This window comes from Pseudovibrio sp. Ad26 (genome assembly GCF_001623285.1).
Classification (GTDB): Bacteria; Pseudomonadota; Alphaproteobacteria; order Rhizobiales; family Stappiaceae; genus Pseudovibrio; species Pseudovibrio ascidiaceicola.
Window position 1 is genome coordinate 173014 of the sequence record NZ_LMCE01000049.1, and the last position, 230686, is coordinate 403699.

At 52.7% G+C, this 230686-nt stretch carries 223 protein-coding genes (2 of these 223 running past the window's edge); 106 read left to right on the forward strand and 117 right to left on the reverse strand.

The genetic code is table 11. The features are described from left to right. The 3 genes from repA to repC all read left to right on the forward strand — a co-directional run. Window positions 1–912, forward strand: partial view of a plasmid partitioning protein RepA gene (gene repA / locus PsAD26_RS09750; protein WP_063310227.1) — the 3' portion only. Its footprint begins 309 nt before the window's first position; the window shows 912 of its 1221 coding nt (coding positions 310–1221); its start codon lies beyond the left edge, outside the window; it ends in the stop codon at window positions 910–912. Continuing rightward, entirely contained in the window at window positions 909–1982 is a 1074-nt protein-coding gene (gene repB / locus PsAD26_RS09755; protein ID WP_063310228.1) for a plasmid partitioning protein RepB, read from the forward strand. The genes repA and repB overlap by 4 nt, the downstream gene beginning before the upstream one ends. A gap of 254 nt (window positions 1983–2236) precedes the next feature. Next, window positions 2237–3538, forward strand: a complete 1302-nt coding sequence (gene repC / locus PsAD26_RS09760; RefSeq protein ID WP_063310229.1) for a plasmid replication protein RepC — start codon at window positions 2237–2239, stop codon at window positions 3536–3538. Window positions 3539–3642: 104 nt separating this feature from the next. Here repC and PsAD26_RS09765 read toward each other — a convergent pair whose 3' ends face one another. From PsAD26_RS09765 to PsAD26_RS09800, 7 genes are all read right to left on the reverse strand, one after another. Further along, entirely contained in the window at window positions 3643–4161 is a 519-nt protein-coding gene (locus PsAD26_RS09765; protein ID WP_063310230.1) for a GrpB family protein, read from the reverse strand. Window positions 4162–4522: 361 nt separating this feature from the next. Next, window positions 4523–5032, reverse strand: a complete 510-nt coding sequence (locus tag PsAD26_RS09775) for an NUDIX domain-containing protein (RefSeq protein WP_063310232.1) — start codon at window positions 5030–5032, stop codon at window positions 4523–4525. A 104-nt stretch (window positions 5033–5136) separates the two neighbouring features. Then, complete coding sequence (gene arsB / locus PsAD26_RS09780) at window positions 5137–6186, reverse strand: ACR3 family arsenite efflux transporter (RefSeq protein WP_063310233.1); 1050 nt, start codon at window positions 6184–6186, stop codon at window positions 5137–5139. A 46-nt stretch (window positions 6187–6232) separates the two neighbouring features. Continuing rightward, entirely contained in the window at window positions 6233–6559 is a 327-nt protein-coding gene (locus tag PsAD26_RS09785; RefSeq protein ID WP_063310234.1) for a metalloregulator ArsR/SmtB family transcription factor, read from the reverse strand. Between the two features lie 130 nt (window positions 6560–6689). Beyond that, window positions 6690–7292 carry a peroxidase-related enzyme gene (locus PsAD26_RS09790; protein ID WP_063310235.1) on the reverse strand — a complete coding sequence of 201 codons (603 nt, stop codon included), beginning with the start codon at window positions 7290–7292 and terminating at the stop codon, window positions 6690–6692. A 127-nt stretch (window positions 7293–7419) separates the two neighbouring features. Beyond that, window positions 7420–8145: a ferric reductase-like transmembrane domain-containing protein gene (locus tag PsAD26_RS09795; RefSeq protein WP_208985607.1), complete on the reverse strand. Its 726-nt coding sequence runs from the start codon at window positions 8143–8145 to the stop codon at window positions 7420–7422. Between the two features lie 548 nt (window positions 8146–8693). Beyond that, window positions 8694–8954: an SHOCT domain-containing protein gene (locus PsAD26_RS09800; RefSeq protein WP_206600003.1), complete on the reverse strand. Its 261-nt coding sequence runs from the start codon at window positions 8952–8954 to the stop codon at window positions 8694–8696. Window positions 8955–9205: 251 nt separating this feature from the next. On the opposite strand from PsAD26_RS09800, the gene PsAD26_RS09805 reads away from it, so the two are divergent. The 3 genes from PsAD26_RS09805 to PsAD26_RS09815 all read left to right on the forward strand — a co-directional run bounded on the left by PsAD26_RS09805 (window position 9206) and on the right by PsAD26_RS09815 (window position 10736). Then, the gene (locus PsAD26_RS09805; RefSeq protein WP_063310237.1) at window positions 9206–9571 is read left to right on the forward strand and encodes an STAS/SEC14 domain-containing protein; all 366 of its coding nucleotides are present in this window, start codon (window positions 9206–9208) and stop codon (window positions 9569–9571) included. A 31-nt stretch (window positions 9572–9602) separates the two neighbouring features. Beyond that, a complete protein-coding gene (locus tag PsAD26_RS09810) occupies window positions 9603–10016 on the forward strand; it encodes a thioesterase family protein (protein WP_063310445.1) in 414 nt (137 codons plus the stop codon). A gap of 111 nt (window positions 10017–10127) precedes the next feature. Continuing rightward, window positions 10128–10736 carry a hypothetical protein gene (locus tag PsAD26_RS09815; protein WP_063310238.1) on the forward strand — a complete coding sequence of 203 codons (609 nt, stop codon included), beginning with the start codon at window positions 10128–10130 and terminating at the stop codon, window positions 10734–10736. On the opposite strand, the gene PsAD26_RS09820 is transcribed toward PsAD26_RS09815, so the two are convergent. Together PsAD26_RS09820 and PsAD26_RS09825 are read right to left on the reverse strand one after the other, a co-directional pair. After that, on the reverse strand, window positions 10733–11776 hold the full coding sequence (locus PsAD26_RS09820) for an AraC family transcriptional regulator (protein ID WP_063310446.1): 1044 nt from the start codon (window positions 11774–11776) through the stop codon (window positions 10733–10735). The genes PsAD26_RS09815 and PsAD26_RS09820 overlap by 4 nt on opposite strands. Window positions 11777–11854: 78 nt before the next feature. Next, window positions 11855–14248, reverse strand: coding sequence for a plasma-membrane proton-efflux P-type ATPase (locus tag PsAD26_RS09825; RefSeq protein ID WP_063310239.1), 2394 nt, complete (start codon window positions 14246–14248; stop codon window positions 11855–11857). Between the two features lie 233 nt (window positions 14249–14481). On the opposite strand from PsAD26_RS09825, the gene PsAD26_RS09830 reads away from it, so the two are divergent. Continuing rightward, window positions 14482–15468, forward strand: coding sequence for an NADPH:quinone oxidoreductase family protein (locus tag PsAD26_RS09830; RefSeq protein WP_063310240.1), 987 nt, complete (start codon window positions 14482–14484; stop codon window positions 15466–15468). A 2-nt stretch (window positions 15469–15470) separates the two neighbouring features. After that, window positions 15471–16262, forward strand: coding sequence for an SDR family oxidoreductase (locus PsAD26_RS09835; RefSeq protein ID WP_063310241.1), 792 nt, complete (start codon window positions 15471–15473; stop codon window positions 16260–16262). Between the two features lie 156 nt (window positions 16263–16418). On the opposite strand, the gene PsAD26_RS09840 is transcribed toward PsAD26_RS09835, so the two are convergent. From PsAD26_RS09840 to PsAD26_RS09850, 3 genes are all read right to left on the reverse strand, one after another. Next, the gene (locus PsAD26_RS09840) at window positions 16419–17534 is read right to left on the reverse strand and encodes an acyl-CoA dehydrogenase family protein (RefSeq protein WP_063310242.1); all 1116 of its coding nucleotides are present in this window, start codon (window positions 17532–17534) and stop codon (window positions 16419–16421) included. 11 nt (window positions 17535–17545) lie between these two features. Next, on the reverse strand, window positions 17546–18736 hold the full coding sequence (locus tag PsAD26_RS09845) for an acyl-CoA dehydrogenase family protein (protein ID WP_063310243.1): 1191 nt from the start codon (window positions 18734–18736) through the stop codon (window positions 17546–17548). A 64-nt stretch (window positions 18737–18800) separates the two neighbouring features. Then, window positions 18801–20060, reverse strand: a complete 1260-nt coding sequence (locus PsAD26_RS09850) for an acyl-CoA dehydrogenase family protein (protein WP_244278192.1) — start codon at window positions 20058–20060, stop codon at window positions 18801–18803. A 348-nt stretch (window positions 20061–20408) separates the two neighbouring features. Between PsAD26_RS09850 and PsAD26_RS09855 the strand changes: the two genes are divergently transcribed. From PsAD26_RS09855 to PsAD26_RS09875, 5 genes are all read left to right on the forward strand, one after another. After that, window positions 20409–21242, forward strand: coding sequence for an SDR family oxidoreductase (locus tag PsAD26_RS09855; RefSeq protein ID WP_063310244.1), 834 nt, complete (start codon window positions 20409–20411; stop codon window positions 21240–21242). A 7-nt stretch (window positions 21243–21249) separates the two neighbouring features. Next, window positions 21250–21720, forward strand: coding sequence for a MaoC family dehydratase (locus tag PsAD26_RS09860; RefSeq protein WP_063310245.1), 471 nt, complete (start codon window positions 21250–21252; stop codon window positions 21718–21720). Continuing rightward, window positions 21717–22628, forward strand: coding sequence for an SDR family NAD(P)-dependent oxidoreductase (locus tag PsAD26_RS09865; RefSeq protein WP_063310246.1), 912 nt, complete (start codon window positions 21717–21719; stop codon window positions 22626–22628). Before PsAD26_RS09860 ends, PsAD26_RS09865 begins: the two co-directional genes overlap by 4 nt. A gap of 84 nt (window positions 22629–22712) precedes the next feature. Further along, window positions 22713–23750, forward strand: coding sequence for a phosphotransferase (locus tag PsAD26_RS09870; RefSeq protein ID WP_063310247.1), 1038 nt, complete (start codon window positions 22713–22715; stop codon window positions 23748–23750). An 8-nt stretch (window positions 23751–23758) separates the two neighbouring features. Beyond that, window positions 23759–24181 carry a GFA family protein gene (locus tag PsAD26_RS09875; RefSeq protein ID WP_244278201.1) on the forward strand — a complete coding sequence of 141 codons (423 nt, stop codon included), beginning with the start codon at window positions 23759–23761 and terminating at the stop codon, window positions 24179–24181. A 75-nt stretch (window positions 24182–24256) separates the two neighbouring features. Here the strand turns inward: PsAD26_RS09875 and PsAD26_RS09880 are convergent, their stop codons facing one another. The 10 genes from PsAD26_RS09880 to PsAD26_RS09925 all read right to left on the reverse strand — a co-directional run bounded on the left by PsAD26_RS09880 (window position 24257) and on the right by PsAD26_RS09925 (window position 35585). Then, window positions 24257–26155: an ABC transporter substrate-binding protein gene (locus PsAD26_RS09880; protein ID WP_063310248.1), complete on the reverse strand. Its 1899-nt coding sequence runs from the start codon at window positions 26153–26155 to the stop codon at window positions 24257–24259. Between the two features lie 176 nt (window positions 26156–26331). Further along, a complete protein-coding gene (locus PsAD26_RS09885) occupies window positions 26332–28578 on the reverse strand; it encodes a glycoside hydrolase family 95-like protein (RefSeq protein ID WP_063310249.1) in 2247 nt (748 codons plus the stop codon). 99 nt (window positions 28579–28677) lie between these two features. Further along, on the reverse strand, window positions 28678–29424 hold the full coding sequence (locus PsAD26_RS09890; RefSeq protein WP_063310250.1) for a dipeptide/oligopeptide/nickel ABC transporter ATP-binding protein: 747 nt from the start codon (window positions 29422–29424) through the stop codon (window positions 28678–28680). Next, window positions 29421–30206: an ABC transporter ATP-binding protein gene (locus tag PsAD26_RS09895; protein ID WP_063310251.1), complete on the reverse strand. Its 786-nt coding sequence runs from the start codon at window positions 30204–30206 to the stop codon at window positions 29421–29423. Before PsAD26_RS09895 ends, PsAD26_RS09890 begins: the two co-directional genes overlap by 4 nt. Next, window positions 30200–31069, reverse strand: coding sequence for an ABC transporter permease subunit (locus tag PsAD26_RS09900; protein WP_063310252.1), 870 nt, complete (start codon window positions 31067–31069; stop codon window positions 30200–30202). Before PsAD26_RS09900 ends, PsAD26_RS09895 begins: the two co-directional genes overlap by 7 nt. Further along, window positions 31056–32000: an ABC transporter permease gene (locus tag PsAD26_RS09905; protein WP_063299924.1), complete on the reverse strand. Its 945-nt coding sequence runs from the start codon at window positions 31998–32000 to the stop codon at window positions 31056–31058. Before PsAD26_RS09905 ends, PsAD26_RS09900 begins: the two co-directional genes overlap by 14 nt. Window positions 32001–32065: 65 nt before the next feature. After that, window positions 32066–33622 carry an ABC transporter substrate-binding protein gene (locus PsAD26_RS09910; protein WP_063299947.1) on the reverse strand — a complete coding sequence of 519 codons (1557 nt, stop codon included), beginning with the start codon at window positions 33620–33622 and terminating at the stop codon, window positions 32066–32068. 35 nt (window positions 33623–33657) lie between these two features. Next, on the reverse strand, window positions 33658–34029 hold the full coding sequence (locus PsAD26_RS09915) for a DUF2946 family protein (RefSeq protein WP_153041480.1): 372 nt from the start codon (window positions 34027–34029) through the stop codon (window positions 33658–33660). 260 nt (window positions 34030–34289) lie between these two features. Next, window positions 34290–34652 (reverse strand): DUF2946 family protein, encoded by a 363-nt coding sequence (locus tag PsAD26_RS09920; protein ID WP_063299926.1) that lies wholly within the window; start codon window positions 34650–34652, stop codon window positions 34290–34292. 234 nt (window positions 34653–34886) lie between these two features. Next, window positions 34887–35585 carry a putative metalloprotease CJM1_0395 family protein gene (locus tag PsAD26_RS09925; RefSeq protein ID WP_063310254.1) on the reverse strand — a complete coding sequence of 233 codons (699 nt, stop codon included), beginning with the start codon at window positions 35583–35585 and terminating at the stop codon, window positions 34887–34889. A 254-nt stretch (window positions 35586–35839) separates the two neighbouring features. On the opposite strand from PsAD26_RS09925, the gene PsAD26_RS09930 reads away from it, so the two are divergent. Next, window positions 35840–36475 (forward strand): TetR/AcrR family transcriptional regulator, encoded by a 636-nt coding sequence (locus tag PsAD26_RS09930; protein ID WP_063287854.1) that lies wholly within the window; start codon window positions 35840–35842, stop codon window positions 36473–36475. 110 nt (window positions 36476–36585) lie between these two features. On the opposite strand, the gene PsAD26_RS09935 is transcribed toward PsAD26_RS09930, so the two are convergent. Next, complete coding sequence (locus tag PsAD26_RS09935; RefSeq protein ID WP_063295888.1) at window positions 36586–36975, reverse strand: MerR family transcriptional regulator; 390 nt, start codon at window positions 36973–36975, stop codon at window positions 36586–36588. A gap of 91 nt (window positions 36976–37066) precedes the next feature. On the opposite strand from PsAD26_RS09935, the gene PsAD26_RS09940 reads away from it, so the two are divergent. From PsAD26_RS09940 to PsAD26_RS09945, 3 genes are all read left to right on the forward strand, one after another. Continuing rightward, entirely contained in the window at window positions 37067–37390 is a 324-nt protein-coding gene (locus PsAD26_RS09940; protein WP_063310449.1) for a hypothetical protein, read from the forward strand. Between the two features lie 4 nt (window positions 37391–37394). Continuing rightward, on the forward strand, window positions 37395–37610 hold the full coding sequence (locus PsAD26_RS30150) for a GDCCVxC domain-containing (seleno)protein (RefSeq protein WP_082596645.1): 216 nt from the start codon (window positions 37395–37397) through the stop codon (window positions 37608–37610). Window positions 37611–37696: 86 nt separating this feature from the next. Then, on the forward strand, window positions 37697–38218 hold the full coding sequence (locus PsAD26_RS09945) for a hypothetical protein (protein ID WP_063310255.1): 522 nt from the start codon (window positions 37697–37699) through the stop codon (window positions 38216–38218). A gap of 5 nt (window positions 38219–38223) precedes the next feature. On the opposite strand, the gene PsAD26_RS09950 is transcribed toward PsAD26_RS09945, so the two are convergent. Beyond that, window positions 38224–38784, reverse strand: a complete 561-nt coding sequence (locus PsAD26_RS09950) for a hypothetical protein (RefSeq protein WP_063292991.1) — start codon at window positions 38782–38784, stop codon at window positions 38224–38226. Window positions 38785–38974: 190 nt separating this feature from the next. Further along, entirely contained in the window at window positions 38975–39352 is a 378-nt protein-coding gene (locus PsAD26_RS09955) for a GFA family protein (RefSeq protein ID WP_063310256.1), read from the reverse strand. Window positions 39353–39509: 157 nt separating this feature from the next. Between PsAD26_RS09955 and PsAD26_RS09960 the strand changes: the two genes are divergently transcribed. Continuing rightward, window positions 39510–40055: a hypothetical protein gene (locus PsAD26_RS09960; protein WP_063310257.1), complete on the forward strand. Its 546-nt coding sequence runs from the start codon at window positions 39510–39512 to the stop codon at window positions 40053–40055. 66 nt (window positions 40056–40121) lie between these two features. Here the strand turns inward: PsAD26_RS09960 and PsAD26_RS09965 are convergent, their stop codons facing one another. Both PsAD26_RS09965 and PsAD26_RS09970 read right to left on the reverse strand, forming a co-directional pair. Beyond that, window positions 40122–40568: a hypothetical protein gene (locus PsAD26_RS09965; protein ID WP_063310258.1), complete on the reverse strand. Its 447-nt coding sequence runs from the start codon at window positions 40566–40568 to the stop codon at window positions 40122–40124. After that, window positions 40565–41242, reverse strand: coding sequence for a TetR/AcrR family transcriptional regulator (locus tag PsAD26_RS09970; RefSeq protein ID WP_208985610.1), 678 nt, complete (start codon window positions 41240–41242; stop codon window positions 40565–40567). The genes PsAD26_RS09965 and PsAD26_RS09970 overlap by 4 nt, the downstream gene beginning before the upstream one ends. 63 nt (window positions 41243–41305) lie before the next feature. On the opposite strand from PsAD26_RS09970, the gene PsAD26_RS09975 reads away from it, so the two are divergent. From PsAD26_RS09975 to PsAD26_RS10015, 9 genes are all read left to right on the forward strand, one after another. Continuing rightward, entirely contained in the window at window positions 41306–41902 is a 597-nt protein-coding gene (locus PsAD26_RS09975; protein WP_208985611.1) for a hypothetical protein, read from the forward strand. Window positions 41903–42021: 119 nt separating this feature from the next. Further along, entirely contained in the window at window positions 42022–42612 is a 591-nt protein-coding gene (gene cyaB / locus PsAD26_RS09980) for a class IV adenylate cyclase (protein ID WP_063310260.1), read from the forward strand. A gap of 137 nt (window positions 42613–42749) precedes the next feature. After that, a complete protein-coding gene (locus PsAD26_RS09985) occupies window positions 42750–43055 on the forward strand; it encodes a helix-turn-helix domain-containing protein (RefSeq protein ID WP_063310261.1) in 306 nt (101 codons plus the stop codon). After that, window positions 43052–43438 carry a VOC family protein gene (locus PsAD26_RS09990; RefSeq protein ID WP_063310262.1) on the forward strand — a complete coding sequence of 129 codons (387 nt, stop codon included), beginning with the start codon at window positions 43052–43054 and terminating at the stop codon, window positions 43436–43438. Before PsAD26_RS09985 ends, PsAD26_RS09990 begins: the two co-directional genes overlap by 4 nt. A 540-nt stretch (window positions 43439–43978) precedes the next feature. Further along, a complete protein-coding gene (locus PsAD26_RS09995) occupies window positions 43979–44716 on the forward strand; it encodes an AraC family transcriptional regulator (RefSeq protein WP_208985612.1) in 738 nt (245 codons plus the stop codon). Window positions 44717–44749: 33 nt separating this feature from the next. After that, complete coding sequence (locus PsAD26_RS10000) at window positions 44750–45013, forward strand: hypothetical protein (RefSeq protein ID WP_063310263.1); 264 nt, start codon at window positions 44750–44752, stop codon at window positions 45011–45013. A gap of 143 nt (window positions 45014–45156) precedes the next feature. Further along, window positions 45157–45441 carry a hypothetical protein gene (locus PsAD26_RS10005; protein ID WP_063310264.1) on the forward strand — a complete coding sequence of 95 codons (285 nt, stop codon included), beginning with the start codon at window positions 45157–45159 and terminating at the stop codon, window positions 45439–45441. A 201-nt stretch (window positions 45442–45642) separates the two neighbouring features. Continuing rightward, window positions 45643–46758, forward strand: a complete 1116-nt coding sequence (locus tag PsAD26_RS10010) for an alpha/beta hydrolase (RefSeq protein ID WP_208985613.1) — start codon at window positions 45643–45645, stop codon at window positions 46756–46758. A gap of 469 nt (window positions 46759–47227) precedes the next feature. Further along, complete coding sequence (locus PsAD26_RS10015) at window positions 47228–47566, forward strand: hypothetical protein (RefSeq protein WP_063310266.1); 339 nt, start codon at window positions 47228–47230, stop codon at window positions 47564–47566. Between the two features lie 15 nt (window positions 47567–47581). Here the strand turns inward: PsAD26_RS10015 and PsAD26_RS10020 are convergent, their stop codons facing one another. Beyond that, on the reverse strand, window positions 47582–48604 hold the full coding sequence (locus PsAD26_RS10020) for a GSU2403 family nucleotidyltransferase fold protein (protein ID WP_063310267.1): 1023 nt from the start codon (window positions 48602–48604) through the stop codon (window positions 47582–47584). A gap of 296 nt (window positions 48605–48900) precedes the next feature. Between PsAD26_RS10020 and PsAD26_RS10025 the strand changes: the two genes are divergently transcribed. From PsAD26_RS10025 to PsAD26_RS10050, 6 genes are all read left to right on the forward strand, one after another. Further along, window positions 48901–49779, forward strand: coding sequence for a hypothetical protein (locus PsAD26_RS10025; protein ID WP_063310268.1), 879 nt, complete (start codon window positions 48901–48903; stop codon window positions 49777–49779). Window positions 49780–49989: 210 nt separating this feature from the next. Further along, on the forward strand, window positions 49990–50244 hold the full coding sequence (locus tag PsAD26_RS10030) for a hypothetical protein (protein ID WP_153041481.1): 255 nt from the start codon (window positions 49990–49992) through the stop codon (window positions 50242–50244). A 97-nt stretch (window positions 50245–50341) separates the two neighbouring features. Then, a complete protein-coding gene (locus PsAD26_RS10035) occupies window positions 50342–51115 on the forward strand; it encodes a crotonase/enoyl-CoA hydratase family protein (protein WP_063310270.1) in 774 nt (257 codons plus the stop codon). 159 nt (window positions 51116–51274) lie between these two features. Continuing rightward, complete coding sequence (locus PsAD26_RS10040) at window positions 51275–52888, forward strand: protein kinase (protein WP_063310271.1); 1614 nt, start codon at window positions 51275–51277, stop codon at window positions 52886–52888. 155 nt (window positions 52889–53043) lie between these two features. After that, the gene (locus PsAD26_RS10045) at window positions 53044–54201 is read left to right on the forward strand and encodes a protein kinase (RefSeq protein ID WP_063310272.1); all 1158 of its coding nucleotides are present in this window, start codon (window positions 53044–53046) and stop codon (window positions 54199–54201) included. Between the two features lie 145 nt (window positions 54202–54346). Continuing rightward, a complete protein-coding gene (locus PsAD26_RS10050) occupies window positions 54347–55015 on the forward strand; it encodes a Crp/Fnr family transcriptional regulator (protein ID WP_063310273.1) in 669 nt (222 codons plus the stop codon). A gap of 107 nt (window positions 55016–55122) precedes the next feature. Here the strand turns inward: PsAD26_RS10050 and PsAD26_RS10055 are convergent, their stop codons facing one another. After that, the gene (locus PsAD26_RS10055) at window positions 55123–56367 is read right to left on the reverse strand and encodes a glycosyltransferase family 29 protein (RefSeq protein ID WP_063310274.1); all 1245 of its coding nucleotides are present in this window, start codon (window positions 56365–56367) and stop codon (window positions 55123–55125) included. 231 nt (window positions 56368–56598) lie between these two features. On the opposite strand from PsAD26_RS10055, the gene PsAD26_RS10060 reads away from it, so the two are divergent. The 4 genes from PsAD26_RS10060 (at window position 56599) to sulP (ending at window position 61383) form a co-directional block, all read left to right on the forward strand. Beyond that, window positions 56599–56811, forward strand: coding sequence for a DUF2892 domain-containing protein (locus PsAD26_RS10060; RefSeq protein ID WP_063310275.1), 213 nt, complete (start codon window positions 56599–56601; stop codon window positions 56809–56811). A 148-nt stretch (window positions 56812–56959) separates the two neighbouring features. Then, the gene (locus tag PsAD26_RS10065) at window positions 56960–57844 is read left to right on the forward strand and encodes an MBL fold metallo-hydrolase (RefSeq protein WP_063310276.1); all 885 of its coding nucleotides are present in this window, start codon (window positions 56960–56962) and stop codon (window positions 57842–57844) included. Between the two features lie 27 nt (window positions 57845–57871). Continuing rightward, window positions 57872–59545 (forward strand): bifunctional protein tyrosine phosphatase family protein/NAD(P)/FAD-dependent oxidoreductase, encoded by a 1674-nt coding sequence (locus PsAD26_RS10070; protein WP_063310277.1) that lies wholly within the window; start codon window positions 57872–57874, stop codon window positions 59543–59545. 89 nt (window positions 59546–59634) lie between these two features. Further along, window positions 59635–61383, forward strand: coding sequence for a sulfate permease (gene sulP / locus PsAD26_RS10075; protein ID WP_063310278.1), 1749 nt, complete (start codon window positions 59635–59637; stop codon window positions 61381–61383). A gap of 207 nt (window positions 61384–61590) precedes the next feature. Here the strand turns inward: sulP and PsAD26_RS10080 are convergent, their stop codons facing one another. Both PsAD26_RS10080 and PsAD26_RS10085 read right to left on the reverse strand, forming a co-directional pair. Continuing rightward, window positions 61591–62112 (reverse strand): hypothetical protein, encoded by a 522-nt coding sequence (locus PsAD26_RS10080; protein WP_063310279.1) that lies wholly within the window; start codon window positions 62110–62112, stop codon window positions 61591–61593. Continuing rightward, window positions 62093–62647, reverse strand: a complete 555-nt coding sequence (locus tag PsAD26_RS10085; protein WP_063310280.1) for a hypothetical protein — start codon at window positions 62645–62647, stop codon at window positions 62093–62095. Before PsAD26_RS10085 ends, PsAD26_RS10080 begins: the two co-directional genes overlap by 20 nt. 366 nt (window positions 62648–63013) lie before the next feature. On the opposite strand from PsAD26_RS10085, the gene eat reads away from it, so the two are divergent. Beyond that, the gene (gene eat / locus PsAD26_RS10090) at window positions 63014–64336 is read left to right on the forward strand and encodes an ethanolamine permease (protein WP_063310281.1); all 1323 of its coding nucleotides are present in this window, start codon (window positions 63014–63016) and stop codon (window positions 64334–64336) included. A gap of 18 nt (window positions 64337–64354) precedes the next feature. On the opposite strand, the gene PsAD26_RS10095 is transcribed toward eat, so the two are convergent. The 11 genes from PsAD26_RS10095 to PsAD26_RS10145 all read right to left on the reverse strand — a co-directional run bounded on the left by PsAD26_RS10095 (window position 64355) and on the right by PsAD26_RS10145 (window position 77189). After that, window positions 64355–65191 carry a methyltransferase domain-containing protein gene (locus PsAD26_RS10095; RefSeq protein ID WP_244278194.1) on the reverse strand — a complete coding sequence of 279 codons (837 nt, stop codon included), beginning with the start codon at window positions 65189–65191 and terminating at the stop codon, window positions 64355–64357. A 563-nt stretch (window positions 65192–65754) separates the two neighbouring features. Then, window positions 65755–66267 (reverse strand): invasion associated locus B family protein, encoded by a 513-nt coding sequence (locus tag PsAD26_RS10100; protein WP_082596641.1) that lies wholly within the window; start codon window positions 66265–66267, stop codon window positions 65755–65757. Window positions 66268–66281: 14 nt separating this feature from the next. Continuing rightward, on the reverse strand, window positions 66282–67271 hold the full coding sequence (locus PsAD26_RS10105) for a YadA C-terminal domain-containing protein (protein ID WP_063310282.1): 990 nt from the start codon (window positions 67269–67271) through the stop codon (window positions 66282–66284). A gap of 584 nt (window positions 67272–67855) precedes the next feature. After that, window positions 67856–68446: a cytochrome c3 family protein gene (locus tag PsAD26_RS10110; RefSeq protein WP_063292970.1), complete on the reverse strand. Its 591-nt coding sequence runs from the start codon at window positions 68444–68446 to the stop codon at window positions 67856–67858. An 11-nt stretch (window positions 68447–68457) separates the two neighbouring features. Continuing rightward, window positions 68458–68919 (reverse strand): nitrate reductase cytochrome c-type subunit, encoded by a 462-nt coding sequence (locus tag PsAD26_RS10115; protein ID WP_063310283.1) that lies wholly within the window; start codon window positions 68917–68919, stop codon window positions 68458–68460. Between the two features lie 8 nt (window positions 68920–68927). Next, entirely contained in the window at window positions 68928–71432 is a 2505-nt protein-coding gene (gene napA, locus PsAD26_RS10120) for a nitrate reductase catalytic subunit NapA (RefSeq protein WP_208985614.1), read from the reverse strand. Further along, window positions 71423–71761, reverse strand: coding sequence for a chaperone NapD (locus PsAD26_RS10125; RefSeq protein ID WP_063310285.1), 339 nt, complete (start codon window positions 71759–71761; stop codon window positions 71423–71425). The genes napA and PsAD26_RS10125 overlap by 10 nt, the downstream gene beginning before the upstream one ends. Next, window positions 71754–72263: a ferredoxin-type protein NapF gene (gene napF, locus PsAD26_RS10130; protein ID WP_063310286.1), complete on the reverse strand. Its 510-nt coding sequence runs from the start codon at window positions 72261–72263 to the stop codon at window positions 71754–71756. The genes PsAD26_RS10125 and napF overlap by 8 nt, the downstream gene beginning before the upstream one ends. Window positions 72264–72272: 9 nt before the next feature. Then, a complete protein-coding gene (napE, locus tag PsAD26_RS10135; protein WP_057462105.1) occupies window positions 72273–72452 on the reverse strand; it encodes a periplasmic nitrate reductase, NapE protein in 180 nt (59 codons plus the stop codon). 372 nt (window positions 72453–72824) lie between these two features. Beyond that, on the reverse strand, window positions 72825–76055 hold the full coding sequence (locus PsAD26_RS10140) for an efflux RND transporter permease subunit (protein WP_063310287.1): 3231 nt from the start codon (window positions 76053–76055) through the stop codon (window positions 72825–72827). Window positions 76056–76058: 3 nt separating this feature from the next. Further along, on the reverse strand, window positions 76059–77189 hold the full coding sequence (locus tag PsAD26_RS10145; protein WP_063310288.1) for an efflux RND transporter periplasmic adaptor subunit: 1131 nt from the start codon (window positions 77187–77189) through the stop codon (window positions 76059–76061). A gap of 183 nt (window positions 77190–77372) precedes the next feature. Here PsAD26_RS10145 and PsAD26_RS10150 point away from each other — a divergent pair, with 183 nt between their 5' ends. Further along, a complete protein-coding gene (locus PsAD26_RS10150; RefSeq protein WP_244278196.1) occupies window positions 77373–77954 on the forward strand; it encodes a TetR/AcrR family transcriptional regulator in 582 nt (193 codons plus the stop codon). Here PsAD26_RS10150 and PsAD26_RS10155 read toward each other — a convergent pair. The 8 genes from PsAD26_RS10155 to PsAD26_RS10190 all read right to left on the reverse strand — a co-directional run bounded on the left by PsAD26_RS10155 (window position 77945) and on the right by PsAD26_RS10190 (window position 85279). After that, a complete protein-coding gene (locus PsAD26_RS10155) occupies window positions 77945–78391 on the reverse strand; it encodes a PaaI family thioesterase (RefSeq protein WP_063310290.1) in 447 nt (148 codons plus the stop codon). The two genes, PsAD26_RS10150 and PsAD26_RS10155, sit on opposite strands and share 10 nt — an antisense overlap. A gap of 76 nt (window positions 78392–78467) precedes the next feature. Then, window positions 78468–78965: an invasion associated locus B family protein gene (locus PsAD26_RS10160; protein WP_208860638.1), complete on the reverse strand. Its 498-nt coding sequence runs from the start codon at window positions 78963–78965 to the stop codon at window positions 78468–78470. Window positions 78966–78983: 18 nt separating this feature from the next. Further along, window positions 78984–80189 (reverse strand): YadA C-terminal domain-containing protein, encoded by a 1206-nt coding sequence (locus PsAD26_RS10165; RefSeq protein WP_063310291.1) that lies wholly within the window; start codon window positions 80187–80189, stop codon window positions 78984–78986. Window positions 80190–80747: 558 nt separating this feature from the next. Then, the gene (locus PsAD26_RS10170) at window positions 80748–81641 is read right to left on the reverse strand and encodes a sugar kinase (protein WP_063292963.1); all 894 of its coding nucleotides are present in this window, start codon (window positions 81639–81641) and stop codon (window positions 80748–80750) included. Window positions 81642–81698: 57 nt separating this feature from the next. Beyond that, entirely contained in the window at window positions 81699–82769 is a 1071-nt protein-coding gene (gene fbaA, locus PsAD26_RS10175; protein WP_063310292.1) for a class II fructose-bisphosphate aldolase, read from the reverse strand. A gap of 586 nt (window positions 82770–83355) precedes the next feature. Next, the gene (locus PsAD26_RS10180) at window positions 83356–84123 is read right to left on the reverse strand and encodes a hypothetical protein (protein WP_063310293.1); all 768 of its coding nucleotides are present in this window, start codon (window positions 84121–84123) and stop codon (window positions 83356–83358) included. Window positions 84124–84134: 11 nt separating this feature from the next. Then, window positions 84135–84860 (reverse strand): HupE/UreJ family protein, encoded by a 726-nt coding sequence (locus tag PsAD26_RS10185; protein WP_063310294.1) that lies wholly within the window; start codon window positions 84858–84860, stop codon window positions 84135–84137. A gap of 32 nt (window positions 84861–84892) precedes the next feature. Next, window positions 84893–85279, reverse strand: a complete 387-nt coding sequence (locus PsAD26_RS10190; protein WP_208981766.1) for a hypothetical protein — start codon at window positions 85277–85279, stop codon at window positions 84893–84895. A gap of 286 nt (window positions 85280–85565) precedes the next feature. Here PsAD26_RS10190 and betC point away from each other — a divergent pair, with 286 nt between their 5' ends. Further along, window positions 85566–87074 carry a choline-sulfatase gene (gene betC, locus PsAD26_RS10195; RefSeq protein ID WP_063310295.1) on the forward strand — a complete coding sequence of 503 codons (1509 nt, stop codon included), beginning with the start codon at window positions 85566–85568 and terminating at the stop codon, window positions 87072–87074. Window positions 87075–87085: 11 nt separating this feature from the next. Here the strand turns inward: betC and PsAD26_RS10200 are convergent, their stop codons facing one another. After that, window positions 87086–87982: a LysR family transcriptional regulator gene (locus PsAD26_RS10200; protein WP_063310296.1), complete on the reverse strand. Its 897-nt coding sequence runs from the start codon at window positions 87980–87982 to the stop codon at window positions 87086–87088. Window positions 87983–88059: 77 nt separating this feature from the next. Here PsAD26_RS10200 and PsAD26_RS10205 point away from each other — a divergent pair, with 77 nt between their 5' ends. Next, window positions 88060–88986 carry a nucleoside hydrolase gene (locus PsAD26_RS10205; RefSeq protein WP_063310297.1) on the forward strand — a complete coding sequence of 309 codons (927 nt, stop codon included), beginning with the start codon at window positions 88060–88062 and terminating at the stop codon, window positions 88984–88986. Beyond that, window positions 88983–89981, forward strand: a complete 999-nt coding sequence (gene add / locus PsAD26_RS10210) for an adenosine deaminase (RefSeq protein WP_063310298.1) — start codon at window positions 88983–88985, stop codon at window positions 89979–89981. Before PsAD26_RS10205 ends, add begins: the two co-directional genes overlap by 4 nt. Here add and PsAD26_RS10215 read toward each other — a convergent pair. Then, window positions 89978–91168, reverse strand: coding sequence for an MFS transporter (locus PsAD26_RS10215; protein ID WP_063310299.1), 1191 nt, complete (start codon window positions 91166–91168; stop codon window positions 89978–89980). The genes add and PsAD26_RS10215 overlap by 4 nt on opposite strands. A 215-nt stretch (window positions 91169–91383) precedes the next feature. On the opposite strand from PsAD26_RS10215, the gene PsAD26_RS10220 reads away from it, so the two are divergent. Then, window positions 91384–92292 (forward strand): DMT family transporter, encoded by a 909-nt coding sequence (locus tag PsAD26_RS10220; protein WP_063310300.1) that lies wholly within the window; start codon window positions 91384–91386, stop codon window positions 92290–92292. 6 nt (window positions 92293–92298) lie between these two features. Here PsAD26_RS10220 and PsAD26_RS10225 read toward each other — a convergent pair whose 3' ends face one another. Both PsAD26_RS10225 and PsAD26_RS10230 read right to left on the reverse strand, forming a co-directional pair. After that, window positions 92299–93264 carry a D-2-hydroxyacid dehydrogenase gene (locus PsAD26_RS10225; RefSeq protein ID WP_063310301.1) on the reverse strand — a complete coding sequence of 322 codons (966 nt, stop codon included), beginning with the start codon at window positions 93262–93264 and terminating at the stop codon, window positions 92299–92301. Between the two features lie 4 nt (window positions 93265–93268). Beyond that, window positions 93269–93658, reverse strand: coding sequence for a helix-turn-helix domain-containing protein (locus tag PsAD26_RS10230; protein WP_057462073.1), 390 nt, complete (start codon window positions 93656–93658; stop codon window positions 93269–93271). Window positions 93659–93918: 260 nt separating this feature from the next. On the opposite strand from PsAD26_RS10230, the gene PsAD26_RS10235 reads away from it, so the two are divergent. After that, on the forward strand, window positions 93919–94458 hold the full coding sequence (locus PsAD26_RS10235; protein ID WP_208985615.1) for a histidine phosphatase family protein: 540 nt from the start codon (window positions 93919–93921) through the stop codon (window positions 94456–94458). Between the two features lie 11 nt (window positions 94459–94469). On the opposite strand, the gene PsAD26_RS10240 is transcribed toward PsAD26_RS10235, so the two are convergent. The 3 genes from PsAD26_RS10240 to PsAD26_RS10250 all read right to left on the reverse strand — a co-directional run bounded on the left by PsAD26_RS10240 (window position 94470) and on the right by PsAD26_RS10250 (window position 96687). Beyond that, a complete protein-coding gene (locus PsAD26_RS10240; protein ID WP_063310302.1) occupies window positions 94470–95318 on the reverse strand; it encodes an NAD(P)-dependent oxidoreductase in 849 nt (282 codons plus the stop codon). 18 nt (window positions 95319–95336) lie between these two features. Next, window positions 95337–95774, reverse strand: coding sequence for a DMT family transporter (locus PsAD26_RS10245; protein WP_082596634.1), 438 nt, complete (start codon window positions 95772–95774; stop codon window positions 95337–95339). Window positions 95775–95868: 94 nt separating this feature from the next. Further along, window positions 95869–96687: a TerC family protein gene (locus PsAD26_RS10250; protein ID WP_063310303.1), complete on the reverse strand. Its 819-nt coding sequence runs from the start codon at window positions 96685–96687 to the stop codon at window positions 95869–95871. A gap of 348 nt (window positions 96688–97035) precedes the next feature. On the opposite strand from PsAD26_RS10250, the gene PsAD26_RS10255 reads away from it, so the two are divergent. Further along, window positions 97036–97536: an ATP-binding protein gene (locus tag PsAD26_RS10255; RefSeq protein ID WP_063292951.1), complete on the forward strand. Its 501-nt coding sequence runs from the start codon at window positions 97036–97038 to the stop codon at window positions 97534–97536. Between the two features lie 115 nt (window positions 97537–97651). Here the strand turns inward: PsAD26_RS10255 and PsAD26_RS10260 are convergent, their stop codons facing one another. Next, complete coding sequence (locus tag PsAD26_RS10260; protein WP_063310304.1) at window positions 97652–98269, reverse strand: flavodoxin family protein; 618 nt, start codon at window positions 98267–98269, stop codon at window positions 97652–97654. Window positions 98270–98368: 99 nt separating this feature from the next. On the opposite strand from PsAD26_RS10260, the gene PsAD26_RS10265 reads away from it, so the two are divergent. From PsAD26_RS10265 to PsAD26_RS10275, 3 genes are all read left to right on the forward strand, one after another. Continuing rightward, window positions 98369–99271, forward strand: coding sequence for a LysR family transcriptional regulator (locus tag PsAD26_RS10265; RefSeq protein WP_208985616.1), 903 nt, complete (start codon window positions 98369–98371; stop codon window positions 99269–99271). A gap of 160 nt (window positions 99272–99431) precedes the next feature. Next, window positions 99432–99869, forward strand: coding sequence for a DUF488 domain-containing protein (locus tag PsAD26_RS10270; protein WP_063310306.1), 438 nt, complete (start codon window positions 99432–99434; stop codon window positions 99867–99869). A gap of 199 nt (window positions 99870–100068) precedes the next feature. Then, window positions 100069–102288, forward strand: a complete 2220-nt coding sequence (locus PsAD26_RS10275) for a TonB-dependent receptor (protein ID WP_063310307.1) — start codon at window positions 100069–100071, stop codon at window positions 102286–102288. A gap of 46 nt (window positions 102289–102334) precedes the next feature. Here the strand turns inward: PsAD26_RS10275 and PsAD26_RS10280 are convergent, their stop codons facing one another. From PsAD26_RS10280 to PsAD26_RS10290, 3 genes are all read right to left on the reverse strand, one after another. Next, complete coding sequence (locus PsAD26_RS10280) at window positions 102335–103930, reverse strand: ABC-F family ATP-binding cassette domain-containing protein (protein ID WP_063310308.1); 1596 nt, start codon at window positions 103928–103930, stop codon at window positions 102335–102337. 137 nt (window positions 103931–104067) lie between these two features. Continuing rightward, window positions 104068–105282 (reverse strand): MFS transporter, encoded by a 1215-nt coding sequence (locus PsAD26_RS10285; RefSeq protein WP_063310309.1) that lies wholly within the window; start codon window positions 105280–105282, stop codon window positions 104068–104070. Window positions 105283–105465: 183 nt separating this feature from the next. Continuing rightward, complete coding sequence (locus PsAD26_RS10290) at window positions 105466–105786, reverse strand: DUF1330 domain-containing protein (RefSeq protein WP_063310310.1); 321 nt, start codon at window positions 105784–105786, stop codon at window positions 105466–105468. Window positions 105787–106025: 239 nt separating this feature from the next. Here PsAD26_RS10290 and PsAD26_RS10295 point away from each other — a divergent pair, with 239 nt between their 5' ends. From PsAD26_RS10295 to PsAD26_RS10305, 3 genes are all read left to right on the forward strand, one after another. After that, entirely contained in the window at window positions 106026–106379 is a 354-nt protein-coding gene (locus PsAD26_RS10295; RefSeq protein ID WP_063310311.1) for a hypothetical protein, read from the forward strand. A 53-nt stretch (window positions 106380–106432) separates the two neighbouring features. Beyond that, window positions 106433–106903 (forward strand): DUF411 domain-containing protein, encoded by a 471-nt coding sequence (locus PsAD26_RS10300; protein ID WP_063310312.1) that lies wholly within the window; start codon window positions 106433–106435, stop codon window positions 106901–106903. Between the two features lie 149 nt (window positions 106904–107052). Then, a complete protein-coding gene (locus tag PsAD26_RS10305; RefSeq protein WP_063296096.1) occupies window positions 107053–107280 on the forward strand; it encodes a hexameric tyrosine-coordinated heme protein in 228 nt (75 codons plus the stop codon). A gap of 62 nt (window positions 107281–107342) precedes the next feature. Here the strand turns inward: PsAD26_RS10305 and PsAD26_RS10310 are convergent, their stop codons facing one another. The 6 genes from PsAD26_RS10310 to PsAD26_RS10335 form a co-directional block, all read right to left on the reverse strand. After that, complete coding sequence (locus PsAD26_RS10310; RefSeq protein WP_063310313.1) at window positions 107343–107729, reverse strand: VOC family protein; 387 nt, start codon at window positions 107727–107729, stop codon at window positions 107343–107345. Window positions 107730–107899: 170 nt separating this feature from the next. Then, entirely contained in the window at window positions 107900–108814 is a 915-nt protein-coding gene (locus PsAD26_RS10315; protein ID WP_208985617.1) for an MBL fold metallo-hydrolase, read from the reverse strand. Window positions 108815–108854: 40 nt separating this feature from the next. Further along, window positions 108855–109172, reverse strand: coding sequence for a hypothetical protein (locus PsAD26_RS10320; RefSeq protein WP_063310315.1), 318 nt, complete (start codon window positions 109170–109172; stop codon window positions 108855–108857). A gap of 79 nt (window positions 109173–109251) precedes the next feature. Then, entirely contained in the window at window positions 109252–110022 is a 771-nt protein-coding gene (locus PsAD26_RS10325; RefSeq protein WP_063310316.1) for an SDR family oxidoreductase, read from the reverse strand. A 159-nt stretch (window positions 110023–110181) separates the two neighbouring features. Next, window positions 110182–110583 (reverse strand): nuclear transport factor 2 family protein, encoded by a 402-nt coding sequence (locus PsAD26_RS10330; RefSeq protein ID WP_063310317.1) that lies wholly within the window; start codon window positions 110581–110583, stop codon window positions 110182–110184. A gap of 154 nt (window positions 110584–110737) precedes the next feature. Further along, a complete protein-coding gene (locus PsAD26_RS10335; protein WP_063310318.1) occupies window positions 110738–111271 on the reverse strand; it encodes a peroxiredoxin-like family protein in 534 nt (177 codons plus the stop codon). Window positions 111272–111358: 87 nt separating this feature from the next. On the opposite strand from PsAD26_RS10335, the gene PsAD26_RS10340 reads away from it, so the two are divergent. Then, window positions 111359–111949, forward strand: coding sequence for a TetR/AcrR family transcriptional regulator (locus PsAD26_RS10340; protein WP_063310319.1), 591 nt, complete (start codon window positions 111359–111361; stop codon window positions 111947–111949). 20 nt (window positions 111950–111969) lie between these two features. Here the strand turns inward: PsAD26_RS10340 and PsAD26_RS10345 are convergent, their stop codons facing one another. Beyond that, complete coding sequence (locus PsAD26_RS10345; protein WP_208985618.1) at window positions 111970–112659, reverse strand: hypothetical protein; 690 nt, start codon at window positions 112657–112659, stop codon at window positions 111970–111972. A gap of 376 nt (window positions 112660–113035) precedes the next feature. Between PsAD26_RS10345 and PsAD26_RS10350 the strand changes: the two genes are divergently transcribed. Beyond that, window positions 113036–114403, forward strand: a complete 1368-nt coding sequence (locus tag PsAD26_RS10350) for a hypothetical protein (RefSeq protein ID WP_063310321.1) — start codon at window positions 113036–113038, stop codon at window positions 114401–114403. 1 nt (window position 114404) lies between these two features. On the opposite strand, the gene PsAD26_RS10355 is transcribed toward PsAD26_RS10350, so the two are convergent. Beyond that, window positions 114405–115262 carry a LysR family transcriptional regulator gene (locus tag PsAD26_RS10355; RefSeq protein ID WP_208985619.1) on the reverse strand — a complete coding sequence of 286 codons (858 nt, stop codon included), beginning with the start codon at window positions 115260–115262 and terminating at the stop codon, window positions 114405–114407. A gap of 128 nt (window positions 115263–115390) precedes the next feature. Here PsAD26_RS10355 and PsAD26_RS10360 point away from each other — a divergent pair, with 128 nt between their 5' ends. From PsAD26_RS10360 to PsAD26_RS10370, 3 genes are all read left to right on the forward strand, one after another. Continuing rightward, window positions 115391–115816, forward strand: coding sequence for a DUF4437 domain-containing protein (locus PsAD26_RS10360; RefSeq protein ID WP_063310323.1), 426 nt, complete (start codon window positions 115391–115393; stop codon window positions 115814–115816). Between the two features lie 323 nt (window positions 115817–116139). After that, a complete protein-coding gene (locus PsAD26_RS10365; RefSeq protein ID WP_063310324.1) occupies window positions 116140–119592 on the forward strand; it encodes an indolepyruvate ferredoxin oxidoreductase family protein in 3453 nt (1150 codons plus the stop codon). Window positions 119593–120152: 560 nt separating this feature from the next. After that, entirely contained in the window at window positions 120153–122183 is a 2031-nt protein-coding gene (locus tag PsAD26_RS10370; RefSeq protein ID WP_208981776.1) for a methyl-accepting chemotaxis protein, read from the forward strand. Between the two features lie 111 nt (window positions 122184–122294). Here the strand turns inward: PsAD26_RS10370 and PsAD26_RS10375 are convergent, their stop codons facing one another. Together PsAD26_RS10375 and PsAD26_RS10380 are read right to left on the reverse strand one after the other, a co-directional pair. Then, window positions 122295–122621 (reverse strand): DUF1330 domain-containing protein, encoded by a 327-nt coding sequence (locus PsAD26_RS10375; protein WP_063310325.1) that lies wholly within the window; start codon window positions 122619–122621, stop codon window positions 122295–122297. Between the two features lie 71 nt (window positions 122622–122692). Beyond that, the gene (locus tag PsAD26_RS10380; RefSeq protein ID WP_208985620.1) at window positions 122693–123262 is read right to left on the reverse strand and encodes a TetR/AcrR family transcriptional regulator; all 570 of its coding nucleotides are present in this window, start codon (window positions 123260–123262) and stop codon (window positions 122693–122695) included. A 142-nt stretch (window positions 123263–123404) separates the two neighbouring features. Here PsAD26_RS10380 and PsAD26_RS10385 point away from each other — a divergent pair, with 142 nt between their 5' ends. Beyond that, window positions 123405–123905, forward strand: coding sequence for a DUF417 family protein (locus tag PsAD26_RS10385; RefSeq protein ID WP_063287922.1), 501 nt, complete (start codon window positions 123405–123407; stop codon window positions 123903–123905). Window positions 123906–123988: 83 nt separating this feature from the next. On the opposite strand, the gene PsAD26_RS10390 is transcribed toward PsAD26_RS10385, so the two are convergent. Beyond that, window positions 123989–124609, reverse strand: a complete 621-nt coding sequence (locus PsAD26_RS10390) for a TetR/AcrR family transcriptional regulator (RefSeq protein ID WP_063310327.1) — start codon at window positions 124607–124609, stop codon at window positions 123989–123991. A 414-nt stretch (window positions 124610–125023) separates the two neighbouring features. Here PsAD26_RS10390 and PsAD26_RS10395 point away from each other — a divergent pair, with 414 nt between their 5' ends. The 5 genes from PsAD26_RS10395 to PsAD26_RS10415 all read left to right on the forward strand — a co-directional run bounded on the left by PsAD26_RS10395 (window position 125024) and on the right by PsAD26_RS10415 (window position 128500). Continuing rightward, window positions 125024–125854, forward strand: coding sequence for a universal stress protein (locus PsAD26_RS10395; RefSeq protein ID WP_063310328.1), 831 nt, complete (start codon window positions 125024–125026; stop codon window positions 125852–125854). Between the two features lie 237 nt (window positions 125855–126091). Then, window positions 126092–126688, forward strand: a complete 597-nt coding sequence (locus PsAD26_RS10400; RefSeq protein ID WP_063296109.1) for a HupE/UreJ family protein — start codon at window positions 126092–126094, stop codon at window positions 126686–126688. Between the two features lie 145 nt (window positions 126689–126833). Beyond that, a complete protein-coding gene (locus PsAD26_RS10405; protein WP_063310329.1) occupies window positions 126834–127742 on the forward strand; it encodes an aminoglycoside phosphotransferase family protein in 909 nt (302 codons plus the stop codon). A gap of 54 nt (window positions 127743–127796) precedes the next feature. Beyond that, window positions 127797–128132: a hypothetical protein gene (locus PsAD26_RS10410; protein WP_063302172.1), complete on the forward strand. Its 336-nt coding sequence runs from the start codon at window positions 127797–127799 to the stop codon at window positions 128130–128132. Then, window positions 128129–128500 carry a nitrile hydratase subunit alpha gene (locus PsAD26_RS10415; protein ID WP_063310330.1) on the forward strand — a complete coding sequence of 124 codons (372 nt, stop codon included), beginning with the start codon at window positions 128129–128131 and terminating at the stop codon, window positions 128498–128500. Before PsAD26_RS10410 ends, PsAD26_RS10415 begins: the two co-directional genes overlap by 4 nt. Before the next feature lie 19 nt (window positions 128501–128519). Here the strand turns inward: PsAD26_RS10415 and PsAD26_RS10420 are convergent, their stop codons facing one another. Beyond that, window positions 128520–129263, reverse strand: coding sequence for a DUF4344 domain-containing metallopeptidase (locus PsAD26_RS10420; RefSeq protein ID WP_063310331.1), 744 nt, complete (start codon window positions 129261–129263; stop codon window positions 128520–128522). Window positions 129264–129369: 106 nt separating this feature from the next. Then, window positions 129370–129732 carry a VOC family protein gene (locus tag PsAD26_RS10425; RefSeq protein WP_063302175.1) on the reverse strand — a complete coding sequence of 121 codons (363 nt, stop codon included), beginning with the start codon at window positions 129730–129732 and terminating at the stop codon, window positions 129370–129372. A 225-nt stretch (window positions 129733–129957) separates the two neighbouring features. Between PsAD26_RS10425 and PsAD26_RS10430 the strand changes: the two genes are divergently transcribed. The 4 genes from PsAD26_RS10430 (at window position 129958) to PsAD26_RS10445 (ending at window position 133949) form a co-directional block, all read left to right on the forward strand. After that, window positions 129958–131787 (forward strand): sensor histidine kinase, encoded by a 1830-nt coding sequence (locus tag PsAD26_RS10430; RefSeq protein WP_063310332.1) that lies wholly within the window; start codon window positions 129958–129960, stop codon window positions 131785–131787. Continuing rightward, window positions 131768–132448 carry a response regulator gene (locus tag PsAD26_RS10435; protein ID WP_063310333.1) on the forward strand — a complete coding sequence of 227 codons (681 nt, stop codon included), beginning with the start codon at window positions 131768–131770 and terminating at the stop codon, window positions 132446–132448. Before PsAD26_RS10430 ends, PsAD26_RS10435 begins: the two co-directional genes overlap by 20 nt. Window positions 132449–132610: 162 nt before the next feature. Beyond that, complete coding sequence (locus PsAD26_RS10440; protein WP_063310334.1) at window positions 132611–133165, forward strand: cytochrome b/b6 domain-containing protein; 555 nt, start codon at window positions 132611–132613, stop codon at window positions 133163–133165. Window positions 133166–133286: 121 nt separating this feature from the next. Beyond that, window positions 133287–133949 (forward strand): phosphotransferase, encoded by a 663-nt coding sequence (locus tag PsAD26_RS10445; protein ID WP_063310335.1) that lies wholly within the window; start codon window positions 133287–133289, stop codon window positions 133947–133949. On the opposite strand, the gene PsAD26_RS10450 is transcribed toward PsAD26_RS10445, so the two are convergent. The 4 genes from PsAD26_RS10450 to PsAD26_RS10465 all read right to left on the reverse strand — a co-directional run bounded on the left by PsAD26_RS10450 (window position 133888) and on the right by PsAD26_RS10465 (window position 136386). After that, window positions 133888–134517 carry a DapH/DapD/GlmU-related protein gene (locus PsAD26_RS10450; protein WP_063310336.1) on the reverse strand — a complete coding sequence of 210 codons (630 nt, stop codon included), beginning with the start codon at window positions 134515–134517 and terminating at the stop codon, window positions 133888–133890. The two genes, PsAD26_RS10445 and PsAD26_RS10450, sit on opposite strands and share 62 nt — an antisense overlap. Further along, window positions 134514–135206 (reverse strand): ceramidase domain-containing protein, encoded by a 693-nt coding sequence (locus tag PsAD26_RS10455; RefSeq protein ID WP_063310337.1) that lies wholly within the window; start codon window positions 135204–135206, stop codon window positions 134514–134516. The genes PsAD26_RS10450 and PsAD26_RS10455 overlap by 4 nt, the downstream gene beginning before the upstream one ends. Before the next feature lie 87 nt (window positions 135207–135293). Next, a complete protein-coding gene (locus PsAD26_RS10460; protein WP_193758279.1) occupies window positions 135294–136007 on the reverse strand; it encodes a sulfite exporter TauE/SafE family protein in 714 nt (237 codons plus the stop codon). A 127-nt stretch (window positions 136008–136134) separates the two neighbouring features. Continuing rightward, window positions 136135–136386, reverse strand: a complete 252-nt coding sequence (locus tag PsAD26_RS10465) for a hypothetical protein (RefSeq protein WP_063292918.1) — start codon at window positions 136384–136386, stop codon at window positions 136135–136137. Window positions 136387–136616: 230 nt separating this feature from the next. On the opposite strand from PsAD26_RS10465, the gene dsrO reads away from it, so the two are divergent. From dsrO to PsAD26_RS10495, 5 genes are all read left to right on the forward strand, one after another. Continuing rightward, window positions 136617–137336 (forward strand): sulfate reduction electron transfer complex DsrMKJOP subunit DsrO, encoded by a 720-nt coding sequence (gene dsrO, locus PsAD26_RS10470; protein WP_063310339.1) that lies wholly within the window; start codon window positions 136617–136619, stop codon window positions 137334–137336. Window positions 137337–137339: 3 nt separating this feature from the next. Further along, the gene (gene nrfD, locus PsAD26_RS10475) at window positions 137340–138323 is read left to right on the forward strand and encodes an NrfD/PsrC family molybdoenzyme membrane anchor subunit (protein WP_063310340.1); all 984 of its coding nucleotides are present in this window, start codon (window positions 137340–137342) and stop codon (window positions 138321–138323) included. Between the two features lie 12 nt (window positions 138324–138335). Then, window positions 138336–141416 (forward strand): molybdopterin-dependent oxidoreductase, encoded by a 3081-nt coding sequence (locus PsAD26_RS10480; RefSeq protein WP_063310341.1) that lies wholly within the window; start codon window positions 138336–138338, stop codon window positions 141414–141416. Between the two features lie 453 nt (window positions 141417–141869). Next, window positions 141870–142967, forward strand: a complete 1098-nt coding sequence (locus PsAD26_RS10490) for a DUF1217 domain-containing protein (protein ID WP_063310343.1) — start codon at window positions 141870–141872, stop codon at window positions 142965–142967. A gap of 422 nt (window positions 142968–143389) precedes the next feature. After that, window positions 143390–146782, forward strand: coding sequence for a hypothetical protein (locus tag PsAD26_RS10495; protein ID WP_063310344.1), 3393 nt, complete (start codon window positions 143390–143392; stop codon window positions 146780–146782). Between the two features lie 30 nt (window positions 146783–146812). On the opposite strand, the gene PsAD26_RS10500 is transcribed toward PsAD26_RS10495, so the two are convergent. Beyond that, on the reverse strand, window positions 146813–147904 hold the full coding sequence (locus PsAD26_RS10500; RefSeq protein ID WP_063310345.1) for a glycosyltransferase family 2 protein: 1092 nt from the start codon (window positions 147902–147904) through the stop codon (window positions 146813–146815). Between the two features lie 262 nt (window positions 147905–148166). Between PsAD26_RS10500 and PsAD26_RS10505 the strand changes: the two genes are divergently transcribed. Then, entirely contained in the window at window positions 148167–149381 is a 1215-nt protein-coding gene (locus PsAD26_RS10505) for a serine hydrolase (RefSeq protein ID WP_063310346.1), read from the forward strand. Here the strand turns inward: PsAD26_RS10505 and PsAD26_RS10510 are convergent. The 4 genes from PsAD26_RS10510 to PsAD26_RS10525 all read right to left on the reverse strand — a co-directional run bounded on the left by PsAD26_RS10510 (window position 149376) and on the right by PsAD26_RS10525 (window position 152060). Beyond that, a complete protein-coding gene (locus PsAD26_RS10510) occupies window positions 149376–149759 on the reverse strand; it encodes a VOC family protein (RefSeq protein WP_063310347.1) in 384 nt (127 codons plus the stop codon). The genes PsAD26_RS10505 and PsAD26_RS10510 overlap by 6 nt on opposite strands. Before the next feature lie 158 nt (window positions 149760–149917). Beyond that, window positions 149918–150283, reverse strand: coding sequence for a VOC family protein (locus PsAD26_RS10515; RefSeq protein ID WP_063310348.1), 366 nt, complete (start codon window positions 150281–150283; stop codon window positions 149918–149920). 60 nt (window positions 150284–150343) lie between these two features. Continuing rightward, on the reverse strand, window positions 150344–151129 hold the full coding sequence (locus PsAD26_RS10520) for an enoyl-CoA hydratase-related protein (RefSeq protein WP_063310349.1): 786 nt from the start codon (window positions 151127–151129) through the stop codon (window positions 150344–150346). 85 nt (window positions 151130–151214) lie between these two features. Continuing rightward, entirely contained in the window at window positions 151215–152060 is an 846-nt protein-coding gene (locus PsAD26_RS10525; protein ID WP_063310350.1) for a LysR family transcriptional regulator, read from the reverse strand. A gap of 97 nt (window positions 152061–152157) precedes the next feature. Between PsAD26_RS10525 and PsAD26_RS10530 the strand changes: the two genes are divergently transcribed. The 3 genes from PsAD26_RS10530 (at window position 152158) to PsAD26_RS10540 (ending at window position 155092) form a co-directional block, all read left to right on the forward strand. Beyond that, window positions 152158–153075 (forward strand): MBL fold metallo-hydrolase, encoded by a 918-nt coding sequence (locus tag PsAD26_RS10530; protein WP_208985621.1) that lies wholly within the window; start codon window positions 152158–152160, stop codon window positions 153073–153075. A 204-nt stretch (window positions 153076–153279) separates the two neighbouring features. Continuing rightward, entirely contained in the window at window positions 153280–154122 is an 843-nt protein-coding gene (locus tag PsAD26_RS10535) for a transporter substrate-binding domain-containing protein (protein WP_063310352.1), read from the forward strand. Window positions 154123–154135: 13 nt separating this feature from the next. Further along, a complete protein-coding gene (locus tag PsAD26_RS10540; protein ID WP_063310353.1) occupies window positions 154136–155092 on the forward strand; it encodes an amino acid ABC transporter permease in 957 nt (318 codons plus the stop codon). A gap of 20 nt (window positions 155093–155112) precedes the next feature. Here the strand turns inward: PsAD26_RS10540 and PsAD26_RS10545 are convergent, their stop codons facing one another. Both PsAD26_RS10545 and PsAD26_RS10550 read right to left on the reverse strand, forming a co-directional pair. Beyond that, window positions 155113–155778 (reverse strand): hypothetical protein, encoded by a 666-nt coding sequence (locus PsAD26_RS10545; protein WP_063310354.1) that lies wholly within the window; start codon window positions 155776–155778, stop codon window positions 155113–155115. Window positions 155779–155803: 25 nt separating this feature from the next. Further along, window positions 155804–157384: a multicopper oxidase domain-containing protein gene (locus PsAD26_RS10550; protein WP_063310355.1), complete on the reverse strand. Its 1581-nt coding sequence runs from the start codon at window positions 157382–157384 to the stop codon at window positions 155804–155806. Window positions 157385–157940: 556 nt separating this feature from the next. Here PsAD26_RS10550 and PsAD26_RS10555 point away from each other — a divergent pair. Genes PsAD26_RS10555 through PsAD26_RS10600 form a run of 10 tightly spaced genes read left to right on the forward strand, consistent with a single transcriptional unit; the run spans window position 157941 to window position 166181 of the window. After that, window positions 157941–158141: a hypothetical protein gene (locus tag PsAD26_RS10555; protein WP_063310356.1), complete on the forward strand. Its 201-nt coding sequence runs from the start codon at window positions 157941–157943 to the stop codon at window positions 158139–158141. A gap of 10 nt (window positions 158142–158151) precedes the next feature. Then, window positions 158152–158955, forward strand: coding sequence for a uroporphyrinogen-III C-methyltransferase (cobA, locus tag PsAD26_RS10560; protein ID WP_063310357.1), 804 nt, complete (start codon window positions 158152–158154; stop codon window positions 158953–158955). Beyond that, window positions 158948–159319, forward strand: a complete 372-nt coding sequence (locus PsAD26_RS10565) for a cytochrome c (RefSeq protein WP_063310358.1) — start codon at window positions 158948–158950, stop codon at window positions 159317–159319. The genes cobA and PsAD26_RS10565 overlap by 8 nt, the downstream gene beginning before the upstream one ends. Then, the gene (locus tag PsAD26_RS10570; protein WP_084403634.1) at window positions 159316–160497 is read left to right on the forward strand and encodes a cytochrome D1 domain-containing protein; all 1182 of its coding nucleotides are present in this window, start codon (window positions 159316–159318) and stop codon (window positions 160495–160497) included. The genes PsAD26_RS10565 and PsAD26_RS10570 overlap by 4 nt, the downstream gene beginning before the upstream one ends. Window positions 160498–160552: 55 nt before the next feature. Further along, window positions 160553–161551 carry an Lrp/AsnC family transcriptional regulator gene (locus tag PsAD26_RS10575; RefSeq protein WP_063302200.1) on the forward strand — a complete coding sequence of 333 codons (999 nt, stop codon included), beginning with the start codon at window positions 160553–160555 and terminating at the stop codon, window positions 161549–161551. Continuing rightward, the gene (locus tag PsAD26_RS29680; RefSeq protein WP_063310360.1) at window positions 161548–162036 is read left to right on the forward strand and encodes an Lrp/AsnC family transcriptional regulator; all 489 of its coding nucleotides are present in this window, start codon (window positions 161548–161550) and stop codon (window positions 162034–162036) included. The genes PsAD26_RS10575 and PsAD26_RS29680 overlap by 4 nt, the downstream gene beginning before the upstream one ends. Further along, a complete protein-coding gene (locus tag PsAD26_RS29685) occupies window positions 162033–162608 on the forward strand; it encodes an AsnC family transcriptional regulator (protein WP_063310361.1) in 576 nt (191 codons plus the stop codon). The genes PsAD26_RS29680 and PsAD26_RS29685 overlap by 4 nt, the downstream gene beginning before the upstream one ends. Further along, entirely contained in the window at window positions 162544–163758 is a 1215-nt protein-coding gene (gene nirJ, locus PsAD26_RS10590; RefSeq protein ID WP_063292899.1) for a heme d1 biosynthesis radical SAM protein NirJ, read from the forward strand. Before PsAD26_RS29685 ends, nirJ begins: the two co-directional genes overlap by 65 nt. After that, window positions 163733–165334 (forward strand): nitrite reductase, encoded by a 1602-nt coding sequence (locus PsAD26_RS10595; protein WP_244271741.1) that lies wholly within the window; start codon window positions 163733–163735, stop codon window positions 165332–165334. Before nirJ ends, PsAD26_RS10595 begins: the two co-directional genes overlap by 26 nt. Then, window positions 165291–166181: a CbiX/SirB N-terminal domain-containing protein gene (locus PsAD26_RS10600; RefSeq protein ID WP_208985622.1), complete on the forward strand. Its 891-nt coding sequence runs from the start codon at window positions 165291–165293 to the stop codon at window positions 166179–166181. Before PsAD26_RS10595 ends, PsAD26_RS10600 begins: the two co-directional genes overlap by 44 nt. A 63-nt stretch (window positions 166182–166244) precedes the next feature. On the opposite strand, the gene PsAD26_RS10605 is transcribed toward PsAD26_RS10600, so the two are convergent. Continuing rightward, window positions 166245–166895, reverse strand: coding sequence for a peroxiredoxin (locus tag PsAD26_RS10605; protein WP_057463305.1), 651 nt, complete (start codon window positions 166893–166895; stop codon window positions 166245–166247). Window positions 166896–166993: 98 nt separating this feature from the next. On the opposite strand from PsAD26_RS10605, the gene PsAD26_RS10610 reads away from it, so the two are divergent. Next, window positions 166994–167893, forward strand: a complete 900-nt coding sequence (locus PsAD26_RS10610; protein ID WP_063310362.1) for a LysR substrate-binding domain-containing protein — start codon at window positions 166994–166996, stop codon at window positions 167891–167893. Window positions 167894–167938: 45 nt separating this feature from the next. Here PsAD26_RS10610 and PsAD26_RS10615 read toward each other — a convergent pair whose 3' ends face one another. Further along, window positions 167939–168658: a Crp/Fnr family transcriptional regulator gene (locus PsAD26_RS10615; protein ID WP_208980901.1), complete on the reverse strand. Its 720-nt coding sequence runs from the start codon at window positions 168656–168658 to the stop codon at window positions 167939–167941. A gap of 628 nt (window positions 168659–169286) precedes the next feature. Between PsAD26_RS10615 and PsAD26_RS10620 the strand changes: the two genes are divergently transcribed. Beyond that, window positions 169287–169712 carry a GNAT family N-acetyltransferase gene (locus PsAD26_RS10620; RefSeq protein ID WP_063310363.1) on the forward strand — a complete coding sequence of 142 codons (426 nt, stop codon included), beginning with the start codon at window positions 169287–169289 and terminating at the stop codon, window positions 169710–169712. A 28-nt stretch (window positions 169713–169740) separates the two neighbouring features. On the opposite strand, the gene PsAD26_RS10625 is transcribed toward PsAD26_RS10620, so the two are convergent. Further along, complete coding sequence (locus PsAD26_RS10625) at window positions 169741–170223, reverse strand: hypothetical protein (protein ID WP_063310364.1); 483 nt, start codon at window positions 170221–170223, stop codon at window positions 169741–169743. Between the two features lie 380 nt (window positions 170224–170603). Here PsAD26_RS10625 and PsAD26_RS10630 point away from each other — a divergent pair, with 380 nt between their 5' ends. Further along, window positions 170604–171665 carry a helix-turn-helix domain-containing protein gene (locus tag PsAD26_RS10630; RefSeq protein WP_244278203.1) on the forward strand — a complete coding sequence of 354 codons (1062 nt, stop codon included), beginning with the start codon at window positions 170604–170606 and terminating at the stop codon, window positions 171663–171665. Between the two features lie 43 nt (window positions 171666–171708). Here PsAD26_RS10630 and PsAD26_RS10635 read toward each other — a convergent pair whose 3' ends face one another. After that, entirely contained in the window at window positions 171709–173373 is a 1665-nt protein-coding gene (locus tag PsAD26_RS10635; protein ID WP_063310366.1) for an aminotransferase class V-fold PLP-dependent enzyme, read from the reverse strand. Window positions 173374–173974: 601 nt separating this feature from the next. On the opposite strand from PsAD26_RS10635, the gene PsAD26_RS10640 reads away from it, so the two are divergent. Next, a complete protein-coding gene (locus PsAD26_RS10640; RefSeq protein ID WP_063310367.1) occupies window positions 173975–178636 on the forward strand; it encodes an ExeM/NucH family extracellular endonuclease in 4662 nt (1553 codons plus the stop codon). A gap of 232 nt (window positions 178637–178868) precedes the next feature. Here the strand turns inward: PsAD26_RS10640 and PsAD26_RS10645 are convergent, their stop codons facing one another. From PsAD26_RS10645 to PsAD26_RS10680, 8 genes are all read right to left on the reverse strand, one after another. Then, a complete protein-coding gene (locus tag PsAD26_RS10645; RefSeq protein ID WP_063310368.1) occupies window positions 178869–179687 on the reverse strand; it encodes an aminoglycoside phosphotransferase family protein in 819 nt (272 codons plus the stop codon). A 119-nt stretch (window positions 179688–179806) separates the two neighbouring features. After that, window positions 179807–181123, reverse strand: coding sequence for an HlyD family type I secretion periplasmic adaptor subunit (locus tag PsAD26_RS10650; RefSeq protein WP_063310369.1), 1317 nt, complete (start codon window positions 181121–181123; stop codon window positions 179807–179809). After that, the gene (locus PsAD26_RS10655) at window positions 181116–182909 is read right to left on the reverse strand and encodes a type I secretion system permease/ATPase (protein ID WP_063310370.1); all 1794 of its coding nucleotides are present in this window, start codon (window positions 182907–182909) and stop codon (window positions 181116–181118) included. Before PsAD26_RS10655 ends, PsAD26_RS10650 begins: the two co-directional genes overlap by 8 nt. Window positions 182910–183177: 268 nt before the next feature. Further along, on the reverse strand, window positions 183178–184770 hold the full coding sequence (locus PsAD26_RS10660) for a M10 family metallopeptidase C-terminal domain-containing protein (protein WP_063310371.1): 1593 nt from the start codon (window positions 184768–184770) through the stop codon (window positions 183178–183180). Window positions 184771–185498: 728 nt separating this feature from the next. Beyond that, window positions 185499–186659 carry a mandelate racemase/muconate lactonizing enzyme family protein gene (locus PsAD26_RS10665; RefSeq protein ID WP_063310372.1) on the reverse strand — a complete coding sequence of 387 codons (1161 nt, stop codon included), beginning with the start codon at window positions 186657–186659 and terminating at the stop codon, window positions 185499–185501. Window positions 186660–186713: 54 nt separating this feature from the next. Then, on the reverse strand, window positions 186714–188270 hold the full coding sequence (locus tag PsAD26_RS10670; protein WP_208860585.1) for a BCCT family transporter: 1557 nt from the start codon (window positions 188268–188270) through the stop codon (window positions 186714–186716). A 15-nt stretch (window positions 188271–188285) separates the two neighbouring features. Next, the gene (locus tag PsAD26_RS10675) at window positions 188286–189410 is read right to left on the reverse strand and encodes an enolase C-terminal domain-like protein (protein ID WP_063287997.1); all 1125 of its coding nucleotides are present in this window, start codon (window positions 189408–189410) and stop codon (window positions 188286–188288) included. A 48-nt stretch (window positions 189411–189458) separates the two neighbouring features. Beyond that, a complete protein-coding gene (locus PsAD26_RS10680) occupies window positions 189459–190811 on the reverse strand; it encodes an FAD-dependent oxidoreductase (RefSeq protein ID WP_063310374.1) in 1353 nt (450 codons plus the stop codon). Window positions 190812–191358: 547 nt separating this feature from the next. Here PsAD26_RS10680 and PsAD26_RS10685 point away from each other — a divergent pair. Continuing rightward, on the forward strand, window positions 191359–192003 hold the full coding sequence (locus PsAD26_RS10685; RefSeq protein ID WP_063310454.1) for a GntR family transcriptional regulator: 645 nt from the start codon (window positions 191359–191361) through the stop codon (window positions 192001–192003). A gap of 185 nt (window positions 192004–192188) precedes the next feature. Here PsAD26_RS10685 and PsAD26_RS10690 read toward each other — a convergent pair whose 3' ends face one another. Continuing rightward, window positions 192189–192479 (reverse strand): DUF1330 domain-containing protein, encoded by a 291-nt coding sequence (locus tag PsAD26_RS10690; protein ID WP_063310455.1) that lies wholly within the window; start codon window positions 192477–192479, stop codon window positions 192189–192191. 489 nt (window positions 192480–192968) lie between these two features. Here PsAD26_RS10690 and fucU point away from each other — a divergent pair, with 489 nt between their 5' ends. The 5 genes from fucU to PsAD26_RS10715 all read left to right on the forward strand — a co-directional run bounded on the left by fucU (window position 192969) and on the right by PsAD26_RS10715 (window position 198652). Beyond that, window positions 192969–193388 (forward strand): L-fucose mutarotase, encoded by a 420-nt coding sequence (fucU, locus tag PsAD26_RS10695; RefSeq protein WP_063310375.1) that lies wholly within the window; start codon window positions 192969–192971, stop codon window positions 193386–193388. A gap of 217 nt (window positions 193389–193605) precedes the next feature. Beyond that, window positions 193606–195132, forward strand: a complete 1527-nt coding sequence (locus PsAD26_RS10700; protein WP_063310376.1) for a sugar ABC transporter ATP-binding protein — start codon at window positions 193606–193608, stop codon at window positions 195130–195132. Next, the gene (locus PsAD26_RS10705; protein ID WP_063288001.1) at window positions 195129–196139 is read left to right on the forward strand and encodes an ABC transporter permease; all 1011 of its coding nucleotides are present in this window, start codon (window positions 195129–195131) and stop codon (window positions 196137–196139) included. The genes PsAD26_RS10700 and PsAD26_RS10705 overlap by 4 nt, the downstream gene beginning before the upstream one ends. A 112-nt stretch (window positions 196140–196251) precedes the next feature. Then, window positions 196252–197196, forward strand: a complete 945-nt coding sequence (locus tag PsAD26_RS10710; RefSeq protein WP_063310377.1) for an ABC transporter substrate-binding protein — start codon at window positions 196252–196254, stop codon at window positions 197194–197196. A 181-nt stretch (window positions 197197–197377) separates the two neighbouring features. Then, window positions 197378–198652, forward strand: coding sequence for an amidase family protein (locus PsAD26_RS10715; protein ID WP_208985623.1), 1275 nt, complete (start codon window positions 197378–197380; stop codon window positions 198650–198652). A gap of 70 nt (window positions 198653–198722) precedes the next feature. On the opposite strand, the gene PsAD26_RS10720 is transcribed toward PsAD26_RS10715, so the two are convergent. Next, entirely contained in the window at window positions 198723–200207 is a 1485-nt protein-coding gene (locus PsAD26_RS10720; protein ID WP_063301962.1) for a metallophosphoesterase, read from the reverse strand. Window positions 200208–200381: 174 nt separating this feature from the next. After that, on the reverse strand, window positions 200382–200750 hold the full coding sequence (locus PsAD26_RS10725; RefSeq protein ID WP_063288009.1) for a VOC family protein: 369 nt from the start codon (window positions 200748–200750) through the stop codon (window positions 200382–200384). 113 nt (window positions 200751–200863) lie between these two features. Here PsAD26_RS10725 and PsAD26_RS10730 point away from each other — a divergent pair, with 113 nt between their 5' ends. The 3 genes from PsAD26_RS10730 (at window position 200864) to PsAD26_RS10740 (ending at window position 204573) form a co-directional block, all read left to right on the forward strand. Then, on the forward strand, window positions 200864–201574 hold the full coding sequence (locus PsAD26_RS10730) for a WYL domain-containing protein (RefSeq protein ID WP_063301963.1): 711 nt from the start codon (window positions 200864–200866) through the stop codon (window positions 201572–201574). Between the two features lie 218 nt (window positions 201575–201792). Then, window positions 201793–202746, forward strand: coding sequence for a TAXI family TRAP transporter solute-binding subunit (locus PsAD26_RS10735; protein ID WP_063301964.1), 954 nt, complete (start codon window positions 201793–201795; stop codon window positions 202744–202746). A gap of 69 nt (window positions 202747–202815) precedes the next feature. Next, complete coding sequence (locus tag PsAD26_RS10740) at window positions 202816–204573, forward strand: TRAP transporter fused permease subunit (protein ID WP_063302000.1); 1758 nt, start codon at window positions 202816–202818, stop codon at window positions 204571–204573. Between the two features lie 75 nt (window positions 204574–204648). Here PsAD26_RS10740 and PsAD26_RS10745 read toward each other — a convergent pair whose 3' ends face one another. Genes PsAD26_RS10745 through PsAD26_RS10760 form a run of 4 tightly spaced genes read right to left on the reverse strand, consistent with a single transcriptional unit; the run spans window position 204649 to window position 209819 of the window. Beyond that, window positions 204649–205470, reverse strand: a complete 822-nt coding sequence (locus PsAD26_RS10745) for an inositol monophosphatase (RefSeq protein ID WP_063310378.1) — start codon at window positions 205468–205470, stop codon at window positions 204649–204651. After that, complete coding sequence (locus PsAD26_RS10750; protein ID WP_063301966.1) at window positions 205467–206528, reverse strand: ABC transporter ATP-binding protein; 1062 nt, start codon at window positions 206526–206528, stop codon at window positions 205467–205469. The genes PsAD26_RS10745 and PsAD26_RS10750 overlap by 4 nt, the downstream gene beginning before the upstream one ends. Further along, window positions 206525–208735: an iron ABC transporter permease gene (locus tag PsAD26_RS10755; RefSeq protein ID WP_193758280.1), complete on the reverse strand. Its 2211-nt coding sequence runs from the start codon at window positions 208733–208735 to the stop codon at window positions 206525–206527. The genes PsAD26_RS10750 and PsAD26_RS10755 overlap by 4 nt, the downstream gene beginning before the upstream one ends. A gap of 58 nt (window positions 208736–208793) precedes the next feature. Continuing rightward, entirely contained in the window at window positions 208794–209819 is a 1026-nt protein-coding gene (locus PsAD26_RS10760) for an ABC transporter substrate-binding protein (protein WP_063310379.1), read from the reverse strand. Window positions 209820–209971: 152 nt separating this feature from the next. On the opposite strand from PsAD26_RS10760, the gene PsAD26_RS10765 reads away from it, so the two are divergent. Continuing rightward, window positions 209972–211000 carry a LacI family DNA-binding transcriptional regulator gene (locus PsAD26_RS10765; RefSeq protein ID WP_063310380.1) on the forward strand — a complete coding sequence of 343 codons (1029 nt, stop codon included), beginning with the start codon at window positions 209972–209974 and terminating at the stop codon, window positions 210998–211000. Window positions 211001–211007: 7 nt separating this feature from the next. Here PsAD26_RS10765 and PsAD26_RS10770 read toward each other — a convergent pair whose 3' ends face one another. Then, complete coding sequence (locus PsAD26_RS10770; RefSeq protein ID WP_208985624.1) at window positions 211008–212021, reverse strand: NAD-dependent epimerase/dehydratase family protein; 1014 nt, start codon at window positions 212019–212021, stop codon at window positions 211008–211010. A gap of 326 nt (window positions 212022–212347) precedes the next feature. Here PsAD26_RS10770 and PsAD26_RS10775 point away from each other — a divergent pair, with 326 nt between their 5' ends. Next, window positions 212348–212947, forward strand: coding sequence for a flavoprotein (locus PsAD26_RS10775; RefSeq protein WP_057461513.1), 600 nt, complete (start codon window positions 212348–212350; stop codon window positions 212945–212947). A 75-nt stretch (window positions 212948–213022) separates the two neighbouring features. On the opposite strand, the gene PsAD26_RS10780 is transcribed toward PsAD26_RS10775, so the two are convergent. The 3 genes from PsAD26_RS10780 to PsAD26_RS10790 form a co-directional block, all read right to left on the reverse strand. Next, window positions 213023–213553, reverse strand: coding sequence for a DUF2938 domain-containing protein (locus PsAD26_RS10780; RefSeq protein ID WP_063310381.1), 531 nt, complete (start codon window positions 213551–213553; stop codon window positions 213023–213025). Between the two features lie 142 nt (window positions 213554–213695). After that, window positions 213696–214961 (reverse strand): vanadium-dependent haloperoxidase, encoded by a 1266-nt coding sequence (locus PsAD26_RS10785; protein ID WP_063310382.1) that lies wholly within the window; start codon window positions 214959–214961, stop codon window positions 213696–213698. 113 nt (window positions 214962–215074) lie between these two features. Then, complete coding sequence (locus tag PsAD26_RS10790; RefSeq protein WP_063310383.1) at window positions 215075–216526, reverse strand: SLC13 family permease; 1452 nt, start codon at window positions 216524–216526, stop codon at window positions 215075–215077. A gap of 263 nt (window positions 216527–216789) precedes the next feature. On the opposite strand from PsAD26_RS10790, the gene tsaA reads away from it, so the two are divergent. From tsaA to PsAD26_RS10815, 5 genes are read left to right on the forward strand one after another with little or no spacing between them, the layout of a single operon-like run. Then, window positions 216790–217248, forward strand: a complete 459-nt coding sequence (tsaA, locus tag PsAD26_RS10795) for a tRNA (N6-threonylcarbamoyladenosine(37)-N6)-methyltransferase TrmO (RefSeq protein ID WP_063301970.1) — start codon at window positions 216790–216792, stop codon at window positions 217246–217248. A gap of 55 nt (window positions 217249–217303) precedes the next feature. Continuing rightward, the gene (locus PsAD26_RS10800; RefSeq protein WP_063310384.1) at window positions 217304–218866 is read left to right on the forward strand and encodes an ABC transporter substrate-binding protein; all 1563 of its coding nucleotides are present in this window, start codon (window positions 217304–217306) and stop codon (window positions 218864–218866) included. Beyond that, a complete protein-coding gene (locus tag PsAD26_RS10805; RefSeq protein WP_244278199.1) occupies window positions 218859–219917 on the forward strand; it encodes an ABC transporter permease in 1059 nt (352 codons plus the stop codon). The genes PsAD26_RS10800 and PsAD26_RS10805 overlap by 8 nt, the downstream gene beginning before the upstream one ends. Then, the gene (locus PsAD26_RS10810; protein WP_208985625.1) at window positions 219883–220767 is read left to right on the forward strand and encodes an ABC transporter permease; all 885 of its coding nucleotides are present in this window, start codon (window positions 219883–219885) and stop codon (window positions 220765–220767) included. Before PsAD26_RS10805 ends, PsAD26_RS10810 begins: the two co-directional genes overlap by 35 nt. Further along, the gene (locus PsAD26_RS10815) at window positions 220754–222253 is read left to right on the forward strand and encodes an ATP-binding cassette domain-containing protein (protein ID WP_063310386.1); all 1500 of its coding nucleotides are present in this window, start codon (window positions 220754–220756) and stop codon (window positions 222251–222253) included. Before PsAD26_RS10810 ends, PsAD26_RS10815 begins: the two co-directional genes overlap by 14 nt. A 38-nt stretch (window positions 222254–222291) precedes the next feature. Here the strand turns inward: PsAD26_RS10815 and PsAD26_RS10820 are convergent, their stop codons facing one another. From PsAD26_RS10820 to PsAD26_RS10860, 9 genes are all read right to left on the reverse strand, one after another. Then, window positions 222292–222843, reverse strand: coding sequence for a gamma-glutamylcyclotransferase (locus PsAD26_RS10820; protein WP_063310459.1), 552 nt, complete (start codon window positions 222841–222843; stop codon window positions 222292–222294). Window positions 222844–222923: 80 nt separating this feature from the next. Then, window positions 222924–223595: a M23 family metallopeptidase gene (locus PsAD26_RS10825; protein ID WP_063310387.1), complete on the reverse strand. Its 672-nt coding sequence runs from the start codon at window positions 223593–223595 to the stop codon at window positions 222924–222926. Further along, window positions 223592–224140 carry a hypothetical protein gene (locus tag PsAD26_RS10830; RefSeq protein WP_063310388.1) on the reverse strand — a complete coding sequence of 183 codons (549 nt, stop codon included), beginning with the start codon at window positions 224138–224140 and terminating at the stop codon, window positions 223592–223594. Before PsAD26_RS10830 ends, PsAD26_RS10825 begins: the two co-directional genes overlap by 4 nt. Window positions 224141–224201: 61 nt before the next feature. Next, window positions 224202–225398 (reverse strand): acyl-CoA dehydrogenase family protein, encoded by a 1197-nt coding sequence (locus PsAD26_RS10835; RefSeq protein WP_063310389.1) that lies wholly within the window; start codon window positions 225396–225398, stop codon window positions 224202–224204. Between the two features lie 32 nt (window positions 225399–225430). Further along, complete coding sequence (locus PsAD26_RS10840; RefSeq protein WP_063306863.1) at window positions 225431–225865, reverse strand: thioesterase family protein; 435 nt, start codon at window positions 225863–225865, stop codon at window positions 225431–225433. After that, the gene (locus tag PsAD26_RS10845) at window positions 225846–226496 is read right to left on the reverse strand and encodes a hypothetical protein (protein WP_063310390.1); all 651 of its coding nucleotides are present in this window, start codon (window positions 226494–226496) and stop codon (window positions 225846–225848) included. The genes PsAD26_RS10840 and PsAD26_RS10845 overlap by 20 nt, the downstream gene beginning before the upstream one ends. A 415-nt stretch (window positions 226497–226911) precedes the next feature. After that, on the reverse strand, window positions 226912–227610 hold the full coding sequence (locus PsAD26_RS10850; protein ID WP_063310391.1) for a glutathione S-transferase family protein: 699 nt from the start codon (window positions 227608–227610) through the stop codon (window positions 226912–226914). A 184-nt stretch (window positions 227611–227794) separates the two neighbouring features. Then, window positions 227795–228727 carry a LysR family transcriptional regulator gene (locus PsAD26_RS10855; RefSeq protein WP_063310392.1) on the reverse strand — a complete coding sequence of 311 codons (933 nt, stop codon included), beginning with the start codon at window positions 228725–228727 and terminating at the stop codon, window positions 227795–227797. 642 nt (window positions 228728–229369) lie between these two features. Next, window positions 229370–230305, reverse strand: coding sequence for a LysR substrate-binding domain-containing protein (locus tag PsAD26_RS10860; protein ID WP_063310393.1), 936 nt, complete (start codon window positions 230303–230305; stop codon window positions 229370–229372). Between the two features lie 125 nt (window positions 230306–230430). Here PsAD26_RS10860 and PsAD26_RS10865 point away from each other — a divergent pair, with 125 nt between their 5' ends. After that, window positions 230431–230686: the start of a transporter substrate-binding domain-containing protein gene (locus PsAD26_RS10865; protein ID WP_063310394.1), read on the forward strand. 581 nt of this gene lie beyond the right edge of the window; the window shows 256 of its 837 coding nt (coding positions 1–256); its start codon is at window positions 230431–230433; its stop codon lies off the right edge, out of view.

Here is a 230686-nt window from a genome sequence, read left to right on the forward strand (position 1 = left end):
GGCGATGAAGCCGTCAATATCCTGCCGCATCGTCGCGACGGTGAAAAGCTGCAGGTGATCGCGTGTGCCAACTTTAAAGGCGGCTCCGCAAAGACCACCACCAGCACGCATCTGGCGCATTATCTGGCGCTGCGCGGCTACCGCGTTCTCGCGATTGATCTGGATCCGCAAGCCTCGCTTTCTGCCATGTTTGGTGTGCAGCCTGAGTTTGACGTTGAACCAAACTGCACCTTGTTTGGTGCCCTGCGCTATGATGAAGGCCGCCGGACGCTGGGTGACGTGATCCGCCCGACCTATTTTGACAATCTGGATCTGGTCCCGGCCAACCTTGAGCTGGCTGAGTTTGAGCACATCGTGCCAACGGCGATCGCGTCTGGTGCGTCTACCGGCGAAAACATCTTCTTCCGCCGTATTCGCAACGTGCTGAGCGAAGTTGATGACCGCTATGATGTCGTTGTGATCGATTGCCCGCCGCAGTTGGGCTTCCTCACTTTGGGCGCGCTGTTTGCATCCACCGGATTGCTCATCACGCTGCACCCTCAGATGTTGGACCTTGCAAGCTGTAACCAGTTCCTCGGCATGAGCTCTGACCTGATGGCTGTGATTGAGAACAATGGCGGCGAAATGAATCTGGATTGGATGCGGTTCCTCGTGACCCGTCACAATCCGAATGACAGCCCGCAAACCCGTGTGGTTGGCTTGTTGCGTGCCCTCTTTGGTGAGGATGTGCTGACATCGCCAGCTTTGGAATCCACTGCGGTTGCCAATGCGGGCCTTGAAAAGAAGTCGCTTTATGAGTTGGAACCGGGAGCCATTGGCCGCGAAACGCTCAAGCGTGCGCTTGAATCCATGGATTCGGTAAACCGTGAAATTGAAGATCTTCTCCGCAGCTCTTGGGGTCGAACACTATGAACAAAGCTAAGGACCGGAAAAACGCATTAGATACGCTGTTTTCAGGCGGCGGTATGGCAGGCATGGTTGCGGACGCAACGGCGCCGCGCCCCCGTTTGTCATCCGGTGCTATTGGCGCGGCCGAGATCAACCTGATCAAGGACGAACGCGACAAGCTGCGTGAAGAGTTGAAAACACTGAACACGCAAATGGCGACCTCCGTGAACGTGGTGGAATTGAACCCGGAACAGGTTCAACCATCTTTTGTTGCAGACCGTATGGAAGTTGCGTTTGATCCGGCATTTGAGGCGCTCAAAGAGTCCATTGCTGAGACCGGGCAACAGGTCCCCATTCTGGTGCGCCCTGCGCCAGATGAAGACGGCATTTATCAGATTGCTTATGGCCACCGTCGTTGGAAAGCCTGCCGCGCCTTGGGCAAGCCTGTCCGCGGTGTGATCAAAGCGCTCTCTGATGAAGAATTGCTTGTGGCTCAAGGCCAGGAAAACCATGAACGGAAAGACCTGAGTTTCATTGAAACCTGTCTGTTTGTTTTCCGCCTTGCTCAAGATTACCCGCAGACACTCATTGTCAAAGCCATTGGCAAGGACAAGTCTCTCGTTTCCAAACTCCGCAAGCTGGCGGCAACCATGCCTGAGGAGTTTTTGCGTGTGATTGGGCCTGCCCCAAAAATCGGGCGGCCACGTTGGGAGGAGATGGCAAGCTTCTTCCACGAAGGTCAGCTGGCGCCAAACCACGAAAAAGCGATTACCTCGCTGTTTGCACTGGACTCGTTCACTGAACTGCACAGTGATGAGCGGTTTAGTGAAGTGTTGCAGTTGCTGCAGGAAACGCCGAGCGAGTTGGAGGCCAGCACGACAGCCTCTTCAGGTGAGATTGCTGTTGCAGCTCATACTCGCGCTGCCAAATCCTCTGAATGGCTTGGAAACAAGCACGTGCTCGTCAAGCACACAGGCAAAGCGACCGTATTCTCCGTTGATAGCAAGACGCAGAGTGACTTTAGCTCCTTCTTGCTGAAAGAGCTGCCGGGCTTGATTGCCAAATTTGAAGACACGAAGGGGGAGGATGCCTGATGGTGTAACCCCTGAATGACGAAAGGCCCTGCTGACGGCAATCAGCAAGGCCCTAAAATCGTCGCCCAAGAGAGTGAAAAGCACTCGTCGAGGACCATCTTTAGCACGATCATCCTACGACGAACGCGCGGTGCGAATCAAGTCAGCAATGCTTTCTTGAAACCCTTTGTGGCGCATTTTTGCTTTTTCGGGCGCTCAATCCCCAATCTTACTTGGATAACACCTTGGGTCTTCCCTCGGTGAATGGGTTAGCTATGCAAAGCACCGGTGTTGCGTCCTTTCGCAAAATGACACCCGGCATGTTGGAAAGCCAGCGACTGGCAATGGCGAATGACATCGTCAAAACAACAAAAGCCGAGGTGGCGATCACGTTAAAAAAGGCGGCCCCTGCTCTGGGGATCGATGGTACCGCCTACCATATTCTCGATATTCTGATCGGCCTGACACGGGCAGATGACTGGAAACAGGACCGCCGTCCGCTGGTCGCGATCTCCAATGACAAGTTGGCTGAATACGTGTGCCGCTCCACGCGCACCGTGATCCGTGCACTTAAGCGGCTGGTTGAGGTGGGCATACTGGCATACCGCGACAGTTCAACAGGCCGTCGTTTTATCTACCGCAATGGTGCAAGCGGTGAGATTGACCGTGGATATGGTTTTGACTTTTCGCCAGCACGCCAGCGGATTGATGAGATCAAACGGATTGGGGAAGAGTTTCAGGCACGGGTGCGGGCAGAGCAGGAAGCAAAGCGGACTGTTAACCGGCTGTCTCGCGCAATCGTTGACGCTTGCCGGACCGGGCAAAGCGAAGGCGTGGATTGTACAGTGTTCCTGGAAGAACTCTCTGCCATTACGGAAACGCCAATGCTGCTTCTTGAGCGGGCAGACAAGGTCTCAAAACTCTATGAACTGGTTGTGGAAGAGCTTGCAAAAGACAACGCGAGGGATGAGCAAACAGCCTCTGACTTCAATGAATATGCCCAAGTGTCAGGCGACCATGACATTGATGTCACCCCTTATAATATTACAACCCATCAAACTCATATAAATAGTAAAACACGGCAGCCATCTAACGATGGCTACTTAAATACTAACTCTGCTTCTAACGAAGCTTCGAAGATTGCTCTTGAAAAAGATCAATCAAGCAAATTCTCTGCCAAATCCAATGCTCCAGCTCAATTGCAATCTCGGCAATCTAGTCAGTTAGATAACGGTTTAAGTGAGCATTTATCTGCTATTTCCATTGGTTTGATTGATAGTGCAACAACGGAAACCCAGGAAATGCTGGGCATGCAGTTTTCAAGCTGGTTCGAGCTTGCGCAGTCTGGCGAGCAGCTTCGTTTGGCGATTGGCCTTTCCGAAGATGGCTGGAAACAAGCGGTTGTGACACTGGGCGAAAAAATGGCTGCGGCGGTTCTGGTGGTGACGGTTGAAAAAACCCTGCGCGATCCTGAAGGCATTTCGCGACCGGCGGGTTACTTCCGCGCCTGTGTTGACCGCGCCAAGGACGGAAAACTCGCCCTGCACAAGTCGCTTTATGGACTGGCTCTCGGATAAAGGGCTGCAATTTAGGTTTCTTGCGGATGGGGTAGATGAATCCGCAAGTGTGGTGTTAGCGAGTCGCTTAGTAGCTGGGAGAGAAGTAGTAGGTTACTGCGAGTTCACTTCGACCCGAGCCATTTCAGTGCTTCTTGCTCGGTGACGAGAATGAAGGGTTCCTTCCCATCCAAATATGAATCCCATGTAACGTTATCTGCGGATGTCAGCTTTGCTTTTAAATTGGAGTATTCAGTCGCCTTGTTTGGATGAGCGATCAGGTAGTCACGAAAGGCAAGGTGCCGCTCAACGTGAGGCGACCCTGTTTCATAAACATGAAGATGATGTGTTCGTTTCCCCAGGCCGTTTATCTTTCGATAATAGCGTCTTCCATTAATGCCATACGCGCCCATAATCTCATATCCGAGGCCTTCGAACGCATCGCTCTTTTTATCGAGCGCACTCACATCAGACACAACGCCTAATAAGTCAATGATTGGTTTGGCAAGGATACCCTCGACTGAGGTGCTACCGATATGATGAAGTTCAATGTCAGTACTGCCTAGCCTCTTCTTGATCAAAGAAGCCTCATGGCAGAAGTCGTTTTTCCATTTGAGGTCATGGGGAACTACGTAATCAACCATGTCTCTGAGCCTCTGTTATTGAGCAAATCCTTTGCCACGCCGTTGTTCAACTCACGCAACTGGGGGCCTTGACGAACGTCTTTCCGGTTTTTGCAATTATCCATTGCGCGGTTTGCACTGCACGCGTTAGATCACTGATGAAAATTTGGAAGACATGAGCTGGAACAAAAGCCGCCAAGTGGTCAGCAGTTTGCTTCGCTTGATTGACACCGCGAGGTGTAAGAGCGGAATCTGTCCAGCCTCCCACAACACCATCCAGCATATGCTGGCTTTCGCCATGCCGCAAAAGGATGAGCTCATTTATCATTTTCGACCGTTAGCTTTTTGTTCTTTGGAAACCATCCCTACGCATAGGTAGACGTCAGGAAGTCAGAGCTTCGCTGGCCTCTTCGTCTTGCGGTGTCGGTATCTCGATCCGAAGGTGCGGGCTTGCTTTGCGTGTCACGAACTCGGCTTGGAGATATTCAAGAACGCGTCGTTGGCCGGGAAAGCTGAACAGCTCCATGGCATCATCAAATGAGAACCATTGATAAGCGTCGTGCTCTTCGTTGATGGTGATTGGCGTATCGCTGGAGACAAAGCTCACAAACACAGGCAGTTTTTGGATGATGTTCTTTTCCGGAACATAGAACTCTTCGCAAAGATCTGCGGACCAGAGTTCGGTGAGAACCAAACCGGTTTCCTCTTTCACCTCTCGCAATGCTGCTTCCCAACCAGTCTCATTTGGTTCCACCTTGCCAGCGACCTGACACCAGGCTCCAAGCAGAGTATGAGCGCGGCGCATGAGCAAGACCTGTGGCTCTACTGCATTCAAGTCGAGAAGAAAAACAGAAACAGCATTGCTAAGAATGGGAATATTGTTGGGGCGCATGAGTAACTCATAAAATATAGATCCAATAGACCATGAGCATACTCAGAGAAAATTCAAAAACCAAGAGGGACGAAGGGCAGGAGATGACTCCCCTGCCCTCATTATTAGGTTTTGGAATGGGCCGTTGGGCTCGGAACTTGGCTGTCTTCAGAAAACTGGCCTCGCGTGCGGTTGGCATAAGAAACCAGGGCCAACATCACGGGCACTTCAACCAGGACACCAACGACTGTTGCTAGGGCTGCACCAGAGGTGACACCGAACAAGCTGATTGCGACAGCAACGGCCAGTTCAAAGAAGTTCGAGGCGCCGATCATCGCACCGGGTGCTGCCACGTTGTGTGGCTGACGCCATTTTCTCATCCAGAAGTACGTCACGAAGAAAATCAGGATAGTTTGAATGAGCAGCGGAACTGCAATCAAAACGATGTCCGCTGGTGATGAGATGATGTTGTTGGCCTGAAGACCGAACAGCAAGAACACTGTACCCACCAGGCCTGCGATCGAAAACGGTTTCATTCCGGAGCTGAAGGAGGAAAGATGCTCTTCGTCTTTAAGTGCGATGCGGGTTAACCACCCTGCCCCCAAAGGCAGCGCAACAAACAGCGCGGTTGAAACCAACAAGACATCCCATGGGACGATGATGTTAGAGACATCCATAAGAAACGCTGCGATTGGCGCGAACGCGAAAATCATGATCAAGTCATTGGTGGCAACCTGCGCAACGGTGTAACTTGCATTGCCCTTTGTCAGATAGGACCAAACAAACACCATTGCGGTACATGGGGCAACGCCAAGCAAAATCATGCCCGCGATGTATTGATCGGCCAGATCAGCAGGAATGAATGGCGCGAACAGATGGCGCATGAACAGCACAGCAAGTGCAGCCATGGTGAACGGTTTGACCAGCCAGTTCATGGCAAGTGTTACGATCAGGCCCTTTGGCTTGACGAAGCAATTGCGAACTTCGGTAAACTCGACCTGCACCATCATTGGGTAGATCATCAACCAGATGAGGACTGCAATAATCAGGTTGATGCCGCCAACTTGTAGGTCTCCGATAAACTGAAAGAGGCCAGGTTGAAGGAACCCTGCTCCCACTCCCAGTGCCATTGCCAGACCTACCCAAACTGAGAGGTAGCGCTCAAAATTACCCATGATTTCTCCTGCCCATCGTCGATAGACGATTTATTTCGACAAATTTTTAGAGCTTGAAGCTGCTCTCAAAGAGGAAGTTGAAGTTCTTCAATTCGGATCGATTGACTGAGTAACATATGCGCGGACGCTGAACTTCTGTCAGTATGAAGCCTGCATCCTTCAAGATACGAAGATGCTCGGACACGGTCGACTGTGCCAAACCGATGGAGTTCACCAGATCACCGCCGACGCAACCGGGTTGAGCTGCCATGATCTTAAGCAGGCGGACTCGTGCGGGATGAGCCAGGGCTTTCGCCTGGACGGCCAGCTTTTCTTCTTCCTCTTCATTGAGAGAGGCAGGTATGAATTCTGTTACGCAGATGTTTTCAGTCATCGTTGATTCCGTATATCGTCGATAAACGATATAATCCTACCCCTTCAGATTGGCAAGATCTTTCTATGTTGACAGCTGTCAACTTTTTTGAAGTCAAGTTGACAGCTGAAAGACCCCTCCCCTGCTCTGTTTATCTGGCAGCAGAGTGATACTCCGGGTTGGGCTGCATACCTGTCGCGGACGCCATTCGGTTGGACATGGAGAAAAAGGCAGCGACTTCGCAAATATCCCAGATGTCCTCTTCCGAGAAGCCAACATCTCGGAGTCCTTGCCGGTCACTCTCCACGATTTCTGAGGATGCCCTCGCAATCTTCGTGGAAAAATCTAGCATTACCCGCTGCTTGTCAGTCAGATCAGCATAGCGATAGTTCATCACCATAGCTTCACCCAGTTCCGGCGTGTTGGAATACTCCCGAACAGCTGCACCATGCGCGACCTGGCAATACCAGCAGGAATTGATCGACGAGACTGTGACTGCGATCATCTCTCTTTCCAACTTGGAAATACCAGAGTCTCCAAGCATCAGCTCATTGTACATATGAGAAAACGCCCTGAGCTTCTCTGGTCTATGCGCAAATGCGATTAACACGTTGGGGATCAACCCGAGCTTGCTCTGACATTTACCAAAAAGCTCCTGAATATCATCCGGTAGCGGATCTGGCAGGCTGAGCTTCAAAGCCGTTGGGTGCGTAAGGCTTGCGCTCTCTATCTTCTGAAAATTGGTTGTCGTCATTATATGGTCCCTCCTCCATTTCAACAGCTTAACCGTGATTGAAGGGACTGTCCTCACTACAAAAGGAGAGCAAAGAAAAGCCCGCCTTTGGGAAGAGGCGGGCTTAGTTGGAGGCTTGCTTGGGATTTTAGGCGTGGGCGGTGAGTTTACGCTCTTTTCGTTTATTGGAGACGTGCACATATCGGTAGATCTGCAAGAGCAGAAGCGGTGTGAAATGAACCAGAGCAGGCCCAAATTTGAAGTCTACAAGGACCCAGTGCGCAAACACGAGAAGCGCTGCAGCATAGGCTAGTATTTGAAGACCTTTCCAGTTGGAACCAAGCCGAGCAATGGACCAGTCGTTGCTGGTAACTGTGAGCGGAATGAAAATGAGGGAGGCCAGCCAACCGGTCCAGATTCCGATCTTGACCAGATCTTCCAAGATGGGGCCAAGAGATCGTTTATCCAGCAGATAGATAGCAATGTGTAGGGCTGTATAGCAGGCGGCGGCTACACCGATATACCGTCGCCGTGCCAGTAGCCAACGGACCCAGCGTTGGCCGTTGGTTAAGAGCATAAGCGGCGTGATCATCAAACTGATGACTAGAAAACGAGCGGCAAATTCACCAGTTGGGTGGAGCAGATGCTCTAGTTTATCAACTTCGCGGAGAAGCTCTCCAATGATGAGAAGCCCCGGGAGCGCAAGGATGAACCAGAAGGTAAATGGTGAGTTCCAGAATGCTCGAAGGTAAGACATGATGGCCCGGATGAGTTTGTAGAGAGTTGTAAGGCGCACACTGCTGATTTCGCGGTGTTGGGGTACGTGGGAAGCCAGCAGTGTGCGGTCGATTGCGACTGCGGTGTTCGCGTTCAACCTTGTCCAAACACTGGATCAGCTCTGACTTTTCCGCAAGAAATCAGATGTAACAAAATGTCTTGAGACTTGGCTGATTTTGAGGTCTAGCCGGTTTGTGGTGTCGGTTAAGTTATGATGCAAGTTATTGAAGGAACGAGATAATTTATGAAGCGTATATAAAGGCGCTAATTTCATCATTTCTGCGGGTGATTGGCAGAGGACCTCCTTGATTACACTTTAACAAGAGTTGCGTTGTTCTTGATGCAAACATTGTTGCAAACGCAAGCGGCGACAGCTGTTTCGTTGCAAACTGACTAGGAAAAATTGCAGTTAGCTGGCCTAAAGGTGGTCTCTAGTTATGTTGGCTTCGAGGGTAATTATGGGAAAGCAGTTACCCGAAACATCAGTTCTATGATTCGCGGTTCGGCCATGAGTGTTAGGGCGCGGGGCTCAACTAAACCAAACTGATGAGGTGAGTATGCTTGAGTTGCCAGCTGACAACATTGGTCTTGCTGGATGAAATCGGCACTCGTGTTGCCCGAACTGAGTGCCGATGCTTGGTGATGTTACAGGTTCAAACGCAGCACTTGAGTGCGTTTCTGGAACTCTTCCTCGTCGATTTCACCAGTTGCAAAACGTCTGTTTAGAATGTCCAGAGCTTCTGAGTTTTGTGACTTCGGCGCTTCCGGGGCGGCCTTGCTAGCGTTGCTTGAACCTCCGAAATAGCCATATGAGCGTGCGATCAAAAAGCCGATTATGAGCAAAAGAATAAGAGTGATCGGGAATGGGAAGAAGTGGAACCCGTGCATTCCGGCTTGGTGAAACATAGTGATCTCCTTGGGATGTTTGTTAGACATCTCTAGAATGGAGAGTGCCGTATTAGCTTTCAAATTAGATTTGTAATCAACTGTCCCAACTGCGTTGCATGCGTATAACGGTTACACTTTTATAAAAGTGGACAGCTGTCAACTTTTCAAATTGGTGAGTGATTTCCAATTTACGTCGAAACTAACTGTCGATTGCAATAGGATGGAAGGCGTAGATCAGGTAGCATACAGACAGGAAAAGAGGTGTCAGCATGATCAAAAAACTCGCAGAAAGTTCGGAAAATGTCCTTGGCTTCGAGGTGGATGGAAAGGTCGATCTTAGCGAAGAAATGGAGCTGATTTCGCAGGTTGAGAATGTCCTTGATAAGCATGCCAAGGTTAGTGTGTTGGTGATTTTGAACGACCAAGCGAAGTGGGGCATTGAGGCTGGCTACGAAGATTTGAAGTGGGCGATGACTCACATCAAGAGCTTTCACCGCATCGCAATTGTGTCTGATACAAAGATCTGGGAATGGCTCGTCGCGATGGATAGCCCGTTCGCTGCCATGCTTGGCATAGGCGAAAAGCACTTTGATATGGCTAATCTCGACAAGGCCTGGGAGTGGGTTAAAGAGTAGAGCGAAGCCTTATCGAGGCCAGGATCGAATGATGATCGAGACCTATCGTGGTGTTGTTTACCCATACCAATTGGACCATATGGGACACATGAATGTTCAGTGGTACACCGAAAAATTCGACGAAGCCAACTGGCATTTATTCTCCCGAGCCGGGCTCGGCGCTGCCTATTTTCGAGAACACAACAAGGGTATGGCTGCCGTTCAGCAGACGACGAAATATCATGCTGAGGCGCTAGCGGGAGACTTGCTCCAGTGCCGATCTGGGGTGATGGATATTCATGAAAAGACGCTCTTTATCCTGCACGAGATGTATAATACTGAGACGCAAAAGTTGATTGCGACCACTGAACTGATATGCGCGCATCTGGATAGAGAAGCCCGCCATGCGTGCCCGTTTCCGCCAGATGTGCGGGCGGCGGCTTCAGCGCTTCTCATCGAGGGTTAGTAAGTCCTCCATCGCGTTTCAGGAAGGCTACTCTGGTCCTAAATCGCGTTCTAGGTCGCAGGCAATTCGCCAAACTCCCATGGTCAAACAGACAAACCATGGAGTTATCAAATGGCAACAAAGCACAGCACCAAAGCCCTTATTGCGATTGGCGTAATAGCGATTGCGGCTTACGCGACATTCTCATCAGGCATGGAAACCTCTGAGACACTCAGCCCTGAAGGGGTGCATTCAATCGAGATCTCAGGAAGCAATCTGGGTCTGCGCATCGTCGGAGGCAATAGCATTTCAAGCGACATCAAGCTTGATACAAGCGATGCAAGAGGTTGCTCTCTAACCGCTACAACATCCAAGAATGAAGACGGTCTTATGACCATTAAGTTTGAAAGACGCGGGTCCTGGAGGCTTGGTTGGTGCGATCCGGCGGCGACACTCAGGCTGCCGAGTTCGATGAACATCAGCGTTAAGATGGACAGATTGGCAGGTGACTTTGTGGGGCGGTTTAAGGACTTCGCGATCACCTCAGAGAAGTCTGTCATCTATTTCGACGGGAGTGTTTCGCGCTTCGATTTGGTTGGAGAGATGGCTGCGGTCTATCTGAAATTTGATGCAGATGTTCCAAAGGAAAACATCCGCATCAATGTTGAGAAGCTCGTGTCCAGCATCAATTTGGCGAAGGGGTGGAAGCACGCCACGAGCATCCTGCTAGAGATCTTTTAGGCCGTCTCCACACTCTGCGCGGTCCGGCTCTCCTTCCGCCATACACTCGGGCTCTTGCCTGTGACACGTTGGAATTCGCGATTGAAGTTGGACTTCGTTGTAAAGCCAACATCGTAAATGATTGTGGTTATGGGCTTGTCTGTTGTCTCTAACAGAAGACAGGCTTCAGCCACTCGGAAACCATTGGTGTATTGCGGCAGGTTGATCTCACGCACTGTGTTGACAGCTGTCGAAATCTGGCGCGCCGGCACACGGAGCTTGCGAGCTAACCTGTCGAGGGAGAGGTTTTCATCCCGGTACAGATGCTCGTCCTGCATGAGTTGATCGAGCGCTTCGACCAGCACAATCTGTTCCTCGGAGGCTGATGCGGTCGTTGTTTCAGGTTCTGGCAACTGCGGTGTAGCCGCAGGTTTGCGAGTAAACAAAACAGCGATTGTGACCAGTGCAAGCAGCATGAAGAGGTTTGCAGTGCCAACGATGGTTGCTGCATTGGTCCCCTTGTTCACGGCAAAGTCCGCTGCTACGACGAGGTCAACAAGTGCGGAGGTTGAGAAAATTGCGCCTGCGATCAGCTGTGTCTGGCGTGCCGGGAGCATTTGATCGATAGGCAGATGGCTGGCCCATTCCCACTGCCTGGTCGTTGCAGACCGGAAGAACAACAGTCCGTAACCGAGGTAGACAACAACACTTGTAAGATCAATCAGCACCGGAGCGTTGAAGCCGGGTGCCAGAGTGAGAGAGCTAAGAGTTGCAGCTGTCGCGCCAAACGTCCAGCCGACAGCCTTCTTCGTAAGGCGATCAGTGAGTTGAAGGAATGAGAGCCAGGTTGCGGGCGGCAATAACAACGCCAGTCCTATGAGCGACCAGAGGGGGAGCCCACCCATCCCCCATTTGATACCGAGTAGGACAGATTGAATTGCATAAAGGCTGATAGTCGCCACGAGCAGCGACGGTATTTTTCGTCCATACCCGACCATGAGGCGTAACAGGATGAAACACAAAAACAGGGCAGTAAAAAAGGGAAGGGGTAAGCTCGGCAACGCGCCAACTCCAATTGCAGACAATGCTCTATATCTAGTCTGTCTGCGTGGCGAGTAAAAGAGTGTGTTGCACTTCTTTTAGCGGCAGAGCTTTCTGGCAAAATTCAGCACGAACATCCAGAGGATAGCTTGAGCCCAGACGATGCCGATCAAGTCCCAGCTGATAGCGGGAACAAGGAAGCCGGATCGACAGATGACAACCGCGAGTAATTGCGTGGTGATAATTGCCATCAGCAATTTAGCCGAAGGGCGTGGCGCCTGCCAGAACCAGTGATCATGCCGGCAGACAAACAACAGCAAATGCCCGGCGACAACCAGCTGCAGGAACATGACACTCTGCAACTCCGCAGCAGGTACATCCAGCCAATGCCGCGCTGCCATCATCAGGGCGAAGTTCTCGACAACTGAAATGAGCCCAAGCACCGTTGCTGTGCGCAGCATGTTTCCAAGCTGCCATTCCATTGGGGCTGGTGCAGCCTCTGTGTTGTCGTAGGCGATGGTGATGATTGGGATGTCGTCCAGCAATGCCAGCATCACAATCATGATGGCGGTCAGAGGCACCTCTTCCAACAGCAACACACTGGCTGAGACGAACACCATCAGGTTGATTGTCATAGCCACACGATAATCAACATAGCTGATCATCCGTGCGAAGATTTTCCGTGCCTCTATAACTGCATCGGTGATGACAGACAGACCTGGCAGTGTGAGGATCAGATCAGCGGCAGATCGGGCTGCATCTGTTGCACCTGAAACGGCAATGCCCACATCAGCTTGTTTCAATGCTGGAGCATCATTCACGCCGTCACCCGTCATGGCAACGTAATCTCCGGATTGTTGAAGTGCTTTGACGATGCCGTATTTGTGCTCGGGAAAGACACGGGCGAAGCCATCTGCGTTGACGATCTCCTCGCGGATGTTGGCTGGCAAGTTGTCCATGTCCTTTGTCTCTGAGAACACCTGGCTGGCGCTTTTAAGCGAGGTGCCAAGGCCGAGCTGCCCGGCGATCTCTCGGCCAATTGCAACATCGTCGCCTGTCACCATCTTTACCGCGATGCCAGCATTCTGTGTTTCTTCAATCACCGCTTTGGAATCCTCGCGGGGCGGATCAAAAAGAGAGAGGATACCGTGCAAGCGTAACTCGTGGTTCTCGTTGGTCTTGGCAATGCCAAGCGCGCGTAGGCCTTTGACTGCAAACTCGTGCACGGCTTTGCTGGCGACGGCTTTCTCCTCTGGTGTATTTGTGCTGAGATCGATAACGACTTGCGGTGCACCTTTGATGACCTTGAACGCCCCGCTTGGGCCGGAGATGCCCGCTTCCGTTCTTTTACTCACAGGATCAAACGGTGTGAATGTGTTTTGCTTGTAAAGTTCGAGCACACCCCGTTCGGCTTTGCTGACAATCAGTTGGTCGATGACGTCCTTTTCAATGCTACTCGAGGCAAGAGCTGCCATGACGACCAGTTCTTTCTCGCTCTTCGCATCAAACAACACGGGCTCGCCAAGTGTGAGTTCGTTTTTGGTAAGCGTCCCGGTTTTGTCAGAGCACAGCACATTCACCCCTGCCAGCTCTTCAATCGCCTGAAGGTGTGAAACGATGGCTTTCTTTCTGGAAAGTGTGAGTGCACCCAAAGCCATGGTGACTGAAAGAACAGCGGGCATCGCAACTGGGATTGAGGCGATCACCAATACAAGCACCAGTTCAATTATGCCCAGAATGCTTTGTTGCAGATAAAGCTGTTTGACGATGATGAGCGCCGCAAGCAAGGCCGTGCCCAGAATGAGAAACTTGCCGATGCCCAGAACGCTTTTTTGGAAATGAGAAATGTTGCCGGCGGACTGAACCAGCTTGGCTGTGTTGCCAAAGAATGTATTCCCGCCCGTCGCTGTAACAAGTGCCTGCATGGTGCCCTGTTTGATGATAGATCCGGAATACGCCAAATCGCCGATTTTCTTGTCGACCGGGAGCGACTCTCCCGTTAGTGCAGCCTGGTCGACGGCAAGGTATGGCCCGCGTTCCAAAATGCAGTCTGCCGGGATGATATCTCCGTTTTCCAGGTTGATGATGTCGCCGGGTACGATTTCCTCGGCTGGAATGTCAGTCCACTTCCCATCTCGTTTCACGCGTGCTTTGAGAGCCATGGATGATTTCAGTGCTGCAAGCGCGTCGGCTGCTTTGCTGCTTTGAACAAACTCGATGCCAGAGTTGAGGACCAGCATAAACAGGATGATCGCAAAGTCGGCCCAGTGCTCAATGATGGCAGACAGGATGGCTGCGATTTCGATGAGCCACGGAATTGGGCCCCAGAACGTCAAAAGCAACTCAACCAGTTTGCTGGTCTTCTTTTCCTCCAGCGCATTGGGGCCATACTGCTTTAGCCGATTGGATGCGGTAGAACCAGCCAGCCCTTCCGGTGAGCTTTCAAGGCGTTTAAACTCATCAGCTAAATTAGGCTTTTCCTGTTCTGCCATCCGGTCTTTCCATGGATTGCGTACACATCATGGAATTATCTTCACCGCAGCATGTAAACGGATGATGAGAACAAGCTGAGCTTCCATGAACCGTGGTTTCCTGATTGCGAAGCCGCTTGCTCAAATTATTCAGGTTTGCCAAGAGGGAAGGGGCTTTGCACCTAGCGTTGTGGTTGCGCTCACTGTGTTTCCGTAACATACTCACGGGTATGTTTTGATTTGGGAGGGAAATCATGCGTGCTGTTGTCTGCTCAGAATACGGACCACCAGAGGCTCTGCGTGTGGAAGATGTTGAACGTAAAGAGCCGAGAAAAGGGCAAGTGCGGATCGCGGTGGAAGCTGCGGGCGTCAACTTCCCTGATACGCTGGTGATTGCGGGAAAATATCAGATCAAGCCGCCAATGCCATTTGTGCCAGGCGGTGAGGTTGCTGGCAGAATTGAAGCCGTGGGCGAAGGTGTCACTCAGTTTGCGCCGGGTGATCCGGTGATGGCGCTTCTGCTGCAACAAGGTGGCTATGCCGAAGAGGTTGTGGTTGATGCGTCTGCTGTCATGAAGCGACCTGAAGCTATGTCTGCTCATGTTGCCGCTGGCTTTACGATGACCTATGGCACGTCCATGCATGCCTTGAAGCAGCGTGCGCAGTTGCAACCGGGAGAAACACTGCTGGTGTTGGGCGCTGGCGGAGGTGTTGGGCTCACGGCTGTTGAGCTGGGCAAAGTTATGGGTGCCAAGGTGATTGCTGCGGCCAGCTCTGCTGAAAAGCTGGAAGCTGCGCGAAAAGCAGGTGCGGATGAGCTGATCAACTATTCCACGCAGGACCTGAGAGAGCGTCTCAAGGAGATCACCGGCAAGACTGGCGTTGATGTTGTGTATGACCCTGTCGGCGGGGAGCTCTTTGAGCAAGCGTTGCGCTCCACAGCCTGGAATGGTCGCGCATTGGTTGTAGGCTTTGCGGCAGGCGATATCCCGACGATCCCCACCAACCTGCCTCTACTGAAGGGCTGTGCGGTTATGGGCGTGTTCTGGGGTGCGTTCCGCATGAGGGAACCGGATAAGGACCAGAAGAACTTCTCAGAGCTGTTTAAATGGCTTGAGGACGGCAAAATCAACCCAGTTGTTAGTAAGAGCTATTCACTGGAAGAAGCCCCTCAGGCGCTTCGAGACCTCATGGAACGACGTGTGATAGGGAAGGTTGTTCTGGAAACCGGGAGGGAATGAAGATGCAACCCAGATTTGCAGGTCAGGCAGCCCTGATCACAGGAGCAGGCAGCGGCATCGGTCGCGCAACCGCAATCCGTCTGGCAGAAGAAGGTGCCGCGATCGCTCTGGTGGACTTGAATGAGGACGGGCTTGATGAAACCGCAGGGCTGTTGCCAGAAGGTTGCCGTGCACGGGTCTATGTCGTCGATGTTGCGAATGAAGAAGCGGTTGAGAGCTGTGTGGATGCGGTTGAGAACACCTTTGGCGGTATAAGCGTTCTTTGCAACAATGCCGGGGTCATCTGCGAAGGTTCCTGGGGCGGCAGCCATGAGGACTTTAGCGACTGGCTCAAAGTTTATGAGGTGAATGTACTCGGCGCAATGCTATTTACCAAGTACACCCGCGAACAGCTCAAGGCTTCAGGCCGCGGTTCTATTGTGAATACTGCATCCGTTGCTGGAATCAGAGCCGGTGCTGGCGGAAATGCCTACAGTGCTTCCAAAGCTGCGCTCATCAATTTTACGAAGACATCTGCCTGCGATTTTGGTGAGCACGGCGTGCGTGTGAATGCAGTTTGTCCGGGGCTTATTGAAACCGGAATGACAAAACCTGTGTTTGATCATGCCCGCAATGTGGGCAAAGAAGACAGACTCGGCTCAAGGGCAGAGCTGCGTCGTCACGGGGATCCTGCTGAAGTTGCAGCAACAATCGCATTCCTTGCCAGCCGCGATGCCAGCTTCATCACCGGACAGGCCCTTGCCGTTGATGGCGGAAACACATCCTCCCTCAACATGCCGGGTATGAAGATCTGAGATGGTTTTGGTTAGCCAAAAATGGAAAGAGCCAGTCTGCAACACCGGGCAATGCTGTTGCGGACTGGCTCTCGCTGATCCAAAGGGGTGGACCAGATGGCTTCAATTATGAAGTTACTTTAGAAATAATCACAAGTAGAATTACGGATTATACAGTTAAAGACCCCGTGTTTTTAGCAGAAAGTCTATATGGTGAGCACTGTCACCCAGCATCTCTGTTAACACCCGGTCGTGTTTCATGAACAATCCGACGTCAACTTCGTCGGTCATACCGATTCCACCATGCATCTGCACCGCTTCTTCTGTTGCCACGCGAGAAACTTTAGCAACCTTCGCTTTGGCTGCTCTCGAAAGTGCCTCTGCCTTATCTGAGGTTGTATCTATCGCACGTAACGCGGAAGAGATGAGTGAAGCTGTTTGTTCAATCTGGCAGTAAAGGTCGGCCATTCTGTGCTGAAGTGCCTGAAACATGCCGATTGGTACACCAAATTGCTTTCTTTCATTCAGGTATTCCGTTGTGCGCTCTGCAACTTCTATTGCAACTCCAAGTTGCTCTGAAGCTGCAATTGCACGACCGGAGCGGAGTGTGGCTTCCAGAACGGCTGCGCCTTTATCAAGCGGGCAGAGCAGATCCTTGCCATCCAGATGCAAATTTGTGATCTGAATGTTTGCCGCATTGCGACTGTCCAGCATAGCGTTGCGCTCTACCGCAACTTCCGCCGCGCTTGGGTCTACCAGAAAAAGCCCTGTGTCTTCGCCGGTTTTTGCAACAACAATTAGCCGGTCGGCATTGTAACCATCAAATACGGCGCGTTTTCTGGCGTTTAGAATGAAGCCGTTGCCATCCGGTTCTGCCGTGGCTTTGATGCGGGATGGGTTGTGCTTTGCTCCCTCATCTATTGCCAGTGCGATAACAGCTTCACCAGCGGCAATCTTTGGTCCCCACTCACTCAGATGGTCACCACCAGACTGGCGCAGTACAATTGCACTCAAAACAGCAGTGGAGAGGAACGGAGAGGCTGTCAGGTTGCGCCCCATTTCTTCTGCCACAAGGCCTGCTGCGCGGTGGCCAAAGTCATAACCGCCAGCGTCTTCCGGCAGCAACATGCCAAACCAGCCCATCTCGGCCAGTGTTTTGTGAAGCTCCTGATTGAAGCCAAGAGCCTCTTTCTGGTCGCGCAGATCACGCAGCGCCTGCACGGAGGCGTTTTCTGCCATAAAGCCAGAGGCGGAGTCCTTTAGAAGGGTTTCTTCAGAGCTGAAAAGTTCCATGTTTTCTCTCCTTAACCCAATGATGGCAGGCGTAGCACTGCTTTTGAAATGATGGAAAGCATAATCTCCGAGGTGCCGCCTTCAATGCTGTTGCCTTTGGAGCGCAGCCATGACGCAGACTGATTACCGATACCGTTGTTCTCTTCCGGTCCGGACAACGCTTCCAATCCGCCAGACTGTACAACGAGGCTCTGGCGGCGTTTGTTCAGTTCTGTGCCGAGATACTTCAGCTCTGCAGAACGGGCGCCCAGCTGGTTGCCTGCGCGGTGGAAGTCCTTTGCAGCTGCAAGATGTGCGGTCAGTGCCATTTCATCAATCAGGAACTCCCCGATATCAGCACGAAGAAGCGGGTCATCCAATCGGCCTGTCTCATCCAGCCCGATTGAGTCAATCGCAGTCTCATAAAGGCCAGCGGAACCGCCAAAAATCGCATCCAGATTGCTGACCATTTCGCGTTCGTGGGTCAGCAGATACTTGGCGATTGTCCAGCCGTTGCCGCGCTCGTCAACCACATTCTCCATAGGCACCTTCACTTCATCGAAGAAGGTTTCGCAGAACGGAGAACTGCCGGAAATCAGGCGGATTGGCTTGGTGGAAACACCCTCGCTGGCCATATCAAACAGCAGGAATGAGATGCCCTTGTGTTTCTTCGCATCAGGTTCAGTGCGCACCAGAGCAAAGATCCAGTCTGCTTGATCAGCATAGGAGGTCCAGATCTTCTGGCCGGAGACGAGGAAGTGGTCGCCCATGTCCACGCCTTTGGTTTGGACTGACGCCAGATCGGAGCCGGATCCAGGCTCTGAGTAGCCCTGACACCAGCGAATTTCACCGCGAGCAATCTTGGGCAAGTGCTGCAGCTTTTGCTCGTGAGAGCCGTATTTCAGCAAAGCGGGACCAAGCATCCAGATGCCGAAGCTTTCCAGCGGAGACATGGCATTGATGCGCGTCATCTCCTCTTTGAGGATCTTGGCCTCGTCACCGTTCAGGCCGCCGCCGCCGTACTCTTTCGGCCAGCTTGGCACGGTCCAACCACGCTCAGCCATGCGCTCCAGCCATTGCTGTTGTGCTTCGGACTTGAACGTCCAGTTGCGACCGCCCCAGCAGATATCGCTCTCTGTGGTGACGGTTTTACGCATGTCTTGGGGGCAGTTCTCTTCCAACCAAGCCCTTGTTTCCATGCGGAAGTCATCAAGTGATGTCATTGCGTTCTCCCTGCTTTGGAGTGCAGATGCAAAGGATTAGGAGAGCGGTGGCTCTCCTGCCTTATCAGATCTTTTCCTGAGTGTGTTTGCGCAGCTCAGAGCGGCCAATGAAGTTGCGGTGCACGGCATCAGGACCATCCGCAAAGCGCAAGGTGCGCAGGTTCATCCAGTTGGTTGCCAGTGGGGTATCCTGAGAGATGCCCTGACCACCAAACATCTGCATGGCTTCATCTGTAACTTTAAGTGCCATGCGTGGTGCAACAACCTTGATCTGGCTGATCCAGAACGCCGCTTCACGGGCGGAGGCATTGTCCATCATCCATGCGGCTTTCAGGCAGAGAAGGCGGGCCTGCTCAATCTCCATGCGGCATTCGGCTATGATGTCGAAATTAGCGCCCAGTTTGTAGAGCTGCTTACCAAAGGCTTCCCGGTTGATGGAACGTTTACACATCAACTCAAGCGCTTGTTCTGCCTGCCCAATTGCGCGCATGCAATGGTGGATGCGGCCCGGGCCGAGGCGGCCTTGCGCAACTTCAAAGCCACGTCCTTCTTCCAAAAGCAGGTTCTCGACAGGAACACGCACATCCTCAAACCGCAGGTGCAGGTGTCCATGAGGGGCGTGATCATGGCCAAACACCTGCATCGGGCGCAGCTTGGTGATGCCCGGCGTGTTCGCATCCACTACAATCATCGAGTGCTGCTGGTGCTTGGTGCCGTCTGTTGGGGTGTGAACCATAGTGATGTAAACGGCGCAGCGCGGATCGCCAGCGCCAGAAGACCACCACTTCTCACCATTCAGCACATAATGGTCGCCATCTCGCACGCAGGACATACGAATATTGGTTGCATCTGATGACCCGTGATCTGGCTCAGTCATCAGGTAGGCTGAGCGAATCTCGCCGTTAAGCATGCGCTTCAGCCAGGTTTCTTTCATCTCCTCGGAACCATAGCGCTCAAACACTTCCATGTTGCCGGTGTCAGGTGCATTGCAGTTGAACACTTCTGGTGCGAGGGGGGATTTGCCCATCTCTTCTGCCAGATAAGCATATTCAACGGTGCTGAGGCCATAGCCGCGCTTGGAGTCTGTCAGCCAGAAATTCCAAAGTCCCTTGGCGCGTGCACTTGCTTTAAGGCTTTCCAGAATCTCGGTCTGCCGCGGCGTATGTTGCCAGCGGTCTCCCACGGGAATCTCGTCATGGAATTCATCTTCAAGAGGCATGATTTCATCGCGAACCATGTTGCGCACTTGCTCCATGAGTGGTGCTACACGCTGGCTTACCCCAAGGTCCATAGCTGGACGTTCGGCTAATAAAGTGTCGCTCATGATTGACCCTCCCAAGACATCTGAGCTCTTTTATCTTCACAAACCCGTGGTGAAATTCCACTTACTATCAGAGGGATAGGTGATTATGAGCTCCCACACAAAATCAAATTCCCAGGCCGGAGAGACAAAAGATACGAGCTAAAAATTTTGCTTTACAACTGTTGATATACGGAAACATACTACTGAGTATGTTGTCAACTGCGCGCGAAGAAGAGCATGCTTGACCATTGGTTTAAGGTGGCCTCCCAAAAGACGCGGGCGGCGGTTTTCGAATTAAGAAGCGCCTGAACCAAGTCGCATGAGGTGCGGTGGCAGATCGAAGAACACTATGGGAGGTAGGGTGTCTTCATGGGATATCTTGAGGAACTGTTTGGTGTAGCTGGTAAAACGGCGCTGGTAACAGGTGGTGGAACTGGCATTGGCCGCATGGTTGCCACTGCGCTGGCAGAAGGTGGCGCACGCGTCTTCATCTGCTCGCGCAAGCTGGATGTGGTTGAGAAGACAGCACAGGAGATCAATGCGAACCTGAAAGCCAACAACCCGGTGGCTGGGGGATCTGTTGAAGCGTTTCAGGGAGATGTTGGCTCTGAAGAGGGCGTGTTGGCTCTTGCAGAGGCTGTGCGTGAGCGTAGCCCAAAGCTCGATATTCTGGTCAACAATGCTGGCATCACCTGGGGTGAGCCACTGGGCACCTTCCCGTATTTTGCATGGAAGAAGGTGATGGATGTCAACGTGGCAGGCCTGTTCCATCTGACGCAGACTCTGTTGCCGGAGCTGAAGGCCAGTGGACGTCCGGAAGATCCAGCCCGCGTTATCAATCTGGGCTCGGTCATGGGCTCCACGCCGATCGGCGATGGGGCTTACTCTTACTCAGCCTCCAAGGCAGCAGTGCACCAGCTGACGCGCATTCTCGCCAAAGAACTGGCGAAAGAACACATTACATTCAATGGTTTCGCGCCGGGACCGTTCCAATCCAACATGACAGCGTTTGCAACGGGCACGGACGAAAAAGCAGCGCATGTCGGGAAAGGCGTGCCACTTGGCCGGATCGGGCATCCTGATGACATCGCAGGCGCAACGCTGTTCCTTTGTGGCAAAGGCGGGTCCTATGTCACGGGAGAAGTGATCCCGCTGGATGGTGGCATTCATATCGCCACAGGCACCAATTTGTTTGGACAGTGAGGGGCTTATGGAACTGACCATAGAAGAACTTGAGACCCGGGTTGGCCAGCAGATCGGCTTGTCTGACTGGGTAGAGGTGGATCAGTATATGATCTCCACCTTTGGCAAGCTGACCTTTGATGAGCAGTTTATCCATATGGATCCTGAGCGCGCCGCTGCTGAAACTCCGTTTGGCGGTACCATCGCCCATGGGTTTCTCACGCTCTCGCTCGCCAGCAAATTCGCCATAGAAACCCTGCCGGATGTGAAGGGGCGGACCATGGGCATCAACTATGGTTTCAATAAAATCCGCTTTTTACATCCCGTTGCCAGTGGTAAGCGCATTCGGGGACGTTTCACTCTGGATAATCTGACCCGCAAGGGAGATGGTCAGATCCTTCAGGAGTTTGGTCTTTCAATTGAGATTGAGGGTGTCGAAAGCCCTGCGTTGGTCGCACAATGGCTGACAATGACGTTTTTTGAGGAGGTAGCTGCATGACGCAGGACACGATAAATTTTGCCGGTCAGGTAGCGATTGTTACGGGCGCAGGCGGTGGGCTTGGTCGTCTTTATGCGCTGGACCTTGCTGCGCGCGGCGCTGCGGTGGTGGTGAATGATCTGGGCGGTTCTGTTGATGGCTCCGGTTCGTCCGCAACCGCTGCTGAAACTGTTGTCGAGGAGATCAAAGCAGCAGGCGGTAAAGCAATCGCCAATGCTGCGGATGTGACGGATGAGGCTGCTGTCAACGCTATGGTGGCGGACACTGTTGCAGCGTTCGGGCGTGTTGATATTCTCATCAACAACGCTGGCATCCTGCGCGATAAGTCCTTTGCCAAGATGGAAATGTCCAACTGGAACAAAGTGGTCGACGTGCACCTCAATGGTGCAGCGCTCTGCACCAAGGCCGTCTGGAATGTGATGAAAGAACAAGGCTATGGCCGTATCATCATGACCACATCTCCCTCCGGCATCTATGGCAACTTTGGGCAGGCGAACTATGGCGCAGCGAAAGCGGGCCTTTGGGGCATGATGAATACGCTTGGTCTGGAAGGGGCAAAAAGCAACATTCACATCAACTGCATTGCACCTTCTGCTGGGACACGCATGACAGAAACCATCATGGATGCTGGCACGCTGAAGATGCTGGCACCGGAAAACATCACACCTGCTGTGATTTTCCTGTGCTCTGAGGCTGCACCAACTCGCAAGGTGCTTGTGGCAGCTGCCGGCACCTACACACTGGCCGAAATGGTTGAAACACAAGGCATTCATTTGGCTGAGGGCGACCGTACACCAGAGGCAATTGCTGCCAATTGGGGCCGTATTGCTGACCGCACGGATGCGGAGCCGGTGAACAGCGCCATGGAAGGTGTCGCCAAACTGGTAAAGGCAATGGCCAACGCCTGATCATAAAAGCCGAAAAAGAGCCTGACTGTTCACGGGACGGTGGAATAGTCAGGCAACCGGATGTTTCATGGAGGAGGGGAGCCCATGACGAACGCCTTGCATACATTAGAGAAACCAGCGCTACAGGCTTATCTGAAGCAGCACATACCGGAGTTTGGTGAGCTTCTGGAGATTGAGAAGTTTCCGGGTGGGCAATCCAACCCGACCTACAAGCTGGTGACCTCTGACAAGACCTACGTCATACGGGCTAAGCCCCCGGGAAACCTGCTGAAATCCGCCCATATGGTGGATCGCGAGTATCAGGTGATGACGGCTCTGGCAGGCAGTGATGTGCCAGTGCCCAAAACCTATCATTTGTCCGAGGACAACTCTCCAATCGGCACCATGTTCTTTGTGATGGAGTATGTTGAAGGGCGGATCTTCTGGGATCCTTCATTACCGGAATGCTCTAACGAAGAGCGCATGGCGATCTTTGCGGAGATGAACCGCGTGTTGGCAGCACTGCATGATGTCTCTCCCAATGCCGTTGACTTGATGCACTATGGTAAGCCCGGCAACTATTTTGAGAGGCAAACTGGGCGCTGGATCAAGCAGTACAAAGCCTCTGAAACCACAGTGATTCCAGCGATGAACCGCCTGATGGAGTGGTTGGAAGAGAACATGGTGGAGGACGACGGAACATCCTCGCTTGTGCACGGGGATTACCGGCTCGACAACCTGATCTTCCATCCCACAGAACCACGGATTGTGGCTGTGCTGGACTGGGAACTTTCCACGCTTGGCCATCCGCTAGCGGACCTTGCCTATCAGTGCATGCAGTGGCGTTTGCCATCTTTCAAAGGCCTGCGCGGGTTGGCGGGGCTGGATCGTGTGGCGCTTGGTATTCCGCTTGAAGAGGAGTATGTACGCCAGTACTGTATGCGTCGTGGGCTCAGCGAGATTGAGAACTGGGAGTTCTATCTCGCGTTTTCTATGTTCCGATTAGCCGCTATTCTTCAAGGGGTTGTGGCCCGTGCGGAAGCGGGCAACGCGTCCAATCCGCAAGCTGCAGAAATGATGCGAAAAGCTGTCCCTCTCATCGCAGGTATGGCGTGTGAAGTGGTTGGCGAACTGGTGGAGTAATGAGCGTGATGAAACGATCCGGGCGTTGCATGTGTGGGGCAGTGTCCTACAAGATTGAGGGTGATCCGGTGGTTACGGCTCAATGTCATTGTGAGGAATGCCGCCGGCTGAGTGGTACTGGCCACACGGTTGGCGCCATGTTCCGTGCGGATCAGGTGATTATCTCGGGCAAACTGGGAGAGTATGTCTATACCTCCGCCAACGGCTCGCAGGTCACCAAAGCCTTCTGCTCAGGCTGCGGAAGTCCGATTTATGGCCGTAATACCAAGGCGCCTGACCACATGACACTCCCTCTCGGTTCCATGGACAACGCAGATGATCTGGAGATTCAGGTCGTCATCTTCGACCGCGACAAACCGCATTGGGATGCCTTGCCAGAAACCGCAGCGGTCTTTGATACTCAGCCAGACTGGAAGCCGGAGAAGGTGTGATCCAACTCCTTAAAACAACAATGCCCGCCTAAATCGGGTTAGGCGGGCATGTTACGCAGGGCTCAGTTGAGGTGCTTACTTCTCAAAGTAGAGCTGCTGCGGGTATGCGAGGCCAACGCCGCGTAACGCGTCGTCATGGACAAACCCCGCAGGGAAGTTCTTCAGGCTGTTCTTGCGCACATAAATCGCTGGTGTTTCGCCCACCAATCCAATGTGCCAAACGTTCTTGGTGTGAACGTCAACCATTTGTTTTGCATAGATATTTGCTTCTTCCAGACTGGTCGCGGTCTGCGCTGAATCCCATGCTGCCCACACATCGCGGATTGCGTGATCCTTTGGCGGCTCTTCTCCGGATTTGCCGTTGGAGTACCACCAGTTGAAGTAGTTCTGAGCAAAGCCGCCGCGGCCAAGGAAGCGAACCGGGTCAGCGGTGATGACAGAGGAGCGATCGAACGTATCGAGGATCATGTCAAAATCGGCGGTCTCAACATGCTGTTGGAACAGGGTTCGGTCGATGATTCGCACCAGAACCTCAATGCCCATGTCCTGCCAATAAGTGCGGACAACTTCCAGCAATTCCCCCTGAATGTCCCAGCGAGTTTCCAGCACCAGGCTCAAACGACGGCCATCTGACATCAGACGAAAACCGGCTGAGTCCCGTTCTGTGAGGCCAATCTCGTCGAGTAATTCAGTAGCCCGTTCCGGGTCGTATTGCGTCCAGCGGCTCTCGGCGGTTTCATCGTAGAACGGAGAACCGGAGATTGGAGAGGCCTGACGTGCTTCACCGAGACCGGAGAATGCCAGTTCGTTGATGGTTTCGCGGTCTACGGAGATGTTGAGAGCCTCGCGGAAGCGAATGTCCTCAAACAAGGTTTGTTTGGTTGCATCAGCCGAGTTCAGGTTCGGCATGATCGACCATGTGAGTGCCTTGGTCCATTTTTCAATGGTGTAGTCACCCTTGGCTTCGTTTTCCTTCAGCAGTGTAAAGTCGGCCACGTTGATGTGGCGGTTTTGGAGGTCGATCTCACCCTGAATGGCCATGAAGTTGATGGCTTGAGGGTCTTGGAACAGCCGGTGTTCGATTTGGTCGATGTAAGGAAGCTGGTTTCCTTCTGCATCCACGCCGTAATAGTAGGGATTGCGCTCCATCACCACAGTGTCGGAAGGCGGTGGTGTCTTCACACGCCATGCGGTGAGAACTGGCATATTTGGATTGAACCACCACGCCTGAATTTGGCCTTTGGAATCCCAAAGGTCCATCCATTTCTTGGCACCATACTTGGCAATGGCCGCCTCTAGTTTAGTAGGGTCAGCGTAAGCTGGGTGGTAGTCTTTGAGGTAGTGGAATGGCTCGATGAAGCCCGGACGATCCAGACCCGGACGGCCTGTGCTTTCCTTAGCCAGAACGGTCAGGAACAGCGGGTAAGGCTTTTCGAAGGAAACAGTGAAGGTGTAATCATCGGCAAAAGATAGCTTCATTGGCACACCGTTGGAGGTGTAAAGCGCCTTGATGGACGGCATCAGGTCTTCATTGAGAAACACATCCTCATACCAGAAGCGAACGTCACGGGTGGTGACAGGTGCTCCATCGGACCAGCGCAGACCTTCGCGGATTGTGAAGGTGAAATCACGAGCATCTTCACTTACGGAATATTCGCCAACCCAGCCGGGAACCAGAGACAGGTTCTTGTCACCGTCCATGTAGGTTTCAACCACACGCTCTTCCATGAGCTTGGTTGGACCCCAGCGGTCGCTTGGGCCTTTGAAAGCGCGCTTCATGACACCGCCATAGGTGCCGATGCTGTCGTAGACCGGAATGACGCGTGGATTTTTCGGCAGGCGCTCTTCAACCGGCGGCAATTGACCGGCTTCAACCAACTGCTTGAGCATGGGCGCTTCGTTATAGGCCCAGCCATTGGCGGCCAAAAACGGCAGCGTCAAAGCAGCAATCGACGTGAGTGTAACGCTCTTCATCAAATTCTCCCCCCATCTCACGGTGGTTCACTCCTCAATGATCCAACCATGAAATATTTATTGCGAGAGATCGGGTATCTCTACGCTTTGCAAATATCTATGGAACGAGAATAAGTAGTTCCTCTGTGGTATATCAAAGTATTACTATGAAAATATTTCAATAAATTCCATCTTTTTTAGTGTGGTTCTGTGATTCCTTGCCGGTTTAACCTGATTTTTTGCTGATCATCTTTAAGGAAGGCAGCAATATCAAATTTTGGTGCAGCCCAAACATAAATTTTACCTGCTTCCAGGTGAATGGAAGTTTCCTGCAATTCATGTGGCAGTATCGCTGATTTCAGGGCAAACCTGCCGCTGCGCTTCGCCTTTACAGAAAGGAATGCGAGTTTCCCATCTTGCAGCACAGCACTGATCAGGTAGCCTCCATGAGCAGGTAAGTTGAAGAAGGCAGCGTCTTTCCAGTCTGGCGGGATTGCTGGGAAGAGCCGGATTTTCCCGCCCCAGCTTTGCAACAGCATGTCAATGGCCGCCGTCGCACCGGTAAGGGGGACTTCGACCGTGGTCGCGTCAACTCCGGCGTGTTCATAGTATTGAGTGTTGGTCAAATGCATGCGCCCGCCTGCACCAGTGTCGAGAAACGCCCGTAGATACTCGTGCGCAAGGTTGCCTTCGCCAATGGCAGCGTACAGTGAAGCAGCACCTGTGAAGGAATATCCAACCAGCTTTTCATGTGGTTCATGAGGTGATTTTGAGAAGCTTTGCCAGTGATCTATGGACTTCCGGATGCGTTCTTTCTCGCCCTGTTGATCCATATTGCGCAGGTAGAATGGATAGGCCATCAGCAAATGACTGTAATGTCGGTGGGCATCTGTGAGGGCTACATCTTCGCCGATCAGGTACCCGGTGTCCTCAGAATAGGGGTAATCAACAAGTTGGCCCAGAATTGCTGCGAGCTCCAGCGCTTCCTCGGTGTCTGGCTCGAGGGTTAGATAAGCAGAGATCGCCCATTTCAGGACAGCAAGATCATAGTTGCAGTTGCGGGCCGATTTATATTCTGGCGAGAAGCTCTCCGGCAAATGCACGGAGCCGTCGGGTGCCTGCATGAAGTGGGGCCGGTAGAACTGAATCCCCTTCTTCAGGAAGCGTTTAACGACTGTTTGTAGAAGCTCTTGATCATCCTCATAAGAAGCTGCCAACCAGAGATTATGAACCAGCCAGAGGAAATTGCCGAGTGTGGCGTCCTGTACGTTTTGTGTGTGGTAAGCGGTGCCATCTGCAATGCTGGCCCCTTCTGTAAAGGGTGCGATTGGTGTCGGCTTTGGTCCCGGCGGACAGAAATCCACGTTGGTGACTGTGTAGAGGTTATAACCACCTGATCCTCCGCCCATTTTAGCCAGTTGGTGCTCATGCTCTTGTAACTGGCGAATGAGCGGCTTCATCAATTCAGAGCGATTGCCATACGCGCAGATCCAATAGGTGAGTTGGGAGTTGAGGTTGTGCCAGACGCCGGGCCACGGGGTCGTTGGATCAAACCAGACACTTTGCAGATCAATCAGTGCTCCATCTGGCCGAGTGAGGCAACGGAGCTTGTAGAACTGGAAATCAATATAGGCTTCAAGTTCCTGATCTGGTAATGAAAACAGTGTTCTATCGGCATACTTCGACCATTCTTGCTGATGAGATTGCACTAGTGCTTCATATGGCGCGTTGAGTGTTGCCTGAAGGTTGGTGCGTGCCGTTATTGCAAGTTGACTTTTGATGTCGCGCTCATACTCAATGCGGCAGAAATGCCGGAGGCTTTGGTGATGGCGCTGAGTTGAGGTTGCAACGATCACCTCCCCAGCCTGCATGCCGCGTTCCTGATACATCGTGCTCGTGTAAGCGCCGATATCATCGGCATATGACCGCACCTCGGCTTGCTCAAATGGTCCATTGTCGTGCGGGTGTGAGATTCGGGTGCGGGAGGACTGTGGGTTTTCGACAGGATGATAGGTGAGCGTTGAGCTGGTCATCATCTGCTTCACATCAAAGATGATGCTGTCCTTCAAGGCATGGCAGAAGCAAGTGAGGGTGATGTCTTCTTCTTCCAGCTTTAACGTGCCAGATAGGATGCCAGTGGCAAGATCGAGCGATAACTCCACGCCTTTGATTTTGCTGGAGAAGGTGAGCTCGCAATGCCCAAGTGGTTTGCGGTGAGCCATCACCTCGGGGTTGACGTTGTAAACATCCGCCCGCCCCAGAGCCAGTTGCAGTGTAGTTTCGCTGGTCTGGAATAGCATGACCCCGACCAGCCCTGAGCCCAGCAATATACTCTCTTGCTGGCGTTGTGGCAGGGCAGTGTAACGCACCTTGTTCCTTCTGAGTTTGCTGAGCTGGGCGTCGCGGCTGATCTGTTCAATATTGCTCTGTTCCAGAAAGGGCATACTCAATCCAAAAAAATACAAACTGGCGAAGTGGGTTCGCCAGAGACTAACGGAGTGTTTTGTCGCAGGGCAGCACAGTTTATTGAAAAATTTCAATGATCAGGCTGCTGGTGCAGAATACTTTGAAATTTTGACAAACCGGCGCGAGAGCGGATGTTCGGGGGCTGCGAAGAACTCTTGAGTTTCCTTGTGTTCCACGATCCTGCCGCCTTCCATTACTGCAATGTCATCCGCCAGTTTGGCCAGTGTTTGCAGGTCGTGGGAGATTATCAGCAGACCCTTGTTCATCTCCGCCCGCACCTTGCGTAGCAGCGCGATGATTTGCTCCTGAGTCACCAGATCCAGCGCGGAGAGCGGCTCGTCCAACACCAGAAACTTTGGCTTTACGGCTAAAGCGCGTGCCAAAGCAACGCGTTGGCATTGCCCGCCAGAGAGCTGATGCGGGCGCTTGTTGGCGCAGGTGTCCTCCAGCCCCACCATATGCAGCAGATCTCGTGCCTGTCGCTGACGCGCTGCTTTGGGCAGTTTATGGATGGCTTTGAGTGGTTCGCAGATCAGGTCTAATGCGCTCAAAAACGGGCTCAAAGCTGCCAATGGATCCTGCCACATGTAGTGGATGATATCTCCGGTCTTGCTGAGGTCAGGAAAGAAGATCTGGTTGTTGTGAAACAGCGTCTCTTGCGGTGCCGGGATGATGCCCGTCATGGCCTTGGCCAGCGTTGATTTTCCGCAGCCGGAGCGGCCTACAAGGCCTGTGGTCCGGGAGGGATGCAGGGTCAGGCTGACTTCGGAGAGCACCTGAGTGGAGCCGTAGGCGATGGAGAGATGTCGTGCTTCCATGGTCATAGTTGAAGCCTTTCCATAGCTCTGGTGATTTCGGCGGTGGCGTGGTGGCAATCTGGCGCGACTGGCTGGTTCAGGTCGCAGGCATCTACGAGCTGGCCAGCATCCATCACCAGCACGGAGGTGCAGGTTTTGCGGACAATGCGCAGATCGTGGCTGACGAACAGGAGAGCGGAGCCGGTTTCCTGTTGAACCACGTTGAGCGCCTGCAGTGTTTCGTGTTCGGTGATGACATCAAGGCCAGTGGTCGGCTCATCAGCTATCAGGACAGTCGGCTTTAAAATCAACGCCATAGCCATCATCACCCGCTGCTTCATACCGCCGCTCAGGGCATTGGGGTACTGCTTCAGGCAGTGCTGTGGCAGTGAAACCGCTTCGAGTGCCTGAAGGAGAGCATGGTGTGCAGCTTGACCGTTCAGTGAGAGGTTTCTTGCAGTTTCAAGCAGCTGCGTTTCAATGGTCAGGCTGGGGTGCAAGGCGCTGCCGGGGCTTTGGAAGATACAGAAAATGCCGGTGCCTCGGATCTGCTGCTTTTCAGCAAAAGGCATTGCCAGAAGGTCTTTGCCTTGAAACCGGATGGACCCGCTTGAAGCTTCCAGAGGAGCACGCAACGCGCCTGTAATCGCGTGGCAGATCAATGACTTACCACAGCCGGATCTGCCGATCAGACCCAGTCTCTGGTTGGTTGCAAGATCAAAACTGACTCCTTCAACCAGCGGCTCGTTGTTTTGGGCACTGTTGGAAATGGTGAGGTTTTGCACCTGAAGAAGGGGGATATCTACCATCTGTAGGGTTTCCTCTTGTCCAGCTGAAAGCGGATGCCTTCGCCCACCAGATTGAAGCTGAGAACGGCGAGGATGATGACGATGCCGGGTGCCAGAACGACGCTTGGGCGCTCTGCGAAGAAGGGGCGTGCCTCGTTGAGCATGGCACCCCATTCTGCGGCGGGTGGTTGTGCGCCAAGGCCGAGGAAGCTGAGGGACGAGAGCACTAGCAGAAGGCCCGCCATCTCCAGCGAAAGGACCACCAGCAGAGGTGGCAGGATCTGCGGTAGGATGTGTTTTGCTATGATATTCAATGACTTCTGCCCGCATTGGCGAGAGGCGAGAACGTACTCTTTGGAGGCTGCGTCCAGTGTTAGCGTGCGGACCAAACGTGCCAGACTTGGCCACCAGGCCAGGGCGACGCCGATGACGGCGGAGGTGAGGGACGCGCCCAGATAGCCGATGATTGCGAGGGCGAACACCAGCATGGGGAACGCGAGGAAAATATCCGCAATCCGCATCAAAACCGCATCAACCCAGCCTTTGCAGAGGGCGGAGAGCAGGCCAACGGGTAAGGCAATGGCGAGGATAAGTCCAGCTGTTGATAGCGCTGTGCCAAGAGATAATGCCGTGCCGGTCATCAGGCGCGAGAGGATACAGCGGCCCAGATGGTCGGTGCCGAGCGGGTAGGTGAGGCTGGGCGCGCTGAGGCGGTGCAGCAGGTCAATCTGGTTGGGTGGGTTGGGTGCAAATGCCTCGCCGCCAATGGCCAGTACGATAAAGCAGGATAGAAAGAAGCTGCCGAGCAAAAACGTGGTTTTGCCTCTGAAGAGGTTGGTCGCCCGCGAGAGGGGGATAGATTTTGCGCTATCAACGTACGCCATGATCATCCTCCTTGAGCTGAGGCATGAGCCAATGGTTCGTCAGGTCCGCCGCAAAGTTCGCCAGAAAGAACACCAGCCCCATAAACAGCAGATAAGCTTGTAAGATCGCAAAATCCCGCTCCGCAATGGCCTGCAGTGCCAGTTGCCCTAAGCCGGGCAGGTTGAAGATGTTTTCAATGATCACTGATCCACCCAGCAGGGAACCAAAGGAAATGGCCCAGTTGGTGATGAGTGGTGGTAGAATGGACTTGAACACATGGCGCCCCAGAATAGCTCTACGGGACAGGCCTTTAGTAATCGCAAGGCGGATGTAATCTTCGCTCATAACAGCGATTATCCGCTCCCTCACCAGCCGGCTCATCACTGCCGCGTTGCCAAGGGTCAGCGTGATCACAGGTAAGATCAGGTCCTGCGCATTGCCGAATTGCAGCAGGTTGAACCACCCCAAACCCAGCGCGAACACTGCCAGCAGAAACAGCGCCAGCCAAAAGGATGGCACGGAGACCAGAAACATGGTCAGCACGTAAAGGCTGGTAGAGACCGATGTGCGCTGTGAAACCGCCGTCACGGTGCCAAGCACCAGCGACAGAGCCAGTGAGCTGACGAAAGCCAGAACGGACAGCGTCGCCGTAATCGGCAAGTGCTCTTTAAACAGCTCCAACACAGGACGGCCCGACGCGATGGAGGTGCCCAGATCCAGCCGGAACAGGTCCAGCAACCAGATAAAGTAGCGCTGAATCAGAGGCTTATCCAAGCCATACTCCACCCGCAATGCCTCCACCTGCTCAGCGGTGAACGACACGCCCAAGCGGCGCAGTTCCATCTCAATAGGATCGCCGGGGGTGAGGCCGATGATTAAAAAACCAATCAGGGTCATGCCAAACAGAGTTGGAATTCCCGAAAGCGTGCGCTTGAAAACAAACTGCTTCATGTGCTGATCTTTCGTGAAAAGGCAGCACAGATCATGGTGTTGCAATGATCTGTGCTGCGCATCTCTTATTTGGTTTGGGTAACCTGACCGTAATCGATCCAGTCAGCATGCTCGAACATTGGGATGTTCAGACCCGGACGGGACAGGTTGAAGTTTGGCACCATCAGGATTGGAATAGCAGCCAGTTTAGTTTGCACGATTTCGCGGTGTGCTTCACGAACAAGTTCAATGACTTCTTCGCGGCTCTGCGCCTGACGGGCATTGTCGAGGATGGTGTCCAGTTTGCCACCCGGCGCGGTGTACTGGTAGCCCCACGGGGTTTTGGAGTGGAACAGGTTGTACAGCAGGTAGGTTGGGTCTGCGTTGTTGTTGGAGGCGAACTCCATGTACAGATCCGCTTCACCGGTTGCCAGATAGGTGTCGTCGTAAACGCCTGAATCATCAACCTGAACCAGCTCAATGTCGATGCCGATGCCACGGAACATCTGCTCCAGCAGCTCTGGCATTGGGCGTACGCTGGAAACGTTCGGATAAGCCGCAACAAGGCGAAGCTTCAGCGGCTTGCCGTCTTTGCTGCGCATGCCATTGCTGCCTTTGGTCCAGCCAGCTTCATCCAGCAGGGCTTCTGCCTTCTGGGTGTTGTAGTCAAAGCCGTCCACGTGCTTGTCGCCAAGACCAAACATCCAGTCTGGCAAAATGCCTTTTGCAACAACACCTTTGCCGTTGAACAGAACTTGCGCCAGCTGCTCGCGGTTGATGGCATAAGCCAGCGCCTCGCGCACGCGTATGTCCTTCAGCGTGTCGTATGGTGCTTTGCCGTGCAGGTTGGTCAGCAGAGCCACGTAACGGATCGGGCGGGATTCGTGCACCACCACGGAACCGTCTTTTGGCAGGCTCAGCAGCATCTGAGGGGTGACTTCAGCGACGATGTCGACCTCCTTGTTCTGCAGTGCCAGCAAACGCACCTGATCATCCGCGATGAAGTGATAGGTGATGTTTTCAACCTTCGGCGCATCTCCCCAGTAATCCGCATTGCGTTTCATGCTGATGGACTGTTTTGGCTTGTAGCTGTCCAGCAGGTAAGGACCTGTACCAACTGGGTTTTCTGCACGATCACCGTTGATGGAGAACAGGGAGGCCCCACGGTGGGTCATGTTTTCAATGACCAGAGAGGAGTTGATCTCGGACTTGAACGTGAAGGTGTAAGGCCCGGTCTGATCAAAGCTTTCCTGATCGATTTGCAGGAAGTCAGAACGGCCCTGATCGTACAGCTTCAGTGCGTCGATTGCGGCTTTGGCGTCAAAGGTCTGGCCGTCGTGGAACTTGATGCCCTCGCGCAGTTTGATGCTGTAGATGCCGTCTTTGTAGTCCCAAGTCTCAAACAACACGCCTTGCGGAATGAAGTTTTCGTCTGGTTTAACAGCCGTTTCGACGATCTGTCCGGCTGGTCGGCGGGTGGTGAAGTTGAACTTCTTCGGGTCTACGCTGTAGCGGTCTTTTTTCACCGCAATGCGCAGCTGTTGAATGTCTTCCGCCTGTGCCGCTGGCACGCCGGAAATCAGAGCAGGAAGAGACGCTGCGAGCACACCGCTGACGCCAAGTAGTTGTTTGAATTTATTCATTTCAATTCCAATCATTATCTGTAATCGAGCGAAAATCAGACAAAGACAGGAGGTGCCCGCGGAGCATGGCTTCGCCGCGGAATTGCGTAGTGTCCCACCTCGTTGAGGGCGAAGGTATGCTGTGGTCTTGAGGTTTCAATAGCGAAGCTGCCCAATGAGGCAGGGGCTGGTGACTTCAGCATGGCAAGGGAGAAAAGGCAGAACGCGTTGTTCTGTACGTCCTTTTGCTCGTCGTCTTCATCAGAGGTTTCGATGAAGATCTGCTGCAAGCCCTGCGAGGTGCAAATGGTGATCTCAAAACCATCTGCGCCCGCACGCGGCATCATGCCGGGCGGCGCAACAAGCTGCAGGATCACAAACCAGGTTGCGAGCCAGCAGGCCAGTACGGTTGATGGTTTCAAAGCCAAGTGAATGCACCTTGCACTTGATGAGCAATCAGAGCCAATCTCAGACATTGCCGAGATTGAGGGATGAGCTTTACGCGAGGCTGTGCCCTGCGGGGTCCGTTGCATGCAAATGTGGCGTGGGTTTTCTGGCAAGCAGCCTGCAGAAAACCTGTCATTGCCATGGGTTTGCATGACGGAACAGGAATGTCTTTTGAGAAAATAGCCCTTTTATGTCAGCAAATTAGCCACAATAAGAAAGGCTGGGACAAACCAATTTATGCTCAGGCGGGAGGGGCTCTGGGGGCGGCGATGCGCACTGTCGTTTCAGCAAACGCAATGCTCGTTGGCAGTGAAACCACATCGATAGGAAGAGGAGATCCGCCGAATTCTGTGTGAGGAGACGAGCTGAGGGCCTTTGCAACAACAGTACCGAAGGCACAGTTGTCGTAGGCTTCCTGTTCTTCTGCTTGCTGGAGTTCGTTGCCCTGCTCGTCAAGAAGGACAGTTCGCATACCTTGCGCGGTGCAGATGACAATCTCAAAGCCGTCCTCACCTCCGGACACCATCATGCCGGGAGGCGCAACAAGCTGCATCAATACAAACAGTGCAGCAAATACAGTCGCTTTGGCTTTTGTCAGTTTCACAGCAAACTCTAGTCACGCGTAAATGCATTTCCGCCTTAGGCTAGTACAAAATACGTGTCAATGACTTATACTTATATGTACTGTGAGTTTATGAAAATATTTTAGCAAATCGCGCGGTGGATCGGCCCGGCTTCCTTAGTTGCCAAAGCAAGAAAATATCATGTTTTCATAAGGTTACTTGGGGTAGCCAACACTGTGGCCACAGATGTTGGATTTATAACGCTCAGGTAAGAGTTAAACTGCCGCAGCCTGATAGGCTTGTGTAGCGTTGAGCAGCAGAGCAGATGGGTCCGAGGCGGTTTCAGGGTATTCCTGAACCTGCAACAGGGACTGCAATCCACTGACTTCGCTTGCTTCCTGCTCTTCCTCGCTGCCGCCAAGGTTCTTCTCGCGCAGCTCGGTATAGGCCTGCGCCAGATTCGTTTGGGCTTGCGCTGCAACGGCCTGATCCTGACCGGATGGCTGAGCGGGCGCGAGTGCTGCGGCGATTACCGTATTCAGCTTGGCAATGCTGGCTTCCGGGTCACCGGAAATGGGTGCAGAGTCAATTGAGACTTCGCCGCCAATAGCATAGCTGTGACCATCCGGGCCGCGAGTCTCCGTATAACTCGGCGCTCCGGCGTAGGCACCACCTGTTGCTGCATGGGCTTGCTCGTGCGCGCGAACTTCCGCATCACGTGTCTTAAGTTCTTGAACCTGCTCCTGTTCTCCATCAGAAAGCTGTCCGTTTTCGTTCTTGGACTTTTCAGAGGAGGAGCTTGCTGCAACCGGGTTGGCAGAAAGGTCGCTTGTGATGGTGACAGAGTCTTTTGGAACCGCATGTTCAACGGAAAAAGACGTGGATTCCTGTTGGTTTACGCGCGCAGGCTGAGCTGCGTTGTAAGACGCAGAACGAGCCAGTCCGGTAAATGAGGATCCAATTCCATCTATCATAGGTTGAACTTATACTAGGGACTGGTGCTTCAGGTAAAGGAATTTCTGATACACAATTTCGTTAGGTATGCTAGGGTTTTGCTTCGGATGGAGACTGTAAACCTGTGTATTTACAGCGCATTCCTGAAATGTGCCTGCTGGTATTCAGGTAGGACTGGGCGCAAGAAAGATGCTTTAAAGCAGTTTGTCGGATTCAGATTGCAAGCAAACTGCGTTAAAGGGAAGGCAGCGGGAGCCTTTAGGGGAATACGGGAATGATCGAAGATTTGAGCCGGTCTCAGCAGGAGATATTGGACGCTGCTGCGGAGTGCTTCATGAGGATGGGGCCGGATGTGGCTTCCATTGATGATATTGCCGGTCTGCTTGGGTCTACAAAGGGGCGTGTTTACCACCATTTCCGCTCCAAGGGTGAACTGCTTTATGCCGTCCGCCTGCGCTCTGTTTCCCTGCTTATGGAACGGGTTAGCCCCATTGCAGCGCAACACATCCCCCCTGTCGAGAAGCTGCGCGCTATGTCCATTGCCCATGTGCTGCGCATCCTCAAGTTCCTGAGCTATCACCGCGTTGTCAGCGAAGACACCCGCATGTTTTTCCGTGGTGCGGCCAAGCCTCATGAAACACAGATGATCGAGCAAATCATCGAAATGCGCCGTGCCTATGAGAATCTATATCGCGGTGTGCTGACAGAAGGCATTGAGGCTGGTGTGTTTGCAAAGCAATCAGTCTCCATCACCCTGCACTCCATCATCATCCTGATGAACGGCCCATGCTTCTGGTACTCACCGCGCGCTGAGCAAACCGACAAGGATCTGGAAGAAATCGCCCGCAGCGTTTCTGATCTGGTACTGCGCGCCGTGGTGGCTGATCCAGCGTTGCTGGAAGAGACTTAATCCCCGCTTAAAGAGGGGATATCTCGTTTGCGTTGAAATGTGCGTTGCTTTGCGCGATTTAGCGTTTTTCTGCGTTGTTATGTTTTTACGGGTTAGGCCGGTTAGACGTTTCAGTCTGCGTGCAGACGATCCAGCAAAGGGCACTGCAGATTACCGCTAGCGCAGTTTCCCATGAGCTCTTCGAGCGCTTTTTCCAACTGTCGAAGGCTTTCGATTTTTTCCCGAACAGACTCCAAATGCGCCTTGCTCATGTCATGGGCGATTTTGCAGTTCTCGTCTTGCTGCTCACCAAGGCTGAGAAGTGCTTGTGCATCTTTGATGGTGAACCCCAGATCCCGGCAGCGTTTGATGAAGCGTAACTGCCCGATCTCCTTTTCGGAGTAGGCGCGACGTCCGTTATCCCCGCGGGCAGGTTTGATAACTATGCCTTCGCGCTCGTAATAACGGATCGTTTCAATAGCAACGCCACTGCGCTTAGACGCTTCGCCAATCGCGAACATGTGATCACTCCTGCCTTGATCCTGTAGTTACTACAGCATTTATAAGCATGCGGCAAAACCATCACAACTGCGATGACGAATGGATTTGCCGATGAAGACCTTTTTAAAAATGAACCATGCAGGCTCCTTTGCCTCTCTGGGAGTAGCCACCTGTTGCGTGCTCCCCATTGCTTTGATGCTTGCGGGCTTTGGTGGCGGTTGGTTAGCCGTTTTTGGCAAAATTGCCGCGGCAAGCTATTTTGTGCTGACTGCGTCCTCTTTGCTGCTGCTGGCCGCGTGGGGCACTGCTCTCTATCGCGGTGCACTAGGCCAACTGCAGTGGCATTTGCTGGTGAGTACACTCGTGACGGTGCTGGCATGGGCAATCGTTTTGAACGAGACCGCAATAAACGACCACCTGATCAGCCTGATGTGATGCTATGACAGAAACAGTTATCCTAGAAAGCACAGTAACTTGCCCGGAATGCGGGCACAGCGAAACTGAAACCATGCCAACAAATGCTTGCCAGTGGTTTTATGACTGCAAAGCCTGCGGAACCTTGCTGAAGCCTCTCCCCGGCGATTGCTGCGTCTACTGCTCCTACGGCACAGTCCCATGCCCCCCAATCCAACAAGACAAAAGCTGCTGCGGGTAGGGCATTACTCAGCAGGGGCTGTTGTGGTGGTATTGCGATTCAGGTAGTGATTTGAACCGATCTCTCGGCACCCATGCAGGTTTTAGATGCGAAGGTTGATTGTTACTGGTGCAAACGGAACAGGAAAAAGTTTCGTTGCAGCTCGAATGAGTGCTGCGCGTTCCGAAATACCGTTGGTGTCTTTCGATGCGATCAAATTGACGAGCAACTGGCAACAACGATCAAGATCAGAAATCGACACGGACCTGTCGCAACTCGTGGCAACCGACGCCTGGATCCTTGAAGGTGGGCCAAGTCTTTTGCCGCTGGCCCTTCCACGAGCGGATGCTGTTGTCTGGCTTGATCCAACTGAACGGATAAGAGCATGGCGCCTGATAACGCGTCCGTGGCGCAACATTGGCAAGACACGCCGGGAACTGCCTGCAGGAAACTCGGACTGGCCGCTTCAGCAATACCGCTTCGCAGTTCGCAGTCTCAAAAATGGTTCAAGACTTCGCCGCAGTATCAGCACCTGTTTGGAAAGCGCCACAAACCAGTGCATTTGGCATTGCCGAAACCAGACTGCCATTGAAGATATGCTTCATGAATGGAGCTCTGCTACAAGCTGAGCGCTTTACTTCACCAGCTTTACGTCTCTTGATTTTGTAATCTTCTTTGTTTCAGCAACAGCTTCATCACCAATCTTCTTGGCCTGTTTGTTCTCATCCCCTTTTAAGGATGCATAGCTGCGGTCCATGGTGATATCGAATGTCCCATTCACTGATGGTAATCCCACATCTTCGTATCTAAAAGTCCAAACGGCCTTTTTTCCGGCACTTGAGGCGTTGTGATAAAATTTTGGCTTGGATTGCTTGGCAACCCGCACAACAAAAGACCCGGATGGCAACTTTAAACGAGCACTTAGTTCATGCGCCTTTTCAAAGAGCTTCATGACCATTGGCTTGATTTCATCCGCTTGCTTTTGCTTGTTCTGATCCCCTTTTTTCGCTTCAAATAACAAAAAGTTTCCAAGTTTCTGCAGCGTTAGATCAGCCAGCTTGCGGGCTTGTGAATCGCCTGCCAGCTTTGCGCGCGCCTGAAGGATCTTGATACTTTGCTTTGCTTCATGTTCGCTTGGAATACTGCTACTCGACCACTTCTTGGGGAGTTCAGGTGCTTTTATTGCAGTTGGCATCCTCGGCAACCTCTTTATAGACATCCCTCAAGTGAAACGCTCAAGGCTATAGTCATTGGGTTTTGAAGCACGATCAAGAGATTGATTTCTGTTAGGCTTAAAGGTCGTGATTAGATGTTTTTTGAGGGATTTATAGAAAGAAATGATTAGAGGGGTACAGCGCTTTTGCTGAAGCGTGGCTGCAACTTTTTCACTCTTCAACACGATCCTTCTCATAGGTTTTCGCAACAGGGAACTCAGGTAGCCAGGTTTCGCGGCGGGTGGTCCAGAGCTCATAGGTTGGGGTCATCTGGTTGGGTTCGTCCAGAGCGCCCAAGTGGACCTCGACTTCGCCTTCACTGGTTGAATAGACGGAAGATCCGCATTTTGGGCAGAAGAAGCGGCCCTGATAGGCGTTCACCTCGCCCTCAACGCTGACTTTCTCCTCAGGGTAGACTGCTGAGGCATGGAAAACGGCGCCGTGATGTTTACGGCAATCCATGCAATGGCAAACGCCAACCCTGTCCGGCTCCCCAGATGCCACAAGCCGAACCGCCCCGCACAAACACCCACCCGTGATTTGCTTCATCTCAACACTCCCCCGTTATCCGTCGGGCAGGGTACTGCGTGACATGTATTGAGGGCAAGGAAGTTTAGAGCAGCGCTTTACACTAATAAGGTTGGGGCAAGCGCAGAGTATAAATATGCATTTAGCATAAAAATATTCTCTAGCCCTTTGTGAGAAAATGAAAAAACATGTTTGTGCCGTACTGGCTTTATCTTTGTTAGCTGCAGGTTGTACCACAACCGCACAACAAGGCCCTCGCCCAACCGTTGAAGAGATTGTTGATCGCAGCAACAAAACATTCTCTGCTTTAATCGGCGGAGCTATCGACCAATGTATCGATTTTGCGGCGAGTAACAAAGCACCAGATAAAGCGAAGTTTGCAAAGTATGGATACAAGCCAACCTTTGGTCTGGGCTTCCCTGCCTATTTCCGCCCTAAGGAAGAAGGAGGTAGCAGATTCCCGGGTTCAAGGGGGGTGACCTTTGTCTTCCACTCTTGGATTGACCGTTGCATGGTGACCAGCAACGGTGTTGGTGGTGGCGTCTATATGCTGGCCGGTTGGATAAGAAGTGAGCTGGTTAAGCGTGGTTGGAAAAAAGTAAAAAGCGACAGCAAGTATAGATATCGCTACGTCAAAAACGGCGTTGAGGTTGAAGTCTCTGGCTCGCAATCAGGTGGCTTGGCGCAAGTCGTATTGCATCAGACAGACAAGATGAAAAACTAGGCTTTGTGCCCGATTGGAATTGCTTTTGGATGTTGGCGAGAGTTTTGCCAGCATCCTTGAAGTGGCTCAATCCAAACAGCCCCGCACCATTGCCCATCTCACGATGAGGGCGGCTATTAGCATTTCCAGCCAGGCCAGTGGCAAGGCGGTCAGGACGACTTGGGTGGTGGCTAGGTTCATGTTCCAAAGGCCAAGCCAGAGGATGATGAAGACCGTTGCCCAGATTGCGCTGCCTGCATAAATAGCATTGCGGATGGTAGGGCCAAACCGATCCAGCAGCACCCAGCTGAAGCCTGTGGCCGCGAACACAAGCACTGTATCCCACACGCCCCACACCATAAACACCGGCAGGTTCATGGGCGCTACGTCTTGGATCTGCGGCAGAGCGCCGCGCATGAGTGGCATGACAAACGCGAAATAGCGGAAGACCTCTGACGCGTTGATCCAGAGCAGGTTTAGCAGCAATGCAAGCCAGAAGGCTCTTTTAGGGGCTGATGTCGCAAGGGAGGTCATGGGGCCGATATCCGTGTTCTGATTGTCTTTAAAAACTGAAGTGTACTGGCACGCAGAAAGTCGCCGTCTTTGGTCAGGCGAGATGTGGACCAGAGGCCGTTGGTGAACACCACAAGCAATCCGGCGAGAATCTCCAGCTCTTCAGGGTTTCCTGCCGGATCTTCGTTTTGCAATGCATTGAGGAAGCCCAGCTTAAGGCGGGTGTTGTGTGCTTCCACCTTGGCAAGCACCTCTGTGTCATGCGGGGCGACTTCCGTTGCTGAGTTGGCTACAAGACATCCGGGGCCTGGGAGGCCTGTGGCCTCGGCTCTGCTGATTTGCGTTTCAAAATAGCCGGCGACTTGCTCAAGCGTTGCATCAGCTTGCTCTACCTGAATGAACGCCGGTGAGACAACGAGGTTCTGATAGCGTTGGAAGCACGCGAGGAACATCTGCTTTTTGCCGCCGAAGGCGCCGTAAATGGCGTGACGGGTGGCACCTGTTGACTTCACGAGGTCATCCATCGAAGACGCATGGAAGCCATTTTCCCAAAAATGCTCCAGTGCGCGATCGGTCAGGTCCTGTGTGGTTATGTTGGCTTTTCTTGGCATGGTTGGGTTAATATCAGAATGATCGTTCTGAATCAAGGCAACCATCTTGGTGTCGGCGACACTGGTCGAAAATCTGATGATCACCCAGCCTTCATTGTGCCTGTGAGAAGTTAGGGGCAAGAAGAACGAGTTGATGGGTTTGGAATAGTGGCTTTGAAGAAGATGGTTGGTTGGTCTGCGGCAGTGCTGTTTGTGCTGGTGTTGGCTGGATGCGGCTCGATTGAGGATGACTACGAGATCGCACGGTTTGATGCGGTGGATGGGGAACTGGTGATGAACGGGGTGATCAGCTCGTCCACGCCGATTGATTTGCGGACAGCTTTGGATGAGAACCCGAAGGTCAAACGCATCGTTATGGTGGATGTGCCGGGCTCGGATGATGATTACGCCAATCTGGAGGCGGGTCGCATTGTTCACGAGCGCGGGCTGACCACGGTCATTCCATCAAACGGCATTATTGCCTCTGGCGGGACAGACTTTTTCCTTGCTGGCAAAAAGCGAGTTGTGGTGAAGGGCGCGCGCATTGGTGTGCATTCGTGGAGTGCCGAGGATTATACCGCATTGGATCTGTCCAAGTCTGATGAAGAGCACGAGAAGTACCTCAAATACTACAAGAGCATTGGCATTGATCCGCTGTTTTACTGGTACACACTGGAAGCTGCCCCGCCAGAAGATGTGCACTGGATGACTGACAGAGAGATGAAACGCTATAAAGTCGGCACGCAATACACCGCCCGCCCATAAGGGCTTTAAGCGACACAAATCTACTAAACGGGCCACGTAACAGTGGTCCGTTGTATTCTGTCCTTGCATCCCTCCCAATCGCTTTTTAAGGATACTCTTATGAGCTTAGGGAGCCTGTGATGACTGGGACCGATCTTCAAACCAAAGGCATGCTGTGTGATCCGGGTGATCATTTCACCGGTATTTATGAGGTTGAGCGAAAGTATGCTGTTGTTGATCTTGAAGTGATCCGCAGTCAGCTGGAAGCACGTGGTGCCGTGCCTTTCACCCTTGGCAATACAGAGCAAGACATCTTCTATGACTTTGGGGACAGTCGCCTTGCCAACAACAACCAGCAACACGTGCTGCGCGTCATGCGTCCGTCAGGCCGTGCGCTCTGGATCAGCAAAGGGCCGGGACCGGATAAGTGCATCTCCATGGATCTGGCAGATGCGGATCAGGCGAACGCCATGATCCTGTCTCTGGGGTTTGAGGAGGTTGAGCGACTGGAAAAGAAGCGCGACATTTACTTCCTCGACAAATTCCACCTAACGCTGGACGAGCTCCCAGGCCTTGGCCGTTTTGTTGAACTGGCCATCATGACAAATGATGCTGACAAACTGGCACAATATGAGCGGGAAATCGGCGAACTGGCCGACAGCTTCAACCTCTCCTCAGACGCTCTGCAAACTCAATCTTACCGCGCCATGCAACAGGCTTTGAAAGCCTAACCTGTTGCAAAATATTCGTTATTTATAAGTGTAATCCGCCGTTTTCAGGGATGCGTCGGCTAAGACTGGTAGGGTCTGTCTTAATGCAACGAAAATGTTGCATTTGACTATGCAACTATTTTGTTGCATAAGGGGGTATGACTGCAGCAGATGATCATCTTAACGCACTGTTCAAAGCACTTGGCGACAGCACGCGACGGCGAATAATTGACGAATTGTCTCGGCGTAGCAGGCAGTCGCTCTTCGAAATCCATACACGGGTTTTACAGGAATACGGTGTCGACTTAACGAGGCAGGCCTTTTCGCGGCACCTTTCAGCATTAGAGGCGGCTGGCGTACTTGTTGTCGAGTGGCAGGGGACGACGAAGTTGCATTCGTTGAACACCAAGCCACTGGTAGAGTTGCGTTCCGGATGGCTCTCTAAGTTTGGAGAGAATGAATGAAGATTTATATCACAAGCGTCTTTGTAGATGATCAGCAAAAAGCGCTGGAGTTCTATACTGAAAAGCTCGGCTTTGAGAAGAAGAACGATGTTCCTCTTGGCGAGAGCCGCTGGCTGACTGTGATCAGCAAGGAAGACGAAAACAGCATTGAGTTGCTGCTTGAACCGAGCAGCCATCCGGCAGTTTCACCCTTCAAGAAAGCTCTTGCAGCTGATGGCATTCCTGCTGCGTCTTTCAGCGTGGAAGATCTGGATAAAGAACACCAACGCCTTGAGACACTTGGCGTCAATTTTGTACAGGCCCCAAGCTCATTTGGAGATGTAAAACTCGCCGTCTTCGATGATACGTGCGGTAATCTTATCCAACTGGTTCAGCTTCCCTGATTTCTGGTGCCTGAGGGTCACAGCAACCTGCTGTGGCAAGTTCAAAATATCAAAGTGGTCAGAGTCTTACGTAATAATACTGAAATGGGCACCTGCCGGGCACAAAAGGTTTAAGTCCTTTTGTTAACCCGTTTGGCTGCCCATTTTTGTCGTTTGTACCCGTTTTTCTATGCGTAAAGGCTGAAAATATTCCCAAAGGTAATCTTGGGGTTAAGTTGGGTTGTTTAGTTGATACTAAAAATATGCGCTAGGTATAAATGCATAATGAATTTAAATTTGGAATAGTTATGACTGGAATTTTAGATGCAATCAGAAGGGTCCTATTTGAATGACGGACATTTTCGTAAGTATTTTGATGCATCTGCCCCAATATACGTTAATAATGAGAATGTCTCCGCGATAATAAGTAATATAGAATATAGCCAAGAATTTCAGGTGCGGATTGCAAAAATACTTCCGAAGAGGGATTTTAGCGCTTGTTATACTTCATTCAGAAACGAGGCTTGCACAATTTCAGGAAATTTTCTCCTGCAAGGATCGTTGATTGCAACCGTGGCGGGTGCTCAGCAGTTTACTCTGAATGCAGATAGAGCGAATCTCGTCAAATACGGACCCTCTACCACCAAATTTCAGATTGCCCGTGGCACCGACCTGCAGATGCTGTCCTATTCCATTTCTGAGGAGTATCTAATGCGGGCGCTTGAAAAGGATATTCCGGCTACGTTTCTACCGTTTCTGAAACCCAGTGAGCAGGGGTTCAACCTGCTGGAGTTTCGCCCAACACCTGAGATGCGGAGGCTTGTGCGGTCCGTGATCAGCAGTCCGCTGGTTGGGACTATGCGGAATCTGTTTATTGAAGGGGCGGTGCTGCAACTAATGGCACTTAAAGCCAACTTTCTCAGCAATCAGGTATCTGCCGCTGGAATGCTGAATGAGTATGAAGTGGCAAGTGTTCAACGTGCCTACAAGCTGCTGATGGGAAGCCTCAGCACGCCGCTGTCTTTGAGTGATCTGGCGTACAAAGTGAACCTTGGTGAGAAGCGGCTGAACAGTGGATTCAAGAAGATATTCGGTGGGACGGTTTTTGAAGTCTACCGCAACGAGCGGCTGGAGATTGCCCGCAAAACGATTGAGCAGAGTGATGCCTCGCTCTCCAAGATTGCGCAGCACATCGGCTACCGCCACTACAACAATTTCATAAGTGCGTTCACGCGGCAATTTGGGGTGTCTCCTGCAAAATACCGGAGACATTCGCGAGATAACCAAAACACGGAATAAGCCGCTAATTTGGAAAATATGGGGTGAAGTGGAATGGCGGAATTGGACTTTCTCAGAGAGGATGACACCTCTTTTTATCAGGAATTAGAAGGCCTTCAACTTGCATCCTGTCAATTGAAGAACCTCGTGGAAGCACTGAACATCGTTTTGACAAGCCGGCTGGAGCATACGCGAGAGTACGACATGCTGCTCACTATCAATCACGCCATTATGGGACATAATGAGGATCTGCAGGATCGAAGTTTAAGGGTTATTGCTCTGCTTCAACATGCAGCTGACCCAACCTACGTAGATTGAGGGTGATTGCAGCACTACACCCCTGTGCCGGGTGATGCGGAGAAGGAGTTCAACGGGTCAGGTAACTGGCATCAGATCAGGCCAGCCGTTGGTACTCCGCCTCTGCGCGTTCAGGAATAGCAGACAGAAAAAGGATCGAGGCTATGCCCCAAGACAATCCTCGGCAACAACAGCAGCTGGTCGAACCGGGGAGTATTCGTGTTCCTGGACTGACGGTGAAAGAGAACCCGCGCATCAACCGCATTCAATTTGTGTTTGATGAGCAACCCAGCGAGGAGATCTGCCGGATCTTAAAGAGCAATGCGTTTCGCTGGTCTCGTCATGAGGACGCCTGGCAACGGCAGCTCAGCCTGACCAGCCGCAAAATCGCGGTAAAGGCCCTGCTGGAAATCAAGGCACTGGCGACATCTAACCGGCGCGGGCGGTGACGGACACCGCACGCCTACACCTTGATCGCTGCTCTTTTGCTTACGCCCACCCCGCGTGCATGGTGTGGAACCTTGACATCAGCGCACCAGCGCCGTCATCATTCTTAAAATTTTAGCTATTTGAGGTGGTTTGCCTTTATTTGTGGGCAATCAAACTGCTTTAAGCGGTTGGTCCTGCGTGTGCGTCCCAGGCATTTTCCTGTGTCTGATCGCAAGGTGCACCAAAGCATTGGGGTGAAGATGATTGATATTCCGACACTTCTGGAGGCGCGATCTGTTCAATCTGCGCGATTGACCACGCGGGTGCTGTTTTCTGGCCCTGAAGATGGTGTGCCGATCTTCTTCATTCATGGCAATCTTTCTGCGGCCACGTGGTTTGAAGAAACCATGCAGCGTCTTCCGAAGTTTTTTCGCGCCATTGCACCGGACCTGCGCGGTTATGCAGGCGCTGACCCTGCCGCTGTTGTGGATGCAACCCGTGGCACCAAGGACTTTGCTGATGATCTCGCCGCGCTGATGGATGAGCTGGGTATCAAGGCCGCACACATGGTCGGCCATTCGCTCGGCGGCGGTGTGCTCTGGCAGTTTCTTGCCGATTATCCGCAGCGTGTTCTGTCGCTCACGCAAGTCAGTCCATCTTCTCCGTTCGGCTTTGGATGCTCCAAAGCGGATGGCACGCCGTGTTTTGAGGATGGCGCAGGCAGTGGGGCAGCAGCGGTGAACCCTGAGTTTGTTAAGCTGCTTATGGACAAAGACAGCAGCACGGGAAGCGATTTTTCTCCGCGCAATATCCTCAACACGTTTGTCTGGAAGCCGCCATTCCAGCCCAAGCGGATGGAAGAGTGCATGGCAACCGTGTTTGCGCAGCACACAGGCGACAAATCCTATCCGGGGGACGTGGTGCCTTCCTCCAACTGGCCGGGTGTCGCTCCAGGCCGCTTTGGCAGCATCAACGCGCTCGCACCCAACCGCCAGGCAAACCCGCTTGGGTTCTGCGATGTGGACGCCAAGCCGCCCGTGCTTTGGGTGCATGGCGCGGATGATCTTGTCGTCTCCGACTCCTCCATGTTCGATCTGGGTTCATTGGGCAAACTCGGTTTCCTCCCCAGCTGGCCCGGCGAAGAGGTCTTCCCACCCCAACCGATGGTCACCCAAACCTCCGACGCCCTGGACCGTTATGAGGCAAATGGTGGAAGCGTTGAACGCTATGTGGTCAAGAACTGCGGCCACACCGCTTACATAGAAAAACCGGAGGAGTTCGACGCAGTCTTCCACGCCTTCCTGCAGAAACATGTGAGTGTGACTGAAGCCAGTTAAACGGAGCGAGTTGAGAAGGACTTAAAATACTGTCGAATTTCATATATGAAATTGCATTGGTAAAAATAAGTTAGATAAATCATGATGTTGTCGGTTTGTTCTGGCCAGCATACGCTCATTCATACCACCCTTTTACGAAGCAGCAGCACCCGCCAGTCAGTGCAATCGGAGGGATTAGGCGCTCCGACAGAAGCAAAGCCTGGTCAAAGGAGGTGGTAGTTAGGTGAGATTTGAATTGAGGTTCAAAATAAGGAAGGCCCGAAACAGACTGGTACTCTGGTTCCGGGCCGTCATTAAAGCTTCCTAACAACCGGAGCGGGGAGTTAGCGCTTCCCGTTCCACTTACCTAATATAACGCGTCTTCCTTAAGCCTTCAAGAAACCTGAGAGGCTGTAAGCCCCCTGAATGCTCAGAGGTCGGTGTGCTGCTATCGTGACTTTAGCTCCCTATAAAGGCGGAGATGCTCTGTATGTATGCAGGCGATACTCTCAGTTTTGATGACGGTGAGGCCAATACTAGGGGGAGTGTTATGTGGGTTGGAAATGGTGAGTTTGATAGCTACGGGTATTTGAAAACCGCGTTTATCAAAGGACAGATGGACGGAGAGCTGAAGCCGGATATGTGCTATCGGATTTGTGATAGGGGGGGTACAAACACTTCTCAGCAGTTTCATTTTGTGCCCGTTGATATGAACGGAAATGAATTAGGGCCTTCTGTCCTCAATACTGCTGGGAATATTGTTTATTCCATTTGGGAGAAAGGGCATCTTTCGCAAGACTGCAACATCAGCAATCTGTTCATGGCGTGAGTTTTGAAAGCGGGCCTACAGCCCCTCAACAAATTCCTCAAACTCTGGGCGTTCATGCCATGAACCGTCCGGCCAGAGGGCTTTCATGGCTTTGACGATCGGGTCGCTCCAACCTTGTTTACCTTGAGATTGGGCTGCCAGAAGTTCATCACCGATCAAGCCGGGGCATGCCCGTTCCAACACTTCGATAAGGGCTTTGGCCTGTGCCAGGTCCTTGGCGATTTTAATGGTTGTATGGGCTCGTTTCTGCGAAAGGATGAGTTTGTGAACGGCATAGCGCGCAGGACGTGGCACAAAAACCGGAATACCTGCGCCATACGGCAAGGCTGCCGGAGAGGCGTCGTCAATCAGCCAGGCCAGATATTGCAGGCTCATGGCTCCCGCATCCAACCCCTGCAGCTCTAACGGTTGTTTTTCTCCGCGCTTGCGTGTTGGCGTCAACAGATCCACTACAAACCCGATGCGAGAGCGGAAACGGGAAGGTTTTGCGCGTCCGTCCAGTTCTGGAATAGGCTCAAAGCTCGGGTCGGCATCCTTCAGGATCGAGAGCATATCGACGCCCTCATCTGCCTTGATTGCCAGTGAGGCAGCCACCAGGTCTGCGTCATCCGTCGCCAGTTGAGTAGATGGCAGCGTGCACCCCAGCAGAAGCGGGTAGCATTGGTAGGCCAGCGTGCCCACCAGAATGGCACCATTGCGGAACAGGCCGTGATAAGCCATCGCATCCAGCACGCGGCCCGCATAACTGTGCGTAGATAGCACGCCGACTTTGTTGAGTACGCTCAGGTCCTTACGCCGCGCTCGCGCCCGCTCGCTGGCATGCTTGATCCGCTCGACTTTTGCCTGTGTTTCCGGCTGCAAAGCTGGCCCCACATACAAGCTCTTGCGTCCAGCGCCCACGGGCATCTTGACGAAGACGTTTTCGACATTCCCCTTCGTCTGCTGATAAACTGAACCCCGAAGAGCCCTGCTATCATCATGCGTTTTCTGAATATAATCCGCAGCAAGGTTCTGATAAGCGAGAGGAAAATCTGTCATTTGGGCAGTATAGACAGTTTGGTTTGAAAATGTCTATACTGCGTTCTGATTCCAAATGTATTGAGGTTGTAATCAATGGAATCGATTTTCCTAAGTAATGAATTGCTTCATTTATAATATTTCATGTGATTGATGCATGTAATATGATAAAATACTCCTGCCTTTAATAACGTATTTTCATATATAACTGATTTCGTTATCAGGTTTACTGCAGACTTTCGACGAAAGAGCATGAAGCTATTCTGCAGACTCGGATTCGCCGAGATGTCCCATTATTTCTAGAGAGGGGCAGAAGCATGAATTCTGTTGATTTAAATAGTAGCAGTGTTCAGCTGTTCGAAACACAAAACCCTGTGCAGCAACCCAACTCCTCTGCGGTGCAACGGGGAGCCGATGAGGACCTTAAGACTCTTCGAGCGAACGCGTCAGGGATTGACTTTAAGCCCGTTGCCATCGGTGAAGGAACTTCGGATAGCCTTATTTCTGAAGAAACCAGAAGTGTACTGGCAGAGTTAACGGCCAGATATCACGCCGCAGAACTTGACTTTGAACTTGCTCCACTTCGAGTCGCATTTACCTCGATGAGTTCCTCGGTGATGTTTGCGGACGAAAATGAAGACTACTCAGGTCTTACAGATCGCTTTGAAAATTTTCAGGAAGGCGTGCGGGGCATGCTTGCGAGGGGTATCGAATTTAATCCTTTCAATCCGTATCTTGATAATGACAACATTCGTGAGAAACTGGAGAGCATTCTTCCGGGCAGCACGGATGGTGAGCCAAACGATCAGACAAACACCCTGACCTGGGTTCTCAATGGCGAAGCTGCAGAAAATGCAGGCATGGCAGGGATCAACGTTCTCACCTTTGATTTCTCAGAGATGTTAGCAGGTGATGCATATGTGGCTGTAGGCGTTCTCGCAGAGGCATTTAGCAACTGGAGCGCGGCACTTGAGGGTGTCCATGACAGCATCGGCTCTGCTCGTGATGCTCAGATTGAGATGCTTTCCAAGCCAGAAGGACCTGTTGATGCTGAAGTTGCGCCGGAAATTGAAAAAGACATGCATGTAGAGTTGGCGCGGGAGAAAGCACAAACAGTGCAGTCAGAACTCGCCAAACAGGTTTTCTCTCTGGCTAATGCAACATCCCCAAGCGTTCTGGCTTCTTTCAGTTTGTAATGGACTGGATGAAGGCTCTGACCTTCGAATTCGTGCCGTTCTGACGACCTGACTAAAATTGTGAAGAAGGTGGTATAGACGCTCGAATCCAAAAGTGTCTATACCGCGACTGCTTGCTATCTCTGAGTGTGTACAGAGTAAATCAACTTAGACTTGCAATCGCCTGGCATCTCCCCAAATATTATTAAGGCTTTGGTGAGGGAGATGCCGTTGGAACGCGAAGGTAAGAAGAAGATCAGTAAGACACTTGTTGTTACTGGGATACTTGGTTGGCTTCTCTTTATTTGGGAATGGGTTTATGCCCTCACTCGCATTCCCGTTCTTATTATACTAGCAGCTGGTACAGGATTTTTTGTTCTTGAGAAAATTCTGGATGTTGTGCTTGGACGCATATTTAGAAGAAAGCCTGAGCAGCAAGTCACTTATCAAGACTCTAAAGCTGGTATAGACAGTCCACGCAAATAATGTCTATACCGCTATCCTTCCCACACTCCACCTTTGAATGGCTGACGGGGCTTGGCAAGTTCTGTTAGGCTTCTCCTGAATTTCAGGGGAGGGGTTTATGGCGGTTGGTTTTGAGGTTGAGGGGACGACGGCGGTTATTACGCTGGATAGACCTGAACGGCGCAATGCGGTGGATGGGGAGACGGCGCAGCTGCTGGTGGATGCCTTTACTCGTTTTGATGAGGACGACAGCCTCTCCGTTGCCGTGTTCACTGGGTCTCAAGGCACGTTCTGCGCGGGGGCTGACCTTAAAGCCATTTCAGAAGGCAAGCTTAATACCCTGCAAGAGGAAGGCGATTCCGCGCCGATGGGCCCGTCTCGAATGCGGCTATCAAAACCAGTGATTGCGGCGATTGAGGGCCATGCAGTGGCTGGCGGGTTGGAACTGGCGCTTTGGGCGGATATGCGCGTTGCCGGAAAATCTGCAGTGTTTGGTGTTTATTGCCGACGGTTTGGCGTGCCACTGATTGATATGGGTACCATCCGCCTGCCGCGCTTGATCGGCCAATCCCGTGCCGCAGATATGATCCTGACAGGGCGCAGTGTGAGCGGTGAGGAAGCCGTGGCCTTTGGCCTCGTCAATCGCCTCGTGGAAGACGGGGAGGCTCTCACCAAGGCGAAGGAACTGGCGGCGCATATGGCGCAATTTCCGCAAATGTGCATGCGCAGTGACCGGCTCTCCATGTTTGAGCAGTGGGATATGACAGAAGGAGAGGCGATCAGGAACGAGATGCGGCGCGGCCTTTCGGTAATCTCCAGCGGAGAGACCGTTTCCGGCGCAACGGCTTTCAGCCACGGCAAGGGACGCCACGGGGTAGACGTGGAAAGCTGACGAGCACATTGATTGCGACTCGGTAAACGCAGGCTGCACAATTTTGCGGGCCTCGCTAAGACTGCCTACACCTAAACTCCAATAAACATTACTTAGCGGAAGGCATTTTTCTTCGCATGATATATTGTGTCTCTCAGGACCGATTGTCGGAGGAATGCCGTGCCTGCCCAACCCCAAAACCCCGCTGGAAATCAGGAAAACCTGCCGTCAGAGCAAGAGCAATGGCTGGATGCTGTGGAACGGGCATTGAATGTCCGGCTGGGTGAGATCCCTCCGCAAGGTGACAATGCCGTTGAAGACATGATTGTTGATGGGCCTGAGGAAGAGCGCGGCGAGTTTATGGCCATCGTTGAGGATGAAGAGCAGGAAAACATCGAGGAAGGCATTGAGCAACGGCCCACGCACGATCAGCAAGGCCGCATTATCGAAGAGCGGGGCGAGTTTTTGGCGCTTGGAGATGATGAGGACGAACGCGACATTGAGCGGGGTGTTGAGCAGCGCGGTGTAGACTTGCGGCAACCGGAAATCCCGTTTGAGGCCCCGCCGCCTTACGATCCTCCGCCACCTCATGAAGCGGGCGAACAGGAGGATATGGATGACGAGGAATTTGAGGAACTGACACGGCCCGAGCATCGCGAGTTGCACCAGCATGATCCGCAGCCAGGAGAGGGCGAGCAGCCACCGGAACGCCGGGTTTACAACGAGATGCCGCAGGCAGGTAGCCCTATCCGCCTGAACCGGAAAAATGATGGCACCATGGTTATTGATCGACGCTCTGTTCCAGCCACGATTAAAGCCAAACGGGAACGGAGTTTAGGTCGGCGTGATAAGGTGACTTATGAACCTACTGAACATTCGATGAATGTAGAAGGTCTGCTCACACCGCCCAATAAGGTTGACAACGAGCGGCTGCAAAGTGTGTTCGCGAGTGGTGCGACAGGATACCTGCAAAAGTTCCCGGATATTGAAGATTCCGCTATCAAGCGATGCCATGCGATGGAAGAGGCAAATGGTTCATTGCAGTTTGTTGGTGCCGATCAGATTGTGCATGAGACCAAAATCCTGACCGCTCTCTCTCATTTCAAAGATGCGAAGGGGGCAGAGAATATCATCGAATATCGAGGCTCTGGCATTTCGCAGTTTGGTGATCCGTTCCTGATCATGGAAGAGATGAATGGCGGCACACTTGCAAATCGTATCCCTGATGATCGCGGTCTGGAAGAGCCGCAACTGAATGATTTTGCAAAGGGCGTTCTCTCTGGCATGGCGTTTTTGCAAAATCGGAACATCATTCATCAGGACCTGAAGGCTGATAACATTCTGTTTCGCGAAAATGACAGCACTGTGCCGGTTATCAGTGATTTTGATACAGCCTCAGCACATGAGGGCATTGCCTCTGACCACGAAAATGGCCAGGACTTTGGCTATAGGAGAGGCGGTTCTCCCGATATTCAACCGCCGGAAGTATACGATGAAAATGGCCAGATGACTGGCAAGATTGACTCCTGGAATGGCGGAGTTCTGATGTTACAAGCGGCAATCGGTAATGAGGGGCGACAAGCTTTCCTCGATGAAACCGCAGAATTTCGTACACAAGACGGACGCAGAGATCAGGGGCTTTATGACGCCTTTCTTGATCCGCGTATCGCAAATGTACCGCCAAACATTCAGGCCGTGATCAAAGGACTTCTGAAGATCGATCTGAATGAGAGAATGGCCGCTGAGCAAGCGTTGGCGTTGATTGAAGATCAGCCAGAAGATGAGCAGCAGTAGCTGCAATTCTCTGCATTTTGGTAGGTTCGCCTATACGCTGTTTATGCTGATTGCTTTCCACCACTCAGGCGACAAACGATACTCCATCCAACTCTTGGCTAAAACGAGGAGATCACGCGTGGTTTGCATGACTGGTGACGTTTCCAGAGGTGACAATGGCTGACTATGACGCGTGGATGAAAGCTGTCGCCAGAGTCCTGAGCATAGATCTTCCGCCAGCACAAGTTGGAGCGGGCTCTGAAACCGCACGTGAAACGCCTCCGGATAACAGCCCCATCAAGGTGCAAACCAAACCAGACGGAACCATGGTCATTGAGCCGGACTCCGTACCCTCAGCCTTTCAACACGGCAACACCAGCGCTGGCAAACAGCCCTACGGCAACATGTTTGGCATCTCTGAAGAGCATGCCATGGATGTGACAGGAAAGGTTAGCTCTCCTGTGACGGGCGGTGCCGCCAACGCTGAAAATGTGCTGTCGTACGATGCGTCTGGCGTGGTGCAAGACTATCCGTATATGGAAGATGCCGTGATCAAGCGGCCAAATGCGTATGCTGCTGGACCGGATTCCCCACCAACCTTTGTGGGAGCGGAGCTGCTGGTGCATGAAGCCAAGATCCTCACCGCTCTAGGTGAGTTTGATCAGGCGCCCGGTAGCGAGAATATCCTGAAGCTGAAAGGTGCGGGCCTGACAGAGTTTGGAGAGCCCTTTGCCATTCGCGAAAAGCTGAAGGGAGGATCGCTGGATGATCGCCTTCCAGCAGACAAAGGCATGGATGAAGAGCCGCTCAACGACTTCGCCGGAGGTCTGCTGGCCGGGGTCGCGTTTTTGCAAAAGCGAAACATCTTTCATCAGGACCTGAACATCGACACCATCCAGTTTCGTGAGGAAGACAGCACAGAACCGGTGATCACCAGCTTTGACTATGCAACGGCGCATGAGGGTGTTGCCGCCGATTGTGAGGATGGGCAGCATTTTGAAATGGAGATTGGCGGCACGCCGAACAACCAGCCGCCTGAACGATTTGTTGATGGGGCAGAGCTGTCCTCAAAGGTGGATTCCTGGGCCGGTGGTTTGGTGCTTGTTGCGGCAGCTGCTGGCAAGAATGCACAGCAGGAGCTGATTGATGACCTTCAGGAGTTCCGCAGTGGCAGCAGCAATGATCAATCTTTGCTGGATGAGAAGCTGGAAGCGCGGTTAGACGGCACCCCGGATAACATTAAGGGTGCGATTAAAGGATTGCTGAAACTATCTCCAGAAGAACGCTTGTCAGCAGAAGAGGCTTTGGGTGTTGTTAGCGCCCGTCCGGAATAAGGCGAGCCGAAAATATATTCCTGAATGTGGCTGGTAACGTAGGGAAGTTAGATTATTCTTCTTCTAAAGGCCCTGATTGCGCTAAACGCTTTTATGCACTATGCCAAAGACACGCGCATTTTCGGGGGCGTTTCGGGAGGGAAACATGACAATAGCTGCTGCTAACTGGATCGATCGGTTCCAAGGCCTTTCCAAGCTGGAAAATCACATCAGGGAAATTCTGGTTAATCGTAGCACCATTGTTTCCGTACCTGCCGACACAATCATCTTTGGCCCCGGTAAAGCCCCGGAAAACCTCCTGCTTTTGCTCTCGGGCTCCGTGCGTGTACAGCAACTTTCAGAAGGCGGTCGCGAGATTATTCTCTACCGTGTGCATGCAGGCGAAAGCTGTGTGCTGACGACGGCCTGTTTGCTGGCCTATGAAGATTATTCAGCAGAAGGCATTGCGGAGACAGACACGCAGGCGGTCGCTATTCCGCGCATGGTGTTTGATGATCTCATTGCCCAATCCGAAACCTTCCGGCGCTTTGTGTTCTCCGCCTATTCCAAGCGCATCACCGACCTGTTTCTGGTGATCGAGGAAATCGCGTTCCAGCGCATGGACATCCGTCTTGCGCAGAAACTGTTGGAACTTGCTGGCAGCAGCAAACAAGTGGTCACTACGCACCAGCAAATGGCAGCAGAACTGGGTACTGCGCGTGAGGTGATCTCCCGCCAGCTGCGCGAGTTTCAGCGCCGTGATTGGATCACCCAATCCCGCGGAACCATCGAGATTGTTGACCGTGCCGGACTGGAAGTACTGGCGAAGGCCTAGAGCGTATTCCCGAAAAATGGTTCCGGTTTTCGGATAAGAATACGCAGAAGAATAAGGATTTAGAGCTTGGTGTGTGAATGCACATGAACGCGACATGCTCTAAATTTTCAGAGTTTAAGAGAAACCCACGGGTCGCGAGCTATCCATTTCTGAACTTCATGATGCTCGCGGTCATAATCGTGATCTGCCCGCGCCTTGCTGGGCTCTATGTGGTTGGTGTTCGTGGGGGATGCGAAGAAATCAAAGCCGTAGATGTTTATGTGCTTGTAGCCGCCCAACTCTTCCAGCAGTCCCAACAGACGGAACCCCGTGCTTGGTTTCTTCTCGGTGCGCGCCTGATAGCGTTTCAACTCTGCTGATTTCATCAGATAGACAACATCTCTGTGCCGGGCGAGCCAATGTGGAAGAGAAAAACCACGCTCGGCTGGTGTCCAGATAATCCGCCGCGCCTGCTCGCCATTCACAAAGCTTTTTGGAATATCGAGGCTCGTTGCTACCCATGAGAGCTTCTGACCGTGGCTTTTAACGTGAGGAATTGCGCCACGGTTCAGCCGGATCACGATGTCATGGCCGTCAATTTCCGGCCCATACTCTTTGTTGCTGAGGGATTTCGCGTTGCCGACGACAGCGATGCGCTTGCCTGCAATGTCATTTTGCAACTCGTGTTTGGGCACGAATCCCCTCAACAGCTTCATCCGCAACATGCGCAGAATATGTTTGCGTTTTGCCAGCGAGTTGGCGCGTCTGCGTTGGCGGTACACCCGCTTCAGGTTTTGCCGCGCTTCAGTTGAAGCATCCCAGGTGACATAGAATTGTTGATCGTTATTGGTGCTGCGTAAAACCTCAACATATGGAAAGTGCTGCGAGAGTTTCTTCTGCCACCAGGGCGCTGAGTGAACGGTGCAATGGGCGTTGGAGCCGTCCGCCAGCAAGGCTGTTGCGTAAAGCGTTGGGATATGGAAGATCACCTTGTCTGATCTGGCCTGAATATCTGTCAAAACATCGTCCAGCTCGTCCTCCGGCACATGCTCCAGCACATCCGTGTTCAGCACAAGATCGAAACGCCCTTCCGGCATGTCGTTGTATTCTGCGATGCAGGGATCATAGCGGTGTGAAGTGCATTGCAGGTTCGCAGCAAGCTCCTCAATCAATGAGCTTTTCCCGCAGCCGTAGTCCAGAATTCTTGCAGGCTTCACGTCTTCTGCCAGCGGCAGGATTACGTCCATCAGGTAGGATGAGGAGGTGCCATACCCGGGGTTTGATTTATGAAGCTGAGTGTAAAAATCTTTGTTTACTACGGTGACTTCGGTCAACTGGAACCCCAACTGCTTTCTGGCGCACGTTTTGGGCAATCGGATCTCCCCGCAGTGCCCTTCAACGCCATGCTAGCCAGAAATTGGGTCTCTGAAACCTATGGATTGTTCTGGGATGACCAACTGGCATTATGGCCTTTGGGCATTTCGCATTGATTTTTAAGGCGCTTCGAAGAAAAGAGGGGCTTGGAGCCGAGTTTGGTGACTTCGTCACTGAACCCTTTGCGAAGACTCGTTATCCGTTAGGCCACGTACCTGGAGGACGAGACTATGATGGCTAACGTTGGAACTATTGACCGCATTCTTCGCTTTATTATCGGTGTTGTGCTGATTGCACTGCCGTTGTCTACCAATATTTCTTTGTTTGCGCAGCCACTTTTCTTTTATGGCGCAATCATTGTCGGCATTGTAATGCTGCTGGTTTCCGCTGTGCGGATTTGCCCGCTCTACTCCATTTTTGGAATTAAGACCTGCCGCGTTTAAGCATCTTCCCGGAGATCACAAACTGATTTCCGACAAAAAAATATAATAAGAAATGCTTAGGCGGCTGTGCAGGCGGTCGAACACGAAAACAAACAAGTGCACGTACCATCGACCGCCACTGCGCACGCGTTAACTTATTGAGGAAGTTATGACGAACTACCCCGTGAACATGGCTGTCGAGCCTGAAGTCAGGGCCTTTTTTGACCCCGGCACCAACACAATCAGCTATGTGGTGAAGGATCCTGCCTCATCCTCCGTTGCTATCGTGGATTCCGTAATGGACATCAACTATGCAGCGGGCCGCATCACCTATGATAATGCGGATGAAATCATCAAATACGTGCAGGACAATAGCCTGACGGTTGAATGGTTGATTGAGACCCATGTTCATGCCGACCACCTCTCAGCTGCTCCGTACATTCAGGAGAAGTTGGGCGGCAAGATCGGCATTGGTGAGAACATCACCGTGGTTCAGGACACATTTGGCAAGGTGTTCAACGAAGGAACCGAATTCCAGCGCGATGGAAGCCAGTTTGACAAGCTGTTCAAGGACGGGGACAGCTATCAGATCGGAACCATGACTGCGTTTGCCATTCACACTCCGGGGCACACTCCGGCTTGCATGGTTCATGTAGTGGGCAATGCAACGTTTGCGGGCGATACCCTGTTTATGCCGGATGGTGGCTCTGCTCGTGCGGACTTTCCGGGCGGGGATGCTGCAACGCTTTATGACAGTATTCAGAAGGTACTGTCGTTGCCTGAGGAGATGCGCCTGTTCATGTGCCACGACTACGGCCCGAATGGCCGCGACATTGAGTGGGAGACCTCAGTGGGCGCGGAGAAAGAACATAACATCCACGTTGGTAAAGGCCACTCCCGCGAAGACTTCATCAAATTCCGCACCGAGCGTGATGCGCAGCTGGACGTACCAAAGCTGATCATTCCGTCTTTGCAGGTGAACATGCGTGCAGGTGCCGTGCCGACCGATGAGGACGGTGTTCCAATGCTCAAAGTGCCAGTCAACGCACTTTGATCTGATGATGTGAGGAGGGGAAACATCATGGATATTAAGAGTATCAGCTCATCACTTTCTGTCTGTCCGCAGATTACTGCACAAGACGTTCAGAAGATCGCGGACCTGGGCTTCCGCGGTATTGTTTGCAACCGTCCGGACGGGGAAGGTGCAGACCAGCCGGTGTTTGACGAGATTGAAGCGGCTGCGAAAAAGCTGGGTCTGGAAACACGCTATCTGCCGGTTATTTCCGGTAAGGTGTCTGATGAAGACGCTGAGGCCTTTGGCAAGGCCATGAATGAAATTCCGCGCCCAGTGCTGGCCTACTGCCGCACTGGCACGCGCTGTGCCACGCTGTGGTCTCTCAGCCAGGCTGAAACGCTGACTGTGGCCGACATTCTGGCAGCCACCAAATCCGCTGGTTATGACATGGCAGGCGTCGTGCGCCGCATTGCCAATGGTGGCAGAACACCAACAGACCGCGCCGATGCTTCGTTTGATGTGGTGATTGTGGGTGGCGGTGCTGCTGGCATTGCTGTGGCCGCGAGTTTGAAATCCCGTAAGAGCGATCTTGAGATCGCTGTCATTGATCCTGCTGATATTCATTACTATCAGCCGGGTTGGACCATGGTTGGCGGTGGCGTCTTTAATGCCTCCCAGACCGCCAAAACCATGGGCTCTTTGATACCGCGAGGCGTGCACTGGCTCAAATCTGCAGTGGCTGCGTTTGAACCGCAAGACAATGCGGTCATTCTGGATGGTTGCCGTGTCGTGAAATACGACCGCCTTGTTGTGTGCCCCGGCCTGAAGCTGGATTGGCACAAGGTGGAGGGTCTTGTATCCACACTTGGCAAGCACGGGGTGACCTCCAACTATCGTTACGATCTGGCACCCTACACGTGGCAACTGGTGAGCAACATGAAGGAGGGCCGTGCGCTCTTTACTCAGCCGCCAATGCCAATCAAGTGTGCTGGTGCTCCGCAAAAAGCGCTTTATCTTTCTGGTGATTATTGGCGCAAGCAAGGTGTTTTGAAGAACATCGACATCCAGTTTCACAATGCTGGTGGTGTGCTGTTTGGCGTGAAGGACTATGTGCCTGCGCTGGAAAAATACATCGACCTGTACAACGCAGACCTCAACTTCTTCAACAATTTGGTCGCCATTGATGGCCCTGCGAAGAAAGCCTGGTTTGACGTGGCCAAGCCGGACACGCCGGTTGAGCGGGTAGAAGTTGATTTCGACATGATCCACGTGTGCCCACCGCAATCTGCGCCGGACTTCATCCGCGTCTCGCCACTGGCGGATGCCGCCGGATGGGTGGATGTGGATCAGGTAACGCTGCGCCACAAAACGCACAGCAACATCTGGTCGCTGGGTGATGTGATGAACGCACCCAATGCAAAAACAGCTGCAGCAGCTCGCATGCAAGCACCAATCGTTGCTGAAAACCTTGTTGCAGACATTGAAGGTCGCTCACAACCAGCGATGTACAACGGCTATGGCTCCTGCCCGCTCACCGTAGAGCGCGGCAAAATCGTACTGGCTGAGTTCGGGTATGGCGGAACCTTGCTGCCAAGCTTCCCCACATGGCTGCTGGATGGCACCAAACCAACCCGCGCGGCGTGGATCCTGAAAGAGCAGATCCTGCCTCCGGTTTACTGGTGGGCAATGCTGCGCGGCAAGGAATGGATGATCAAGCCTGAGAAGGTTAGCGCAAGCTAAAATAAGCATTGCGGCCTTTGCTGAATTACTATCATGTGTCCGGGGGAGCTGCTTCCCCGGATTAATCTATGCACTTTGAAGGCAGACCCATGTTCTCCTCGGCCTTTCGGCGATATTTGCCCGTTTTAACTTGGGGCAGAAACTATAATAAAGACAGTTTTTCTAATGACATGATTGCAGCGGTGATTGTGACGATCATGCTGATCCCGCAGTCTCTTGCTTATGCTTTGCTTGCTGGCTTACCGCCGGAAGCCGGGCTTTATGCGTCAATTCTCCCGATTATTCTGTACGCCATCTTTGGCACCAGCCGTGCGCTGGCCGTTGGCCCGGTTGCTGTTGTTTCGCTCATGACTGCAGCCGCGATTGGCCAGATCGCAGACAGCGGCACGGCGGGCTATGCCATTGCTGCACTGACCCTTGCCATGCTGTCCGGCGGTATTTTGTTGCTGATGGGCGTGTTCAAACTCGGTTTTCTCGCCAACTTCCTCTCCCACCCTGTGATTGCCGGTTTCATCACGGCCTCAGGTGTTTTGATCGCCAGCAGCCAGCTCAAACACATTCTGGGTGTGGACGCGAAAGGGCATACGCTGGTGGAGATTATCTTTTCCATCTGGGAGCATCTGGGCGAAGCCAATCTGGCGACGATCCTGATTGGTGTCTCGGCCACCCTGTTCCTGTTCTGGGTGCGCAAGGGCATGAAACCGATGCTGCTGAACATGGGCCTGAAGCCACGCCTTGCAGATGTTTTGACCAAGGCTGGACCGGTCGCCGCCGTGGTGGCGACGACAGCTGTGGCGTGGATTTTCAGTTTGGATCAAGCCGGAGTAAAGATCGTCGGCGCTGTGCCGCAAAGCCTGCCGCCGCTCAGCATGCCAAGCTTCTCCAGTGAGTTGATCGGCGCGCTGTTTATACCTGCGCTTCTGATCTCCATTATTGGTTTTGTGGAATCCGTTTCCGTGGCGCAAACGCTGGCAGCCAAAAAGCGTCAGCGTATCGATCCGGATCAGGAGCTGATTGGTCTGGGTGCTGCCAATCTTGGTGCGGCCTTCACAGGTGGTTATCCTGTAACGGGTGGGTTTGCCCGTTCCGTGGTCAACTTTGATGCGGGTGCTGAAACGCCTGCTGCCGGCGCTTATACGGCAGTTGGTTTGGCAATTGCTGCTGTTTCCCTCACACCGCTCATCTTCTTCCTGCCCAAGGCCACATTGGCTGCGACCATCATTGTGGCTGTGTTGTCCCTGGTGGATTTCAGCATTCTCAAGCACAGCTGGAGCTACTCCAAGTCTGACTTCTCAGCCGTGGCCGCTACCATTTTGCTGACCCTCGGCTTTGGTGTTGAGACAGGTGTCTCTGCGGGCGTGATCCTCTCCATTGGTCTCTACCTCTACAAGACCTCCCGGCCTCACATTGCAGAGGTTGGGCTGGTGCCGGGAACCGAGCATTTTCGCAATATCAACCGGCATGAAGTGCTGACAACGCCAGAGCTGCTGACCATCCGCATTGATGAGAGCCTCTACTTCGCCAACGCGCGTTTTCTGGAAGATTACGTCTACGACCGGGCGGTGGATGATGAGTGCCTCAAGCATGTGGTGCTGCAATGCTCTGCGGTGAATGAAGTGGATCTGAGTGCTCTAGAATCTCTGGAAGCCATCAATCACCGGTTACAAGACGCAGGCATCACGCTGCATCTTTCAGAGGTGAAAGGCCCGGTAATGGACCGCCTCCAACGCTCGCACTTCCTTGATGAGCTGACGGGCAAAGTGTTCCTCTCTCAGTATCAGGCACAAGAGGAACTCGCCTCCGTCTGCACCCGCCAAACCGCTCAGGCGCCTGCCTGATTCACCCCCCTTATCAGGCAGAGCTAAGAGACCCCGTGGATCCCCTCCACGGGGTTTTTGTGTGATAAGGCTCCGAGTAGATGAGCCTGCTTGGTAGGCTTACTATTTGTGAAAGAGGCGGTACTACTTTTTTGCCAATCGGATTTGTCCATAAGAGCTATGTAGATCCCTACAAGTCAAAGTCACAGAGGAGCTGCAGTCCACATTCTACCCTCCAGTAATGCTCGCGACATGATTTGAGAGAGACCTGTAGATAAAGAACAGGAGCACCGCGAGTAATAATCCGCCAAATTCAGTTATGAACACACGGTAACCGCCCCTTGGGGGGAAGCGCGCTTTGGAGAAAATCAGGATAAGATCAAATAGAGGGAGGAGTGCGAACCATGAATATCCAGAATGTCCATAAGCGTTATTGGACCGTCCGGTCGCGGCGGCAGCCTTCAAAACTCCGAGTGCGCAAAGTTGAAGCGAGATCAGAACCCCGACAATAAATTGATGTGAGCCTGATACAAATGACAACATATAATGCCATTGGAGCTTAGTGCCGAGAACAGCTATATGGATGATGTTGATTGTGGCAAAGTAAGTTGTCCAGCTAATCTGATAGTTCACATGAGAGAAAAAAACAGCCCCAAGTAGAAATGATAATGGCAGAACCACAAGCAGTATACCCAGATCATAACCCGAACCGCCTAAGAGGCTGAATGCATCAGCGAGCGTCTGAGGCATCTGCAACCACCTGGAGCATGTCAGTCAGTCCTTTATCGACGTCATACCTTAGCTCAGGTGCGAACCAGAGCAGACAAAGCACGGTACCAATCAGTGCAATATCCTTAATAGCCGTAGCCCCGCTGTAGTGTGGTCTGACAATTGGGTCCCAAAACATCAGGATAAAATTTCCGATTGGGATGAGACCTAACCAAGCATATGCATGGCTTTTGAACGCGTCATTTGCTCGAGCGATGCAAATAGCCGCATAGATATATCCAAGCAAAACTATTGAGAAATAAAACACCAAGTCTGCAAACCAAAGGGCTGTGTGAGCAATGATGTGAGGCATTGCGAACCAGATCGCATTGAAGCAGAGCACTGCAGTACAGACGAGTGCAACCAGAAACATATGAATTGTACGATGAGTTGAGAACGTGGAAGTACGCAGTTGAATGATCGCTAGAGCGAAACCGCAGATAAAAACCACTTCAAAGATGAGATATGTACTGAGTTTGGTGCCAAGAACAAAGGCGTATAAGGAATAAGGACGCATCTGAAATCCATAAGTAAATTAATGTGAGATGCATAGGTGTTTTGCACTGTAAATACAATCTAAAAGATGTATATCTCTGCCTTTGCTACCAATGCTAGTTTTCCTGCGTCAACTCCTGGCACCTGCACCTAAACAAAGATGTTGAGATTCCCGTATTCCAAGAGGTTCTCAATCGTACCCTTAGGAGGCTGCCCTCCATTTACTCTGCATCATACTTAATCTGCTTTCCTCTAAGTGTGCATGGGCGTAGCTTAAGAAATTAAGGTACTCACCAGCATTCAGGTCAGCGATCTGAAGGGATCGACCCCACCATAATGACCGCGTAGCATTACATGATCAACCTGATGCGAAAGGTGAGAAGTGGACATGAAACACGACGAGAAATCACAGCTTCAAAAGGGAGCCGCAGGTTGGTTTTTGCTGGCGACGCTCGGGGTTTCCTATGTGATTTCGGGCAGTTTTGCCGGGTGGAACTATGGGTTCGCGGTGACAAACTGGTTTGGTATGGTGATCGCTGTGGCATTGATGGGGCTCATGTATTTCTGCCTTGTTTTGTGCCTTGCTGAGATGTCTGCCGCCTTACCGAGTGCCGCGGGAGGCTACCGGATTTCACGAAAGGTGATGGGGGATACGGGGGGCTTTGCCACCGCACTGGCGGTGTTGCTGGAATACTCCATCGCTCCGGCTGCGATTGTCATCTTCATCGGGCAATATATTGAAGCGCTTTGGGGCATCAACGGCCCTCTCGTGTACGCAGTTTTTTACCTGGTTTTTATCGGTGTACACTTGGTTGGAGTGGGAGAAGCGCTGCGGTTTATGTTGGTGGTGACGGTGTTTGCCGTGCTGGCTATTGTCGTGACATTGCTGGCACTTGGCCCTCATTTCAGCCTGAGCAACCTTGCTGCATCCTCTTACGGCGCATCGATAGAACCGAACCTGTTCTCGTTTGATGCGGTGTCAGTCTGGGCCGCATTTCCGTTTGCCATGTGGTTGTTCTTGGCGGTTGAAGGTGTGCCGCTTGCAGCAGAGGAAGCAAAGGATCCAGCTGTTGATCTGCCGCGAGGCATCATCGGTGCCATGCTCTTTCTGCTGGTCAGTGCGGTTTTGATTGTGGTGTTTATTCCTGGAGCTGCCTCGTCACAGCAAGTTGGCGATTATGGCGCGCCATTGGTTGATGCGCTGAAGCACGTTTTCGGTGAAGAGTCAGTACTGGCGGATGTTGTCAATCTGGTGGGGCTGGCCGGACTGATCGCCTCGTTCTTCTCCATTATTTTTGGCTACAGCAGGTTGGTGTTCGCCATGTCGCGGGAAGGGTATTTGCCCCGCTTCATGTCTGCCATAAGCTCTCGAAAAGTTCCGCATTGGGCATTGATCATTCCGGGGGTGATTGGGTTTATCTGCTCGGTAAGTGGAGAAGGCGAGCTGATGATCAACATTGCGGTGATTGGCGCGACGCTCTCCTACGCCCTGCAAAGCGTCAGCTACATTTTGCTGAAACGAGATTATGCAGAGTTGCACCGGCCTTATCGTGCTCCAGGTGGGCAAAAGACAGCCTATGTAACGCTTGTTCTTTCGCTTTTGGCGCTCACGTCGTGCTTTGCATATGATCTTGTTGCCGCGCTAATTGCTTTGACGCTCATGGGGCTGGGTGTCGGCTACTATGTTTTGCTAGGCCAGAAGAGAGCCTGAATTGCTAAAGCCGAGGCTTTAGGATGGTTTTTCGCCGTATAGCTTGATGGCCTTCACCTTGCCTGAAAGCTCATTGGCTGCTTTGTCCAGCATTGCATCTGTTGAAAGCCCAAGCTGTCTCGACAGTTCGTCCAGTGCGACGGGCAGCTCGTCTTTGATGAGCTGTTTAAGAACGACATCCTCATAGGTCATACGATCCAGAACAGTCAGCGCAGTGAGACCGCTGTTTCCTGCAAACTCCAAATAAGCTGCTTCAGATACTGCGCCAGAAATACAGGCGGATAGAAGATCCTGATGCATATGTAGCCAGTCCGGTAAATCCTCCGCCAGCATGTCTGAGATAACGAGTTTGCCACCCGGCTTGAGCACACGGTTGATCTCAGAGAACACTGCTGCTTTGTCGGCAGACAGGTTGATGACGCAGTTTGAGATGACCCAGTCCACGGACTGATCCGGGAATGGTAGATGTTCGATAACACCTTGGTGGAGTTCAACATTGCGGAGGCCGTGTTGTTCGCAATTGCTTTTGGCGAGCGCGATCATATCCTCGCTGACATCAATGCCGATCACTCTACCCGACGGCCCGGTTTTCTCGGCGGCGAGGATAAGGTCCAGCCCGGCTCCAGATCCGAGATCGAGCACTGTCTCCCCTTCCTTTATCTGCGAGAAAGCCAGCGGATTGCCACAGCCAAAACTAGAGCCAAGCAAGTGCTCCGGAATCTCCTGGGCATCATAATCAGGAGCCAAGGCTTGTTGGAACGTGTTCCTGCCTTTTCCGTCTGCAAGCTTCCCGGAATAAAAGGCCGCGATGTTTGAGAGGTGCTCTGATTTCTTCTCTTGATCAGTCAATAGCATCACCTTCCTGATGCGTGTGCGAAGCACTGTGCTTAAGCCATACATGTTACGCGTTTTAGGCTTGGCGTAATCTTAGTTTACGCTGCAATGCAGGGGCAAACCTCATGGGGTGATAGATAAAACAAAGCGTTAAGCTGCAGCAGCTTTTCACTCAACATCATCCGAAAATCGCGTGGGCGTAAAGGCATCGATACCCAATGAAGGCGCTAGGTGTTTTGTGTGGGAGATGATCCGGGGACGCGCAGTGTTTGCGAGCTTGTTAGGCTGCTGTCAGCCACTTCCTTGCAAAGCAGCAGCGCGTGTCAGTCCGCGCAATCGGAGAGAGTTAGGCACTCCGATCGTAGCAAGGCTTGGTGAGGAGGTGGTATGTTGGATGAATCTTGCGATAAAGCTTAAGTTTAAGCTGAGCATGACAAGAGCCCGGAATCGACTGACCATCTTCTTCCGAGCTCTTATTAAAGTCATCTAGCGACGGGAATGGGGGGCGAGAGCCTCCCGTTCCTATCTGCCTCAATATAGACCTCAAAGCTTAAGGCTTCAACCATGGGTCTTGGCAGGGCAAATCAGCCGGTTGTCTCATCTGGCAGCAAGACTGCCATGCGCTTGGTGAATTCTTCCCAGTTGCGAGTGAAGCCGATCAGGGAGTAGTTCAGCGCCAGCTTTTTGCGGTCATTGGTCTTGGTGACAACAATGGACATGGCCTTGCCGCGCTTGAGGAAGTTGACGATGGTCTTGTTGGCGTTAAACGCCGCCTCGCACCCGTCTGGCTGACAGGTGATCAGCTTGGCGTCGAACAAGGCATCGTCGTCAATGCCAATCTGGATGCCGCTGGGGATGTGGATCCCGAGCGGCAGCTTGATAATAGCTGCATACACATCTGCTTCGAGTTTGCGAAACATGATGGAATTTACCAGCGCACCGTTCTCAAGCCGGATTTCAGCATAGACCTGACAAAGGTCACTGCTGCATTTGACTGACCAATCCTCTTCATTGGAAGGCTCAGTGGTGCTGTACGCATTCACACCCTGAAAGAAAAAGAGCATTGCCGCTGTCAGCAGGATCCAGATTGGTTTCATGATCTACATCCTTGTTAGAAGGAGAAGCCCAGACCAGCGCCAGCAGTGACGTTGTTGCTGAAGTCTGTGGCTACAGAAGCTGTAACAGCCATGTTCTCGGTTGGCAGGAAGGCCACTTTCAAAGCAGATGCTGCTTTGCCTTTGAAATGCCCAAAACCCCCGGAAACGGAGATGCCGTTTTTACCACCCTGTAAAACCGGAGCGTTTGCAATCGCCACTGCCATCGCGACACCGCTGCGCAGCTCGTCAACATCGTTTTCCAGTGACACGATACGATCGGTGTTGGAGGAGATATTGGCAGCGTTGGTTGCGATGTTGGTCGTGTTGGTCGCAATGTTCTGCTCGTTCACCTCGATGCGGCCAGTGTTGGAGGAGATATTGGTCGCATTAGTTGCAATGTTCGTGGTGTTTGTCGCGATATTTCCTTCATTCACGCCGATACGGGTCGTGTTGGAGGCAATATTGCTTGTGTTTGTCGTGATGTTGGCTTTGTTCTGGTCGATGGAAGCCAGATTTACAGCAATCGCATGCTTGTTCGTTGTAATGTCTGCAACGTTAGTTTGGATGTTAGTTGCATTGAGCTCGTGCGCGGTTTTGTTGGTGCCAATTGCAGTTTTGTTGTCAGCGATATCACCAGCGTTTGTACTGATATCACTGGCATTCTTCGTAATCCGAAGTTTTTCAGCTTCAAGCGCGCTCTGGTCAGCTTTCCCGTTAATTTTCGTGGTCAGTGCGGAGCTGAGATCGGACTCATCAACAGAGTCGTTAATCTTGTCCTGAAGTGCAGTGCTTAGGTCTGACTCATTAATATCACTTATGGTTGCAGTGATGCCTGTTGTAGTACCAGTCTGCCCAGAGGTGGTGGAACCATCAGCCAGACCGCCGTTTACGGTGCCGCCAGTGGTGGTCACTGTGCCGTCAGAAACGGCGATATTAGCAGCGTGAGCGGTGCTCATGCCTGCGATGAGGGCCACGACAGCAGCAGAAAGCTTCAATGCGTTCATCTTTTTATGTCCTTTCAGAGGGGCGAAGCTTGCGTGTGCTCTGCCCGGTCTAAAGTTTTCAGCTGCAGCGTCATGCACGTACACCTGAATTGAGGACGAGTTTATTAGTTCCGCAAAAACAATGGGTTGCAGATGTGGTGTGTTCTAATACGCTCGATTTTCAGAGAGCATATGGCCCCTAGTTTTTACCGGAGTGTCAAAAAGCACTGGTGTGAGACTGGAGACCTTCCCTAAGGAAATCAGGGGTACCCCCAGGGTGAAAATATCAGAAAAATTTCAGGTGTGACTTGTATTGGTTAATATCTGTAAACTCTCGCAAAATTGCGGGAATTGAGGTGACTCTGAGGCATTTTTCAGAAATTGAACCTCATGAGTATATTTCATATAATTTTAATTGATAAAATTATGGAATAAATGTGGACAAGAAAAAACCCCGTGGTTTCAAACCGCGGGGTTCTTTTGTCTGAGCATGTGATGGGTCTTAGAACTCGCCGCGCACACTTGCAAACACGCATTGAGTTCTAAAGTCTTTGCTTGAGTGAGTTTGCGAGATTTGACCGTAACCAATCAAGCAAGCTGCACTCTTAATGACCCTCTTTCAGCAGGCTCAGATCAGGTAGCTTGTGTGCGATGCCTTTGTGGCAGTCGATACAGGTCTTCTCACCAGTCACGAGGAATTTCTCATGCTGCTCAGAAGCTCTCAGGCTCTGGCGTGTAAAGTCCATGGACTCTTCACTGTGACAGTTACGGCATTCAAGAGAGTCGTTGGCTTTAAAGCGAGCCCATTCGTGGCTTGCCAGCTCAAGACGCTTGTCCTCGAATTTCTCCGGCGTGCTGATTGTGCCGAAGATCTTGCCGTAAACTTCCTTGGATGCCTGAATCTTACGGGCAACCTTAGAAGTCCAGTTGTGAGGTACGTGACAATCAGGGCAAGTCGCACGCACACCAGACCGGTTGGTATAGTGAATGGTGGTCTTAAGTTCCTGATAGACAGTGTTTTCCATCTCGTGACACCCAATACAGAATTCTTCTGTGTTGGTGACTTCCAGGGCGGTGTTGAACCCGCCCCAGAAGATGATGCCAGCGACGAACCCGCCAAGTGTCAAAAAGCCGAGGCTGTAATGGACACTAGGTTTGCGGATAACCTGCCAGAACCGTTTGATAGCTGAAAACATACGGTGTGCTCCTACTTGCCGGCCTTACCTTCGAGCACGTCATCAACGTCAACGAAGGTGTTCTCAACCAGTGGCTTGGCTTCAGTCTGAGGCACATGACACTGGGTGCAGAAGAAACGGCGAGGGGAAACAGACGCCAGGAACTGATTATCACGGTTCATAAAGTGCGTGATGGAGATCATTGGTGCCTGAGACTTTTCAATTGCCGTACGGCTGTGACAAGTCATGCATTTGTTCAGGCGCTTGTCGATCTGGTAGCCGTCGATCTTGTGAGGGATCAATGGTGGCTGCTCAGGGTAGTTACGCACCTGACGTTCGTCAGAGTTCACGACTTTCGGGATCCGCGGTGCGGCATCCTGAGTCAGGATGTCCGCGTTGCGCATTTGCGAGATGGTGTCAGCAGCAAAAGAGCTTGCTCCACCAAAGACAGACACAGCGATAAAGCTGGCTACAAGGAGTTTCAGAAGTTTCATGGCGTACCTCACACGGCTACAATCTTGACCGCGCACTTCTTATAGTCGGTCTGTTTTGAAAGAGGATCTGTTGCATCCAGTGTCACCTTGTTGATGAGCTGGCTTGCATCAAAGAACGGTACGAACACGAGGCCTTTTGGTGGCTTGTTACGGCCACGGGTCTCGATGCGTGTTGTGATTTCACCGCGACGGGAAACAACGCGCACTTCAGAACCACGACGCAGGCCCTTCGCTTTTGCATCATCAGGATGCATGTAGCACAGAGCATTTGGAACAGCTTTGTACAGCTCAGGAACGCGCTGGGTCATGGTGCCAGTGTGCCAGTGCTCGATCACGCGACCAGTGCAGAGCCAGAAATCGTAGTCTTCATCTGGCATTTCTGGCGGTGCTTCGTATGGAAGCGCGAAGATGCGTGCTTTACCGTCTTTATGACCGTAAAACTCGAAGCCTTTGCCTTCGCCAACGTATGGGTCAGAACCTTCGCGGAAGCGCCACTGGGTTTCTTTGCCATTCACAACAGGCCAACGCAGGCCACGTTCTTCGTGGTAACGCTCGAACGGTGCCAGATCGTGACCGTGGTCACGGCCAAAGGCAGCGTATTCTTCGAACAGACCTTTTTGAATGTAGAAGCCGAAGTCGTTTGCTTCGTCGTTCTTGTATTCATCGCTGGTTTCAGAAAGCGGGAACTTGTCGACGTTGCCGTTTGCAAACAGGATGTCAAACAGAGTTTTACCGCGTACTTCTGGCTGCTTTGCGATCAGTTCTTCAGGCCATACGTCTTCAACTTTGAAGCGCTTGGAGAACTCAACGGTCTGCCAAAGGTCAGACTTTGCATCGCCCGGAGCAGAAACCAGCTGATGCCAGAACTGAGTACGACGTTCAGCGTTGCCGTAAGCGCCTTCTTTTTCTACCCACATTGCTGTTGGCAGAATAAGGTCAGCAGCCATTGCGGACACTGTTGGGTACGGATCGGAAACAACGATGAAGTTCTCTGGATTTCTCCAGCCTGGGTAGATCTCTTCAACAACGTTAGGACCAGCCTGCATGTTGTTGGTGACCTGGGTCCAGTAGAAGTTTAGTTTGCCGTCTTTGAGCATACGGGACTGCTGAACAGCATGGTAACCTGGTTTCGCAGGAATTGTGCCGTCTGGAAGTTTCCAGATTTTCTCTGCAATTTTCCGGTGCTCAGGGTTTTTCACAACCATGTCTGCTGGCAGACGGTGGGAGAATGTACCAACTTCACGAGCTGTACCACAAGCGGATGGCTGACCGGTCAGTGAGAACGGACCACACCCTGGCTTGGAGATTTTGCCGGTGAGTAGGTGGATGTTGTAGAACATCTGGTTGACCCAAACGCCGCGGGTATGCTGGTTCGCACCCATGGTCCACAGGGACATAACTTTTTTGTCTGGATCAGCGTAAAGCTTTGCCAGTTCCAGCAGACGGTTTGCAGGAACACCAGACATCTTCTCAGCGTATTCGAGAGTGTATGGCTTAACGAACTCTGCATACTCTTCGAAGCTGATTTCTTTAGAACCACCAGCTTTGTCAGCGTTCTTAGCAGCTTGCTGTAATGGGTGCTCAGGGCGCAGGCCGTAACCGATGTCCTGATTGCCAAGGCGGAAGTTGGTGTGCTTGCTAACGAAGTCCATGTCCACGGCTTCGTTCTCGATGATGTAGTTTGCGATGAAGTTCGCAATCACGAGATCGGTCTGCGGAGTGAAGACCATTGGGATGTCAGCAAGGTCAAAGCTGCGGTGCTGGTATGTAGAAAGAACAGCAACTTTTACATCTGGGTTAGACAGGCGGCGATCAGCGATACGGGTCCACAGAACCGGGTGCATCTCTGCCATGTTGGAACCCCAGAGCACGAAGGCGTCTGCGTTCTCAAAATCGTCGTAACAACCCATTGGCTCATCAATGCCGAAGGTCCGCATGAATGCGCCTACAGCAGAAGCCATGCAGTGACGTGCGTTCGGGTCAATGGTGTTAGAGCGGAAGCCAGCTTTCCAGAGCTTAGAAGCTGCGTAGCCTTCCCAAACAGTCCACTGGCCTGAGCCGAACATGCCAACCGCGTAAGGGCCGTTCTTCTTCATGGCTTCTTTTGCTTTCACAGCCATGATGTCGAAAGCTTCGTCCCAGGATACTGGCTCGAATTCGCCTTCTTTGTCGTACTTGCCGTCGGTTTTACGCAGCAGTGGCTGCTCAAGACGGTCTTTGCCGTACATGATCTTGGAAAGGAAGTAACCTTTCACACAGTTCAGGCCCTTGTTAACCGGGCTCTGAGCATCACCATGTGTTGCAACAACGCGGTCATTCTTGGTCGCAACCATGATGGAACAACCGGTACCGCAGAAACGGCAAGCAGCTTTGGACCATTTCAGGTCTGTTTTGCTTGCGTCTGTTACAATGTTTGCCGCTTGCGCCGGAAGGCTTGCCCCGGCTGCGGCAGTTGCCGCTGCAACAGCCTGCGCCTTAATGACAGCGCGTCTTGTTAGTTTAATCATGAGCAAGTCCCCTCGGGTTGCATGTCACCCTGATCAGAAATCACAATTGAATTGAGGTCGGTGGTGTCGGTTTGGTGGAAGATGAGCGAAGCCGTAACCACGCCATCTAACTGCTGCATGTCACTCAAAGCGTTCGCGAGGTCGCGTTCGCTCGGTGTTTCCAGCGTCACAATTATCTTTGTTGTGTCAGCTACTTCTGCAATTTCAGCAGAAGGTATCTGTTCAATCGCAGCGCATATCTGCTCTCGCTTGGCAGGATCGGCCTGGAGCAGCACACTTGAAATGTGCCAGACACCGGCTTCTTCTTTGCGCTCTACGGTTGTTGCATTACGCATTTGCTAAACTTTCTCGGCTCTGGTCGTTCATGGCGATCGCATCTACGGGGCAGGAAATGAGACAAGCTCCGCAGCCGTTGCATTGGTCTGCATCCAGTTGAATCTTTCCTGCAGGCGCGACACGCATATCGAACCGGAGGGCTCTTGGGTCACAGCTGTCGGTGCAGGTCTGGCAGGAAACGCCCTTTCCAAGCAGGCATGCCCCTTGCTGAATTTCTGCTGTGAGCCTCCAGGGTGCCGCAGTCAGATCAAACAGATCTTCCTCTGGGCACGCTTTTGCGCACTCTTCGCAGAACGTGCATTCTCCAACACCGGTTTTGAGGTAAGGCCGATTATCCGCGCTGAACAAAATGGCTTCCGGGCAGGCTTTGACACATTCAAAGCAACCGGTGCATTTGTCTTCAATCCGCTGTTCCGTTGTCCAAGGCGGACGAACCGGGGTCACCACCTCTGGGGTAGCGCTTAAGCGGGTAAAGAATGCTCTGCGGGATAAGTTGGCCACGACTACCTCTTAAAAGGACGGTGGGCCAAACAGGATCTGCGACATCCAGATAAGGAAGCCGTATCCGCCAACAGCTGCAGTCATCAGAACTGGCGCAAGAACAACTGCCAGAAACAGGAATGCTACTCTCTCGCGGCCTTTGCTCACTGCTGGAGTGGTGGTCTGGGTATTTTGGCTTAAGCCAGCCATGTGCGTACTCCGTACTAACAGCCGCCTCTTGCAGCTATTTGATTGGAGCAGACACCGTAACGTTATACGTGCCCGCTCGTACGCGCAGGAACTTAGAGTAAATGTAAAAAGCACAAATTGAGTGCAATCAATTCCGGATTAGTAGATTTTTTCTCTTTGAGATTCCGCAATATATAAGTGCATGCTGCATTTCTAATATATAATTTATATTAGAATATTAAAATATTAGAAAATCCAATATTTAAGCGATTTCTTATATGTATTTAATGCTGGAATTCTGCGGATTCACAGTGGGTTAACTAGCAGATTTCGTTAGGGCAGTTCTCTACAAAAAACGGCCTCCGCAAGGGGAGGCCGTGTCGTAAGGTCCGTTTAGGCCTTTTCTAGAGGAAAACCCTCAGGTTTTGTATCTTTGTCATTCTCTGGGGATTTTTCTGAAATCGCGTGTTTTTCCTCTGCTTCCAGGGCCTCTTTTCGCTCCATTTGCGCATATTCCAATGCCTTATCGCGTTTGCCGAAGAGAAATACGCGAATATCTTCCGCAATTGCGACCAGTACTGGAATCAGGATTAAAGTAATAAGCGTCCCGAAAATTTCACCGTACGCCAGAGAGACTGCCGCCGGGATCAGGTACATGGCCTGCTCGGAAGTTTCGCTCATGAGCGGCATCAAACCGGCGACGGTGGTTGCTGTTGTCAGGAAGATCGCCTGGAAGCGATCCATGCCACTGCGCTCCGTTGCTTCTATATGATCTACACCATCCTCACGCAGGTGAAGGTAGTGTGTGACCATGACGAGAGAGTCGTTGACGATCACACCGATCAGCGCCAGCAGGCCGAAGATCGACATCATGCTGAACGGGATGCCCATAATGGCATGGCCGAGGATTGCCCCGACTACTCCAAATGGTACCACGGACATGATGATGAGCGGTTTGAAGTAAGACTTCAGCGGGATCGCTAACAGGACAAAGATGAGGAAACAGGTGATGAGAAGGGCGCGGTTCATATTCCCCTTAACTTCACCCATTTCCTCCAGCTCGCCACCCTGCTTAATTTTAACGCCGGGATACTTCTGTTGTAGTTGGGGCACAACGGAGGTGAAGATATCCTGACCCAGCTCAGCAGGAGCAACGATCTGTTTATTGGTGTCAGCTTCGATTGTGGCGACCTGATCTCCGTTTCTGCGGTACACGTATCCGGGCACATAGCGTGCTTCGATATTGGCAACTGATTGCAGTGTGACCCAGTTGTCGTTGGCACCGCGCAGGCGGGACTGCAACAGGTCCTCAATGGCATCACGGGCGTCCAGCGTGTTGCGAACAATCACGCGAACCTCTGAGTCACCACGCTGGATGCGCTGTGCTTCCCCACCTCCAAACTGGTGCGCCACCTGACTTGCCAACCGCTCTGGCGTAAAGCCAAGATGACGAGCTTCTGATTTTAGTGTCAGGCGAAGTTCTGGCTGACCTGCTTTGAACGTGTCGCGCTGGTTGCTGACACCGGCTCGTTTGCCAAGTTCTGCCATGAGCTCTTCACTCGCCAGCTGCAACTGCTCCGAACTTTCGCCAAACAAACGGATCTTGAACCCGCCACCGATCGCTTCAAAGCCCGAGAAGGTGAGTTTGGAAACACCTTCCAAAGTGCCGGTACGGTCCTGCCAGTCGCGCAGAATGTCACCTGTCTTTGCATCCCCGCGCTCGTCCAACGGGCGAAGCTCTGCATAGATGGTGGCATTTGTGCTGTCGGATACGATGCGGAAGATGTTCTGGAACACACCGCCCACGTCCGGCTGTTGCTCGGCATATTGCCGGTCAACAGCACTTGCGATGTTTTCAATCGTGGAGATGTTGCTCTGCGTCAGCTCAAATGGTGCACGTGGATCCATCTCCATGTTCACCACGATATACTGACCGGGAATTTCCGGAAAGAACACAGAGTGGATTTTGCCCTTCCACATCAGGCCAAAAACAAGCACTGCTACAGAAATGAAGCCAAACAGAACCGCATATCGCTGTCGGATAGCCCATCTAAGCACTGGGAAATAGACCGTATCGCGGAACCAGAACAAGCCACCGCGAGCCACGCTCTGAACCTTGCCCCAGCTGCGGGAGAAGATGTTCTGCTTCTTCTCTTCCAAGGAGATGTATGCGAGGTGAGCAGGCAGGATGAACTTGCTCTCGAACAGAGAGAACAACAACGCCAGAATAACAATGCCTGAGAAGCTGCCGAGGATCTTACCCAGCTCACTGTTCATCAGAAGCATTGGGAAGAATGCCGCTGTTGTTGTCAGTACGCCAAATATCGTCGCAACGGCTACTTTGTGTACGCCCGCAGCCGTGCCTTTGCGTGGGTCTGCATAGCGTTTGCGCTGCTCAAAGACACTTTCACCGACCACCACTGCATCATCGACAAGAATGCCGAGCGCGATGATGAGACCGAATGTTGTGATGTCGTTGAGTGAATAATCCACCCAGCCAGTCGTCGCCACAGCAAATGCACCAGCTAATGAGATTGGAATACCCATAGCGACCCAGAAGGCCAGCTTCATGTTGAGGAACAGCGACAGGATCAACACCACCAAAGCCAGCCCCTGAAATGCGTTGGAGCTGAGAAGGGTCAGGCGATCCTCGATGTAATCACTGGAGTTGCCCCAAATCCCCACCTGTACGCCAGTCGGCAGGGTTGTGCGGAAGTCAGCTATGATGGCCTGCACATCCTCTGAGACATTAATAAGGTTGTCTTTGCGGCCAATCAGAACTTCCAGCCCAACGGACTCTTTGCCGTTGAAGCGTGCTTCCATATCAATGTCAGCAAAGGCGTCTTCCACCTTGGCAATATCACCAAGAGTGGTTGTCGTGCCGTCTTCCCACTCGATGATCGGGATGCGCTCAAAGTCGGCTTTATAATAGGCCTGTGTATCCGCGCGCAAAGAGATGTAGCCGCCCTCTGTCTTCAGCGTTCCGCCCTGGAAGTAAAGAGAAGACTCGCGGATGCGGTTCATGACTTGCTCAGGGGTCAGGTTTAGACGTTCCAGCGTGTACGGTTCTAAACCGATCTTGATCTGCTCGGTCTGCAAACCCCATTGTTTGAGGCGGGAAACCTCCGGGCTGGCCAGCAGCTTGTTGCGCAGCTGACGGGCAATGCGCTGCAAAGTTTTGAAATCCGCATCGCCGTAGACCTGCACAAACATGGCTGGCATATCCATGCTCTCTTTTTCAATGACAGGCCGTTCCGCCTTCTTCGGCAGATTGTAAATGCCATCAATTTTCAAGCGGATGTCATCCAGCAAGGTGGATAGTTTGGTGTCGCTTGTCTTTTGAACGGAGACAACAGACGAACCTGGTTGCGAAATTGAGCTGATGTTTTTGACGCCGCTCAGACCTTCCAACGCCTTTTCCACCTTGCGGGTGATTTGCTTATCAACCTGCTCCGTGTAGCCGTTGGGCAGTTCCGTCGTGATGGTCACAGTATCCGCAGGCAGCTTGGGAAAGCCCTCGATGCGGATGTTCATGAGAGAAGACACCCCGACAATCAGGATGAACGCCATGATGAGGTTTGCTGCGACCGGGTTGCGAATAAACCAGTTTGTGAGCCAGGCCATGTGCTAGTGCCCCGCTGGTGTTGGGGCAACATGCTGACCCGGTAAGAACGCGGCCATCGGCAGCTGAACAACGCGCTTCTCATCAAGGTCTTGCAGTTCATGCGGCATCTTCACAATGATATCTGTATCATCACGGAAAACGACGGAAGCCTCAAAGCGCTGCAGTTCGTCGTTGTTGCTCAGGAACCAGACGAACCCTTCCTGTGTGAGCGCAGTCGCAGGCAATTTCAGGCTGTCGTTGACTGTTTTGCTTTGCAGTTCAACTGTAACGAACTCCCCCGGCAGAACAGAGGTTTCAGGTGATTTCACGATTTCGAGGAAGAGCTGATAACGGCGTGATTTAGGGTCAAGGAAGCCACCACCGCGCTGGATCTTTGCAATCCCGACCAGTTCCTTGTTGGCATTATATATCTTAGCCGGAAATTCCTGCCACGCCTTTTCCAGCAGGTTCCATTGGGTTTGATCCAGAGAGACCGTAATATCCAGTTGCTCAGCATCCAGCAGGGTGAACAGCGTATCGCCGACAGAGATGCTTTGTCCGATACTCACATAGCGTTTGGTGACGAAGCCGCTGAAAGGAGCTTTGATGGTGGTCGCGTTCACATCATACTGTGCGACTTTCACCTTCTGAACGGCTGCCTCCAGCGCTTTTTCTGCAACGCGCAGCTCCGGAATGTGAACAGCCATTTCCGGCGGATCTTCCTTCGGATTCACTGCACGCCAGTTTTTCAGCGCGAGCACATGCTTGTTCTGCTTTTTCTTCAGATTGAATTCTGCTGTTGACTGCTGGTATTTGGCGTCTTCCAGTTGGGCTTCATAAGTGTGCTTTTCCAGCTGCGCCATTGGCTCGTTCTTGGAGACTTTCTTGCCTTCAAGTGCTTGAGGAGCAACGGACAACAGTTTGCCAGAGACCTGAGCCTTTAGATCAGCAGTCCAGCGTGGGCGGACTTCAGCAAAAACAGAAATATGGCCGGTGTTATCGCTTGCCTGTGCAGTCACATAGCTCACCACAGGCAGAACAACTTCATTTTCTCCGATGTCGACATCACTTGTGTCTTCCAGCGAAAGAACATAGGTACCGACAGTTCCCAGTAGCACCAATGCTGCTGACAACCACACAATCCGTTTGGACATTCAGTGCTCCTGAGCAATACGTTTCATAGAGGCAAGTTTCAGAGTTTGGTGAAGGCCTACGGAATGCCCGATTATCGCTGAGTGAATGCCTCGTAATCATCTCTGATCTTGATTTGTGAGACGATTGTGTATCATAATGAGTATATGTGAGACAAGTGCGTCTCATAAAATGAGGGTAAAATAGTGTTGCGTGATAAAAGGGCTGTTAAGTCCCGCCGGGCCCTGATCGAAGCCGGGTTGGCTGAATTGCCAGAAAATCCAATGGCTTCACTAACGGAAATCGCAGAGATAGCCGGGATTGGTCGCGCCACGCTGTACCGACACTTTGCCTCTCGGGAAGCGTTGATTGAAGAAGTCCTGAAGGTCAGCTTTGAGGATATTATTCAGGCGCTGACGCCTATGGAGAAAGAAGGTCTTCGCGGGAAACAAGCGATGATGCGGGCTGTTGAGCTGATGCTCCCGCTTGCGGACCGGCTGCGTTTCCTCTCCTCTTTCTGGCTGGATGGGGAACGCGTTCTGAGCAAAGATCCGCGCTATGCCCTTATGGAGCAAGAGACAATCACTTCGGTTGAACAAGCGAAAGAAGATGGCGACATTCGCAAAGAGCTGCCAACACGATGGGTGATGAACACCTACGATGTGCTGTTGTTTTCTGCCTGGGATATGATCGTGAAAGAAAAGGCGGATATCGGAGAAGTCACGGCATTGCTCATGACGACCTTCTTTGATGGCGTCGGACCAAAGCCCCGCGAGACTCAGGAGTGATCAAGCCGCATCTCGCGCTGTGGTGCGCGTTTGAAAGGGCCAGTGGCCGTTGCAATCAGCTGATCATTCTCGTCAAACAACTCCGCCTCTGCAAAGAGTGTTGATTTGCCGCCTCCAGTTACTTTGCCTTTTGCCACTAATCGTTTGCAGATGGCTGGTGCGAGGAAGTTGACGGTGAGAGACAGCGTTACGAACGGTTGTTTACCTGTGGGATCCACCGTTGCACTGCAAGATCCACCGCAGGCATTATCCAACAACATGGTCACAATCGCCCCATGTACCACTCCACTGCGATTGGCAAACCGGGCATCAGTATCCAACGCACAGATTGCCGTGCCTTCCTTTGGGAAAAGCTCCAGCTCATATCCGATAAACCGCTGAAATTCGGTCTCATCGCGAATGGATATGGAATTGTCGGTGTTGGATGAGTATGTCACGGCTGCCTAGCTCCTCCCACAGGTGCAAGGCATATCAATAACTTACTCCTCCCAAGAAATCCAATTGGCCTTCTGGCTACGGTGTCAGCATTTCCATGCGCTTGTGGAATGCGTTCCAGTTACGGGTGAAGCCGATCAGGGAGTAATTGAGAGCCAGCTGCTTCCGATCACCTGCCTTGCGCACGAGGATCGACATCTTGTCTCCCCGCTTCAGAAAATCCACCACCGTCTGGTTTGCAGTAAAGGCAGCTTCGCAGCCATCAGGATTGCAGGTGATCAGCTTGGCCTGAATGATCGCGGCTTCGTCAATGCCAATGTTGATGCCACTTGGGATGTGAATACCGAGCGGCAGCTTCAAAATGCCTGCATACGTGGTGGCGTTGAGTTTGCGAAACGCGATGTTGTTAAACAAGGTTCCGTTTTGAAGTCGGATCTCCGCGTACATCTGGCATTGTTGTCGGCTGCATTGAACAGACCATTCCTCTTTTGCCTGAGCTGAGGAAGGTGCGAGAACACCCCCGCCATGGAAAACCATGGCGAAGGCAACGAAGAAAAATGAAAGAAGTCGGCTCATGTGCCTCTCCTTGAAAACTTAGAATGAGAAACCAAGACCCGCGCCAGCGGCGACGTTGTCGTCAAAGTCGGTTGCGACGGAGGCGGTGATCGCCATGTTGTCCATTGGCATGAAGGCAGCTTTCATAGAACCTGCAGACTTGCCTTTGAAGTGCCCGAAACCACCGGAAAGAGACAGGCCGTTGTAACCGCCCTGAATGATCGGTGCGTTGGCAATTGCGATTGCCATGGCAACACCGGACTGCAGCTCATCAACGTCCTCTTCCAATGAAACGATGCGGGAGCTATTGTCAGAAATAGCTGCGCTGTTGGCAGTAATACGCTCAGCATTGCTGTTGACTGCTGCCACAACACTGTTACGGGCTGTGCCAGTAAAGGTAGAGTTCAGATCAGCCAGAGAGCCTACCTTCTCGTTCAGCTTAGTCACAGCCGAAACGACAGTGGTGTCTGCCGGAGTTGGTGCCTGCAGATCGCTTGGCAGTGTGCTGATGTCGCCAATCTTAGCATCTACCGCGTTGAAGGATGCCAGAATGCCATTCGCCAGACCTTCGCCGCTTTCCAATGCCTGAGCCGTTGCGCGGCCAGATGCATTGGCGCCATTGGCCGTGGCGAAGGTGCTGTAGTTCTCGTGTGGCAACTGCTCCGCCGCGTAGTTGTCTACTGCAGTATCAAGCGTGCCTAGATCTGCCGCCATATTTGCAGGCAGAGCACCACTTGTGAAGTCACCCGCCACTGGATCTGTCGGAGCATCCATGGTGATCTCTTCGCCAGCAGCTGCTTTTGCCTCTACGTGGTCCAGATAGGCTTTCCACTCGGTTTTGGCTGTTGTGCCATCTTTGAGCGCAGCTTCAATATCGCGGACTTCCTCCAGAGGTGTGCCTGTGTTGTTCTTCAGCGGATCTTTAACGCCATTAGAGATTGCCGCTGGTGCTGTTGTCTGCACTGTTCCAAACAGGGTCTGAAAGTCGGAAATAGTTTGGCTGTTACTAGCAATATCTGCAGCGTTACCTTTGATTTCATTTGCGAAAATGCGATCAACGTCTGCGCTGTCGGCAATACTGGTTTGCGATGTCTCATCAAAGGCTGTTGTAGCGTTGTCTGAGGAGCCTGTGTAATGAGTCACCACATCGCTGCCATCTGTGGAGATGGTGATTGTGCCTGCGTGTGCCATGCCTGCACTCGCCAGCAAGGCGACCAAAGCACATGAATATTTGAGATGAGTCATAGTATAAACCCTGTTTTAAACAATAGAAACTGAGCTAAATACTGCTGCCGGAAACTGTGTAATTGGCATGCAGAAATTGTTCTGTCGCGTCAGGCGAGCAGTTGTTTGTATGTAATTTGTGTTTGTGTGAAAGAAGCCTGAGATCAATTGGCTTCATCATGTGCTTACTTATATTCTCTGGAACTCTCGAAGAATATTAGTGAAACTGAGCCCGTAATATTTAAAGGGGTTATATTTGAGGAATAAGAAGCCTCAGATATCTGGGTTTTCATTGGCGTGATCCTGCGGGAATTGTCTGCAGGCCAGTGCGTTCCCTCTTTTCTGGTCCGCCTGAATCTAGGGGGTATAGCTGACAATAACTAAGGGGAGCAGGTTCGGGTCCTTAGTATTGCGCGTAAAAAGGCAAATAAAAACCCCGCCTCATAAAGAGACGGGGCTTTTTGAGTGTGCGAGCGCCACATGAACATGTGCCCTATGTGGGGCCTATTATTATTTTTGTTCGTTCTTATTGTTTTTATTTGGCTCTAAATGGCTTCACCTATGGCAAAGCCGCATAGATTAGTCGCTCGCAGGAAAGTTTTTCTGCACGTTGTCCAGATCAAGGACGGTTGGCAGAGAGGCCTCGTTGCCGAGGAACTGAATGGCGTGTGCGGAAGCCGCACGAGCCAGTTTGAAATGGTCTTCCCAGGTTCCCTGAGGGTCCGCCAGGTAGCCGTAAACATAAGCGCCGTGGAAGGTATCACCCGCACCGTTGGTGTCGATGACGCGTTCTTTTGGCACTTTCAGAGCTGGCAGACGCTTGATCGGGCACTTGTCTTCGTACCAGAGCAGGCCTTTTTCGCCCTGAGTGACACCGCCGACCTTCACGCCTTTGGCACGCAGGTATTCCAGTGTGTCTTCCGGGGATTTTTCCAGCTGTTCACAGAACAACTCAGAAACGATGGCTACATCAATGTAGTCGAGCAGTTCCTCGGTGTTCTCACGAACAGCACCACCATCCAGAGACGTCAGGATGCCATGCTTGCGGCACAACTTTGCGTAATGCAGAGCAGCGTGTGGGATGTGGCCGTCTACGTGCAGCGCCTGGCAACCTGCGAGGTTAAGTTCAGGAACCGGATGCAGGAAGTCGTTGTCGCGACAGCGCACGATGGCACGTTTGCCGTCCTTAGGCATGATGAAGGAGAGGGAGCTTTCCTTTACCTTAGCGCCGTGGATCGGAATGGAATACTTGGCCGCCATATCGCGGAACATGCGAGACAGCCAGTCGTCTGCCATGGAGCACAGCAGGTCAGGTGAGATGCCCAGCTTTGCGCAGACGAAAGCCGCGGTGACAGCGTTGCCACCAAAGCTGACAGCGTAATCCTGCGCAATTGCCTTCTCATCACCTTCCGGCATGGTCTCTGACAAAAAGGTCACGTCAATATAGGACTGGCCAATAAATAGCGCTTTCATCCTGTACTCCATTAAAGTCCAGGCCACACCCCCAACGTGTGGCCTGTGAGGTCATTCTTACTGCGCCAGGGATTTACCTGTGCTGCGAAGGTCTTCAAAGGCTTCTGTCAAACGAGTGACAATTCCTTTTTCACCTTCACGCAGCAATTTGCGCGGATCGTAGACCTTCTTATAAGGGACACCGGTCTCTGGGTCGATCTGGTGTTTGAACGCATTTGGCGTTTCGAACACATAAGCGCCCGCCTGTTCGGAGAATGCGAACTGGGTGTCGGTGTCGATGTTCATTTTGAACACACCGTAGCCCAGGCTTTCTGCGATTTTTGCTTTTTCAGAGCCGGAACCACCGTGGAACACGAGTGGCAGTGGGTTTTCACCCAGACCGTGGGTTTCGCGAACCAGTTTCTGGCTTTCACGAAGAATCTCAGGGCGCAGCTTCACATTGCCTGGCTTGTACACGCCGTGCACATTGCCGAAGGATGCCGCCACAGAGAAGTGACCCAATGGGTCGAGGCGATTGTACGCTTCCAGCACGTCTTCTGGCTGGGTGTACAGTTTCGGGTTGTCAGATCCGATGTCATCGTCGGAACCAACGCCATCTTCTTCACCACCGGTGCAGCCGAGTTCAATCTCAAGGCTCATCTGCAGTGGAGCCATGCGCTTCAGCAGGCGTTCACTTTCAGACAGGTTGTCTTCCAGAGTTTCCTCAGAAAGGTCCAGCATGTGAGACGTGAAGAGTGGGCGACCATTTGCACGGAAGTAGTCTTCACCGTGCGAGATAAGAGCTTCCAGCCAAGGCACCAGCTTACGGTTTGCGTGGTCTGTGTGGAGCACAACGCAAACACCGTAGTGTTTTGCCAGCAGGTGCACGTGTTGGGCTGCGGAAACCGCGCCAAGAACACGGGCCTGGAAGCTATCCGGCATGGCTGCTCCAGCATAAAACTGTGCGCCGCCGTTTGAGAGCTGTACGATTACGTCGGATTTGTTGGCTGCTGCAGCTTCGAGCACTGCGTTGATTGAGTTGGAGCCAACTGCGTTTACTGCTGGAAGAGCGTACTGCCCTTCACGTGCTGCCTGAATGAGGGTTTTGTATTCTTCGCCAAAAATGACGCCTGGACGCAGCTTCGTCACCTTAAAGGTCTCCCGATCGCATGTTGAGTGAGTAAAAAGCGAAGCCCGGGAGGAGGGAACGCTGTCTATAACAGCAGGGAACGGACTTCGCTTTTACTCATGTGGTTCGGTTGTTACGTACCAGCTAAAAGGGGGTATAGCTGGCAGTAAGGCCCCGGATTAGGCTTGCCGAGGGTGGCGGCAAACCTTGCAGGTGAAAAACTTTTCACCGGGTGCAAAAAGATTTGAAGGGAAAGTGCATCGAAACGCGTTGGAATGAAATAAGTAGGAATACGTAGTTGATGCAATCGCACGAAAGCGTGGTTTGACCACGTTATAACGATTTAAAAATCCCTCAAATGACAAATCACAAACTAACTGAGGGGAACGTGCGGGTTAGTTGCAATATTATGAGTACCAAAGCGCTTTTGCGAGACATATATCAGTATTACCTTGAGTAATAGGTATTGAAACCCATGACAGATTGTCGCCGAATATTGTGCGCTCAAGGGGAAAACCCGGGTGATTTTTCGGTTTTGCAGGCATTTTGCCGGGACAATATAGAAAAACCACCCGAATTGACGATTAGGTCAACTTGATGAGTCGCTTACTTTACTCGTTTAAACGACTCGTATTCTCCGCGTGTCTGCAGAGATAATGTGACAGGGCTGTTAGTTCTGTTGCGCCAGAACCAGCCATGGTTGCCATCAAATGCCGCTGTGATCTGTCCTTCATCTTGCGGTACACCGCGCCCTTTCACGTAGGAAATGGAGCGGCCTCCACCATCGCCGTGTGTGTCGAAGTTCAATGTGCCTCCGTTTGCCGTCCAGCGAAACGCTGCGCTCTTGCCTGCTTTCATCACCAGCTTCACCTCAACACCCTGACCGGGATCAAGTTGAATGGTGGTTTGATCGCTTTTGATCGCAGGTGTTGGGGCAACAGGTTGAACCGCGGGTACCGCAGCAACAGTTTTCGCCGGCGCTACGGCTTTTGCTTCAACTCGGCGGGACGTGGCAGTCACACGTTCGCGCAACTGCTGTTTCAGCATCACCTCAGCCAGTTTACGTTCAATCTCGTCAACGCGGTTGTTCAGTTCGGGAGAAACCGCTGCCACTGGTTGGGTGGAGGTTGTCGATGCAGGAGCTGCAGTCGCAGCTGCATCGGCTGCACTTTCCTCTGCCAGCTGGGTTTTGATCTCACCCATCTCTGTCAGGCCCAGAACGCGGCCCATGCCGGTGGCATCTACCCCATATTCAGAGGGCAGGATAGCCACGGTGAGAAGAGCCAGAGCAGACAACGCTGCGATAATGGTGGAGCGTTTCAGCTGCGCGGAAGTTGGTAGCTCAGAGCGCTTTGGTGGAGTTGTATTATGCATAGTGCCTCACATTAAAAAGATAGAATGAGGCCCGTGAGCTGGTATCCTACCAACGCAAAGCCTGCTGTCATCATGGTGGTGTTCAGGGAATAGGCGTAGCGCCAGAAGGTCTGCGTGCGCCGCCAATAGCCCATGACAATGAGAATGCCGCTCAAGGCCAGTAACTGACCCAGCTCGACGCCCATATTGAAGGCGATGAGGTTTGGCACCAGACCATCCGGTGAGATCTCGTATTCGAGGATCTTGGTGGACAGCCCAAAGCCATGAAAGAACCCGAAGACCAGTGTGGTGAGGCGGGTGTTGGGCTGATACTTAAACCAGACCCGGAAGGCACCCATATTATCAAGCGCTTTGTAGACCACTGAGAAACCAATGATGGCGTCAATGATGTAGGCGTTGATGCCAATGTTGAAGTAGACCCCGAGCAACATCGTGGTGGAGTGGCCGATTGCGAACAAGCTCACATAAACGCCGATGTCTTTGGTCTTGTAGAGGAAAAACACGATCCCAAGCAGGAACAGGATGTGATCATACCCCGTGACCATGTGCTTGGCCCCCAAATACATGAAGGGGATGATATTGATCCCGGAGATCTCTTGAATATAGCCCTTGTCACCGGTCGCGATGCCATGGGCTGCCGCAGGCAACGTGAGCGCCAGCAACAGGATGCAGGAAAGCAGCAGCAAACGCGCGGGCGTCCACCGCTCAGCGCCTGCGCGCTGAAGAGGAAATGTCATGGAAAATCCATCTGTAGTTTATAGGATTGGTGCTACAGAAGGAATGGTCGGGGAGGGCGCTCCAGCCTTGAAGCTAGGTCATATCGCAAGCTTTTGACGGGCTGCGCTACATGCTTGCCAACCTCAGCAGAAATCACAGGACGCGTGAAATGTGCTTCAGCTGGTGCTTCATGAGAATGATCAGCAGAATTATGTCCGTGCAGATGTCCGGAGATTTGCAGGTCATCTTCAAACGCGTCGTGGCTGTGGCCTGCTTCCTGATCATGCGTGTCCGCAACCACATGCTGCTGATAGGTGGTTTGTGCCAGAGCACCCAGATCATGCGAGGGCGTTGGCCGGCCCATGACAGAAAACACGAGCATCAGAGTGATGCACGTGAGCAGGGCAGATCTCAGCAATGTCACAACACGAAACGGCATGCAGCTGTCGGTCAACTCTCAAACATGGAATGCGCTGAATAGTCAGAGGACTATGGCAATACCATGGACCTTGGCAGAGAAAAAGACAGGAAAGTTGAGTGCCTTGGAAAACCCCTGTTGTCGCTGCAGCTTACCAACGTTTCCCGTATTCATCGTCTGACTGACGTTGTATGCATAGGGGGTATTACTGACTCGCGTTTCAGTTCTTGCGCTTTGCGATGATGCCAGAGCGCAGGTGATTGAGCGTGCAGGTCACTCCTTCTCACCAGATTTCAGCCGGTACCCAATGAGCAAACCAAACATTCTGATATTTATGGTCGATCAGTTGAACGGAACTCTGTTTCCTGATGGTCCGGCTGATTGGCTGCATGCGCCGAACCTTAAGAAGCTGGCGGAGCGTTCGACACGCTTCAAGAATGCCTATACGGCGTCTCCGCTGTGTGCGCCGGGGCGGGCCTCGTTTATGTCAGGTCAGTTGCCAAGTGCGACTGGTGTTTATGATAATGCGGCAGAGTTTGCATCCTCCTTGCCGACGTATGCGCATCACCTGCGCCGGGCAGGGTATCAGACCTGTTTATCGGGTAAGATGCACTTTGTTGGCCCCGATCAGCTTCATGGATTTGAAGAGCGGCTGACCACAGATGTTTATCCGCCTGACTTTGGTTGGACGCCTGACTATCGCAAGCCTGGTGAGCGGATTGACTGGTGGTATCACAACATGGGGTCTGTGACTGGATCTGGCACCGCCGAGATTACCAATCAGCTGGAATATGATGATGAGGTCGCGTACAACGCCACGCGTAAGGTCTATGATCTGGCGCGGGGCAATGATGAGCGGCCATGGTGCCTGACGGTATCATTCACTCATCCGCATGATCCTTATGTGGCACGGAAGAAATATTGGGATCTCTATGAGGAATGTGAGCATCTTCTGCCAGAGGTTCCTGCAATGCCTTACGAGGAGCACGATGCGCATTCAAAGCGTATCTTTGATGCCAATGACTGGCGTTCCTTTGATATCAAAGAGGAAGACATCCGCCGATCTCGCCGCGCTTATTTTGCGAATATCTCGTATATCGACGATAAAATCGGTGAGGTGATGACTGCGTTGGAGAGCACGAGGCAAGAAGCGATCATCCTGTTTGTCTCAGACCATGGCGATATGCTGGGTGAGCGCGGTTTGTGGTTCAAGATGTCGTTCTTCGAAGGGTCAGCACGTGTGCCGCTGATGATTTCAGCTCCGCAAATGGAGGCTGGGTTGGTCACGACACCCGTCAGCAACATTGATGTGTGCCCGACGCTGTGTGATCTGGCTGGCATCAGTATGGCAGAGGTGATGCCGTGGACCACTGGAGAAACGCTGGTTGGACTGGGTCAGGGGGGAACGCGCACCTCTCCCGTTGCGATGGAATATGCTGCAGAAGCTTCTTATGCACCTATGGTGTCACTGCGAGAAGGCCGTTGGAAGTTCAACAAATGCCTGTTGGATGAAGATCAGCTCTTTGATCTGGAAGCTGACCCGCATGAGCTTCACAATCTGGCTCAAAGCCCCGAATATCAAAGGTTCGCAGACGAGTTCCGTACAAAAGCCGCTGCGCGTTGGGACCTGGAACGTTTTGATGAGGATGTCCGTGCCAGTCAGGCGCGCAGGTGGGTCGTTTATGAAGCGCTTCGTCAGGGTGGACATTACCCTTGGGATTACCAGCCCCTGCAAAAAGCCTCCGAACGCTACATGCGCAACCACATGGACCTGAATGTCTTGGAAGAAAGCCAGCGGTATCCGCGGGGGGACTGACTTCGGCGCTATCAAGCCAGCGCGAACATCCCCTGTAAAACGCTTCCCACACGATGAAAGTCTGGGTCCAGCTCGGTCTCCAGCGGGGCAATGACGAAATAAGCGCCTTTGCGTTGGTGAAAACCGAAGGGGGCATAAAGGCGGTTGTTCTCAATAGCTTCTGTAACAAGAGGTCGGGGTGCGATTGTGGGGCCGAGGCTAGCTTCGGCTCCCTGAAGGACAAGGTACATCTCGTCGAAGTAGATTGTGTTGTCGGCTGGCTCCAGCGAAACGCCGCTTTCTTCCGCCCAACTTTCCCAGATGTGTGGTCTGTCTTTTGAGATCAGTCGGTTGTAGCGCGTAAGGGCGCAAGCAGGGTTATGTGTCTCTGGTGAAAGAAGCAAAGGAGAGATCACTAGACCAAACTCTTCATCAGCAAGCTTCAGAAGCGTATTGGGCACATCGGGTACTTCCTCAATGCGTAGGCTAAGGGAATAAGAGGCATCGACGGTGCCGCGATGAGTGTCATCTGCCACGAACTGCAACGGACGGTCGCCAATGGCTTCTTGAATGAGATGGGCATTCGGGATGATCACGCGCAGCAAACTGGTAGAGGGGGCCGCTAGTACGAAAGGTTTGCTTGCCAGATCATGAGAAAAACTCTGCTCGGCCTGTCTCAGTAAAGCAAAGGCGCTCCGTGTTTCCTGAAACAACTTTTCTCCGGCTGGTGTCGATAGGTTGCGGCGCGAAACGCGGGTGAACAACTTCGTTCCCAACTCGGCTTCCAGTGCTTTGATGTGTTTGCTGACAGCACCTTCCGTCACGCACAGTTCGTCCGCCGCTGCTGCTATGTTTCCGCATCTCACTGTCGCCTCAAAAGCTCTGAGAGAGGGGAGGCGGCCCAGTAAGTTTACTTTCCTATCACTCAAGTCAGAATCCTAAATATTCGATTATCAAGAGGATTATAGCAGCCTAATACTCAACTAAGAAAGTATAGGAGGCAATTTTGAATAAACTCTGGATTGATACTGATACAGCATCGGATGATGCGGTTGCGCTGATGATTGTCATGTCCTTGGTGCCTGAAAAGATTGCAGGAATTAGCACGGTTGCTGGCAACGTGCCGGTGCACCTGTCCTCTCGCAATGCCTCCTATACTGCGCGACTGTGTGAGTTTGAGACCGTCATTCATGAAGGCGTCGCCAGCCCGTTGTTAAGACCGCTTAAGACTGCTCAGTACATCCATGGTGAAGATGGTATGGGAGATATCGGATTGGATCTGGGAACGCCTAACTTATCTGGTGTTCCTGCAGCGGTTGCTCTGGTGGAAGCAGCTCGTATGAATAAAGGAGAGCTGGAGGTTGTCACGCTTGGCCCGCTGACCAACATTGCACTTGCTCTGAAGCTGGATCCTGATTTTGCGAGCAATATCGCCAAGTTGACCATCATGGGTGGTACTGGTGATTGCTACGGCAATGTTACGCCGGTCTCAGAATACAATATCTGGGCTGACCCGGAAGCCGCAGATATTGTGTTTCGCTCGCCTATTCCTAAGGTCATGATTGGGTGGGATATCTCTCGGAAATATGCGAGTGTTTCTGATCAAGAAGCTGAGGAACTGCTCGCTCTTGATACTGCGAAAGCTCGGGTTGCGGTTCATTCGCAAAAGGTGCTTCGCGTATTCTGCGCCTCCACATCAGGCGTGAATGGTTTTGATCTGCCAGACCCTATCGCATTGGCCGCTGCCATCAATCCTTATGTGATCACGGAGGCAAAGCCTTATGCGGTGAGTGTGGTTTGTCAGGACGGTCCTGCCAGAGGGTTGACTATCCTGAATGACAGGCATTGCCAGGACACACCAAAAACAACGAGAGTAGCGCAAACTGCAAACAGAACCGTGTTCTGGCAGATGCTGACGGAGGCTCTGAAATGAGCAGCAACTTGCTTTCCATGCCCAAGGTGGAGCTACATACGCATATTGATTGCAGCTTGGATTTTGGGACTGCCGCTCGTTTGAAGCCTGGTATGAGTTTTGAGGATTATCAGGAGGCTTTCATTGCACCGGAAAAATGCACAGACCTCTTGCAGTTTCTTACGTGCATTGACCCCGCTTTGGTGTTGTTGCAAACAAAGTTTGCTCTGCAAATCGGTGTTGACGGAATGATCCGCCAGTTGGCTGCAGACCACGTTGTTTATGCAGAAATCCGCTTCGCACCGCACTTGCACACCCGTATTGGTCTGAGAACGGAAGAGGTCGTGGAGACAATTCTTGGCCAGATGTTTGAAAGTAGTGAACGTGAGGAGATCTATTGCCGCCTGATTCTTTGCACTCTACGCCACTTCAACGAAGAGCAAAGCTTTGAGGTCGCAGACCTCGTTGCACGTTATCAAACGCAAGGTGTTGTGGCGTTAGACCTGGCGGCGGATGAGGCCAACTTTCCCCTTGATGAACATACCAATGCCTTCCGCCGGGCCAACACGCTGGGGCTGAATACAATCGCGCATGCGGGCGAAGCACGTGGGGCTGACAGCGTGCTGGAAACATTGGACAAGCTTTCCGTCAGCCGTATCGGGCATGGGGTGCGTTCGGTTGAAGATTCTCGGGTTTTGGAACGTTTGATAAAGGATGACATCCATTTGGAGGTCTGCCCCAGCTGCAATATTCAGACGGGGATCTTCCCACGGTTGAAGGACCACAGCCTCGCGCAGTTGAAAGATGCAGGTGTTAAACTCAGCCTCAATACAGATGCCCGGGCGACCACCAATGTTTCCCTTACTCAAGAATATGAGCGTGTGCAGAAAGCTCTCAACTGGACTGAGCAAGACCTGATCACAAGCTCTCAATTGGCTATCAGAGCCAGTTTTGCTCCAGACGACATCAAACGGAGCGTCCAGCAAAAGTTGGAGGCTTACACGGTGAAAGCTTAAGCTTCAACCTCGCTGAGTTCCAGCATTTGTGTAGAAGCAAGTACTGCGTGTAGTTGCAGCAAGAGAAGCCCGAAGCAACTGATGGCGAAGACGAACCAGTAGTAGTTTGCTGCGGGGAACCCCACGATGAGCAGGGAGAGCAGGAAGCCGAAGAGGGTTCGCTGGATGTAGGTCAGGGAGCTGATGACGGAGAGGTAGCTGCCAAAAATATCTTTTTCAACCATGCTCATAATGTAGGTGTTGAAGGCAACACGCTCAGCTGATCCCATTGCGCCAAGGAGCCCCGCGCAAATCACAATAGTCGGGAAGTTCGGAAACAGGCTGATTGTGAGCAGTGCAAGACTGAAAATCGCCAGGCAGGCGCGCATGATCATTATGGCGGATCCGGTGGAAACGATCCGGCTGATGAGGAAGCCGGAGAGTGCTGCGCCTAAGCCATAGGAGATGGAGAGTTTTGCAAGGGCTGAGACATCCAGTTTGAGCACACTGCTTAGATAAATGGGGTGCACAATGTTGAGCATCATGACGGTAACGAATGTAATGTTGGCGCAAACCCCAAGCAGTACCAAGTCCTTTCGTTTGAGGATACTGCGGAAAACGGCGCGCGAGACGCGTGCGCGGGCTGGCCTTGCTTGCTGCGTGTATGGAATGAAGCACAGCAGAATTGCGGAGAGAAGCATCAGGCCGCCGTTCAGTTGCAGCAGGAACTGGAAGTCGCTGCTCTTGACGGCATAAATCATCAGCAAGCCCACGACAAAACTGGAAACCTGCATCTCCACTTGCATCCAGCCGTTTACTTTTCCGCGCTCATCTTCCGCAAAAACTTCCTGAATGAAGGCTGTCAGAGCGTTGTAAAAAAACAGAAAGAAAACCTGCGAGGCGAAGTAGAACACACTCAAACTGGCGACTTTAAGAAATGAATTGCCATAGGCGACGGATGCAATCTGTAAGACAATCGCCATCATCACGATGCAAACCATCAGGGTTGAACGTCGTGAAAATCTGTCCACCACTCTGCCGGAGACCGGTGCCAGAAAGATCAGTAAAGCAGTGGCATAGGTTGCTGTGAAGGCGAGAACTTTCTCACCACCAAGCGTCTCCGATAGTTCCCAGGGGACGACGGTTAGCGCGATCCCCATAGCAATGGATGCAATAAAATTCGAGAACGTTAAAACAACAAGCTTCATCCGAATATCCCCCCGGCTTCAATGGAGCATATTTAGAAAGTAAAAACTATCTTTATTTGATAAAAATGATATTTCACACTAAAATATGACCCGAATAATTGTTCTATATTTCTCAATAGTAAGTGAGTTTGCGGACTGTTCAGCCTCAAGAAACCTATGGAGTCTATAGGCCCCTGTCCCTTATGCTGGATGTGTTGGGTTGAGGATATATCAAAATGGAACTTTGGATTCCGATCACCATTGCAGCGGCGTTTAGCCAGAACTTGCGTTCAGCGCTGCAAAAGCACCTAAAAGGTAAAATCGGAACCACCGGAGCCACGTTTATCCGTTTTGGCTTTGGTTTCCCCATCGCAGTGCTTTATCTTGCGGTGATCCTCAAGATAACTGGAGAGTCTGTTCCTGACGTGGGAACCACCTTCTACTGGGCTGCCGCATTTGGCGGCTTAGCGCAGATTATTGCCACCTTCTTGCTCGTGCACCTGTTCTCCTATCGGAATTTTGCGGTCGGCACGGCGTATTCCAAAACAGAACCGGTTCAGGCTGCGTTGTTTGGCTTCATCTTACTGGGAGAGCAATTAACACCGCTCGGCATGGGCGCGATTGCGTTGGGGATCATCGGCGTGTTGTTCATCAGCTTTGGCAAGCAACGTCCATCGGGTTCTATGGTGCTGTCTACGCTGGTTGGTAAGCCAGCGTTGATTGGCTTGGCGTCAGCTGCATTCTTTGGGGCATCGGCTGCGTTCTACCGCACAGCTTCACTCTCCGTTGAAGCCGATTCCTTCTTGCTGCAGGCGGCATTCACGCTGGTGTGTGTGACGGCCTTTCAGACCGTTGTCATGGGCAGTTGGATGACCGTGACGTGTCCTGCAGAGTTACGTGCAGCAATACGAAACTGGCGCTTGTCAGGTCTGGTCGGGCTTGCGGGCATTGCCGGGTCCATCGGCTGGTTTACGGCAATGACGTTGCAGCAAGTGGCGTATGTGCGCGCGCTAGCTCAGATTGAGCTGGTGTTTACGCTGGCCGCATCCTGGATGTTCTTCCGTGAGAAGATTACGCCGGTTGAGCTGGCAGGGTGCGTGCTTGTTGCCCTTGGTGGCGTCGGTATTGTTATTGCTGCCAGCTAAAGGGCTTTAACTGCCTGTACGACCAACAGCGTTGGTTGGCGTACCCTTTTGGAAGCTTTCCATATGAGAGATCAGCTGATCCCACAGGGCCTGCATGGCTTCTTCTGAAGCCCAGGCCACATGTGGGGTTACGATCACGTTTGGCCGCTCCAGAATGCTGAGCAGGGGATTATCCTCCTGCGGTGGTTCTGTGGTGAGCACATCAAATCCCGTTGCTGCGATTTGCTGCTTGTCGAGCGCCTGAACCAGTGCAGCTTCATCCACCAGTCCGCCACGAGAGGTGTTGATGAGGATTGGCTTTTGAGGCATCGCCTCGAACTCAGGCGTGGAGATGATACCGCGTGTTTCTGGAGTTAGCGGCGTGTGCAGGGAGATGACATCGCTGGTCGTGATCACCTCTTGCCAGGCAGTGTAGCCAACGCGGACCTCTGTCGCTCCCTTGCGCTCGGCAAATACAACGTCCATGCCCAGAGCTTCGCCGATCCGCGCGGTGCCCTTGCCCAATGTACCTGATCCGATGATGCCCAGGCGCGAGCCGGACAGATCTTTGATCGGGTGGTTGAAGAAGCAGAATTTGCCTGACTTCTGCCATTCACCGTTGATCACGTCTTCACGGTAACCCACCAGCGAACGACGCAGAGCGAAGATGAGAGCGAAAGCATGTTCCGGAACGGTGTTGACCGCGTAACCGCGTACGTTGGACACCACGATGCCCTGCTCGTCACAAGTTGCGATGTCCACCTTGTCATAACCGGTTGCCGCAATGCAGATCAGCTTCAGGTCCGGCAACTGCTTCAGCACGTCGGCTGAAAGAGGCACCTTGTTGGTGATGCAGATCTGAACCCCGTGCAGCTTCTCCAGCACTTCCTTAGGAGAGGTGTTGTCATACTCCACCCAGTCATGCGGGAAAGATGGTTTTGAGATGCGGACGCTTGGTCCAATGGTGCTGCGGTCCAGAAAAGCAATCTTCATATGGTTACCCAGAAAATGTTGGAAGCAATGCGTCAAAGATGGAGGATGGTTCAGCGCTCTCATCATCCACGCCATTGCGGGCCTGCCCCCAATCGCTCAAGGCATTGAGAACCGGAATAAGCGAAAGGCCGTCCTTGGTCAGCGAATATTCCACGCGCACGGGCACTTCAGCAAACACCTCACGGCGAACGATGAAGTGCTCTTCCAGTTCTCGAAGAGAACGGGTGAGCATCCTGTCGGAGGCGCCGGGCATTAGTTTCTTCAACTCGGAAAAACGCTTGGAACCGGTTACGAGATGGTAGAGCAGGATCGGTTTCCACTTGCCGCCGATGATTGCTACGGTGGTGGCGACTGCTTCTATTGAGCCGATATGAGCTGCACTGTCACTTGTCATTTTTGCTTACACGCTTGTTCGTATCACTCGTCATGCGGGTAGGACGCACACTTACAGGTGCTATATCAGCTTTTAATCAAAATCAAACGAAGTTTCAGTGAGCTAGAGCTGAATATGCTCAGCCTAACAGTTAGCCTTGCGTAAGGCTTGAGCCCTCTCAAAACGCGCTGGACACGCCTTCAGGTTCCCGCCAATATCTGGAGCTTCGATTTATATGAATTGAGTTGGATGGTCTTTTGGCGAGATACCCGGAAATTTTCGTGCTTCGGCATGGTCAAACAGAATGGAACGTAGCGGGCAGATTTCAGGGGCACCAGAATTCTCCACTTACGGAGAAGGGCAAAGAGCAAGCTCTGCTGCAAAACAAGCTGCTCTCAGGTGTTGAAGCCCTGCCGTCTACTGCGTTCGTTAGCCCTCAACCCCGCACAGTGCACACGGCGCAGTTGGCACTGGGGCCAGAGATTGAGCAGAAGCTGGATGATCGATTGAAAGAAATCAACTTCGGCGCTTGGGAAGGGCTGACCAAGCAGGAAGTAAAAAATCTGGTCGGAGATGACTACGAAAGCGGCCTCTGGCATTTTCAGAGCCCGCAGGGTGAAACCTTTGAGGCGATCTCAGGTCGCGTTCAGCACTTTCTGGAGGAGCTGACTGAGCCTGCCGTTGTTGTCACACACGGCATCACCTCCATCATCCTGCGCGGGCTTTATATGGGGCTCAATACACTGGAACTCCTGCAACTCCCCCGCAAACAAGGCTGCATCTATCACCTTTCCAACGGGTCAGAGCAGGTGCTGGAATAAGACCCTGCTTATCAGAGAGCGTTATGCATGGCAGCGAAATCGAAGCTGTCGTGCTTGCTCTCCCAGTTCAGCGCTTGCTTCGCATAACTGGAGTCGTAAACACGGTCGATCGACTTAGGAAATGTCCAGCCTTGTGATTGAAACAGCTTTACAATTGCGGGAGACCTTCGGGCGATGACGGCAGGCGCGTCTATCTTCAACTCCTCCGCATCTTCAGGCAGGAAGGGCGTTTGACCGGAGATGATGAAGCGGTCAAAATCTTTTCCGTCATCAGTGAGTGCAGCCACGTGCGCTGCGGCAACGTCCCGTTTGTCGATCCCGCGATGGAGACGATAGGCTGCCATAAGAGCAGGAGCCTCCGGAAAACATCGTGACATGCGCAGGGCTCTCACCTTAAACTCACTGTTTGTCAGTGGAGCCAAACGGTCTTCTGCTTCAAGTTTGGTGCGGTGATAGATCGTGCGTGGCTGTGGTTCCACCTGCTCTGTGATCCAGGCTGCTTTGTCTGCAAGCATGTTGGCCTGTCCGTAAAGAGCTGTGGTGCTGGTGAAAATGAAACGCTGGACACCTTCCGCACGCGCCATGCGAGCCAGCGCAACTGTACCCTTTACATTGATCCGGCGAAATTCATCCTCCGAGAACACGCCTACATGCGGTGCATGGAGAGCGGCTGAGTGGATCACCGCGAACGCACCCTGACAGAGGCGCTGCACAGTGTCTGCATCAGAAATGTCAGCAATGTGTGTTGTTGTTGATGCAGCGACGCGATCTATGCCAATAACATCATAAGATGGTTTGAGAGCTAAGACGATCTCGCTGCCAATGCGACCGGAACTTCCTGTGACAATGACCTTCTGCATTTCTGAGGCTCCTGAGACTTACCGCACCATCAAATAAGCGCCGGAGATTAACAACATGGCGGCGAGGGCGCGGCTGAGGTCTATGGAGCGGATGGGGAGGTTGAAGAGGCCGAAGTGGTCGATGACCATGCCAGCCATTAACTGCCCGACGATGATGAGCAGCACAGCAGAGGTTGCGCCCAGTTTTGGCAGGGTCTGGGTGATGGTGAGATAGAGGATGAGGCCAAAGACACCACTGGCCAGCATGTACCATGGGATGGTGCGCCACTCGCTGATCTGCTCACCCTTACGCGCAAACAGCAGGGCAAGCGAAGCGATCAATCCGCCTGCATGAATGATGACACTGGCGGCAGCTCCGCCAACGCGTTGGCCCATAATACCGCCCATAGGTGCTTGCAGGCCAACGGCGACACCGCCGAGCAGACCGATAAAGCAAATCGCGAGTAATTCCAGCACAGACAGAGATCCGATTCTTGTAGAGATTAGAGCAGCTAATCCCCTCTGTATCGGTCTCCACCTGCTCTGCCTATGCAGAAATGCTGATCAAACCCTATAGGTTCGCTAAACTGCCGAAGCGGGTTGCTTGCCTGTTTTCCACGCGGCCCGGCCTTGAAGGCTTGGTCAGGTACCGGATGTTGGACTTCCGGCGTTTCTGAACAGCCTTTATCTTCTTGCTCAGCTGAATGTGGACGATCTCCAACAGCAAACCAAAGGCCATCGCAAAGTAGACATAGCCCTTGTTGATGTGAATCTCGAAGCCCTCAGCCATAAGAAGACCACCGAGCAGAATAAGGAACAGCAGGGCCAGCGCTTTCAGGCCCGGGTGCTTTGTGACGAGCTGGTTGATTGCGCCAGCTGTCAGCACCATGACAACAGCAGATGCCAGAATTGCCGCGACCATGATTGGCAAATCATCCGTCAAACCAACAGCGGTGATCACCGAGTCCATGGAGAACACGGCGTCCATCGCCACGATTTGCAGCAGCACGACTGTCATGCCGTTTGCCAGGTGAGGTGCGTGCTCGGTATCACTCGCCACCAACAGGTGTTTCAACTCTGCCACGCTCTTGGCCAGCAGGAATGCGCCGCCGCCAATAAGGATCAGGTCACGACCGCTGATATCAACGGTGCTGACCTGAAACAGCGAGTAGGTGAGGGACATCACCCAGCTGATGGAGAATACAAGACCCACACGGGCAAGCACGGCCAGTCCGATACCAAGGTTTCGGGCAATCGCGCGTTGGTGTGCGGGAAGGCGCTCACACAGAACCGAAATGAAGACGACGTTATCAACGCCCAAAATCAGCTCTAGTCCAAACAGGGTCAGAAAGATTAGCCAAACCTGTGGCTCAAGGAGAAGCTCTATCATTGGTAAGGCTCCCTGATCAGAACCTCACCGGTGATCGGTCGACAACCAGAAGCGTCGTCCATTGTTTTTTGTACCTCGACAAAGGAAGATAGCCGTATCCGCTGGCATTGGGGGCTATCACCTTATGCTTCACTTGCCAGCGGCGGGCATTCTGACGGAAATCTATTCACTCATAAATATGTGTAAATACTTATTTTGCGAGATGTGATGCATGTAAAGGCTTCGCATAAATGGCAGAAATGCCTAAGATTTTTATGGATTCGGGGTGCTATGTCACATTGTGCAACCTGAGGTGAATATGAGTATGATAGATCTATAATTTTGGAATAGATTTTTACGGAGGTAATTATGACTGCTCAGGAAACAAAACTGCTTCTGGTGTGCGGAAAGATTGCCTCCGGCAAATCCACTCTTCTCACGCATCTGGTGAATGATCATCATGCGGTGCTGATCAGCGAAGATCATTGGAACGCGACGCTCTTTCCCGATGAGTTGAATACGTTGGAAGACTACGTGAAGTATTCTGCCCGCGTGAAAAAAGCGCTTGGCCCGCACATTGTGGGCCTGCTGCAGCACGGTGTTTCAGTTGCGTTGGACTTTCAGGCCAATACGATGCGGGATCGCAAGTGGATGAAGAGCTTGTTTGAGGCTGCTAATGTCGCCCACGAGCTGCATTACCTCTCCGTGCCTGATGAAGTGTGCAAGGAACGCCTTTGGGTGCGCAATGAGGCAGGCGAGCATCAGTTTACGGTCAGCGAAGCTCAGTTTGAGCAGTTCACCAAATACTTTCAGGCGCCAACCGTTGATGAAGGTTTCAATGTCATCCTGCACGACTTTCAGGCTGCTTGACGAAAAAGGCCCCTCGGCAAAGAGGGGCCAGTTTTGCAAAAGTCGTTTTCTGCAATGAGTTTCTCTCATCGTTTAATGTTGCGGTAGGGCCGACTTTTACGTTTTGCGAATGTGTTTAGGCTGTTGCTTCCAACTCTTGCGGTTGGGTAGCAGGTGCCTTGCCCCAGCGCAGGGAAGCTTCTGCAATGCGCTTGCCAAAAGCCTCTGCGGTGCGATGATCCGCGTTTGGTGGCGCGACCTCCGGCCCTTCGTCCACATTGGCCTGCGCCATCATGCCCTGATAAGCGCCAAGGCGGTTGATGGAATCCGCGGTGCTGGTGCTGGAGTTGTTGCCCGGTGCATCATTCGCCCCCACCCAGATCATGCCGTGCTGAGCTGCAAAAACAGACATCTGGATGATCGTGCTCTGCTTATCACCTGCTGGGGAGGCTGAGACAGTAAAACCCGCTGCCAGCTTGTTCTGCCAGCCGCGGTGCATCCAGATCTGACCGGTCGCATCCATGAACATCTTAAAAGGTCCGCTGACAGAGCCCAGATAGGTTGGCGAGCCGAAGATGATGGCATCGGCGTTGTTTAGAACTGTGAAATCGTCATTCAAGCCATTCACGTCAACCAAAACACCATCTGCGTCTTCAACCGTATTGATGCCGTTTACGACAGATTTCGCCAGCGTTTCGGTGTGACCAAAACCAGAGTGGTAGGCAACAGCGACAGAAACTCTCTTATCCTGCATATTTTGTTCCTTTGAAATTGAGAGTGTGCGTTCTGCCGATACATGAGGGGCTGGCCTAATGAATACAAATGCATTAATTCAATAAGAACTATGCAGAAAATGAATTATTTAGGTCTTGATGGCCGCGCCCTGATGATGTTGAAGCTGATCCATGAAAGCGGATCAGTGACGCAGGCTGCGCAGATGATGGGCGTAAACCAGTCCACCGTCAGCCATGGATTGGAGCGGGTGCGCGGTCTTTTGGGAGACCCGCTGTTCGTCAAAGCAGGCCGCAACGTGGTGCCGACAGAGCGTATGGATGCTCTGATGCCCATGGTGGAAGAGCTGCTGCAAACGCTGGCGTTGATTGGTGAACCGTCAAAGTTTGATCCGTCCACCGCAACCAACCGCTTTGTGATCGATTGCCGTGATGAAGATCATAACCTGCTGATCCCCTCAGTAATCAAGCGCTTACGGCAGGAGGCTCCTGGCGTAACTCTCCGTTGTCGCCTGTCTCATCGTCACGAGGTCGCCTCACTGGTGGATGGCGATGCCGACCTGCTGTTCACCCCCCTGCCACCACCAGACTCCCATGAATTTGTTGCGCAAACGCTGTTTGATGATGAGTTTGTGGTGTTCTACGATCCTAAAACGCGAGATGCTCCGGACACGCTGGAAAAATATGTCGCGGCACCGCATGCCAACATGCTGGTAACCGCTGACGAAGTGACATTCATTGACCGCGCATTGGCTGAGTTGGGCCACAAACGCCAAACGGTTTATTCTGCCCCCAGCTTTAACGCCCTTGCTGCGACATTGCCAGGCACAGACCTGATTGCCACCATGCCCCGCAAACTGATCTGCGGTGGCATAAAGTCCGGCCTCGCCTCCTGCAAGTGCCCGGTGCCGGTTGTCGATGTCGGCATCAATGCCATCTGGCACATCCGCAACCGAACCTCCCCCGCCCACAAATGGTTCCGAGACCTCATTGCGTCAGAAGCTCAGGCGCAGTTTGGAAGCTAAACTCTCCCGCTGTTCTGCTGAAATGCGCCCGAACCAACCGTGAGGCATTTGGGGGAAGCAGGAGAATGGGAGCATGGCCCTGCTTTTGATCACCAGCATGGCGCCCGTGTTGCTGATGAACTAAAACAGAGTTGCTTGCCTGAGAGATAGAGTGATTAACATGACCCTGACCACGATTGGTTTCACCAAAACAACAGCAGAGAACTTCTTTGGCCGCTTGCAAAGTGCGGGTGTGAAGAAGGTGATTGATGTACGGCTCAACAACACCTCTCAACTGGCAGGTTTTGCCAAGTCCAATGATCTGGCCTTCTTTCTGGAAGCTATCGGCGGCATCGGTTACGAGCACGAACCCTTACTGGCTCCGGATCAGGATATGTTCAAAGCCTTCAAGAAAGAGAAGGGCGACTGGACTATCTTCAAAGACCGCTTCATGGGGTTGCTTTCTGAGCGCAAGGTGGAGAGCAAGTTCAAAGCAGATATGTTTGAAGGCGCCTGCCTCCTCTGCTCCGAACACCTCCCCCACCAATGCCACCGCTCCCTCGTCGCCAACTACCTCAACAGCCGCTGGGGCGGGGCGCTGAAGGTGACGCACCTTTGACTTAGGGGTAGTTGGTCGGTTTCAGATTTCGTAAGAGTACGAGGCAACGCAGTAGTACGAGAATCGATTTCTGCTAGTTGCGACTAATGAGAAAAATTTATCCAAAACTCCAAAAATAAAACTTGATTATATTACTCATGTTTTATAGGTAGAGGGCAGCCGCAAGCCAATACCTCTTTCTATAAACATCGGTAAAATAATGAAGTTCTCTCCGAGGCCGGAGCAGGCTTGCAGCACCTTTGTGCTTGTTGCCTGCGCCCTTTCGCTATCTGTGCAATCTGCTCAAGCTCAATCCAATAAATCGAAAGAAAGCGAAGACGTAGACGCGCTGGATCCAATCGTGGTGACTGGGTCTACGGACAACAAAGACACTATTGCGCAGTCCGAAATCACAAGTGACCTGATTGACCGCACTCAGTCTGCGACGATTCCTGGCTTGCTCTCCAGCCTCCCTGGTATTGAGTTGATCGGTAACAGCCGCGTTCTGGGGCAATCCATCAACATTATGGGTTTTGGCGACACTGAAGATATTGAAATCACCATTGATGGCGCTCAAAAGTCCTTTGAGAAGTACCAGCAGGGATCGGTCTTTATCGACCCTGAACTGCTTAAGGTCATCGATATCACCAAGGGTACTTTTTCCGCCGAAAAGTATGGTGCATTCGGAGGCTCTGTTGAGATGACAACTAAGAGCGCTTCGGACATGTTGCGTGATGGCCAGTCGTATGGCGCTTTTGCGAAAGTCGGCTTTGCTTCCAACGGCAATGAACTCGTAAAATCAGCTGCCACCTTTGCCCGCTCGGAGGAGCAAGGCTTTGAAGTGTTGGTTGCCGGAACACACCGCACCAATGATGACTACTCAGTTGCAGGGAATGACGAAGATCTGACTCTTTCTGCGGGTAGCATGTTGACAGGCCACTTCAAAGCAAACCTGGAGCGTGAAGATCATTTTTTCGAGTTTAGCGGAATGTACTCTTACAGTGACGATTTCAAGCCCTGGGCTGCCAGACGTGGTTTGATCAAGCCTAAGCAAACGTCATTAAGCAAGTACGGGTCTTTAGATGAATACCTGAAAACACAGGCTGTTGATCGCGAAATGAAGGACACTTCGTTGAGTGGGACTTATGAATACAACCCAGACAGCGATCTTATTGATTTGGCATTCAAGGCTTCTTACTCAAAGACAGCCCAACATGACACGCGGCGGGTTCCCATCTCTAATCCGGATTACAGCGCAGGCCTTTATGTTGGTGGTGATGACAGCACGCTAGACTATTCCATTTACAAGCTGGACCTCCAAAACACCTCTGCTTTTAATTGGGGTGAATTTGAAAATACGCTGAAATATGGCGTGCAAATGCGTCATGAAATTCGTGACAGTATGGCTTTTAAGAAGAGTTATGTCGGGAATCCTGATTACAATGATGGGCACTTGCAGCCTTATAACATTCCGAGTGGAACGCAGACAATTTGGTCCGCTTGGGGTGAATACACGATTGGCTTTGCTGGATTGGAGCTGACGCCAGGGCTGCGTTATGACTACATTCACTCCAAAGGCGAAGCCAACCTTGCGTCGATTTACAACGATCCGACAATAGGACATGATTACGGCACAGTAGAGCGCTTTGGATTCTCTCCAAGCATTAGTGCGGTTTACTCTCTGACACCTAACATCAAACTCTTTGGTGACTATGCTTATAAGCTTCGTGCCCCACTGGTTGATGAGTTCTATGATGTAGGCAGCTCCCGCGCGACGGCAACGCAACTGCAAAATGAGCGTGTTTCTGCCAAACGCATCGGTGTGGCTTCAACCTTCAAGAATGTGCTGATACAGAACGACACGGTCACGGGTCGTATGGCGATCTACCGCAATGATGTCTCCAACAACATCTACCGATTGTTGAGTGAGAACTCGAGAAACTATGACGCTCCTGCGCCAACATACGGCAATCTTGCTGGCTACTATACGCAGGGCTTTGAAGCCGAGTTGTATTACGACAGTGAGCGGTTCTTCGGCAGCATTGCGTATTCCAGAATGCAGGGCAAACATGATGGGACGCTTAGAGATGTCAATGCAACGACGGGCCAGTATGTGTCTGAAGTTGCTCCAACAAAGTTGATCGTTAGCCTGGGTTACAAGGTGCCAGAGGCGGATATCACATTTGGTTGGAAAGGTCGTTTTGTTGATGCTCAGGACCGGGTGCCAGACAACTACACCAGCCTTTATAGCCCGAGTAAAGGCTATGCGGTCCATGATGTGTTTCTGACATGGACTCCAAAAGAGGGGCGTTTTGAGGGATTGGAGGCCCGTGCTTCCATTGAGAATATGTTCAACAAGAACTACCGCCCTTACTTTGCTGATGGAGCCGCGCCTGAGAAGGGCGTCAACTTCAAAAGCTCAGTGAGTTACAAGTTCTAGGCGTTTCGAGAGCGGAGGTGATGAGCCTCCGCTTTTTGCTTCACCTTCACACCCTCACCGTTTCCCCCAACACAACCTCTCTCGTCACCCCAACTTTCTCCAGAAATGCCGTGTCGTGGCTGACTATGAGGAGGGCGCCGTTGTAGGTGGTGAGGGCGGATTCTATGGCCTCAATGGCGGTAAGATCCAGGTGGTTCGTGGGTTCGTCCAGGATGAGCAGTTTGGGGGGCTGGGCTGCGCCGAGGACGCAGGCGAGGCCCGCGCGCAGCATCATGCCACCGCTGAGGGTTTGGACCTGCTGTGTGGAGGCATCTCCGCGGAAAAGGAAACGGGCGAGGATAGCACGGCAGGTGTTTTCATCCTGCTTCGGGTTCAACACGCGGAAGTTTTCCAGCACCGACAGGTCTGGGTTCAACAGGCTGACACTTTGGTCCAGCACGCGGGCAGAGGGGTGAAGCTGACAAGTGCCGGATAGGGGCGGGAGCTTACCCGTTATCGTCTTTAGCAGCGTTGTTTTGCCAGACCCATTCGCGCCTTTAATGGCAATGCGTTCTGGTCCTGTTATCACGAGTGAAAAATTGCGGAGCAAGGGCTGGTTTTTGTCATAGCCAACACTCAGTCCGTTGGCTGCCAGCACCCGTTGGCCGTTCGCAATGCCAGAGGAAGCGACGCTGATGCTCAGCTGTTCCAGAACTTCGATCTTCTCGCGGGCGGCTTTGGAACTTTGCTCTGCCTCCTCGCGCATTCGAGATGCAAGATTGGCGTTTTCTCCAAGGCTGTTTTCAGCCTTGTTGCGCATGGCGTTGAGGAGGATTTTGGGCTGGTCGCGCTTGGCGCGGGCGCGTTGGCCAGCTCCATCCTTGCGGGCTTTGCGCTCGGCAACACTCTGGATTTTGCGGTTCAGGTCGCCAATGCGTTTTTCAGCAGATGCCAGATCTTGCTCAGCGGCTGCCAGTTCCTGTGCTTTTTGCGCCTTGTAGAAGCTGTAGTTGCCGCCAAACACGGAGGCACCCAGTGTGGTCAGTTCTACAATGCAGTCCATTTGCTCCAGCAAGGCACGGTCATGGCTGACGATGATTGCACCCTTGCGCCACTTGGCGAGGAAGGTGCTAAGAGCGTTTCGCCCATCCGCATCCAGATTGTTGGTTGGCTCATCCAGCAGGAGAAAGTCAGAATCGTGAAACTGAAGTGCCGCCAGCCTGCAGCGTGTGATCTGCCCGCCGGAGAGAGTGGAAAGCGGATGGTCAGCGGAGATTTCCAGCCCCATGTGAGCAAGCGCTGCTTCCATACGACTTTCCAGCGTCCAATCGGCTTGGGCTAGTTCGTCCATGCTGGCCGTCCCGGCTTCTGCTTTTTGCAGAATATGCAGGGCTTTGGTGATGCCAAACAGATCTGCGAGTGTTTCCTGAGGTCCGCTTTGCAGCCGCTGCTTTAGCAGGCTTATGGAACCTTGCACGGAGACAGAACCGGACGCAGGTGTAAGCGCACCGCTGATGAGGTTCAGCAGGGTTGTTTTGCCTGTGCCGTTGCGGCCAATCAAGCCGGTGAGATGTGCAGCAAACTGAAGATTGAGATCAGAAAAAAGGGTCGTACCGTCAGGAAGCGCCCAAGACAGGTGATTGAGTGAGATAGACAAAGGCATGGTGATGAACTTTCACAGAAACAGGGCAGGTCGAGTGGGTTGTCCTGTTCTTGTTCATCGCTTTATCTCCTCGCGTTTTGATCGGCCCAGAGACTATGCGGATTGCACGGGAAGTCAAGGTACTTACCGCTTGCCTGTCAGCGTCCCGTCTCCTGTGTTGCTTTTGCCTCACTCCGTTGCACGCTTAGCGCAAGTAACAGGAGGAGGGAGATGAAGAGCACCATAGTGCCGGGAATAGCAGAAGCGCTGGAGAGGCTGAGAGTGGTGATCAGAGCTCCTGTTACCAGGCTGCCAATTGGAGCGCCGCCTTCGTCACCCAGATACATGACGCTGAGCACGCGGGATTTGTGGGTTGAGGGTGCCTGTTCCTGCAAGATGGTGCGGCTCATGTTGAGGCAGATACCACCGCCAACGCCCCAAAAGAAGATGCTGCCAAGAAAAGCCCAGTAAGGTGGAGATATCGCCCAAAACAGCAGTGCAAAGCCGCCCATGCTGTAACCCACAACAAGCAGTGGGATTGGATTTCTGATTGCTCCCAGTTTGAGGAGTATGCCGCTGGAACATGCGCCGCCAACCATGAAAACAGCGAAGGCAAATGCGAAGTCAAAACCTGTGGCGTGATAGGTGTCCCGTAACATAAGCGGCACCAGAACGGCATAGGGGCCACCCAGGATGAGGCCGGCTGAACTCATCAGTAACACAGGCAATCTCAGAGTTTTTGAAGTCAGCACCAAAGCCAGTCCCTCACGAATTTCGCTAAAGATGCTGGGTCTGTCTTGTACTGCAAGTGCTGGCGTGTCTGGCAAACGCAGGCTTGTTGTAATGCCAACCAGAAAGAGCGTGCTGGAGATGGCGAGCAGCGGTGCAACACCAACCCACGCCACACTGCTGGCAAGTGCAAAGCCCACCAGTGTGACGAGGTAGAGCATACCGACGGAAAGCGTTACGCTGCGCCCGATGTGCATGGATGAGATGTGATTGAGCATGCCATCCAGCGTAGGCTGAACGAATGCCAGTGTGGTGCCAGAGAGCAGTGCAAAGAGGATCAGGCCTTCAAACCCGACAAAGCCGAGATGAAGCAGCACGGTCAACGTTATTACGGGGACCGCATTGGCGATGTGCAGCAAAACAAGCAGCTTGCGTTTGTTCAGGCGGTCAGCAACGGCTCCGGCAAAAAGCAGCACAAACAGGTTGGGCAGCATCGAAGCCGTCATTGCATAGCTCACCCGTTCTGGGCTCTCAGCAAGGTAGACAGTTACAAGGTAGGGAAACAGTACACCCAGCATGGCACGGGGAAAGTGAAAGCTGGTGAGGCTGAGTTGATAAAATAGGATGGGGCGTGCAACAGACATCAATAAAATCTCAAGGAAGCAATCTTTGAAGACTATCGGCAGATCATGGTCCTGTCTGCTAAACCCAGCGTTTCTGCGAAATAAAACACGTCTGTTGCCCGTACAGCACGCTTTGCGTGAAGGTAGGCGCTCTGCCGTATCCTGAGGAGACAGAGCGCCCTAATGCCTTTTGGGGGATGTGATCTAGATGCTGGACTCCACAGCAATCGTGAAGTTTGGTGGGATTACGTCTGTGCGCAGATGTTTGATTGCCTGATATTCAGGGGAGTTCCAGAGCGTCATGAGGGCTTCCATGTTTGGGAACCGGAAAAGCGTCAGTTGCGCGTTTGTGTTCCAAACGCCTTCCAGATGTTCAAAAGGCTGATCGGGTCCGCCAAAGATGATGCATTCCCCGCCTGCCGCTTCAAATAGTGGAACGGCTTTTTCGCCGTATGCATCGATTGAGCCATGGTCTTTTGGCATAAAGCTGCTGGCAACAAGGTAGGCGGCTTTGGGTTCACTCATGTCAGTACTCCGGTTTTGTCAGGCGAGGCAAAAGCGCAAAATTGCGCTAATTTTGAGGGAACAGCCTCAGCCCGCTTGTGATGAGATGACACTCGAGTACTTCCTCAAGTTAAGTTGAGGTCAAGCGCTTTTTTGGGAAGAAATGAAAAACTTGGTGCGCATAATTGTCACGCTGTCGTGTGCGGGAGATTACAACAGTTTAACTTGAAACTGCCGTAATGTGCACTTAGGTTGCAGCTATGTTTCGTGTGCTGATCATATTATTGACGCTGTTCGTCACCACGCCCTATGCCATGAGCATGCAGGGTGAGATGGCGTCTAACAGTGCAGCACAAAGGCTCGCTCTGGCTGAGCAGAATGTATCGGCCATGGAGCATATGATCTCTGACAAATCATCCTGTTGTTGCTGTGAAACTGAGACAGTCATGGCAACAAGCATGACCGCCTGCCTGACGACACTTGGGCTGCTGGATCAGACGAATGCAGTCTCTCCTTTATATCGCAGTTCCAGCATGTTTGTGCCGGTTTTGCTGCCGGTAACTTCTGCTCAAATCAGCGGTATAGATAGGCCTCCAATCCATTCAGTTGCTTAGACCTCAAAACTCTAACTGACTGAAATGAATAATAAACTGGATTGGATGGACTCATGATCTCCAAGGGTAACCTACTTGCTGGCGTGTTCACTGCTGTTCTTGGTGCAAGCGCTTTAACGCTGCCTGCTCATGCTGAAGGCGATAAAGACGTCACGCTTTACAAATCTCCAAATTGTGGATGCTGCACGGCTTGGGGCAACGCTCTTGATAAAGCGGGCTTCAACGTGATCGTGAAAAAGACGGATGACCTTTACCGCGTCAAGCAGCAGGTGGGCGTACCAGAAGATTTGGAGGCGTGCCATACCGCGATCGTGGATGGGTATGTGATTGAAGGACATGTACCGCTGGATGCTGTAAATCGCATGCTGACGGAGCGTCCGGACATCAAAGGCCTCTCAGTTCCAGGAATGCCATTTGGGTCTTTGGGCATGGGTGAGCAAACTGAAGACACTCAGTATACTGTGTTTGCAATCCCATCCGTGCTGGGCGGCAAGCCTGCTGTTTACCAAAAAATCGGCAACTAATCTCTAGAGTTTGCAGGCAGGAGTGGCGTTGCTTCTGCCTGTTTCTTTGAGGATCCCCTCCTACAAATCCCAATGGAAATTGGGGAGATTGCGCTTGTCTCTTGCCTGTTTGACTCTTCCAAAATCGCCAAATCAAAAGGATGCGAATTATGGATGAGAACTGGCTCCCAACGCTGCAAACAGCCAACCCGCAAGAGGGCTATGAGCTTGCAGTAAAACTTTCCCGCATGGCGATCAAATTCATGCAGCCGGATGCCGAAGTCCGCTCTGCCATGCGTTTGATGTATGAATATGATTCAGAGGCGCTGATCGCTGCTTCGCAAACCATTGCTGAGCACTTCAGAACTGTCGCTGCGGCCAACAACTACTGGAAATAAGCTGGTTTTCTTGCGCTGAAATACATCCCCGATGACCATGCGGTTTTCGGGGAGATGTTTGGTCATGCTCCAACGAGGGCAGGAGATTTCATCTCGCATAGATTCCCGTCTGGGTCTGTGAAAGCTGCGATTGTGCCCCAGTCGAGCACTTGCGCCTGAACGTCCAGTCCTTTAGCGCGCAGAAGCTCGATGGCTGTGTCTATATCGTCTGTGTTGAACCGCAGGACGCAGGGGTTCTGGGTGCGCGTCTTTTGCGCGGTGCTGCCGTGCCCGCCGCGCTCCACCATAAGATAGCCGCCGCCAAAACGGAAACTGACCAAATCTTGCGCGCGTTCAATAACTTGCAGGCCCAAAATTTGCTCATAAAACTGCACGCAGGCCTCAAATCTCTTCGTAAACAGAATGATGCCAAACTCTGCGGTCAGCTCAGAAATGCTGGTAGTCTTCATCTCAAAATTGCCTTGCTCAAATACCTTGCCTACGCATCATACGCCTGAAAATGGAGGCGATCATGTTAGGCCAGCAGATGAACCTGAGCAAGAAAGCCGGTTGAACCCCGCTTAGGGAACGGAGGCCAACCGGTTGAACTGGCCTCAAAAGAAAGGCGCGACCTCGGCGATCAGCTCAGTGGCTTGAAGATAAAGCCATCGCCATCCTGAGTGACATGGCCCATGCCAGGGTAGCTCAGATGTGTGGCTGCCAATGGGGTGCCGCTTTCTGCAAGGCGAGTGAGCAGATCCCTGCGTGTTTTGATGGCTTGTTGCGGGTCGATGTCGAGGCCGTATGTGATCTCAGGGTTTTTGAACTGCAAAACCTCTGAGATAATGGCATCGCCGATGATCCAGAGGTCCTTGCCGCCACCAGCAATACGAAGACCGCTGTGGCCTGGCGTATGGCCGGGAAGCGGCACAAGTGTCAGGCCATCCCCCAAGTCTGTTTCGCCTTGATAGGTCATCACGTGATCTTTGATCGGCGCTGCGATTGCTTGTGCGACTTCGACAAGGGGCTTCATTTCATCCGGAACGCGTTCTGCCAGCGCGGGGTCTGTCCAGAAGGTCCACTCAGCCTCTGCCATATGGATTTTTGCGTTACTGAAGCCGCCTGCATCCGGCCCCAACAAACCGCCGATATGGTCGGCGTGCATGTGGGTGATGACGATGTCGGTGATCTCATCCTGCTTGATGCCCTGTGCAGCGAGCAAGGCATCCAACTTGCCTACATTTGGATCTGTCTCAGCAAAAACGACACCTGACCCCGTATCAACCAGCACCAACCGTTTTCCCACACGGATCAGCCAGACATTGGCGCCAACAACAACAGGGTCACCCGCTGTTGCGAGGATTTCCGCATTCGCATTGCCAAACCAGTTGTTGGGCAGGTCGAAGTAACCATCTGAGAAGGTGGAAAGTTCCAGTTCGCCAAGCTGCATGGTGGACAGCTCACCTGCAAAACTGATGGGTGGCAGCATGGTGCTGGCAGCCGTGGCAGCCAAGGTCAGCATCACGCGCCGGCGGGTCATTGTGTACGGTGTCACGTTGGTTTCCTGTTGTGTTGATAGTTGAAATAAGAGAGGCCTATTCGCGCCAGCTTTCGGAGAAAGCCAGAGCACCGGTGGTGAAGGCGTGACCATCCAGATCCATAGGCCAGATTTGGCCGCGTGCCTGCTGTCCGTTGACGGTGAATGCGGCCCGTTCTGCCGGAGTCGTCACCGCACTCACGCCATAGGGGCGGAGCGGCAGATCACTGACAGTCTCGTCGCTGACCAACAAAGGCAGGTGCATATCAAACCACGACATGACGACCTCATCCTCCGCACTACGGATGGTCTCGCTCAGCCAGATAAAAGGGTTTTCGCCGTTGAGTATGACGGTGCCGGGATTAACTGATGGCATGATTTAAGGCCTTGAAATATTGCGAAAGTGGCCCACCCCAGTTGCAGGGTGGACCTTTGCCAGAATGTTGACGACCAGATCAGGAAGCGCGAGGTAACCTGATCTGGTTCATGCCTCCATCCGCCTGCACATCAGCGCCGCGCATGAACGAGGATTCTGAGGAGGCGAGGAATACGGCGACGGCTGCCATTTCCTCTGGTTGACCAACACGCCCTGCGGCGAGCATGTTGCCGAATGCTTCGTTTGTGGCCTTCACCTGCTCATCAGTGAGCCCGCCGTTGGAAAGCGCAGGCGTATCAATGGGGCCGGGGCTGAGAACGTTGATGCGCGCACCAATCTCATAAAGATCCGGCGTTAACGTGCGTGCCAGAGAGCGCACGGCAGCTTTGGAAGCTGCATAGGCTGAGTAACCCGCCGTGCCCATTTCGCTGATGCAGGAACCCACGAGAACCACTGAGGCCTCAGGTGCCAGCAATGGCAGTGCGTATTGCACGGTGAAGAAAGCGCCTTTGAAGTTGACGTCAAACACGCGATCCAGCTGTTCTGGGCCGGTTTCAATCAGCGGTGTAGCCGGGGCAACTCCCGCATTGGCAAAGACAACGTCAATCCGGCCATAGACTTCTTTGACCTGCTCAAAAGCTTTCCGCAGAGAAGGCAAATCGGCTACGTCGCCGACAACGCCCATAGCGTTTTTACCAATTTGGGCGACAGCTTGATCCACTTTGGCCTGCGTACGGGCCAAAATGACGACGTTTGCGCCTTCAGCCACAAAGGCTTTCGCGGTGGCAAGGCCTATCCCGCTGTTGCCTCCGGTGATGAAGGCAACCTTGTTAGCCAGACGATTGCTCATAAGAATTCTCCAGTGAGGTTCAAAGGGAGGGCGCGAGGCTGCCATGAAGGCATGCCTTCAGGCTCCGGCGCGACCAGAGTGCGGAGGAACCTCGGCTCCGCCGTGGTGATGACTTAGGGGATGCCCCCTAAGTCGCTCATTGGAAGGGAAGGGGGGTTATCAGCTGTCCAGCGGCTGCATGAAAATTGCTTCGCGCAGCACTTGCCAGCGACCATCTTCAAAGCGCCATTCAATGTTGCAGAGCAGCTTCATTTCCTGATCATTCATACCGCTGTGTTTGCGGGTCAGCACGGAAACGCCGGTGTCGCCAAGAATGTGAAAATCGTGCCATTCCGCCCAGGTGTTGAGCTGGTGCTTGCCTGCCTCAGCCTGTTTGCGGAAGTGCTCGATAAATTCTTGCTTGTTGAAGGTGGTCACGGTGCTGTCGGGTGCAACAAGCGTGGTGTGGAAATCATCGTGATAGATGGATTGCAGGGCATCAATGTCGTAGTTTGTGGCACGGTCGATCAGGTGATCCATTGCTGCGCGGATGCCTTCTGCAGTGTGCGTTGCCTTTGTCATTCTATTGTCTTTCTTCGTCTTTTCGCGAGTATCAGGGTGTTGTCAATCGGTCTCAGCTCATGTCGTGGCTGAGTTGGGTCGTCCTATGGGGCGATGTGTTATTTGGGTTTTACGAGGTGCGCAGTTACAGAAAACTGCTCAAAACACCTCGGATTTACTTAAACGTGCCGCGGATTGGATAGTTGTTATCCGGGTTGCGGATGAACCCCAATCCTCCAAGCAGCGCGGTCAGATCTGGCCGGGTAAACGGCGCATTGGAAATGTCCACCAGCTGCAGTTCCTGCTTATCATTCACCACAAACAGAGCAGGCTCGGAAAACGGAGCAGGCGCTTCCTGCGGGGACCGAGGCTCGGAGATGTAAACGCCCAGTTCCTGCATCTGTGCGATGCTCAGGCCGTACCCGACCGGGAATTTCGGCTGTACATCTGCCAGTTGGCGCTGTGCGCGTTCAAGGCTGTCTGCCGAAACCGCCAGCACCTCGACGCCCAACTGGTGGAACTCACTCAGCTTCTCATTGAGTTGAGCCAGATAACGGGTGCAGAGCGGGCAGTGCGCGCCGCGATACACCACAATCAGTTGCCAGTCGAAACCTTCAGCGGGTGAGCCGAGTGTTAGCTCACCGCCTTCAACAGACTTGACCGTAAGCTGCGGAAACAGAGCTCCCGCTGCTAATGCTGTATGTTTCACAAAAGCCTCCTTGAGTTTTGTAATGAACGTTATTAAACTTGAACTCAAACAAGAGTCAATCGTTTTGTAATGAATGGTACAAAATAAATGGGACGCCCAAGAAACTTCAACAAAGACGAAGCCCTGCAAGCTGCCATCAATGTGTTCTGGCAAAAAGGCTACGACGGGGCCTCCATGAAAGACCTGACGACCGCCATGGGCATCAACAGCCCAAGCCTGTACTCAGTGTTTGGAGACAAACATCAGCTCTATCTGGAAGCGATCGACCGCTACTCCAATGATGATGGATGTGCGCCGCTGGTGGCGTTTGAAACTGAGCCGGATATTGAGAAGGCCGTGGTCGCCTTCATGCGTTCCACAATTGATTACGCCAGCAACCACGAAAGCGGCAGTAAAGGCTGTTTTCTGGGCAATTGTGTTTCAACAACAGTGGGTCAGGTGGAAGGCACCACGGAGCGCCTTCAGGATGCCATCACCGGCGCCGACGAGCGCCTTGCGTCACGGTTTGAGAAGGAAAAAGAACTCGGCAACCTACCTGCCGACTTCCCCTCATTAGAACGTGCCCGCCTGATGTTCGACCTGCGCCAGGGCCAGGTCCTCCGCGCCCGTGCCGAACTGGATCAGGACACCACCGAGGCCGGTCTGGCCTTCCGCGCAAAGATGATATTGGCGATGTGAGGAGGGTTGAGCGCAGCTGCTTAGAGTGTTGCTGCGCGTTTCTTTACTTGCTCTTTCAGACGCCTATCAAGAATACCGGGCAAGAAGACCATCGCGAGCACACTAAGAAGCGCTGATTGAATGAGCAGGCGGAATGGGGCGCCGAGCTCGGCTTTCAGACCGATTGCCACTGTGAGAAGGTCAACACTGCCATGAATAGCGAGAAAAGAGCCCGCCAACAGGATCGAAACAATCTTGGTTTTTTCTCTGATGAACTGACCGTAGGCAATGTTTTGGAGGCGCTTGTCATCTGATTTCTTGAACACCCAAAGCCGTGAAGAAAAATAGAGAGCTCCGAAAAGTGATACTGTAGCTACTGCAAGGGAGAGGTAACCGGCAGTTCCTGTGAGATCTATCCGAAATTTGGTTGCTGCGAAGCCAAGCGCAGCGAAAAGCACTAGTAAAGCTAAGTAACAAATAGAGAATTTCAGCAGGAATCTGATCAGAACTGCTGTGCTGTTTGCAGTCATTTCCTTTGTTATTTTAGCCGTTGAAATCGCAAGCAAATAAGTTGGCAGCCGCTTTGAGCCCTTATCTGTGATTTGCCAGCATCTAAAGGCGTCGTTGGCGGTCATTTCGGGTTCAACTTCAACAGTTCTCGCCCAACCTCGCAGTGAGATTTCGTCCAGAAAGCGGTCTTTTGGGAAGCCTCTGGGGACAATCTGGCTCACTGTCGGTTCCATTATCATGGAATATAAATTTGCTCTGTCATGATCTGACAATGCTTCGTACGAACTGGAAGCACCCTGAAGTTTCTGCTCTGACCTGTTCAGTTCGATTTCCATATAGTGTCTTTGCAAATGGCGAGTGTTGCTGGTTCGAAATTCTGAGCTTTAACAGATAAAGTTTAGTTTGCAGGGCGTTGTCATGAAAGCTTTGGAAACTGAGGGTATGGTTTTTGAAGTGCTGCCGAGTCTCTTTTCAAGAGCTATAGTGTGAACTGTAAAAAATATAAATATCACAATACGTTATCGCATAACTGTGCCGTTACCTAGCTTATGAGATTTTACCGCTGATATACCTTCCTCTCCGGGCCAAAGAGTTTTTATGTTATCTGCCAAAACGCCATTTACGCTTGTCATTTTTTTGTCCGTTTCTGCCTGTGCCAGTCATCAGGATAAGCACGGGCTGTTTGATAGTCCTTCTCACAATGAGATTGCGGGGAGCGAAGCGCCGTTGGAGCAAACAGGGCAAATGCCTGCTGCGTTTCGTAAGCTTGAGGAACCGCCGAAATACTTTGCTGCCGCTAACCTTCTGTCCGTGCCGCTGACGAGTGAAAACTACACGATTAGTGAGGCTGCGCCGAGCAATGGCCGGTTTGTGACGTTTGCGATCAAGACAGAGGACGGTGCTTACACGGTGCAGGGCAGGCAGTTTATGGAGGATCACATCCACGAGCTGAACGCGCTGGCCGCGCTGCGCGAACGAAACAAGGCGGTTGCCTTTGCCAAGAGTGCAGGCACAGCCGTCATCACCCCAATCAAATCAGTCTACACAACGGTGACAGCACCAGTCACTGCCGCCAAGAATGTTTATGGCAACGCCAAAGGCATGGTGAAATCCGTGCGCAAGGGCGTGGGTAAAGCGGCGACCTTCGTCAAAACACGTGGGAACCTGCCGCAGGAAACTGCTGAGCGGGAAGAAGACGGTTTCATCAGTGGCTTCTTTGGCCGTCCGGAAGCCATCCGCAAAATTGCCTTTGAAATGAAAGTGGACCCGTACACCCATTTCACCCCGCTGCGGGATGAAATGTCAGAGTTGGCCAACTATCATGCCGCTGGTCAGTTTGGTGTTGATCAGGGGCTGAGCTTTGTTCCCGGTGTAGGCAGCATCATTATCAGCAGTCTCAAGACGGCAGATAGCCTGACGAAGAGGACGCTGCTGAAAGACCCGGAAGAGATGGCCGACATCAACCGGGAACGGCTTGCGAAAGCTGGAATTGCCAAGGAAAGCACAGAACCCTTCCTGCTTAATGCGCACTTCACCCCAACGGAGAAGACCCTCTTCACCGGGCTGGCGACGAAAGCGAAAGACCTTGAGGGAATTGATGTTCTCATGAAGCACGCGTCTGGCGCGAAATCCCGCCCGCAAGCATTTGCTGCACTTATGCAGGTGGAGATGCTGGGTCGCCTGCATGACAGCAGCAAGGTTGAGAAGGTGGAAGTGCATCACGATGTGGTGGTGGCTTACCAGGCTAATAGCACAGCGAATATTGTTCTGCCCTACGACTACCTGAGCTGGACGTCATACAACGCAAAGACCATCTGGAAAGTGACCCGAAGCCTTGCGGACAAGGATGTTAAAACCAGAGATGTTCGGTTCGTACTGGCTGGAGATCTTTCTAAAAACAGCCGCAAAGCGTTGGAAAGCCGCAGGTGGGGCGTGCAGAGAAATCTGATAGCAGATCTGCTCTGACTTAATCCGCCAACGCCCCGCGCACAAACCCGTCAAACGCGGTGATCTTGGGATTGCCGCGATTGGAGGGATGGTAGAGCAGCCACAAATCGGTTTGGTAGATGGCGGGTTGCTCACCAACATCACGCAGGCCATCCAGAAGCGTCGGTATGTCGGGCAAGATGCCGACGCCCAGACCACTGCGGATGCCATCCGCCAGCAGGCTCATGCTGTCATAGCGAATGAGGCTGGTTGTTGAGGAGACTTTATCACGAAACCACTCCGTCGCCGGATGCGCTTGCAGGCTGTCGCCGGGGATGAGCCATGTGAGCTCCTGATAATCCAACTCTTGCACCTGATCCAGATATCGCGGCGCAGCCACCAACCTGTTGTCGATGGTGCCCAGCCTCATGCCGATCATATCTTCTGGCGGTTGGCTGGTGGGGCGCAAGGCGACATCGTAGCGACGCTCGCTCAGGTTCTCGAAGTTGTTGGTGACGTTGAATTCCAGCTGCAGGTTGGGGTGGGCTTCGCGAAACGCCGCTAGGTGAGGGTGGATCACGCTTTGCAGCAGTAGATCAGTGGTCGTCACACGCAGGGGGCCAGATAGCCCGACATCCTCACCACCCAACAACGCATCTGCGGCAGACAGGCCCGTATGAATTTTCTCGGCCTGCTCACACAGTGCCAAACCCAAAGGCAGGGGCTTAAAACCGGCGCGGGAGCGGGTGAACAGCGGCTCGCCCACCTTGGCCTCAATGCGCTTGATCCCGCGAAAAACGGAGGAGGTGTCTTTGCCAAGCGCAAGGGCGGCGTTCTCCAGCGTCCGCTCACGCGTCAGGTGCATAATCACCAGAAGATCGTCTGCGCTTAGTTTCATATGCATGTCCGCCCTCGTTCGCTGCAACTATGCATATTTCACAGTATCAGGGCAATCGCTAGTCTCAGCTGCATACCGGGAGCCGACCTCTTTGCTCTCATGAAAACAGAGACTTACAAGGATAATCCATGTTCAAAACAGCCCTGAAAGCCCTCAGCACCGCCGCGCTGATCACCCTGTCCACCGCCGCTTTTGCTGGTGGGGATGAGGATCACATGACCCAGCTTAAGGACATTGAGTGGACCCAGTTTGGCAACACGCCGATCCACATTTCGGTGCTGTGGGGCGATCGTGATACCGGCCCGTATGGCATGTACTTGAAGATGCCGGGTGGCTTTCATGTGGGCGAGCATGGCCACTCCAATGACTATTATGCCATCACCGTGCAGGGCCAGTGGGAACACACCCGCGCTGGCAAAAAAGAAGTGCTGCCCGTGGGGTCCTACGTCATGCAGCCGGGCGCTGAGTTCCACGACGATGCCTGCGTTGGCCCAAAAGACTGCATCCTGCTGGTCGTCCAAAACGGCAAAGGCGACGTGCTACTGCCTCAGTAAAATGCAATAGTTTTCGATCAGGAATGGAGCCGCTATGGCTCCATTTTTGTTGGTGAAGGCAGTGCTTGCATTCCTTTCAAAACTGACGCAGCGGAGGGCTGAAGTTCTAAGGAAATCAGGAGGTTCTGTCCCTCTGCTTTGGTTATGCGTTGTATTCAAAGGGATTATTGTACATCCGCTGATATTTCATGCAGTATGGGTCTACGTAATATTGCGAGTGGGCCGCATTTCATAATTAAATCTCCAAAAAATCTTGGGTCTTTTCATCGCAGATAATTTCCTGCCGTACTCCGGCAACGCCAGACATTTGTGAGAGTAACCTGATGGTTTCTGAAGAAAAAAGCAGTGAGCCGACCCCGTCCAAGAGCCACAATGCCCCGTCGCTGGATGACAAGTACACCCAGACCAGCGGAGTTGTCTTTCTTACAGGCAATCAGGCGTTGGTGCGGTTGCCGTTGCAGCAGCGCATGCGTGATGAGCTGGCAGGGCTGAATACAGGCGCTTTTATCTCCGGTTACCGTGGTTCTCCTCTTGGGCGTTACGATATGGAGCTGTGGCGCGCGCAACTGCATCTGGATAAGCACAATATTGTGTTTCAGCCGGGCGTGAATGAGGATCTGGCAGCAACGGCCATCTGGGGCTCACAGCACGTGGGCAACATGAAAATGCGCAACAAGGATGGCGTGGTCGGCTTCTGGTACGGCAAAACGCCGGGCGTGGACCGCTCTGGCGATGCGTTTCGCCACGCCAACTTTGCAGGCACGCACCCCAAGGGTGGTGTTGTGGCGCTGTGTGGAGATGACCACGCGGCCAAATCCTCCACCGTTGCGGGCCAGTCCGACCATGCGTTGATTGCCTCTGGCATGCCAGTGCTTTACCCCGCCAACCCGCAGGACATTCTGGACTACGGCATTCTGGCCGTGGAGATGAGCCGCTACAGCGGATGCTGGGTAGGCGTGAAACTGGTGACGGATGTGGTGGAAAGCGCCTCTACCGTGGAGGTGGATCTGGACCGCATTGAGGTTGTGAAGCCGGAGCTGAAAGACCCACAGGGCGGTGTCTGGATTCGTGAGATCGACCTGCCCGTGCAGCAGGAAAAGCGGCTGCTGGAAGAGAAGATTCCACGCGCGCTGGCCTTTGCGCAGGCCAACAACATCAACCAGATCACCCACGATGCCCATGAGCCGGAAGTCGGCATCATTGCCTCAGGCAAATCTTATTCTGACCTACGCCAGGCCATGAACGAGCTGGGTTTGACCCCTCTGGAAACAGAAAAGCGCCGCATCCGCATTCTGAAGATTGGCATGGTGTGGCCGCTGGACCCAAAGATCATTGAGGGCTTCTCGAAGGGTCTCAAGAAGATCCTTGTGGTGGAAGAAAAGCGCCCAGTTGTTGAGGATCAGCTGAAAACCATCCTGTTTGATGCTGGTATGTCGCTTAAGGTGCAGGGCAAGGGCCTGTTGCCGAATTCCGGCGTGCTGGCCGCCAATCAGGTGGCCTCTGCCATTGCAGAATTTTTGGAAGACGACGAGCTTAAGGCCAAAGTGCCGGTGCCGATCAAGCTGAAGCCGGGGCCGGTGCGCCGTCCCTCGTTCTGCTCCGGTTGCCCGCACAACACCTCCACCAAAGTGCCCGATGGAAGCCGCGCGCTGGCAGGCATTGGCTGCCACACCATTGCGTATTTTAATGATCCGGTGAAGACCAAGGCCCCTTCCCAAATGGGCGGCGAGGGTATGCACTGGGTGGGTCAGGCACCGTTTACGGATGAGCCGCATGTGTTCGCCAACATGGGCGATGGCACCTACTTCCACTCCGGCTTTCTGGCTATGCGTCAGGCTGTGGCCGCTGATGCGACCATGACCTACAAACTGCTGGTCAACGGCTTCGTTTCCATGACGGGTGGACAGCCCGTTGATGGGGAGCAGTCCGTGCCCCAGCTCATCACCGCCGCGCTCAATGAAGGCGTGAAGAAGGTGGTGGTGGTGACCGAGGATGTGGAGCGGGTGGAAGCTCAATCCATTCCGGCAGGCGTTGAGGTGCACCACAGACGAGAGCTGGAAGCGGTGCAACGCGATCTGCGTGAGATACCGGGTGTGACAGTGCTGATTTACGATCAGGCCTGCGCCACCGAGCGCCGCCGCCTGCGCAAGCGTGGCAAGTGGGAGGACCCGAAGGTCCGCACCTACATTCACCCGGATATCTGCGAGGGCTGTGGCGATTGCGGCGAGAAGTCGGGTTGTCTTTCCATTGAGCCGCTGGAAACGCCTCTGGGCCGCAAACGGCAGATCAACCAGTCCAGCTGTAATAAGGATTTTTCCTGTGTTGAGGGCTTCTGCCCCAGCTTTGTGACCATTCATGGTGCCGAGCCGAAAAAGGCCACCACACCTGCAGAGCGTCAGGTTGAAAGCGTGGGCGATGAGCTGTTGGCGGAGCCAGAGCTGCCCGCGATCAATGGTGCAACAGGACTGCTGGTGACTGGTATTGGCGGCACAGGCGTTGTCACCATCGGCGCGATCCTTTCCATGGCTGCGCATCTGGATGGTAGCCGTGTTTCCACTTTGGACCTGACGGGCCTTGCGCAAAAGTACGGGGCGGTGATGACGCATATGCGCATCGCCAAGTCCGCCGATGGCCTGCAAAGTGCACGGCTGGCGGTTGGCGAAGCGGATGTGGTGATCGGTTGCGACTTGGTGGTGACAGCAGGCGACGAGACGCTGACAACGCTGCGCAAGGGGTCCGCTCAGGTGGTGGTGAACACCGAAGAAGTGCCGACCATTGACTTTTCCAAGAACCCGGATTGGGACATCAACACGCCCAACCTTCAGGCGCGGTTGAGCGAGGCGGTTGGTGACCGATTGGATTACTTCAACACCACGCAGGCCGCGAAAGACCTTTGCGGCGATGCGGTGATGGCGAATATGATGCTGTTCGGTGCCGCCTGGCAGCGCGGTCTCATTCCGGTATCTCTCGGCTCCATCCGTCAGGCCATTGAGCTGAACGGTGTTGCCCGCGACAAGAACTTCGAGGCCTTTAACTGGGGTCGCCTGATAGTGCTGGACCCGGAGCGGGTCGCCAAAGCACGGGCACCGGTTGCGACTGTAGTGAAGCTCGACCGCCCGTTGCCGCTGGAAGAGCTGATTGAGGACCGGGTGAACCGCCTCAAGGATTATCAGGGCAGCAGCCTTGGCAAACTTTACCGTCAAAAGCTGGTTGCGCTGAAAAAGGCTGGAGCAGGTGAACAGATACTTCGCACCGCCGCGACGCAATATTTCCGTCTGCTGGCGCATAAGGATGAGTTTGAAGTTGCGCGCCTGTTCTCACTACCATCCTTCAAGCAGAGCCTCGCGGAAACTTTCGAGGGTGATCTGGATGTCCGCTTCCACATTGGCGGCGGTCCCTTTGCCAAAAAAGACCGCGTGACTGGTTTGCCCGTGAAGACCGAGTTCGGGCCATGGATGATGAAGTTATTCACGGTCCTCTCCAGCCTCAAAGGTCTGCGCGGCTCGTTCCTTGATCCGTTCCGCAACAATGAGGAGCGCGTTCTGGCAAAAGAAATGCGCTCATCATATGAGGCGGACATGAATCTGGTCTGCACTCGTTTGGCGGAGGCTGGTGAGAAAGCTGCGCATGATCTGCTGAGCTGGCCAGTGAAAGTACGCGGGTATGGCCATGTGCGTGCGGGCAATGCGGAAAAAGCGCTGAAGCTTCGCGAACGACGCATATCTGCACTTAGTAACGCACAAAACAACGCAAAGCAGGAGAAGGTGCCTGCCTGAATTTAACCTTCTGAGATAATTAATGTAATTGGGGTGAGGCCTGCGGGTTTCACCCCGTTTTGGTTTAGAGGCTTACATAGCAACGCAAACGGGCTCAGCGATTTTTTGTAGAAAATTGGCCCCCGCTGCAGGGTCGCACAAGATCATGCCGTTATTCCCTCAGTTTAAGACGTGCCGTGGAGACGTGGCAGCAACCTGCCGTTGATGGGATACCCTGAGCGAAAGATGTAGGTAATAGTACCGCTTTAGTTTTGAGTTTTTCAAAGTTTAATTCCAAGGCGTGTATTGCGAACTTAGGATAATCCCTAATAGTGATAATAGTTTTATTTTAGTATTGTCCAATAAAATGGGTTCTCTATCAGGAATAAAATCTGATCTAAGCTTATCTTTTTATGTATTATGATGATAAATTCAGTTAAATATTAACAAAACTATAATAATGGCGACTGTTGTATTTACGCAAGGAGAGGGGCAATCAACCAAAGGTGGTTGAAACCAGCATCATATGAGTGAGAGATGGCGGAACCCGTACTGATTTCTACAGTATGGCGAAGCAGAAAATGAAACTAAGTCATCGCATTGTCAGCGCATCAGCAGCGGTCCTTCTCGTTGCCTCATCGCTCGTAATTTCGATCGGAACCTACCTCAGCATGCAAACGGCTGAGCAAGACAGTCGGACCCTGTTCAACTCGGTTGCATCTGGACTGGCTGTTACAGCGCAGGATCTTTTAAAAGAGTCGCAGGTTATTTCCACAACACTTGCACGCACTTACGGCGCTGAAATCGACAGTGGAGACGCTTCGCGCACCAACATCGCGCTCATGACAGAAGCGGCCTTGCGCGGCACAACGGACATTCTCGGCATCGCCGTCTTCCTTCAGCCGGATGTTGCAGGCAAAGATGCTGATTACGTTGGCAAGAAATACGCTTCTGACACCGGCCAGTTCGTTCCCTACTTCTATATGGAAGATGGCAGCGTCCAATCCCTGACAGCAGACATTGGCCGCGCTGATGTTCAACTGCGTATGCGCAGGGCGATACAGCAGAAAAGCCAATTCGTGACTGAGCCTTACACCTTTGATGTTGAAGGCAAAAAAATCCTCTCCGCTTCCGTTCTGGACCCAATCCTGAACGCGAAAGGCGAGGCCGTTGGTGTTGTGGTGATCGATGTTGATTTCGACAAGCTGCAAGAAAAAATGGGTGCCGCCAACTTCTATGACACAGGTCGTCTGGCCGTGGTCAGTGAAGACGGGCTTTGGGTCAGCCACAGTGACCGCTCTGTTTTGGGCGAGAAAGTCCGCCCGGTTATTGCGAGTATCATGAGCGGTGTCCGCGACAAGGCGAACATGCAAGAGGTTGGTGACCGCCTGTTTATTTTCGAGAAGTTTCAACTGGGTACGACAGATCAGTCCTGGTTTGCCGGCATGTCCGTCACCACTGAGGAGCTGACAGCCGGTGCCCGCAATACACGCGATATGGCATTGATTGCAGCGGTGGTTTCCGGCCTGATCGGTTGCATTATTTTATGGTTCATCGGCAACTCCATTGCCCGTCCAATCGTCAATCTGACCCACCGAATGCAATCTCTTGCTGATGGCAATGTTTCCGATGAGGTGCAGTACACTGGCCGTTCTGACGAAATCGGTCAGATGGCTAACGCATTGAAAGTGTTCGTAACTGCGGTCTCTGAACGCCAGAGCTTGCAGTCAGAAGCTGAGAAGGAGCATTTGCGCGAGGTGGAGCGTCAGAAGGAATCATCCAAACTGATTGAGGCGTTCTCCGGCACCGCAGAAACCGCTCTGACGGTCATTCACAGTCGGTTTGATGAGCTGGAGCAGACCTCTAAAGATCTGGCGGATATTGCCGAGAACACAAACCTTCAAACCACAGCAACCTCTGCGGCTTCTGAAGAAGCAACAGCGAACGTACAGACGGTGGCCTCTGCTTCTGAGGAGCTTTCAACCTCCATTGAAGAGATTGCGCAGCAGATTGCCCGCACCAACAAGGTGATCACCCAAACCAACGATGCAGTACAGGCCACCAACACCAAAGTGCTGGATCTGGACGGCACGGCGCAGCGCATTGGCGAGGTGGTCAATCTCATTCAGGACATCGCCGAGCAAACCAACTTGCTAGCGCTCAACGCCACCATTGAGGCAGCTCGTGCCGGTGAGATGGGCAAGGGCTTTGCTGTTGTGGCAACCGAGGTGAAGGAGTTGGCAAGCCAGACCTCTAAGGCGACTGAAGAAATCTCTCAGCAGATCGCGGAGATTCAAGGCTCCTCCAAGGATGCCGTTGAAGCTATTCAGGAAATCACCTCCAGCATCCGGCAGGTTAACGAGTTTTCATCCAACATTGCGGCCTCTGTTGAGCAGCAGGGCGCGGCCACTGCCGAGATCACTGAAAACGTGCATCAGGCAGCAACAGGCACGCAGAACGTTTCCGAAAACATGGTGCTGGTGGCGCAGGCAGCAGAGAAAACCAACCAGTCCTCTGATCTGGTCTCCAAAACCGCATCGTCCGTGCGGCAAGAGGTTGTTGACCTTCGCGAGCAGATCGACGACTTCCTGTACAAGGTACAGTCCGTATAAGGCTGTAACCTAACGATAAATCAGGCTGGTGAAGTGATAAGCTTTGCCAGCCTTTTCTATGCTTGGATGTAGCGGCTTGCACCTATCCGTTGCTTCATCTGCGATATGAGGTCATCTCGTGAAATAACCTGACTTCACAACGCTTTCTGTTTCTGAATGACCTGGAACCACAGTCGCAAATCCCTCGATGACCTGGCTGCTGAACTTTCTAAGCTCGATCATTTCTTCTGAATTGTAGAAGGTCACAGCAGCCTCAAAACTCTCGAATCTGTACATCACCATATTCGTGTAGGATGTTGACCCCGCAAGGGTTTTCATTGGGCTTGCGACAATCAACTCGCCGCCATATTTTTCGATAATGGGAAGGGATCTGGGGCCAAGTTCCTCAATGCGTGACCTGTCGATAATATTGTAGTGGTGAAGAACATAACCAGCCATTTAAAGTATCCTGAAATTATAAAGTGAGGCGCCGCCTACATCACTGCGCCTGCTAAGCAAACCCGGTCTGCCTAAATGGTGCTGACCAGAACAGTGACTGTCTCTTCCAGCTCTGTCAGAGGCGTGCCGCCGCGCACCATGACCCGCAGGCCGAAGTAACCTGCTGCCAACAGATTGGCCTCCTGCTTTCGCAAGGCATCATCACTCTTGTAGGGCTCGGAGACGGCGAGGGCAGTGTTGAACAGGTCTTGCGTGCTCTGGATACCTTCCTGCGCGTTGAGCTGGATCTGCTGATCATCATGGGCGTGCTCAATGGCGGAGTTGCACAGGAAGCAACCGCTGCGGTCGCCGTTGCGCACTGGCTCCAGCACTGCTGCAAACAGATCCACAAATCGCTGTTTTGCGTCCGGGGCCTTGCAGATCACCTGTGCCAGATGGGTGATATCTCGCTCGTGGTAGAGCTTCAGCGCCCGCGCGTACATGGCGTCTTTATTGCCAAATTCCCGGTAGAGCGACTGCTTCTTCAGCTCGGTTATCCTCTCCAGGTCCTGCATGGAGGTGCCGTGATAGCCTTTTTCCCAAAAAGCTCTCTGTATTCTGTCCAACGCAGTTTTGGGGTCAAATTCCCGAGGTCTCGCCATCACATTAATTCCCGCTCACAACAATGTTACCGATCAGTCCGTAATTCATTATGGACACATCGGTCCGTAATACATATACCTAAGTGCACAGGCTGGCAAGACCCGCCGCAACACACTACCAAATTCAACACAGGAGGTTGAAATGACTGATCTTACTCACGCGCCTGCCACTCAATCAGATGACAACGCCGCCCTGGGTGCTTTGTTCTCCGATATCGCGAAAAACGGAATCTTCGCCGCCCTTATTCTCGTGTTCCTTTGGTTTGGTGGCATGAAGTTTACGGCTTATGAGGCCGGAGCAATTCGCGGACTGGTCGAGAATTCTCCCTTTCTTGGATGGCTTTACTCATTCCTGTCCGAAGGAGCTGTGTCCAAACTCATCGGACTTACAGAGCTGACCATCGCGGCGTTACTCACCACCCGCTTCTTCGCGCCTAAATTTGCGGTCTTCGGTGCGCTTGGTGCCATCGGCACGTTTCTGTTGACCTTCAGCTTCTTCTTTTCCACGCCGGGCGTGTTCATTCCGGACACTGGCGTGCTGGCGATCTCCGTTATTCCTGGGCAGTTCCTTTTGAAAGATATTGTCCTGCTGTTCGCATCCGTGTTCGCCCTGGGCAACGCCCTCAGTGCTACTGCAAAATAAAGAACTCCTCACTGTGCACTGAAATGGGGGCGTCTATGGCGCCTCCATTGGGCTACCCGCAAAACGCCGGCAAGTACCGGCTTTTACCGCCCACCTGTCTTCATTCTACTCCCCAACGCTTCCAGGGAAACTTCGATTAATTTGAAGATCTTCTCCTCGGGCATGCCGAACTTTACCATCTCGTAGAGCCCTTCAAAAATGAGCATAAAGTACCCGGTTAGCAGCTCGATCTCGCCCGGGTCTTTGAGCTCATTCTGGCATTGAACGAGCTTGTCGCGGATCTGATCTTCCCAATTGAACTGCAGCCCCTGAAACTGCTCCCAGAGCTCTTTATCCACGTAACCAAGATCGATAAGCGTCAGCCAGAAGAGGCCTTTCTCTGCTTTGATCTCATCGCAGCACAGCTCGGTAAACTCCATGAAGGCTGCTTGCATGGCGGAGTAGATATCAGAATGCAGAGCCATAATCGATTGCATTTGCTGGCTATATTTGAGGTAGTACCAACTGAGTGCTGCGACGACCAGGCCCTGTTTTGATGTAAATCTGCCTTCCAGAGTGTCAAGAGAAACGCCCACCGCCTCCGACACGTCTTTCATCGTGGCAGCTTTAATCCCCTTTTCCAAAAACACACGAATGCTCGTATCAAAAAGACTTTCGAGTTCGGGAATTGGAATGTCCGGTTTAACTGGTTCGTCCGAGCTCATTTTGAAACTATAGATTATTCAAAAATGCCCTCAACACAGATGCTCGGCTTTAGAAAAAGAAACGCAAATCCAATGAGTTGGATACATTTCAATTTATGCCAATTCCGTTGAACTCCGCCAGACAGACTGCACAATAAGGCAGTTTTGTGCTGTTTGCCTTTAAATATTCAAAATGTAAAAATCAGACAGTTGCTCCGCGTCTCTATGTCTATCATAGGTTGACTTAAGGTTATTTCGCATACGTAGGGTTATAATATTTCGTAGGCGGCTAAGTATAGCACCCAATTTACTTGCGGCTGTTTGGGGCCAACTATCACTCTATGAGGCGGGAAGGGTATTCTTGGCAACTCGACCTACAGGTGGGTGCTTTTCGCGTTCTGCGCTTCATGATTTGAGTCAATTGGAGGTTCAGATATGTCTATCAAAACAGTCGTCACCCTTACCGACACGTCCGGTGATCAGGTTGCATCCCGCGTTGCAGTTGAACTCTCCAAGCTGACAGATGCCTATCTGATTGGCGTCGTGCCCAACTACGAGACCTCCTACTACCTGTGCACCGCTGGACCAATGCCGCCAGATTATGAACAGCGCTTGCAGGAGCAGTCCGTCGCGACACTCAATAAGTCATTGGAAGGATTTGCAAAACACTTCGATGGTGCGGGCATAGATGGTGAAACGCGCGTCACAGACATCACCCTTGGCGGCACGTTTGACGAGCTGATGCATCTGGGGCGTTTGAGTGATGTTACCGTGATACGACAGGACGATCCTACCAAGCCGGAACCGATGCGTGCTGCCATGATTGAAGCGATGGTGTTTGACACCGGTGTCGCGACACTTATTGTGCCGCATGCATATGAAAAAGCGTTTGCGCCCAGAAATATAGCCGTGGCTTGGGATGGCTCTGGTCCTGCATCCAACGCAGCGCATGCCTCCATGTCCATGCTGCAAAATGCAGACACTGTTTCCGTGGTGATGATCACGCCGCATGATGAGCCGAAGCACTCTGAGCTGACAGACATCCGCAATTACTTTGAGCGCCATGGCGTGAACATTCATCTGGAAGTGATGAGCAACGTCTCCGGCTCCGTCTCAGAAGCGCTGTTGAGCACGGTAGAACGCCTCAATGCCGACATGCTGGTTATGGGCGGATACGGACACAGCCGCTTAGCGCAGTACCTGTTTGGCGGGGCGACACGCCGGGTGCTGCACGAGATGAAGATCCCGGTGCTGATGACCCACTAAACCCAACTCATAAAGGGGACCTCACAGGTTCCCTTTTTTACTGCATCCTCCTCTCTTTACATTTCCCATGATGTTTTCTACAGGCAATCCGGCGTGTTTTTCCCAAAAGAACGCGGTTTGATTGCCAGTCTTCAGAAAACAAGTCAGTTTGGCGTCACCTTGTGGAGGCACCTTGCTCCACACCTGACGACGTAGACTGCGCGTGGCATTGCGCGCTCAATATTGGAAATTGTACTTATGAAATTGAGAGAGACTGCCGGTTTAACGGGTCTTCTGGCAGTATTGATGTTGATTGCTCTGCCTGCACACGCCGCTGCCTTTTCAACTGCGCAAGCCAAAGCGGATTTTCTCCACGGTCTGTGGCATCCCCTTGGTGGGCTGGACCATATCCTCACGATGGTTGGTGTCGGTGTCTGGGCTGCGCTGGTGCTTCTTAAAAAGCGTTTGGTCTGGCCGCTGGTGTTCACGCTGGTCATGTTCATGGCGTTCTGGGCACGCTACATGGGCGTTGTTGTGCCGTATGTTGAGACAGGCATCCTCGCCTCTGTCATCCTGATTGGCTTGCTGGTCGCGTTTGCGCTCAAAGTTCCGGTTGTCGTGGGTGCGCTGGTTGTTGGCGTGTTTGCCGTCTTTCACGGTGCTGCACACGCAAATGAGGCGAGTGCAAGCAGCCTGCTGATTTACGCTCTTGGCTTCTCCGTTTCCACGTTTGCGTTGGGTCTTGCTGGGCTCGGCCTTGGCTCCCTGACAGAATGGAACAGCGGACGCATGTTCCTGCGAGCCCTCGGCGCTATCACAGCGTTGTTCGGTCTCTACCTGATGTTTGTTGCCTAGTGTCGCTTTAAGGCGACAGTTCTCGAGGGATTGCCTCAGTTTTGAGGCTTCCCCTTCGCAAGCTCACTCATTTTTGCTTAGGTTAAGGTGCGGTCCCGACCGCGCCTTTTTTAGTGCTGATTTTGATAAGTGATTGCGAGTTTCAATGAGTGATGGCCGTTTGATGATAGCGCCCGAAGTGGTGCGCAAGATGCTTGATGAGCAGTTCCCCGAGTGGAGCGACCTGTCTGTCAGACGTGTTGAGCAGGACGGCTGGGACAACAACACCTTCCGCCTTGGCAACGAGCTGAAGGTGCGTTTGCCGTCTGCAGCGGGTTATGTTCCGCAGGTCGAAAAGGAGTTTAACTGGCTGCCGAAACTGGTAAAACATCTGCCTGTCGCGGTTCCTGAGCCTGTTGCTCTTGGCAAACCGAATGCAGATTACCCATATCCGTGGTCAATCTATCGCTGGATCGAGGGTGAGACAGCCTCTGCTCATTCTGTCCGTGATATGAACGAGTTTGCGAGAAATCTCGCGGCCTTCCTGCATGCGCTCTGGGCTGCCGATACCACAGGGGCGCCGGAAGCTGGAGATCACAACTGCCACCGTGGCGGTAACCTCAGCGTCTATGATGAGGAGACACGCTTCTGCCTCTCGGGCGTGACTGACCTGATCGATGCTGATGCCGCACTGATGATTTGGGAGAGAGCCCTCCAAACCAAATGGACGAAGCCTGCAGTTTGGGTGCAGGGAGACCTCTCAAACGGGAATATCCTCACACGGGATGGCCGCCTCAGTGCCGTTATTGATTTCGGCTTATGCACGGTTGGCGATCCCGCCTGCGACTTAGTTATAACCTGGAAGTTCTTTTCCGGCGTCAATCGCGAGATTTTCAAAACCGCGGTCAATATCGACCAAAATACCTGGGATCGCGCCATAGGCTGGGCTCTCTGGAAGGCAGTTCGCACGCTCTACTACGCCAGAAAAGACAATATCGCTGAGGAACAAAGAGAAGCAAAAGCAGTAATTGAAGTCATCCTCTCAGATGCAAAACTTGTTACCACGAAGACTTAAGGTCCTGCCTTTAGGCTCTTTCTGATCTTATGCAGTCAAACAGGAAGAGCAGCAATGGAAAGAGACTTTGAGTTGTTGTTGACCCAGCGCATGTGGGAGGATCCGGCATTCGCGAAACTGGCGCAGCGCGATGCAGCTGCTGCGCTTAAAGAGCTGGGAGTGAAGGTTGATCCCAGCGTTAAAGTCCGGATCATCCAGCAGCGCAAAGACACGCTTTATCTGACTATTCCACCTGCCAAACAAGAGGGTGCACTTGATACAACATTGGATCTCAACCAGATGGATTTGTGGTCCAGCGGAGATATGTTTGTCTGGGTTGCCTCGGTTTATAACAAGGTCAAGCTGCTCGGCATCCGCTCTTCCATCGCGAAAGGGAAGAGGGAAGCATGACAGACCGCGATAACAGCGACTTTGCGGAGCAAGACTACCGACGGATGATCAACGATCCTGCGTATCGCCAGCGACTGATTGCAGATCCGAAAGGAACACTTGGCGAAACAACGGGTTATGAGTTTGATGCAGGCGTACGCGTTGAGGTGATTGAGCAAGAGCCCGACACCATCTGCATGATGATCCCCATTAAGCCGGAGGGCTCTGCTGATGAGGTTGAGCAGGCGCTGCACAAATCTACCGAGCGCACGTATGACCTGCTGTTTTCCTCTGGCATCAGCGGGTATTTCATCCCGAGTGATGAGCTGAAATGGACTCTTCGAGATATGCGCCACAGTTGGATCAGCAAACTGGGGCTCAAGTTATGACCCCCAGTACACAAGCACATCAGTTCTGCAGATTGGACTGATAGAGGGATCTCAGATGCGGGATGAACTCGGTGCAGAAGGAGATGGAGACCTCCTCAGGATCGTAAAACGCGTTCGGCTCACCACAGCTTTCCACCTTTACGATGACCTCGTTGGGCAGAGACATGTCGTCTTTTAGGCTTTTAACTTCCTCAGAAAGTACTTGATTGATGACCTCGGCGTCCGCGCCAGTCCCGGCATGAAAAGTCATTGCGACACCGGAGTCTGGCGTCATCTCATCAAACACAGCGCCCCAACTGCTGGCCGCTTGCTCGTATTCTACAGGGCACATCTCCGCCCGGTCTTCCGGTAGGTCCAGATCTTCGGCCAGCCCTGCACGGTTATCCGGGTCTGCACCATAAAACAGGCAGACGTGGTTGTAGTAGCGTTGCTGATCTGGCCCATGCAGATCCCACCACGCCACCTCTTCCTCCCCATCGGGATCGTTGATATAGCCAAACGCGCTGTTGACTGCGAGCTCCAGTGCGGCCTCTTCCTCGTAGAGCCAATCAATCATCAGCACGGAGAGCACGTCTGCCGCGTCTTCCTCCTGCCCGAAGATCGGCACCTGCATCTGGTCAATCACCGCATGGCCAACCTCGTGGTAGAAGATCGACAGGATGTTTGCTTCCACAAAGGCGTCCTCTGCTTCATCAGCCTGCGCACCAAAAGGGGACAGCAGCGAAACTGTGAAAGTCGCAGCGAGAAGAAGAGAACGTAACATTGGCGGCCTTCCGTATGAGCACTTGAAATCTCTGATTAATTATTCAAGTGCCACGTATACGCAGGTTCGCCAAGTCCTTTGTGCTATGTGATACATCTGAAGGGCGTTAGCAGTGGAAGTTGAGCTTGTTGCCATCCAGATCACGGCAATAAGCCCCATAAAACGCCTCACCACGCGGGCCGGGAGGGCCTTCATCTTTGCCGCCCAGTTGTAGAGCAAGTGTATGCAGCGTCTCGACGGTTTCGCGGTCTTCCACCCGCAAAGCCACCATGGTGCCATTGCCAATGGACGCGTCCTGACCGTCATACGGGGTGTTGAGGACGATGAGCGGTTTGCCCTCGCCAAAGCTCCAGGCATAAAGCCGGTTGTTTTCAAAGACCCGTGTTGCGCCCATCTTCCCCAAAATGGCGTCGTAAAACGCGCAAGCGCGGTCTAAATCGTTGGTACCCAAAGTGATATAGCCGATCATATGGTATCCTGATCCCAATAAATTGCAGTCAATGGCAGAGCGTTCAAAATCAGTAGAGGTGAATGGTTCATTCCCCTGAGTAAACTACAGGGCACGCTCCAAGTAAATGCAGAAGAGGCCTGGGCTGCCACGCTTCGTCGCCCTAGGTGAAATACCTATTGCAATCGAGTGGGATCACTGTTTGTTTCGGATTATCTAATATACGTTGAGCCTAGGAATTGCTGCATGCGAGGCTTTCTTCAGCGCATTGTTTGTGTTGCCCTTTTTCTTGCTGTGTTGGTTGCAAACCAGCTGGCGGCAAGCCCGGTGTTCGCGCAATCTGAAATGGTGCGCGTCGGCATCCTTTCCTATCGTGGCAGCTTGGAAACTCAGCGTACATGGGCGCCGACCATTGAGCATCTGCAACGTGAACTGCCGGATGTGGAGTTCTCCTATCTGCCTCTGACGCTTCAACAAATTGCTGAGCAGGCAGACCAACTGGATTTCATCATCACCAATCCGGGTCACTCGTTTCAGCTGGAACGGATTGCGGGCGTCAGCCGCATTGCCAGCGCACGCTCTCACGTTAACAAAAGCGAGATGCAGGATCTCGGGTCGGTTATTTTCACGCGAGCTGATAGCGGCATTGGTGGGTTGACTGAGCTGAAAGGCGCGAGCGCGGGCGTGGTCTCTACAGAAGCTTTCGGCGGATATCTCGCAGCCAAACACAGCCTGCAGCAAAGCCTTGGCACTGAGCCTGACTTGCGCGTTAAACCTCTGGGCTTTCCGCAGCAAACAGTGGTGGAGGCGGTGGTCAATGGGGATGTGCAGATCGGCATTGTCCGCGCTTGCCTTTTGGAGAGCATGAGTGCGGCTGGCAAGCTGGATAAAACGCAAATCCGTGTGTTGGGTCAGCAGTATGACCCGGAGTTTGCCTGTGCCAGAACCACGGAGCTTTATCCGGGTTGGGCGTTTTTGAAGGTGCCCGGCGTCTCTCCTCAGCTGGCAACACGCATTACGCAGGCCCTGCTATCCATGCCGGACGGTGCCTGCACGGATGAATGGCTCGGCCACGCCAACTGGATTGCACCTGTTTCTTATGCTGCGGTTGAGCGGGTTTACCGCGATCTGGCGCTCTACCCCTACAACAAAGACCTTCGGCAAATCCTGAAAGACTGGGTGGAGCGGAACTACTTTCTGCTTGGCGTGATCATCCTGCTCAGTGGAGCCTTTTTGCTGCATGTCGGGCATGTGGAGTTTCTGGTCCGCCGCCGCTCACGGCAGCTGGAAACAGCCAGTGGCAAGCTGGCCAACGCTCTGCAACGCAACCTGATGCTGGAGAGTGAGCTGGCCCATGCCGGGCGTGTGTCTTCCATGAACATCCTTGCTGGCAGTCTGGCGCATGATCTCAAGCAACCGCTTGGCGCCATCTCCACCTTCGCCCATAGCTTGCGGCAGCGGTTGGACCGTGGCACGGCGGATGAGGAAACACTGCAGAAGCAACTCACCCGCATCTCAGAGCAAGCCAATCGGGCTTCTGACTTCATCAACTCCATGCGTAGCTTTCTTAACAAACAGCCAGAAGCGCGGCGGCGTGTTGACCTGCGCGATCTGGTGGATGAAACCGTGATGCTCATGCGCACCTTTGCCGCCAAGCATGCCTGTCAACTGCAATGGGACCCACCGCAAGAGCCTGTGTTCGTTTGTTGTGATGATGTGCAGCTGCGGCAGGTTATGGTGGTTCTGCTGCAAAACGCGCTTGATGCCACGGTGGAAGCTGGCCTTGAGGATGGAGTGATCTCCATTCAGCTGGACCATACAGCAGAAACCTGCGAACTGAGGGTGTGCGATCAAGGTGCTGGCATTCCAAAAGAGCTGGAGGAGAAGGTGTTTGAGCCGTTCTATTCCAGCAAAGGCAGTCTGGGGTTGGGACTGGCGACTGCGCTGAGCATTGTTGACAGCCACGAAGGGGATTTGACCCTGAAACCGATGCCAGAAGCAGGTACATGCGCAACAGTGAGACTGCTACTGAGCCGCTCGCAAACAGAGGAAAACCATGACACAGCAACCCGTTAAACCGCTTTACGGACCTGAGGCCGAACCTGTCATCATCATCATTGATGACGATGATGCCATGCGGGAAGCACTGGTGTGTCTGGTGGAGTCCGTCGGGTTGAAGGCCGTCGATTTTGAGCGCGCCGATGACTTCCTGAACTCTGACCTACGTCCTTGCGTCGGTGTTATCATCACCGACATGCGCATTCCCGGCACCAGTGGTCTTGGGCTGCTGGAGAAGCTGCGTGCTTCCGGCCAGCACTTGCCGGTGATTGTCATATCCGCCTTTGCCAACTTGCGTGATGGTGTACGTGCCATGAGCCTTGGAGCCGTTGATGTGTTGGAGAAACCGTTTGACGAGCAAAGCCTGCTCGACAAACTGCAGGACTTGATTACGGAGACCCGAAACCGCGCCAGCCAGTGCTGCCTGACAGCGCAAGCCAAAGTGAAGGTAGACCGCCTGACTAATCGCGAACGCGAGGTGATGGGTTATCTGGCGCAAGGCCTGCAAAACAAAAGCATTGCCAATGCGTTAGGCCTCAGCGTCAAAACCGTAGAAATCCATCGCCACAATGTGCTCAGCAAACTGGAAGTGCAAACCCTCGTCGATGTCTACCAACTCACCCAAAGCGCCGACCGCGCCACCGGCTCTGGCAGGTGTTGCGGAGTGGAAGAGGGCTGAAGCTGGGTTTGCGATACAAACTTTACTCACAGTTTCAGGTTAACTTCAGGATCGCGTGGTGAGGTGCCGGGGTTACGAGGCGGCAACCAGGCGGCGTTTAAGACGCGTCTGAAGCAAACTGCAAACAACAAGTTGCTGCCATAAGAAGAACTGGCAGAAACTATGACTGATCAACAATATGTGCGCTCCGCCCGGATGCTTCACTGGCTGATGGCCCTTGGCTTTCTTTCCATGTGGGTGACCGGATACATCATGAAGCTGGACTCTCTGGAAGATACTCCACTGGAAGAAAGCCTGTTTGACCTCCACATTTCTATGGGTGTGACCCTTCTGGGCCTCTTGCTGCTGCGCGTGGTTATCCGCCTGCTCAACACACCACCCGCTTTGCCTGCGGGGCTGACTTCATGGGAAAAAATCGGCTCCCATCTTGGTCACCTGGGCCTGTATCTTCTGCCGCTCGTCACCATGCTGGTGGCATGGGCCGAGGTTGATTTTGGCGGCCACGGGGTAAAGTGGTTCACCATTGCAATGCCAAAAATCTTCCTAACCATGGAAACCCTTGCTGGCATCAATCTGGAAGACACCACGGCAACGGCGCATGAGCTGCTTGCATGGTCCTTGCTGGCGCTGGTTGCCGTTCACGTGGCTGCTGTTCTCAAGCACAAGTATTGGGACGGCCACGATGTCATGGGCCGCATGAGCCTGCGCAGCAAGTAAAAGGACGCAGGGGAGGGCTTGCAACAGCCCTATTGCCGAGGGCGTGTTGGGGCAGGCCCTCGGTTTCCGCGTCACCTCTTTGCAGATCTGTTATGCTGATTGCAGCGGGGAGGACTGGCGGATGACAACAGGGCGTATTGTGGTGCTTAACGGAGCACCAAGATCTGGCAAAAGCTCAATTGTTGCTGCCCTTCAACAGCTTGCCAGCACGCCTTGGATGAACCTCGGCGTTGATGTTGTTGTCAAGCACGTTACACCTGAGAGGATGAGACCGGGAATAGGCCTGCGCCCCGGAGGAGAGAGGCCTGACCTGGAGGACTTTGTCTCCCGCTCCTATCAGGCGCTTTACAAAAGCATCGCAGCCCATGCGCAGTTGGGCTTTGATGTCATTGCTGATCTTGGCCACCACAACAGCTATGCCAACATTGATGGCAACTGGGCCCAGTATCTGAAGGAGCTGGAAGGGCTGGACGTGATGATTGTCGGCGTCTTTTGCCCACTGGCAGAGATTATGCAGCGCCGAGCTGGTAGTGATGGGAATTATCTCACGGCCAATGAGGAAGGCGAAATCCCGTTACCCGTCCTTCGCTGGCAGGAAGAGGTTCACAAGCCGGGGATTTATGATCTGGAGCAGGACACTTCGATGTTGAGTGCAGAGGAGTGTGCGGAAAGAATTCTGAATGTGATTGCGTCAGGCGCAAAGTTTAATGCCAGAGACAAGCTTATAGCATCGCAGGTACGAGCTGCTTCGCCTGCTGATCGACTGAAGACAAGCGGGGGATGACACTATCTGGTTTCAGCAGGGTGCCGGGTGCGAGGACTGAGTTTGCACCGACCTTGCTGTTGTCACCGATCAGGGAGCCAAATTTTGTCACGCCTGTCGGGATTTCTTTTCCATCCTGAAGGAGCGTAATCTCTTTCCCAGCCCATTCATTGCGGTGATTGGCGACAACAACGCCAGCTTCCAGATTGACGTTTTTGCCTAAAATGGAATCTCCCAGAAACCCGAGATGGGCGAGTTTGGAGCCTTTGAGCATGAAGCTGGACTTCACCTCACAAAACGGGCCAACCGCGCAGCCTTCATCCAGAAACACGCCTCCGCGCAAATAACTGCGGGAGGACACAAAGGCGTTTGGTCCGATGATCACCGCGTCTTTCAGTGTCGCCCCATCTTCCACCACGGCGCTTTCGTGAATAGCGATGCTGTTGGTGATGCGGTACGAGCTATCAAGGCGAGAGATCATGCCCTGAATGATGCTTGCAGCGTTCGTCGTCATCGCCCACGGTGTGTGCCCAAGTCCTGCGAGTGGTGAACTCTCCCAGTTCGCAATGTAGTCATGCAACCGGATCATTGAGCCTTTCCTTGTGGCGGCATCTTGAGAACCAGCGCTGCAAGGAGGAAGCCGATCATCAGGCCGTTGAGCAGGTGCCACATGAAGTGGGTGCCGAAAGCGACGGAAAAGCAGAGGGCCATGTCCACGGTTCGGAACATCAAAGAGACTGCAAAGGTTGCCGTGGCGAGCGTGATATAGGCCCGGGCCGGGTGCTTGCGCAGGTGCATCAACAGGGTTGCGATGAGCAGAGCGACCATAGCTGGCAGGTATTGCAGAGAGCCGTTGAACGGGTCAGGACCAGCATCAATATCAGTCAGTACAGCATCCGAACTGAACCAGAAAATAGCGGCTGTGATGCCCACTGCAATGGCACTGGCACGCAAGGTGCGGAACAGGTTTTCGCCGGTCGCACGATAGATCACCGTGACGATGTAAAAGGCTACAAAACTCCAGATCGGGACAACGTCCGCCAGCTCTGACCAAGTGTTCGCAAATGTATGAAACAGGAATGAGCCAACACCAATGGCCGCTGCAAGCGCGATCAGCACCAGCTCTGCAATGCTCGGGTTGCCCCGTTTGCGCACCAGATAAAGCGCGATCAGAGCAGCCAAAACAAAGCTGAAATTGCTGAGCGCATTCAACGGTTCATTCCAGAACCCCGGTGCGGTTCGCTCGCAGTAAAGGTCAATATAGTCAGCAGGAAGCATCGCGATATCTCAATGGAATTCAGAGGCTGAAAGAGCAGAAAGACTAAATCTGTAAGTGTGCCGATTGTAGGGTGCGACCTGCAATATTCAAGGCAAAATCATGGAGATGCCGGAGCCTGCCAGAACCAGATCAATCATCCTATCATGATGCTTTGAGCTGAGCTTGTTCAGGATCGCTTTGGCTGCATAGGTGCCAAGGGTGATCGACCCGCCTACCAGTGCCCCGCCAATGAGGATGTCCGTGCTCATGACATTGAGATAGCTGAAGGCCGCGGCCTTGGAGCCGAACACGAACAGGGAGGCCGCCGCTTCTGTTGCGATCAACGCGCTTTTGAGGAGGCCGAAAGAGGAAAACACGGCAAGGCTCAGTGGGCCGGAAGAGGCGACCAGTCCGGTGATGAACCCGATGAGCGTTCCGCCAAACACAAGGTGGATTGGCTTGGAGCCGATGTTTTTGGAGCGCAGCAGATAGCGCACAGGAATGAGCACCAGAAAGAACAGGCCAAGGATGGTGCTGCCAACGGATTCCGGTATGGCAATCAACAGGTTCGCACCCAGAGCAGCCATGGGAATGCTCGGCAGCGCGTAAAAGAACACCGCGCGCCAGTTGATCTCACTCCACCACACAATCACGCGCCCGCAATTGGCGATGAGTGCGGCAATCGCCATGATGGGAATGGCCGCTTTGGTGCCAAACACAGCCACCAGAATAGGCAGCAGGATGATGGATGACCCCGTGCCAACAATGCCGGACAATACCCCGGCAAGCATGCCAGAAACGGCAATAATCAATATGCTCAAATGAGGAACCCTTGGAGAAAAGAACATTCTGAAAAATCTTCTGATCTGTATAAGAGTGACTGCCTCATGATGCAATTTGCTTGAAGAGAAGCTGCATTAAAAAATACAGCTTCGCTCCTCTAAACGGTTAAACAGAGTTTAGGCGGACAGGGTTGGGCGAGAGCGGAGAGACGCGCGCCTGATAGGTGGAATGAACTGGCACAGTAAAACGACCAGAAATCGGGCGGTCACCAGCTCCCGGTGCGGATCGCACCAACGGTATTGAGGCAATTGATGTTTCGCGATCGATGTCTCTCCAAACACCAGCGACCTGATGTTGAGGTTGCCAGACGCCTGATGGCACGGCCTGCCAGGCGGCGGTAAGATTGATAGCGGGCATGTTTGTTTTCCTTTATTCACCACGATCATTTGTTTGTGCAGCATGCTTATGACTGCTCTCCTATGGACGAATGAGACGCGCATCTGTGATGACTAAGGGCTTGGTCTCTGGTGTTGCCCCACCCATCTAGGGGAACTCCCCTAAGCCCGCAGATAACCTCCCCAATATTTTTGTTGCTGGCCTCCCGGTAGCTTGGGAACAACCCAAACCGTGACACTCCGGGGGGAGACATGAATTCAAGACGTGAGTTCCTCAAACTGGCCATGGCAGGCTCAACAGCTGCAGTGGCGACGCATGCATCTGCAAGCGCACAGGCAAAGCCCAAGCGCTGGGGCATGCTGGTGGATCTGCGCAAATGCATCGGCTGTCAGGCCTGCACCGTGGCGTGCACCATTGAAAACGACGTGCCCGCAGGCCAGCACCGCACCGCTGTGCCAGTGTACGAGCTGAATGGACCAAATGGCCCCAGTCAGGCCGTGCTGCCGCGCTTGTGTAACCACTGCGATGAGCCACCGTGCATTCCGGTGTGTCCAGTCAACGCCACCTTCAAAACCGATGAGGGTGCTGTGGTGGTGGATGCTGAGCAATGCGTGGCCTGTGGCTACTGTGTGCAGGCCTGCCCTTATGAAGCGCGCTTCATCAACCACAAAACCGGCGTTGCGGATAAGTGCACGTTTTGTGTGCATCGCACCTCTGTTGGCTTGCTGCCTGCTTGCGTTGAAACCTGCGTTGGCAATGCCCGCGTGTTTGGCGACCTCAACGATCCGGAAAGCGAAATCCGCAAGCTGATGGCGCAGCATGAAACCAAGGGCCTGCGCCCGGAATTCAAGACAGGACCAAACGTCTATTACATCGGGCTGGATGACAGGCTCGCCTCAACAGTTGCGGTTGGTGGCGGTGCGCGTGATCTGCGCCAAGGTCTTGAAACGCCTGCACATGGGGAGGTGTGAGTTATGCCTGCTGTCGATCTGATGTCTTTTGACCATGAAGTCGTTTGGCGGCCTTGGGCGGTCGCTTACTTCCTGCTGGTGGGAACAGGGGCAGGCGCTGCCTTGCTGCTGGCCTATGCTCGTCTTGTGCGCATTGCAGAAGCCAAAGGCGCACTAATTGTCGCCGCCAGTTTTGCGCTTGCCTCTGGTTTACCACTGCTGGCCGACCTGCACCAGCCTGCACGTTTTATGCACTTCTACCTCGGCTCAGCACCTGGCTCCATCATGTGGTGGGGCAGCTGGTTCCTGCCGCTGTTTATTGTCTCCACACTTCTGTTGGCGTTCATGACAGGTCGTCGTGGCAACGCGCCCATGTGCGGTGGCGAGCGCATGCTGACCATGATTGTCGGCGCTTTGGCCCTCTGCATTTTAGGGTACACCGCTGGTGAAATGAGCGTGGTTGCTGCACGCCCTGTGTGGAACACGCTTGGCTTCCCTGTTGTGCTCATTTTGACAGCGTTGATGAGCGGTGCTGGTGCCACCATGATCATTGACAGCCTGAATGGCGAAAAGGGTGAAGGCCGTTACATGCTGGTGGTCACAGGTGCAGCCACTCTGGTCGTGTTTGGCCTTTGGATGCTGACCGACACCAACCTCTCAACTCTGGCAGCAGACTATGCACCTGTTGGCTTGTTCGGTGGGTTCATCATTGCGGGTGTCGTCGTGCCGGTTGTTCTGGCCGTGAGTGCAAAGGCCTCTTTGGTGCTGCGCGGTGTGAGTGGAGCACTAGCTGTATTTGGTGCATTGGCCTTCCGCTGGTCCACCTTCAACGGCGCGCAGCTCATGTCCAAAACCGAGACTGCATTTTACGGCCATGAGGCCGCCCTGTCTCAGGATGCTCTGCGCACGCTTGCCGGGTCTGCTGGCCTGCTGATCCTCAGTCTTATCTTCGTGACGCTTCTCATCAACCTTCTGGCCGTGCGTGCCAGCAAGCAAACTCAAGCCTAAGGAGAGCCAGTTATGACTATTTCTCGCCGTGGGGTTCTTCAAGGTGCAACCGCTCTTGGCGCAGCTGGCGCTGCCTTCTGGGGCTTTGCTGAAACGGGCAAAAATTTCTACCAAGGTGTAATGGGTACCGCGCAAGCCAGAGGCATTGCAGGGGGCGCTTTACCGCCAGAGTATAAGGTTGATCCAGCAACAGGAGAGGTGATCCTCAATCCAGATCAGCGGGTCGGCTACACAATGTGCATGGGCTGTACCAGTGTTTGCGGTATCCGCGTGCGGGTGGACAAAGCCTCTGGCGACATTCTGCGCGCAACCGGCAACCCCTACAGCCCACTCTCAACCAATCCGCATATTCCATATGACACGCCCATCAAAGACGCGATCACCGGCCTGTCTGCCTATGGTGAGCAAGGCCTCGCCGGACGCTCCACCGCTTGCGGTCGCGGCAATGCAGCCATTGCCAAGCAAAACAGCAAGGAACGCATTCTCAAGCCGATGAAGCGCGTGGGCGAACGCGGCAGCGGTCAGTGGAAGGAAATTTCCTGGGACCAGCTGATTGAGGAGACCGTTGAGGGCGGCGACCTGTTTGGTGAAGGCCCTGTAGAAGGTCTACGTGCCATCCGCGATCTAAAGACACCGCTTGATCCGGAAAATCCAGAATACGGCCCAAAAGCCAACCAGCTTGTGGTGATCCCGGTCTTCAAAAACGGTCGCCTGATGATGGCAGCCCGCTTTGCTAAAATGGCTTACGGCACCCGCAACTTTGTGGGGCACCGCTCCTACTGCGGCCTGTCCATGCGGGCTGGCTATGCGGCCATGTTGGACAACCTGAAGAAACAGCCACACCTGAAGCCGGACTATCGCCATGCCAAGTACATGCTGTTCATCGGCACGGCCCCCGGCAATGCAGGCAACCCCTACAAGCTGCAAGGCACGCTGATGGGTGCTGCCCGTGGACGTGATGGGGTTAAATATGCGGTGGTGGATCCTGTTCTCACCAACTCCCAAAACCATGCGTTTGGCAAGGACAACACATGGGTTCCTATCAGGCCGGGCACCGATGGGGCGCTGGTGATGGGCATGATCCGCTGGATCATGGAAAACGAACGATATGACGCCAAGTTCCTGGCTCAACCGTCCGGCGCAGCAGCTCAGACGGCAGGGGAGGCCAGTTGGTCCAATGCAACGCATCTGGTCATTGATGATCCAGAGCATCCAAAAGGCGGCTCATTCCTGCGGCAAGGAATGGTAACAGCTGACCTGGAAGAAGATGCTCAAAAAGCACCTATGTGCCTTGATGCGCAAACCGGAGAGCTTTCTCCTGCAAAGGGCCGCCCTGCCACACTGTTCCACCAGGGAACCGTGAGACTTCTGGATGGTTCTACTGTGCCTGTAGCCACCAGCCTGAGCTTGCTGCGCCGGGAGGCACTGCGCAAAACGCTTGCTGAATACTCTGCAGATTGTGGTGTACCGGAAGAACGCATCATCTCTCTGGCGCGCGATTTCACCAGCGTTGGCAAACAAGCGGCGGCAGACTGCCACGGCGGCACTATGCATGCAGCAGGCTTTTACACCGCCTACGCCATCGTCATGCTCAACGCACTGGTTGGCAACCTCAACGCCAAAGGCGGCACCACAGCTGGTGGCGGTCGCTTCAAGGATGTGCAGAAAGGCCCACGCTATAACCTGCTTGCCTTCCCCGGCAAGGTGAAGGTGAAAGGAGTGGATGCAGGCCGCGGTGGCTTCGCCTATGAGAAAACCAGCGAGTTCAAGCGGCTGGTTGCGGATGGCAAGAACCCGTATCCGGCACAGGCGCCTTGGCATTCTTTCACCCAGCCCATGGGTGCGCAATGGCTCACTTCCGTGCTGGAAGGCTATCCTTATAAAGCCAAAGCCGTGATCACATGGTCCTCCAACCCGGTCTACGGTGTTGCAGGCATGGAGAACGACGTCAAAGAGAAGATCAAAGACACCAAACGCTTGCCGCTGTTCATCGCTATTGATCCATTTATCAACGAGACCTCTCGTTTCGCCGATTACATCGTGCCGGACCGTGTGTTCTACGAAGCATGGGGCTGGGCGTCTGCATGGGGCGGTGTGCCCACCAAGGTCTCCACGGCCCGCTGGCCGGTGGTGGATTGCCAGACCGGCAAAACACTGGATGGACGCCACATGGACATGGACAACTTCTTCATCGATGTAGCCAAACGCATGGACCTGCCGGGCTTTGGTGACAAAGCCATCCCGGATGCAGACGGCAACCTGCACCCGCTGCACCGCTCTGAGGATTTCTGGATGCGTGCCGGTGCCAACGTGGCGTTTGACGGAGGAGCTGTTCCGGAAAGTGATGACGCCGACATGACGATCACCGGTGTGGATCGTATCCGCGCGGACTTGGAAAGCACGTTAAAGCCAGATGAATGGCGCCGTGTTGCGTATGTTTACAACAGAGGTGGCCGCTATGAGGATGCGGCGAAAACCTACAAGGGAGAGACCTTCGCACGTTCCTACAAAAAAGGTACTCAGGTCTGGAACGAGACTGTTGGCACCGCGCGCAACTCCATGACGGGTGAGAAATTTGTTGGCTGCCCAACATGGCAGGCCCCAAGCTTTGCCGACGGAACTCAAGTGGACAAAGCCTTCCCGCCGGATCTGTGGCCGTTCCGCGTTGTCAGCACCAAATCCCAGCTGCGCTCTTCCAGCACCGGAGGCAATCCGTATCTGGATGATCTCAAACTCTCCAACGCCATCGCTATAAACACGGTGGATGCGGACCTGCTTTCCATCAAAACCGGAGACTGGATCACCGTCATCTCCCCAAGCAACCGCATCAGCGGGCAAGCTTTGGTTCGCCAAGGCATTGCACGGGGCGCCATCGGTATTGAGCACGGCTACGGTCACCACGAGCTGGGCGCGCGCACCCATAAGATCGGAAAAGTCATTTTGGAAGGCCATTCTGAGCGGGGCCTCGGCACCAACAGCAATGATCTGGGCTACACCGACCCAACCAGCAAACGCCCGGCCCTGCTCGCCGACCCCGTCGTCGGCAGCATCGCCCGCCAGGCTCTCCCCGCGCGTATAGAAAAAGTGAGCTAACCAAACACCGGATAACACCTCCGATTTTCGGAAAAAGAATACGCCAACAAAAACATCAGGCACTGCCCCCCAGCGGTGCCTGACCACAACAAACTGCCAAAACCAAACACCCCACCAACCCGGCATGAGGCACATCTCGGGCAGAAAAACTCCCACGACCCTCGCCAAAAGTGGCGGGGGGCTTTTTGTGAGGGAAGGGGTGCGGGGTTAGGTGAGGCGATTCTCCAGCAATTGCTTAAACACCTCAAGACGCTCCAGAAAACCAGTTTAAAGGCTGGATACCGGGCAGAACCGAACTTTACATGGTGCGAGATTTTTGCCTGAAGTTCAATCATTACAATGGCTTAAATAAACCAGTCCGTAGAAAAGATCGGCGCCAAAGTTCATCAGGTTCAGACAAGACAACCGAGTCAAACTACCCCAAACTGTTTTTATGTAATCGGGTTCAATTCAATGGATACTAACCTTCGTTTCTCAATGCTCAATCGGGACTTGCCTGGTGCAAAGGATCGAACAGCTAAGGATCCAATAATTGCCCGTGAAGTTCAGTATTATGAAGAAAACTTCAGCAAGGTTGAGACAGTTGATGATCTGCTCAACGACTATCGGCTTTATACTTTTGTGTTGAAAACAATGGGCTTGGAGGACATGTCCTATGCAAAGGGCATGGTTCGGAAAGCTCTAGTTGAAGGCACAGAGGATCCCGGTGCGCTCGCTAATACTCTAAAAGATAGGCGCTTCCGAGATCTAGCAGAAGCGTTCCCGTTTAACAAAGATGGTACGATCAAAGGAAAATTTGATTGGGACAGCAAAGCTTTGGATCGGAGAATGGCGCTCTGGTCCAACACTCCGGGGCAAGAGATTGATGACGTTGATCGATTGGCTAAATATTATCAGCTAAAAATGCCAAGGGATGTACTTTTCTCCACACAGATTCTGGCTGATCCCGCTTTGTATGAAATTATAACGGTCGCGTTTGATGTCCCAGAAGATATCATTAATGGCCCGAAGAGTGAGCGAATTGATTGGTTTGATGAAAACATCGATATTGAGGAGTTGAAGAAACCAGCAGAGCTGAAGGATACAATCGCAAAATATCGAGATAATCTTGAAGTGCGCGAGGCGGAAAGAGCTAAAGGTATTGTTGAACAATACATCCAAGTTAGTTTCGAAGAAGAAGAAGGTGAGCAAAATGATGGTGTCAGGCTTGCTCTCAACTTCCAAAGAACAGGTGGTAATATCAGAAGTGCCTACGAGATTCTTGGATCGCCCGCATTGTATCAGGTTGTTCGGACTGTATTAGGTATGTCTGAGTCCATGGTTGGCACAGACATTGACAACCAAGCCGCGGTAATTAATGAGAAATTTGACATTAAGAAGTTTCAGGATCCAGAGGAAGTTGAAAAGTTCGTCAAAAAGTTTGTGATCTTATACGATGCTCAAACTGGAACGGGTGGGGCACCGACAGTGCAGCTGTTTGCTGGCAATCCTATAGCTGGGATCTCTGAAAGTGCGCTGACGGCCGTTAATGCTCTGAAATTCGGTGGTTAGGTTCAGTTTGATTTTGATAGTGGGAGTACCTTCTCCCGTTTGACTGATGCCAAAAATCACAAATTCAATTAGTTTTGGATACCAAAATACCAGCGAACGCATACAGCGACGCTGGTATTTTTCTTAAGTAATTCCCTGCTTTTTCCGGGGATCTCTTCGACAAACTCTTGCAGACTTTCTTGATGTGGCCTGGGAGTAATGTGCTTTGAGCAGGAATGGTCTCACTTGGGAGGCTCGGTGCAAATGTAATGCATCCTACTCGAGCGATCTGCACCGCTGTATGTTCAGCAGAATATCCTCAATTTCCGCGACATCTCCTTTTTAATAAACATTCGCTCGATAGAGGGAGATTAGTGAAACATTATCTCATGGCGTAGGTGATATCCCGCACTTAGGTATTTTAGTGCGCCAAGAGGTCCGTTATGGCTGGTTCCGATATCCCTTCCGGTTCGAATGAAACTGCTGGTACTCAAAAACAGTCCAGTCAGGTTGATGCATGGGCGAATGCCATGCTTAAAGTCTGCAGTATTGATCCTTCCGAGGCCGATACTGACTCCTCCTACGGAGATGAAGTGCCAGAGGCACTTGAGGTGTCGCTTGATACGGCTGAAGGCGTTCAGATTGCGGTGGCACAGGCTTATGTTGAGTTCGGAAGTCTTACGGAAAAAGCCCATCTGATCATCGACAAGGAACAGCTCAAGATATTCGAGAATTTTGAGCAGAAAACCGATGACTATCTGAATGAAGCAGAACTTGCGGCTGTTGGTGAAGACATTGATGCTGCAAATGATTGCCTCGACAACGCAAAGCTTAGCTTAAAGGGCATGCGTGATGCTCTTGATCGTGGTGTTTCAACTGCGCTCAGGCTGGATGGCTATGTGCAGCAAGTCTCTGATTTGCTTAAAGAAGCCGGTACCTATTATAAACAGCGTAATAAGATCCCCTATGAAGAACAGCTCTCTGACCTGTTGAGCTATCAGACCATGGTGGAGACGCTGGGGCAGGAAGCCAAGCTACTCATCTCTGAAAACCGTATTGCGGATGCCAAGACAGCTATCGAACAGATGAAGGCTGCTATCGGCAACATGCCTAAGTGTTTTGAAGAGCCTAAAAACGCCAAAACTGCGAAGAAAGCCACTGCGGATGAGGTGGAGTTCGGGCTGGTTTCAAAGGGTGCGCATGCAATGGAGGACGTTGAGTTCCTCGATGATGTGTTTGGTGAAGAGATCGCCCTTGCAGAACGTCAGGATGCGATTTTCGCCCTGCACCAGAAGCTCGAAGAAGACCACAAACAAGACAAGACAGGTTGGTCCAAAAAGTCTGTGAGTGAGTTTGAAGACGCCTATCAGATTGCAAAGAATGCAGCAGATGGCGGTCACAAAATGGCGACGGATCTTTGGCTTGATTCAGATGTCAAAAAAGCCTTGCCCAAGATTGATAGTTTGATTGAGACTAGCCGAACCATGCACATGCGCATGAAGAAAATCAGTCTGACCGCGCAAGGGCATAATGATGCTGAAACAGACGAAATTATCTCCGCTGAGAAGGAAACAGCAGGTGATGTGCTTGAGAACCGTCTGGCACGGTTGAGGGGAGATCTGGAAAGTCTGAAGACTGCCATCAACACAAGCAATGCAAATTGGCGCCCGATTTGTCAGGACGTCAATGGCAAGGACTTCGAAGAAGTCTATCAGGGTGCTCTGTCATCCCAAGAAGATGGAATGGCTTGTTCTCAAGAGACTAGAGAAGATAAAGAGGCGCATTGCGAGCAACTTCAGCAGTATGTTTCCTCTGCCAAGTTTGCGTTGGTGCAGATGCAGCAGCTTTTTACCAAGGTACAGGAGATCCGCAAAAACGATATTTCTGGCATTAACATCAAAGCGAAAGAAGCGACCGCGAAACTGCAGGACTTGGTGAAGCGTCGGCCTGAGATTGAGGCTTGGAGCGTTGACCTTGGAGCCTTTGATAAGGCCCGTGCGCTCGCCGCCAAAGCCCTTGAAGCGCTCAATGTGGCTATGGCTGATAACAGTACGGCCGTGAGCGTTGGCGCGTTGAACGCGTTCAATAGCAAGATTGCCGATATGCAGGAAGCCTTTGATTTTGCGGCAGCTGAAATTGAACGTGTCGGTGCGGACACGAAGTTCCGCCTCAAGAATGTGAAAAGTGTTTTTGCCAGTATTGCAGCTCGCAAAGAAGAGCTGAAGAAGAAGCCCAAGGAATTTGCCGAGTTTTATAAAGCAAACAATGAGGCCTTTACGCTGATCACGCAGGACCAGGTTGTTCTGTCCAATCGTGATAAGAAGGGTGCTGACAATCTGCTTGCAGGTGTTGAAGTTGCGCTTGGCAAAATGCGCGCATTGCTTGGCATGCCGGATGCGGGTGAAGGCGGCGTGCAAAATGATGCCTCAGGCCGCAGAGAAGAACTGCTGCAGGCCGTGCGCGACAGATTTGCCCAGTTGAAGCAGGTTGAAAAATGGGCCAGAGAAAACCCTGACGTCGAAGGCCACTACACAGATTTTGCTAATACCCATGCGGATGCTCAAGCACAGTCTGACACATTCAACGTAGGTCTCATCGAGCTTGGCAATATGAACCCGAAAGTGGTCGAAAATGCCTTGCGCGCCATCGATCAGGATTTGGATGCTATGGACAATATCTTCCAGGCTGCCAGAGAGCAGATGGAGCAGCTGAAAGGTGTTGATGCAATTGAGGGTGAACTCAACGCGAAGTCTGACCTTCTGGAGCGTATCAGAGCCTATAATCCTCGCATCACCAAGTATGAAGATAATACTGGCCTGTTCCAGGATCTGGGTGAAAAGGAATTCTACAAAGGCACAATCACGAACCTGAAAGAGTGTCTCCTGACGGCCTCTGATTTCTACTATCAGGATGAAGATGCTAAGGGTGAAGCAGAGTTGGAGAAGGTTGAGGTCTATTTCGACGGCCTTGATGAGTGCCTCAAACAAGCAGCTGTGACCCGAAAAGAGGTTGAAGGATTTGAGCATATTCTCGATATGGCAAGCCAGTCACTGGCTGACCTGAATGCCAAAGAAGAAAACCTGAAAACCCGACCACAGCGCAACGCGTTTGTTGTGAACAGCGCTGATGTGAAAAAGCTTATGGCGGATGTTTCCAAACACATCGGCCAGCAGGATATCAAGCCAATTCGTGAGATTATTCCAGCACTTGAAGCTGCAGTGCAGAAGATGGAAGAGGCATTCCCAAAATCCAGAAGCGAGAAATTGAAAGCCGCTTTGGGGAAGAAGAAAAAGGGAACCTTCGAAGACGAACTGGCTGCTATGCAACAACGACAGGCAGCTGCGGAAGCTGAGAGAGCTGCTGAAGAAGAGCGTCAGGCACATTCCGATGAGCACTTGAGTGAGGAAGAAAAACTAGCCAAGGCCAATAAAAAGGCAATCTGGGACATGGAGCAGATTGTCTACAAGGCCTGTGAGATTATGGTTGGCTTGGATAGCAAGTTTGAGCCTGCACAAAAGGATCTGACCCAAAAAGAAAAAGCAGCCCGTAGTTCAAGAGAGAAGCAGAAGCTGGCGAAAGAAAGAGCTCCGCTGACGCAGTATTATAACAATAGAGAGGCCTTTAAGGCCCTGATCGTGGACATCGGAGCGTTGCATCGAGAGTTGAAAATTGAGGAAGCCTGGAAGCTTATTCCGAAGATCAAAGCAGCTGCTTTGAAGATGGAAGATGAGTATCCAAAAACACGGTCTGAAAAAGCAAAAGCCGCACTCAGTAAAAAGAAGAAGAAAGACGCCTTCGGCGATGATGTGGAACCTAAGGGCGGCAAGAAGAAATAGCCTGGCAGACAGCGAAGAGGCATAGCTAGGCTATGCTTCTTCTTCCAGTCGCTTCCTCAATGCATATTTGACGAATTTGTTGGGTTTGGAGAGCAGGGACTTGAGGTGCCTGCTCTTTGAGATTTCGTGTTGGAGTTTGTAGAGAATCTCTGCGCTCTCGGTGTCTTCAATCCGCATGGCCTGATCAAACAGAAGCCCGAAGGCATGGCCCAGGGCTTTTTTGTTGAACTTTTCCTTGTTGTTGAGCAGGAAGGCTTTGACCTGATCGATATCCATGGAGTTCAATGGCTTACGATCCACGAAGGCCTTTTTGTTGCAGTAATAGTCTTGCCGTACGGAGATGAGGCGCTCGCGAACAAGGCGTTCATCTATGGCTTCCAGATCAAATTCATCTGCCATCTGATCCACCGGGTCACGATGCCCGGCGCGGCGTTGCTGCACGCTGATCTCTGCAAGGCGTGTGATGTAAAAATGCTTCCAGAATCTGTTGGTCAGATCACGCTTGTCCGGAAAACCGCGATAGGCAACAAGCCGCTCTGGCAGGTTGGCAAAGGAGTATCTGTCCTGTGCCCTTAACCAGAGGTCATAGTCCTGACAGATACTGAAGATCTCGCGATAGCCTCCAAGCTCCACAAGCGCACGGCGACGCATCATCATGGATGGGTGCACGAAGGTGTTTTGGCCGCGATCCAATTGCGCTTTGATCTCGAAATCATCCTCGGGGAACTCAAAGGATCCTGTGACTTTATCATGGTCGTTGATGTGGTCGGCAAAGGTGCCAAGGAATGAGATGTCGGGGTTTTCTTTCAAAAACTCAATCTGCTTGGCAAACCGCTCTGGTCTACACAGATCGTCGCCATCCATACGGGCGATGTACACTCCACTGGCCTGCGTGATGCCAAAATTAAGAGCGCCAGCCATTCCGAAATGAGGGGAGTGCAGCAGCTTGAACCGGTCATCGACAGTGGCAATGTCTGCGCACACGTCCTCTGATCCATCAGAGGAGTGGTCATTGATCATCAGCACTTCGAAATGAGGGAAGCTCTGGTACTTTAGGCTCTGCAATGCGGGCAGCAGATATTTGCCGCAATTGTGAACCGGAAGAACGACACTGATCTCCACAATACCAACCTCTTGGAGTGCTCGGGAATCTGCGAAAGGGCATGCGGGCCAAACCTAACAGCTTCCGAGCCCGGTTTATTCTGGCAGATCTGCTTGGTTATAGAGCGAGGTATGATTTGTTCTGAGGCGACTAAGTATCCGCCTCTCAGGTTGCCCAACTGTGGCTTTTTGCTAAAGAAAGAAGACAGGCTTTGCCAATCTCATGCGCTCTCTTTAAGAGAAGAGGGACGATTCCCAGCTGGCTGACCTGAGGCGATTTGAAATGCGCACCCTGAAAGAGATGTTTCTTGATCCAATCCTGAGCCTAAAGGATGCGTTGGAGAACCTCTCTCCCGCCAAGCGGATCACGCCGGAGATGATTGCGCTGCGCAACACGTCTGATATGGACCTGCTGTTTCTACTCTGGAATGACAACGGGGACGACCTGTCCATGTTCTCAACCGGCTTCCTTTCTCTGGTTGGAGAGCATGGGCTGAAACGGTCTTTGGAGGATGCACTTGCCGCTTACGGAGCAGCGCAAGAAATCAGTAAAGAAACGCGAAAAAACGCATTTCTCGTCAAAACAACGCACTTTAAGATCGTTGTCCTGTTGGAGCGGGAAAGATCCGGCAAAATCAAAGGCTTATTTATTAAGCCCGCGCTGTATCAGGTAGAAAACGTTGATGAGTGCCTGTCTCTGATGCAAGAGATCACAGGAACGTCCAGCCTTCTCATTCGCAAAGATGGTGTAGAATTTTTCAGCAAAAATGCAGATCAGCCCTTGGCGATTGGCCCAGCTTACAAGCTGTTTGTGATGCAGGAACTGGTGCGCCGTGTGAAAGGCGGTGAGCTGAAGTGGAACCAGAAGATTCGACTGGAAAAAGACTTGGAATCCCATCCGGTTAGCAGTCTTTACGCCAAAATGAGCGGTGGATTGGTGACCCTGCAGGTGGTTGCACAGCATATGATGGCGGCCTCTGACAATTCCGCTGCTGATGTTGTTCTCAACCTCATCGGCACTAAGGCACTGGAAACACGCGAAGAACGGACGCCGTTCCTGACATCTCGCCAGTTCTATCAACTCAAGGCGGATCGTGCTCTTGCTGATAAATACGGTCAGGCGGATGTTGCTAAGCGGCGGAAAATTCTGGAGAAAATTGAGGAACGCCCTCTGCCGGCGATTGAGGATGTGGCAGACCCATACCTCACCGGAGTGGAATGGTATGCAAGCGCAGAAGAACTTTGTGATGTGATTGGCGAAATTGCAGATGACAAGGCGATGCAATTCAATCCTGGCCTTGCGGAAAAGACGGATTGGCAACGCGTTGCATTCAAGGCTGGCAGCGAGATCGGTGTTCTGAATTTTACTTATGATCTCAAAGGTTTGAATGGAACACACTGGCAAGTCGCGCTGACGTGGAACCACGATGATATTCTGCCGGAAGGCAAGCTGCTTGGCCTTACCAACGCACTGCTTCAGGAGCTGAAAAAGCTATAGCTTGTGCTGCACCATGTCTTCGGGCTGCATCAGTTCAACGCGGTTGCCGAAGGGGTCATGGGTGGTTCTTCTCAGGAAGCCAATGAAGGTCGGGTCCTCTGAAACCTCATAGCCCGCATCCCGCAGGTGCTGTGTGAGTTTGATGATATCATCCACCACGAAAGCCGGATGCCCCACCTTGTTGGCGACGAACGGGTCTTGCACGGTCAGGTGCAAATTGACAGAACCCACGGAAAACCAACCACCTGACCGGTGCCGTATGCTCTCAGGTCGCTCAACCTCTTCAAAGCCCAGCAAGTCTACATAAAACTCACGCGCGAGCTTATCCCCGTCAGGGGCGATTGGAAGGTTGAAGTGCTGCAAACTGAGAATGGTCATCTGCGGGGACTCCTGTGCCGAGGTGAGCTTGCTTGAGTAACTCACCCTCTAACACACACAGGATATCGTGAGGTTTTCGAAAACTCGAAGATTTTCTGTTTATTTATCAATGTCTAAAGCAGAAATTTGAATTCTATTCTGGCGCGCGGCGCCAGCAGTTAGCCCGTCTTCTGCATCAGCTCTATGCGATTACCAAACGGGTCTTCAGTGAACTTTCTGATGTAGCCTGGCAATGGCTTGTCATCTTTCAACACGGCACCTGCAGCGGCGAGGCGATCGATGGTTTCCTGAAGATTATCAAACAGAAAGGCAGGATGAGCTTTCTTGTTTGGGGTGAATGGCTCTTCCACGCCAACATGCAGGTTAACGCTGCCAGCGGTGAACCAGGCTCCGCCACGGCCTTGTAAAGACGCAGGTTTTTCGACTTCAACGAAACCTAACAGCCCGACAAAGAAGGCGCGCGCTGTTTCCTCTTCACCTTTTGGCATGGTTATCTGAACATGATCCACTGCAATAATGCCCATAGATTTCTCCGCAATTATGGTTTTGGGAAACGCCGCAACCATTCGAGTGGGACGCAGGCGCTATTTGAAAATAGGTGAGCGCTTTTCAAGAAACGCGTTCAGGCCTTCGGCATGGTTTTCCGAATTTCCAGCCCTTCGCTGCATCTCCGCTTCCCGCACAAGCTGGTCTTCCAACGTGCTATCAGCTGATGCATGAATGAGGTGTTTGGTCATGGCATAAGCCGATGTTGGGCCTTTTGCAAGTTTAGTTGCAATATCTAGTACTTCGCCCTGGAGTAGGTCATCTTCAATGGCTTCCCAGATCAGGCCCCAATCCGCTGCGCGGTCTGCTGTCAGCGGCATGCCTGTCAGCATCAGCCCTTTAGCTCGCACCTCGCCCACCATCCGCGGCAAGTGGAAGGACGCACCAGCTCCGGGTACAAGGCCTAACTTGCTGAAAGCGTGGATGAATTTTGCGCTTTTAGCTGCAAAAACCATATCGCAGGCAAAGGCGAGACCTGCGCCAGCACCCGTGGCAACGCCGTTCACAGCACACAAAACAGGCTTTTCCATCTGGCGGATTGCGTGAATAATCGGGCTGTAATGCTGGATTAGAACATCACCCAGATCGGGCTTCTCTCCAGTGCTGTCGGGCAGAATGTCATTGAGGTCCTGTCCGGTACAAAAGGCGCGGCCAGAGCCTGTGAGGATAACCGTGCGCACTTCAGGGTTGGTGTGAGCTTGGTTCAGCGCGGTCAGCAGGTCCTGCCGCATCTCTGGCGAGAGAGCATTGAGTTTGTCCGGGCGGTTGAGTGTAATTCTCAAAACACCATCAAGCCGTTCTTTTAAAAGGGTTTCCTGCGCCATACTCTCTCGTCCAATGCAATCGATCACTCAAAATCTGCGGGGATACTAACGAATTGCTCGGCCTGCGCCCATAAGCCATTTGGTCTTACCGGTGGGCTTTTGCGCACTCTATGATGTGTTGGATAAAAGCCCGCGTGCGTTTCGGTCTGTGCTTTCGGGCTGGGGTTACAATGTAAAGCGGTACCTCAGAAATCTGCAGCGTGGTTTTTAGGTGATGTAAACGGCCTTGTTCTACCTCATGCTCACAAAGTGAAATTGGCAGCACAGCAACGCAATCCGTTGATAATGCGAGTTGTTTGGTCAAACGGAAGTTGGTGGTCTCTATCGTATGAGTGGAGGTTGTACCCACCGAGAACTCAGCTAGAAAGCCTCCCGGGTCTCGAAGAGCAAAGGAGGCAATGTTGTCTCCTGTGATGAGTTTGTGCGGTTTGCGAGAGAATAGTCCAACAGGGTCATAAGTGTAGCGCTGCGCGATCAGGGTTTCTTCTCCCGGATGCCGCGCGCGGATGGCAAGATCGAAGTGATCTGCCACGAGATCCACCGGACTGTCGCTCATATCAACGTAAAACGAGACCTTGGGATGCAGCTTGCCAAAGCTGTTCAGCAGCGCTTCTAACGTTTCTACCGGATAATCTGTTGGGACGGAAAGGCGAATGTTTCCAGAGAGTTCGTCTTTCTCTAGCAGGTCGCTTTCAGCTTGTAGAAGCGCCTCCAAGGCTGGCTCGCACTGCTGCAAAAACCGTTCACCCTCCAGCGTCAAAGAAACCCGCCGTGTGGTGCGGTGAAGCAGTTGTACGCCGAGCCGCTCCTCCAACGCTTGCACGCGAGCTGTGACCGTTGAACGGGGAATACTCAGTTGCTCTGCGGCCTCAGTGAAGGAGTTCAGGCGGGCGACGTCAACGAAGGTTTGCAACTGGATGATGTTCGTCATTATGCAATTATATCGTTTAGTGATGACAGTATTATCTGAATACTCCAGCCGCTCAGAGTTTGCTAGCCCTATGCTCCATATAGAGATAGGTGACAAGATGGACAGACGGAAATTTCTTGGTTTGAGTGGAACAACAGCACTGGTTTCTGCCGTTGGTTTGCCCGTACTGGCGCATGCCACAGTGAATGACTCGCCAGAGGAAACGCTGCAGATACAGTGGCTTGGCGGCGCTACAATGCTCATCAGCTTTGATGGAGTGACGTTCCTCACAGATCCAGCCTTTGGCGTTGGGAAGCAGGCAATTGTGATGCCGAACCCGAATGAGATGTTTGATCTCGCCAAGGGACCCAACATCAAACCGCAGCCAAGATTTGGGGCGTTACCTGCGTTTGATCTTGGAGCGGTGACTGCAACACTGATCAGTCATTCCCATCCAGACCATTTTGATGCAGCAGCAGAAGCGAAAATCGCTTCTGACATGGCGATGATCACGACAGAGCACGACAAACAAGTGCTTGTAAAGAAGGGCTTTTCCAATATCACCGCTCTGCCATGGGGCGAGCAAATGGTGTTCCCGACTAAGTCTGGTCAGATCACCATCACGGCAGTTCCCGCTGAGCATTCTGAGAATGCGGAGATCCTGAAGATCCTCGGACCGGGCAATGGGTACTTCTTTGAGTTCGTGGCCGGTGATTATCGCAGGACCATGTACTGGACTGGCGATACCTTCCCGGTAGATGATGTGATGGCCAAAGTCCAAGCCCTTGGTGCCATTGACGTTCTTGTGCCACATGTTGGCGGGGTGGGTGTGACGGGCGCTCTTGGGAAGATCAGCATGGATGCCGCAGATGTGGTGGACATGGTGGATCGCCTGAAGCCAAAACGCGTCCTGCCCATTCATCACTCCACGTTTGGGCTGTTCCTTGAACCGATCTGGAAACTGGTGCAGGCGATGGAGAGGCATGAAGCAGGTCTTGATGTCATCGCAGAAGGCAGCACGGTTCAATACCAATAGATGAAGATGTATGCGCGATGACTATTATGAGTCATCGCGCATACTGTCTAATAAGTGGGCAATCAAAAGAATAAATAGATTAGCCTTATGGATTTCACTCAGTGAAACTGAAATGTATTCATATATGAATAAATGAGAATCTCTTGTTTACCTTGGTTCTGTTGCCTAGGATCACTCGGATAATATTATTATTTGGAGGGGTAAATGAATATTATTAAATCAATCGCGAGTATTGGCCCGGTTGTCAGCGTGTCTTTGCTGGCCTTATCTCAACCCGCATTTTCCGGCGAAGTGATGGACCGCGTCATGGAGAGCAAGGTGATCCGCGTCGCGACCAACTCCGGATATCCGCCAGCTTCATTCCTGAATGCTAATGGTGTGTTTGAAGGTTATGACATTGATGTTTCAAAGGAAGTCGCCAAACGTATGGGCGCAAAGGCAGAGTTCCTGAACCCGGCTTGGGAGGCCATTACATCCGGCAAGTGGGGCGGGCGCTGGGAGATGTCCATCGGTTCCATGACGCCAACACCTGCCCGCGCGAAAGTGCTCGATTTTCCAGCAGTTTACTATTACACGCCTGCTGCGTTTTACGTGCACAAGGACGCGTCTTATGAAACGGTTTCGGAGCTGAATGGCAAGCGCATCGGGGCCAGCACAGGTTCAACCTTCGAGTACTATCTTCAGCACGAGTTGGAGCTGGACGCTGCTTATTCTCCTGCGTTCGAGTTCGCCGTGACACCGGGTGAGGTCCGCACCTATGAGGCTGACAGCAACGTTCTGGATGACCTGCGTTTGGGAGATGGCAAGCGTCTGGATGCTGGTATCACTTCGGTCCCAACCATTCTGGAAGCAATCAAGGCGAACTATCCGATCCGTATTCTGGGAGAAGCGGTGTTCTTTGAGCCTTTGGCCGTTGTGACGTCTCGTGATGACCCTGAGTTTTCTCAGAAAGTCGGCGAAATCATTGAGGAAATGCGGGCAGACGGTACCCTGGTTGAGCTTTCCCAAAAGTGGTTCGGGGCTGACCTTGTAACCACGACGCACTAGTGCGGCTGGTCCTATGACACTGCTTGTGAACCTGTTTAGCCATGCGCCCTCCCGGCGCCTGGTTTTCTTCGCGGTACTGGCGGCGTTGCTCATGGCGTTTGATCTGAGCAGCGTTGGGCAATACCTGACGACTCTTCTGAACCTTGATGTGGCCCCTGATACCGCTTCCGTGCTGGCCGCATTCGCGATTTCTGCCGTGATCACAGCAGACGTAGTGTTCGTCTCCAAATTGCCAATGAAGGTGCAAGTGCCGATCTACTGGGCGCAGCTTCTGGCGCTGTTTCTGGGGTTCTTCTACTCGTTTGACCTGTCGTTTCCGTTCATTATCGAGCGGTTGCCGATCCTGCTTTACAAGGGGCTGTTCTACACGCTCTTTGTCTCGTTTGCGTCCATCATTTGCGCCAGCTTGCTGGCATTTGCTGGCGCACTTGCCCGTCTGTCCAACTCAGGTCCAGCCTATGCGGCCTCAACGTTCTACGTCTCGTTTTTTCGCGGTACGCCGTTGTTGTTGCAGGTTTATCTGATTTATCTGGGCTTGCCGCAACTTGGCATTACGCTGGATGCAATCCCGTCAGGTATTCTGGCTTTGTCGCTCAGTTACGGGGCTTATATGACGGAGATTTTCCGAGGTGGCATACAGGCGGTTCCACGGCAACAGTCAGAAGCCGCCGCCGCTCTGGGCTTGCAGCCCTGGCAGATCATGTGGAAGGTGGTTTTGCCTCAGGCAATCCGCATCATCATTCCGCCAACGGGCAACAACTTCATCTCTATGCTTAAGGACAGTTCGCTGGTGTCTGCCATGGGCATTATGGAACTCATGTATCTGGCACGGACGCTTGGGCGCTCCGAGTTCAAACACTTTGAGATGTTGATCAGCGCCGCGCTCATCTACTGGGCGGTGAGTTTTGTCTTTGAGATGATACAGGCACAGCTGGAGAAGCGGTACTCAGCACCGCAGAAGGTTGGGTAAGCAAAAGGAAAGAGGGCCACTCAGGCCTTCTTTCTGTCGCGAAGCAAGTCATGACACTTGAGAGCGCAGTAATAGCCGATAGTGAAGAAGATGCTCATGGCAAGGACTTGTAGATAGAACCGGTCAAACGTGTTCCGGTGCAGTATCAGGTTGAGTGCATGGCCTACGTAAACGCCAAACATCATCATGGAAATTGCGAAGACGTGTATGAAGGTTTTTGCGCTTTTGGAAGCCGGATGCCCTTTGCAGTGATCCGCGAAAAAGCAAGTTACAATACAGGCGCCCACCATGATGAGGGTCATCCAGTTCAGATAAACAGCAGCTAGTGTCAGGCTGTTCATCTGTTGCATTGCCAGGTTCTGATCAATGGACAGGTCGATCTGGTGGCCTAAAATCATACCGAGCCCGCCATAAACAAACCCGCTCCAGAAATACGTGAAGAGGTAGCTGGGCATACCTGCATTTTGCAGGCTGACCATGCCTGCAAAGAATATGGCGAGAACGAAAGCAACTTCAAATACATGAAGGGTGTCGGGCCGCGTGATCATCGCGACCACAGCCAGCTGAAGCACGAGCATCACTCCATAACCAATAGGGTTGGTAAGCAGAAAATGGCTCAGAGAAAAGCTGCGCATTCGTTTTGGCTTCCGCTCGTTGTCAGGGCTGATGCCGTGTACCTCAGTCATGTGAACCTGATGTTGTCTCGGGCCGCTATTGGTTGTTGTTCCAGTCGTCTTTTTCTTTCAGATCTCTGACGACTTTCACGTGCTGCATCATGCCGCCGTCCTCATGGTAGAGCAGGTGGCAGTGCAAAGGATACTTGCCGACGAAGTCTTTGAAGCGCATGCGGAATTTCACATGCCCATGAGGTGGAACCTGAATGGTGTCTGCCCAGAATGGGAGTTCCAGGGTGTAATCCAGAGGGTCCTCGCCCTGAATCTCAAAGACATACATGGGGTTCACATGGATATGGATGGGATGCGGAAACTCGCTTTCGTTCTCCAGCGTCCACTCTTCCACCGCGTCCAGCTGGACCCAGTGATTGACCACCTCGCAACCGCCAAACTGGCCGTGGTCAATGGTGACGTTCACCCCTCGATAGTATTTCTCGGGATTGTCCAGCGTGTTTGCCTGAAAGGTCAGCGTGCGCTTGTTGGTGACTTCTTCAGGGCCAATTGGCTCCAGCAGTCCACCACGAAGGCTCTCTGGGAATGGAGGTGGAGTGGTGCGGTCAGCAGGTTCACTCGGCATGTAGATCGCGGCACCGATCTCCTCGCCGCGTTCCACTTCAATGGCAAAGAGCGGTGGGTTGTTGTGGTACTTGTAGTGCGGGATGAACTGATACTCGACTGAGTCATTCTGCACATAATAAAACGCGCCCGGAGTGGCCGCCTCGCTGATTTTCAGCAGGATAGACGCGCGGTTTGCTGGGGCAAGGCTGATGCCCCCCTGTCTGCGATAGTTGTCAGTTGGGTTGCCATCATACCCGTAAATAAACATCTGCCCGAAGAACGGGCACTCGAAGTTGATCGATGAGCGTGTGGTCGCGTTCAACAGGCGCAGATTGATCAGCTCTCCCGGTTTTACCTTGATGATCGGGCAGTACTGGCTGTTGACGGTGATGTTGTATTCACTGTTGGGGAACTTGGCGACCTGCTTCTGGTCCTCCACCTTGCCCTCAGCGTTGACGGCAATGTTCTGGAACACCATGCAGTATTCCTTCACACCCATCTCCTTGAGCTGATCATCAAACGCGCCACGCACGATAATCATACCAGCCATGCCGCTGCCAACCTGCAAGGCCACGGACCCGTGCTTGTGCGGGTGATACCAGTAGACCCCCGGAGGATGATCCGCCGGAATATCGTACTCGTAATCGTATTCCTCGCCGGGACGAATGGTCATGCAGACGTTATCTCCGGGCGACTCTGGCGTCACGTGCAGGCCGTGTGTATGGATGTTGTAGTTGTTGAACCCGTAAGGGAAGTTGATGTCATCCGGCTCGGTCTGGTCCTGTTCCGGTAATTTGTTGTGTGTGTGGATCTGCAGCTTTGAACCCGGTCTGATCTCAATGGTTGGGCCGGTCAGAGTGTTTCCAGCCTCTTTGGTAAGATCGCTTGTGAAGACCCGGGTGTAGGTTGGGACGTTGTGAGGCTTTTCAAAGCTGAAAACATTGTTGGTGTCGTATTCAACATCCAGAGTAATTTCCAGATGCTTTTTTTCAGGATCCATTACGTAAGCTGGCGGGTTTTTGATAGGGCTCAGGAAGGAAAAGGGCTTCGCCTCACTCATGTAGCGGTTCCTCACGTCGGCAGCACTCAAGTGCTTGTTGGCTTTGATTTCAAACTACTGAGGATGGGGGAGTGGTGGAAACGTTGCTTGGCAACGGGGTTAAGGTTCCGTTAGGTAAAAAGGTTGGTTCCAATCTGACTTTACGTTTATTCCCTAACCGCGCACTCCGTGCAGCTCTGGGTGGGTGCCAACTTGCCGTTGTCAGGAAGTAAATACCTGAAACGGAATCTCTTTCTCCTTTTTAGAACGATTATTTTTTGTGGGAAGTCTACGTATTTTTTGCCTGCGCGTGACCTATGTCAATTTAGCTGGGATATCACCACATGCGGTTGCAATTCAGTGAAATTTCTACACACATCAACCTATTGAAAAATATGCAAATAATAGCCTTTCATGAGGCGCTCACAATAACTTGACGATGGTCAATGTAAGAAGCTCGAGGGCAAGCTTACATAACGATGCCGGGTAAGGTTCGTTTCTATTGGAGTTTATGGTGTCGTTTAAATCAATTCTCCGTTTTTTGGCCAGTATCGCGCAGAAATGCGCAGTCAGCGCCGTGGCTGTAAGCGCTCGTAAGAAGCCAGCAGCATTTGATGACAACACTCTCAATTACGAAGGTGCCATCAAAGACGAACCCCTGATTGCTCCTTGGGGCAAGTTCTATGTCTCTAACACCTTAAAAGACATCGGTTCGGCAACACTCCAGATCACCAGAGGGGCGCGGATTGCCCCTCTATTTTCGCCAGTTTCGATTTGAGGAATGAGTTATGAGAGGCATTGGTAAGGTCAGTCTGATTGGCGCAGGACCGGGTGATCCGGATCTCCTGACAGTGAAAGCTCTGAAGCGCATTCAGAACGCTGAAGTCGTTGTTTACGATCGATTGGTCTCTCAGGAAATTATGGATCTGGTTCCGCCCAAGACAGCTCTTTATCCTGTCGGAAAGAAGCCAAAGAGCCATCCGATCCCTCAGGAAGAAATCAACCAGTTACTCGTTGATCTCGCCAAAGAAGGTAAGCATGTTGTGCGCCTTAAAGGTGGGGATCCGTTTATTTTTGGCCGCGGCAGTGAAGAAGCTGCTGAATTGGTCATTGCCGGCGTCGACTATGAAGTCGTGCCAGGCATCACAGCTGCGCAAGGCTGTGCCTCAAGCCTAAACCTACCACTCACGCATCGCGGCCTTGCAACGGGGCTTAGATACGTAACCGGGCATTGCCAGAAAGATGTACCCCTCGATCTGGATTGGGCCAGCCTTGCGGACCCTAACACCACCCTTGTGATCTACATGGGCCTTGCTGCCATCGCCGAGATTTCTACCAAGCTGGTAGAGCACGGCATGCCCGCAGATATGCCTGCTGTTGCGATCTCGAAGGGCACCACATCGGAAGAGCAGAAAGTGTTCGGCACACTCACCACAATCGGTGAGCAGGCCAAGGCAGCTAAACTACCAGCGCCGACACTGTTCATGATTGGTGATGTTGTAGGTCTGAAAGACTCTCTGGAGCTGCCGTCCTTCTCCGGCAGTGAGGCAAAATGGGGCGATAGACCTCATCTGGAGGTTATCAATGGCTAAGACAGAGCGGAGTGCGCAAAACCCGCTGCGTTCTTTTCTGAAGGCTGGGTTGCTGGCGCTTCCGTTGCTGACTGGAGCGCCAATCGGAGCTCTCGCCGACGAAGAGGCTCTCAAGATTATCGATCGCGAAAAGCTGACAGATTTCGTGCAGCAGGACTGCGGGTCCTGCCACGGTCTGACGCTTGAGGGCGGTCTTGGTGGGCCAATTCTTCCAGAAAATCTGGAGCATATGGACTCTGATGTCATTCAGGAAGTGATCCTTGGCGGACTGCCAGGGACAGCGATGCCTCCATGGCGCGGCTTCCTTACCGAAACTGAAGCGGCCTTCATTGCGGAAGGCCTTAAAACAGGAGCATTCAAGTGAAGACGTTTTTTGCTGCCGCAGCCTTAGGTGCGGGTCTTTTATTTGCTTCTGCAGCCAGTTCTGACGACCTGCGCGCCACGGGCGATCTGGGTCTGATTATCGAACGAGCCACAGGAACAGCCCTGATTGTCGAAAGCACAGACCGTACTGTGCTGGCTCAGGTAGAGGGTTTGGGCAACCTCTCACACGCCTCCGTCGTTTACTCGCGAGATGAGCGTTATGCCTACGTGTTTGGCCGCGATGGTGGCCTGTCCAAAGTGGATATGCTCACCGGCAAGCTGGTCGGCCGCGTCATGCAAGCTGGCAACTCCATCGGTGGTGCTATCTCTGATGATGGCAAGCTGATCGCAGTCGCCAACTACAAACCGGGCGGCGTGAATGTATTTGATGCGGAAACTCTGGAGCTGGTCTCCGAAGTGCCTGCGATTTATGACGAAGTGGGCAATCAGTCGAAGACCATTGGACTCGTAGATCTGCCCGGTCGTCGCTTTGCCTTTTCCCTTTGGGATGGTGAGCAAACATGGATTTTGGACTATTCCAAGAGCCTGAAGCCTGAGATTACCAAACTCGAAGACATTGGTGTTTTCCCGTACGACGCGTTGGTCACGGGTGATGGCCGCCACTACATCGTTGGTTTGTTTGGTGAAGACGGTCTTGCCCATGTTGACCTTTGGAAAGAGCCGCTGAAGGTTGAGCGCATCATGGATGGTTACGGCAAGGGGGAAGAGCCTCTTCCGGTCTACAAGATGCCGCATCTGGAAGGCTGGGCGAAAGCCAATGGCATGTACGCACTGCCAGCAATTGGTCGCCACGAAGTTCTGTTCATGGATGAGCGTGATTTCACTGAAGTTGATCGTGTGAAAGTGCATGGCCAGCCGGTGTTTGCCATGGCACGTCCTGATGGTCGTCAGATCTGGGTAAACTTTGCGCCTCCACACAACGACACCATTCAGGTGATCGACATTTTGGAACGCAAGATCATCAAAACGATGAAACCGGGGCCGGGCGTGTTGCATATGGAGTTCACTCCACGCGGCAACGAAGTCTGGATGTCCGTTCGTGACAAGAATGAAATTCATGTCTACGACACAACGGATTTCTCCCTGAAAGAAGTTCTGCCAGCGGAAAAACCAAGCGGCATCTTCTTTACTTCACGTGCACACCAGCTGGGGCTTTAGCCCCCGGCTTTCCCAGGGCGGCGCTGGCCGCCCGAGCGATTGGGGAGTTTGCGATATGAGCGCACAGCTGAGTGATATTGATCTTGTATTGGTGGACAAGTGGCAGCATAATTTCCCGCTTGTTCCTAAGCCATTCAATCTCATAGCCCGGGAAACCGGGGTGGACGCTTTAGACGCGATCAGCAGTTACGAACGGCTGGTCGCAAACGGCGTTATTTCGCGCATTGGCGCGGTACTGGCTCCAAATACAGTGAGCGCAAGTTGTCTGGCTGCCGTGTCTGCACCTCCACACTTTGTGGAAACGGCAGCGCAGCTCATCAACGATGAGCCGGGGGTCAATCATAACTACCTGCGTGAGAATGATCTCAATATCTGGTTCGTGGTTGTTGAACGGGATCGGGTGACGTTAGAGGCCACGCTCGCCCGTATTGAGCAGAACACCAATCTGGTGGTTCATGCTTTTCGGATGGAAAAGGCTTTCCATTTAGATCTGGGGTTTTCTTTGACAGAGCAGCGGCTGGAAAAGAAGACCCCCGTGCTTCCTCCTGTAGACATGTCAGTGCTGGAACCGGGTGATATCGACCTGCTGGAAAAGCTGTCTGATGGCATTCCGCTCTCGGACCGCCCGTTCCTGCGCATTGCGTTGAAGCTGGGTCGCTCGGAAACCTCCGTGCTTGAAAGGCTGAAGGTGTTACAGGATGCTGGCATCATTCGCCGGTTCGGTGTGGTCGTGCGGCATCGGTCCATCGGTTACAAGGCGAATGCGATGACGGTCTGGAATGTTCGTGATGAGCATATTGATGACGTTGGTGCCACATTCTCTGCTGACCCGATGGTGAGCCTTTGCTACCAGCGCAACAGAGAGATGCCGCTTTGGCCATACAACTTGTACACCATGACCCATGCGAACAGTCGTGAAGAGGCGCTGGAGGTCATCAACCGGCTCTCTACCATGGCTACGCAGCATGTGATGAGCAGCGATGTGCTGTTCTCCACCAAGTGCTTCAAGCAACGTGGTGCCCGCCTGTCTCGCAGTGTTGGAGTAAGTGCATGAGCACAGATATTGCCCACCTCAATGAACCTGCCAAGGTGCATCTGGATGGTCTGGACCGCAAGCTGATCAACCGCTTGCAAGATGGTCTACCGGTTGTCTCCAAGCCGTATGCAGCGGTTGCAGAGGAACTGGGCATTGCGGAAGACTTGCTGCTTGAACGCCTGAAATGGCTGCTTAAGACGCGTATACTCACTCGTTTCGGGCCTATGTTCGACATCGCTCAAATGGGCGGGGCGTTCTGCCTGTGTGCCATGGCCGTGCCGGAAGAGCGCTATGACGAGGTGACTGAACAGGTGAACTCGTTGGAAGAGGTGGCGCACAACTATGCCCGTGATCACGAGCTGAACATGTGGTTCGTGCTTGCCACGGAAACCCCTGACGAAATTGAGAGTTGTGGGAAACGCATTGAAGAGCTGACCGGAATCCCGGTCCGGCTATTCCCGAAAGAGCGCGAGTTTTTCATTGAGTTTAAGGTTCCAGTATGAGCACGCATAATATCGACGAATTCTCCGAATTTGACCGTGCTCTGGTGGCTGCGCTGCAAGAAGGTTTGCCGCTAGTTTCCGAGCCATACGCGCAGATTGCCCACCAGCTTGGCGTGAGTGAAGAACTGGTGCTGGAACGCGTTGCTTCCATGAAAGAAAACGGTGCAATTCGTCGTATTGCGGCTGTGCCAAATCATCGCGCCCTTGGCATGCGTGCCAACGGTATGTCCGTTTGGAATATCGTTGATGAGGACGTTGAACGCATTGGACAAATGATGGGTTCTCTGGACTTTGTGTCCCACTGCTATCGGCGCCCAAGATGGCTACCCACATGGCCGTACAATGTCTTTGCCATGGTGCATGGAAAGACTCGCGAAGAGTGTCTGACTTTAGTCAAGGAAATAGAGGCGCTCATAGGGACATCATGCAATGGAAATGATGTCCTGTTTTCGACAAAAACCCTGAAAAAAACAGGACTTAGACTTCGTCGCAGAGGGGAGAGCCCGCGTGTTTCGTCTGACCCATTATCTCAAAGCTCTAGCGGATCCGTATCCACTTCCACCAGCGCGTAAACCTGCTGGTCCGGTTGTTATCTGGAACTTGATCCGCCGTTGTAATTTGAAGTGCAAGCACTGTTATACAACCTCAGGCGATGTAGATTTTCCCGGCGAGCTTTCAACCAAGCAGGCCTATGAGGTTATTGATGACCTGAAGGGCTTCCGCGTCCCGGTTATCATCTTCTCTGGTGGTGAGCCGCTGATGCGCCCGGATATGCTGGAGCTGTCGGCCCACGCCAAACAGCTTGGCTTCTATACCGCCCTGTCCACCAACGGCACGCTTATCGACAAAGATATGGCGCGTAAGATTGGTGAGATCGGTTACGACTATGTTGGCATCTCACTGGATGGCATCGGCAAAGTGCATGATGACTTCCGCGGCATGGATGGTGCGTTTGACCTGTCCTTGCAAGCAGTGCGTTACCTGCGCGAGGAAAACGTGAAGGTTGGCCTGCGCTTTACATTGACAGAAGACAACGCCGATACGCTCGATGACTATCTGGACTTGTGCGCTCGCGAGAAAGTAGACAAAATCTACCTGTCTCACCTTGTCTACGCAGGACGCGGCAACAAGAACCGTGGCGAAGATGCGCACCTGAACGTGACCCGTAAAGCCATGACCCACCTGATTGAAAAGGCTTGGGAAGATGTGCTGGCTGGCAAGTCCAACGAATACGTGACCGGCAACAACGATGCGGATGGCATCTACCTGTTGCAGTGGGTGCGTGAGAACATGCCGGAAAAAGCTGGTTATCTGGAAGATATGCTGGAGCGCTGGGGTGGCAACGCCTCTGGTGTAAACATCGGCAACATCGATAACACCGGCAAAGTGCATCCGGACAGCTTCTGGTGGCACTACACAATCGGCAACGTGAAAGAGCGCAAGTTCTCCGAGATTTGGCAGGATGTATCCGATCCGGTCATGGCTGGTTTGAAGCAGACCCCGCGCCAGATCAAAGGTCGCTGCGGATCTTGCCAATACTTCAACATCTGTAACGGCAACACGCGCGTACGCGCGCTGCAGCTAACGGGCGACCCTTGGGCGGAAGATCCATCCTGTTACCTGACGGATGAAGAGATCGGCCTTGGGGATGCAAACCACCAGCGCGTTGAAACAACACCATTCCGGGGAGCTCGTCATGAAGCCAAACACGTTTATGCCTAAACTCGCCGGAGTTTTGCTGGCAACCTGCATGTTGGCAGGCGCTGCGGAAGCACGCGGTAAAAAGCTTGAGCTCTATCCGGTCTCTGATGCCACAAAGGGCACCTATCAGGAGCTTTGTGCGGAGTGTCATGGTGGTGACCGCTTAGGCGGCATTGGCCCTGCGCTCATTCCGGAAAGCCTGAAGCGTCTGCGCGTAAGTGCTGCGACGTCGACCATCAAGGATGGTCGTGTCCACACCCAGATGCCAGCTTTTGGGGATCAGCTCAACGATCAGCAGGTTGCTGATCTGGTGAATCTGGTAAAGACTCCATTGGGTGCGATGCCGGTTTGGGGTGAAGAGGAAATCAATGCGACCCGTGTGTTCAACGAGGACTACAAGCCCGTTGAAAAGCCGGTTTATGAATCCGATCCGCTGAACCTGTTTGTGGTCGTTGAGACTGGTGATCACTATGCCACCGTCATGGATGGCGATACGTTTGAACCGCTCACCCGCTTCAAAACCCAGTTTGCACTGCATGGCGGCCCTAAGTTCACACCGGACGGACACTACGTGTTCTTCATGTCCCGTGATGGCTGGATCACCAAGTACGATATGTGGGCGCTGAAAGTGGTTGGCGAAGTGCGCGGCGGCATCAATGCCCGTAACATCGCGCTTTCCCGCGATGGCAAGCACATCGCACTGGCAAACTACCTGCCACATTCTCTGGTGATGTTGTCTGCTGAGGACCTCACCGTTGAGAAGATCTTTGATGCAGAGTCTTTGGGCGGCGAAACCACACGTGTTTCTGCAGTTTATCAAGCACCAGAACGTGACAGCTTTGTTGTTGCCATGAAGGATGTGCCTGAAGTCTGGGAAGTGGCGACCAATCCAAAGGCAGAGCCTGAGTTTGATGCCTATGTCGATGCCGAGAACTACGGCAAGGATGGTGCGAAACCAACATCTGAAGGTTTGTTCGCCCTGCGCCGTATTCAGGTTGATGCGCCGATGGACGATTTCTTCTTCGACCAGTCCTACAAACACCTGATGGGATCGTCTCGTGACGGGAAGAGCGGTGTTGTGGTGGACATGGATGAAGGCGCGACCATTGCCAAAATCGATCTACCCGGCTTCCCGCATCTAGGCTCCGGCATCAGCTGGGAGTGGCAGGGGAAACCAGTGATGGTGACGCCGCATCTGAGCGAGAGCAAGATTTCTGTGATCGACATGTCCAATTGGTCCGTATTGAAGACACTTGATACGGCGGGTCCGGGCTTCTTCATGCGATCTCACGAAAACTCCAAGTACGCTTGGGCGGACGTGTTCTTTGGTCCAAACAAGGACCAGATGTACGTGATCGATAAAGAAACGCTTGAGATCGTAAAGACGCTGAAACCGCTCCCGGGTAAAACCGCTGCTCATATCGAGTTTGACCGTGATGGCAGCCACGCCATTCTCTCTATCTGGGAAAATGACGGCATGATCATCATTTATGATGCGAAAACGCTTGAAGAAGTGAAGCGCATTCCAATGAGTAAGCCATCTGGAAAGTACAATGTCTGGAACAAGATCACCTTCTCCGCTGGTACAAGCCACTAGCGACCTGGCACTTGTTCTTGCTGCTCATGGCGATTTGGGCGGCAAGGGCGCCGACAATACACCAGGCCACGTGCGCCTGAAGAATGCTCTGGCGCCCTTACTGCCCGAACTGGATGTGGTGAGTGGGGTGATGAAAGGAACCCCGCCACTACAGGAAGTAGTCGAAAGCCTCCCGCACGAGCGTGTGCTTGTGCTTCCTCTCCTCTTAAGTAACGGCTACTTCTGCAAAACAGTCCTGCCTCGCCGATTGGGGCTGGACCCAAACCTGCAACAACAGAAAGAAGGTGCATGGCAAAATCTGAACCGAGACGGGCAGTATATCAAGCTGTTACCCCCGCTTGGTGTATTGCCCTTCCTACCTGATCTGGTTTCACAGAGTATTCAAAGTACTCTGGCACCAAACAGCAAAAGCACGTTGTTAAAGCCGGAACTCGACCGGGAAGTGCTGATCGTTGCCCATGGCTCGACAGTCGGACCGGAATCACGGCTTTGCGCGCTTCAACTCAAAGAGCGTCTGGAAAGTCGTTACGGTTACAAGCAACTTCGCGTGGCATTCCTCTCCGAGGAACCCTTCGTCGAGAAGGCTGTCCTGACACTTTCCGAAGATGCAGTCGTTGTTCCGCTGTTTGCCAGTGGAGGCTTACACGGCCAGGAAGATATCTCCAAAATTATGGAGAGCGCTCCTGCGGGATGTAAACTTGCACCGGTAATTGGCTGTGAGCATGCTCTTGCGCAGCACTTGGTCAGCTATCTGCAAGAAATTGGCTTAACTCGTGGCTTCGCCAACCAAAGAGTTGCAGTGCTACGAGATTTGCCCACACAGCCTACAAGGGCTGCTCTGAGATAACTCTGATTTTTGAGTGAGATGTTCAGGCAATTTGATCACCTGAACTCCGTCTCAGGTTTCGTATTAAGCAGGCACATCTTTCTTAGAGAAGTACCAGTCAACGTATTCATAACCAGCTGATTTACGTGTTTCAGCCAGATCCGCTGTTGCTGGCGGAGGCACGATTACTTTGTCACCAGGCTGCCAGTTTTCGGGAGTCGCAACACCGTGTTCGGTAGATGTTTGCAAGGCTTTGATCAAGCGTAGGAACTCATCAACTGAACGCCCGTTGGTCATTGGGTAGTAAACCATCGCCCGCAGAATTCCTTCAGGATCAATAATGAAAGTTGCGCGAACAGCTGAAGTGTCTGAGGCTCCGGGTTGGATCATGCCGTAGGCTTTGGCGACCTCCATTGAAAGGTCAGCAATGATCGGGAAGGGGATGTGAACGCCAAACTTCTCCTCGATGTTTCGCATCCAGGCGATGTGTGAGTAGTGACTGTCGATAGACAGGCCAAGCAATGCTGTATTGAGCTTGCCAAAATCTTCTGCTGCATTCGCAAAAGCAATGAATTCGGTTGTGCAGACAGGCGTAAAATCCGCTGGATGCGAAAAGAGAACCAGCCATTGGCCTTTGTAATCACTCAGTGATTTCGTGCCATCTGTTGTTGGGGCCGTGAAATCTGGTGCTGGTGTGTTCAGCTGCGGCAATGTGATGATAGTTTCTTCTGACATTTATTTTCCTCGGGCTCAATTGATTTGATAAATGCAGAATATCGATCTATGTTAATTAGTGAAATTGATTAATAATAATACAGTGATCTAAAAATCATATGAGTCATCTACCAAGCCTTCGCCAGTTGGAGTTTCTGGTCGCCCTTGTTGAGGAACAGCATTTTGGCAGGGCAGCAGAAAAATGTAATGTGAGTCAGTCCGCTCTAAGCACAGCGCTTAAAGAGCTGGAACAGAACCTTGGTGTTCATCTGGCAGAAAGAACCAAGCGTTCTGTCACTATTACACCACTGGGCAACTTTCTGGCTGATCGTGCGCGTCACATTCTGCTTGATACAAAAGCCTTTGTAGATTTTGCTGCGGCGAACTCAAAGTTCCTGTCTGGAGACATGAAACTGGGTGTGATCTCTACAGTTGGACCTTATCTGCTTCCCGGGATTATGCCGCAGCTTCGGAAAAAATTTCCGGACCTTCGCCTCTTTATCAAAGAAGGCATTACCCATGATCTGTTGGCGGCATTGCAGAGCGGATATCTGGATGCGGTTTTGTTAGCGCTTCCATTTGAGATAGGCGACCTTGTTCATTTTCCATTGTTTGAAGATGGATACAAACTGGCCGTCACACCTCAACACCCACTTGCGAACCGGCAACATGTAGACGGGCAGGACCTGACAGATACCAAAATGATGTTGTTGGAAAAAGGGCATTGTTTACAACAACATGCCCTGTCTGCATTTTTACCTGATGGCCCGGTTCAAGATAGCTCATTTGAAGCGACGAGCCTCTCCACTCTGGTGGGTATGGTGGCGGAAGGGCTGGGAACAACGCTTCTGCCTGACGTCGCAATCACTGCCGGACTGACAGATAATTATGATGTATGCCTCATCGATGTAGATAAGGCATTGCCAAGAGAGATAGCGCTTGTGTGGCGAAAAAGCTCGCCGCGAGGAGAGGAGCTACAACATCTTGGCACGTTCATCAAACAGGCCTATGAGGGATAACTCCCTTGGAACAGGCGAACGAGTAAATTCAATTATCGCAATGTCTTAGCCGTGGCTTGAATGCATAACCACTGTGCGTTCCTGCTCTACCAATGTGCGCAGAACCTGAACGTTGGAAATGATCGCCCGGTTTTGCTTGACCTCGACGCCATAGCTTTTCAGCTTCTGGAATGCACGAGACAGACTTTCCGGTTTCATGCCCAAGCGACCGGCAATGAGCGCTTTATCGTAAGGCAGCACCAATGTGCAGGAACCAGCTGGCTCTGTGCTGAGGTTCAATAGGAATTCAGCAACGCGCTGTGCGCCCGTATGCGTCTTCAGCCCTTCAATCTGCAACACGAGTTGATGCAGGTGCATGGACAAAGATGACATCATTGCCAGCGCGATGTTCGGATCTGCTGCGATTGAGTTGGCCAGGTGGGCCACTGGAATGCAGAGCACCACACTATCCGTAACCGCTTCACCAGAGGCTGGATAGTTTGAGTTTGTAAAGGCAGCACCTTCAGCGAAGGTTTGCCCACGGGTGAAAACCCCTACAACGGCTTCATCACCGCTGCTTGTCGCGCGAAAAACTTTGACCCATCCTTCCAGCACGATAAAGAACGCATCTGCCTTATCATCCTGAAAAAAAATCATCTCACCGCGCGAGACAGATTTTTTGGTGGCACCCCGAAGCAGCTGTTCTCTTGCCTCGGTACTCAACCGTTTAAGCAAGGGAATTTCAGCGAGCTTCTCCACTTCACTGCTAACTATTGTAGTAGACATTTTTACAGACCTCTCCCACGATCAACCCAATCGTACTGTTGCGTAGATGAAGGACGTTGATCTAACGCAAGTGTTTTTGCGCAATTGGCACCTTGCAGTTGTCCTTTTGAAAGCAAAAAGGACCTAACGAAAATCAAGGAAGTAGAGAACTCAGAGGATTAGGGTCCACTATAGGGAAGGTTTTCACCCAGTGAAGAAACTTGCCTTTTTGGCTCAATAATATGTTTAAAACTGTCTCCGAGCGTGCTTTTCGCTCGAGATTGACGATGAATCGAGCCTGCTTGATGGTGAAGACGCGTCCGGAATGAGAAACGGGCAACGGTTGCGTCTTCACCATCAAGTTCCCAAGCCAGCTAATATTTTCCGGAAATCATGAGTTGCGAAACTGCTCCTAAATATGTGCACCTGAAGCCGCTGTTTGAGGTGCCTTGACATTGCGCAACTGAGGTATAGATTGCCAGCTCTTATATGTTTCACAGGAGATTTGATGTCCCGGATCTGAGGGTTCAAAGAAGAACCCCTTCGCATGCTTTTAACTTTAAGACCGCGCAGCTTGCACGGCCGGTTTTGCATGCCTTCATTTTCAGAACATCAAGCGCCGATTAACGGCACTCTTCAGGACATAGAAATGATCCGTAAATTTGAAACTCGTGACACCGAGTCCATTGTTGACGTCTGGCTCAAGGCCAGCAAACTTGCTCACCCTTTTCTGAGCGACAGCTTTTTAGCCCACGAAACCGAAAATATTCGAAACCTGTATCTGCCCAACGCCGAAACCTGGGTTGTTGAGATAAATGAGGCCGTTGTCGGGTTCATTGCATTGCTTGGCAATGAAGTGGGCGGGCTGTTTGTGCACCCTGATTTCCACGGGCAGAAGCTTGGGAAGGCTTTGATGGACAAGGCCACCTCGCTTCATGACAGCGTTGAACTGGAAGTTTTTAAGCACAATCCAATCGGGCGTGGCTTTTATGCGCGCTACGGATTTGAAGAGATGCATGAGGACTTCAACGAGGATACGCAGCAGTTGGTCATCCGGCTGAAGTATTCTGCGTGAACTGACACAAAGATGAAGGAGAGGGCGCTTAGCGCTCTCTCCGGTTCTCAGAGAATTTTTGGAAGATGACACCCATCACCATGGCCATACCGACATGTCCGATGAATGAGGACTGCGTATAGGCGCCAAAATCCATCATGAAGCTTCTGCCGATGAAGGGCGCGAGCATGCCCTGTGCGATGTACCAGAGCAGCACACCAGCAACGACGCCTGAGAGCCAAAGTCGAAGCCTGGTGACTTCATACACGGCAAACACCGCAAGTGGGAAGACGACTGCACCAACGGAGAAGTGGACGATGAAGGCAACACTATAGGGAATGGTGAGGCCGAACAGTTTGGTTGCCAAGGCCCTGATAAGATAGGCGGGTTCCAGCACAGGGCCAAACAGAATGGGTGAGACAAACCAGGCATAGGCTTCAAAGGCGACTTCGCCGATGACACCAGCCAGTAGCAAAGCAGGCAATACGTTTCTCAATGAAGAATTTGAGGAAACAGAACTATCCAAAGCCATTGGGAGATCCTTAAGATGCTCGATGGGGAAGCGCACGAACTAAGATATGTGCAGTGAGCACTTCTTTAGGTGTGATTTTGGAAGGAAGAATGCAAGACGGCCTCGTTCCCAGTTTAATCACATTACGTTCACCTGAATGAGAGGCGAAGCGCCAGAAACCGGTACTTGGGGTCTTTTCGTCGTTGTGCTCTCTTCATGCATCAATGCAAGTTTCTCAGGAATAAAGTTAGTTTTCAGAAGGTTCCAAACAAAATGCACAATGATCTGGACGCCACGTCATTGTTTGGGTGGGGCTTGGAGATATATACAATTGCTATAAGGTTTTAGTAAAAGCACGTATTACTTGTGCTGGTTTTACAAGGACAGTTTCTTTGAGTGAGGTGGATCTCATTGATGGAGCGCCGATGGTGGAAATTTCGGAGCCTATTCCTCAGGCTGTGTTTTCCGTTGACGGCGTTGCGCCAGATGAGCGCTTCTCTCTCTGGAAGGAAAGTATCTCCTTCATGTTTCAGGTGGAAGCAGACCATGCCGTTAGGTCGGATGCGTTCACCGCCGAAGTAGATGCACATATGTTTGGGCAAATTATTCTGGCCCGGACAAAAAGTAGAAAGCAGTATTGGGAGAGGAGTGAACTGACCATTGCAAAAGATGGAATGGATCACTTCATGATCCAACTGTTCGAAACAGGAGACATGTTTTACGAACATGAAGGTGCACAACATTCTGTTGCACAGGATGGCCTCATCATTTTTGATTTAGCCAGGACATCAAAATCCTGGACCAATACATTTTCAAACCTATCCCTGATTATTCCCAGGGAGTTGCTCGAACCTAAACTGGTCTATCCAGATGGGCAGCATATGCGGAGATTACCTGCCGCGCAGCCCATGGTTCAGCTTCTTTACAGTCATATTAAATCGTTGAAAGAGTTGTCGGGTCAACTGAGCTTGTCACAAGCTGCAGATATTAACCCGGCAACGATTTCACTCATCGTTGTTTGCCTCAACAGCACGTCTGAAGGCGTTGTTCTGGTGGATGCAAACAGCCATGCAGCGCAGATTATGTTGGCTAAGCGCACAATCAATGAGCAACTGTCGAACCCGGATCTGTCGCCAGAAACTGTGGCTATAAAAGCAGGTATCTCGCGGTCAAAACTTTATGAGATGTTCCGCAATTACGGCGGTGTGAAAAGGTTCATTCTGGAGCAACGTCTCAAGGGCGCAATGATGGCGCTCATCAGCAACAGTAATACCCATCGCTCAAACTCAGAAATCGCATTTTCCTTCGGCTTTGTCTATGAGAGTACCTTCAGTCGTGCTTTCAAAAAACGCTTCTTTATGACCCCGACTGAAGCCCGAAACTCTGCGGGTATCGCCTGGTCGCGAGCCATATCCTCTCCAGATGTCGATAGACGCTATGAGGATTGGGTGAAGTGTTTGTGAGGTGTCACAGGCGACGGTCTGTCTCCGTCGCCTTGGCTTCTTGTTAAGCCACAGCAACGTCTTGTGGGCGGACGAACCAGCGGAGTTCTTCTACTTTTTGCGGCTGAATGACGTTGTAGCGTTCCTCAGTGCTGTGGTTACGCAGGAGTTCGGCTTCAGCTGCTTTCATTGTCTCAGCCAGAGAAGGGCGCTCTGATTTTTCTGCGGCTTCTGGTAGTGCGTTGAAATCGAGTGTTTCGAGAGACGCTGCGAGTTCTGTTTTGTGGTTTTGGTAGCGCCAGACAGCGCCGTTTTGGTCGAAGCGATAGAATGGCAGCAACTTCCAGCCGTGCTCCGCAACCAACTCAATAGCCCGTACCAGATACTCGAAGGTGTCTTCATCAATAAAGTAGTTGAAGTTGAGGCGGATCCAACCCGGACGCAGGATCATGTGCCCTTCCACCAGTTGCTCCTCCAGTGCCTTACTGTAGTGCATGTCCATGCCAAGCAAGGTGTGACCGTATGGACCTGCGCAGGAGCAACCACCACGAGCCTGAATGCCGAACAGGTCATTGAGCAGCGCCACAATGAAGCTGTAGTGCAGGTCTTTGCCTTTATGGGTGATCTTCAGCGAGGTGATAGACAGGCGTGGTGCCTCAGTGTTGCCGAGTATCTCGATGTTCTCGCAGTTTGACCAACGCGCGACAGCTCTGGACACAAAGCTTTCTTCCCGACGCTCAATCTCATCAGTACCAACGGCTTGCTGAAGCTTAAACACCAGTCCCGCCCGCACAGATTCAATGATAGCTGGTGTACCACCTTCTTCGCGGCGTTCTGCGTCAGCCACGTAACGATGATCTTCCGGTGTTACGTACATGACGGTGCCGCCGCCCGGCATTGCTGGCACCCGGTTCTTTAGAATTGCGTCGTTGACGATCAAAACGCCCGGTGTGCCCGGTCCACCAACAAATTTGTGGGGTGACAGGAAGATGGCGTCTTTGGAGCTGTCGCCCTGCTCATCGCATGTGCCAGCCATATCGATGCCTACATACGGGGCCGCAACGGCGTAATCCCAGAAGGAGAGCGCGCCGTGTTTGTGAAGCAGGCGGGCGACGGTGTCGACATCTGTTTTGACGCCGGTGACATTTGAGGCCGCCGAGAAACTGCCAATCTTGAGGGGGCGATCTGCGTGCTTGATGAGCTGCTTTTCAAGATCGTCCAGACAGACCTGACCACCTTCGCAAAGAGGGATGGAAACCACGTCTGCGATGCTCTCGCGCCATGGCAGCTCGTTGGAGTGATGCTCGTAAGGACCGATGAAGACGACGGGGCGTTCCTCCGCTGGTATCTGCTGTTCAAACTTGTAGCGTGCGCTTAGGTCTGCTGGCAGTTTCAGGTTGAGAACGTCGATCAGTTTATGGATCGCAGAAGTTGCACCGGAGCCGCAAAAGATCACGGAATGACTGTCGTTTGCGTTGACCGAGGAACGGATCTGCTGGCGGGCTTGCTCACGCAGTGCGGTTGTCTGCGCTCCTGTGTAGGAGGTCTCTGTATGGGTGTTGGCATAGTAGGGCAGAACATGATCCCGGATGTAATCCTCAATCATGCTCAGCGAACGGCCAGAGGCTGTGTAATCCGCATAAACCAATGGCTTACGACCAAATGCCGTGGTGATGGCTGCGTCCTCACCAATCACTGACTTCCTGATTTTATCGATCAAATTACACATGCTTGCCCCGTCCCTTAATTCCGTCTCATCAGTTTCTTGTTATCGCGAGCACTCTCTAAGTTCGCTTAGTTTGCTGAAAAGATAGGATATAAGAAACTACATACTACAAAGATAAGTCAAGTTAGAAAATGATACTCTAAATGAGATAAAATATAGAATTGGTATGATTTTGCTCAAGCGGGTGCTGCCTGCACGCTATGAACCCGCAAAAGTCGTGATTTTGATAATTAAATTTTAATTGTATCTATGGATTCGCAGAGCGTCTTTGTGAAATATGAGTCGCACAGGGGCCAAACTGTGTTTAAAAGCACCCCGAGTTATGCACAGCACTGGGTAACTTCCTGTCGCCTTGACATTGATATGCAACGCGAAGTTGAAAAAAATTTCACAAAAGAAAATATTATTCGAAATAATATGCGAAAAGTGAAAAATTGATCAATACGTCCTTTACGTCACCCTCCACATCGAGAAAACTGTCGATGCATGCTGCAGAAAATCTTTCGGGCATCTAGCAAAAAATAATCGTTCGTCTTGGCTCCCGGCTCAAAACTGGGAGGGGAGTGACGAACTCGGATAAGATGAACTGTAACGGGGTTGATACATGTTCAATTTCTTTCCTCGATTTAACTTCTACTCGATCAGCGTAAACTTTGGCACGTGGTGGGATGACGTCATCACGGGTACCGACGGTATTGATTGGGTCTGGGGTTTCAACGGTAACGATACCATCTCCACATATGCTGGAAATGACTGGATCCGGGCAGGTAAGGGCAATGACCTTATCTTTGCTGGTGAAGGCAACGATCGCATCAGCGCAGCTGGTGGCGACGATGTCATCCATGGTGGTGCAGGCAATGACAGCATCAATGGTGGTCGTGGTTTCGATACAGCCGTTTATGAAGGCTCAATCGATGACTATTCATTCCAGCAGCGTGGTGGCTGGTGGAATCCAAAGACCAATGTCATCGCAAACGACGGTTCTGAAAAAGACACCTTGATGAATGTCGAGGCAGTTTACTTCGCAGCTGACGACTACACTTACTATCTGGATGGTCGCAACAATGAGATCCGCGCTGGAGAAGATGCTGTTGCATCCGGCGATGAAGGTCTGGTTATTGAGGCTGCCACTCTGCTGGAAAACGACAAGGATTATGACGGCGATACGCTGACAATCACTGAAGTTTCCGCAAACAGCGCATCTGGCGCAACCGTTTCTCTCGAAAACGGTCAGGTCTCATACAACCCAGGCAATGTTTTTGACAGCCTGCGTGAAGGTGAGACTGCTGAAGATACCTTCACCTATACAGTGACCGACGGCAACGGCAGCACCAAAGACGTTACTGTTACTGTGACCGTGACTGGCTCCAATCAGGCACCTGTTCTGTCTGTTGCTTCTGACGTTGCTATTGCAGAAAACACCACTGAGGTGGCGACTGCATCTGCTACTGACGTTGATAACACGGACCTGTCCTACTCTGTTTCTGGTACAGATGCTGGCCTGTTCGAGATCGACGCTGAAACTGGTCAGCTGAGTTTTAAGACAGCTCCTGACTTTGAAGCACCAGCAGATGCTGATGGCGACAACGTTTATCAGGTTGAAGTCACTGTCACCGACGCTGACGGCGGTTCTGATACTCAAAGCGTTTCCGTCACTGTTGAAGATGAAAACGAAGTTGTGCGTGACGTAATCGCGTTCGACATGGTCGACTCTCAAAATCAGGGTCTGGTGAGCTTCACCAACACTGCGCCTGATTTCTCCAGCATTGCTGATGGCTTCGGCAAATTCACTGCGGATGGTGCGCCATTCTCACTGGTCGATTCCACCAATGGCGGCTTTGAGAATGACGTTCTGGGTATCATCGATGAAGCCACCAACTCTGGTGAGTTCTTCGGCGTAACCGATAGCATCAACAATGACAATGATGGCGAACTGACAGCGTCCTGGACCTTCGACATTGCAGGCTACAAAGATCTAGGTCTTTCCCTTGATCTTGGTGCAATGGGTGACTTTGAAGGCACAGACACCTTTGTGATCCGTTATTCCATTGACGATGGCGAAGAGCAGGTTCTGTACTCCTTCACCTCTGACAATGACGGTGCACAGACCTATACCCTTGCCAGCGGTAAGACTGTTGATCTGGATGATCCGCTGACTGATGCAGACGCAGGCATTGTGCTGACCAACCAGCTGCAGACCCTCGTGTCTGATCTGGAAGGCACTGGCTCTGAGCTGACCATCAGCGTTGAAGGCAAGTCAGACGGAAGTTCTGAAGCGTTTGCGCTGCAGAACCTGAAGATCCTCGGCAACCCGGCTGTTGTGCGCGAAACCTTCGCGTTTGACATGGTGGACTCACAGAATGATCGTCTGATCGAGTACACCAGCACTGCACCAGACTTCACCAGTCCTGCAGACGGCTTTGGCAAGTACACTGCCGCAGATGCTCCATTCTCGCTGGTCGATTCCACCAATGGCAGCTTCGAGAATGATGCAGTCGGCGTTATCGATGAAGTCTCCAACACTGGTGAGTTCTTCGGTCTGACCGATACCGTCAACGACGACAATCCTAATGGTGACCCGCTGGTCGCGACCTGGCGCTTCGACATCTCAGATTACAGCAATATCAGCCTGTCTCTGGATGCTGGTGCAATGGGTGATTTCGAGTCTGATGACACCATTTCCATCCGCTATTCCATTGATGGTGGCGAAGAGCAAACTCTGTTCGCCTTCACCTCTGACAATGACGGTGCTCAGTCTTACACCCTTGCCAGCGGTAAGGTTGTTGATCTGAACGATCCGATGGTTGAAACCAACTCTGGCCTTGTTCTTACCAACCAGTTGCAAACACTTGTTGCTGATCTGGAAGGTTCGGGTTCTGAGCTAACCATCATCGTTGAAGGCTCTGCAAACGGCAGCAATGAAGCATTCGTTCTGCAAAACCTGCAGCTGGAAGGCGACACCACAGGCGGTGGCGGTACGTCCACAACCTACGCTATCGCAGCAGAAGCTGACTCCAAAGCTGAAGGCGACAGCGGCGTAACCTCCTTCGAGTTCACAGTGACCCGTGATGGTGATCTGTCTGAGGCTGGCACTGTTGACTTTGCTGTTGGCGGCGACGTTGATGCAGCTGACTTCGGTGGCACTCTGCCATCTGGCAGCATCGAGTTTGCAGCTGGCGAAACCACCAAGACCATCACAGTCAACATAACTGGCGATGAAACAACCGAGCTGAGCGAAGCCCTGTCTGTGACCTTGAGCAACCCAACGGGTGGCAAAATCACAACCAAGACTGCAACCAGCACTGTTGTGAACGACGATACCGCGCCTACACTCATCTCCACCATTCAGGGTGACGGTGCAGAATCCGGCATGGTTGGTGAGTTCGTTTACGTCAGCGCGCTTGTAACAAGTGTGACCAGCAGTGGTTTCTACCTGCAGGAAGAAACAACTGACAGCGACGGCAACTCCGCAACCTCTGAAGGTATCTTCGTTTACACCGGTGCGGCTCCAACCGTTGCTGTTGGTGATGAAGTGTCCTTCGGTGGTACGGTTGCTGAATTTGGTGGCCAGACACAGCTGACTAACATTGGGGATTTGAGCATCCTGTCTTCCGGCAATGCTCTGCCAGAATACATGCAGGTGCTTCTGTCTCCAACAAGCCAGCAGAACCTGGAAGCTCTGGAAGGCATGCGCGTCAGCGTTGGCTCCGGTACAGACGATGCTCTGACAGTCATCGAAAACTTCAATTTCGACCGCTATGGTCAGATTACAGTTTCCGCTGGCGCCCAGTATCAGGCAACCCATCTGTACGATCCGCAGGATGAGCTTGACCAGATCATCGAACATCAGGAAATGAACCAGAACAACCGCATCCTTATCGATGATGGTTCTTCTGAGCAGAACCCTGACGAGTTCACCTACGTGCCAGTTACCGAAGAAAACGGCGACAATGGCAATGGGTATCTGGATAGCGGTGATGACTTCTCTGAAGGGGCAACTCTGCGTCTTGGCACAGAGATCGATGCACCGATCGAAGGCATTCTCACCGAAGGCTTTGATGGTCATACTCTGATTGTTGACGGCCAGATTTCCATCGATGAAAGCACCAACTCCGGTGCACGTCCTGACCAGCCTGCTGATGTGGGCGGTGATCTGAAAGTGTCCAGCTTCAACGTGCTGAACTACTTCACCACCCTTGGTCAGCGTGGAGCGAGCTCCGAGGCAGATCTTGCGCGTCAGACCGACAAGATCGTCAAGGCAATGCTTGATATCGATGCGGACGTCTTTGGTCTTCAGGAACTGGAGAACAACGGCTTCGACGATGCATCTGCGATCAGCGCTCTTGTTGATGCACTGAATGCAGAGCTGACCGCTCAGGGCCGGACTGATGAGCTTTACACCTTCGTGAACCCGACTGACGGGGCTCCGATTGGGTCTGATGCTATCACCACCGGTATGATCTACCGTCCTGGCAAGCTGACTGTCATTGAGACAGAAACCTACACCTATCAGGAAACAAGTGCGGATGCGACTTACGCGATTGCGGATCGTCTGCAGGACTTTGCTGATCGTTCATATGTAGGTGACTTCCAGCGTAACCGCCCAACCGTTGCAACCACTTTTGAGGATGCAAATGGCGAACGCTTTACCCTCGCAGTCAACCACTACAAGTCCAAGGGGCCAAGTGGCCTGAGCGACCTGGTGGAAGACATTCAGGGTAAACTGGATGCAGGTACCATTCCGGCAGCTGATGTTGACCAGGTACAGGCAGATCTGGATGCCTTGATCGCTGATCCAAACTACGATCAGGGCGATGGGCAGGCCTTCTGGGCTCAGGCACGTGAAGACGCAGCAAAAGAGCTGCATGAGTGGCTGAGAACCGAATATGCGGGTGCGGGTCTTGATCCGGATATCCTCGTGATCGGTGATTTGAACACCTACGGTAAAGGCGACTCCGTACAGGAACTGGTAGAGGGCGGCGATATGACCGATCTTCTGTCTCAGTACCTGGGCGATGAAGCTTACAGCTTCGTGTTTGATGGTCAGCGCGGTTCACTGGACCATGCTCTGGCATCCGACAGCCTTGCTGATCAGGTAACCGGCCTTGCTGAGTGGCACATCAATGCTGATGAGCCAGACCTGCTCAGCTACAACAGCCGCTTCACCGATGCTGGTTTCTACACTGACGACCAGTACGGCGCATCCGACCATGACCCACTTGTCATCGGTCTGGACCTCAGCAGCCCAAGCGAAATGCTCGTTTAAGCAAAAAGAAGGCCCTCGCGAATTTGTGAGGGCCTTTTAAAGAACAGAAAAAGCGGCCCTCAAGGCCGCTTTTTTACTGGCCAAATGAAAATCGCTCCCATAATCAGGGAGGTGAAGGCTGCAATGTTTGGTGGTCGGGCTTTGAGGATGAAAGCTGTTATGCCCTGCAACCCGTTTACCTTGTAATCTGTTCTGCTAGGTGTAAGGGCTTATGGTATCATGAGCACGTTGCTTAAAGAAGCGTGAGCAGTTGGCGAATGCATTTGATTGGATGACGCCCCTGTCCAATGAGGAAGCTTGATTGTGCATAGTAAAGCGCATTGGTGATCGCACATGAGACAACTTCCTTAATGTCGCAACCCAACTGCATACTGACCCGCTTAGCTAGATCTTCCATTCGTCCATGTCTAAAGATCAGCTCTTTCCTATCCCATGGATTAATAAAAAGATTGGCATACTCAAGTGCTGGAGGCCCTAATAGGCTCCGTGCATCGATAGCGCGCCACGTTGTTCCGTGTTTGATGATGTTTCGGGGGTGAAGATCACCATGAAGAGCCTGCCAGTCAGAACGATCTGCCATGACGTCGTGTGCTATCGCTTGGGCGATTGGAACGACGTCCAAGGCCCAAACTGGCACGGCCTTTGGTTTCATATTAAGGCTGTCTGCCATGAGGTGTTCGAGTGTCTTAAGACCTGTCAAACTGACTTGCGATTTTAAAAGCTGACGGGTGATTTCTAACTGGATATTAAGTGCATCTTCTTCATGCCCCTGATCTATAAAATCCAGCAAGCGTGGGCCATCGAGCCATTGCATCAATGCTGCGGTTTCATCGTATTCATATATTCTTACGGCAGAATTGGAATTATATCTCGCTAATAGTGCGAAGCCACCTCTCTCGGTGATTAAACCATTTGAATTAAGAATCTTAAGTAGAGCTGGGCCAAACTCTTCGGAACGACACGAGTAAAAATTGCTACGTGTGGTTTCACCCTCATGGGAAAATTCTTTAAGCCGCCATTTCCGTGCATAGACTTCTGCATGGTCCATCATGAGATGTCCGTGATTTGTTCTGGCTAACAGAGCTCTGTTGAATAGCAGTGTACGGAAAGGGGCTTTAGATCCCTTTCCGTCACAGTTTTTGCTTTCGTTCCGAGGAAGTAAGGGGCTCCTTACTTCTCCTTGAGCGCATGGGCGATTTGGTCTTGCATTGGTTTTATGAAGTAGGAGAGGACGGTGCGTTCGCCGGTTTGGATGAAGCCTTCGACGGGCATGCCCGGGACGAGGGTCTGGCCGTTCAGCTTTGGCATTTCGCTCTCCAGGATCTTCAGGCGTGCCAGATAGAACGGCTCGCCGGTGACCTCATCACGGGTCAGATCCGGGGAAACGTTGAGCACAGCTGCGCCCAGCTCAGGTGTGGTGCGCTGGTCGAAGGCGGCAAGGCGCACATAAGCGTCTTGTCCCACTTGCAGCTGATCCACATCAACGGGCTGAACGCGGCTTTCAATCACCAGATCACTGTCTTCCGGCACCACCAGCATGAGGGTATCACCCGGTGCGATCACGCCGCCAACGGTATGAACGTTGAGCTGGTGCACATAACCGGATTGCGGGGCGCGAATGTCGACGCGCTTCAGGCGGTCCTGTGCGGCCACTTCCTGCTCTTCCAACTCGGCAATCTGCGAGCGAATGTTTTGCAGGTCAGACAGAACTTTTTCCAAAAACTCTTCGTCCAGCTGCAGGATCTGCACGCGCTTTTCGCTGATGGCTTCCTTGGTCTGAGCGACCTGAGAGATCAGCCCACCGCGGTCCCCAACCAGCTCGGCCCGTTCCCGCTTGATGGCGGTGACCTGAGAGGCGTTGATCAGGCGCTTTTCCAAAAGAGAAGCAAAGTCGGCGAGTTGCTGAGTGACAAGATCAATGCTTTCGGCTTTCGCATCGCGCTGCACCTGCAAGCCTTCAATCTGCTGCTCCAGCTGAGCAATCTGCTCGCCAAGCTGCTTCTTGCGGCCTTTGATGCCTTGCTGACGGGCAGCAAAGAGAGCTTGCTCACCATCCAGAGCAGTGGCAGCAATCTTGTCGGTCTTTGCCAGCTCAACCAGATATTCCGGGAAGGTGACCTGAGCGTCATTGCGCCACTCGGCAGAAAGGCGGGCTTCCTGCGCCTGCATCTGATGAAGACGCTTGCGAGTGATGGCTAGATTGGCTTTCACTACCGTTTCATCAAGGCGGAACAGCACATCACCGGCTTTGACTTCATCGCCGTCTTTGACGAGGATTTCGCCGACAATGCCGCCTTCCTGATGCTGTACCTTCTTGGCCTGTCCATCGACTGCGATGGCGCCAGAGGTGATCACCGCGCTGTTGATCTTGGCAACGGAGGACCAGCCGCCAAGGCCAAGAACCAGAACTCCAACAAGGACGAGGCCCCAACGCATGTGTTTCTTACGAGAGGTCTGAATAGTGGTAAGTGTTGTTTGCTCAGGCATGTGGCACCACGCTCAATGGTCCTGTTTTTGCAGCAGCTGGGGCTGGTTTTGCGCCGGGAGCTGGAACCGCTCCGGGGGCTGGCACGCCAGCAGGAGCGCTGATTTTTGGCAGGACTTCGTCTTTCGGGCCAAAGGCGGCCTGTTGGCCATCCTTCACAACAAGCAACAGATCAACGGCTGAGATCGCGCTTGGACGGTGGGCAACGACAATGACGATGCTGCCGGTCTCACGCATCAGCTTGATGGCGCGGGTCAGTGCTGCTTCGCCTTCTGAATCCAGATTGGAGTTCGGCTCATCAAGCACAATCAGGAACGGGCTGTCATAAAGCGCACGGGCCAGACCCACACGCTGGCGCTGTCCGGCAGAAAGCAGAGCCCCGCCTTCTCCAACTTGCGTGTCATAACCGTCAGCCAGACTGGTGACCAGCTCATGCACATTGGCAAGCTGGGCGGCTTCCAAAATCTTCTCGTCATCACGTTCTGCTGCAAAGCGGGAGATGTTTTCGGCAATGGTGCCGTCAAACAGTTCCACATCCTGCGGCAGGTAGCCAACGGCAGTGCCCAGACGATCTTCCGACCACTGGCTCAGCTCCGCGCCATCGAGACGAACGGCACCGCGCAGGATAGGCCAAACACCCACGAGCGCGCGGACCAGACTGGTTTTACCGGATCCGGAGGGGCCGATAATGCCCATGCCATCGCCTGCCTTGAGCTCAAAGTTGACGCCAGCCAGTGTGACAGCGCGCGCACCGGGAGGAGCTGTTGCGATCTGCTGTACATTGAGGGCCTTGCTTGGCAGTGGCAGTTCGGTTTCTGGCGGGGTCTCATCCAGACCTTCCAGCGATTTCTCCAAACGGGCACGGGCCTGACGGGCGGCGATGAACACGCGCCACTGGCCAACCGCCTGCTCCACAGGAGACAGAGCACGGGAGGTGATGATGGAAGCTGCGATCATAACACCGGGAGAGACTTCCTGAAGGATCGCAAGCCATGCACCAACCGCCAGAACAGCCGAACCAAGCAGAAAGCGGAAGGCTTTGATGGCGGTGGCGAACAGCGAGGCGCGGTCGCCTGCTTTGGTCTGGGCATCATAAAAGCGGGCGTTGGCTTCATCCCACTTGTTGGTGAGCGTTGAGCTCATGCCAAGGGCGCGCACCACTTCTGCGTTGCGCCGTGCTCCAGAGCGGGTGTTGCTGCGCTGTGCGTTTTGCGAGGCCAGCTCTTTGGAGGGATCGCGGCTCATGAACTCGTTGGCAAGCACCAGCGAGAGGATGATGACCGCACCGGCCAGTGCCAGCATGCCGAGCCAGAAGTGCAGCACGAACACCAGACCCAGATAGATAGGCATCCATGGAATATCAAAGAGCGCGGCTGGACCCTGACCGCCCCAGAACTGGCGCATGGTTTCCAGATCGCGGATAGGATCTACGTTTTTGCCGCTGTTGCCCATGCGCAATGGCACGCGCAGGTTGGCAAGGAACGCGGTGCGCGACAGACGGGCATCAATTTCCTGAGAAATACGCGACAGGCCACGGGCACGGATGCCTTCCAGCAGGGCGAAGAACAGGTAGAGGATACCGGCGAAGCTGGCGATGATCACCAGGGTTGGCACGCTGTGGCTGGCGAGCACGCGATCATAGATCTGCAGCATGAACATCGGACCCGTCAGCATCAACAGGTTGATGACCAGACTCAAGACCCCGACGCCCGCATACCCGGACCGAGACGCCGCAAACGCCTCAGCCACCATAGGGCGCTTTGGCTGCCCACTCTTCGATGTACTCATAGATACTCCCGAAACCACCTGGCCCCAAACTTCAGTGCGCGGCACGTCCTCCCAAAGAACGATTGGACGCCTCTTGCGCTACAAAACTCGTGGTTATGCCCCAACAAAAATTGTGGTCCCCATAGTATGTAAATCGCACACTATTTGAAAGGGGTAAGACACTTAATTTTGCTCATCTATTGAATTTGAGGGAAATACCGCAAACTTATGATTTGATTAAATAATTATGCAACCTGCCATTGCGGCAGGTCGCACATTTTATTACCCCTTATACAAACGTGAAATCGTCTGCATTGATGAGGCTGGAATCAACACCTGAGAGGGTGATGGAGCCACCGTCATAGCTGACGACTGTGTCTGCACCAGTGTCCTGAATCGTAAGGTCTGCAAAGCTGTCTGCACCGCTTTCAAATCTCATAAAGTCAAGGCCATTGGAGAAGTCAACGATCGTGTCCGCACCGCAGTTGATGTTGAACACGAAGGTATCACGACCAGAACCACCGGAAAGGGTGTCATCACCGAGACCACCCTCGAGGGTATCATTACCAGCATTGGCATACAGACCGTTGTCGGCATCGTTACCAATCAGCTCATCATTACCTGAGCCAGAATAAGCATTCTCGATCACGGTATCACGCATGATGGTCATGTTGCCGGTCAGGCCGTTCACGTCAGAGTAAGTCTCTGCCACCAAAGAGATTTTCTGGTCAGCGCGGACAGAGCTGAAGTTGATGCTGTCTGTGCCGCCATTGTCCATGATGGTGAACGTGGCCGGGTTCAGGTCTGCGATGTCGTCGTAGTAACCGCCTGCTGTGGAGTTTTCACCGTAAACGGTGGACCCGGTACGCAGATCGGTTGCTGTGCCGTACAGGTCCTGCATAGCAAGGATGTCTGCAATCATTGGGGTGACGACGTAGGCACGGCTAGCGTCGACGCTGGTGTTCTCCACCTGATCGAAGTAGGACATGATTGTGCCCTGCCAGGAATCGTTGGAGTAGTGGTTGTCCACGCCGTAAGTCGCGCTGCCGTTGTAGTTGCCAGCGTGACCCAGACCGAGCGCGTGACCGATTTCGTGTACGTAAGTCTGGAAAGCATAGCCGTCCAGGCCAGTGCCATAACGCGCAACCCAGTCAGTGCTAACATTCACGGTTGAAGAAACGATGGTGCTGCCGCGTGTTGTCGAGTTTGCGTAAGCGCCGCTGTCGTTATCGTCAAATGTGATCTGAGCGCCGGAGTTGACAGTCTGGAAGTCGATACCGGTGACTTTTGTCCATGCTTCCAGAGCTTTGGTTGCAAGCTCTCGGCCAGAAGAGTTCAGTCCATTGAGGTTGACGGTGAGAGCCTCACCCGGGCTCACGTCAAACGCACGACGACCACGGCCTGAGTTGTTCCAGTACCCATCGGTCAGCTGGCTTGCAATCTGGTCGTTGGTGAACGCGTTTGGATCGGTTGGCGGGTCAGTTGGGCCGCCGTCTGCATCAACGGAGACTCTGTAATCGCCAGTGTAGCGATCATTGTAGGACGCAGCGCCAATGTAATAGGTGCCGGTGGATGTTGCGGTGAAGGTGATTTCGGAGTTACGTCCGCTGCCGCCATCATCGTCTGTTGCGATTTCGTTTGTGTTGGAATCGTAAAGGTACAGGTATGTATCGGAAACGCCCCCACTTCCGATGCCTTCCATTGAAATTGTGTAAGTTACTCCAGCCTGTACCTCGAGTTTAATTGCGTCTTTATCGCCAGAAAAACTCAGCGTTCCCTCAAAAGTGTCCCCCGATGAAATAGAGTATGGGGTCGTTGTGCTATATGGCGCATCGCCTCCTTCAATAACTCTTGCCTCTTCAACGTGATTATCTCTAAACATATTATCTCCCCTAGAGTAATAGTAGTAGTAAACCACCTAAACGTATGAGGGATGCACTGAAAGGCAATATAAATGATCTTTGGATTCACAGAAGAAAGTAGTATCAACACATCTACTGGTTGAATCATTGACGAACTCTCGATGTGTGAATAGAATGCAGAATATATTGTTTTAGGTATAAAACATCTGAATCTTTTAATGATATCAATTCAAAATGTTAATATATTTAGATAAAATACGTTAGCTGCCTGATAAATAATTCTAAAAACTGACCACTTGATCAAATAATTGTAGTATGTTTTTCTTCTGATCTATTCTAATAAAGAGATGTTTAATACTTAATTATATTTGTTGATTCGAGAAAACCATCAGTTCACGAAACTGTGATTCTGCTGGTGAGATGCGTGTATATACGTGAAAATGCGTGATTTTGATGGAACGTTTTATCAAATTAACGGAGCTCATCCGGCAGGTTGACGTATAGGGAAGTGTGTATGCTGAAGTGAGTTCATAAAACACCCCGGTCAATGGGGCTTGACCAGGGTGAGTAGTGGGCAGGGTACGTCTCTACCCAGGGGAAATATATTCCTGAGTGGCTCAGGAGAAGATCCTCCGCCCCTAGGCACACTTTGCAGATACGCGAGGCTGTAAAGCGAGATGGAGGCGGGGCGGAGAACGTTCCTGTGTGTATCTTCAGCCCGCAGAGGGGTGCTGAGTGAAGAGTGTCATCACAGGTTCGCCATAAATTGCTGGTTCAGGTCGATTCCGTAGCCCGGTGCGGTTGGCTTTTCAAAGCCCCCATCCACCAACTCGGCTTCTGGCGTCACCAGATACTTGCGCAGCTCCCCGTCACAGAAGTCCGGATGCACATACTCAAAGTATGGTGCGTTGCCGACTGCGAACTGATAATGGATCGCCGCTGCCGAGGTGATGCCTGTCTTCCAGTTGTGCGGCATTACCTGTACGTTGTGAGCAGTTGCCATCTCGGTGATCCGGCGCAGCTCTGTCAGGCCGCCGCAACGGTTATAGTCAGACTGCAGCAGATGCACCTTGCCTTTGGTGATCCATTCCTCAGCTTCAAAGCGGGTGGTGCTCATCTCTGCACCGCAAATGCGGGAGCGGGTGTTTTCTACCAGTTTGGCGTGGCCGCTCAGATCATCGTGCTGCAAAGTCGCTTCTGCGAAGTAAAGCTCCAGATCCTCAATGGAATTGAGCAGGCGTGCAACGTCATACCAATCTGTAAAGCGGTAGAGGTAGTCCACCATCATGTCGGTGTCGTAGCCCAAGATGCCGCGCAGCTCGCGCAGATAATAGCCGACTTCTTTGATGCTCCAGTCTGCTTTGATCGGCACGCACACTTTCACCGCGCGGATGTTGTGTGCCTTGGCTTTTTCAAGCAGTGGGGCGTAGCCTTTGATGGCGACGTCCAAAGACGCATCCACCGGAATGGCCGGATAAAGCGTCAGATACGGATGGACTTTGTCTTTGTTGGTGCCGCCAAGTAGCTGGTAGGCAGGCACGCCGAGCTGTTTGCTCGCAAGGTCATAAAGCGCCATGTCGATGCCGGAGAGGGCGAACATGCCCAATCCGCGCATGCCCTGCCACTGCGTGGCGTCATACATGGCATCCCAGATGGCGTTGATTTCGATAGGCAGACGGCCAATGACTCTTTCGGTCAGGTTCGTCAGCCACTTATGTTCTGTTTCAATATTGGAATAAGCGAGAATTGCGTCCGGAGAGCCGTCAGCTTCACCGAGGCCGTAGACACCGTTTTCGTCTGTTATCTTGACGACAACCGTGTTCTGGCTCCAGTTGCTGGCTTTGTAATTGACCGGAATAAACTCGACGGACTTGATGGGTGCGACTGCTGGGTTAAGTGCTAGTGACATGATGTGCTCCTAAGAGAAAGGCGCCAGTTTTTGCTGGCGCCCTCATGTGCTTTATTATTTTTTGCGCATTGGAAGTTCGACACCGTTGGCAATGTCGCGTTGCAGTTCTCTGAGGAACGAGACCGCAACAATGCCGAGGATGATGACCATCAGCAATCCGCCAACAACCGTTGAGATCTGGATGGTGCCCAAGTCGCCGCCAATCAGGTTGATCACCACTGGGATAATGCCCAGGAACAGTGCCCAAACAAGACGGTTCCAAAGTGCTGGATCTGCACCATCTGGCAGTTCTTTGGTGGTCATCGCTGCAAGAGAGAAGGATGCCGCATCAAAGGTGGTTGCCATGAACACGATCGCGGAAACGCACAGGCCGATGATGAACAGAGTACCCAATGGCAGGTTCGCAAACATGTCGATGATCACGGTGAAGGAGCTCTGACCAGCTGCCAGTGCTGCAGGTGCATCAAAGATGCCCGCATCCAGAAGACCAATACCGTAGTTACCGAAGATTGCGAAGAACACTGCAGTGCCCAGGGAACCGAACAACAGGGTGCCCAGAACCATTTCGCGGATTGTGCGGCCACGGGAGATCTTCGCGAAGAAAAGACCCTGGAATGGACCGTAAGAAACCCACCATGCCCAGTAGAAGATCGTCCAGTCAGACACAAAGGTGGAGTTTTCTGAGTATGGCTCCATGTAGGTGCTCAGGCGTACAAAGTTTGTCACGAGCGCACCAACGGATGTGGTGAAGGACTTGATGGTGGTCAGGAAGTAGCCGCCGAAGAACAGAACGAAGATCAGCAGGCCAACCGCTAGGAAGATGTTGAAGTTGGACAGCTTCGCCATGCCTTTTTTCAGGCCAAGCGCGGAGCTTGCTGCAAACAGCGCAACCACGATTGCAAGAGCTGCAAGGTTCATGGAAGTGCCGTGCTCAATGCCAAGCACTTTGGAGAAGCCAGCAGCAACAACCGGAGTGCCCAGACCAAGGCTGGTCGCACTTGCAGTCACCAAGCCGATCATGATGAAGATATCAACGACGTTGCCCAGAGGACCTTTTGCGCGTGTGCCCAGAACACCCTTACAGGATTCTGAAACCTTCAGAACCGGGTCTTTACGCACATAATAGTAATAACCGATGGTGATGGAGCACACGGAGTAGAGTGCCCATGCACTTGGACCCCAGTGGAACATGCCCGTGGTGATTGCCCATTCTTTGGCCAGTTCGGTGCCCGGCTCAAGACCCAGTGGCGGTGTGGACATGTAGTAGATCCACTCACTGGCGCCACCCCAGAGGATGCCCGCGCCGATGCCCGCACTGAAGATCATCGCGACCCAGGAGATCGTATTGTATTCAGGCTTTTCATCTGGGTCACCAAGCACGATGTTACCGTACTTGCTGAAAGAAACGCTCAGGCAGAAGATCAGCGACAAGATCGCTGCCCACATGTAGAACGCGCCAAATTCGTTTGTCAGATAGCTCTTCAAAGAAGAGATGACAGCTTTACCGGAGCCCGGTGCAGCAATGTCCGCTGCCAGAATGCCCATTGTCGGTAGGAGTACCGCAATGCCCCCGACGAAGAAGTTCGTCTTATCCAGTTGTAGTTTAGCCATGGATGCCCCCATTTATTATTCGAAGACGAAAGAAGCGAAAGATGCTTCCTTCACTGCGTCCCAATCCATTTCCACGCCGAGCCCGTTGCCCGCCGGCGCGTGCACATATCCCTCTTTGTCTGTGCGGATTTGGGTTTTACTTGCTAGCTCAAACGCCTCGTAAGGGTAGAACTGCTCGAAGTAATTGCAGTTGTCGTGAGCCAGAGCGACGTGCAGGTTGGCAGCCTGTGTCAGGGTGTATCCCATGCTCTGGATTTCCAGATTTTTGCTGTGGCCGGCCGCGATTGCGAAGCATTTGTTCAGCTGAGTAATACCGCCGCAAACTGTCGCGTCCTGACGCACGTCTGACCACATCCCAGTGCTCAGTGCGTGCGTAACTTCCTGCAGTGTGAGCAGGCAGTTGCCATGGCTGGAAATTTCAAGATCCGTATTGGCGACAAGGCGCTGATAGGTCTTGTAGTCGTAGTCGGAAACTGGCGCTTCAAGCCATTCCCAGTCATGACGTTCCATCCACTTGGCCATCTTCATGGCTTGTGCAGGTGTGTAGAACGTCGCTGTGTCCAGCATGAAACGGATGCCGGTAGAGCCGTATTTGGCCTGCACAGCTTCCACCAGCGCCACATCCTTTTCATAGATGCAGTAGCAGTGCAGTTTGATTGCTGTGAAGCCGTGCGCAATGCAATCGTCAATGTATGGGAAGTATTCCTCTACAGTGTCGAACATTGGTGTGGAGGCGTAGGACTTGATTTTGGTCCGGGCGCCGCCAAGCAGCATGTAAAGCGGCATTCCGGCTTTTTTGGCCTTAATGTCCCATGCTGCAATGTCGATTGGAGACTTCGCTGGCAGTCCACCCCAGGTGCAGCGTGCTCCAAGCCAGTTGTTGAGTTCCTGAGTCATCAGCGGATTTTTGCCGATGAGGCCCGGAACGATGGTACGCAGAGATTCAATGATGCACCGATCAAAGAAGTTCTCTGTGTAACTCATAGTTGCGCCAAGACCCTCGGTTCCATCCTCGGTGAACAGGCGTACAATGTTGTTGGTGTACAGCAGAGGTTCCTGATTATCCGCCCAAGGAATAGGGGGCGCATTCTCATCAGCCAAAGCATAAAGCTCGACCCGGCTAATTCTGCAGTCTTCCATTTTTAACTCCCAGTGTGCCTTGAGGCACCTTCCTTATTGCCCGACTTTTTACAGAGCGCTGCCAGCCGCACGCATCGCCTCGCGCAGCTCTTTTGTGTCGACATCTCTGTAGTTGATCGCTTTGTCGATTTTCTGTTTTGTCGCCACAGCCGCCGCATGTCCCAGCTCAAAGCACTGGGCAGTAACGCGGGCAGAAGCGAGCGCTTCGTGTTCGGCGCTCAGGCACCGTCCCGCGACAATCACGTTGTCCAGCTCCTTCGGCACCAGCGTGCCGTATGGAACCTCATAGTAATCTTCCATCAGCCAGTGCAGTTTGCTCTTCTCACCGGCATGCATCTCAATCGGCCAGGAGGAGCGGACCACGCCGTCCTCAGGCTTGTCGCAGTTAGCCACATGCTCGTTTGTCAGGGTGGTTTCGCCGCTGATGGTCCGTGTCTGGCGAATGCCCACTTCCGGTGGCATGTCAATCAGCTGGGACTCTTCAAAGCCTTTGATCTTGTCTTTGAAGAAGCGGTGATACTCGCGCGCCTGACGACGGCCATAGACTTCCGCGTATGTGAAATCAGCAGGGTCCACCACGTTCAGCAACCGGTTGTCCTGACCTGCTAGACGGGTGCAGTTCATCAGGAACACGCCCTTCTGCGGGGTTGGGAACACCCAGACCTTGTTGCGGGGTGTGTCGTACTCTCTGCTCTCGAAAGCTGTTTTCAGCTGTTCGATCATGTCAGGCGGGCAGATGGTGTTCTTGCCGAAGTAATCGTAGAAATCGCTTTCCACCACGTCTGATAGACGGAAGATCATGGTTGGGTTCTGAATGGCACCATTATCTCCAAAGCTGTACTCACACCCCGCTTTCGTCACGAGAGCCGCATCTCCTGACGTATCAATGAATGCTTTTGCTTTGAGGAAAGTGCTGCCTGCCTTGGAGTCTACACGGATCGCGGTGATCTCATCACCATCGCGGACCACCTCGGTCATGTAGGTGTGGTAGAGGCACTGAACGCCGGATTCCTCAAGCAGATCGTCCGCTGCTTCGCGCCAGATCAGCGGATCAAAGGTCACCACGTGAGTGTTGCCGTAGATTTGTGGGGCGGTGGCGCCACCTTTGGCCAGCAGGCGAGCACGAAACTCTTCTGCGAAACCGAAAACAATTTGCTTGGCGTTTTTGTTTTCGATGTCGTCCTGGGTGAGGAACAGACCACAGATAGTACCTGACAGGCCGGCAACCGCACCGCCGCCACAAAACCCGTTTTTCTCGATGAGGATTGTCTTCAAGCCGTTGCGGGCACTCATAACAGCCGCCGCCACACCAGATGGGCCACCACCGCAAACAACAACATCTGCTTCAGCAAGAACAGGAGATGCGGTTTCTGCTAGGGCAGTCTCTTTCCAGTTTTTCATGGGTGCTTACCTTGTATGCCACACTTTATGGCTGTTTTCTTTGTCTCTGAGTCCATGAGGACTGTTTTCAGAAACATATCCTCATATCTGACATATTAGCAACCTTAAAAGCAAAAACAGGCGACTGTAGCAATGGTAATAACCCTTAGAAATCGATAAAAACTGCAAAATAATGAGCGCTGATATGCCAATATTGATCTTCTGACATGCCAGAGAAATTCAACATTTTTTAGAGTATCAGTTCGCGATAAAGCCCTAATTACTTTAGCTTTTTTAGTTTATCTAAAATCCGCAAGGCGCAGAGAACCCATGAAAACTATGTAGTTTTTACGTGACAGAATGACACAATGCCGGTGTCTGATGGATTACATTATCTAGAAGGGGTCCAGAACTGACATGGCAGCCAATTGAAAAATCGCTAAACAAGATCCATTTGGCTGACATAGCAGCAAAAGAAAAGAAGAGACCGCTGGCAAATCGGGAATGCATTGTGCTACACTGTGATACAACTGACGCAGAAATAACGCTTTTAAAACAGGGGGTAACTGTGGCTCACCAGAAAACTCAGGCTGAGCTTGCGCGCACGGAAATTGAGAGAAAGTTGTTTTTCAACGAGCTTGATGTTTCAGCTCTGTACTCTGAGAACAAACTCGCCTCTCTGTTGGATCTGGGCCGTACGCCCGTTCGTGAAGCCCTTCAGGCTCTTGAACAGGACGAGATGCTGGCAATCCATCCGCGCAAAGGCGTGCAGTTTCTCTCCATCACCGCAGAGCAGCAATTGCAGCTGTTGGAAGTGCGCAAACAGATTGAGCCGATCTGCCTGAGATTTGCGGCCATGCGCGCCTCAACCGACCAGCGCCGCGAGATGCTGGCGCTTGGATCGCTCATCGTGCAAAGCGCGAAGGATGAGGATGAGAAATCGCTGCTGTCCAATCTGCAGGACATTCACCGCATCGTGACGGAAGCGACCAACAACCCATATTTCCACCACTCCCTCGCCCGTGTGCAGAGCCAGTCACGCCGGTTCTGGTTTGCGAACAAAGACAAATCAGACAATCTGCTGTGCTCTTACCACCACGAGGCCATCATGCGTGCGGTCGCCATGGGCAACGAAGACGAAGCCGTCAAGCAATCCGGTTTGCTGCTGGAGCACCTCACCGAATCCGCCTTCAAGGCACCAAAACCTGCCTGAGTAAACTTACAGTGTATCGCCGAAAAGTGGGAACCGGTTTTCGGACAAAGATACGCAAAAACAAAGGCTAAAGCAGTTCAGATGCTTCAACTTAAATGCGGACTGCTTTAGTCAGCACGTGGCAAAACGAGAGCGGGTAAGTCGCAAGACCAACCCGCTTTTTTGTGTCTGATGTCGGTTGCGGATTAGTCCACCCCTTCGACGATCACGGTCTCCACATCAGCGATCCCGTTTCGGAATTCTCGGGCAGTTTGGTATTCTGGGGAGTGGTAGCAGTTTAGCGCGTCTTCCATGCTGTCGAACTCAACGATCACATGACGATGGTATTCTTGGCCCTCCAGCTGCTCAGCCTTATCGCCTCGCGCAAGGATTCGACCAGTGTGTTTTCGCAGGACACTGGGCGCAGCCTCCATGTAGAACCGATAGATATCAGGATCTTTGATGTTGACGCGGGCAACCCAGTACGCTTTTGGCATTTGCTTTTGTTCCTGAAGCATCACGTTTTGTTACCGGTATCAGGCTCTGGTACTGGCCCTGATCAGCGCCGGTTTATGGTCATTTGCGCAGTATAAGTTGCTGGCCTGAAGCTATTATTACTGGTTTTCGACCAACTAAAAATTCAGGTAAATCTGACGCTAGGGCCGTTTCTTAAAATGCGCTCAAAATCGGCAAATTGAAAAATTGTTCTTGATTAAACGGAAAGCTTTGCTAACTTGCTAACACGAATTAGCAATGGTTTGGCACCGTTCTTGCCGAGGAAATTGAAGGGCTGGTCCTGAGAGAGTTTGTCGGAACACGACAGCGTCATCCTGAAGACGGAATCATGAGGCGAACAGCCTTTCTGGTTCTTCATAGTACATTTATTCGCGGCGGACTTCTGAGCTTTCTTCAACCCTGCCGGAAGTCTTGGTGTTTGTTTTACCTGCCCGGTTGGTGCCGGGCACATGGTGTGAGTGGGGGCTTAAGTGCTTAAAGGGATCAACCCGATCATTTTCCCGGACCTGTTGAAGATCCTGCACGAGATGGGACATGGAGATGAGATCATCTTCAGCGATGCGCATTTTCCGGCCTACTCTGTTTGTGACAAGGTGCTGCGCGCCGATGGGTGCGAGGCGACGGATCTGCTCAAAGCCGTCATGCCGCTTTGGGAGCTGGACCAGTATGACCCCGAAAATGTGATGATGATGGCCCCGGTGGAAGGTGACCAGCTGCCGGATGGTTTGGAGGAGGACTACCAGAGTGCTTTGCCAGTGGGTGCTGAGATCACCTTTGTCGAGCGGTTTGCCTTCTATGAAAAAGCCAAGAAAGCTTTCTGCGTTGTGGTGACAGGCACAACACGCAAATACGGCAACGTCATCATCAAGAAGGGTGTCATTCAGAACTAAAGCGCCTCGCCGCCAAGTGGATCCGATTTTCGGATGGGGAGGCGCGCAAAAATGAGACAACGGTGACTGCGGCAAAACTCTGGGAGGAGCAGCGCCAGCAGTCAGGTATCAAACGGGTGTCTCAACCATTTCATATTGCTGATCTGCAGTCGCAGCACCAGTCGGGATCTGTGCGTTCTCACTGAGGTTTGCAGGCCAGTATTGGGGGGAGAAAAAAATGAATACCATCGTCAGGATGACGGGTATTGAAAAGACGTTTCCGGGTGTGCACGCCCTGAAGAATGTGCAGTTTGACTTGCGTGCCGGTGAAGTTCACGCCCTGATGGGAGAGAACGGTGCTGGCAAATCCACCTTGATGAAAGTTCTTTCCGGTGTTTACACCCGTGACGATGGCAAGATTGAAATCAACGGTACAGCGGCTGACCCAAAAGGGCCGCGAGAAGCGCAAGACCTCGGAATAGGCATCATCCATCAGGAACTCAGCCTGATGAACGATCTGACAGCAGCGCAGAATATCTTCATTGGCCGCGAGCCGCGCCTGAGATTTGGACGTCTCGATGAGGCTGCGCTCAACCAGAAGACCCGCGACATCTTTCAGAGCATGGCGCTGGATTTGCAGCCTGACGTGCTGGTTGGCAACCTGACCATCGCCAAACAGCAGATGGTGGAGATCGCCAAGGCACTCTCCTATCGCTCGCAGGTGCTGATCATGGATGAGCCGACTGCTGCGCTGAACGACAAGGAAATCGCCGAGCTGTTCACCATCATCCGCCGTCTGAAGGCGGAAGGTGTGGGCATCATCTATATCAGCCACAAGATGGACGAGCTGAAACAGATCTCTGATCGCGTCACCGTCATGCGCGATGGCGAGTATGTGGGCACCGTTCCTGCCGCTGACACTCCGGTCAATGAGATCATCTCCATGATGGTTGGCCGCGAGGTGAAAGAAGAAGCCGTCGACGTGCCTGACCTTTCAGAGGCAGAGGTTGCGCTGGAAGTGAAAGGCCTGAACCGGGGCACTGAGATCCGCGATGTCAGCTTTGCGCTCAAGAAAGGCGAAATCCTCGGCTTTGCAGGGCTCATGGGGGCAGGGCGCACAGAAGTAGCCCGCGCGATCTTTGGCGCAGACCCGCTGGATTCAGGTGAAGTCTGGGTGGATGGCCATAAATGCAAAATCAACAGCCCGTCGGACGCCGTGCAGGTTGGCATTGGCTATCTGTCAGAGGACCGCAAGCACTTCGGCCTGGCAACAGGCATGGATGTGCGCGCCAATGTGGCTATGGCCAGTTTGGACCAGTTCTGCAATCGTCTTGGCGTGCTGAATGAAGCTGGCATGGCAGAGGTCGCCGCCAAGTACATCAAGCAGCTGGAAATCAGAACACCTTCTGACAAGCAGGAGCTTCAGTTCCTGTCTGGAGGCAACCAGCAAAAGGTGGTCATTGCCAAGTGGCTGCTGCGCGACTGCGACATCCTCATTTTTGATGAGCCTACACGTGGCATCGACGTCGGCGCGAAGTCTGAAATTTATAAGCTGTTGAACTCACTGGCAGAGCAGGGCTGCGCGATCATCGTCATCTCCTCCGAGCTGCCAGAGGTTATGCGCCTCAGCCATCGCATCGCGGTGATGTGCGAAGGCCGCCTGACAGGCATTTTGCCGGGTGGCAGTTCAACAACGCAAGAAGACATTATGCGCCTCGCAACACAACGCGACCCAGCTGCGCAAATTGTGAGTGAAGTTCAATGACAGACACCACCCTAACCCCGCAAAAGAACCTTATCGGTCGTTTTGTGAGCTCCGGCGCGCACCAGAAACTGCTCGCCTTTGCCAGCTTGATTGTGCTGCTCATCGGCTTTGGTCTGGCCTCGCCAAACTTCATGCAGATGTCCAATATGATCGCCATTTTGCAGGCGACATCGGTCAACGGCGTTCTGGCCATTGCAGCAACGCTTATCATCATCACCGGCGGTATTGATCTGTCCATCGGCACCATGATGACCTTCTGTGCTGTGATCGCCGGAGTGGTGCTCACCTATTGGGGTCTGCCCCTGCCGCTTGGTGTTGTCGCTGCCATTGGCGCTGGTGCACTCTGTGGCCTGTGTTCCGGCACATTCGTTGCCAAAATGAAGGTGCCACCCTTCATCGCAACGCTTGGCATGATGCTGATTTTGAAGGGCCTGTCCCTCGTCATCTCCGGCACACGCCCAATCTACTTCAACGACACGCCGGGGTTTGATCTCATTTCCCGTGGCTCCGTGATCGGGGCTGTCTTTCCGGGCTTTCAAATCCCGAATGGTGTGTTGATCCTGTTCCTTGTCGCGATTGCAGCTTCCTACGTTCTGGGAAGAACTGTTTTGGGCCGCTACACCTTCGCACTTGGGTCCAACGAGGAATCCGTGCGCCTGTCCGGCGTCAACACGGATGCCTGGAAAATGGGAATTTACGCGCTTGCAGGTGGGATCTGCGGTATTGCGGGAATTCTCATCGCGTCCCGCCTCAATTCCGCTCAGCCAGCCCTTGGTCTTGGCTATGAGCTGGAAGCAATCGCTGCTGTGGTGATTGGCGGAACGTCACTGGCCGGTGGTCGCGGCACCATCATGGGAACGCTGATCGGGGCACTGATCATGGCGGTGCTGACCAACGGTCTGCGTGTGCTTTCCGTTGCTCAGGAATGGCAGACCGTGGTGACCGGCGCGATCATCATTCTGGCCGTCTATGCGGATATGGCCCGCAAGAAAAAAGCTCATGCTTAAAAGCGGTTGGGACGCTTTTGTCCCAACATCTTTAGTGGAGCGAATTCTTATCGTTTGATTGAATCCAATCCAACGGAACACGCTCTAAATTATTTCATTGGGAGGAAATATTATGTTTACACGTCGTACTTTGATTGGGGCCTTGGCCTCAGCAACATTGCTTGCAACCAGCTCGCTTTCATTCGCAGCGGATAAGGTTTACATCCCGCTGATCTCCAAGGGCTTTCAGCACCAGTTCTGGCAAGCTGTGAAGGCAGGTGCGGATAACGCAGCCGCTGATCTGAACGTTGAAATCACTTTTGAGGGCCCGGACAGCGAAGCCATGGTTGATCGCCAGATCGACATGCTGGCCGCAGCACTGGCCAAGAACCCGGCAGCTATCGGCTTTGCCGCGCTGGACAGTCAGGCCGCTATTCCACTGCTTCGTCAGGCACAGTCCGCTGGTATTCCGATCATCGCATTTGACAGCGGCGTGGAAAGCGAAATTCCTGTGGCGCTGGCCGCAACCGACAACGTGGCAGCAGCAAGCCTTGCGGCAGATAAAATAGCAGAGCTGATCGGCAAAAGCGGTAAAGTGGCCGTGGTTGCCCATGACCAGACCAGCCGCACCGGCATCGACCGCCGCGATGGCTTCCTCAACCAGATGAAGAACTATCCGGAGATCGAAGTTGTCACCGTTCAGTACGGCGGCGGCGACCAGCTCAAATCTACCGAGCTGACCAAAGCGATCCTGACCGCTAACCCAGACATCAAAGGCATCTTCGGCACCAACGAAGGTTCCGCAATCGGTGTTGCCAACGGCGTACGTGAAATGGGCAGCAAAGATGTTGTGATCATCGGATACGATTCTGGCCGTGCTCAGAAAGATGCTGTCCGCAGCGGCCTGATGGCAGGTGCGATCACCCAGAACCCGGTTGGCATCGGTTATGAAACCGTCAAAGCCGCCGTTATGGCCTCACAAGGCAAAGACGTCCCATCCAACATCGACACCGGCTTCTACTACTACGACGCCTCCAACATGGACTCCCCAGAAATCGCAGCCGTCCTCTACGACTAAGCATCTCCGGGTTACCTGACAAGAAAACCAAAAGGCCTCTCATCTGAGAGGCCTTTTTTGTGGTTGAGGAACCGACTCCCGCGTTTGTAACATGTGATCGGTTCTCCCACATTCCAGCTTTGACACCTTGGAATTGCTGGTTTTAGTATGGGTGGGGTGATTGGTTGGATGGAGCTCTGGGATGGTGGATATCGGTGATCTTGCGGGGCTTTGGGAGAGGCTTGGGGGGGAGGAACTCCGGGGTATCTTTATTGGGCTCAATCGGGAACAGGTTGAGGAGTTGGTTGCGGCGGCGGATGTGCGGCGTGGTGCAGGCCAGTCGTTGAGTTCCATAGATGGACAGCTTGTTGCGATTAAAGGGAATATTGCTCTGCAAGGGCGGGCAACGACTGCTGGCTCTGCTGTTTATTGCACGCAGGTTGAGGCTGAGAATGCAGCGGTTGTGCAGCGGGTGATTGAAGCAGGGGGCATTCCCATCGGGCCCGCAAACATGACCGAGTTTGCGTTTTCTGGTATCGGGCTCAACCCCCATTATGGCAATGCGCCCAATGGGTTGGATGCGGCGTTAATTCCAGGTGGCTCGTCCTCTGGCAGTGCAGCGGCGATTTCCAACGGCATTTGTGATCTGGCGATTGGCAGTGACACCTCTGGCTCAACACGTGTGCCGGCTGCGTTCCAGGGCATTTGCGGGTACCGGGCGACCATGGGGCGGTATCCTATGGAAGGTGTTGTGCCGCTTGGGGCGAGCCTTGATGTGTTGGGACCTATGGCGCGAACGGTTGACGGCATCTGCGCGCTTGATGCGGTGATGGCTGGCAAAACCTTGCCTGAAAACAAGGGTGTAGAGGAACGAGCATTCCGTCTTGTTGTTCCGGTTCTGGAAGGCCTTGGCATTTCCGCTGAGATTATGGAGATGTTTGAGCATTGCGTTGATACGCTTGTTGCAGCTGGTATCCATATCGTCCGACGTGATTTGCGACCAATTTTGAAATCGCACCTGCTGTTTGCGGAGCACGGCACACTGGTCAGCGTTGAAGCGCGGGACCAGATCTCTCAGTTCGTCGATTTAGGTGATACAAAGATCGATCCTCAGATCAAAGCCCGGCTGGAACATGCCATGCCCATGACGCCAAAGAAGCTGGCTTACCTGAGGCGCCAACGAGCCGTGCTTCAGTCAGAGGTGGAAGCGCAGCTGAAAGATGATTTGCTACTGATGCCGACTGTTCCTGACCTGCCACCTCTCATTTCTGAGGTTGAGGAAAGCATTGAGGCGTTCCAGCAGGCGAACGCTCAGGCTTTGCGGCTGACCATGATCACCGCCTTCCTGAACATGCCATCGCTCACTCTGCCGGTTGATCCGAGCAAGCCATCTCACAGCATTTCCATCTGTGGTGCTGCGGTCCATGATGAGCAGGTGCTGGCGGCAGGGCGCGCAGTGGAGCACGTGCTGAGATAGCATTCAATCAATGAGCCTCCATGCTCACGCAGGCTGCTTTCCCACCTGAACATGGAGGCTGATACTACATTTATACTGTTGTTTTCTGATGCGATGACTTCCAGACCTCGACGGGCTCTTCTGAACCATCAGAGACTTCGTAGAAGCGCTCTTTAATCTGCCCATCAAGAGACAGTGTAATGACAGCGAACCCGTTGCGAACCCGAGGTTCCTTATTTTTCAATGGCGTATGCGAGTAGTAATCTATGTTTGGTTTGCCATCCAGACCGGAGGGAGCTCCATTCGGGATCGCTGCATTTCCAGAGCATCTTACTTTCGCAAACCGTCCATCAGGACCTTTCGCAGCTGGCAGCTGGTCGCCGTAGACAACACCCAGATGAACATGACCCCAGTACCAATAGTCTGGCGTGCCGCCCAGATCTGCAAGAGTTTCATCCCACAGTGGTTCTCTTGTAAGGCCATCAAAGCTGATCGGATTATGATGGGTCAGGAGAATGACATCCTTGCCTTTTCTACCTCCAACGACTTGCTGTAACCAGTCTTTTTGGACGCTCGATTTACTGCCGCCCAAGGTGCCGTCCATGAAGAGTGTTGAGGCGGACGAGTAGTAGGCGCTGTCGAGGCCCAGCATCATCCAGTCGCCAAACTTTAGCGCAAAGAAACTGGCTTTCTGCTGCTCGTTGAAAGGCGTGTTTGCAGGCGTCAAAGCGATCTTAAAGTAACCGTTCGCTCCATCATACATTTCGTGGTTGGAATTGAGTGTGAAGGACGTTCCGGCCATTTTGCCACCAGCAAAGCGGTCTGCGGGCCACATCTGGAGGAGGTTATCGTTCTCTTCACTGGATTCCGTGCCAGCGTAATAAACATCCCCGAGATGGATAATGTAGTCAGGATTATCAATCGTAGCGCTCTTGCTGATCGCATCCATCACGGCCTTGGCGGGGCCGCCGTCGCTGGTGTAATCTCCAGTCCCCCAATCTCCAAGGATCGCGATGCTCACCTCGTTTTGAGAGGTCCCCGCCGCCAAATCGATGACGCCTGCTGGTGCGGTGTTGAAGGGCGCCTTTTTATTCGGGAAGAGACTGTAGTAAATCACATAGACAAGGCAGACGGCCCACCCAACATCGGCCATCTCATATTTGCCGAAGCCCAAAATTGAGCCGTCTGACATGACAATACCGCCAAGGTCGATTTGCTGTTTGATGGTGCTGTAATCATCCAGCAGAGGTGCCTTTAGCTGTCCGCCTGTTTCCCACTCCAGAAACTCTTTTACGACTGCAAACACATCCTCGTAATCTTCGGGTGGATTGAAGGTCCAGAAGAGGGAAAGGCCGAACTCAATATTACCTCCATCTAGGTCGATTTGAGGTGGTGCAGATTTCAAAATGCCCTGCTTGTTAAGCTCGCCAAACAGCATTCGCTCGCTGGCTTGCAAGGCTTGGTTCAGGCTAGGCCCTGCGACGACTTTCGGCTTTGTATCGGTCGTTTTCAGATGTTGCAGTTGCTCTCTGATTTGGTTGATCTTGTTTTGCAGATCGGCGTTTGGCGTGTTCATATTATCCCCCAACTGAAGCTGATAGGTGCAGCGATCTCGCGTCGAAACCGCTGCACATGAGCATCATTCCCGCAGGCATTAGGCGACCTATGTATAAAGGTTGCAATACCTGCATTCTCACAGCTCATGACCGCTTCTGGGGGATGAAGACAGTCTGAGCAATGGGTTAGGTGCTCAGCTCATAGCCTCTGTGAAGAAGATGAGTTTGTTGTGGTCGAGATCTCTTACATAAGCTGAAATGTAAGGACCTCGCTGGTTTGGGTCGCCCTCATTGGTGCCGCCTAGGTCGATGGCAAGTTTGTGGAGCCTTTTGACCTCTTCGACAGTGTCGACGCCAAAGCCAACCATTGCACCATTTCCATGCGTTGCAGGCTTCCCATCAATGGGCAAGGCAGTCGCAAATGCAAAATTTTCATTTTGCCAATAGGTCAGCCTTTCATTGGCCGCAACTTGCTTCGGTCCGCCTTGCTCGAAGAGTGAGTCATAGAACTTGGCGGAGGCTTCTCTGTTGTTTGTTCCGACAGTGAAATAGCCAATTTTCATCGTGTGATCTCCATGTGTTGAACTCGGGTCACCTCGGTTGTATTGACAAATAGGACATTTAATGTCCTATTTTTTCTATGGCGCGCACAAATTCAAATGGCAGATTAAGACGGATGGAATTGCTGGCTGTTCAGCTGAAGCAGGAAGAGCTTTGCACAGTCAAAGATCTGGCCCTTCAGCATGATGTCAGCGAACGCACGATCACTCGGGACCTTCAGCTGATGCGCGAGCAGGGCCTGCCTATTGATGCTGATCGTGGTCGCGGTGGTGGTGTCCGCCTTGATCGTAACTGGGGTGTTGGGCGCATGAACCTAGCGTACCCGGAAGCGGTCGATCTGCTGATCAGCATCGCGGTCTCAGAGCAAATGGACTCGCCCATGTTTCTGGCGAGCCTCGGTTCCGTTCGCCGACAACTGGTGGCGTCGTTCTCACCGGAAAAGCGGCATAAGGTAAACCGCCTGAAGTCTCGTATTCTGATTGGGTCCACCGCCTCCACTTATGTGCAGCGGACGATCAATGCGCCTCCCAAAGATGTCGTGCAGGCGCTGCATCAGGCCTTCATTGATCAGGTGATGCTCACAATCGGATATAAGCGTGAGGACGGTGCAAGTTCCGAACGGCGGATCGAGCCTCACTACCTCATGTTGAATTATCCTGTTTGGTACGTGATCGCATTTGATCATCTGCGCAATGCGCCGCGCACATTTCGGTGTGATCGAATTCTGACGGCGGAGATGACGGCGGAGATGACGGCGGATCATTTCCGACTGCTACCGAAGGAAGAGTTTCAGGAGACTTTAGACAAAAACGGCCTTCTGATATGATCGCACGACAAACACTCATTTCAACGCATGCAAAACGCGAGTAACGCAGATTTCACGTAAAAAACGCAAAATCGCGCAAGCTGTTCGTTCTGTCATGCATTCATGAGAAAATTTCCGCCTCAGATCAGCGGTAAGCTGATCCCCCTACTTGAAACACCTCACATACTCGATAAAATCTCTCAGCAATTTTAAGTATTTGTCGTTCCAGAGGATGATCCATGAAACTATTACACTCATGCGTGGCTGCTGCAGCTCTTGTTGCGTTTTCGTTTAGCGCGCAGGCGGAAACCCGCGTCACTTATAAATCAGCGAAAACCTCATCCTCCTATTACCAGATGGCAGTACAGATTGCGGAAGCAATGAAAGAAGCCTCAGGTGGAGATATCATTGTAACCGTTGAAGAAAGTCAGGGTTCTGTTCAGAACGTGATGGAATCTGCGGTGCGCCCGGGCAACTACGTTTTCACCACACCGCCAGTGTTGGTGAAACTCGCCAAAGGCGGGAAGGCGATGTTCGAGAAGCGGGCAAATCCCAAGTTTGGTGAAATCCGTGCACTGTTCCCAATCCCGTCATTGACCATGCACTTTGTTGTTGGTGAAGACAGCGGCATTGAGAGCTTTGCGGACATGAAGGGTAAGAAAATCCTCATCGGCAAAGGCTCCTTTGGTGCGCGTGAAGGCGCTAAGTACCTGAAACTGTTTGGCCTTGAAGGTGAAGTAGAGCTGGCAGATGTAGAGCTTTCCAACGCTGTGCCTGCGCTGAAGAATGGTCAGATTGATGGTTTCGTGACCGCCGGATCTTACCCGGCGCCAAACGTGATTGAGGCTGCTGCTGGTACCGGTGTAGATGTTCTGTCTCTTTCTGATGATCAGATCGCCCAGACCAAGCGCACCAAACTGGTGATCCCAGCTGGCACTTACGCAGGTCAAGACGCTGACATTACAACAACTTCTCTGCCAGTTGTAGCTTACACGACAACGCAGATGGATGATGCAACCGCGTACGCGCTGACCAAAAGCTTCTGGGACCAGAAGGAAAAAATGGGCAAGGGCGCAGCATGGTGGAACGGCGTGAGCAAAGATCTGCTCGGCAACATCAGCGGCAAAATCCATCCGGGCGCACTGAAGTTTTATGATGAAGTTGGGTACACAATCACCGACGCGCAGCGCTAAGCCAACGATTTAACACACTTGCTTGGGCCCGGAGTGATCTTCGGGCCTTTCTCTTCCTGGGCTGTTTCATTGAATAAAATTCATCGTTACATCTGGCTCGTTCTCGGCGCGGCCACTGTTCTGTTTCATCTTGGGCTGATCTTTTCTGGTCTGGTTCCCAATCTGGTCAGCCGTCCGCTGCACATGGCTCTCGCGCTGCCTTGGGCGCTCATCCTGATGGCGCGTAATCCCCTTGAGAAGGTGACGGGTTATGTACTCACAGTCTTTGGCGTTTTCGCTGCTGGCTGGATTGCATGGAACCACTCAGACCTGTCGGATCAATATGGCTATCTTATTGATGATTTTCAGCTTTATCTGGCATTCGGTCTGCTGATCACGGTGCTAGAAATGGCGCGCAGAGCCATCGGCTGGCCGCTGCCGCTGGTGGCTTTGATTGCTCTGGCCTATGGCATGTTTGGGCAACATATCCCCGGTGAGTTTGGCTATGCTGGTGTTCCGCTGGAAAGTTTTCTCGGCACCATGACCATTGCTGAAGGGGGATTATGGGGCAAGCTGACGGGAGTATCTGTTGGTGTTGTCGCGATCTTCGTCATTTTCGGTGCATTTTTGAATGCCGGTGAAGCAGGCGCTGGTTTCATGAATGTGGCTGCCGCCGCCGCAGGTAAGCTGAAAGGCGGAACGGCGAAAGTCTCAGTGATTTCATCGGCTTTGTTCGGTTCCATCTCTGGTTCTGCTTCCGCCAACGTAGCCTCTACCGGGGCGATTACGCTGCCCGCCATGACCAAACTGGGCTACCCGCGTGCACTTGCCGCCGCCGTGGAAGCTGTCGCCTCCTCAGGGGGACAAATCATGCCACCGCTGATGGGAGCGGGCGCTTTTGTCATGGTGGAACTAACCGGCGTTCCCTACACCGGCATCATGGCCGCTGCGATTTTGCCCGCATTTCTGTACTTTTTCGCGGTCTGGATGGGCATCAATGCCTTCGCGCGGCGCTATGAGCTGAAGGGATTGGCGGCGGAAGACCAGCCGGATACGCGCTCAGTTATCATCACATCGCTGTTCTTCCTCGTGCCGTTTACGGTGCTGCTCTGGGCGATGTTTGTGCTGGGTTATACCCCTCAATACGCAGCGTGTCTGGCGATTATGGCAGCGGTTGTGTTGTTGCTGATCGACAAGAACTTTAAGGTAGACCTGCGGAAAATCGGTGGGCGCTTCGAGCAAGCGCTGATGAACTCCGGCAAACAGGTGGCAATGATCGCGTCGATTATTCTCTGTGCCTCCATCATCATCGGCACGCTTGGGGTGACAGGCCTTGGGGTGAAGATCACCTCACTTATCCTCTCCGGTTCTGGCGGCATGTTGTGGCCAGCTTTGCTGCTGACGGCTCTGGCTTGCATGGTTCTGGGCATGGAAGTGCCAACAACTGCAGCCTATGTGATCTGCGTTTCTGTTGCTGGGCCAGCGCTTATTGATATTGGGCTGGAACCGCTTCAGGCACACCTGTTCGTGTTCTGGTTCGCGCTGCTCTCCACCATTACTCCCCCTGTTTGCGGAGCGGTGTTTATCGCTGCGGGAATGGTAAATGAGAACTGGTTGAAGGTCGCTCTGTTCGCTATGGCGCTGGGTATTGGTCTTTACCTTATCCCGTTGGGAATGATAGCAAATCCGACGCTGATCACGCTTGTGAGTTCGCCTGTTTGGTCGTTGTTGGCAACAGTCAAGGTGGGGCTCGCGCTCTCCGCTATTTCCTACGGAGTCATCGCACCGTTCTCACCACTTATCCGCGGTGGCCTGATCGCGGGCGGTGGTGTTCTGCTCTTCATCTGAGTGCAAAAAAAACAGGCGCTGCTCTGGGTGAACAGCGCCTGCAAGTATGATCTAACCCGTTGTCTACTCGGGAGACTAGGCAAACTGGGTTAGATTTGTGAGGTCCAAAACCTCATCGAACACCTGCGGAGCAGCGCCCAAAACAGGATACGGGGCACTTGGGTTCTCAGCCATCGGAAATGGGAGAATTTTCCCGCCAGCTTCAGTGATAAGGCAGTATGCAGCCATGCAGTCCCAGGCAGACATGCGCGGCTCAACGTAGCCAACCAAGCGCCCCGCAGCGACCCATGCCAACATCAATGCACCTGAGCCATAACGAGTGTAGCTCACGCCTGCGGACATCAGGTCTTCGAACATTTTACCGACCTGCGCAGGAGCAACACGATCATTCGCGCCAACGCCCAGCATGCCGGTCTGCAGGTTAAATCGTTCGGTCACCCGAACAGAGGAACCGTTGAGTGTGGTGCCTTTACCGCGCAGGGCAGCAAAGCGTTCTTTGAGGACCGGAACATCAATGATACCGATGGCAGCACCGTCTTTGTCGGTTACGGCAATGCACACGCACCACCCTGGTAAGCCATTGAGAAACGGGGCAGTTCCGTCAATTGGGTCAATGACCCAAGTGTAACCGGTTGTCCCTTCCACAAAGCCAAATTCCTCTCCAAGCAACGCATCCTCAGGGAAGTGTTTGGCGATCAGGCTGCGGATTTTTTGCTCCACGGCTTTGTCGGCTTCAGAAACGACATCCTGCGGATGCCGTTTTGTGTCGATGTTTAAATCATCACGATTGGCGAAGTGCTCAAGAGCGAGCGCTGCCGCTTCATCGGCCATCTTTTGGGCCGCGTTGAAACGTTGCTCTAACTGGGCAGCTTGGTCCAGAACTGTTTCGGTGGTCATTTTTTACCACCAATCAGTGCGAGACCGCGTGCGTCAAAGTCGATGCCAACAGAGGTTCCGTTTTCCAGCAGTTCATCAGTGTGGTTGTCTATGACGAACAGCAAGCCAAGGTCGCTCATCACTTCGTATTGGAAGTGATCTCCAAGATAAGCTGCGCTTTTGATCTTGCCGGCCGGTCCACCATTCACATCTCTGCTGAGCTTGATGGAGTTGGCACGCGCTGCCAATTTACCCTTACCAATGCTGTGGTTACGGCTGCGCAAGTCAAAGCCTTTGCCGCCAATTTGAACGTTTGCGGTCTCTGCATTTACTCCGCTGATGTCACAGTCGAGGATGTTTGCTTCGCCGATGAAGTCCGCGATGAACTCGGAAGCCGGGCTCTCATAAAGCTCATAGGGCGTGCCATCCTGCTCAATGAGGCCATCACGCATCACAACAATGCGGTCGGAAACTGCGAGCGCTTCTTCCTGGTCGTGGGTGACGTAAACTGCAGTGAAATCAAGGCGTTGCTGGATTTCACGGATTTCAGTACGCACCAGACGACGCAGGCGGGCGTCCAGGTTGGAGAGCGGCTCATCAAGCAGAAGAACCTGAGGCTCCAGAACCAGTGCACGGGCGACAGCTACACGCTGCTGCTGACCACCGGACAACTCGGAGGGAAGACGCGGTGCTTTTTCGCGCAGGCCGACAAGGTCGAGACCTTTCAGAGCCAGATCTTCTGCGTCTTTGAAACCACTGGATTCCAAGCCGTATTTCACGTTCTCAAGCACGCTCATGTGCGGGAACAGGGCATAAGACTGGAACACCATGGACACGTCACGCTCGTTCGGTGGAAGACGGGTGACATCATCTCCACCAATCATGATGCGGCCAGATGTTGGGGTCTCCAACCCTGCGATCATACGCAGGGTTGTCGTCTTGCCACACCCAGATGGCCCCAGCAGGGTAACCAGCTGACCCGGCTCGATCGTAAGATTGAGGTTCGGGATTGCAGTAAAGTCGCCGTAGTTTTTGCCGGTATTTTCGAAGCGGACCTGACCAAATTTAGAATGTGTCATGCTGCGGCTTCCTTCAGTTTACCCTGAGCAGGAGATTTTTGAGTGTTTTCTGGACGACGGAGTTTTCGCTCACCAACCAGTAGCTGGAAGCCAAGAATGACGGTGATCATCACGAAGATGAGGACGGAGCTGTAGGCAATCGCCACGCCGTATTCGCCGTTTTCAACCAGACCGACCACATAGGCCGTCGCCATGTTGTACTTCGCGCTCACAAGGAAGATGACCGCAGAGATGGATGTGATGGCACGCACGAAGCTGTAGACCAGTGCCGCCTGAATGGCTGGACGCAGCAGCGGCAGGATCACTTTCTTCAGTGTCCGCGCGCTGTTTGCACCCAGTGTTAGGGAAGCTTCATCCAGGTTCTTATCCAGCTGAGACATGGCCGCCACACCGCCGCGCACACCCACTGGCATATTGCGGAACACGAAGCAGAAGATCAGGATCAGAGCGGTACCCGTCATCTGCAATGGTGGCAGGTTGAATGCCAGAATGTAGCTGATGCCGATCACGGTGCCCGGAATTGCAAAGCTCATCATCAGGCCGAATTCAAAGGCAGATTTGCCCGGGAAGTCCTGACGAACGATGAGCCATGCGGATAGGATGCCAACTGCAGCAGTCAATGGGGCTGCGGCTAGAGCGATCCACATTGTGGTCCAGAAGCTGTTCCACGCAACGCCGGTAAAGGCAAAGCCGTTTTCAAACGAGATGGAGAACGCAGTGATGTAGTGCGCCAGCGTGACACTGTGGTCCAGACCCCAGACTTTCACGAAGCCACCGAACAGGATCAAGCCGTAAACAGCAACGGTGAACAAGCTCCAGAGGGTAACAATGGTGCCGACCGGGATTGCAATACGCCGTGGCAGTTTTGCGTAGCGGCCACCATCACCCTTACCGGTTACAGTCGCGAAGTTCCGCTTACCAAGCCACATCCGCTGCGCAAAGAAGGCAGAGAGTGTGAAGCCGAGAAGGATCATCGCCAGAACTGCTGCACGGGATGGATCACTCTGTGCACCAACAACCGCGAAGAAGATCTCTGTCGAGAGCACGCCGCCGTTACCACCCAGAACCATCGGGTTGCCGAAGTCAGCCATGGACTCGATGAAGCCGATCAGGAAGGCGTTTGCCAGACCCGGTGCCATCAGAGGCAATGACACTTTGCGGAAGGTTCTCCAGCGGCCAGAACGCATGGTCTGACTTGCCTCTTCCAGCGACGGGCTGATGCCTTCAACAACGCCAACCAGCACGAGGAAGGAAATTGGTGTGAAGCTGAGCATCTGTGCAATCCAGATCCCTGGAAGACCGTAGATCCAGCGGCCCAGCTCAAGACCTGTTGCAGCTTCAATGGCCTCGGTGACAAAGCCTGTACGGCCCAGCATCAGGGTCAGAGAAAGACCAATCACGAAGGGAGGCGTGATGATTGGCAGGATGCTCAAGGTGCGCAGGCTTTTGCGGAATGGCATCTGCGTGCGGGTTACGATCAGCGCAAACGCAAGGCCCAGGAGGGTGGAGCCTGCCGCTGTTGCAATCGCGAGGAACATGGTGCGCCATGCAATGCCGCAACTTCCGCCAACCAGACAGTTCAGCTTCCAGATTTGCGGATCGGTGATGTTCCGCATGACACCATCAGTGGTGAAGTTGCCGCGGAAATCCTGAAACGCGCCAGCGAACATGGATAGGATTGGGTAGAATACAAAGGTCGCTACAAGCAGGATCAAAAGCGAGACAGCGGTTAGTACAATCGCGTCGCCTTTGAGAGCGCCCTTTTCAGCCAGGCCAAATGAAATGAAAGTGGTGAACGTGAGTGCGAGCAACACGGCACCGGCGCCAAACGCGGGCTGACCATCTACGCGGCCGAATGTTGCTTCCAGCAGGCTCCAATTCCAGCTTCTTAGGCCAATGGAAAGGCCTTCCAGCACCATCCAGAACAAGCCAAGAGCACCGATAATGGCAATCAGTTTGCCACGATGACCCGGCTCAGACTTCAGGCGCAGGTATCCGGCAGCACCAACAAGAGCAAACACGGGGAGCAGTTGCAGCTTTCCAAGGAAGAGCTGGAAAAAGCCCGGCCAATAACGCTCTTTGCTCAGTAGATCCAAGACCCATTCGCCGCCAAAAAAGCCGCTGCGAATGTGGAACCAAGGCAATATAAACAACCCAAGGACGCCGCATATAAGTGCGAGGTCCAGCCGACGATTTTCATTTGTCATTTGGAAAAACCAGATTTTTTGGGGAAACGGGGCGAGCGTTAACTCGCCCCGATCTCAATCAGTTTGCAGCAGCGCCAACTTCCATGTCCCAGCGTGCCAGCAGGTTTCTGCGGCGGTCACTGCTTCCATATTCTGCGAAATCGTAGTCGATGAGACGTACGTTCTCGAGCTTAGGAGCAGCTTCTGGCTGGGTAGAACCCTTGTTGGATGGAATCTGGTAGGAACCAGTTTCCGCCATCAGGTTCTGTGCTTCTGGGGTTAGCACCCAATCGTAGAACACTTTTGCAGTGTCTGGGTTTGGCGCACCGTCAATGAGAGACATTGAACCGATTTCATAACCGGTGCCTTCACATGGAGCGACAACCTCGATTGGGAAGCCTGCTTCAGCCTGTTTCACTGCATCGTGCATGAACACGATACCGAGACCTGCTTCACCGCGGGCCGCTGCCTTAACAGGAGCGGAACCGGACTTGGTGTACTGCGATACGTTCTTGCCCAGAGCCAACAGGTATTCGAAGGCTTCTTCTTCACCCATCAACTGAACGAGAGTAGCAAGTGCGGTGTATGCTGTGCCTGAAGAGTTTGGATCTGCAATAGAGATTTCGCCCTTCAACGCAGGATTTAGCAGGTCAGACCAGCATTTAGGGCCTTCGATGCCCTTTTCCGCGAGGATCTCTTTGTTGTAGCCCCAGCCTAGTGCGCCAGAGTACACGCCTACAGTGCGGTAGTTGGAAGTTTCAGCCTGAGCAACAGCCCATGGCAGAAGTTCTTCCAGCATTGGCGACTTATAAGCGACAGAGAGCTGATCGTTTGCTGCCTGCAGATGCGGATCTCCGGTTCCACCCCACCATACGTCCGTCTGCGGGTTGCGAGCTTCTGCACGGATCTTTGCATAAGCTTCGCCTGAAGAAAGGCGGATCATGCTGACGTCAGCACCCGACTTTTCTTCAAACTTTGCTGCGAGCTTTTCGCACAGAGCGTTGTCAGCGGAGCAGATGACATTGAGTTCATCTGCAGACGCCGCGCTTGCACCAGCACCCACAATGAGGGTTGCACCCAACAAAGCTGTCTTAATGGATTTCATGTTTACTCCTCCCAAACACGTTGTGTACACGTGTACATAATATAGTCGGCTAAATTTTTGCAATGTCAACTTTATTCCAAGAAAGACTAATTTATTTTCTAGATATTTCCTGATATGCAGATGCAAACGTGTACAATAATCAGCGAAATTTGATGTCGGAAAAAGTGTCTTTAAGAAAGCAGCAGGTCAGGGCTGAGGACGTCGCGCGCCACGCTGGCGTGTCCCGTGTTTCTGTCTCCAGAACCTTTACTCCGGGGGCCAGTGTTTCCGACGCGACGCGTGCTAAAGTATTGAAATCCGCAGAAATACTAGGGTACCGCGTCAACCGCCTTGCGAGCAGTCTCAACCGCTCTGAAAGTGGTATTGTGGCTCTAGTTGCTGCTGAGATTGATACGCCGCATCGCTCTGCGATGATCGCCGAACTCTCTGACAGGTTACAGGCCGCTGGTAAGGTAACAATGCTTATCAACACCAGTGGATATGAGGAGCGTGTGAAGGATGCGTTGCTTCAGGCCATCAGTTTTCGCACAGAAGCGGCGATTATTTTGTCAGGTGCGCCCGATCCTTCCTTAGCCGACACATGTTTTAGCAATGGCATGAAGCTGGTTTTGATCAATCGTGAGGAAGATTTCCCGGGTTCTCTACAGATTGGGCCGGATAACAGGGCAGCAGGCAAGACCGCACTGAAGGCTCTTTTGCGTGCGGGATGCAAGCGAATCGCCCTCGCAAACTCCGCAAATGCCACCTGGAGCATTGTGGAGCGACAGAAGGGTTTCATAGCCGCAGCTGAAGAAGCCGGGGTTGATGTTTTGTGTGAGGTGGATGGTTTCACATCCTATCAGGCAGGTCTGGAACTGGGGACGGCACTGCTTGATCGTGAAGACCGCCCGGATGGCATTTTCTGCACCACAGACCTGATTGCGTGCGGCGTCATTGATGCGGCGCGCCAGAGGTTTGGTCTGCGCACACCGGATGATCTTTCAGTCATTGGCTTTGATAATATTCAGCAGGCCGAGTGGGAAGGATATGACCTGACCACCTTTGCACAGCCAACAGATCTGATCATCGACAAGTGCCTGGAATGGTGCACCACTGAGCAGCCGTCCAGTGAAACGGTGAAGCTGCCTGCCAAGTTTGTGTGGCGTAACAGCGTGCAAAAAGCGCGCGTGCCGATGAGATAACTGAGGATCAGGCTTGAGGAACGAGCCTGACCTGCTCATAGGCCTCATAAAAATCGGCAAACATCTCCTGAATGCCTTGTATCGGAACGCCGAGACTGTCGCGCTTGCTGAAGTCAAAGCGCGTTGGCGGTTCCGGATCTCTGCCAAGTGGGGCAGGCAGCGCCTCCAGCGGAACATACTCAGCAATCTCCTGATAAATCCGACGCCAACTCCAACTGCCGCTCACAGCAAAGTAGCGTCCGGAGGCCTCTGCCTGTTCCAATGCAGCCAATGACATCTTTGCAAGATCCTGCGGGGAGGTGAGGGACATGGATCCGGCTGGAACTGTGCTGTGCCAACCCGTTTTGCCGTGCCGCAGTTTTGCAAGAAAGCTGAGGACATGACCTTTCAAATGCGACTGCAGGAGAGGGGCACCCACCATCATGCTTGGTAAAAAGGTGCAAAGCTTCATGCCATGTTGCGCGGTAAACTCTTCTGCTGCAGCTTCCATTACAGTCTTTTGTGCCTGTGCGTATTTCTTTTGTTGGATCTGCATCTCGGCATCTGAAATGTCCTTGTCCTCCTGCTTTTCAAAGGAGGGAGTAGCAGGTTCTGCGGAGGCGGTGCTGGAACAGAGCGCTGCTGTTTTAACGCCTTGCCGATGTGCTGCTTTCAGGATGTTCAGGCAGGCTTGTTCTGCAGGTTGGATGATCTCTTTCAAGCCGCGCTCGCGATCCAGCTCCGCAGCAGGCGTCCCGTCTACGCCGTGTTTGTTCGTTGGAATGCAGGCGATGAAGACAGCCTTCGCTTGTGTCATCGCCGCATCGAACCTTTCAGAGTTGGCTGTATCTGCTGAAAACAGATGCAGCCTTTCTGCCGCGCCGGGCAACCGCATCAAGCCACTGACTTTATCGAGCTGGGAAATATCGCGCATGGTGCCGTTGACGCGATAGCCGCGTGCCAGGGCTTCTTTGACCATGTAAGCCCCAGCCAGTCCGCTGGCTCCTGCAACGCAAATGGTTTTGACTTCAGCACCCCTCATCAATCCCTCCAGTTCCAGCAGCCTGATGGCTTATCTGAATGGAACCATGCCAGCAGTACATTCTCATTGCACATCGGAAGTTCTGAGGCGGCCTATCAGCAAACCTGAGGCCTCGCCCTCAGCAAACCTGAGGAGAGCATTTCAAAGAAACAATTGGAATATGAGGCATGATTTGAGGTCATCTGGCGACCAGAAAAAGACACCGCGCGATGAGCTGGCCAAGGTGCACTCACCAACCTCCCCTAGGGTTCCGTAGCTCACCCAAAGGCGCCAATCGCGCGGCACCTCCATCATCTTGAAATGGATTTTACAGAGAGGATTTTTCCATGGTCACCAATGACACTCCTGACAAGGCCCGCATTCTGATTGGGGCGAGCGCATCTCTGGATGCGACGCTGCTGCCCAACTATCTGCGAGAGATCAAGAATTCGATTGATTGCACACTCACCGCCATGTTTACGCCTAATGCCATCAACTTCGTGAACATGGATAGCATCGCGCTGTTCGTAGACCGGGTGATCTGCGGCGATGATCCGAAAGACTGGTCTACAGACAAGCCGGGACGCATCGCAGCAGAGCACGATATTCTCGCCGTGATGCCAGCAACGGCCAACACGCTGTCTGGTGTTGCCAATGGTTCCTCACTCAATCGCCTGACCACGGTCATTCTTGCTGCTGAGTTTCCGGTGCTCTTCTTCCCGGTGATGGGCGGGCCCATGTGGAAGAAGCCCTCTGTAAAGCGCAATGTGGCGCAGATCCGCGAAGATGGTTACGAAGTGTGTGATCCGGTATGGCGTGAGAACTTTGACCCGCACATGGGTAAGATCCACGGTCACCAGTCCTTGCCAGACCCTGAGGTGGTGGTGGAGCAGATCAAGAAGCATCTGCCTCAGTATCAGGTTCGCAGAGAGCTTGAGCTAAGCTAACTTCAATGGCTTTCCCGATCGACAAAAAGCCCGCCGCTCAGATGAACGGCGGGCTTTCTCGTGATCTTGAAACAATCAGGATGCGGAGGAAACCGGTGCTTCAATTGGTTTGAAGATCTTGGTCTGAACCCAAAGCGCTACATACATGCCCAGGCCGAATGAGAAGTGCGTCATAAGGCTCTTCAGGCGTGCGAAGTCTGGGTTTGGCCGGTTGGCAGCCATAACGCCTGCACCAAGAGATGGCTGCATAACGAAGAATGGGAACACGATCATCACAACGCCAAATAAGATCGCAAGGATCAGAGATGGTTTTTGCAACTGGCGATTTCCAAAAATCATGACGAAGGCTGCAACGAAGATGATCCCGACCAGATAATGTACTGTCCAGCCAAGGGCTGCTTCTCCCGCGATAGGTGCAGCGCGGCGGATGCTTTCGTGCGTGAATTGTCCGTCCAGCATGTGCCCCAGCCAGCGGCCAACCACTGAAAAGTTGCTCTGCGGAATGCCAAAGAGGCTATCTGCTGCGATGGCCCAGATATCCATGAAGAGCGTTGCGCCAATGCCAACAAAGAGAATGCGGAGTGCTAAACCAGTTCGATTTTCCATAGTACCTGTTCCTTTAGACCTGCGGGTGCTTTGCCGGAAGTGGCGCTTGCAAGTGCTCCCTTTTCTGGGGTGATAAAAAAAGCAGGCCGCGAGGGGATTGGAGTGCGGCCTGCAAGTGCAAGCTAAGTCAGGAGGAGCTGACCTAGCGGCTGCCTGCACATTTCTTGATGTCGCTGATTTGCTTCAGAGGCTGCAAAGAGGTCTCTGCAACGTAAGAGCCAATCTGGTAGCCCAACATGTCGCCAACAGCGTTGGAGCGGCGATAGTGAACGCCGCCGAGAACGCGGGATTCTGACTCTTCCTCAGCAAACTGCTGGAAGCTGACATAATCTTTGGAAAGACCGCCCTTGCCGTTGAAGGTGAAGGCCATTTTGCCGTCACCAAAGACGGATTCCATGATCTCCTGAGCCGCGCTGCCGCTGGTGCAATGCTGACATGGATATTCAGGATGCATTGGTGCAGGCACCAGAGAACTCCACTCCATATCGGCCTTGAGTGTCGGATGCTTATAGGTCTTGCCCAAAGCTTTCATTGCGGTTTGCGGACGCCACAAAGCGTATTCATACTTTGCGTTGAAGCCAGCAACCAATGCGTCTGTCAGTGCAATGTTGAGAAGCGCGAGCGTGCGAGCTTCCTCCAGCATGGACAGATCACAGGACGCACTGCTTTTGCGGGCGATCTGGTTCCATGCTCCGGAGCCGGAGCCAGCATGAAGCTTGGCGATGAAGACATTGTCCTCGTTAGTCTGTGTTTCCTTGCCGCCTATCTCAACGACTTCGCTCAGACCACGCTGGTATTGCATGCTCTCCAGTGCCGGAGGTGGTGGCACGCGGAAGTGGGTTGCGGAAGACAGGACAAATGGTTTCATCTCACGGATTTTCGGAGCCACCATCTCGCGCTTGGAGGTTGGCTGATACACACCTGCTTCCGCCGGACCCGGTGTGTAATCCACCGAGAAGTTAGCGTTGTCTGATGCGCGTGCTGCCAGAATTTGCTCTGCAACGGCTTGACCCAGGGCAATGCCAGACTGTGGGCTCTTCAAGTTTGCAAGGCGTTCCTTTGCAGCAATTTCCAACTCCGCTTTACGCTCTGGCATCAAGACTGACAGAACGTGCAGGGCGGCCTGATTAACGGCTGCTTGCGCAGATGCATCCGGATTGGTTGAGCCAGTGTAAGCGTAAGGAGCGTAGGTGCCCTCGACTGCGTTTGCGGCATCGAACATTGCAGTATGCAAAATTGTCAGGGCGCGCTGGCGTTTGGCACCTGGCCACTTTTCAGCGTTGAAAAGGCCCATAGCGGTGTCTTGCCAGTCAGCAGCCAATTCTGCTTTGGCGGCTCCACCAGTAATCGCAAGCGCTAGAGCACCGCTGTAAGCAATTGTCTTCAACCAAGTAAATCGGGTCGTCATACTAAAACCTCGCAATTTGAAAACGGTTATAGCTAGGAATGGAAATTCGCTTTGCACAAATCGAAAGAATGGAAGGCGGGCCTCAGAATTTGTGTGGGCCCGCCTGAGGGTGCTCAAAGAAATCCGAGCAGGTACCACCACAGCATGTCGATTGGGACAAGCAGGAACAGGCTGATCGCAAACAGCGTCAGGCACAGTTTGATCACGGCTTTTGGTGGCAGGTTTCCAACCTGAATGGCGGCGACCAGTGGCGGCGCCTGAAACGGCAGGAACACATTGGAAAACGCCATAACCTGCGTCATCAAAACAGTCTGCAAGGGCAGGCCAGTGGCATCGGCCAAGTCCCCGGCAACCGGTGTCATCACAGCTGGCACACCCGGCAGGTTTGTTGCCATGGCAACCAGCGTTGATAGGCCAGTGAGAACGGACAGGTTCCAAATTGGAGTGTCCTGCGCAAAACCTGCTTTGCCGCCAACAGCCTGAACCAAAGCCTCACCCAGTCCAGCGACTGAGATGACAGCCCCCAGCCCCATGATGCCCGCGACGAACATCAGGGAGCCATAGCTCAGGTCTTGATTGATGCAGGTTTTGGAGGTCAGCTTGGCATTGGGCCAGAAGCAGGCCAGAGCCGCCGCAAGGCCAACCCATGCCGGGCCAATTGGATGCAGGCTGTCCGTCAGCCAGAAGATGAGGCACAGGGCCAGAATGATCATCAGGCGCCGTTCAGGAGCACTAACTGGTGGTACCTCCTCAGTGGTCTCACGCGCGTCCTGAGGGAGCTTGTCCGGAAACAGGACTAGTGTCAGACCGATAAGGATGAGTGATTTCAGGATGCCCAGAACCGGGAAGTTCAGACGTAGGTAATCCCAATAGGAAATGCTGAGGTCATACAGACTCTCGCTCATCCCCGCGAGGATCATATTGGGGGCGTTGGCAGGCAAAATGGTGAACGCTGGAGCGAAGGTCGCAAAGGCCGCCGCACAAAGCATACCCGTACGCCCGTTGGAGCCGGGTTTGAAGCCTATCTGCGCAGCAAGGGCGGAGATCACCGGCAGCAAAATCATGATACGGCCAATGGAAGAGGGCACCACAAACGCCAGCGCCACACTGAAGGCGACAATGCTGGAGACCAGCCCCGCATAGCTGTTGAGCGGCAAACGCATCAGCAGCACGGCAGCTCGTTTGTCCAGTTTGGTGTGCTTGATGGAAGCGCCAAGCACGAGGCCTGCGAATAGCAGCCAGAAGGTTGAGGTCTGGAAGCCGGAGAATACCACTTCCGGCGGGGCAATTCCGATTACGATGGCAACGAAGAAGAAGGCGAGCGCGGTCCAGTATTCCGGCACCACACCCGTTGCCCATAGGCCGAGACAAGCAACGGATAGGACCGCAGCAACGGCCATGCCAGCAGGCAGATAAGCGGAGGCCAGAAGACCTGCGATGGTGGCAGCAATCGCCACACCAAGAAACTGCCAGGTCTGTTTGGTGTTAAAGGAGGATTTTATTTTTTCGGGCGTGGGACTGAGCCCGGAGGCTGGGGCTGTATCGTGCTGGGTGTGATCTGTCATAGCGACCTGTGATTCTGATTTTGAAAAATGAGGTGCCAGAACTATGATTTTTGCGCTTGCCAATAATCCAATCGATTTATCAGAGGCATAGCCTCAGCATTTTCGAATATGCTGATCAGGGAGACCTCAGAAAAACTGAGGTGCTCCATTCGATAAATCGAATTTACTCGGATATCGTCTCCAAGTATCGATCTGTAGTTGAGGTAGATTTTGGCTTTGGAGACGTTAAGTGTTTAATTTTGCAACCTATTACGGCTTCACAAATGAATAATCAGCAGGAAACCACGGTGTCTTCAGGCATCATCATGAACCCGATTGGCTTTGTGCGCTCAGGCTTCTCAGAAACGAGCGAATGCCCGAAATCCAGTCGTCGCAACCCTGCCCAGAGCCAACTGGAAATTGCCTCTCCTTATGCGGATGCGCTTTTGAACATCACGATGGCCTCTCATCTCTGGGTGATGTACTGGCTGCACCACTCTGACGGAACCGCGCTTGTTCGGCGCGCCCGTGGAGAGGAAGCGGCGCGTGGTGTTTTTGCCAGCCGTTCACCCAACCGCCCGAACCCGATTGGTTTGAGCTCGGTTGAATTAATCAGACGGGACGGCAACGTTTTGACAGTGAGTGGATTGGATTGCATCGATGGCACGCCAATTCTGGATCTCAAACCCTATGTCCCTATAGAAGACCACCAGCCAACTGCGCAAATTGCGTGGCAGCCATGATCCGGAACCTGAGGATGCGCATGTTGCCGTGCGTCCCGCTCAGAAAGTCTGAGACATGCACATCTTTCATCAACCCCTTGTGCGCGTTGCAATCGCAGCTGTCGCGGCTCTGCTGCTGACAATTGCTGCAGGGATTGCTGGTCCCATAAACCAGCTTGTTATAACCGATGCCCGCGGAGACCGTGGGATGCTGGCGCCTTATGTTCATGGCAGAAACGGTATTGCTTATCTCTACACCACATATGTTTTTGATAGTCTGTTAAGCCAATCGAAAGACGGTGAGCTGGTCCCGGCTCTGGCACGGCACTGGACTGTTTCTAAGGATGGTTTGACCTGTGATGTGTATCTAGACCTGCGGGCATCCTGGCATGATGGGCAGCAGGTTACAGCGGCAGATGCAGCTTTCACCTTCAGTTATATGAAGGAGCATCCTTACGTCTTTGTCTCCGTCGATAATGTGAGAGAAGCCGAGGTTGTCTCCCCTGGTCACCTTAAGCTCTCTCTCAAAAAGCCTGATGCCGGGTTGCTGAACGGGCTTCTGCTTTCCATGCCTGTACTGCCAAAACACGTCTATCAGGGCGTGGTGGAACCACAGCGATTTGCGGAGCCGGATGCAGTTATTGGCAGTGGGCCTTACCGCCTTGTTGAGTACAGTAAGGCGCAAGGGCGCTATGTGCTGGAAGGGAATACGGATTATTATCTGGGCAAACCAAAGTTTAAGCGCATTGCTATTGTGAAGATGGCGACAGATGCGGCGTTGAGGGCGGTTCAGGCCGGGGACATCGACGTGATTTCCTACTTGCCTCCTGATCGTCTGGAACAGGCCGAGGCGATTGGTCTGAATGTTGCCAAGGCGTATAGCCACCATTCCCTGCGGCTTGGCTTCAACCATAGCGGACGCTTTAACGACAAGTCACTTCGCCATGCGATTGCTTATGCAATTGACCGGACTGCCATCATCCAAACAGTTTTCCAAAAAACGGCAGAGGTGGCAGATACTGGCTTCATTCAGGAGGAGTCGCCCTGGCATTCTCAGGAGAAGCATTCAGAGTATTCCTTTAATCCTCAACGATCTTCCGATCTTCTGATCTCCAAAGGCTGGGATCGAGGAGAAGATGGGCTGTGGTACCGTGACGGAGAGCAGGTTGCATTGCGCCTTCTTGCCAGCAGACGTGAGAGCAAAACAGCGAAAGTTCTTGCAGAGCAGCTTGAGACGTTTGGCATAGAGCTGGAGGTTCGCATTTTAGAGCGAGCCGCGCTTCAGGACAGTCTGTCTGAGGGTAATTATGATCTGGCCCTTTACTCCTCCGGTACTCTTGGTGATCCGAATGGAATTATGCGCCGTGTTTTTGGAAGCAAGTGGGCGAGTGATGGTTATGACGGCCAAGAGCTGAAGGAGCTTGTGATAGCGCAGTCTGTTGCGACCACCTTGAAGGAACGGCAGGAAATTCTGGATAAATTTCAAGAGGTTTATTCTCAGGAGCTTCCTGCCTACGCCATCGCAAACCCTCATATGGTGACTGCCTACAATGACAAGCTTTCCTCCCTCCAGTTTATGCCAGGGGGAGTGGCGATAGGCGTGCCTTCAGCACTGCATAAATCCTATCTGGTTGATTGATCAGCTGGACACCCATTGTCAGCCGCCTCCGGGTGGCTGGCACGAGACAACCAAAAACAGGCAGGCCGTTCTTGTGGTACCTCCGATTATTTTAAACATGCTGTCTGGCCTTGGCGTTCGCCTCCTGGTGTTTGCGCTGCTGGTTTTGCTGGTGTTCTTTCTGCCACGAATGCTTCCAGGGGATCCTGTTGAGGTGTTTCTTTCCTCTGATCTCTCACGCAACCTCAACGGTGCTGAGAGTGCTGAGCTCCGCGCTCAGTTCGGCTTGGCGGGTGATTGGCCGCAACAGCTTGCGGTCTACCTTTGGGACCTGGTCAGAGGCGATCTGGGATACTCAGTTCCACATGCTGCACCTGTTTCGGAACTGCTCAGAGCGTCTATTCCATGGACCTTGCTTCTGATCTCCTGCGCTGCGCCGATCTTTCTTTTTGTAGGCGCTGCCGGAGGTATTGAAGCTGGCAAGGCGCCAGGGGCTTTCTTTGACAGGATTGCGACTGGTGTCGTGATGGTTGTAGCCAGCATTCCGCCATTCACCTCTGCCGTGCTATTGCTGCTTGCTTTCGGCATTTTGTGGCCCGTATTGCCTTCCGGTGGATCCGAGCCTTTTTTTCCAAGCAGCAACCCTTTGCAGCGGGATTTTGATATTGCCCGCCACGCTGTGTTGCCTGTGCTGGCACTGTCGCTGCACGAAATATCGCGGTTCTATTTTTTGGCACGGGGAGAGGCGATCACGCTGTCTCAGCGGCCTTTCATTCTCAATGCATGCGGTCGTGGCATCAAAGGCTGGCGCCTGCGCACGGCTTATTACGGGAGAAGCCTGTTTCCGGTTTTTCTGGCACGGATGAGTGATGCGCTGACTGGTTTGTTTGGTGCCGTCCTGTTCGTTGAGATTGTGTTCTCCTATCCCGGAACAGGGCACTTAATTTACAATGCGATTTTGGATCGTGACTACATTTTGTTGCAGGGGGCGGTTATCGTTATGGCTGGTTTGGTTCTGCTGCTGAACTGGATCATTGATGCAGTCGCAACAAGCCTGGCGCGTAGAGGGTGATCTTATGCTTGGTTATTGGTCACCTATCACGCAAAGTACTAGCTTTATCTCACGGGGAGCGATTGCTGCTGCGGGTGTGCTGGTTATGGCAGGCTTTGCACTGTCAGAAAGTTTGCCTCCTTACAAAACCAGCCCCGATGTTTTGCAGGCTCCGAGCATGGAGCACTGGCTTGGTACAAACGGGATTGGGCAGGATGTCTTTGTCGGCCTTGTAAGAGCTGCTCCCATCACGGTGTTTCTCGCACTCATTACGGCCACTGCAGCTCTGGTGCTGGCATTGGCTGCGTCCAGTCTGGCCGCGTTTGGCGGGCCGCGCATTCGTAGTGCAGTCCTGCGACTGGTGGATGTGCTGCAGGTGATCCCGTCTATCCTTTTGCTGCTGTTGTTAGCGGCCTGGATACAGCCCGGCTTTCTTGGGCTTGTGGTGCTTCTGTCGCTGACTGGCTGGCACGAGGATGTGCGTGTTGCTCTGCCGATTTTACTGCGGGAGCTGACCCGCGAGAACGTGCATTTTGCACGGCGCATGGGGGCCAGTCGCAGATACTGTCTGCGCCACCACATCCTACCCGCGATCTGGCCCGCAATCGTTGGTTTGTTTTTGCAAAATGTACGGCAGGCGGCCCTCAAAACAGCCGGTTTCGGGTTTTTGGGACTGACTGATCCAAGGCTGCTGACCTGGGGCAGTATGATACAGGATTCAATGGACTATCTTTACACGGATGCATGGCTCTGGCTCCTGCTTCCGCCAGCGGGTGCACTTTCTCTGTTTCTCGTTGGCATCTTGATTATTGGTGAAGGCTACATGTCAAACGGCAGCCTCAGCGGAAAGGAACATCATGATCCGCGTTGAGCAGCTTAATCTTTACTACGGTCGCCAGTCTTTGCTGGAGGACATCTCTTTTGAGATCCACAAAGGCCAAACTTTGGCGGTTATTGGAGAGCCTGGGGGTGGTAAAACGAGCCTCGCCCGTTCTCTGATGGGTCTTATTCAAGGACACAGGCTGGCAGAAAATGAGCAGCCATCGGCCTCCAACCATTTCAGTTGGAATGGAGAAGCTTGGCTGGGAGATATGAATGTCCTGCGTTCGTCCCGAGCACAATTGCAGGGAATGCGAGGATGTTCTGCAGGGTTGATCGTCCAAGCGCTGTCGGATGCATTGAACCCGCACCTGACGGTCCTGCAGCATGTGCAGGAGATGCTGAAAGCGCACGGACTTTATGAGCGTGATGCCCACGAGGAATGCGCCAGAGGGAATATTCCGGAGCGTCTTTTACATCGCTATCCCTCGGCTCTAAGCGGCGGGGAAATTCAGCGCGTGTTGACGGTGCTTGCACTGGCAAACTCGCCTGAGTTTCTCATTATGGACGAACCGACTGCAGCGCTGGATACCTTCAATCGGGAAATCGCCATTCGCTCGTTTCAGACTGGGAGTGAGGACCGTTGCCAGATGTTGATTACGCACGACATCGAACTGGCACGTCGTCTGGCAAGCCATGTGGCTGTGCTGCGCAAAGGCAATTTAACTGAGATCGGGACAGCTGAAGAGGTGCTCGACAGGCCGCGCAGCATCTACACCCAGCAACTGCTGAAACTGAGGCGAAACGCGCATAACTCAGCTCCGATCCTGGCGAGTGGAGAAGGGGGGTATCCGGAGTTGGAGGCACGTAGTGGTCATGGATTGACCCTTGATAAACTGCATCACAGCTTTGATGGAAGAGCCTTGCTCTCCAACATTTCTGCATTCGTTCCAGCTGGCCGGTGTCTTGCGATATTGGGGGGAAGTGGGAGCGGCAAAACCACGCTTGCGCGATTGCTGAGCGGCTATGAAACTGTGCAGGACGGTTTCGTTTATTGGCAGAATGAGAGTGGACGGGCCAAATCCGTGGTGGCACTGATACCACAGCATCCACATCGCGCTATGGCCTGTCATTTTACGGTCTATGAGGTCCTCAAAGAAGCACTCATGCTGTCTGGTGGAGATCAGGCTGAACTCACGCGGCTGCTGGAGCGGGTTGGTTTGCCGACGGATTCAGATTTCCTGCACCGTAAGACCAGAAAGCTGTCTGGCGGTGAAGCGCAGCGGCTGGTGATTGCACGCGCACTGGCAACGCGGCCTCAATGTCTGGTGGCTGATGAGCCAACCTCTGCGCTGGACATGCAAGCCCGCAGTCAGGTGTTGGAAATACTGCGTAGTGTGATGCGGAACAAGAAGATGGCTCTGGTGCTCTTCACCCATGATCATGCGGCCGCCCGCTCGCTGGCAGACAAAGTCTGTCATTTGGAACAGGGCGAACTCATCTGCACCCAAGCGCCGGAAACGAATGCTGCAAGCTGAAAAGAGGGCCAGCACGTTTTGGCAACGTGCTGGTTTGCTTAGGCTGGGGCTGCTGCAGCAGACCGTATCGAGCGCACGCGGTCTGAGAGCCAGTCCAGGTCCGGGTCTGCGATGCCGAGCTCTGTCAGGTGGTCTGCTGTGTTCCAGAGGTAGTCACAGTTCGGGCCGCGCTCGCCAGCAGCTGTCGCGATGATCTGAGCTTGTTCTTCGGCGTTAAACTGGCCGTATTGCTCGTGCTCGCGGTTGACCACATAGGTGAGCGCCTCAACCTCGCGGCCATCCTGCAGTTTAAGCGTGGTGATGATTTCTCTATACGCCGGATTGAACAGCTCTCGTTTGCGTAAGTCTTCCAGCACCTTCTCTTGCCCATCACGGGGAATGCCCAAAGCAACGCCGCTGCAATACGCATCAGGTGCTGCATCCAGTGCCAAAACCAGACCGTGTTTGTCGAAGGTGCCACGGTAGCGCAGGGAGCACAGGCAGAACCGGCGTTTCCAGCCATCAAGACGAGCGGGTACTTGCTCAACGGGTTCAAAGCCGGGGTGCCAGATGAGTGAGCCGTAGCCAAAGACCCAAAGAATATCTTTCATTTCTTTTCCCTTTTCAGGAGAACATTGAAAAGCAAAAAGGGCACCGTAAAAGGCGCCCTTTGCGATCAAATCTCAGCTGATCAATCCATAATCAGTTGATAGGACGCCACGAGACTGGTGTAAGGCGGCAGGAAAACCGACTTTGGTTCGCCGTTCAGCATCACCGTGTCTTTTGCATCAAAATGCAGATGGATTGGTAGCGGCCCAAGCCAGTTGTTGGAGATCTTGCCAATGCGGTTGCCTCTGACGATCTTGTCCATCGGCTTCACCTGTAGTGTGTCCATGTCCAGATGCACATAGCGATACAGCGTGCCGGTGGCGCTTTGGATGGTCACACCAAAACGACCTACATGAGCAACAATGCCGTCTTCTGCTGCAACAGCCCAGTGCTTGCTGGCTTCGCATGATGCCGGACGAATATCCTGCCCCTGATGGCCGCCTGAGGCGCAAACTGGCAGATCGGCTCTACGGAACTCGCAGAAGTTATCGCGCCATGGGTAGGAGTAGTTCACAGGATCACACTCGGATCCGCCATCAGCTTTGAACCCACCGGGCGCATAAGCGTGAGAGTTGGCATAGGCCGGGCCGGATTCCACGGGAAAGCGCATGTTTGGGAAAAAGATGGCATGGCTTGCAACACCCTTGCCGGTGTCTGCAATCAGGTCACCCGGCTGCATAAAGCGGGAGCTGTCATCTGCGTGAGCGGAGAAGCCAAAGGTCAGGGCCAGACAGAGATAGATAAATCGCATCATTGGTTTGCTCCATTCACAACAAGGAGGGTCTGAACGACGCTTTGAAGAAAATCAGGCTTACGGCAGCGCGTGTCTTTGATCGGGTTATCGCAAGTCAGGCGGATTGTGTAATGCGCCCCGTAGCGGTTCAGATTGTAATCTGCCCCGTTGCCGATGGACTCATGCGCTGTTGCCTTATGATGCTCGGTGAGATCTTCCGTTCCGGTCAGCACACTGTGAGAACCGAGAATGCTGATCTGTGCATCTTCCAGAGTGTAAAACGCAGCATAGGATGAGTTCTGGCTTCCAAACTGTGGTGTCTCCATCTTCGCATCACTGCCGAAAATCAGGACAGGCAGCTCAATGTAGCTGAGCTTGCCATTGGTGGCTGCGACGAACTTCTCCACGGCCGCCGGGTCCCGTGCGAGTGACCGCTTTGCAGCGGTTTTGGCTGCTTGCCAATCGATCTTGGTTGGCACACGCTCAACACCATTCTTTGCCAGAGTGGGAGCGGCGGTTGTTGCTGCCAGAAGAGTGGCCGCTAATGCGACTTTGGCGAATTCCATAAAAGTCTCCTGTAAATGCAAAAGAGTGCAAAGCTCCGGCAATATCGGGGCCTGCATCAAATCATGCTGTTTCAAGCACGCGTTCTTCGCGCACGGGCGCTGCTTCTTTTGCCGCTTTCGCCTCCAGCCGTTTCATCTGGCTGATGATGTTGCGGCGGTGCATTTCCTCAGTGCCGCCCACAGCGCAAAACGCCAGTGCATCGCGCAGGAAGGTCGAAACCTCACCCTGATGATAGCCTTTGGTGCCGTACAGCTTGAGCAGGTCAATCGCGCCGCTGGTGATTGCTTCAGCCCCAACCAGCTTGGCAATAGAGCAGGTCATACCCGCTTCCGGAGCACCGGACAGAAGTTGCTGGAGCGCGCCATAAGCAGTCCACTTGGCGGATTCTGCGGAGATACGCATGTCGGTGAGCTTTTTCTGCACGTACTGGAACTCCAGCACCGGCACTTCGAAGGTCTGACGCTCCTGAGCGTAGCGCATCGCTTCCTTCAGCATCGGCTCAATCATCCATGCAGAAACCAGACCGTAATACAGCCTGCCAAGGGAAACGAAGGTGATCAGGTTGCGCAGGCCCTTGCCGGGAATGCCAAGCAAGTCGCCGTAATGCAGTGGGATATTGGTGAACTTCATCGGCCCTGTTGGCAAATCCAGATTGCCGAGCTTCTGGTCGTAGTCGCCAACTTCCAGGCCCTTGGTGCCTGCATCCAGCAGGATGAGCGAGATGCCATCACGAGCGTGGCCATCCAGCTTACACACGACAAGCGTGAAATCCGCCACGGGTGCATGGGCGATGTTGTATTTGGCACCATTGAGCATGAAAGTCTCATTTGGTCCCGGTGTCAGTACAGAAGAGGTGGAGCGTACATCGGTGCCTGTATCAGGGTCTGCAATTGCAGTCGCGCTCAGCTTTCCTTTGAGGATACGGCCAAGATAATCCTTCTTCTGCGCTTCCGTGCCGAACAGGTTGAGTGCATGAACCATGCCTGCCTGTGCTATGACAGAAAGCAGAATACCCGGCGTACGCACGGAGCATGCAAGACCTTCCAGAGCAGCGGTAAAGTCCCACCAGTCTGTGCCTGCGCCGCCATATTCTGCCGGGACGATGATCTTCCAGAGACCGGCTTCTAAAAGCCGGTCCCATGTGTCCTGATCAAATGCCTGCTTGCCAGCATGAAGCTCTGAGTGGTCAATCTGGCTGCCAATTTGAGCATACTTTGCTCGCAGAGCCTGTTGACGTTCATTCCATTGTAGATCCATCAGAGATCTCCAGATTTCAAAAGTGACGGATCTTAAGCTGGCTCGTGCATTGCGACAGGTTCTTGCAGAGCTGCAACCGCAGTCTTGAACTCATCCGGCACCGGATAGGTCGCCTGCTTTTCGTAATCAAACATCACGTGAGTGGAAGCTGCATTGGCAACCACACGGCCATCTGCATCGCCAAGACGCATTTCATGCTGCATCTCAAAGCTCTTGCCGCCAAACTTTGTCACCCGGCTCAGCACAACCAGATGGTCGCCGTAAAGAGCCTGAGAAACGTAGTCACAAGAGGTCTTCACCATGATGTGCGGCAGCTTTTCAGATTTAGGCAGCTTGAGCAGGTCATGCATGTATTCCAGGTAAGCGGACTGCATGTAATCGTAGTAGATCGGGCTGCTCACATGGCCCATTGAATCTGTATCGCGGTAGCGGATATCGATTGGTGTTTCATAAGCTTTCTGTGTCATGAAATTCCCTCCTGTTGGGGTTTTGAAAATCATTGGTGAATGAAGGCTGGGTATGGGTTGCGGCCTGCAATGGGCCGTGAATGGTGAAGCCCATAGGCACGGGGCCGTGCTTTGTCAGGACAGTCAGTGAAAACTCGTTGGCGGAGCACAGCGTGGTGATGCAGCCATCAGCCTCGCCTTTGGCGCACACAGCTGCGGCTTGCGCATTGCTGGTTACGTATTTGCGCTCAATAGATGCCGGGATCAGTTTTTCCGGTGCCGGATGTGTTGCGCAAAGGGCAGGTGTTTTGCCGGTAGAAGAGGCCAGAACCATGTTGTCGGTGTTCATGATGAACACGTCCATCAGTTTCAGTTGGCCGATGTGCTCGTAAATAATCGAATGAAGATGCGGGTAGGCGACGACACTCAGTAAAACGGACTTGCGGCATTGAGCAACGGCTTCCGCTGCGATTTCCATGGTCGGGTGAAGAAAGACTTCAGCGTTTTTGCAGTGACGTTGTACCCATGTCAGAGCTGCTCTCTCGCAGTTCGTGCCAGTCGGCCCCAGAGTGTGAACTTGTCGGACCCAGTCAAAGGACAGTGGGGCTGTTCCTTTGGCCAAATAGTCCGAAGCTTCAATATGTGCATCCATAAATTCTCTGATCCTTCACTTGGGAAGAAAGACTGAAAAATGCCGATGCAGGATTTGCGCGAGGCGCACCCCCTGACAAACTGCGTGGCTTGTCGTTGTTCTTATGCATGGCAGAGCGGTAGCACGCGCAGACTCGAATGAATCTCCGTTTGCCCTGCCGGGTTTGAGGTGAATTTTAGTTCCTCGCGTCCAGTAATATTTTTTCGTGTGACCCTATGGAGCCGGAAAGGTTTGCTTTGAACAAGCTGAAAAAACTGATGGCTTCCCTCAGGATAGATGAGGAATGCCTCAGCGGAAGTTATTGCTTGTAAATTATTGATAATACAGGGGCTTGCATAAAAAGAAGGCACCGCAAAAATTTGCGATGCCTTCTGAAGGGGTTAGTTATTTGGAGTTGCGTGAAATATCTGTGGCGCTAGGCAGCGACAGCTTCGCTCAGCGCTTTGCGACCCATGTAATCATGAAGATCCAACATGCGTTCAAACCACAAATTGACGGGGTCACTCGGTGCAAGAATTGGATCTGGGCAGCACACTTTGCACCACTGCAATGTCCCGAACAGAACATAATCTGCATGCATCGCTTTCTCACCACCAAACCAATCCTGGTTGGTGAGCAGGTCGCGCACGGGGTTCAACTTCTCTGGCAATGTGCTCAGTTCGGCGTCTCGCCCTGCGTAGACATCTTCGAGCGATTTTCCGAACCGTTTTTCGCGGGCAGGCCGGAAGTAGGCGCGGTCGGCATCGCTCATGATGTTGTACATATCCATCACGGCAATCACCGCCAATGTCGGGTGGAGGACGGTTTTGCAGTAGCTTTCCACAAAGTGAGAAAGCTGGAGACCGCCAGGGCCATCAAACAGGCTAGGCGCGTCCTGATAGGTCTCTTCCAAATATTCGGCGATCTCAAAACTGTCGCCTAAAAGAGTGCCTTGATCGTTGAGAACCGGAACGCTGGTGAAGGATCCATCTTCAATTTTAGAAATGTCGCCAAAGGAAACGGGCTTCAGGTCAAAATCGAGCCCTTTGTGCTTCAGGGACATCATAATTTTCCAGACATGCGGGGAGTAGTGCTGCCCTGAGGCTCCGCTGAGGCTGTAAAGAAGTCTTTGCATATGGCTTCTCCCGATGAGAATAAAACAATGGGTTTGTGCTAAAAAATTCCTCAGTATTCCGGATTGTTTTTGTCTTTAACGCCAACTGGACAGAGCAGCCATCCGCCCAACTGGAAAGCAGGATGCAGCGGACTCCAGCTCATGGCTGAGCTGGAGTCTTGCAAATCTGATTCTTTTGAAAGTGTCAGGAGGCGATGAGCGCCGCCTCTAGTGTTCGGTCGTCTTGAAACGAAAGGCTCGTGCAATTGTCTGTCGCCAGAATGGAGCGAACCGCCGCAATTACTGGGTCTTCTTTCCGGCAGGAAAGGTGCGCAAACAACACGCGGGCTGATTTTTGCACCTGAGAGAGCAAGACGATATCACCCTGGTTCTCTTGAGGGTTGGTTGAGTTGGCATGAACGAGCCCAATACCAACACCGCTGGCAATTAAGGCCCGTGTAACCCCCTCGTCATCCACATTGATCACCCGTTTGGGTCTGATGCCGTGCGTGTCCAGAAGGTCCCTTGCAACACGCCCGCAACAAGAGTCGCCACTTGGGTAGATCCACGGCACGCTTTCAAGTGCCTTCCAGTTCACCTCAGCCGCAACGGGCACAAGATCCGCAGGGGCTGCGAGGTAAACGCAGAAATTGGAGATCTCCAAGGTAGACAGTCCGGCGTCATCCTCACCCGTTTCCGTGTAAAATCCGGCGTCCAGGCTGCCATTGCGAATGCCTTCCAGCACCCTCACAGAGGGGCGATGCTGCAACTCAACTTCAACCTCAGGGAACTCCTGAGACATAGCTGCAAGCAGATTGCTTACAACGCCTGTGCTTGAGTTGCGACCAGCGCCGAGGGTCAGGCTACCAGCAAGACTGCCGCGCAGGCGGGATGCTTCCTCCAGAAATTTCTGGTGCCGATCCAGCAATTGGTGTGCTTCCGTCAGGAGGCGTTGCCCGTCGGGTGTAACAGCCATTCCACGCGGTGTGCGTTGGAAGAGCGTTAATCCCAATGTCTCTTCCATATTTTTGATATGCGCACTGACAGCAGGCTGGCTGCGAAAGAGCAATTCTGAAGCTTTGGTTATGCTGCCTTCGCGCGCGACCGTCACGAAGGTTTTGAGTTGATGAATGTCCATCCTTTTCCTTCCAATAAGAAAAGAGTTTCTTGAACGTATTCGGCTCTGAAAAGGACAATAACTATGCTCAGCCGTTGGCTTTGGGCTAGTGTGCTGGCACCCGCTTAACGGGTATGCCCCGCTATCACCCTACGATAACTCTGCAGTCAGACCAAGCCTACTTTTGAATGCCTGTTCTTCTGCGAAATGCGTTTCCGGCCTTATTGCCGGGCCGGATGCTGAGTTCCTGAATTCCTTGTGATAGCGATGTTTGATTCCGCCGCGATAAGTAAATTATTTTGAGGTTTCGATGAATAATTTGATTGCTCGTCATCATATAAGTAGTTTGTTTCCGTAGTTTGGTTTAGTGATTTTAATTTTGTTGTATTTATTGCTGTAAGAATTTGTATTTATGAATATAGGAATTATATTTATTTAATATGACAATACATAACCAATGAATATTGTATAGTGCTAAAGTGAATTATTGATAATCACTTAGAGATGGAATTTTGTTTGCTTGGCGATGTTTTAGGCAGATGGGGCAAACGGTGATTACTTCCTCGGCACATTGACGGGAACTGCGAGGGCGAGCTGACAATGTGTCGGGAGCATGCGGGTTTGTCTGAGGAGCTTATCCAGATAGTTTTTGACGCAAGAGGCTTAGCGAATTTGCATCTGGGTCATCTCGTTGCTCAGCCAGTTGATGAAGTCCCACACAGGGGCTGAGGGGATAGATGTTTCTGGCAAGACAAACTGGAAGGCGCGCTGGCATGGGAGGGTCTCAGCAAACGGCTCCACAAGCGTGCCTGCATTCAATGCATCAATGACATAGAGATCTCTGAGAATGGCAAAGCCACGGCCTGCAATAGCGCTTTGCAGGATAAGGTCCGTGTTGTTGAACGTCAGTTGCTGCACCATCTGGCCGGAAAAGTCTGGCCAACTGGCTTCCAGGTACTTCTGCCAGTGGAAGGCTTCGTCTTCATGGATGAAGTCAGCCTTGGCGAAGAGCTCAACCGGAGCTGAATGTGGCGCCAGACGCTCTCCCGCGATGGCCTCCAGATAGCTTGGCGAGCACACCACGCGCATACGTTCCTGCGGCAGGGGAATAAGCGGAGATGCGCCGAGGTCACCCTCAGGCTTGGGCAGTAGACGCAGTGCCACATCGAGCTTTTCTTCTGCAAAATCAACGAAGCGATTGGCTGCACTGATCCGGATCGCCACATGCGGGTGCAAAGCGGAGAACTGGGCCAGACGCGGGACCAGCATAATGGAGGCAAGAGACGGCGCAATGCCGATTGTAAGCTGTTTTCGTGCGGTCTGACTGGCGAGTAGGTATGAGAGGTTCTCTATACCATTGTTGATTGCAGAGACCTCCGAAAGAATATCCTGCACCAGCTCCGTCTGCTCCAGATTTCGTCCGTTCATGCGGAACAGCTTGACGTCCCAACGCTCTTCTAACTGCTTGATATGATAAGATACTGTTGGTTGTGAGACGTTCAGTTCCCGCGCGGCGGCGGAGATGGATTTGTGCCGTGCGACTGCTGCAAGTGCGCGTAATTCCTGAAGGGTGGGGACGAAACGTCGAGAGATAGCCATGAATGAGATATAGAGTTTTTCTATACATAGATCAATCAGACTGATTTGCCTTGCTCTGACCCGCACTTATAAACTGCCCAAAATTTTGAGAAATATCCGTCATAATGACGAATTTGGGGGTTGGGATGTTTAAAAATACCGGAAAAGCCATCTTAGGGGCTGCATTGTTTGTCTCTGCAAGCGTTGTTGGCATGAGCGCACAAGCTGGAGGGGCTCTGGATGCGATCATGAAGAGCAAGACGTTGCTCGTGGGCTCTAACTCAGATTATCGCCCGAATGCCTTTATGGGAGACGACAACCAGCTGCAGGGCTTTGATATTGACGTTTCCAAAGAGATCGCGAAGCGTCTCGGCGTTGACGTGCAGTTTGTCACTCCGGGCT

Coding starts and splice junctions, on each gene's coding strand:
- PsAD26_RS10070 (WP_063310277.1), top strand. CDS start 57,872: ATGGATATTAAGAGTATCAGCTCATCACTTTCTGTCTGTCCGCAGATT.
- PsAD26_RS10325 (WP_063310316.1), bottom strand. CDS start 110,022: ATGAGCAATCGTCTGGCTAACAAGGTTGCCTTCATCACCGGAGGCAAC.
- sulP (WP_063310278.1), top strand. CDS start 59,635: ATGTTCTCCTCGGCCTTTCGGCGATATTTGCCCGTTTTAACTTGGGGC.
- PsAD26_RS10035 (WP_063310270.1), top strand. CDS start 50,342: ATGGCGGTTGGTTTTGAGGTTGAGGGGACGACGGCGGTTATTACGCTG.
- PsAD26_RS10170 (WP_063292963.1), bottom strand. CDS start 81,641: ATGAAAGCGCTATTTATTGGCCAGTCCTATATTGACGTGACCTTTTTG.
- PsAD26_RS10510 (WP_063310347.1), bottom strand. CDS start 149,759: ATGACCATTCTCAGTTTGCAGCACTTCAACCTTCCAATCGCCCCTGAC.
- PsAD26_RS10535 (WP_063310352.1), top strand. CDS start 153,280: ATGAATATTATTAAATCAATCGCGAGTATTGGCCCGGTTGTCAGCGTG.
- dsrO (WP_063310339.1), top strand. CDS start 136,617: ATGAATTCAAGACGTGAGTTCCTCAAACTGGCCATGGCAGGCTCAACA.
- PsAD26_RS10190 (WP_208981766.1), bottom strand. CDS start 85,279: ATGCCGTTTCGTGTTGTGACATTGCTGAGATCTGCCCTGCTCACGTGC.
- arsB (WP_063310233.1), bottom strand. CDS start 6,186: ATGGGTAATTTTGAGCGCTACCTCTCAGTTTGGGTAGGTCTGGCAATG.
- PsAD26_RS10850 (WP_063310391.1), bottom strand. CDS start 227,610: ATGCAAAGACTTCTTTACAGCCTCAGCGGAGCCTCAGGGCAGCACTAC.
- PsAD26_RS10515 (WP_063310348.1), bottom strand. CDS start 150,283: ATGGGCATTATTGCAGTGGATCATGTTCAGATAACCATGCCAAAAGGT.
- PsAD26_RS10645 (WP_063310368.1), bottom strand. CDS start 179,687: ATGATGGACCATGCAGAAGTCTATGCACGGAAATGGCGGCTTAAAGAA.
- PsAD26_RS09945 (WP_063310255.1), top strand. CDS start 37,697: ATGCGAAGGTTGATTGTTACTGGTGCAAACGGAACAGGAAAAAGTTTC.
- PsAD26_RS10530 (WP_208985621.1), top strand. CDS start 152,158: ATGGACAGACGGAAATTTCTTGGTTTGAGTGGAACAACAGCACTGGTT.
- PsAD26_RS10110 (WP_063292970.1), bottom strand. CDS start 68,446: ATGTTTTCAGCTATCAAACGGTTCTGGCAGGTTATCCGCAAACCTAGT.
- PsAD26_RS10620 (WP_063310363.1), top strand. CDS start 169,287: ATGATCCGTAAATTTGAAACTCGTGACACCGAGTCCATTGTTGACGTC.
- PsAD26_RS10830 (WP_063310388.1), bottom strand. CDS start 224,140: ATGGAATTCGCCAAAGTCGCATTAGCGGCCACTCTTCTGGCAGCAACA.
- PsAD26_RS10415 (WP_063310330.1), top strand. CDS start 128,129: ATGACAGACCGCGATAACAGCGACTTTGCGGAGCAAGACTACCGACGG.
- PsAD26_RS10425 (WP_063302175.1), bottom strand. CDS start 129,732: ATGATCGGCTATATCACTTTGGGTACCAACGATTTAGACCGCGCTTGC.
- betC (WP_063310295.1), top strand. CDS start 85,566: ATGAGCAAACCAAACATTCTGATATTTATGGTCGATCAGTTGAACGGA.
- PsAD26_RS10005 (WP_063310264.1), top strand. CDS start 45,157: ATGCCCCAAGACAATCCTCGGCAACAACAGCAGCTGGTCGAACCGGGG.
- PsAD26_RS10450 (WP_063310336.1), bottom strand. CDS start 134,517: ATGATCCGGTTGCATGACTACATTGCGAACTGGGAGAGTTCACCACTC.
- PsAD26_RS10435 (WP_063310333.1), top strand. CDS start 131,768: ATGACACAGCAACCCGTTAAACCGCTTTACGGACCTGAGGCCGAACCT.
- PsAD26_RS09895 (WP_063310251.1), bottom strand. CDS start 30,206: ATGGTAGATATCCCCCTTCTTCAGGTGCAAAACCTCACCATTTCCAAC.
- PsAD26_RS09830 (WP_063310240.1), top strand. CDS start 14,482: ATGCGTGCTGTTGTCTGCTCAGAATACGGACCACCAGAGGCTCTGCGT.
- nrfD (WP_063310340.1), top strand. CDS start 137,340: ATGCCTGCTGTCGATCTGATGTCTTTTGACCATGAAGTCGTTTGGCGG.
- repB (WP_063310228.1), top strand. CDS start 909: ATGAACAAAGCTAAGGACCGGAAAAACGCATTAGATACGCTGTTTTCA.
- PsAD26_RS09890 (WP_063310250.1), bottom strand. CDS start 29,424: ATGACCATGGAAGCACGACATCTCTCCATCGCCTACGGCTCCACTCAG.
- eat (WP_063310281.1), top strand. CDS start 63,014: ATGAAACACGACGAGAAATCACAGCTTCAAAAGGGAGCCGCAGGTTGG.
- PsAD26_RS10675 (WP_063287997.1), bottom strand. CDS start 189,410: ATGGAAGACTGCAGAATTAGCCGGGTCGAGCTTTATGCTTTGGCTGAT.
- repC (WP_063310229.1), top strand. CDS start 2,237: ATGCAAAGCACCGGTGTTGCGTCCTTTCGCAAAATGACACCCGGCATG.
- PsAD26_RS10550 (WP_063310355.1), bottom strand. CDS start 157,384: ATGAGTGAGGCGAAGCCCTTTTCCTTCCTGAGCCCTATCAAAAACCCG.
- PsAD26_RS10355 (WP_208985619.1), bottom strand. CDS start 115,262: ATGAAACTAAGCGCAGACGATCTTCTGGTGATTATGCACCTGACGCGT.
- PsAD26_RS09785 (WP_063310234.1), bottom strand. CDS start 6,559: ATGACTGAAAACATCTGCGTAACAGAATTCATACCTGCCTCTCTCAAT.
- PsAD26_RS09910 (WP_063299947.1), bottom strand. CDS start 33,622: ATGAATAAATTCAAACAACTACTTGGCGTCAGCGGTGTGCTCGCAGCG.
- PsAD26_RS10760 (WP_063310379.1), bottom strand. CDS start 209,819: ATGAAATCCATTAAGACAGCTTTGTTGGGTGCAACCCTCATTGTGGGT.
- PsAD26_RS10290 (WP_063310310.1), bottom strand. CDS start 105,786: ATGAGTGAACCCAAAGCCGCCTACCTTGTTGCCAGCAGCTTTATGCCA.
- PsAD26_RS09960 (WP_063310257.1), top strand. CDS start 39,510: ATGAAAAAACATGTTTGTGCCGTACTGGCTTTATCTTTGTTAGCTGCA.
- PsAD26_RS09990 (WP_063310262.1), top strand. CDS start 43,052: ATGAAGATTTATATCACAAGCGTCTTTGTAGATGATCAGCAAAAAGCG.
- PsAD26_RS10400 (WP_063296109.1), top strand. CDS start 126,092: ATGAAATTGAGAGAGACTGCCGGTTTAACGGGTCTTCTGGCAGTATTG.
- PsAD26_RS09805 (WP_063310237.1), top strand. CDS start 9,206: ATGATCAAAAAACTCGCAGAAAGTTCGGAAAATGTCCTTGGCTTCGAG.
- PsAD26_RS09875 (WP_244278201.1), top strand. CDS start 23,759: ATGAAACGATCCGGGCGTTGCATGTGTGGGGCAGTGTCCTACAAGATT.
- PsAD26_RS10440 (WP_063310334.1), top strand. CDS start 132,611: ATGACTGATCAACAATATGTGCGCTCCGCCCGGATGCTTCACTGGCTG.
- PsAD26_RS10755 (WP_193758280.1), bottom strand. CDS start 208,735: ATGACAAATGAAAATCGTCGGCTGGACCTCGCACTTATATGCGGCGTC.
- cobA (WP_063310357.1), top strand. CDS start 158,152: ATGAGAGGCATTGGTAAGGTCAGTCTGATTGGCGCAGGACCGGGTGAT.
- PsAD26_RS10270 (WP_063310306.1), top strand. CDS start 99,432: ATGACCCTGACCACGATTGGTTTCACCAAAACAACAGCAGAGAACTTC.
- PsAD26_RS10395 (WP_063310328.1), top strand. CDS start 125,024: ATGTCTATCAAAACAGTCGTCACCCTTACCGACACGTCCGGTGATCAG.
- PsAD26_RS10385 (WP_063287922.1), top strand. CDS start 123,405: ATGACTGATCTTACTCACGCGCCTGCCACTCAATCAGATGACAACGCC.
- PsAD26_RS10545 (WP_063310354.1), bottom strand. CDS start 155,778: ATGACTGAGGTACACGGCATCAGCCCTGACAACGAGCGGAAGCCAAAA.
- PsAD26_RS10125 (WP_063310285.1), bottom strand. CDS start 71,761: ATGCGTAATGCAACAACCGTAGAGCGCAAAGAAGAAGCCGGTGTCTGG.
- PsAD26_RS10405 (WP_063310329.1), top strand. CDS start 126,834: ATGAGTGATGGCCGTTTGATGATAGCGCCCGAAGTGGTGCGCAAGATG.
- PsAD26_RS10775 (WP_057461513.1), top strand. CDS start 212,348: ATGGTCACCAATGACACTCCTGACAAGGCCCGCATTCTGATTGGGGCG.
- PsAD26_RS10495 (WP_063310344.1), top strand. CDS start 143,390: ATGGCTGGTTCCGATATCCCTTCCGGTTCGAATGAAACTGCTGGTACT.
- PsAD26_RS10430 (WP_063310332.1), top strand. CDS start 129,958: ATGCGAGGCTTTCTTCAGCGCATTGTTTGTGTTGCCCTTTTTCTTGCT.
- PsAD26_RS10095 (WP_244278194.1), bottom strand. CDS start 65,191: ATGCTATTGACTGATCAAGAGAAGAAATCAGAGCACCTCTCAAACATC.
- PsAD26_RS10700 (WP_063310376.1), top strand. CDS start 193,606: ATGAATACCATCGTCAGGATGACGGGTATTGAAAAGACGTTTCCGGGT.
- PsAD26_RS29685 (WP_063310361.1), top strand. CDS start 162,033: ATGAGCACGCATAATATCGACGAATTCTCCGAATTTGACCGTGCTCTG.
- PsAD26_RS10705 (WP_063288001.1), top strand. CDS start 195,129: ATGACAGACACCACCCTAACCCCGCAAAAGAACCTTATCGGTCGTTTT.
- PsAD26_RS09855 (WP_063310244.1), top strand. CDS start 20,409: ATGGGATATCTTGAGGAACTGTTTGGTGTAGCTGGTAAAACGGCGCTG.
- PsAD26_RS10300 (WP_063310312.1), top strand. CDS start 106,433: ATGATCTCCAAGGGTAACCTACTTGCTGGCGTGTTCACTGCTGTTCTT.
- PsAD26_RS10420 (WP_063310331.1), bottom strand. CDS start 129,263: ATGTTACGTTCTCTTCTTCTCGCTGCGACTTTCACAGTTTCGCTGCTG.
- PsAD26_RS10105 (WP_063310282.1), bottom strand. CDS start 67,271: ATGAACGCATTGAAGCTTTCTGCTGCTGTCGTGGCCCTCATCGCAGGC.
- PsAD26_RS10410 (WP_063302172.1), top strand. CDS start 127,797: ATGGAAAGAGACTTTGAGTTGTTGTTGACCCAGCGCATGTGGGAGGAT.
- PsAD26_RS10595 (WP_244271741.1), top strand. CDS start 163,733: ATGAAGCCAAACACGTTTATGCCTAAACTCGCCGGAGTTTTGCTGGCA.
- PsAD26_RS10215 (WP_063310299.1), bottom strand. CDS start 91,168: ATGAAGCTTGTTGTTTTAACGTTCTCGAATTTTATTGCATCCATTGCT.
- PsAD26_RS09930 (WP_063287854.1), top strand. CDS start 35,840: ATGATCGAAGATTTGAGCCGGTCTCAGCAGGAGATATTGGACGCTGCT.
- PsAD26_RS10800 (WP_063310384.1), top strand. CDS start 217,304: ATGCACATCTTTCATCAACCCCTTGTGCGCGTTGCAATCGCAGCTGTC.
- PsAD26_RS09940 (WP_063310449.1), top strand. CDS start 37,067: ATGAAGACCTTTTTAAAAATGAACCATGCAGGCTCCTTTGCCTCTCTG.
- PsAD26_RS10000 (WP_063310263.1), top strand. CDS start 44,750: ATGGCGGAATTGGACTTTCTCAGAGAGGATGACACCTCTTTTTATCAG.
- PsAD26_RS10745 (WP_063310378.1), bottom strand. CDS start 205,470: ATGACCACCGAAACAGTTCTGGACCAAGCTGCCCAGTTAGAGCAACGT.
- PsAD26_RS09950 (WP_063292991.1), bottom strand. CDS start 38,784: ATGCCAACTGCAATAAAAGCACCTGAACTCCCCAAGAAGTGGTCGAGT.
- PsAD26_RS10810 (WP_208985625.1), top strand. CDS start 219,883: ATGCAGTCGCAACAAGCCTGGCGCGTAGAGGGTGATCTTATGCTTGGT.
- PsAD26_RS10710 (WP_063310377.1), top strand. CDS start 196,252: ATGTTTACACGTCGTACTTTGATTGGGGCCTTGGCCTCAGCAACATTG.
- PsAD26_RS09900 (WP_063310252.1), bottom strand. CDS start 31,069: ATGGCGTACGTTGATAGCGCAAAATCTATCCCCCTCTCGCGGGCGACC.
- PsAD26_RS09825 (WP_063310239.1), bottom strand. CDS start 14,248: ATGGCAGAACAGGAAAAGCCTAATTTAGCTGATGAGTTTAAACGCCTT.
- PsAD26_RS10505 (WP_063310346.1), top strand. CDS start 148,167: ATGCGCACCCTGAAAGAGATGTTTCTTGATCCAATCCTGAGCCTAAAG.
- PsAD26_RS09835 (WP_063310241.1), top strand. CDS start 15,471: ATGCAACCCAGATTTGCAGGTCAGGCAGCCCTGATCACAGGAGCAGGC.
- PsAD26_RS10060 (WP_063310275.1), top strand. CDS start 56,599: ATGATGGCTAACGTTGGAACTATTGACCGCATTCTTCGCTTTATTATC.
- PsAD26_RS10250 (WP_063310303.1), bottom strand. CDS start 96,687: ATGATAGAGCTTCTCCTTGAGCCACAGGTTTGGCTAATCTTTCTGACC.
- PsAD26_RS10600 (WP_208985622.1), top strand. CDS start 165,291: ATGTCTGGAACAAGATCACCTTCTCCGCTGGTACAAGCCACTAGCGAC.
- PsAD26_RS10115 (WP_063310283.1), bottom strand. CDS start 68,919: ATGAAACTTCTGAAACTCCTTGTAGCCAGCTTTATCGCTGTGTCTGTC.
- PsAD26_RS10525 (WP_063310350.1), bottom strand. CDS start 152,060: ATGACGAACATCATCCAGTTGCAAACCTTCGTTGACGTCGCCCGCCTG.
- add (WP_063310298.1), top strand. CDS start 88,983: ATGAGCAGCAACTTGCTTTCCATGCCCAAGGTGGAGCTACATACGCAT.
- PsAD26_RS10350 (WP_063310321.1), top strand. CDS start 113,036: ATGTTATCTGCCAAAACGCCATTTACGCTTGTCATTTTTTTGTCCGTT.
- PsAD26_RS09800 (WP_206600003.1), bottom strand. CDS start 8,954: ATGTTTCACCAAGCCGGAATGCACGGGTTCCACTTCTTCCCATTCCCG.
- PsAD26_RS10390 (WP_063310327.1), bottom strand. CDS start 124,609: ATGAGCTCGGACGAACCAGTTAAACCGGACATTCCAATTCCCGAACTC.
- PsAD26_RS10100 (WP_082596641.1), bottom strand. CDS start 66,267: ATGAAACCAATCTGGATCCTGCTGACAGCGGCAATGCTCTTTTTCTTT.
- PsAD26_RS10140 (WP_063310287.1), bottom strand. CDS start 76,055: ATGGCCTGGCTCACAAACTGGTTTATTCGCAACCCGGTCGCAGCAAAC.
- PsAD26_RS10540 (WP_063310353.1), top strand. CDS start 154,136: ATGACACTGCTTGTGAACCTGTTTAGCCATGCGCCCTCCCGGCGCCTG.
- PsAD26_RS10860 (WP_063310393.1), bottom strand. CDS start 230,305: ATGGCTATCTCTCGACGTTTCGTCCCCACCCTTCAGGAATTACGCGCA.
- PsAD26_RS10825 (WP_063310387.1), bottom strand. CDS start 223,595: ATGATGCGATTTATCTATCTCTGTCTGGCCCTGACCTTTGGCTTCTCC.
- PsAD26_RS10720 (WP_063301962.1), bottom strand. CDS start 200,207: ATGAACACGCCAAACGCCGATCTGCAAAACAAGATCAACCAAATCAGA.
- PsAD26_RS10305 (WP_063296096.1), top strand. CDS start 107,053: ATGGATGAGAACTGGCTCCCAACGCTGCAAACAGCCAACCCGCAAGAG.
- PsAD26_RS10680 (WP_063310374.1), bottom strand. CDS start 190,811: ATGAAAAACTGGAAAGAGACTGCCCTAGCAGAAACCGCATCTCCTGTT.
- PsAD26_RS10465 (WP_063292918.1), bottom strand. CDS start 136,386: ATGCCCGCTATCAATCTTACCGCCGCCTGGCAGGCCGTGCCATCAGGC.
- PsAD26_RS10360 (WP_063310323.1), top strand. CDS start 115,391: ATGTTCAAAACAGCCCTGAAAGCCCTCAGCACCGCCGCGCTGATCACC.
- PsAD26_RS10490 (WP_063310343.1), top strand. CDS start 141,870: ATGGATACTAACCTTCGTTTCTCAATGCTCAATCGGGACTTGCCTGGT.
- PsAD26_RS10625 (WP_063310364.1), bottom strand. CDS start 170,223: ATGGCTTTGGATAGTTCTGTTTCCTCAAATTCTTCATTGAGAAACGTA.
- PsAD26_RS10750 (WP_063301966.1), bottom strand. CDS start 206,528: ATGACACATTCTAAATTTGGTCAGGTCCGCTTCGAAAATACCGGCAAA.
- PsAD26_RS10045 (WP_063310272.1), top strand. CDS start 53,044: ATGGCTGACTATGACGCGTGGATGAAAGCTGTCGCCAGAGTCCTGAGC.
- PsAD26_RS10295 (WP_063310311.1), top strand. CDS start 106,026: ATGTTTCGTGTGCTGATCATATTATTGACGCTGTTCGTCACCACGCCC.
- PsAD26_RS09870 (WP_063310247.1), top strand. CDS start 22,713: ATGACGAACGCCTTGCATACATTAGAGAAACCAGCGCTACAGGCTTAT.
- PsAD26_RS10790 (WP_063310383.1), bottom strand. CDS start 216,526: ATGACAGATCACACCCAGCACGATACAGCCCCAGCCTCCGGGCTCAGT.
- PsAD26_RS10310 (WP_063310313.1), bottom strand. CDS start 107,729: ATGAAGACTACCAGCATTTCTGAGCTGACCGCAGAGTTTGGCATCATT.
- PsAD26_RS10650 (WP_063310369.1), bottom strand. CDS start 181,123: ATGCCTGAGCAAACAACACTTACCACTATTCAGACCTCTCGTAAGAAA.
- PsAD26_RS10365 (WP_063310324.1), top strand. CDS start 116,140: ATGGTTTCTGAAGAAAAAAGCAGTGAGCCGACCCCGTCCAAGAGCCAC.
- PsAD26_RS09765 (WP_063310230.1), bottom strand. CDS start 4,161: ATGGTTGATTACGTAGTTCCCCATGACCTCAAATGGAAAAACGACTTC.
- PsAD26_RS10225 (WP_063310301.1), bottom strand. CDS start 93,264: ATGAAGATTGCTTTTCTGGACCGCAGCACCATTGGACCAAGCGTCCGC.
- PsAD26_RS10690 (WP_063310455.1), bottom strand. CDS start 192,479: ATGCCAAAAGCGTACTGGGTTGCCCGCGTCAACATCAAAGATCCTGAT.
- PsAD26_RS10575 (WP_063302200.1), top strand. CDS start 160,553: ATGAGCGCACAGCTGAGTGATATTGATCTTGTATTGGTGGACAAGTGG.
- PsAD26_RS09790 (WP_063310235.1), bottom strand. CDS start 7,292: ATGACGACAACCAATTTTCAGAAGATAGAGAGCGCAAGCCTTACGCAC.
- PsAD26_RS10275 (WP_063310307.1), top strand. CDS start 100,069: ATGAAGTTCTCTCCGAGGCCGGAGCAGGCTTGCAGCACCTTTGTGCTT.
- PsAD26_RS10330 (WP_063310317.1), bottom strand. CDS start 110,583: ATGACAAAGGCAACGCACACTGCAGAAGGCATCCGCGCAGCAATGGAT.
- PsAD26_RS10280 (WP_063310308.1), bottom strand. CDS start 103,930: ATGCCTTTGTCTATCTCACTCAATCACCTGTCTTGGGCGCTTCCTGAC.
- cyaB (WP_063310260.1), top strand. CDS start 42,022: ATGACTGGGACCGATCTTCAAACCAAAGGCATGCTGTGTGATCCGGGT.
- PsAD26_RS10610 (WP_063310362.1), top strand. CDS start 166,994: ATGAGTCATCTACCAAGCCTTCGCCAGTTGGAGTTTCTGGTCGCCCTT.
- PsAD26_RS09815 (WP_063310238.1), top strand. CDS start 10,128: ATGGCAACAAAGCACAGCACCAAAGCCCTTATTGCGATTGGCGTAATA.
- PsAD26_RS10615 (WP_208980901.1), bottom strand. CDS start 168,658: ATGTCTACTACAATAGTTAGCAGTGAAGTGGAGAAGCTCGCTGAAATT.
- PsAD26_RS09775 (WP_063310232.1), bottom strand. CDS start 5,032: ATGCGCCCCAACAATATTCCCATTCTTAGCAATGCTGTTTCTGTTTTT.
- PsAD26_RS10635 (WP_063310366.1), bottom strand. CDS start 173,373: ATGTGTAATTTGATCGATAAAATCAGGAAGTCAGTGATTGGTGAGGAC.
- PsAD26_RS10240 (WP_063310302.1), bottom strand. CDS start 95,318: ATGCAGAAGGTCATTGTCACAGGAAGTTCCGGTCGCATTGGCAGCGAG.
- PsAD26_RS09935 (WP_063295888.1), bottom strand. CDS start 36,975: ATGTTCGCGATTGGCGAAGCGTCTAAGCGCAGTGGCGTTGCTATTGAA.
- napE (WP_057462105.1), bottom strand. CDS start 72,452: ATGGCTGGCTTAAGCCAAAATACCCAGACCACCACTCCAGCAGTGAGC.
- PsAD26_RS10815 (WP_063310386.1), top strand. CDS start 220,754: ATGATCCGCGTTGAGCAGCTTAATCTTTACTACGGTCGCCAGTCTTTG.
- PsAD26_RS10770 (WP_208985624.1), bottom strand. CDS start 212,021: ATGAGGGGTGCTGAAGTCAAAACCATTTGCGTTGCAGGAGCCAGCGGA.
- PsAD26_RS10015 (WP_063310266.1), top strand. CDS start 47,228: ATGTATGCAGGCGATACTCTCAGTTTTGATGACGGTGAGGCCAATACT.
- PsAD26_RS09965 (WP_063310258.1), bottom strand. CDS start 40,568: ATGACCTCCCTTGCGACATCAGCCCCTAAAAGAGCCTTCTGGCTTGCA.
- PsAD26_RS10735 (WP_063301964.1), top strand. CDS start 201,793: ATGAAACTATTACACTCATGCGTGGCTGCTGCAGCTCTTGTTGCGTTT.
- PsAD26_RS10715 (WP_208985623.1), top strand. CDS start 197,378: ATGGTGGATATCGGTGATCTTGCGGGGCTTTGGGAGAGGCTTGGGGGG.
- PsAD26_RS10340 (WP_063310319.1), top strand. CDS start 111,359: ATGGGACGCCCAAGAAACTTCAACAAAGACGAAGCCCTGCAAGCTGCC.
- PsAD26_RS10820 (WP_063310459.1), bottom strand. CDS start 222,843: ATGAAAGATATTCTTTGGGTCTTTGGCTACGGCTCACTCATCTGGCAC.
- PsAD26_RS29680 (WP_063310360.1), top strand. CDS start 161,548: ATGAGCACAGATATTGCCCACCTCAATGAACCTGCCAAGGTGCATCTG.
- PsAD26_RS10520 (WP_063310349.1), bottom strand. CDS start 151,129: ATGGCGCAGGAAACCCTTTTAAAAGAACGGCTTGATGGTGTTTTGAGA.
- PsAD26_RS10025 (WP_063310268.1), top strand. CDS start 48,901: ATGAATTCTGTTGATTTAAATAGTAGCAGTGTTCAGCTGTTCGAAACA.
- PsAD26_RS09925 (WP_063310254.1), bottom strand. CDS start 35,585: ATGATAGATGGAATTGGATCCTCATTTACCGGACTGGCTCGTTCTGCG.
- PsAD26_RS10370 (WP_208981776.1), top strand. CDS start 120,153: ATGAAACTAAGTCATCGCATTGTCAGCGCATCAGCAGCGGTCCTTCTC.
- PsAD26_RS10480 (WP_063310341.1), top strand. CDS start 138,336: ATGACTATTTCTCGCCGTGGGGTTCTTCAAGGTGCAACCGCTCTTGGC.
- PsAD26_RS09985 (WP_063310261.1), top strand. CDS start 42,750: ATGACTGCAGCAGATGATCATCTTAACGCACTGTTCAAAGCACTTGGC.
- PsAD26_RS10185 (WP_063310294.1), bottom strand. CDS start 84,860: ATGACATTTCCTCTTCAGCGCGCAGGCGCTGAGCGGTGGACGCCCGCG.
- PsAD26_RS10835 (WP_063310389.1), bottom strand. CDS start 225,398: ATGGATCTACAATGGAATGAACGTCAACAGGCTCTGCGAGCAAAGTAT.
- PsAD26_RS10260 (WP_063310304.1), bottom strand. CDS start 98,269: ATGCAGGATAAGAGAGTTTCTGTCGCTGTTGCCTACCACTCTGGTTTT.
- PsAD26_RS10665 (WP_063310372.1), bottom strand. CDS start 186,659: ATGTCACTAGCACTTAACCCAGCAGTCGCACCCATCAAGTCCGTCGAG.
- PsAD26_RS10375 (WP_063310325.1), bottom strand. CDS start 122,621: ATGGCTGGTTATGTTCTTCACCACTACAATATTATCGACAGGTCACGC.
- PsAD26_RS09810 (WP_063310445.1), top strand. CDS start 9,603: ATGATCGAGACCTATCGTGGTGTTGTTTACCCATACCAATTGGACCAT.
- PsAD26_RS10080 (WP_063310279.1), bottom strand. CDS start 62,112: ATGCCTCAGACGCTCGCTGATGCATTCAGCCTCTTAGGCGGTTCGGGT.
- PsAD26_RS09845 (WP_063310243.1), bottom strand. CDS start 18,736: ATGACATCACTTGATGACTTCCGCATGGAAACAAGGGCTTGGTTGGAA.
- PsAD26_RS09860 (WP_063310245.1), top strand. CDS start 21,250: ATGGAACTGACCATAGAAGAACTTGAGACCCGGGTTGGCCAGCAGATC.
- PsAD26_RS10085 (WP_063310280.1), bottom strand. CDS start 62,647: ATGCGTCCTTATTCCTTATACGCCTTTGTTCTTGGCACCAAACTCAGT.
- PsAD26_RS10730 (WP_063301963.1), top strand. CDS start 200,864: ATGGAATTGCTGGCTGTTCAGCTGAAGCAGGAAGAGCTTTGCACAGTC.
- PsAD26_RS10840 (WP_063306863.1), bottom strand. CDS start 225,865: ATGACACAGAAAGCTTATGAAACACCAATCGATATCCGCTACCGCGAT.
- PsAD26_RS10725 (WP_063288009.1), bottom strand. CDS start 200,750: ATGAAAATTGGCTATTTCACTGTCGGAACAAACAACAGAGAAGCCTCC.
- PsAD26_RS10255 (WP_063292951.1), top strand. CDS start 97,036: ATGACTGCTCAGGAAACAAAACTGCTTCTGGTGTGCGGAAAGATTGCC.
- PsAD26_RS09955 (WP_063310256.1), bottom strand. CDS start 39,352: ATGAAGCAAATCACGGGTGGGTGTTTGTGCGGGGCGGTTCGGCTTGTG.
- PsAD26_RS09850 (WP_244278192.1), bottom strand. CDS start 20,060: ATGAGCGACACTTTATTAGCCGAACGTCCAGCTATGGACCTTGGGGTA.
- PsAD26_RS09840 (WP_063310242.1), bottom strand. CDS start 17,534: ATGGAACTTTTCAGCTCTGAAGAAACCCTTCTAAAGGACTCCGCCTCT.
- PsAD26_RS10180 (WP_063310293.1), bottom strand. CDS start 84,123: ATGCATAATACAACTCCACCAAAGCGCTCTGAGCTACCAACTTCCGCG.
- PsAD26_RS10050 (WP_063310273.1), top strand. CDS start 54,347: ATGACAATAGCTGCTGCTAACTGGATCGATCGGTTCCAAGGCCTTTCC.
- PsAD26_RS10230 (WP_057462073.1), bottom strand. CDS start 93,658: ATGACAAGTGACAGTGCAGCTCATATCGGCTCAATAGAAGCAGTCGCC.
- PsAD26_RS10285 (WP_063310309.1), bottom strand. CDS start 105,282: ATGTCTGTTGCACGCCCCATCCTATTTTATCAACTCAGCCTCACCAGC.
- PsAD26_RS10765 (WP_063310380.1), top strand. CDS start 209,972: ATGTCGGAAAAAGTGTCTTTAAGAAAGCAGCAGGTCAGGGCTGAGGAC.
- PsAD26_RS10380 (WP_208985620.1), bottom strand. CDS start 123,262: ATGGCGAGACCTCGGGAATTTGACCCCAAAACTGCGTTGGACAGAATA.
- PsAD26_RS10020 (WP_063310267.1), bottom strand. CDS start 48,604: ATGACAGATTTTCCTCTCGCTTATCAGAACCTTGCTGCGGATTATATT.
- PsAD26_RS09885 (WP_063310249.1), bottom strand. CDS start 28,578: ATGCCCTTTCTGGAACAGAGCAATATTGAACAGATCAGCCGCGACGCC.
- PsAD26_RS09880 (WP_063310248.1), bottom strand. CDS start 26,155: ATGAAGAGCGTTACACTCACGTCGATTGCTGCTTTGACGCTGCCGTTT.
- PsAD26_RS10445 (WP_063310335.1), top strand. CDS start 133,287: ATGACAACAGGGCGTATTGTGGTGCTTAACGGAGCACCAAGATCTGGC.
- PsAD26_RS10455 (WP_063310337.1), bottom strand. CDS start 135,206: ATGCTTCCTGCTGACTATATTGACCTTTACTGCGAGCGAACCGCACCG.
- PsAD26_RS09865 (WP_063310246.1), top strand. CDS start 21,717: ATGACGCAGGACACGATAAATTTTGCCGGTCAGGTAGCGATTGTTACG.
- PsAD26_RS10660 (WP_063310371.1), bottom strand. CDS start 184,770: ATGTTTAGAGATAATCACGTTGAAGAGGCAAGAGTTATTGAAGGAGGC.
- PsAD26_RS10780 (WP_063310381.1), bottom strand. CDS start 213,553: ATGGAAAATCGAACTGGTTTAGCACTCCGCATTCTCTTTGTTGGCATT.
- tsaA (WP_063301970.1), top strand. CDS start 216,790: ATGAATAATCAGCAGGAAACCACGGTGTCTTCAGGCATCATCATGAAC.
- PsAD26_RS10785 (WP_063310382.1), bottom strand. CDS start 214,961: ATGACGACCCGATTTACTTGGTTGAAGACAATTGCTTACAGCGGTGCT.
- PsAD26_RS10855 (WP_063310392.1), bottom strand. CDS start 228,727: ATGGACATTCATCAACTCAAAACCTTCGTGACGGTCGCGCGCGAAGGC.
- PsAD26_RS10655 (WP_063310370.1), bottom strand. CDS start 182,909: ATGAGTACATCGAAGAGTGGGCAGCCAAAGCGCCCTATGGTGGCTGAG.
- PsAD26_RS10065 (WP_063310276.1), top strand. CDS start 56,960: ATGACGAACTACCCCGTGAACATGGCTGTCGAGCCTGAAGTCAGGGCC.
- PsAD26_RS30150 (WP_082596645.1), top strand. CDS start 37,395: ATGACAGAAACAGTTATCCTAGAAAGCACAGTAACTTGCCCGGAATGC.
- PsAD26_RS10640 (WP_063310367.1), top strand. CDS start 173,975: ATGTTCAATTTCTTTCCTCGATTTAACTTCTACTCGATCAGCGTAAAC.
- PsAD26_RS10605 (WP_057463305.1), bottom strand. CDS start 166,895: ATGTCAGAAGAAACTATCATCACATTGCCGCAGCTGAACACACCAGCA.
- PsAD26_RS10565 (WP_063310358.1), top strand. CDS start 158,948: ATGGCTAAGACAGAGCGGAGTGCGCAAAACCCGCTGCGTTCTTTTCTG.
- PsAD26_RS10220 (WP_063310300.1), top strand. CDS start 91,384: ATGGAACTTTGGATTCCGATCACCATTGCAGCGGCGTTTAGCCAGAAC.
- PsAD26_RS10165 (WP_063310291.1), bottom strand. CDS start 80,189: ATGACTCATCTCAAATATTCATGTGCTTTGGTCGCCTTGCTGGCGAGT.
- PsAD26_RS10145 (WP_063310288.1), bottom strand. CDS start 77,189: ATGTCCAAACGGATTGTGTGGTTGTCAGCAGCATTGGTGCTACTGGGA.
- PsAD26_RS10845 (WP_063310390.1), bottom strand. CDS start 226,496: ATGGATGCACATATTGAAGCTTCGGACTATTTGGCCAAAGGAACAGCC.
- PsAD26_RS09905 (WP_063299924.1), bottom strand. CDS start 32,000: ATGAAGCAGTTTGTTTTCAAGCGCACGCTTTCGGGAATTCCAACTCTG.
- PsAD26_RS10265 (WP_208985616.1), top strand. CDS start 98,369: ATGAATTATTTAGGTCTTGATGGCCGCGCCCTGATGATGTTGAAGCTG.
- PsAD26_RS10160 (WP_208860638.1), bottom strand. CDS start 78,965: ATGAGCCGACTTCTTTCATTTTTCTTCGTTGCCTTCGCCATGGTTTTC.
- PsAD26_RS10670 (WP_208860585.1), bottom strand. CDS start 188,270: ATGGCTAAACTACAACTGGATAAGACGAACTTCTTCGTCGGGGGCATT.
- PsAD26_RS10320 (WP_063310315.1), bottom strand. CDS start 109,172: ATGCCATCAGTTAATCCCGGCACCGTCATACTCAACGGCGAAAACCCT.